Raw genomic sequence first — 225,928 nt, forward strand, 5'->3', positions numbered from 1 at the left:
GGCGCCGGTCCCGAGGACCGGCGCCGCCGCTGTGGTGATGCAGTCGTTAGCGGGAGCGCTGACGCAGCCGCTGCACGTCGAGAATGACGACGGCGCGGGCTTCCAGGCGCAGCCAGCCGCGCTGGACAAACTCGGCCAGGGCCTTGTTCACCGTTTCGCGGGAGGCACCGACAAGCTGGGCCAGTTCCTCCTGTGTCAGCTCGTGGGCAACCAGGATGCCGTCCGTTGCCGGACGGCCGAAGCGGTCCGCCAGATCCAGCAGTGCCTTGGCAACGCGGCCCGGTACGTCCGAGAACACAAGGTCCGCCAAGGACTCGTTCGTGCGGCGCAGCCGGCGGGCCAGGGCCTGCAGCAGCTGGACCGAAACCTCGGGACGGGTCTCAATCAGGGCGCGCAGGTTCTCGTGGCGCAGACCGGCAAGCCGGGTTTCCGAAACCGCGGTGGCAGTGGCGTTGCGGGGAGACGGGTCGAAAAGGGCCATCTCGCCGAACAGTTCGCCGGGGCCGAGGATCGCCAGCAGGTTTTCGCGGCCGTCCGGAGCGGAGCGGCCCAGCTTGATCTTGCCGGAGACGATGAAATAGAGCTGGTCGCCCTGGTCGCCCTCGCGGAAGACGGAGGCGCCGCGTGAGAGGTCGACCTCAGTGAGCTCTTCGGTCAGGGCGGCGAAAACGTCGTCTCCCAGAGAGGCGAACAACGGCGCGCGGCGCAGTACCTCGATATCCATGAAATCTCCTGTAAATAGTGGTCTCTACCTACCATCTTGCCGTACGTCACCCCCCAGTGATACCTGAAGCACGTTTGTTCACCGATCGGTCCGTAAAAGAGGGAAGGGCCACAGCCGGAGCGTCAATCCTGATAACGGCTTCCGGAGGTTGTCCCTATAAACTCGCAACTGCAGCGGTCTTCCACCGCCGGGCCACGCCGATTGACACGCTTGGAGCTCTTTGTGCTCGGATTGACACTTCTGGACATCATCCTGCTCCTCGTCCTGCTCTTCTACCTGGTTGGCGGACTCCGCAACGGACTGGTGGTGACCCTCGGCGGGATCGTGGGATTCGTTGCCGGGGCCGTCGGCGCCTTCTTCGCGATTCCTCTGGTTGCACAATGGGTTCCGGACAACGGCTGGCGCCTGACGGTGGTCATCGCCACCGCTGTTGTCCTGGTGCTGGTCGGCCATGCGGCCGGCGCCGCACTTGGCGGGACGATCCGCAGGTGGCTGAATTTCCCCCCGCTGAAGTTCCTGGACCGCCTGCTCGGCGGTGCGGCCAACCTTGCAGTGGCAGCCTTGGTGATGGCCATGCTCGCTTTCAGCGTGACGACACTGGGCGTCCCGTTCCTGTCCCAGCAGATTGCTGCCTCGAAGGTCCTCACCGCCATCGAGGATGCCACTCCCGAGCAGGTCAAAACCTGGAGCGCGCAGATTCGTTCCTTCACCGTTTCCGAGGGGCTGCCGACCATCCTTGACAGCGCCGCACCGCAAACCGCTGTCCCGCCCAGCGCGGAGGTGGACTCCGAAGAGCTGCGGACCGCATCGGCGTCGGTCCTCAAAATCACCGGCACGGCCTATCAGTGCGGGCAGAACCAGACCGGGTCCGGAGTGGTGGTGGCGGATGACCGTGTGGTCACCAACGCCCACGTGGTTGCCGGCGTGAACGAACCGGTGGTGGAGGTCCCCGACGGCAGCGTGCTGCCCGGGCGGGTGGTCCACTTCGATTCCGCACGGGACCTGGCCGTCCTCGCCGTGAACGGCCTCGATGCCGCACCGGTCCCCCTGGGTGAGCCGCTTGCCGCGGGCACCACCGCGGCCTTCGCCGGGTATCCCGCGGGAGGCCCGTTCCGGCTGCAGGCTGCAAGCGTGGAGGGCCTGTCCAATGTGGCCGTCCGGGACATCTACGGAACCTCCCCCGAGGTGCTGGAGGTCTACACCCTGGCGGCGAACGTGCAGCAGGGCAATTCCGGCGGTCCGCTGCTGGACATGGACGGCCGGCTCGCCGGCATTATTTTCGCCAAGACCACCAGCGACCAGCCCATCGGCTATGCCCTCTCACTGGCCGAAGTCGGCCCTGTGGTCGAGGCCGCGCCCGGTTACGACAGCCCGGTATCGGCCGGCCAGTGCACCAGTAAGTAACCGCGTCCCGCTAAGCGCGGGGCAGCACCAACGCGCTAGAGCCAGTGCAGGGACTGACCGTGCGGTCCGGTCCGTGCCACGGCCCTGCCGTTGTGGTGCAGGATGAACAATCCAGGCTCCGGATCGGGGGAGAGCCCTGCGCGCCCCGGAAAAACGCCGTTGCCCTCGTTGGAGATCCAATGCACCGGGCGCCCGGTGGCGTCCAGGTAACCGGCCATGGTGTCGCCGAAAACCTCCCGGTCCGCTTTGGGGGTATAGGCGAGGACGGCGGTGTGGAACACAACGACGGCGGCCTCGGGCGGGGCCGCCTCAATCAGCCCGGAAATTTCGGCGTTGAGGTCGCCCTTGATGATCCGGGCGGGGGAGTGCCCGGCAGTTTCCGCAGCTGCCCGGAGGAGGGCCCTGCGGTCCTCCATTCCGGGCCAGATCAGGGCGTCCAGCCAGGCCAGGTCGTCGGGGTCGGAAGGGTCCAGCGGCGAAAGGTCCACTCCGGCCCGCGAGATAACCTCGGGACAGGACCGCGGCAGCGGCGGATTGCCGGTGGTGGCGCAGTCCAGGACCAGGTCCGCGCGGCCCGGATCGTTGATGAGCGCTCCGTCGTCGTACCGGTAGCCGTAGCGGTCCGGATACAGGCACAGGCCCGCGGAGGCTCCGACTTCAATGAGGGCGAGCGGGCGCTCCTCGGTCCGGGCGATTTCGGCGAGCAGGGGAAGGAGGACGGCGCAGCGGCGCGGCTCGTTGGTCTGCGTGCTGCGGCGGAGGATGACCGGGCGGATGTCTGCCCAGTGCTCCTGCAGGAAGGACCGGAACTGCGTGTAGGGGCCCGCAGCGGCGCCACGGCTGCGGGCGGCCGCCAGTACGAGGTTGGGCTGGCGCTTGTCCTCCGGCAGCCCGTCGATCAGTGCCAGCACCTCGGGATCCGCGCTGATGGCGGCGGTCCACTGCTCATACACGTCCGAGGACCCGCGGGCTTCGACTTCGGCGAACCGGGCATACCGTTGCGCAGTGGCGGACATGGCTAGGCCGGCCCGGCAGCCGACTCGATCAGGTACTCCACCGCCATCCGGTAGCCGCTTATTCCGGCCCCGCAGATGACCACCTGGGCCACCGCGGAAACGAAGGAGTGGTGGCGGAACTCCTCGCGGCGGTGGATGTTGCTCAGATGCACCTCGACCACCGGCAGTTCCACGCCGGACAAGGCATCCGGGATGGCGACGGAGGTGTGGCTGTATGCAGCAGGATTGATGACAATGCCGTCGGCAGTGCCGCGCGCCGCATGGATGGCATCGATCAGGTCGCCTTCATGGTTGGACTGGACGCAGTCCACGGTCCACCCGTGGGCGGAGGCCGCGGCCATGGCCGCGGCCTCCACATCAGCCAGGGTGGAACTGCCGTAGATCGCAGGTTCGCGCGAGCCCAACAGGTTCAGGTTGGGACCGTTGAGGACAAGGAGGTTGCGGGTTCCGGCTGCAGTCATGGTCTAACTATGCCGGAGAGAACGCCTTGGCCGGGCCTGCGGGCTCCGTGTTGCGCCGGGACATGTGCCGTGCCGCCACGGCCCCGGCAATGGTGATCAGGGACATCAGTGCCAGGACGACGCCGGGATGCCACCACGCGCCGTCGGTCGCGTTGGAGAAGACCTGCGTGATCGAGGGGGTGAAGCCGGAGAGGATGCCGGCCAGGCTGTAGGCCAGGGACATGGCGGTGAACCCGGTGCGGGCCGGGAACAGATCCGCCATCAGCCCGCCCAATGCCGCCCATGCCGCCGTCGGCGCGATGCCGCCGATCAGGATGGTCAGGATGTAGACCGGCGTGGTGGCGTTGCTGATGATGAAGTACAGCGGGAAGGAAATCAGCAGAGTGGCCACGGCCCCGGCCATCACCATCCGGGCCGAACCGATGCGGTTGGCCAGGAAACCGAACGCGGGGATGGTTGCGAGCTGCAGCACCGAACCGACCAGCGCTGCGTTCAGGACCGTGGACTCGGACAACCCCAGCACGGTTGTTCCGTAGGACTGGGTGTAGGTGGTCATCAGGAAGTAGGAGCCGATACCCAGCAGGGCGGCCGCGGCCGCCACGAGGACCGCCGCCCACTGGGTGCGGAGCACCTCCAGCAGCGGAATCCGGGTGATCTCGTGTGCCTGCGCCACGCCCTTGAACACGGGGGTTTCATCGATGGCCAGCCGCAGGTACAGGGCGATGCCCATGAAGGGGAACGCCAGCAGGAACGGAATGCGCCATACCCCGGCCGCCATTGCCTCGTCGGACACGGTGGCCAGCAGCAGGAAGATGCCGGTGACCATGATGGTGCCTACGGGTGAGCCGATCTGCGGGATGGCAGCGTAGAGCGCCCGCTTGCGGGGAGCGGCGTGTTCGGTGGCGATCAGGATCGAGCCGCCCCATTCACCTCCGACGGCGAGGCCCTGGAGCAGGCGGAGCACCACCAGCAGCAGCGGTGCCCAGATTCCGATGGTGTTGTAGTCCGGCAGCAGGCCCACCGCTCCGGTGGCGGTGCCCATCAGGACGATGGTTGCGATCAGTGACGTCTTGCGTCCTACCCGGTCGCCGATGTGGCCGAAGAGGATGGCACCCAGGGGCCGGGCAATGAAGCCCATGCCCAGGGTGAGGAAGGACAGCAGGATGCCGGTCGCTGCGTCCACGTCGGGGAAAAAGATCCGGTTCAGGACCAGGGCGGCGGCGGTGCCGAAAACGTAGAAGTCGTAGGACTCCAGGGCGGTGCCGATAAACGACGCGCCCGCGACTTTGCGGGCCATCGTGGAAGACGAAGGGGTGGGTGATGCGGCTGGTGCGGCCGCTGCGGGTGTAGTAGACACAGACCAGAATTGTCCTAGCAGCAGGGCCGTTCACCAAGCCCATGAGTCCAACATCACATTGGCCGGGCGGTGGGGGTGCCTAGCTGCGTCCCTGCTTCCCCAGGTAGGGGTGGACCAGGGCCTTCCCGGCAGCGGCCAGTGCCGGCCCGACGCTGCTGCCGTTGACGACATAACCGTGCACCATGGCCCCGTCCCGCAGCATCAGCAGCTGGTCCGCCAGCTGCCCCGGATTCTCGGCACCCAGCTGGGACAGCCGTCCGGCAACCATGGAATGCAGCCAGGTGCGGTGCCGGGCCACTACGGCCCGGACCGGATGGGCGGGGTTGGTGTACTCCGCGGCGGCGTTAATGAAGGGGCAGCCGCGGAAACCGTCCGTGCAGGCCTGGGAACCCATGGCTTCGGCGAACTGGAGCAGTCCGGTGCAAGGGTCGGGGTCCAGTGCCTGCGCCTTCTCCTGCACCGCAGCGGACTGTTCCTGCAGGTAGGCCACCACCAGGTCATCCTTCGAGCGGAAGTAGCGGTAGAAGGTCACTTTGGTGGTGTCGGCGGCGGCAATGATCTTGTCGGCGCTCACGGCACGGATGCCCTCCCGGTAGAACAGCTCGGACGCCTGCGCCAGGATCCGGTCCCGTACGCCGGACGGTTTTGCCGCCATCGGTGTTCCTCCGCTTCTTTCTCTGGTGCGCTTGCAGTAGACGTACTAGTTAGTCTACCTTGAAGGCTACGCATTTCCCCACCTAAGGAGTTCCCATGAGTGCTTTGTACACCGCAGCTGCCACCGCCACCGGCGACGGACGCAACGGGGAAGCCCGCACCAGCGACGGCAAGCTCGAAGTCAACCTCTCCACTCCTACCGAAATGGGCGGTTCCGGCGAGGGCACCAACCCCGAGCAGCTCTTTGCCACCGGCTACGCCGCCTGCTTCCTCTCCGCACTGAAGATGATCGCGCGGGCCGAAAAGGCTCCCATCGCCGATGCCGCCGTCACGGCGGATGTCAGCATCTACAAGCAGGAAGAAGGCGGCTTCAAGCTCGGCGTGGCACTGCACGTGGAAATGTCCGGCGTGGATGAGGCCACCGCGGACAAGCTGGTCCAGGCCGCACACCAGGTGTGCCCGTACTCCAACGCCACCCGCGGCAACATCGAAGTCGAGCTGGACGTTACCGTCGGCTGACGGGCTTCCGAAAGCACGAAACGCCACAGGCGCCCGCCCCGGTCCGGGGGAGGGCGCCTGTGGCGTATACGGAGCGGTGCCGCTGCTACTTGCGCAGCGATTCGGCAATCTGCTGCATCACGGTGTTGTCCGCGAGCGTGCTCGAATCTCCGGCCTCGCGGCCCTCGGCCACGTCCTTGAGCAGCCGGCGCATGATCTTGCCGCTGCGGGTCTTGGGCAGTTCGGGAACCACCAGGATGTGCCGCGGCTTGGCGATGGGGCCGATCTCCTTGCCCACGTGGTTGCGCAGGGTGGTGACAATGTCGTCGTCGTCCTTTGCGCTGCCGCGCAGGATGACGAAGGCGACCACGGCTTCGCCCGTGGTGTCGTCCGCGGCGCCGACGACGGCGGCCTCGGCCACCGAGGGGTGGCTCACCAGGGCGGATTCGATCTCCGTGGTGGAGAGCCGGTGCCCGGAGACGTTCATGACGTCATCGACCCGCCCGAGCAGCCAGATATCGCCGTCCTCGTCCTTCTTAGCGCCGTCGCCGGCGAAGTACATGTTGTCGAACCGGGACCAGTAGGTCTCCTTGAACCGTTCCGGGTCTCCCCAGATGCCGCGCAGCATGGACGGCCACGGTTCCTTGACCACCAGGAAGCCGCCGGACCCGTTGGGTACGGGCTCACCCATTTCGTCCACCACGTCCACCGAAATGCCGGGTACGGCCACCTGGGCGGAGCCCGGCTTGGTGGCCGTGACGCCCGGCATCGGGGCGATCATGTGCGCGCCGGTTTCGGTCTGCCACCACGTGTCCACGATCGGGGCGGGATGTTCCTTCTTGCCGCCGTTGGCGCCGATGACCTGGCGGTACCACATCCAGGCCTCCGGGTTGATGGGTTCTCCCACGGAGCCGAGCACCCGGATGGAGTCGAGGTTGTATTTCTGCGGAATGTCCCGGCCCCACTTCATGCAGGTGCGGATGGCGGTGGGGGCGGTGTACAGGATGGAAACCTTGTACTTTTCCACCAGCTCCCACCAGCGTCCCTGGTGCGGGGTGTCCGGGGTGCCTTCGTAGATCAGCTGCGTGGCACCGTTGATCAGCGGGGCGTAGGCGACATAGCTGTGGCCGGTTACCCAGCCGATGTCCGCGGTGCACCAGTACACGTCGGTTTCCGGGTGCAGGTCGAAGGTGTTCCGGTGCGTAAACGCCGTTTGGGTAAGGAATCCGCCCGTGGTGTGCAGGATGCCCTTGGGTTTGCCCGTGGTGCCGGACGTGTAAAGGATGAACAGCGGGTGCTCCGAGTCGTGGGCCACGGCCGTGTGCTCGGCGTCCGCCGTGTCCACGACGTCGTGCCACCAGCGGTCCAGGCCGTCGTTCCACTGAACGGGCTCGCCGTTCCGGCGGACCACCAGCACGTTTTCGACGGTATGGCCGTCCGCGGCGAGCGCTTGGTCCACGGCCGGCTTGAGCGCGCTGGGCTTGCCGCGCCGGTAGGAGCCGTCCGCCGTCACCACAAGCTTCGCCTCGGCGTCGTCGATCCGGCTGCGCAGGGCATCGGCGGAGAAACCCCCGAAGACCACCGAGTGGACGGCGCCGATCCGGGCGCAGGCAAGCATGGTGATGACCGCCTCGGGGATCATCGGCAGGTATACCGCTACGCGGTCGCCCTTGGCCACGCCGAGGGACTCGAACGCGTTGGCTGCCTTCTTGACCTCTTCGGTCAGCTGCGCGTAGGTATAGGTGCGCGTATCGCCGGGTTCGCCCTCGAAGTAAATGGCCACCCGGTCTCCGCGGCCCTCTTCAACGTGCCGGTCCAGGGCGTTGTACGCGGCGTTCAGCGTGCCCCCGACGAACCACTTGGCGAACGGGGCATCGGTCCAGTCCAGCGCCTGGGTGAAGTCCTGTTCCCAGGTGAGGATGTCCCTCGCCTGGCGGGCCCAGAACGCGGGGCCGTCCGCCGCAGCCTCTTCGTACAGCGCGGGCTTTGCCACTGCGGATGCTGCGAATTCGGCGCTCGGCGGGAAGCTCCGGCTTTCATGCAGCAGGTTCTCGAAGGCGTCACCGTGCTTCTTTGCAGGGGACTGATCAGACATGGTTGAACCCTTTCACTTCGCTTTCCGATCCATCACGCGGTGATGGTGCATGGCTGCCCACCACCCTATCGCCGGATGTGCAGTGCTGTGTCCGCGCTCACATAAACAGTGGCAAAACGGCGCGATTATGCGGTGAGCGGTATGTCACCCCGCCCGGGCACGCCGCCGCTCGGCTAGTGCGCCCCGCCGTCGTTGATTAGGCTGTCAGAAGGAAGCAACCGCCTACGCACCGTAGATGCGGCCTTCGGATCCCGCGCACACGGTGCGCTGCGGACCGGCGGCCGCGAATGGAGATCAGTATGAACAACCCCCCTGTTGAAAACGAGGCCCGCGCTGCGGCCGGATCTTCGGAAACCGACGTGCGTCCCTCCGCCGCCGAGCACGGCGTGCAGGCCTCCCCGGCTGCCGGGGAACAGACGGCCCTCGTAGGCCCCTTCGGGCTGCGCGACGTCGTGGTGGGAGGGTCCGTGCTCCTGATGCTGGTGGGCAGCGTCCTTCCCTTCTTCACTGTCACCCGGCTGGCTTTCGAAGAGAACTTCAATCTCTGGAACGCCTTCCCGCTGTTCTTCGTGGGTATCGGGATCCTGCTGCCGCTGCTGGTTGCCGGGCTGTTTGCCGGCCGCCGCCTCGCTCCGACGATGAAACCCCGTGTCGGCTCGCTCTCCCTGGACCAGTTCGCTTCCGTGACCGCGGTGCTGGCGGTGACCTTTTTCTTCCTCCAGACCGTCACGGACTTCAGCGCCGGAGCCATTCTCACCCTCATCGGCTCCCTGGGCCTGCTGGTGTCCACCACGCTGGCCCCCCACCTGCCGTTCTTCGCCCGGGAGTTCCGGAACCGCCCCGAAGCCCCGGCCGCACTGACGGCACGCGATGCCCTACCGCTGCGTCCCCGCCCGGCCCGTCCGAAGCCGGAACCGAAGCCGGAGGCGGAGGGCACCGAAGGCAGCCGCCGCTTCACCAACCCGCTTCGCCGCAGTGACGACGCCGGCACCACAGTGCACGACGCTTCCCGCACGGAGGTTTCCGCCCCGGGCGGCACCGCCGTCGTCGGCACGCCTGCCGCAGACGCATCCGGAGCAGCTCCGGCCACGCAGGCCCAGCCGACATCCGCTCCCGCCACCCAGGCTTCCTCCGCCGCGGCGCCGGCTTCGCCGGCCACTGCCGCCCAGCCCGCTGCCGCCCCCGCCCCCGCCGGGATGCAGGTAGAAGAACCGCTGGCCGCCACCACGGTGAATCCGGTGGTCCGGGATGCCGGAACCGACGCGCCGGCAGCAGCTGCCGACGACGCGGAGACCGGCAATGAACCCATCACCGCAACCCGCGATGAGGCCGTCGTAGAGGCCTTCTGGTTCGCCGTGGGCACGCCCCGCCAGATCGTCGACGAACGTACCGGCCTGCCGCTGTTCATGTTCCACCCCGGAGACTGGGAACTGGGACTCGAAGACCGCGGCGACGAATTCCTCGTCCAGGACAAGCGCACGGGCCGCATCGGCGTCCTGCGTGACCTCAGCAACATCGAGCGCGTCGACGCCGATCAGTAGGGCCTGCGCAGCAGCCGCCATCAGCAGCACCCAAGCGTGAGAAGAAGGACATTCAGCAGTGGCAAAGGCAACCGGCAGTGATCCGTCCCTCCTCGCCGTGAAGCGGCGGGCACGGCGCATCAACCGGATGCTGGGGGAGGTGTATCCCTACGCCGTAGCCGAACTGGACTTCACCAACGCGTTTGAGCTGCTGGTGGCCACAGTCCTGTCCGCGCAGACCACGGATATCCGGGTCAATGCGGTGACGCCCATCCTGTTCGCCCGGTATCCCGACGCGAAGGCGATGGCCGAGGCCGACGAGGAAACGCTGCAGGACATCCTCCGCCCCACCGGGTTCTTCCGGGCCAAGGCAGCCAGCGTCAAGGCGTTGTCCACCCGGCTGGTCGACGAGTTCGACGGCGAGGTGCCGGACCGGCTCGAGGACCTGGTCACCCTGCCCGGCGTCGGACGGAAGACCGCCAACGTGGTGCTCGGCAACGCTTTCGGCGTCCCGGGCATCACGGTGGACACCCACTTCGGGCGGCTGTCCCGCCGGTTCGGGTGGACCACCGCCACGGACCCGGTCAAGGTGGAAGAAGACGTAGCGGCGCTGTTCGAGCCGAAGGACTGGACGCCGCTTTCCAACCGTGTGGTCTTCCACGGACGGCGGGTCTGCCATGCCAAGAAGCCCGCGTGCGGGGCCTGCCCCGTCGCACAGCTCTGCCCTTCGTACGGCGAAGGCGAGACCGATCCGGAGAAGGCACGGAAGCTGCTCAAGTACGAACTGGCACCCGGGCGCGAGGAACTGCACGCACGGATGATGGCTGCCGAAACCCGTGCGCAGCTGCGGGCCGCCGGGTTTGGACTCGAAGCATGAGCGCGCTCGCGGACCTCGAGGTGCTGGCTGCCGGGGCAGGGGGAAGGGCGTTCAGTGCCCATGTTGCCCAGCTGCGCCGGAGCGTTGATCCGGCCACCGCACGTCCTGCCGCGGTGCTGATCCTCTTCGGTGTGCTGGACACCCATCCTGCCGACTTCTCCGCCGACGCCGTCCCGGACGACGTCGACGTGCTGCTGATTGAACGGGCCGCAACCCTCAACGACCATCCCGGCCAGGTGGCCTTCCCCGGCGGTTCAGTGGATGCCGCGGATGCCACGACAGTGGACGCGGCCCTGCGGGAGGCCCGGGAGGAAACCGGCCTGGATCCTGCTGGCGTCCGCGTCCTGGGTGCCCTGCCGCCCATCGGACTGCCGGTCAGCAACTTCCTGGTCACTCCCGTGCTGGGCTGGTGGGACAAACCCACGCCCGTGGACGTGGTGGACTACGGGGAATCGGCGTCCGTCTTCCGGGTTCCGGTCGCGGACCTGCTCAACCCCGAAAACCGCCGTACCGCAGTCCTTCCGGGGCGCGGGGGCGCTCCCCGGACCCCTGCCTTCCTGGTGAACGGGGTGCTGGTGTGGGGATTCACCGGCATCATCCTGGCGAGCCTGTTCGATGAGCTCGGCTGGACGCAGCCGTGGGACGAAAGCCGGGAGATTGTCCCCACCCTCTGAGCCGGCGCGCTACTTGGCGTCGGCGTAGGAGTCCACGGCAACGGCAACCACCGGGAACTCCAGCGGGATCTGTCCGAACAGCAGCCGGGTCGCTGCCGCCGCCGCCTCGGTCACCAGGGCGCCGACTTCCTCTGTCCGGCCGGCCGGGACATGGAGCATCACCTCGTCGTGCAGGAAAAAGACCAGTTCGCCTGCGGGGGAGGACGACGACGCCGCCCGCAGCCGGCGTCGTATCTCCGCCAGCCAGCACAGTGCCCATTCCGCGGCGGTTGCCTGCACCACGAAGTTGCGCGTAAACCGGCCCTGGGACCGGGCAAGGGAATCCGCACGGCGCTGTTCTTCGGCACTGGTGCTTTGCTGGGCGCGACGCCAGCGCTCCGACACGGGCGGACTGCTGCGGCCCAGATGGCTGCTGACCACCTGCCCGGCTTCTCCCGCCCGGGCACCGCGTTCCACAACGGCGATGGCCTGCGGATAGGCGCGCGTCAGCACCGGCATCAGCCGGCCCGATTCCCCGCTCGTGGCGCCGTACATCGCCCCGAGCATTGCCATTTTCGCCTTGGCCCGGTCACCGTCGAAACTCCGGTCGGCGATGCCCTGGTACAGATCCCTGCCGCGGGCCGCGGCGGCCAGTGCGTTGTCCTGTCCCAGGGCGGCCAGGACCCGGGGCTCCAATTGTGCGGCGTCGGCCACGATCAGCCGATGGCCGGGATCCGGCCGCACCGCGTCCCGCACGGTCTTGGGGATCTGCAGCGCTCCGCCGCCGCGGGAGGCCCAGCGCCCGGACACCACGCCGCCCACCACGTACTCCGGCCGGAAGCGGCCGCCGTCCACCCAGGCGTCCAGCCAGGCCCACCCGTTGGCAGTCAGGAGCCGGGACAGCTTTTTGTATTCCAGCAGCGGCTCAATGACGGGATGGTGATGCTGCTGCAGTTCCCAGGACCGCGTGCTGCGGACCTCAATGCCGGCGCGGTGCAGCGCCCGCAGCAGCTCCTGCGGGGAGTCGGGGTTGAAGCCGGGGTTGCCGAGCAGCCGGCGCATGTCCGCGGCGAGCTGTTCCAGCCTTTCCGGACGCTGGCCTTCCGGCGGCCGCGGACCGAGGGCGTCGCGCAGCAGTGCCTCATGGATGTCCCGGCGCCAGGGAATGCCGGAGTTTTCCATTTCCACGGCGATCATCCCGCCGGTGGATTCGGCGACAGCCAGCAGGTTCAGTTTCGCCGGAGATGCCGAGCGGGCGACGGCGTCCAGCTGATCGGCCAGTTCGGCCGCGAGCTCCGCGGCGGTGGCCTGCTGCGGGCCGGCCGCAGCTCCGGCGGGGGCGTCAAGGGTGTCGAAGATGGACGTCTGGTCGGGGGAGTGCCGGAGCGGAAGCAGCTGCCGGGGCGCCGGATCTTCCGCAGGTCCCTCCGCGCGAAGCTTTTCAATGTAGGGCGTCGGGGGAACCGATGCGGCAAACCGGAGGATGCCGCGGACCAGCGCGAGGTCGTGGCAGCGCTCCACCGTGACCCCGGCGTTCAGCAGCCGGGGATAGACCGCGCGGGCGGATTCCCAGACCCAGCGGACCGGGCGTTGTTCGTAGTGCCGGACGGCTGCGGCCAGCCGGCCGCGGGCAACGGTGACGGCGGGTGCGGACGGCACGCCCGCGCCGTCGGTCTCCTGCAGGGTCCAGGCCCCGTCCTCTTCCCGTGCTGCGGGGCCGGGCGCGAGGACGATGTACATGCTTCTATTCTCACCCGAAGCCGCGGTAGCCGGGTCCCGTGCCGGCGTCGCCCGCGCCGCGCGGTGCTGGCGTCGCCCCCGCGGCCCCCGTGCCGGCGTCGCCCCCGGATAGGGAAGACTGGAGGTTCACCGTTTACCGAAGGGACACCCTTGATCACTCTGTCGCAGGATACCGACGGCTTTATCCGCATGGACCGGCATTTCCCCGCGTCAATCTCTATTGCCGTTGCCTTCGCCGACGGCACCACTGAGGTGATGACCGGCGCCCGGCTGAACCAGGCATACGACGACGCGTTGGCCCGTTTCCGCGCAAACAACGGCTTTGATGCCAGGGGATTCTCCCGCGCGCCGAAGCAAAAGGCCTTCGGCGCGGGCCACAAGATCGATTACGTCCCGGTGCAGCCCGGCATGGGTACCCGACCGAACTCATAGAGAATCTGCCGTCCGGGCACGCAGTTCCCCGCGACGAGCCGCCGGGCCGGAGAACCGCAGATGGCTGTCCACGAGGGCGCCCTTCTGCAGGTCCCGGCGGTCGGCCAGGAAGTTCATGGTCATCAGCCACGGTGCCTGGGTCCCCTGCCGGGGCAACGAGTCCAAGCTGCGTTGGACGTACCCTGCGCCGAAGTCCAGCAGGGGCCGCGTTTCCATGCCTGTCGGCGCCACGGGCACCGCGGCGGTGTGCCCGTGCTCGTCCATCCGGGCCAGCAGCCGGGAGAACCATGTGGTCAGCAGACCCACCTTGAGTGTCCAGGACGCATTGGTGTAACCGATGGCGAAAGCCATATTCGGGATGCCGCTGAGCATGACACCGCGGTAGGCAACGTGTTCGGCAAGGTTGACCGGAGCCCCGTCGAGCTTCAGTTCCATACCGCCGAGTATCTGAATGGTGAAGCCCGTGGCCGTGACGACGACGTCGGCCGGCACCTCCTCGCCGGACTCCAGGCGCAGGCCCTCCGCAGTGAAGCCGGCGATCCGCCCCGTGACCATGCTCGCTTTTCCGCTGCGCAGGGCACAGAAGAAATCACCGTCGGGCACGGCGCACAGCCGTTGGTCCCAGGGCCGGTACGGCGGATTCAGGTGCCTGTCCAGGTCGAATCCTTCCGGCACCGCGCGGGACTGGATGCTGCGGATGGCTTTTCGGGCGGCGTTGGGCCAGCGGCGGCAGAAGGACCAGATGGCCCGCTGGCGCCGCGCGCTGATTTCAGCCATGACGCGCCCCGTACGTTCCGGGCCCAGGACGCCGCGCAGGCGGCGGGCGATGGGATCCCGGGCCGGCAGCGGAAGGATATAGGTGGGGGTGCGCTGGACCATCGTCACCTCGGCGCCGAGTCCGGCCAGTGCCGGAACGAGGGTGACCGCTGTGGCGCCGCTGCCCACCACGGCAATCCGCTTGCCTGCAACGTCCAGGTCTTCGGGCCAGTGCTGCGGGTGGATTACCGGGCCGGTGAAGCGGACGGCATCGGGGATTTCAGGGGTGTAGCCCTCGTCATAGCGGTAGTAGCCGGCGGCATTGAAAATCCAGCCCGCGGTGAAGTGCAGGATCTGTCCGGTGCCCGCAGGTTCAGGCCGTCGTCCGTCCGCGCCGGCGCCGGGTGTCCGGGTGCGTTCCACGGAGACGTTCCAGCGGGAGTCCCTGCTCGACCAGTCCGCGGAGAGGACCCTGTGGTGGTAGCGGATCAGCGCGTCCACTCCGTATTCCGCTGCCGTTTCCTGCAGGTAGCGCAGGATGCCGGGGCCGTCGGCAATGGCTTTCTCTTCACGCCAGGGCCGGAAGTCGTAGCCGAAGGTGTAGAGATCGGAGTCGGAACGGATGCCGGGGTACCGGAACAGGTCCCAGGTGCCGCCGGCACGGCTTCGGGATTCCAGCAGGGCCATGGAGCGTCCGGGGTGGTCCTGCCGCAGGCGGCAGGCCGCGCCGATTCCGCTCAGGCCGGCACCGATGATCAGCACGTCCAGATGTTCCACGGCCGCTTGGGTATTTTTCACGGTGTCCTCGATCGTCATGGATTCCCGTTCCTTGCCGGGCGTTGCGCGCCGGGTTACCGCAGACACTACCGTCCGGGCCGCGGGCTGTCCTTCCCTGCACACCCGGGAGCGGCACGACAGTTTCCCACGGCGGGGCCGGGCAGCGCGGAACAGCCTCGGAAACGTGCCCAAGGTTAATCCCATGGATGAGCGACATGGTGCTCGGGCGAGGGACACCGGGCTTTTACGGGCGGCATCGGTGCCTGACATGCGGCGCGGGAAACGGTTGCGGCCGCCAGCAGCAGGGGGCGCGGTAGTACTGGTTGCCGGTGACCAGGGGCTCCAGGATGAAGTGGCGCGGCTTGCAGCTGCTGCCGGCATCGAGATTGCTGCTGCCGGCGGAATTGCCGAGGCTCTTGCCCTGATGCCGGAGGTTCTGCTGCTGGGGACCGATGAGCTTCGCTCCCTGGCCGGCCACCGCGGCACCGCCGCCGGCATCACCGGCATCCACCCGGCAGGGCACACCGAGGTCATCGTGGTGGGAGTCGCGGGGGACACCGGGATTTGGGAGCTGGCTGCCGGGAGCGCAGCAGCCCGGGTGGCGGTCCTCCCTGCCGCCGCGGAATGGCTGGCCGGATACCTGGGCGGACGCCGGGGTGTTACCGGCGGCACGGTCCTGGGTGTCCTGGGTGCCTGCGGCGGGTCCGGAGCCACCGCAGTCGCCTGCTGGCTGAGTGCCTGCGCTGCGGAGCGGGGCAGCTCGGTGTTGCTTGTTGAGGGGGATCCGTGGGCGGCCGGCCTCGAATGGGTGCTGGGGTCCGCGGAACTGGATGGCATCCGCTGGCCGGACCTGGCGGGGCTGAGCGGAACCCTGAACCCGGTCCAGCTGGCCGCCGGACTGCCCGCACTGGGCGGGTTTTCCCTGCTGGCACGCGGCGAGGGTGCCCCTTCCGGGGACGTCCAGGTGATCCGGGCGGTGATCGACGCGGCCCGAAGCGGGTACGCGGTGACTGTCGTGGACCTGGGCCGTTCGGCGGGGGCACAACCCCTGCTGCCGTTCTGCGACCAGGTGATGCTGGTGGTTCCGGGCCGGGCCGGCGGCATCCAGGCCGCGCGCACGCTGCTCCCGTATCTCGGGCCGGCGCCGGTCCGGGTGGTGGTACGCGGTCCCCTCGGCGACGGACTCGACGAGCTGCGGACCGCCGGGGCCCTCGGTCTCCCGCTGGCTGGATATGTGCCCTTTTACAGGGGGACGGAGCGTGCCATGGACGGCGGCCAGGTGCTGGGATGTCTCGGACGGGCCGGAATCCGCCGCAGAGTGCGGCGGATCCTCGCCGACGTCCTGCCTGCTTCCACCGGGGCACTGTCATGACCGCCTCGGGTTCCGCCGGTGCCGCTGCCTCCCGCGGCAGGCACGCCCCGATCATCGGTCCCGACCCCTTGCTGGCCCGGGTGCGCGACCGGATGCTGGCCTATCCCGAGCCGGTGACCGCAGCACGTTTGGCCGCAGCCGTGCAGGCCAGCGGACATCTGCTCGGGTCCGAAGGGACGTTGCGGGCCGTAGACAGGGTCCGTGCGGAAATCCAAGGCCTGGGGGTGCTGCAGCCGCTGGCGTCTTTGCCGGGTGTCAGCGACATTCTGGTGAACGGGCCGGACCAGGTGTGGGTGGATGCCGGGCGCGGACTGGAGCGGACCGGGGTGCGCTTCTCCACCGAATCCGATGTGCAGGCCTTGGCTACCCGGCTGGTGTCCGCCGCCGGACGGAGGCTGGACGATTCCAATCCCTGTGTTGATGTCCAACTGCAGGGCTATCGGGTGCACGCCGTCCTTGCTCCGGTTTCCACCGGATCCACGCTCCTGTCCATCCGCATCCATCGCAACCGGACCTTCAGCCTTGCAGAGCTGGCACGCAGCGGAATGATGGACCCGCAGTGCGAAGCAGTGCTGCGGAAGATTGTCAGCAGGCGCCTGAACTTCCTGGTCAGCGGGGCAACCGGTACCGGGAAGACCACACTGCTTTCGGCACTGCTGTCCCTAAGCGGGCAGCAGGAGAGGCTGGTGCTGGTGGAGGACGCGGCCGAGCTGACCCCGATCCACCCGCATGTGGTCGGGCTGCAGAGCAGGCACGGAAATGTGGAGGGTACGGGGATCCTGGACCAGGCGGAACTGGTCCGGCAGGCCCTGCGTATGCGGCCGGACCGGCTGGTGGTGGGGGAGTGCCGCGGAGCTGAAGTGCGGGAATTGCTGGCTGCGCTGAACACCGGACACGATGGTGCGGGCGGGACCATCCACGCCAACTCTGCGGCCGGAGTTCCGGCGCGGTTGACGGCCCTGGGCGCCCTTGCCGGCATGACGCCGGACGCCGTGGAACTGCAGGCTGCTGCCGCGTTGGACGTAGTGATCCATCTGCACCGGACCGCGGGTGGCCGTACCGTTTCCGACGTGGCCGTGCTGGGCAGGGCGGGAGGCAGGCTGGCTGTCGTTTCGGCGCTGGTCCGGACCGCTACGGGGTATCGGCGGGGCGAAGGGTGGCCGGAGCTCGAGCAGCGAATGGAAGAGCGCGGCTCCATGAGGGACGGGGCAGCCCGGCCATGAGGAAGGGGCCAGCGGACCTGCAGCGGATGGCAGCGCCGGCGGTATACGTGTGGATGGTCTGAGGACAGCGGTGCTGCTCGCGGCAGCGGTGGTGCTGTGGAGGATCCCGGGACGTCCGTTTGCTCCCGGCCGGAACACCGTCCGGCGGTTTGTCCGCCGGAGCCAGCGTCGGGCCGGCCTGGACGGGGACGCTCCTGCGCTCCTGGTCCGCGAACTCGCCGGCCTTCTATCGGCAGGACGCCCGGCCCACCGGATTTGGTCGGACGTGGCCGCCCTCTACGAAGCCGGACGGGCACAGGGAACGACAGTGCATCCCTTCGCGCCCGTGCTGCAGGCCGCAGCGGCCGCGGCTGCACTGGGATTCAGCCCGGTCCCGGTCCTGGCCGGAGCCGCCCGTACCGGTCCCGCTCCTCCCGGGCGTGCGCCGGCCCGTTCCGGCTCCGGCGCGCAGCGACCGGAGCAGATCATCCAGGACCTGTGGGCCGGGCTGGCCGCCTGCGTCCGGGTGTCCGAGCGCAGCGGCGCCCCGCTGGCAGCCGTACTGACCCGCTACGCCGCGCAGCTGGACGCAGCCAGCGACGCAGCCGCGGACCGTGCCGCCGCTCTGGCCGGTCCGCGGGCGACAATGCGGCTGCTGACCTGGCTTCCGGCCGCCGGAATCCTGCTTGGCTACCTGCTGGGCGGAAATCCGCTGCAGGTTCTGGCCGCCACACCGCTGGGATGGGCGGCGGCAGCCGCAGGCGGCGGTTTCTGGCTGGCGGGACGCCTGTGGTCAGCAAGACTCGTGCGCAGCGCCGAGGGCCCGGTCCTGCCGGAGCCCCGATGAGCGGCGTTGCGGTTTTTGCCTGCCTGGCTGCAGCGGCGGTTCTCCTGCTGGCGTTGCCCGGCCGGCCGCCGGTCCCCCGGGAGCGTGGCACCGTGTCCGGATCCGCCGGGCACGGTGCGGTCAGCGATCCGGCGTTGATGCTCGACCTGACCGCAGCGATGCTGGAGGCCGGGCAGCCTCTGGCCTCTGCCCTGCAGACCCTGGCCGAGGGCACCGATCCGGCCACGGCCCGGGACCTCCTCCGCCTCGTGGGCGCCTTGGACCTCGGCCTACCGTGGGACACCGCGTGGGAGCTTGCCTCGGGCACTTCCCCCGGCCCGACTCCGGATCCGATCCAGCAGGGCACTGCGGACGGGATTCGGGCCGTTCAGTCCGGATCGGCGCTCGGCGCCCTCGGCCCGGCCCTGCGTTTCACAGCGACAACCGGCGCGCCCTCTGCGGCGGTGCTCTATTCGCACGCGGACTCTCTCCGGCGGCGGCGCCAGGCAGCGGACAGGCGGCGTGCTGCAGCCCTGGGCGTCCGCCTGGTGGTGCCGCTGGGGTTGTGCTCACTTCCCGCATTTGTGGCCCTGACAGTGGTGCCGCTGCTGATCTCCCTGTTACCGGGCGGGAACTGAAGGGTTGCTTTGGCCGCATGAAGCCGGCACCCGGGAGAGTTGCACTCCTCCACAACCTGCTGCCTCCCTCCGGTTATTCGATTCAGCAGCGGGGGAACACCGCCAGAGGACGGCCGGCGGCAGGATCGAATTCCGCAGAGCTATCCAGCAGGAGGAAAACCATGGCACTGATACCCGCATCCTTCGGACACACTTCCCCGATGACCCGGCGATCTCCGCAGGGCGGCGCGGAACCGGCGGCCGCCGCGGAACCGACGGCAGGACGTTCCGGTAACGCCGGTGCGTGTCCAGATCCATGGACGGACGGAAGCCACGGCGTGCATAGTCTGTCCGGGCGGGCCGTGCCCTTGGTCCGGCGGCTCACGCTGGTAAAGCAGGCTTCCGTTGATGACAGCGGGGACAGGGGTGTCCGAACGGCCCCGCAAACCCCCACTGGGGCAGGTTCGGCAGCCAGGACCCGGGGCGCCGTGCCGGACCGGGAGGCATCCGACCCCGTGCGCAGCCTCCGGGCATGGTCGAACCGGGAAGCGGGGATGGCCACGGCGGAATATGCGATTGCCACACTGGCAGCCGTAGCCTTTGCGGGTCTGTTGGCGGTGGTGCTGGGCAGCGACGAAGTCCGGTCGATGCTGGTGTCCCTGATCCGGTCAGCACTGACCCTGGGTTGAGTGCGGTCCGGTGAGACGGGGAACAGGCGCTGGACGGCCGGGGGAGCGTAAACGGGAACGGGGTGCAGTCACAGCGGAGTTTGCCGTAGCTCTGCCGGCCGTCGTGCTCGTTCTGGTGGGAGGGCTCGCCGGCATTTCCGCCGGGGTGACGCAGCTGCGCCTGGAGGAGGCTGCGCATGCTGCGGCCCGGGAGATCATGCGGGCGGATCCGGCGGCCGCCGATGCAGCCGTGGAACGGCTGGCCGGCACGTCGGCCCGGCTGGTCCTTTCAGAACAAGGGCCGTGGACGGTCGTCCGGGTCCACAGCACCTTGCAGCTTCCTGTGCTGACCCTGCTGCCCCTGGAGCTTTCCGCAGACGCCGTGGCGTTTCCCGGGGACGGAGGCCTGCCCGATGGCGTCCACCCCGCCGGATAGGGGCAGGTTCCGGTGCGCGAAAGAGCGCAGGGCTGCAATCGTTCCGGGCAGCCGCGCCGGGAACGGCCAGGGCCGCAGCAACCGGGATCCAAAGGACAGGGGTGCAGGGACAGTCGCCGCGATCGGGATATGCCTGGTTTTGCTGGGTTTTTCGATGATTGCGCTGGTGATGGTGCAGGCGGCGGTCGCAGCCGTCCGGTCGGCTACCGCCGCAGACCTGGCGGCGCTCGCCGGGGCGGATGCACTCCGCGGCCTTTCTGGTCCTGCCCTCCCCATCCCTAACGTCGTCTCCGGCTCCGGCTCTGGCCTAGGCACCAGCCTGGACCCCGGCACCGGCCCGGGCCCCGGCCTCGTTTCCGGCTCGGACAGCGGTACCGGGTCCGGGGACGCGTGTGCCGTGGCCGGCGAGGTGGCGGCGCGAAACAACGCTTCCCTTCGCGCCTGCACCGTCGATGTGGAGAGCCGCACGCTCACCGTGGAAACCGAGGTGCACGTTCCCGCGTTGCCGGTCCCCGCCGTAGCACGTGCACGAGCAGGCCCTCCGGGGTAGGAGGTTGGGTGAGGACCGCCCAGTTAGGACCACGCTGGTTAGGGCGGCGGGTTAGGAGGTCAGGGCCAGGGCCTGGTCCGGTGCGTGGTCCAGCAGCACGTTCAGCAGCGTGACTGCACCCGCCTTATCCAGCGGATTGTTCTTGTTGCCGCACTTGGGAGACTGCACGCAGGAAGGGCAGCCGCCGTCGCACTCGCAGGCACGGATGGCATCGCGGGTCGCCGCCAGCCAGATCCGCGCCGCTTCGTAGCCGCGCTCGGCGAAACCGGCGCCGCCGGGGTGCCCGTCGTAGACGAAGATGGTCGGCTTCTCGGTGTCGGCATGCAGGGCGGTGGACACCCCGCCGATGTCCCACCGGTCGCTGGTGGCCACCAGGGGCAGCATGCCGATGGACGCGTGTTCGGCGGCGTGCAGGGAGCCCGGGAAATCGGCGGGGGCAAGCCCGGCCGAGACCAGGAACTTCTCGTCGATGACAAACCACACGGCTTTGGTGAAGAGTTCCTTGGCTTCCAGCTCCAGCGGTTCTTCGCCGAGGATTTCGTTCGAGATCAGGGCCTTGCGCTGATAGGAGACCACCTGGGTGGTGACCTTCACCGTGCCGAAGCAGACCTGGATGCCGTTCCACTCCTCGGTCCGGTCCGTTTCCAGCACTTCCACCTGGGTGATGTCCCGCGCCTGGGTATAGAACTCCGGGTTGGTCCGCGTCACCATGGCGCAGTGGTCGGCCTCGTTGAGCTCGTCCACCAGGTACGTCTGCCCCTGGTGGACGTAGACCGCGCCGGTATGTGCCTGGTACTGGGCCTGCGGGGAGTCCATGGTGCCGAGCAGCGTGCCGGTTTCGGTTTCCACGATGTTGATCGGACCTCCGCCGGCGGCCCGCAGGTTGACCATGGAGGCGGCGCTTTCCGGATGTGTCCAGAACCAGCCGGAGGGCCGGCGCCGCAGGTAGCCCTGGTCCACCAGCTGTTCGAGCAATCCGCCGGCGGTGGGGCCGAACAGCTCCCGTTCATCGGGAGTCACGGGCAGTTCGGCCGCGGCAGCGCAGAGGTGCGGGCCCAGCACGTACGGGTTGGAGGGGTCGAAGACGGTTGCCTCCACGGACAGGTCGAAGATCGCCTCGGGATGGTGCACCAGATACGTGTCCAGCGGATCGTCGCTGGCGACGAAAGCTGCGAGCGCATCCTGGCCCGAGCGCCCGGCCCGGCCGATCTGCTGGAACAGGGAGGCGCGGGTGCCCGGCCAGCCGGCAACGAGCACCGCGTCCAGTCCGGAGATGTCGATGCCCAGCTCCAGTGCCGAGGTGCTGGCGATGCCCAGCAGCTCGCCGCTGCGCAGCCGCCGCTCGAGTTCCCGCCGTTCTTCGGGCAGGTAACCGGAACGGTAGGCCGCCACCCGGTCCGGCAGGGACGGATGCACCTCGTCCAGCAGGCGACGGGTGATGGTGGCAATGGTTTCCGCTCCGCGGCGGGACTTGATGAAGGCGATGGTGCGGACCTGCGCGGACACGAGGTTGGCCAGCAGATCCGACGTCTCCGCCACCACCGTGCGCCGCGACCGGGCCCCGTTTTCGCCCTTCAGCTCGGTCAGCTGCGGCTCCCACAGCGCCACAGTGGTGGAACCGTGCGGGGAACGGTCCTGGGTCACCGCCGTGACCGGCGCTCCGATCAGCCGGCTAAAGGAGTCCGCCGGTTCAGCGGAGGTGGCCGAGGCGCCGATAAACACCGGATCGGCCCCGTAATAGCGGCAGATGCGCCGCAGCCGGCGCATCAGGTTGGCGACGTTCGAGCCGAAGACCCCGCGGTAGCTGTGCGCTTCGTCGATGATGACGTATTTCAGCCGGCGGAAGAACCGGGCCCACCAGGCATGGTTCGGCAGCACGCCGAAGTGCAGCATGTCCGGGTTGGCGAGCACCAGGTTGGCGTGGTCCCGGATCCAGCGCCGCGCGCCGGTGTCCGTGTCGCCGTCGTACGTCTCGGCGCGCACGGTGGGCAGCTGCAGCGACTTCACCGCCGCGAGCTGGTCAGCTGCCAGCGCCTTGGTGGGCGCCAGATACAGGGCGACGGCGCCGGACGGCTCGAGCGTGGCGCGGTCATCGAGTGAGGTGCGGTGGATGGCATCGAGGACGGGCAGCTGGTACGCCAGCGATTTTCCGGAGGCGGTGCCGGTGGCAATGATGGTGTGCTCTCCGGCATGGGCAGCCTCTGCGGCTTCCATCTGGTGGGCCCATGGTTCCTGGATGCCGCGGCGCTGGTAGGCCGCGACGACGTCGGGGTGGGCCCATTCCGGCCAGGGCGCAGCGACGGCCAGACGCGCAGGAATCTGATGCACGTGCATGAGCTGCTCGGGCTCGGCCCCGCCGCCCAGCAGCGGAATCAGGGAATCATGAAGTGCCACATGCTCATTCTTCCACCCCGGAATCCGCGGCGGTGCATGTTCACTGCCGGGGGAACCGCCGGCGGGAATCAGAGCCGCGGTTCGAACATGACGACGGCGGCCAAGGACTCCCAGCCCAGGTACCGGTACAGTTCCTGCCCATCCATGGACGCAATGAGCAGCCCGGCGTCGGCGTCGTCCTCCAGCGCCAGCGCGGTCAGCGCCCGCATCACGTAACTGCCCAGCCCGCGGCGGCGGTATTCGGGCTCCGTGATGATCCGGTCAAACACGGCATAACCGTCGGTCACGGCCACCCGTCCGGAAGCTATCGGCTGCCCCGCGTCGAACACCGTCACCGCACCGACCTGGTTTTCGTGGGTGCTTTCCGTGTCATAGCCGTCCCACGGCAGCACGGGAAACTCGATGTCCTGGCCCGCCATGTCGGCCCACATCAGGACTTCATCGGTCGAACGGATCTGCAGCCCGTACACCGAGGCCGCCCCGTGGACCTCATGGAGCCGCGTCGTCACGATGGTGAACAGTCGGGTGGGGCTGTGCCTGGCGGAGGAAGCCAGGGCAGCGAACTCATCGTGGGAGGGCTCGAGGGCGAAGTACTCCCAGTCATTTGTCCGGTCGTGCAGCAGCGCTGCCGGGAAACGTCCCTCGTGGCGGGTCCGGTAGCCTCGGGCCTGGGCCCACCCGGAGACCCAGATCTCCAGCAAATCGTCATCCAGCGCTCTCATAGATGCACACTAGCGGCGACAGGGTGGGAACGGTATGGATGGCGGGTGAATAGACGGTGTCCGCTGCGGTCTACCCTTGTCTAGTGGCACTGAACCGAATTGCACTGTATTACGCTTTCACTCCTCTTTCCGACCCCGAGGCTATCCGCCTCTGGCAACGCGCCCTGTGCGAGAAGCTGGGCCTGCGCGGGCGCATCCTGATCTCCAAGGACGGCATCAACGGCACCGTCGGCGGGGAGCTCGACGCCGTCAAGGCGTACGCCAAGGCGACCCGGGAGTACCCCGCGTTCAAGAAGATGGACATCAAGTATTCGGAGGGTTCGGCGGAGGATTTCCCGCGCCTGAGCGTGAAGGTCCGCGACGAGATCGTGAGCTTCGGCGCACCCGGTGAGCTGAAAGTGGACGAAAACGGGGTGGTCGGCGGCGGGACGCACCTGCGCCCCGAGGAGCTCCACCAGCTGGTCGAAGCAAAGGAAAAAGCCGGGGAAGAGGTTGTCTTCTTCGACGGGCGCAACGCCTTCGAGGCACAGATCGGCAAGTTCAAGGGCGCCGTGGTGCCCGATGTGTCCACCACGCACGACTTCATCAAGGAACTTGAGTCCGGTAAGTACGACGATCTCAAGGACAAGCCCGTGGTCACCTACTGCACCGGCGGCATCCGCTGCGAGGTGCTCTCCAGCCTGATGGTGAACCGCGGCTTCTCCGAGGTGTACCAAATGAAGGGCGGCATTGTCCGCTACGGGGAAACCTACGGCGACAAGGGGCTGTGGGAAGGCTCGCTGTATGTCTTTGACAAGCGGATGCACACCGAATTCACCGACGACGCCGTGACCATCGGAGAATGTGTGCGCTGCTCGGCGCCGACGAGCAAGTTCGAGAACTGCTCCAACCCCTCCTGCCGGAAGCTGACGCTGTACTGCGCAGACTGTGCATCTGATCCGGCCACGCTGCGCTGCCCGGACGGCTGCGACGCCTGACCCGGTCCAGGGTGGCGAGGTGCAGGTCGTACAGCGGGCAGAGAAAGATAATGCCCGGCGTTCCCATTCCCGCGATACTCGTCCGTGACGAGGCGGGTCCGCTGTCGACTCACCCCGTTTCCCGCGGCACGGTGAGGTAGTTAGGCACAGCCTAAGAAAACGGTGTACTTCTTCAATTCCCGCTGTTAGCATCCCGCACACGGGCCCAGGCCCGCGACAGGCCCGACACGGAAACCGGCATGAGGCCGGGCGGACCGGGAACGGGCGCGGCATGACGGCGGGGGAGTTGAAGTGGCGGAAACAGCAGCTAGCCAAAGCGACGGACTAAACGGCAGCGGTCAGGAGGTTTCCCGTCCGACCGCATCAGGGACGGTCACGCACACTGCAGCAGGCGGACCAGGGATGACGGAAGACTGGGACCGGATCGTGGATGTCCTGGTGGTGGGGTCGGGGGCCGCCGCGCTGACAGCGGCCGTCACCGCAGCGGACGAGGGACTGGACGTCCTGGTGGTGGAAAGCACCAAACTGTGGGGCGGCACCACCTCCATTTCCGGCGGCGGGCTGTGGATGCCCAACAACCCCCTGATGAAAGAGGCAGGGGTACAGGACAGCACCCAGAACGCGCTGACCTATATGGAAGAGGTGATTGCCGACGTCGGCCCTGCCTCCTCCCGTGAACGCAAGCTGGCGTTCCTGCGCACGGTGCCCGAGGTGGTGACGTTCCTGGGCGGCCTCGGCGTGCAGTGGATGCGCTCGAAGGACTACCCGGACTACTATCCGGACCGTCCCGGCGGCATGGTGGGGCGTTCCCTTGAAGTGAAAGCCTTCGACACCAAGCTGCTGGGACCCTGGTTTCGACAGTCACGCCCGGCGGCCTCGGGCATTCCCGCCCCGCTGGCCACCGACGACGTCTGGGAGCTTTCCCGGGCCTGGTCCACCCCCAGCGGCTTCATCCGCGGCGCCCGCTTTGTCTTCCGAACCGTCGGCGGGCTGCTGCGTGGCAAGCGGCTGTACGGTCTGGGCGGGGCGCTCGCCTCCTCGCTGATGTACATCGTGCGGAACCAGCAGACTCCGGTCTGGCTGTCCGCTCCTTTGGTCGATCTGGTCGAGGACGACGACGGCGCGGTACTGGGCGCCGTCGTCCGCCGGCAGGGGAGGGACCTGAGGATCCGGGCGAAGCGGGGCGTGGTCCTTGGTGCCGGCGGCTTTGCCCGCAACGCCGAATGGCGGGAAAAATACCAGGGCCTGGAGCGGGAGTATTCCTCGGCGCCGGAAGGGGACCTGGGGCAGGCGATTGACATTGTCGCTTCCCGCGGGGGAGCCCTGGCCCTGATGGACGATGCCTGGTGGGGTCCCACCACCGTCGGTCCCAAAGGTGCGGTCACCTTCACCCTCGCCGAAAGGTCCATGCCCTTTTCCCTGGTGGTGGACGCAGCCGGCAACCGTTTCCTCAACGAGTCCGAGTCCTACGTCGACTTCGGCCACCACATGCTGGAGAACAACAGGAAGGTTCCCGGCACTCCCGCCTGGCTGGTGTTCGACGCCCGGCACGCCCAGCGCTACCTGTTCAACGCCCTGCTGCAGGGGCGCAGGGAATGGAAGCGGCAGGGCCTGCTGCTTCAAGACGGGACAATCACCGGACTCGCCGAAAAAATGGGCATCCCGCCCGCAGCGCTGCAAGCCACGGTGGACCGGTTCAACGGCTTTGCGGCCACGGGCATCGACGAGGACTTCCACCGCGGCGACACCGTGTATGACAACTACTACAGCGACCCGCGGGTGAAGCCCAACCCGAACCTGGGCCCGTTGGAGAAGGGACCGTTCTCCGCCGTGCGCCTCTACCCCGGAGACCTGGGGACCAAGGGCGGACTGGTGACGGATGCCGATGCACGGGTCCTCCGGGAGGACGGCAGCATCATTTCGGGCCTCTACGCGGCAGGAAACACCACTGCCTCCGTCATGGGACGGACCTATCCCGGGGCCGGCGCCACCATCGCACCGGCGGTCGTCTTCGGTTACCGTGCTGCCCGGCATGCGGCGGCGTCCGGGCCTTCCGCCGCGGAACCCGCCGCGGCACCCGCAACGTCCGCCGGCGCCGCACCCGGGCTTCCGGTGCAGGGACTCGCGGGGTAACCCCGGCCGGCGCCATCCCGGGCAGGGACGGCAGGGGACGGAACGGGCACCGGCACGGGTGCCCGTTCCGGAGCACCGATAACGCGGCCATAGACTGGGAATGTGAGTGATTTCTCTTTCGTTCCTTCCGCACCCCGCAGCCGCGATATCTGGCTGCTCAAGGCGCTCGCCGCCGATCTGGAGGAGGCCGGATACACCGTGGACGGTGTGGCCGGTTTCCTCGGGGAGGATGCGGCCGCAGCACTGCAGCGGGACCAGCTGGTTCCCGCCCTGCTGGCCTGCCGCGCCGAGGCCCGGACGGCATCTCCCCGCCGGATAGCCGTTCCCGTCCAGCTCTGGCTGCTGGGCGAAACAGCAGAACGGGCAGAGCTGGACGCCGCACTGCCCCGCACCGGCACGGAAGGCCTCCTGGAACTCGGCCTGATTGAACGCGGACGTATCTTCGGCACCTTCCGTGCGGCGGTGGACCTGCGCCCCTACGGCACGGATGACGGCGGTACGGGTTCCCCCGGCAACCCCAACGCTGATCTCTGGGTCGCCAGCGACCTGGGCAGCCACCAGCGTCCCGGCGTGCTGCCCCGCGACCACGTCCTCGGCATCGGACAGGCCTCCCTCAGCCTCGCCCAGCTCACCGTCCGCGCACCCGTGGATCGAGCCCTGGATCTGGGCACCGGCTGCGGAATCCAGACTTTCCACCTGCTCCGGCACGCGGATCACGTCACGGCAACCGACATTTCCGAGCGTGCCCTCGGTTTCGCCCGGTTCAACCTCATGCTCAACGCGCCGCAGCTGGACATCGACCCGGACCAGCCCGAAAACCGGTTCAGCCTCCGCCTGGGCAGCCTGCTGGAGCCGGTGGCCGGCGAGAAGTTCGACCTGGCAGTCTCCAACCCGCCGTTCGTCATCACCCCGCGCACCGGCGGTGAGGATGAACGGTACACCTACCGCGACGGCGGCATGGCCGGCGACGGCATCGTTGCCGCGCTGGTCGCGGGTCTGGAAGACGTCCTGAAGCCGGGAGGCACCGCCCAGATGCTGGGCAACTGGGAAATCCCCGCAGGCCGGGAGGAGGAATGGTCCGCCCGCCTCGAGGAGTGGCTGCCGGAGGGTACGGATGCCTGGGCCATCCAGCGCGAGACCCTTACCCCGCCCGAATACGCCGAAATGTGGCTGCGCGACGCCGCCCAGGGACGCAACCGGGAGGAATACGCCGCCGCGTACGAAGGTTACCTGAAGGATTTCGCCTCCCGGGACGTCGGGACCGTGGGCTTCGGCTCGCTGTGGTTGCGCCGACGGCGGAAGCCCGGCGCTGACCCGCTGCGCAGGTTCGAGGAAATCACCCACCCCATTGAACAACCCGCGGGGCCCCACCTGGATGCCGCCGTACGCCGGTTCGACTGGCTCAGCAGCCGAACCACGCTGGAGGACGCGCACCTTGTGGTTGCCGACGACGTCACCGAGGAACGCCACCAGCGGCCCGGCGCCGAGCATCCGGGTGTGATCCTGCTCCGCCAGGGCGCCGGGCTGCGGCGGACCAACCTCATGAGCACGGAACTCACCGGGTTCGTGTCGGCCTGCGACGGCGAGCTCTCCGTGGGGCAGATCGTCTCGGCCCTGGCCGCGCTGCTGGACCGCTCCGAACCCGGGTTTGGCGAAAACCTGATCTCGGAAGTGCGTAATCTGGTGTTGGACGGGTTCCTCGTTCCGGACCGCTGGTAGGTCCCGCACCTGTCCTGGTGCGGGTCAGTGCCTGCGGTGCTTTCCGGTTACCCTAGTGCTGGGGCATCGCGCATACTGTCTGTGGATGTACCGGACTGCCGATGCACCAAAGCGCCGGAACAAAGCGCCCCGAACTCATTTGAACCACCCCGTTACGTAGGAGAACAGTGCCAGTTAAGGCAACGGACAAGAAGACCGGCAAGAAGAAGCTTGTAATTGTCGAGTCTCCGGCCAAGGGCAAGACCATCGCCGGGTACCTCGGCGAAGGCTTCGAGGTGACGGCGTCGATGGGTCATATCCGCGATCTTCCGCAGCCCTCCGACCTGCCCGCCGAGTTGAAGAAGACGGGTGTCGGCAAGTTTGCCGTGGACCTGGACAATGACTTCGAGCCCTATTACGTGGTGTCCGCGGACAAGAAGAAGAAGGTGGCCGAGCTCAAGGCTGCGTTGAAGGACGCCGACGAGCTCTACCTCGCAACTGACGGTGACCGCGAAGGCGAAGCCATTGCCTGGCACCTGCTGCAGGTGCTCAAGCCCAAGGTTCCCGTGCACCGGCTGACCTTCCCGGAAATCACCCGCGAAGCCATCCAGCGCGCCCTGCAGGAAATGCGCGATGTTGATGTCGCCATGGTGGACGCCCAGGAAACCCGCCGCATCCTCGACCGGCTCTACGGCTACGAGATTTCCCCCGTGCTCTGGCGCAAGGTGGCCCGCGGCCTGTCCGCCGGCCGCGTGCAGTCCGTCGCCACCCGCCTGGTGGTCGAACGTGAGCGGGAGCGCATGGCGTTCCGCGCGGCGTCGTACTGGGACCTCGTGGGAACCTTCGCCACGGAAGCCGCCGAAAAGTTCAAGGCCCGCCTGGTCTCCGTGGACGGCGCCCGTGTAGCCACCGGCAAGGACTTCACCGACCGGGGTGAACTGAAGTCCAAGACCGCGGTGCACCTGGACGAAGCAGCTGCCGTTTCGCTTGCCTCCGGCCTGGAATCGGCCGCGTTCAGTGTCCGCTCCGTCGACACCAAGCCGTACACGCGCCGTCCGGCCGCACCGTTCACTACTTCCACCCTGCAGCAGGAAGCCGGCCGCAAGCTGCGCTTCTCCTCGCGCGTGACCATGCAGGTGGCCCAGCGGCTGTACGAAAACGGCTACATCACCTATATGCGTACGGACTCACCGGCGCTGTCGGATCAGGCGATCAACGCCGCACGCCGCCAGGCCTCGGAGCTGTACGGGCCCGAGTACGTGCCCGAAGCCCGGCGCGTCTACAAGGGCAAGTCCAAGAACGCCCAGGAAGCCCACGAAGCCATCCGCCCCGCCGGTGACTCCTTCCGCACCCCGGCCCAGGTGGCCTCCTCGCTGCGCGGCGACGAGTTCCGGTTGTACGAGCTGATCTGGAAGCGTACCGTCGCGTCCCAGATGGCCGATGCCAAGGGTTCCACTGCCTCCGTGCGGCTCGGTGCGGTGTCCGCTGACGGGCGCGACGCCGAGTTCTCGGCATCCGGCACGGTCATCACCTTCCGCGGCTTCATGGCCGCCTATGAGGAAGGCCGTGACGCCGTCCGCGACGACGACGAGGCCGAGGGCACCGAAGGCGCCCGCCTGCCGGTGCTGAAGGCACAGGATTCCCTGACCGCAGCGGACATCGCCGCCGGCGGCCACGAAACCTCCCCGCCGCCGCGGTTCACTGAAGCGTCGCTGGTGAAGATGCTTGAAGAACTCGGCATCGGGCGCCCGTCCACGTACGCCGCCACCATTTCCACCATCATGGACCGCGGCTATGTCACCAGCCGCGGCCAGGCCCTCGTGCCAAGCTGGATCGCGTTCTCCGTGGTCCGCCTGCTGGAGGAACACTTCACGGACTACGTGGATTATGACTTCACTGCCGAGCTCGAAGAGGACCTGGACCGCATTTCCCGCGGCGAGGCCGGACGCGTGGAGTGGCTGAACCAGTTCTACTACGGGGACCGGGTGGAAACCGGCCTGCACACCATCGTGAACGACCTGGGCGAGATCGATGCCAAGGCCATTAACTCCATCGAGATTGCCGACGGCATTGTGCTGCGCGTAGGCAAGTTCGGCCCCTACCTGGAGCGTCCGCTGCCCGCCGACGCCCCCGAAGGGACCGAGCCCGAGCGGGCCAACGTCCCCGAGGACCTGGCCCCGGACGAGCTCACCGCCGAGAAGGCCGTGGAACTGATGGAGACCGCTGCCCCCGAAGAGCGTGTCCTCGGCACCGACCCGGAGACCGGGCGGACCATCGTGGCCCGCAACGGCCGCTACGGTCCGTACGTGATCGAACTGATCCCGGAGCCCACCGCGGAAGAGCTGGCCAACCAGCCGGTGGAGTACTACAAGAACGGCAAGCCGAAGCCGCCGAAAAAGCCGGTGAAGGTCAAGCCGCGCACCGGGTCGCTCTTCAAGTCGATGAGCGTGGAAACGGTCACCCTGGAAGAGGCGCTGAAGCTGATGAAGCTGCCGCGCGTCCTGGGCGCCGACGCCGAAGGCAACGAAATCACGGTGCAGAACGGCCGGTTCGGGCCGTACCTGAAGAAGGGTACGGATTCGCGTTCGATCGGTTCCGAAGAGGAAATCTTCACCATCACGCTCGAGCAGGCGTTGGAGATCTACTCCCAGCCCAAGCAGCGCGGCGGCCGGCAGGCTGCGGCGCCGCTGGCGGAATTCGGTGCAGATCCCGTGTCCGAGAAGCCGATTGTGGTCAAGGACGGCCGCTTCGGCCCGTACATCACGGACGGCATCACCAACATCACCGTGCCCCGTTCGACGGCCATCGAGGAGCTGACCCGCGAGCAGGCCATTGAGCTGCTGGCGGAGAAGCGCGAGAAGGGCCCGGCGAAGAAACCCGTGAAGAAGCGCGCGGCACCCCGCAAGGCTGCGGCAAAGAAGTAGGGACCGGCAGAGCGATAATGGAAACATGCGCCTAGGCGTCCTCGACATCGGGTCCAACACCGTCCACCTCCTGCTGGTGGACGCGCATCCCGGTGCCCGTCCCGTGTCCTTTGCCTCGCACAAGCGTCCGCTGCAGCTGGTGTCCTATCTGGATGCCGACGGCGCGATCAGCGAGGAGGGGCAGGAGGAACTCATCGGCTTCGTCAACGAAGCCTGGAACTTCGCCCGCCGGCACGGTGCGCAGGACCTGCTGGCTTTCTCCACCTCAGCCATCCGGGAATCGGCCAACGGCGCCGAGGTCCTGGCCCGGGTGCACCGGGAAACTCCGGTGCGGTTGGAGGAACTCTCCGGCGGAGACGAAGCGGCGATGACGTACCTGGCCGTGCGCCGCTGGTACGGCTGGGGTGCCGGATCGATCCTGGACCTGGACATCGGCGGAGGTTCCTTCGAGATGGCACTGGGGCAGGACGAGCTTCCGGACATCGCCCGGTCACTGCCGCTCGGGGCCGGCCGGCTGACCCGGGACTGGCTCCCCGAGGATCCGCCGTCGCCCAAGAGCATCAAGAAGCTGCGCAAGTACATCCGCGGCATGGTGGCCGAAGCGGCGGAGGAATTTTCCGCCTTCGACCGCCCGGACCTTGTTGCCGGCACCTCCAAGACGTTCCGGTCGCTGGCCCGCATCGCCGGGGCCGCGCCGTCGGCCGCCGGCCCGTTCGTGCCCCGGGCGCTCACCTTGGAAGACCTGTCCCTGTGGACCAAGCGGCTGGGAGCCCTGAGCGCCAGGGACCGCGCCGAACTGGACGGTGTCTCGATGCTGCGCGCACCGCAGATGCTCGCCGGTGCCCTGGTTGCCCAGGCTGCCATGGAGGCCTTCGACGTGCCGGTGCTGAAGATCTGCCCGTGGGCGCTGCGCGAGGGTTTGATCCTGCGCCGGTTCGACACCCTGCGTTTCGAAACTACCGGTGACCTGCCCCGCGGGCCGATGGAAGGGGAGGAATTCCTCGTGCCTGCCGGAGCAGGTCCGTCCGCCGATGGAGAGTCCAGCTGACATGCCAACGTCCCTGCCGCCGTCCGCACGCACCGCCATCCCGGTGGCGCTGTCCAGCGCGTCCGTGTACCCGTTGTCGGTGCATGACACCTTCGCCGTCGCCCACGACCTGGGCTACGACGGCGTGGAAATCATGGTCACCAGCAGCCAGGTCAGTCAGGATCCGGATGCGCTGCGGGGATTGAGCGAACGGTATCAGCAGCCGATCCTTGCCATCCACGCCCCCACGCTGCTCCTGACCCAGCAGGTCTGGGGTGCGGCCTGGACGAAGATCGAACTGTCCGCCGCGATGGCCGCGGAAGTGGGAGCCGCCACCGTGGTGGCGCACCCACCGTTCCGGTGGCAGACGGGCTACGCCGAGAACTTCGCCGCGGGCGTGAAGGACATCGCCGAACAGTACGGTGTCACCATCGCCGTGGAGAACATGTACCCCTGGCGGCTCCGGGGCCGCGAGGCGAAGGCCTACCTGCCGCATTGGAACCCGATCCCCGAACCCTATGAGGACGTCACCTGGGACTTCTCGCATGCAGCCATCGCCGGGATGGATTCGTTCGAGCAAATCCGGAAGCTCGGCGCCCGGCTGCGGCACGTCCACCTGACCGATGGAACCGGCAACGGCAAGGACGAGCACCTGCTCCCCGGGGACGGCACCCAGCGGTGCGCCGAGGCGCTGACCTATCTGGCCGGCGCCGGATTCACCGGAGTGGTGGCCGTGGAGGTCAGCACCCGGAAGGCCCGGGCCGCCGGGGAGCGGGAGGATCAGCTGAAGCAGACCCTGGACTTTGCTCGGGAGCACCTGCGCCCCAAGGCCGTCCTGACCGGTCACGACGCCCCGTAGCACTCCCTCCGGGAGGGACACGGCGTCCGTGACAGAATCGAGGTCATGGACAGCGAACAGAATCCCCGACTTTCATTCCTTGGCTGCGGCTCGATGAACGAAGCCATCCTGGGCGGAATCCTGGCCGGAGGCCTGGCCGCCGGGCAGGTCACCGCCACCGTCCGGCGGGCCGAGCGGGCCGAAGAGCTTCGCGCCGCCCACGGCATCAGCGTTCTGGCCGGCAGCGAGGATGCGGACGCGAACCGGAAGGCCGTGGCCGGAGCCGACTTGGTGATTGTCGGCGTCAAACCGGTGGGCGTTGCGGACCTGCTGCGCGAAATCGCCGCCGATCTGCCCCGCGGTGCCGTGGTGCTCAGTGTGGCCGCCGCCGTGCCGCTGGAGCTGATGGAATCGCTGCTGCCGGACGGCCAGGCTGTTATCCGGGCAATGCCCAACACTCCGTCCCGCCTGGGCCGCGGTGTCACGTCCATTTCCGCCGGCAGGTTCGCCGGCCCGGACGCGATGGACCTGGCCCGCCGCGTGCTGTCCGCCACCGGCACCGTGGTGGAAGTACCCGAAGAGCAGGTCGACGCCGTCTCCGCCGTCAGCGGTTCCGGTCCGGCCTACGCGTTCTATCTGGCCGAGGCGATGGCCCGGGCCGGCGTTGAGCTGGGCCTGGACCCGGACCTGTCGGCCCTGCTGGCCCGCGAAACGGTGGCCGGCGCCGGCTACATGCTGGCCGAGCCCGACGCCGATGCCCAGGCCCTGCGCCGGGCCGTCACCAGCCCCAACGGCACTACCGAAGCGGCCATCGGCACGTTCGACGAGCAGAACCTGCCCGGCATCATTGAGGCCGGCGCCCGTGCGGCGGCGTCTCGGGCCCGGGAGATTACGGCGCAGCTGACTGCTTAGGCTTGCTGGGCCGGCTGCGCTGGCCTGGGTGCGCCGAGCTAGCTGGGCCCGCCGGAGCCACGCCTGAAGGCGACCCGAGGGCGACCCGGAGCCACGCCTGAAGGCGACCCACGGCCGGCCAAGGCCCCCGGAACCCGGCACTACGGCCGGGCAGCGAACCGTTCCAGCAAATCCACGTGGCCGGACACGATCAGCGTGTCCCGGCTGGAGACCTTGGTGTCCGGCTGGGCGTAGGTGAAGTCCTCGCCGGGGGACTTCACTCCCACGACGGTGACGCCGTATTTGGCCCGCACGTTGGACTCGCCCAGGGTGAAGCCCTGCGTCTCCTTGGGCGGATACATTTTCACGATGGCAAAGCCGTCGTCGAACTCGATGAAGTCCAGCATCCTGCCGCCCACCAGGTGCGCTGCCCGCCGGCCGGCGTCGGCCTCGGGGTAGATGACGTGGTTGGCGCCGATGCGGGTAAGGATCTTCCCGTGTGCCGGAGTGATGGCCTTGACCCACAGGTGCTCAATGCCCAGGTCCACCAGGTTCACGGTGATCAGCACACTGGATTCGATGGAGGTGCCCACGCCGACGACGGCGGCCGAGAAGTCTTCGGCGCCCAGCTGCTTGAGGGCCTCGATGTTGGTCGCATCGGCCTGGACGACGTGCGTCAGCAGGCCCGAGGCCTTCTGCACCAGCGCCGGGTCACGTTCCACGGCCAGCACCTCGCGGCCCTGCCGGACCAGCTGCTCGGCCGTGGCTGCACCGAAGCGTCCAAGCCCGATGACCAGGACAGGTGCGTTGTGGGGAGGTCTGTCAGCCAATGATCGGCCTTTCTTCGGGGTAGTGGTACAGGGTGTTGCGGTGGCGAACGGCCAGAGCCGCGGCAAGGGTGATGGTGCCGACGCGTCCGGCGAACATCAGCATCGAGAGGACGTACTTGCCCGAGGGCGGAAGGGTCTCGCTGAGGCCGGTGCTCAGCCCCACCGTGGCAAAGGCGGAAATCACCTCGAACATGACCGGTTCCAGGGACTCGTCCGTGATCACCAGCAGTGCGGACGTGGCTACCGCGACCAGTGTGGCGCCCAGGATGGTGACCGAGATGGCCACCCGCATGGCGCCCTGGGGGATGGTGCGGCCAAAGGCGCGGACGTCGGCGTCGCCCCGGGCCTCGGCGACCACGGCCAGGAACAGGACGGCGATGGTGGTGACCTTGATGCCGCCGGCAGTGGAGGCGGAACCGCCGCCGGCGAACATCAGCATGTCGGTGATGAGCAGGGTGCTGGAGTCCAGGTCCGTCATGGAGACGAGGTTGAAGCCGCCGGAGCGGGTCATTACCGAAGCGAAGATCGAGTGGATGATCTTGTCGCCCAGGGACAGGTCCCCGATGGTGCGGCTGTTAAACCACTCGAAGGCACCCCAAAGTGCGGCACCGGCCACCAGCAGGATTGCGGACACCAGGATCGTCAGCTTGGTGTGCAGGTTCCATTTGCTGATCCGGGCGCGGGTCTGCAGCAGGACCATGATGACCGGAAAGCCGAGCGATCCGATAAACACGCCGAGCATCAGCGGGACCAGGATCCACAAGTCCTCTTCATACGGCACCAGGCCGTTGGAATGAGGAGTGAACCCGGCGTTGTTGAACGCGGAAATCGAGTAGAAGACCGCATGCCAGATGGCCTGGCCCGGGGACTCGCCCAGGATCATGAACCGCGGTGCCATGACCAGGGCAAGGGCCAGTTCAATGACGACGGCGGTGCTGAAGACAATGCGCAGCAGGTGGCCTACCTCGCCGAGCCGGCCGGTGTTCATGCCTTCCTGCGCCATGAGCTTGCCGCGGACGCCGAGCCGCTTGTTCACGGCCAGGGCCAGCAGCGAAGCCAGGGTCAGGATGCCCAGGCCGCCCACCTGGATGGCGATCAGGATCAGTACCTGCCCGAAGGTGGTCCAGTAGGTGGCGGTGGAAACCACGGTCAGGCCGGTCACGCAGACCGCCGAAACGGCGGTGAAGAAGGCGTCATGCAGCGGTGCGGACTCTCCGCTGGTGGAGGCCGCAGGCAGGCTGAGGAGGGCGGTGAACAGGAGGATGACCAGGCTGAAGACAATAAGTGCCAGCCGGGCCGGCCTGCCGGTGACCATCCCGCCCACGAACTCGCGGATCCCGGCAACGATGGCGGTACCGCTGCGCTGCTCTTTCTCCAGCAGTGATTGCCGTGGGAAGGCCATGATGGTCAGTTCTTTTCTGCGGTGGTTTCCGCACAGTAGTAAGTACTTATCCGGCAGACGGGCACGGATACCAATATCAGAGTAACGCCCGCATCACGTAGCCTGTCTGCATGATCAGTTCCGGGCTAAGCCTTCCCATTATGCCGACGTGCATTGTCTGGGATGAATCCATGCTCGCTTACGATTTCGGCGCCGGGCATCCGATGAGTCCGGCACGCCTGGATCTGACCGCCCGCCTGGCCCGCGAACTGGGACTGTTCGATCTTGACGGCGTGCGCATGGCTGAACCCTATGTCGCATCTGCTGCCGACCTGCTGACCGTCCACGGCTACGACTACATCAGCGCCGTACAGGCGGCCGGAGCCGACCCTGCCAACTGCAACACGACGCTGGGGCTGGGCACCGAAGACACCCCGGCCTTCGCCGGCATGCACGAGGCCAGCGCCCGGCTGGTCGGCGGATCCCTTGCCGCCGCCGACGCCATCCTTTCCGGGGAGGCAATCCACGCGGTGAATTTCGCCGGGGGCATGCATCATGCCGGCTATGAGAAGGCGTCCGGCTTCTGCGTCTACAACGACGCCGCAGCCGCCGTCGCGCGGCTTCTCGCCAACGGGGTGCAGCGGGTGGTGTACATCGATGTCGACGCCCACCACGGCGACGGAACGCAGAACATCTTCTGGGACGATCCGCGCGTCATGACCATCTCGCTGCACGAAAGCGGACTCACTCTGTTCCCGGGCACGGGGTTCGCCAACGAAACCGGAGGCAAGGAGGCCGAAGGAACCGCGGTCAACATTGCCGTACCCGCGCGCACCACCGACGCCGGCTGGCTGCGTGCCTTCCACGCAGTGGTTCCCCAGTTGACGGAAGCGTTCGCTCCGGAAGTGATCGTGAGCCAGCACGGCTGCGACAGCCACAAGGACGATCCCATGACCAACCTGCGGATCAGCGTGGAAGCCCAGCGGCAGGCCGCCCTGACCATCAGCGACCTGGCCGGCCGGCTGTGCGGCGGCCGGTGGATTGCCACCGGCGGGGGAGGGTACAACGTGGCCTCGGCGGTTCCGCGGTCCTGGGCGCTGCTGATGTCCGTGGCCGCCAACGGGCGGGTCCGCCCCTCCACCCCGCTGCCCCCGGCCTGGCGCGATTACGTGCTGGAGAAGCACGGGGTGACGTCCGGCGACATGCTCGGGGACGGGGCTGATATCTGGTGGCGGTCCTGGGAAGTGGGCTATGACCCGAATGACGAGATCGACCGCACCGTGATGGCCACCCGCAAGGAACTGTTCCCGCTGCACGGACTCGACCCCTGGTTTGACTAGCCCGTCGTCGCTCCGCCTTGCCCTGAGCCCATATCCGCTAGGGTAAATGCCATGGTGTTTGACGATGTGTTTGCAGTAATCGCAGAAGGTACGCGACGCGAGATCCTGGGCGCCCTGCGTACCGGCGACAAGTCGGTGGGGACCCTGGTGGAGGAACTCGAGGTCAGCCAGCCCACGGTTTCCAAACACCTCAAGGTACTGCGCGAAGCCGGACTCGTCTCCATGCGTGCCGAAGGCCAGCGCCGGTACTACTCCCTCGAGACTGCCCCGCTGGAGGAACTTGTCCTCTGGCTCCGGGCCTTTGAACTCCCGTCACTGGCACAATCCCACCTGGTTTCAGCGGGTCTGCAGCCTACCACCGCCGCTGCTGCGGCAGCCGGAGCGCTCGTCCCCGGCGCCGCTGAGACCCGCCCGCTGCAGGCGGACGCGGGCGTGCAGAACCTCGGCCGCACCGTGGGACGGGCCGCCGAGCGCGCCGCGGATCTGTTCGGCCAGCTGCCCAGATTCCGCCGTCGCCGCCCCTAGGGGCAGTGCGGGCGGACGCATTGGACCGCCCTCCATCGCGTCCCTGATGCGGCGGGGCTAGCGTAGTCCTAAGCGGGGGACCCAACTTCTAAGGAGCAGCACATGGAACGTGTACTGACACGCGTCCGCGACGACGTCTTCCGCCGCAATCCCGGCGAGACGGAATTCCATCAGGCCGTGGTGGAAGTCTTTGATTCACTGGCCCCCGTGCTGCGCAAGCACCCGGAGTTTGCCGAAGCCGCGATCCTGCAGCGCATCTGCGAGCCTGAGCGGCAGATCATCTTCCGGGTGCCCTGGGTCGACGACAAGGGGCAGGTGCAGATCAACCGGGGCTTCCGCGTCGAGTTCAATTCCGCCCTGGGGCCGTACAAGGGAGGACTCCGGTTCCACCCGTCGGTGTACCTGGGCATCATCAAGTTCCTTGGCTTCGAGCAGATCTTCAAGAACGCGCTCACCGGCATGCCCATCGGTGGCGGCAAGGGCGGCTCCGACTTTGACCCTCGCGGCAAATCCGATGCCGAGGTAATGCGCTTCTGCCAGTCCTTCATGACCGAGCTGTACCGGCACATCGGCGAGTACACGGATGTTCCCGCCGGGGACATCGGCGTCGGCGGCCGCGAGATCGGCTTCCTTTTCGGACAGTACAAACGCATCACCAACCGCTACGAGTCCGGTGTCCTCACCGGTAAGGGCGTCAGCTGGGGCGGATCCCTGGTCCGGCCCGAGGCCACCGGCTACGGTGCGGTGATGTTTGTCGAGGAGATGCTCAAGACCAAGGGCATGAGCCTGGACGGCCAGCGCGTGATTGTCTCCGGTTCGGGCAACGTGGCCATCAATGCCATCGACAAGGCCCAGATGCTCGGCGCCACGGTGGTGGCCTGCTCCGATTCCTCCGGGTACGTCGTGGATGAGAAGGGCATCGACGTCCCACTGCTGCGGCAGATCAAGGAAGTGGAACGGGGCAGGATCTCGGAGTACGCCGAGCGCCGCGGACACTCCGTGCACTACGTGGCGGAAGGCTCGATCTGGAACGCCGGGGCCGGCGTCGCCCTGCCCTGCGCCACCCAGAATGAACTGGATGAAGCGGACGCGCTGGCCCTGATCCAGTCCGGTGTCCGGGCCGTAGCGGAGGGTGCGAACATGCCGTGCACGCCGGCGGCCATCACGGCCTTCCAAGCCGCCGGCGTGCTCTTCGGTCCGGGCAAAGCCGCCAACGCCGGGGGCGTGGCCACCTCGGCCCTGGAGATGCAGCAGAACGCCAGCCGGGACTCCTGGTCGTTCGAGCACACCGAACGCCGGCTCAGCGAAATCATGGTCAATATCCATGAGCGGTGTGCCCGGACCGCGGAGGAATACGGCTCGCCCGGCGATTACGTGGTGGGCGCCAACATCAGCGGCTTCGTGCAGGTGGCCGATGCGATGCTGGCCCAGGGCGTGATCTAGGCCGGCTTGTACCGGCAGGGACCCCTGCGGCGGAAAGAACTTCCACTATGGTTACTCCTGCCACTACAGTAGGGACCGTACGGGGCCGCAAGTGACGCATGTCGCAGCAGGCCGGTGACGCGATTGTCCTTCAGCCACAGGTGCTCCCACATGGCTTGCTGCGGGGAGCGGCGGCAATGAGCAAAGGAACGGGACTAAATGGCAGACGAGGGAAACTTCTCGGATGTGCGGTTTCTGACGGTGTCGGAAGTTGCCGACGTCATGCGGGTCTCCAAGATGACTGTGTACCGCCTGGTGCATTCAGGCGAGTTGCCGGCCGTCCGTTTCGGCCGGTCCTACCGGGTGCCGGAATCAGCTGTCGAGAAGGTGCTCCGGGATGCCGTCATTGACCGTCGTTCGGACTCGGCATAGCGCTGCCGGCCGCCGCTGAACAGTGCGGGCACATCGGTTTCGCGTTGAAGTGACAAGCGGTCAAATTTCACAGCGCCGAAGCTGTACCCTGTTAAGGAACGTTTTAACCGAAAGCCAGTAACTACCGGCATCCAGCCCCTGCGCCCACGGCAGCGGGGGACGGACACCGGTGACTCCTAATAAGTTTGTGAGGACTCTGTGGGTTCAGTAATCAAGAAGCGCCGCAAGCGTATGGCCAAGAAGAAGCACCGCAAGCTGCTTCGCAAGACCCGTCACCAGCGCCGCAATAAGAAGTAGAACCTTCTCAGCGACGGCTGTCAGCGGTTCCCCGGCTGCACGCGCGGTCCCGGGTCCGCTACTGCAGAGCCCGCCAGTCCTCACGGACGGCGGGCTCCGTTATTTAAGCCGGCGAACAGACCCTCAGCGGTCCCGGACCCAGGAAAAACCGCGCCACAGACCGTAGCCCGCCCCCGCGACAGTGGCCGATTTCAGTCCCAGCGTTGCCGCCCTCCGGCCCGAGCGGAAGTCATACACCGGCCAGTTACGCTCCCGGGCATGGCGGCGAAGACGGGCGTCCGGGTTGATCGCCACCGGGTGCCCCACCAGGGTCAGCAGCGGAACGTCGTTGTAGGAATCGCTGTAGGCCCAGCAGTTGTTCAGGTCCAGGCCTTCCTTCTCCGCCAGCACCCTGACGCCGGCTGCCTTGGCCGGCCCGTGCAGGAATTCGCCGACCAGCCGTCCGGTGTACAAACCGTCGGTCACCTCACTCACGGTGCCGAGGGCGCCGGTGAGATTAAGCCGGTTGGCTATCACGGAGGCAACTTCGATAGGTGTTCCCGTCACCAGCCAGACCGGCCGGCCCGCCTCCATGTGCTGCTGCGTAAGCGCACGGGTGCCCGGCCAGATCTTGGAGACAATCATCTCGTCGTAGACTTCTTCGCCGAGGGTGCGTACGTCCTCCGATGAGAGTCCCGTGGCGAAGGCCAAGGCGGAGTCGCGCACGGAGTGTACGTCTTTGAGGTTTTCCCCCTGCAGCATGAATCTCAGCTGTTTGCTGGCGAACCCGGCTGCCTCGCGGAGGGTGAAGACTTTGCGCTGATACATCTTCCGTCCCAGGTGGAACAGGCTGGCGCCACGCATCAGCGTGTTGTCGACGTCGAAAAAGGCCGCTTCGCCGGGTTTGCCTGCTGCATCTGTGGTTCCGGTGGTTCGGACTACAGTGGCTCGGGGCATGCTTCGAGTCTACGCAAATCCGGCCCTGAGCGCGGAAATCCGACGTAGTGGGGCTATTTTGGACATATGAGTGAAGCCGCCGGACCGGAAGTCGTCCTCCTTACCCGACCGGGTTGCCACCTATGCGAAGACGCCAGGCTTGTGCTCCTGCGGGTAGGGGAGGACCTTGGCGTGGCATGGCAGGAACGCAGCGCAGAGGAAGAGCCGGAACTGGCGGCCCGCTTTGGCGAGGAGATCCCGGTGTTGTTCATCGACGGCGTCCAGCGGGACTTCTGGAAAATCGACGAAACACGGCTGCGGCGCCTGCTGGGAGCGTGATGGCACCCGAAAACATCCGGTCGGCCGACGAGCAGGCCGCCCTCGAGCGCGAAACGGCCAACAGCGACCAAGTGGTCCGAACGCCGTCGGCCGGGTCCGGACGGCACATCCCGCCGGCGTCGTTGGCGCGCCTGACCATCTACCTCAGGGCGTTGTCCGCCATGCTCGCCGACGGGATAGAGCGGGTGTCCTCGGAAGAGCTTGCCGAAGCGGCCGGCGTGAATTCGCCCAAGCTGCGGAAAGACCTCTCCTACCTGGGGTCCTACGGCACCCGCGGTGTGGGATATGACGTTCCGTACCTCAGCGGGCAGATCTCCGCCGCGCTGGGCCTGACATTGAACTGGCGGGTGGCCATAGTGGGTGCCGGCAACCTCGGCCGGGCCCTGGCAGGGTATCCGGGGTTCGGATCAAGGGGCTTCGAAGTAGTGGCCTTGTTCGATGCCGACCCCCTGGTGATAGGCCAGGAAGTGGGATGGCTGAGGATCAGCCCGGTGGACGCGCTTGAATCGGTGCTCGCGAAAACCAAGGCAAACATGGCGGTGCTCTCCGTGCCGGCCGAAGTTGCCCAGGACCTGTGCGACCGCCTCGTAGCGTCCGGCATTACCAGCATCCTCAGCTTCGCCCCGGTGGTGCTCCAGGCGCCGGAAGATGTCCAGATCCGCAAGGTGGACATGGCAACCGAACTGCAGATCCTTGCCTACCACGCCCAGCGTTCCCAAGTGTCGAAGATTGCCGCCCGTGGACGGCTGGCACACTAAAGGCGATCCGTCTTCAGCGGCTGCGTCGGGAGGTCTGTCTGGAGTGGTGCGCCCGGGAGATCCGTCTGGAGCGGTGCGTCCGGGTCGGGTCCGTACCGCTGGTACCGGCGGCGGAACCAGGGAGCAGCCCCCTTGGTGAAAGTGAGCCCGGCTCCTGCCGCGGCCAGAGCAGCGGCCGCTGCCTGAACCCCTGTCCCCGTGTTGACGGCATAGAAAAGCGCGGTGCCCGCAAAGACCGCCGAAACTATCCGTGCCCAGCGCCGCTTATCCCGGAGGGTCACGGCCAGCAGGAGCGCGATCCCAAAGATGACCAAGGCATAGGCAATCTCCACCGCCGCCGCGGTCCGGGCATAGAGGGCCGCGGTGACCCCGTACCGTTCGAAAAGGGCTAATACCGGCGGCAGCGAATCGGGCACGGGCATACGGGAAACGGCCGAGATGGTGCCCCCAAGATTGAGCACCCCGGCACCCGCGATGAAGGAACAAGCGGCAGCAATGGCCGGAACGGGATTACCGGTATTGGCAGGCAGCCGGCGCTGCACCGCACGGATTCCCATGCCAAGGGCCCGACCGACCATCCGGGCGGTAAAAGAAATGACACGGGCAGTGAAGGCCACGATACGGGCAAAGGTCAACGCCGAAACCCACAGGATATGCGCCGTGCCGCGGGCGGCTCGGCTGGCCGCGTGCCAGACTGCCAGGGCTGCGACCGACACTGCATGGGCGACGATACGTGCCCCGGCAGCGGCGGCAAGCGCGGTGGCCCGCGATGCCCGGGACACGGCGTCGGCGGCTGTCTGGAGCCCATGCCGAACGGCGGCGGCTGTGGTTCTGCTCCAAGAGGTAGCCCGGTCAAATCCGGCATGGGCGGTTGCGGCGGTCGCGTGGGCGCCGCGTTGGGTCGCTGCGGCGGTGGCCCGCGCTCCGGTCCGGACAGCGGCGGATATGGCATGTGCCCCGTGTTGTACCTGGAGGACTCCGGCTTGGGCAGTGGATGCGGTGGCGCGGGCTCCTCGTTGGGCGGTGGATGCGGTCGCGTGGGCGCCGCGTTGGGTCGCGGCGGCGGTGGCGCGCGCTCCGGTCCGGACGGCGGTGGATACGGCGTGTGCCCCGTGTTGTACCTGGAGGGCTCCGGCATGGGCGGTTGCGGCGGTGGCATGGGCTCCGGTCTGGACGGCGGCGGATACGGCGTGTGCGCCGTGTTGTACCCTCAGGGCTCCGGCATGGGCCGTGGAAGCGGTCGCGCGCGCTCCTCTTTCTGCGGTTGCGGCGGTGGCATGGGCACCGGTCTGGACGGCGGTGGATACGGCATGTGCGCCGGACCGCACGTAGCCGGATGCCGTGCGGGCGAGGGCGCGGATCCAGGTCAAGGCGCCTGAAACTCCGGCACGGACCCAGGCGGACGTTCCGCGCAGTCCCGTGCCCAGCCAGGCGGACGTACCGCGCAGCCCCGTGCCCAGCCAGGCGAAGGCCCCGGAAAGTCCGCTGATAAGCCAGCCGAAGGCGCCGTTCAGCCCCGTCCGTAGCCAGAGGTAGGCGGCGTTGCCGCTGTTGTCCGGTGCGGCGCCGGTGGCCGGCGCTGCGGACCCCGCTGGGGGTGCGGTGCCATCGGGTGCCGCAGTGTTCCCGGCTATCGCCGGGGGACGGGCTGGGGGATCAGGAACCACAATGCTGGACCCTGCAATCTCCGGACTATCGGTCGACTCGTGCAGGTAACGCAGCGGCAGGCGCGGTTTCTGGCGCGGCGGGTTCGGAAGCAGTGCGGCCATGGTCCTCCCCTTCACGGCGGAACAGCGTCCTCCGGGGCATCCTGCGGAAGCAACGCATCTTCCGGAAGAGAACACAACGCTACGCGGGCGCGGCCCGCCTGTGACCCCCGTGGACGCAGAACCCGGCCCGGCACGGGAAAAGTCCCGGAGGCAAACCCTCCGGGACCTTTCAGCAGGGCCGCACGGACCGCTTAGTACGGGTACAGCGGCGTCCTGCGGAAGTAGGGATTGGACGGCTGCAGGTACAGGAGCACGATGCCCGCAAGTCCCAGCAGGGTGGAGGCCAGCGAAACCAGGCTCAGCGGCGAGGTGAAGTAGGCGCCGAGCATGGTGAGGACGCTCACCAGCGAGAAGGCTGCAAACACCGTACCGATGACGCGGGCCCAGTTCTTCCCCCTTCGGACGAAGAGCGCGATCAGTACGTAGATCCCGAAGCTGATCAGGGCCACGATTATGCCGAAGGAAACGAGGAAGGTGCTCACGCTCCTATCGTCCAGTCCGGCATCGCTGAACGTCTGCTGTTCCTGGGAGGTGACCAGGGAGGGAAGGGTGAACGAAGTAATCACGTTATTAATGAGGCTCAGCACACCCGCGGCGATGATCAGCCAGGAGCCGATGATGACCTCTCGGGGCGCGGAGGTCTTTGCAGGGTGTACCGGCGGCGCCGGATAACCCGAGGGGCGGTCGGCCCCATAGGGGCCCGGCGTGTACTGGCCGTACTGCGGCTCCGGCCTGGCTGCGGGATAACCGGGTCCGCCGACGCCGCCGGGTCCGCCAGAGCCGGGTGCCCCGGGGGCTGCCGGCCCGTCGGGCAGCGGGGGATTAGCGGGGTAATTCGGATCGCGCCCTGGCTCTGGAGTGTTCTCTGGTGTACTCATATCCGCCTGCTTGCTGGTTGGTGTCATGAAGCGGCTGGACAGGCAGGCCGTCGGCAGGTGGCCGCGGGCGCCCCCCACAGCCGGTTATCCACCTTATCGCTGCGGGCTTCGGAGAGTCAGGGGCTCCGGAAAGACGGCCAAAAAAACGGCCCCGGACCGATGGGGTCCGGGGCCGCCCTATGGGGGGAAGAGGGAGCAGCTAGGCAGCTACAAACGCAGCATCTACGGTAATGGTGACCTTGTCGCCAACGAGGACGCCGCCGGTTTCCAGCGCTGCGTTCCAGGTCAGGCCGAAGTCCTTGCGGCTGATGACGGTGCTGGCGGCGAAGCCCGAGCGGGTGGCGCCGAAGGGATCCACGGCCACGCCGTTGAACTCAGCGTCCATCACCACCGAGCGGGTGATGCCCTTGATCGTCAGGTCGCCGGTGAGCTTGTAGATCGAGCCCGATGCTTCAATGCCGGTGGCCGTGAACGTCAGCTCCGGGAACTGCTCGGCGTCGAAGAAGTCCGGGCCCTTGACATGCGCGTCGCGGTTCGCGTCGTTGGAGTTGAAGGAATCCGCAGCGATGACGACCGTGACGGCGGTGTCGGCCAGCGTCTCGCCGACCGACAGGGTGGCGTCGACCTTGTCAAAGTTGCCGCGCACCTTGCTGATGCCGGCGTGGCGGACGGTGAAGCCGACTTCGCTGTGGGAGGCGTCGAAGTTCCAGGTTCCGGTGGTGAGGCCGCTGGGGATCATGAAGAGCTCCTTCTGGTAGCTGTGCCGGCGGGAGGATCCCGTCGGCTTTACATGCATATGCATTGAGTGTTGCACGGTTTGGTTAAAGGTTCAAGTGAATTTGGTGACGAGAATCCGTAAATTTAGCTGCTGGCCCCAACTCTGCGAAACTGGGACACATGTCCCGCTCATCCATACACCTCGTTCGCCACGGTGAAGTCTTCAATCCTGACCGGGTGCTGTACGGCCGCCTCCCGGAGTTCCATCTCTCGGACCTGGGGCGCCAAATGGCGGACCGGGTTGCGGAGCACTTTACGCAGCAACGCAGCCAGGGGGCCAATCTGGTCCACCTGGTGGCATCCCCGCTGACCCGGGCGCAGGAGACGGCGGCTCCGCTGTCAGCCGCGCTGAACCTCGAGATCGTCACCGATGAGCGGATCCTCGAAGCGGAGAACCGTTTCGAAGGCATGTCCCGCATCCAGAGCAAGCTGCGCAACCCGCGCTACTGGCCTCTGCTGCGCAATCCCATGCGTCCGTCCTGGGGAGAGCCCTACGCCAAGCAGGTGGCCCGCGTGATGTCCGCCGTCGACGACGCGCGGATGCGTGCCGTGGAACTGGGCGGAGACAACGCCGAAGCGGTTCTGGTCAGCCACCAGCTACCCATCTGGGTGACCCGGCTGGCAGCCGAAGGTAAGAGGCTCTGGCATGATCCGCGCCAGCGCGAATGCACCCTCACGTCCGTCACCACCCTGGAGTTCGACGGCGCTGTGCTCACCGGCGTGCGCTACGCAGAACCCAGCGCGGACCTCCTCCCCGGGGCAGCAAATGTTCCGGGAGCATAATAGAATTACTACGCGTTGTAGAAGTGGCGCCTCCCTGCCGCGATGAAAGCTGGAAATCCTTGAAGAACCGCCTACGCCCTGTTGAGCCGGAAGCGCTTGGCCGCCGTTCCTTCCTGCGGCTCGGTGCCGGACTGGCGCTCGCCGTCCCCTTTGCCGCAACCGCTGCCGGCTGCTCCACGGATGACCCCTTGGCAGAACAGGCCAACGCGGGAGACAACAAGAACTACATTGCCGGCGACGGTTCCGTCACCGAATACGATGCCGCCGACCGCGGCGACGCCGTGCAGCTCTCCGGGACCCTCTTTGACGGCACCGAAGTGACGTCTGCGGACTGGGCCGGCGATGTCGTCGTGCTCAACTTCTGGTATGCGGCATGCGCTCCCTGCCGGAAGGAAGCCCCGGACCTGGTGGCGCTGCACGATGAGTTTTCCGGTGCCGGTGCGCGCTTTTACGGCGTGAACATCCGGGATGAGAAAGCTACCGCCGAAGCGTTCGAGCGGAACTTCAGCATTCCGTATCCCAGCTTCCGGGACAAGGACGGCGGGGTGCTGCTCGCGATGACCAACTTCGTACCGCCGTCGGCCGTACCCACCACCCTGGTGCTGGACCGGCAGGGCCGCGTGGCGGCTAGGATCCTCGGACTGGCGGACAAGGGCACGCTGAAGGCCCTCATCGCCGACGCGCTGGCAGCGTAGGGACAGTGTCCTTCTTCCCTGCCGTGGTGGCCCCGGTGGCCGAGTCCACCGCCAATACCTTTGCCGACACCGTGCTGAACGGGTCCGTGCTGCTGGCCATCCCGGTGGCGGCCCTGGCCGGCCTGGTGTCCTTCCTTTCCCCCTGCGTGCTGCCCCTGGTGCCCGGCTACCTCGGCTATGTCACCGGATTGACCGGCGTCGACCTGCAAAAGCAGCGGAGGGGCCGGATGTTCGCGGGCATCGGGTTGTTCGTGCTCGGCTTCTCCGCGGTCTTCGTGGCCCTGGGCGCAGGCATCGGACAGCTGGGGGCCTGGCTGAAAGGCTCCGAACAGGCCTGGATCTCCCAGGTCCTCGGCCTGGTCGTGATCCTGCTGGGCATCGTCTTCATGGGCGGGATGAGCTGGTTCCAGCGCGACCGCAAGATCGAAGCCAAGCCACCGGCTGGGCTCTGGGGCGCACCGGTGCTGGGCATCACTTTCGGCCTGGGCTGGGCACCGTGCATCGGGCCCACGCTTTCAGCTGTCCAGCTGCTTTCCTTCTCCGGCAGCGACGCCAGTGCCGCAAAGGGAGCGTTGCTGACCTTTGTATACTGCCTCGGGCTGGGCCTGCCGTTCCTGCTGATCGCCGTCGGCTTCCGCCGCGGAATGGGCGCACTTGGCATTTTCCGCCGCCACCGGCTGGCCCTGCAGCGATTCGGGGGCGGCATGCTCATTGCCTTGGGCCTGCTGATGGTCAGCGGAGTCTGGAACCTGTGGATCAACCAGCTCCAAGGTTGGTTGGGTAACGTGACCCTGCCGATCTGATGCCAACACCAATGATGAACAGACGACCAATGAGAACACCTTGACCCCGGGACCGGATGACGTGACAGACAAAGCAACAACGCCCCGCCCGTCCAAGCCCCGCCCCGCCAAGGGGAGCCGGGAGGACGTCGCGCTGCCCGCCCTGGGGCTGCTCGGCACGCTGCGCTGGGCCTGGAACCAGCTGACCAGCATGAAGACGGCACTGTTCCTGCTGCTGCTGCTCGCCGTCGCCGCCGTACCGGGGTCGCTGTTCCCCCAGCGCCCGGCCGACCCCTCGGTAGTCACGCAGTACATCAAGGACAATCCCGAAACCGGCCCCTGGCTCGACCGTTTCCAGCTGTTCGACGTGTACTCCTCCGTCTGGTTCTCGGCGATCTACCTGCTGCTGTTCATCTCGCTGATCGGCTGCGTGATTCCCCGGGCCAAGGTTCACTTCAAGGCGATGCGCTCCAAGCCCCCGCGCACCCCGAGCCGCCTTTCCCGGATGCCCGAGTACGGAACGCTGACCGTTCCGGCGAATGCGGCACTGACGCCGGCCGATGCCGTGCGGGACGCCGCGAAGATCCTTCGCCGCCGGGGCTACCGCGTGGACGTCCGGGACGCCGACGGCGACCGGCCCTCCGTCGGCGCCGAGCGCGGCTTCGCCAAGGAACTGGGCAACCTTGTCTTCCACACCAGCCTCATCGGTGTCTTGGCCTGCGTGGCCGTGGGCGGGATGTTCGGCTACAGCGGGCAGAAGATCGTGGTGGAGGGCGAGTCCTTCGTCAACACCCTGGTCAGCTATGACACCTTCACTCCGGGTTCCAGCTTCACCGAAGACCGGTTGAGCCCGTATTCGCTGACGCTGGACGAGTTCGAGATTGAATTCGACCGCGAATCGGAAACGCATTACGGCCAGCCCCTGGACTTCACGGCGAACGTGACGGTGAAGGAGGACCCCGAGGCCGAGGCCGAGAAGCAGGTCCTGAAGGTCAACTCGCCCCTGACGCTGGGCGGCACGCGGGTGTTCCTCGTGGGCAACGGCTACGCCCCGATGGTGACCGTGCGCGACGGCGAGGGCAACGTGGCCGTCGAAGGTCCGGTCGTGGCGGTGCCCACGGATGCCATGTACACCTCCCTGGCCGTGATCAAGGCGCCCGACGCCAAGCCTGACCAGCTCGGCTTCGTCGGGTTCTTCCTCCCCACCGCCATGATCGACGAGGCCGGAGTCAGCTACTCCGGCGATCCGGATCCGATCAACCCCCAGCTGAACCTGAACTCCTACTACGGGGACCTGGGCCTCGACGAAGGGGTGCCCTCCAACGTCTACGTGCTCGAAACCGAGAACCTGACGGAGCTGAACAACCGCGACCTCGACGCCGGCGGCATCGTCCTGGGGGCCAACGAGACCTACGAGCTGCCCGACGGCAAGGGATCCATCACCTTTGACGGCCTCAAGCGCTATGCCGCACTGGACATCCATTACGATCCCGCGAAAACCGGTGTCCTGATATTTGCCGTGCTCTGCATCTCCGGCCTGGCGGCGTCGCTGTTCCTGGCCCGCCGGCGGGTCTGGGTTCGGGCCGGCCAGCATCCGGACGGACGGGTCATGGTCGAATACGGGTTGCTCGCCCGGGGTGAAGATCCCCGCCTGGCCAGTGAAGCAACAGCCCTCCGCGGACTGTTCGCGGACAAGTGGTTGGCACGGCAGGACGCAGAAGGACACAATGTTGGACGGGCCACCGTCTCCGCACACGCATCGGCAGACAGCACCGCCGCAGAAGAATCAGGTAAGGACCAGTAATGCCCTCCATTGATTACACCCTCGCCAGCTACAGCGAGCTCTTTATGCTGCTGGCGGCATTCGCCTACACGATCGCCTTCCTGGCTTTCACGTGGGACCTTGCCAAGAGCAGCAAGACCCTCCGATCGGTGGAGAGCCGGCTGGAACAGAAAACCGCGGTGCGTGAAACCGTCCCGGCCGGCAGCGGCAGCAGCACCGACGCAATCCGGGGCTGGGACGCCGACGGCAGCCGGGAAGCGCAGACCGCAGACAGCGCCATGGGCTACACCGGTCCGCGCCGCAACGCAGCACGGGTAGGCGTTGCCCTGACCGTGCTCGCCGCCGCCATCCACGCCGCCGGCGTCGTGACCCGCGGCATGGCCGCGCACCGCGTGCCGTGGGGCAACATGTACGAGTTCTGCACCACCGGCGCCCTGGTGGTGGCCGTGGTGTTCCTGCTGGTGCTGACCCGCCGCGACCTGCGCTTCCTCGGCACCGTGGTGATCGGCCTGGTGCTGGTGATGATGATGGCCGCCACCATCGGCTTCCCGACCCCGGTGGCCCACCTGGTGCCGGCACTGCAGAGCTACTGGCTGATCATCCATGTCTCCGTTGCCGTGATCGCCTCCGCGCTGTTCACCTTGACGTTCGCCATGTCCGTCCTGCAGCTGCTGCAGGCGGACCGGGAAACCCGGATCCGGTCCGGCCGCAAGGAACGGCTGCCGTTCATGCGCATCGTTCCCTCCGCGCAGAGCCTGGAAAACCTGTCCTACCGCATCAACGCCGTGGCCTTCGTGCTGTGGACCTTCACCCTCATGGCCGGCGCCATCTGGGCCGAGCAGGCCTGGGGCCGGTACTGGGGCTGGGACACCAAGGAAGTCTGGACCTTCGTGATCTGGGTGGTCTACGCCGGCTACCTGCACGCCCGAGCCACCCGCGGCTGGACCGGAACCCGGTCCGCCTGGCTCTCGATCGTCGGCTACCTCTGCGTGATCTTCAACTTCACCATTGTGAACATGTTCTTCTCGGGCCTGCACAGCTACTCCGGCGTCTAGGCCGCCGGGGGCAGGACCCCCGCAGGGCACCTACGCAGGGCAACTACGCAGGACAACTGAAAAGACCCGTTCCGGAAACATCCGGAACGGGTCTTTTTTATTGTGGTGATCAACGGAAGGGGGGGCGTCCTCAGGTGCCGGGCTTGCCGTCGTCGTTCTGCTTGTCCCGGCCCTCTTCCCGGGCCCGGAGCTCGGCCTCGCGTGCCCGCAGTTCCGCTTCCTTCTGTGCCTGCCGGCGGCGGATCTCGAGGTTGCGCAGGAACTCGGGGTCGTCGTCGGGCGCCGACGGACGCCGGGGCTCGCGCGGCCCCGGGCCTGCGGCGGGACGGCCGAACAGGAACCAGAGGAGCGCGCCGAGGACCGGAACCAGGAGGATGGTCAGCAGCCAGGACACCTTGGAGATGCTGCGCACGTCGTCTGCCCGGGACATCAGGCAGTCAATGGCGGCGTAAATGATCACGGCAGCGACGATGATGACGCCGAACAAGACAAGACGGGGCATACGGCCATTGTAGTGGAGGGGCTGTCCGGTCGCGCCGGGTGCCTCGAAGGAACGTTAAACCCGCCTAGCGCCTAGAATGGGGGTGTGGCTTTCTGGAAATTTACTGCTCTCCGCCTGGGTTTGGTGGCCGTCTTCTTCGTGATCTGCTTGCTGCTGGGCCTGGGGATCCTGCTCTCGGCCCTTGCAGCCGCAGTCCTGGCCTGGTGCGTGACCTACCTGTTTGCCCGCGACATGCGGGACGAAGCAGCGCGCACGGTCCAGCGGCGCTTTACCGAGGAGCGCGCGCCCAAACGGAACCGCGGCGAGCTGGACGACTCGGCGGCCGAGGACACCCTGGTGGCCGAGAACCCGGACGTCCGCATCGACAACGACCGCCGCCGCGACGCCTAAGTTCCCGGGGAGGAGACCCTAGGCCAGCAGACGCGTCAGGACGAGTCCGGCGGCGAAGAGCACGCTGAAGCCGAGGTTGATAAGTCCGGTGTGTTTCAGGACCGGGATCAGGCTCGGGCCCTTTTTGCCCGTGAGCATCAGCCCGCAGGGCAGGATGCATGCCGGGATGAGCAGCAGCACCAGCAGTATCCACGGGTAGCTGCCCGCGATGAAGAGCGGCAGCAGCAGGGCCAGGGCCAGCATCATCACGTAGGTGATCCGTGCCGCGCCGTCGCCCAGCCGCACGGCCAGGGTCCGCTTGCCGGACACCCGGTCCGTGGGAATGTCACGGACGTTGTTGGCCATCAGCAGGGCCATGGCAATCAGCCCGGTGCCCACAGCGCCCAGCAGCGCCGCCGCGTTGATCTGCAGGGCCTGCGTGTACGTGGTGCCCAGGGTGGCAACCAGGCCGAAGAACACAAAGACGAACACATCGCCCAGGCCGCGGTAACCGTAGGGGTTCTTCCCGCCGGTGTAGCCCCACGCGGCGGCGACACAGCCCACGCCCACGAGGATCAGGAACGGCGTGCCGGCCAGGACCACGAGTGCCACGCCGGCCAGCATGGCAGCGCCGAAGCAGCCGAATGCCGCGTACTTGACCTGTTTCGGGGACGCCAGCCGGGCACCGGTCAGGCGGAGCGGGCCCACCCGGTTGTCGTCGGTGCCGCGGATGCCGTCGGAGTAATCGTTGGCGTAGTTCACGCCGATCTGCAGCAGTACGGCAATCACGGCGGCGAGGACAGCCCGGACGGGGTGGAAGTCCCCCAGATCATAGGCAGCGGCGGATCCGATGATGACCGGCGCGATTGCCATCGGCAGCGTCCTGGGGCGGGCGCCTTCTAACCATTGGGCGGCTGTAGCCACGGTGTTATTCCTTAGTTCTTGAGGTGAGACATCGGGTAAGCGGCGGTTTAATGCCGTGCTGCGGCCAGCAGCCGCAGCAGGGTCATCCGGTCGGCCTTGCCGTTGGGCAGCAGGGGCAGGGACTCAAGCAGCAGGACAACCTTCGGAACGGCGGCGGCACCCAGCCGGGAGCGGACGGCGTCGCGGACCAGTTCGGGATCCACGCTTCCGACGACGGCCGCCCCTACCCGGGAGCCCCATTCCGCGTCGTCCAGGCCCAGCACGAAGGCCTGGTCGACGCCGTCGACCGTCTCCACGGCCTCCGCGACGGCCTGCGCGGAGATCTTGATTCCGCCGCTGACAATGACGTCGTCCAGCCGGCCGGAGACGGTGACCTTGCCGGCGTCGTCCACTGTGCCGGTGTCATCCGTACGGAACCAGCGGCGTCCGGAGTTGAACCGGAAACGGTCCTCGGTCAGGTCCGGCCGGCCCATGTACCCGTCCGAAAGAACATCACCGGCAATCCAGAGGCGCCCCTCCCACCGGATGACGTCGACGCCGGGCAGCGGCACGCCGTCGTACACGCACCCGCCGCACGTTTCGCTCATCCCGTAGGTGGTCACGACGTTCAGCCCGTAGCCGCGGGCTTTGTCCAGCAGGGGAGTCCCGGCCGGTGCCCCGCCGAGCAGGATGGCGTTGAACCGGCGCAGCACGCGCAGGGTTTCCGGCGCCGGATCCTGCAGCAGGCGGTGCAGCTGGGTGGGTACCAGCGAAGTGAAGCGGTTGCGGTCCGTCATGTCCTCGGCGGCCCGGGTGAAACCCTCGGCGCTGAACGGCACGGACAGGTCCATGAAGACCGGCTGCGTCCCGGCGTACAGGGAGCGGACCAGGACCTGGATTCCGGCAATGTAGTTGACCGGCAGGGCCGCCAGCCATTGCCCGTCCGCCTTCAGGGCAAGGGCCGTGGCCATCGAGGATGCCGCCAGGGCATCCGTGCTGAGCATGGTCTGCTTCGGGGTGCCGGTGGAACCGGAGGTGCTGATCACCAGGGCAATGTCGTCATTGGGCAGTTCACCGGTGAAGGTCTGCGCCGGATCGGTGTGCGGGGCGACGGCCGGGCCCTCTCCGGCCAGCGCATCGGCGAGCGGGGAGAGCAGCATGCCGGCGTCGAAGCCGGGGTTCACGAGGACTGGAAGAAGTTCCACAACGGTCCTAGAAGTAGTAGGGGAACGAGGACCAGTCCGGGTCGCGTTTGGCCAGGAAGGCTTCCTTGCCCTCCACCGCCTCATCCGTCATGTACGCCAGCCGCGTCGCCTCGCCGGCAAAGACCTGCTGGCCGGCCAGGCCGTCATCGGCAAGGTTGAAGGCGAACTTGAGCATGCGGATGGCCTGCGGCGACTGCCGGGCAATGTCTGCGGCGTATTCCAGGGCGACCTTTTCCAGGTTCTCGTGGTCCACGGCCTCGTTCACCGCTCCCATGGCCACCATCTCCTCGGCAGAGTACTCCCGGGCCAGGAAGAAGATCTCGCGGGCCTTCTTCTGCCCCATCTGCCGGGCCAGCAGCGCCGAGCCGTAGCCGGCGTCGAAGCTGCCCACGGTCGCATCTGTCTGCTTGAACTTGCCGTGCTGGCGCGAGGCAATGGTCAGGTCGGAGACCACGTGCAGGCTGTGCCCGCCGCCTGCTGCCCAGCCGTTGACGACGGCGATGACCACCTTGGGCATGGTGCGCATCAGGCGCTGGACTTCCAGGATGTGCAGACGTCCGGCGCGGGCCGGGTCGATGGTTTCCTTCGTCTCGCCCTCGGCGTACCGGTATCCGTCGCGGCCGCGGATCCGCTGGTCCCCGCCGGAGCAGAAGGAATGGCCGCCGTCCTTGGGGGAGGGGCCGTTGCCGGTGAGCAGTACGGTGGCAACGTCGGGGGTCATCCGGGCGTGGTCCATGGCCCGGTACAGCTCGTCCACGGTGCCGGGGCGGAAGGCGTTGCGGACTTCCGGACGGTTGAACGCAATCCGCACGGTCGGCAGGTCCCGCACGACGGCGCCGTCGTCGTCGCGTTCCACCTGGCGGTGGTAGGTCATGTCCTGCAGGTCCTCGAACCCGGAGACAAGACGCCACTGCTGCGGGTCGAAGATATCGGACACCTGTGCTGGAAGTTCTGTGCTCACAACCCGAGTTTATCGCCCGGGGCCAAACCCGCCTGACAGCCCGCTGCAGCCCGGAGGACACGGAGGTTCCGCGGCCTCAGGACGCCGGCTCCTGCACGGTGACCAGGAGCCAGTACGGCTGGCCCTCCGCTGTGCTGACGCGTATCTCGTTGTCCGTGGTCCCTGCCGTTGCCGCCTTGCTGATGTAGGACGAGACCGCCGGGTTTCCGCACACCAGGTCTGCCCACAGCAGGCCGGCGTCGCTTTCGATGATTATCCGCTCACCCTCGGGGCAGGAAGCGGTGACCATGACTTTTTCGCCCGGAGACGGGACTGCCGGCAGTGGATAGGAACCGGTCCCGGTGCCCTGCTCGGAGATGACGACAGTTTCCGTACCGGTCGGAGCGGGCCTGTTCCCTTCCAACGGATCCATGAGACTGCCGGCCTCCGGTGCCTGGCTGCCGGTTTCGGTGCCGGAACCGGGTGCAGGGGAGCTGTTCGCCGCCGGATCTCCTGACGGCGAGGCAGCGGGGTCCGAGGCGGGCTGCGAGCAGGAAGCCAGGGCACCGGCAAGCACGGCCACGGCCGCAATTGACACCAGCCGGTTCCGCTCCGGGCGCCGTCGCGGAAACGTGCAGGTTTCTTTTTCTGATGAATTCCCCATGGGCAGACTCTAGGCGCAGGGACCCCACCAGTTACAGGGGCGGAGCAGATTCTTTCTGCGGTTCCGGTTTCCCTGTGCCGCCGGGGCACGGCGGGTAGAGTCGGACCATGGGTGCAACTGAACTGATTCTGATCCGGCACGGTGAGTCCGCCGGCAACGTGGCGGCTACCCGGGCCAGCCGCGAGGGCGCCGAACGTATCGACCTGCCCTGGCGGGACCCGGATGTTCCGCTGAGCGCCGACGGCGAGCAGCAGGCGCAGGCGCTGGGTCGCTGGTTCGCTGGACTTCCGGCCGCAGAGCTGCCTGAGTCCGTCTGGTGTTCGCCCTACCTGCGGGCCCGGCAGACGGCGGAACTGGCCGGACTGGCCGCTGCTGGTATGCGGATCGATGAACGCCTGCGGGACCGGGAATTGGGGATCCTGGATCTGCTGACCTCCGCGGGCGTCTCCGCTCGTTACCCCGAGGAAGCCGAACGCCGGTCCTGGCTGGGCAAATTTGCGTACCGGCCGCCAGGCGGCGAGTCCTGGGCCGACGTCGCGCTCCGGCTGCGTTCCGTATTCCGCGACCTGGATGACGAGGAAGACGGCAGGCGGGTGGCCGTGGTCTGCCACGATGCCGTGATCCTCCTGATCCGCTACGTCTGCGAACGCATGAGTGAGCAGGAACTGCTGGACACGGCCGCCGCCAACAGCGTCCGCAACGGTTCCGTCACGCGGCTGGTGCGTCCGGACGGCACCGGACCCTGGAAGCTGCACACCTTCAACAGCGTGCTCCACCTGCAGGACGGCGGAGCACCCGTGACCGAACACGCAGGAGAAACTGATGACATCCACCCCCGCTGAGGTCGTAACCCCTGCGCTGCTGCGCGGTTGGCGGCTCTCCACCGATGCGTCCGGGAAAGAGGACCGCGGGACCGTGCTGGTCGTCGGGGGCTCCCGCCGCACCCCGGGCGCCGTCATGCTGACCGGGCTTGCCGGCCTCCGCGTCGGCGCCGGACGCCTCAGCATGGCCGTGGTGGAGTCGGCCGCGATCGCCGTCGCCGTGGCCATTCCCGAATCCGGGGTGGTCGGCCTGCCCGAGGAATCGGGCGAGATTGACGGCCGCGTCGCCGGGCCGCTGCTGGAAGCCGACCTCTCCTCCGCCGCCGCCGTGGTCATCGGTCCCGGGATGGGGGATCCTGACCGGACGGCAGCACTGCTGCAATCCGTGGTGCCGCTGCTCGGGGAAAAGACCCAGGTGGTGCTGGACGCCTATGCCCTGGGCGTGTTGCCCGGGCTGCCGGAGCTCTTCGATACGCTTGCCGGCCGGCTTGTCCTCACCCCAAACCGTGCCGAAATCCTGCGTCTGCTCGGGAAAGAGGGCACGGAGGAGGAGTCCCTGGACCTGGCGAAAGCGTCCCTGGACGTGGCACGGAAATACTCGGCGGTGGTCAGCGCGCATAACCTGATCTCCGCCCCGGACGGAAAGAGCTGGGAAGTGCCGGCCGGAAACTCCGGTCTGGGTACGTCAGGATCCGGTGATGTGCTCGCCGGTGCGGTGGGCGGGTTCCTGGCCCGCGGCGCGACGCCGGAACAGGCTGCGTGCTGGGGCACCTACCTGCATGCCGCAAGCGGAGACCGGCTCTCCGCATCGCGGGGTCCGCTGAGCTTCCTGGCCCGGGAGCTGCTTGACGCCATGCCGCCGGTGATCGCCGAGCTGAACTAGCGGGGATGCCTCCTTCAGCTGCGGCCCATATCCTGAGGTAATGACTGCCAACGAATACCGGAGAAGTCCGTCGGGGCGTCCTGCCCCGAACATCCCGTGGCTTCCCTACCGCTTTACCCGGAGCGATGCGGTGGCGGCGGGGTTCTACGTGGTGTTCCTGCTGGTGCTGAGTTTTGCCCCCGGACTTGTCTTCCCGGTGCTCATACTGCTGGTTCCGGATCCCCTGACTGCCTCCTACGTACTGAACTTCGCGTTCTACGCGGTTGCCGGCCTGCTGGCATTCCTTGCCGCCCGCCCCTACGTGGTGCGGGAAACGAAGATCCTGGCGACCCGTCCGCTGCTGACGCTTTCCCTGATTCCCGCCGGCGTCATCCTCATGCTCATCGCGACGATGGTGGGCGTGCTGCTGACCGGGGATGTCCAGACTGCGGCCAACCAGGAAGCCGTGCAGGGATTCGTCGGATCGGTCTCGCCCTGGCTGATCGTGCCGCTGCTGGTGGTGCTGGCACCCTTTGTGGAGGAGTACATCTTCCGGCACCTGCTGATCGGCAAGCTCAGCCGGTACTGGAATATTTGGGCGTGCTGCATCCTGTCGGTGCTGCTGTTCGCCTCGATCCATATCGTGGGCAAGGAATCCCTGTCCCTGCCGGTGCTCATGCCGTACCTGGCCATGGGTGCCACATTGGTGGGCCTCTATGTCTGGGCGGGCAACAACTTCATGCTTTCCTACGGCGTGCATGCGGCGAAGAACCTGCTGGGCGTGCTGGTGATGTACGCCGTGCCGCCGGAGCTGCTGCAGCAGTAGTCCGGCGGACGGACCCAGCGTGCCTTCCGTACAGCTGATGCGGCTACCGGCCCTGCCGGGCCGCATCAGCTGTACGGAAGCTGCCGGGGCAGCACCTAGGAGCCGGCCTTCTCAATCCGCTCGGTTTCCGGGGCCCGGACCAGGGAGCCGTTGCATGGCAGAACCCGCTCCGGCCGGGCCAAGTAGAAAAAAGAGCTCCGCGCATCGGAGTCGAACCCGCCGGGGACCATCAGTGTGGAATAGCGCTGGCACCACTGCGGTGTATCGACGGCGGCCGCCAGGGCGGTGGCGACGGCCGGGACATTGTGGAACCACATCAGGTGCTGGATTCCTTCGGAGACCAGGTAGATGAGGTCCAGCTGCGGATCGGCCGTGACGTCGACGTCGGTCCACTGCTCCCAGCCCTGGAGCCGGCGGTTGTGGATCCAATGGATGTTGTGTCCCGGGGCGAAGCCGCTGCAGTTGCCGAGACCGGATTTGCTGACACTGGAAATGCTCACAGTGGGTTCCTTTGCAGGTTGTCCTTGCCTGCGACGGGCGACGCAGGCCGCTTCGTCATCCGAACCACCCGCCGAACAGTGGGGTTGGTGTGGGGCCAGTCGGAGCTTTTATGCCCGGTTTCCCGGGCGAAGGCCACATCTCGTGAAGCTGAAAACTACTGTAGCGGAGCCCACTGACATTTCGACAGTGGCATTCCGTTCGGGTCGTGCGGCTGGGAGGGGTACCGGGCGGACCGGAACGGCGGCAACGAAGACTTTTGCTCGCAGAGCTCGCGAAAGTTATTAAAGCCGCCTAGCCCAGCCCGTCCGGCGCCCGGGGTGCAGCACCCTCATCCCCATCCGGTGCCAATGCCGGATGAGCCGGACAGTGTTTTATGGCGCGGAGTCCACCACTGAGGTTTTTACCGAGGTCCAGGTTGAGACAGTGCCAGCCGGGGCATCGGGAAAGTCCTTCAGCAGCACTTCCTGTTCTCCGATGACGAGTCCCGAGGCTGGATCGATGATGATGTCGGCCCGTGACGTTCCCTCCAAAGAGGGGATGCCGATGGCGATACCCGTCCTTCCGTCCACCGTTGCCTGCCGGTCCCCAACTGTGACACCGGGGATGAGGGCGGCAGCCTTGTACATCGCGGCCCGCAGGTCAGCGGGGACAGCCCCGGTACGCAGACCGTCAGCGATCGTGACGAAGGCTGCCAGTTCCGGGGATTTGTTGGCGCCATTCGTCCGGTCATAGATGAGGTCCAGCAGGGCGCGGGGATCACGGGGCAGGCTTCCGGCTTCGTTCAGGGCGGTACCGATGATGACCATCGGCGCGTGCCCGTAGAAGTCCCCGCCCTGGCCACGCTGAATTCCTACCGTCGGATCCGGCATCCCGCCCTTCCCCTTCCGCATCAACTCGGCCATTTCAGCAGCCGCAGCCTTGGCGGCGTCGGACGAGGACTCCAGCGGAATCCGCTCTCCGCGGTTCCAGACCCATTCCCCGTTCTTATCTGCCGGTACGTAGAGCTGATCGCTGACGGTAGCCTGCCAGGAAAGGTCGCTGCCGTCAGGCATCTGCTTTCCGCTCCAGGTCAGCTCGGTGGTGTCGATCTTCAGGTACTGGCCTGGGCCCACCACTGGATCAGAGGTACGGATGGTGGTTTCCGCCGCATCGTTCAGGACTTGGGCAGCTTCGGCAGTCGCGCCCGGTCCTCCGGGCCTGACGGCGTCGGCCACCACAATCCCGCCAACCAGCAACACTGCAGCGGCGGAAGCTAGTAGAACACGGCGGCGGGCGCGGGCCGCCGTGGCACGGCGGGCGTTCAGCGGAGGTGTGGTGCGCACGCGGGAAGTGGGCGCTCCGTGTGCCGCCCGCGGGGATTTCATCAGGGCCAGGGACCTGGCGCGGCTTTCAGCCAGTTCGTGTTCCTGCACGGAGCGCGCGGGATCAGCAGATGCAAGCAGGCGTTTGATACCGCCCGAAAGACGCGAGTCGTTCATCATTTTTCTCCCTCTGAAAGTGATTCCGTTTCCAGCAGGCGGCCAAGCGCCTTGCGTGCCCGGTGCAGGCGCATCCTGACGGCGGTGGCACTGGTGTCCAGCAGGTCAGAAACCTCGCTGGAACTGAAACCGTCCCAGTACGTCAGAAGCAGCACTTCGCGCTCATCCGGGCCTAGTCTGGCCAGGGCTTCGTGGACGCGGGAGTCGTCGTCGCTCCGCTCGTGTTCCCGTTCGAGCTGCAGTGCTCCCAGAAGACTCGCGGACCGGAACGCGGACCGCTCATGGTTGCGGAGAACGTTTTTCGCGATCCCGAACAGCACCATGACTGAAAGACCCTCGTCCTGCCCGGTTTTCTCCCACGTGATCCGGAAGACTTCGGCGCACAGATCTTCAGCAGTGGCAGCGTTATTGGTTCTACGCCGGAAGTAACGGTAGATGCGATCGTGTCCGGCGGCGTGGGCGGCTAGGAAACGTTTCTCCCTGTCCACGTCCCGTTGTTCCTTCCGAATGGTTTGCAGGCTCATGCCCTCTTAATGTCCGGCAGCCTCAGAAGTGTAACCGGGGAGCAATCCCGGCGGCGTTCAATTCGGGGCTGGTTCACATACCCGAGGTATTGGACGTACGAAGGCGCTCGGTGGAGACGAATAAATAGAAATACCGAAAATGAACCAATGCACGTTGAACATCAACAATCAATAATCCCGGTGCCGAGACCGGCGGGTCGAATTAGGCACATAGAGCGGGTTAGGACATTCTGGACGGCATGACATTGAATACGATCTACCGCACCGAGCCGATGGCGACTCGGGCGCTGGCCGCTGAAATCCGCCATGACCACCGCCGCTTTGTGCATCTCCTCGAGAAAGTCAGCGGTAAATCCCTGGGTACCTTTCGGGAAGTGATGTGCGAAGTGAAGTATCGCGTTGACGATGCTTCGCAGAGTACCGTCCGGATCGATGTGCAGCTTAACTTCGAAGACAATATCGTCGGCATTGAAGCAAAGTTGGATCACGAGCTAACGAGGGAGCAGGTCAGGGATCAGATCAAGGCTTTCCGCGGAGACGCGACGATCTTTGTCCTGGTGCCGAGTACGGAATTCGCACCCTCATGGCTCTCCGAATTTCCGGACGTGAGCATTATCGGCTGGGAAGATACCCTTGCCTGCTTCGATGGTTCCAGGCTCACGATGGATGACATCCACGGCGAAGGGCGGCTCCTAAAGAGCACCGTAGAGGCCTGGCTTGCAGCGCTTGAGGTGGGGGAAAGGCTTCCCGGGTGGAGTGTCGATATACGTCGGGGCGGCAGCGGGATGCCATCGATCGCGATTCAGTCCCCGGCGCTCGCCTGCGGGCGGAAAATCCGCGGACACCTGGAGGTTGCCGGCCGGGGCATGCCTGAGAGCTTGGACGCTGTGCGTTTTATCAGCCATGTGGGAATTGAAGTTCCGGAGAACGGGGATAACTACTTCGACCCGGAGACGTCCGATGCGGTTCCCGGCTGGGTTGAGCACCTGCGGGTACTTCAGAGAGAGGTGCTTGAAGGCGAAGAGGAGCAACTCCTCGTGAGTTTCCATCCGCCGGGAAGCAGCAGCCGGAAACTGGGAAAGTGGAAAAACGTCCTGGCGAAACGGTACCTCGCCGAGCATTTGCACCTTGCCAAGGGATATACGGATGGATGGGCAATCGGTCCAAAAACAATGACAGTGCCACGGGACCAGCTGGGACGCCTCGCTGACGTCACGGTGGAAATCTTCACGCGCTGGTACAAGGCCGAGACCGCTTAGCCCTTTGATGCCGCCGCCGGTGGGGTAGCCAATAACGGGGTGGGTCAATGTGCCGTGGAAATACAGCATCCCGGCGACGGACGCACGAAGGGGCCTGGAGGAGGCGGCTTTAGTATTTCCCGCGAGCTGAAGCGAGCGGGGAATTTCGTTGCCGCCGGATCCAGGCCCCGTAGGCGCCACGGTTTCAGCGCGGATGCTGAAGGTGAGGGACTTACCGCCAGCCGGCCCCCGGAGCAACGAGCTTGACGATGCTTTCCAGCAGATGTGTGTTGTACTCCACGCCCAGCTGGTTCGGCACGGTCACCAGCACGGTGTCGGCCTCCTGGACGGCGGCATCCGCGGCCAGTTCCGCGGCAATGACATCGGGTTCGCCGATGTAACTCTTTCCGAACCGCGCCAGACCGCCGTCGAGGTGGCCCACCTGGTCCCGGCCCTCGGCCTGGGCCCGAAGGCCGAAGTAGTGCCGGTCCTGCCCGGTCACCAGCGGAATGATGCTGCGGCTGACGGACACCCGCGGCGTGCCCTGGTGTCCGGCGTCGGACCAGGCCTTGCGGTACACCTCGATCTGCTCGGCCTGGAGCTGGTCGAACGGTACACCGGTGTCCTCGGTGAGCAGCGTGGAGCTCATCAGGTTCATGCCCTGTTCTCCGGTCCACTTGGCGGTGGCCCGGGTCCCGGACCCCCACCAGATCCGTTCCGGCAGTCCGGGGGACAGCGGGTCGATGGCCATGGCGCCGGTACTGCCCGTCATCGCCGGATCGGCCTGTGCCACTCCGGCGCCGGCAATGGCGGCCCGGAACACTTCGGTGTGCTGCCGTGCCATCTCGGCGTCGGAGGACTCCGGGCCGGGAACGTAGCCGAAGGATTCGTACCCGCGCAGGGCCGGCTCGGGGGATCCCCGGCTGATGCCGAGCTGCAGCCTGCCGCCGCTGATGAGGTCCGCCACTGCGGCATCTTCGGCCATCGCCAGAGGATTCATATACCTCATATCGATGACGCCCGTGCCCAGTTCGATCCGGCTGGTGCGGGCCGCCATGGCGGACAGCAGCGGGAAAGGAGCCGAGAACTGCGGGGCGAAATGGTGCACGCGCATGTACGCGCCGTCGACACCGATCTCCTCAGCCGCCACCGTCAGCTCCACCTGCTGCAGTATTGCGTCCCGCGCACTGGGAGTCATCGATCCCATGGCGTTCCGGTAGTGTCCGAAGGACAGGAATCCTATTTTCTTCATGCAATCTCCAGCGCCGGAAATGTCGGCAGTATTCCCGCTCACATGCGGGACCCTCGAAAGGAAGCAGCTCCAGTGCACATCACCATGGTCCCGGGCTACCAAGGCTCACCTCCGGAGCAGTGGCAGAGCCGCTGGGAGTCGGAGCTGCCGGATGTCACGCGCATTGCGCCGTCGTCGTGGGATGAGCCGGAACTGGAGGACTGGATGGCAGCGCTTGACCGCGCTGCCGGTCGCCAGAACGGGCAGACGGTTCTGGTGGCCCACAGCCTCGGCTGTCTGGCCGCGGCCGAATGGCTGCTGCGCAACCCCGGCGGCGCCCGCGGCGTGTTCCTGGTCAGCCCGCCGGATCCGGTCGCGGCGTCGTTTCCGCAGCCGGCCGGGACCTTCCGGAATCCGCGGCTGCAGCCGCTGCCCGTTCCCGGCCTGCTGATCGCCAGTGAGAGCGACCCATACTGTGCGCTGCCGGCAGCCGAGGCCATCGCCTCCGCGTGGAACGTTCCCGTCATCAATGCCGGCGAACTGGCCCACATCAACGAAAAGAGCGGCGTGGGCTCCTGGGAGCAGGGCCGCGACCTGCTCACGGCATTCACGGCAGGGCTGGGGGATCCGGCCGCACTCGGATAAGAATGGGCACATGGACCTTCCCGTGATGCCGCCGATTGCCCCGATGCTGGCCAAATCCGTCAGCGCCCTGCCCCTCGGGGACTACCTTTACGAACCCAAGTGGGACGGCTTCCGGTCCATCATTTTCCGGGACGGCGACGACGTCGAGATCGGCTCCCGGAATGAGAAGCCGATGACACGGTACTTCCCCGAGCTCGTTGACGCCCTGAAGCAGAACCTGCCCGAGCGGTGCGTGGTGGATGGGGAAATTATCATGGTGGCCCCGGATGGCAAACGGCTGGACTTCGAGCTGCTGCAGCAGCGCATCCACCCGGCAGCCAGCCGCGTGAACCTGCTGGCGGAGGAGACTCCGGCCCGGTTCGTGGCCTTCGACCTGCTGGCGCTGGGTGACACCGACTACCGGGACCGGCCGTTCTCCGAGCGGCGGGAAGCCCTGGTGCAGGCACTGAAGACGGCGCAGGCGCCGGTGTCCGTCACCTACGCCACCGACGACGCGGGGCGCGCCCGGGAATGGTTTGACCGGTTTGAAGGTGCCGGCCTGGACGGGGTGGTGGCCAAACCCCTGGACGGCGCGTACGAGCCGAACAAGCGCACCATGGCCAAGCTCAAGCACGAGCGCACGGCTGACTGCGTCCTCGCAGGCTACCGTGTCCACAAGTCCGGGGCGGGCGTCATCGGTTCGCTGCTGCTGGGGCTGTACAACGACGACGGCGTGCTGGTGAATGCGGGGGCGGCAAGTTCGTTTTCCATGGACCGGCGCCGGGAGCTGTTCGAGGAACTCCAGCCGCTGGTAGCCATGGAGGACGGGCACCCGTGGGCCGAGGGGGAGCAGGAGAAGGGGACCCGCACGCCGCGGAACTCGGAGGGCAGCCGGTGGAGCGGAAAGAAGGACTTCTCCTTTGTGCCGCTGCGCCCCGAACGGGTGGTGGAGGTGCGCTATGACCATATGGAGGGGGAGCGGTTCCGCCACGTGGCCCAGTTCTCCCGCTGGCGGCCGGACCGCACGCCCGAATCCTGCACCTACGGACAGCTGGAGGAACCGGTGAAGTTCGATCTTGCGGAGGTGCTGGGAAGCTAACGTGCGCCGGACTTAGCGGCGGGGCTAGGCAGGCAAGGGCTTCGATGCCTAGCATTTTTAGGCAGCAACCTCCGGTCCGCGGACCCGACGGCCGCGGAAAACCCGCCAGCCAAGGAGTCGAAGATGATCGCCGACCTCGAAACCCTCCGCCGCGTTGTCCATGGCCCGCTGAACAGCCCCGGGGAGCCCGGCTACGCTGCCGACACTGCCGGCTTCAACCCCTCGGTGGTCCAGCGTCCCGATGCCGTACTCGGCGCGGCCGGCGTAGAGGACGTGCAGAACGCAGTCCGCTGGGCGGCTGAGCGCGGCGTCCCTGTCGGGATGCAGGCAACCGGGCACGGTGCCGCCGCCGCGATGGACGAGGGCCTGCTGATCAACACGTCCCGCCTGCAGGAGCTGGCAGTGGACCCCGACGCCGGCACGGTCACCGTGGGCGCCGGCGTCCGCTGGCGTTCGGTGCTGGAACAGACACTGCTGCTCGGGCTTACGGGCCCCCATGGCTCCTCCGGAACGGTCTCAGTGACGGGCTACGCGTCCGGCGGCGGGCTGCCGCTAATGGGCCGGGCACTGGGATTCGCCAGCGACCATGTGCAGGCGATGGATGTCGTCACTCCCGACGGCAGCCTCAGGCACCTCGAGGCAGGCAGCACCGAAGACGCCGATTTGTTCGCTGCACTGCGCGGCGGCAAGGGTAATTTCGGCGTCATCACGGCACTGACGCTCGGGTTGACCCCGTTCCGGGAGTTTTACGGCGGCGGCATCATGTACCCCGAAGATGCCGGCCCCGAGGTCCTTGCCGCCTTCCGTGACTGGACACCCCAGTTGCCGACGGACGCTTCGGCGTCCCTGGCCTTCCTGCACCTGCCGGACGTTCCGTTCCTGCCCGAGGAACTGCGGGGTACCGCGCCGGTGCACCTGCGGTTCGCCCTGTTCGGCAGCAGGGAGGAGGGTGACACTGCCCTGGACCCCATGCGGCACGTGTCCGTGCCCTTCATGGACACGGCCGGGCCGATGGACTACGGCGCAGTGGGCAGCATCCACATGGATCCGGACGAACCCGTGCCCAGTATGGACCGCGGGACGCTGCTGGCCTCGCTGCCCGATGAATTGGCGGACGGTCTGCTGGGCCAGGTGGGGCCGGGGTCGCATACTCCGCTGATGATGACGGAGATCCGGTTGATGGGAGGATCCCTCGCGATGGATCCCCCGTTCGAGGATGCCGTCTCCGGTCGGGAAGCCGGTTTCAACCTCTACTCCGTGGGACTCAACGTCCCGCCTGTTGCGGACGCCACCGCAGCAGCGCTGGATGGGATTGGCGCCGTCGTCGGTCCGTATACGGCTGGTGCCCTGGTCAACCTCCTCGGACCGGCGCGTGCTGAGGAAGGCGGCCAGCCTGCCTGGGACCCGGACGTTTTCCGCCGGCTGCAGGCAACCAAAGCCGCCTATGATCCGCAGAACCTCTTCCGGTTCGGCCATGCCGTGCCGTTGCCGGTCTCCTAGGAGCGGCCGCGGAACTGCTAGCGGTGTCCGCGGCAGCCGGCGCCGAACTCGCGTCCGGCATCCTCGAGGATGGCTGCGGTGTAGCCCTCCCGGTATCCCGTCTCGGTGGGGTGCAGATTGAACGGGTTGCCCGGCTCAAAGATGATCCAGGAATCGGCGGACCCGACCCCGTGTCCGGCAAACTCGTCCACCACGTCCACGAACACCCCGGTGTCCGGAACCTGTTCCGCGATGACGGCGTTCAATGCGTCGGTACCCTCATTAAAGAGGGCCTGCGCCTCGGCGCTGAGGGGGCCCGGCGTTCCGGCTTCGAACAGGTACGGATACCCGGTCACCACCAGGGTGGCCTTCGGGGCGAGTTCGGTGATCCGCGCGAACTCCGCCGCCAATTGCGGTGCCAGGACGATCCGGGCAAAGGCCGCCGTCTGCTCGATGGCCGGGGCGCAGGTGCCCGGCAGCTGCGCACCGGCGCAGGCCGCCACCACGGACCCGAACTGCACATCATTGCCGCCGATGGTGACGGTGACGGTGTCCGTCTGTTTGTTCAGCAGCCCCCGTGCGGCGGCGTCGTCGATCTGCTCGGGCAGGTCCACGGGTGCGGCGGGCGGCGTCGTCAGGGCTGTGGCCCCCGCACAGGTGACATCGCCGTCCAGCTCCACCCGGTCCAGGGCATCCAGCAGGGCCGGGTACCCCTGTGCGGTCCGGCCGCAGGCGTCCAGCACCGGGCCTCCGCCGAAACCGGAGGCGTAGGAGTCGCCGAACGCCACGTAATCGACGCTGCCATTCCCCTTCCCCTGTCCATTTCCATGTCCCTGCCCGCGCTCGTGCCCCTGCCCGCGCTCGTGCCCTTGCCCGCGCTCGTGCCCGCCGCGGGACCCGTGTTCATGGCCGCCCGCCATGGCCGGTGCACCACCCCCGGCCAGGAATGCCGCTGTTGCCAGGGCCAGAACGGCCGCCCGGCGGAATAGTTGCGGTTTGGGGCTCATCATCGTGCTCCTTAGCAGCGGTCAGCGCAAACGTCCGAAGGCAGAAGTCTGTCGCAGGAAGGCACCTCCGGCAACCCGACGCAGTACCCGGCGGCACCGCAGCGGCATTTAGGTCCACCAGGTGTGTGGTGGGCCGCTTTCGGCTAGGCTGGCGAGATACCGACCGCATGGTCAGTAATCCGGGGCAAGGATGCCTGTCGGAGAACGGCTGCGGTTTCTCCCCGTTGCGAAAGGCTCCGAAATGACGGCAACCGCCATCGACGTCGAAACCGTTCCCAGTTACGTCCGGGGCACCTGGTGGACGCCCGGTCCCGCAGGGGGCCGCGGCACCGAAGTGCACGATGCCAGCACCGGCGAGCTGCTGGCGCTGGTCAGCAGCGAAGGCCTGGATACCGCCGCCGTCGTCGACTATGCCCGAACCGTAGGGCAGGCGGAACTGGGGAAATCCACCTTCCACCAGCGGGCCCTGATGCTCAAGGAACTCGCCCTGCACCTCAATGCACAGCGCGAGGAGCTGTATGCCGTTTCCGCGCGCAGCGGCGCCACCCGGACGGATTCGCTGGTGGATATTGACGGCGGGATCGGGGTCCTGTTTGCCTACGGCTCCAAGGGGCGCCGGGAACTGCCGAACTCCACGGTGATCGTCGACGGTACTGTGGAGCAGCTTGCCAAGGACGGCTCCTTCCTCGGTGAGCACCTCTATACCCGGATCCCGGGTGTAGCCGTGCAGATCAACGCCTTCAACTTCCCCGTCTGGGGCATGCTGGAGAAACTGGCTCCGGCCTTCCTCGCCGGCGTGCCGAGCATCGTCAAGCCCGCCACCCCCACGGGCTACATCACGGCCGCCGCGGTCAGGATGATCGTGGACTCCGGCATCCTTCCGGCCGGGTCGCTGCAGCTGATCTCCGGTTCCGCCCGGGACCTGCCGGACCACCTCGACTACCGGGACATGGTGTCCTTCACCGGATCGGCCGCCACCGCCGAGCGGCTGCGCGCCCACCCGCGGATCGCAACGGGCGGGGTGCGGTTCACGGCCGAAACCGATTCCCTGAACGCAGCCATCCTGGGGCCGGACGCCGTTCCCGGCACCCCCGAATTCGACGCCTTCATCCGCTCCCTGGTCACCGAAATCACTGCCAAGGCCGGCCAGAAGTGCACCGCCATCCGCCGGGCCATCGTCCCGGCAGGGCTGGTTGACGACGTAGTTGCCGCCGCCGCCGAGCGTATCCGCGGGCGCGTGGTCCTGGGTGATCCGCGCGCCGGGAATGTGACGATGGGCGCGCTGGCCTCGCGGGAACAGCTCGACGGCGTCCGGGAATCCGTACAGCAGATGCTTGCGGCCGGAGCCGAACTGGCGCTGGGATCGTTGGAGGCCCCCGCCGTCGTCTTCGCGGACGGAACCACGGGAACCGCACCGAACGGCGCGTTTATGGAACCGCTGCTGCTGACCTGGCCGGACAGCGACGCCGAGGCCCTGCACACTGTCGAGGCCTTCGGGCCCGTGGCCTCGGTGGTGGGGTATGCGGGCGTTGCCGACGCTGTCCGCCTGGCCGCCCGCGGCGGCGGGTCGCTGGTCGCCACGGTGTGCACCAATGATCCGGACGTGGCCCGGGACATGCTCACCGGCATCGCCGGGCACCACGGGCGGGTATTGTTCCTGAACCGCGAAGACGCCCGTTCCTCCACCGGGCACGGCTCGCCCGTCCCGCACCTGGTGCACGGCGGACCGGGGCGTGCCGGCGGCGGCGAGGAACTGGGCGGCATCCGTGCGGTCCGGCACTACATGCAGCGCACCGCGGTGCAGGGCTCGCCCAACATGCTCACGGGCCTTACCGGCATCTGGCATCCAGGCGCGGACCGCCGGTTCGACGCCGGCCACCCCTTCCGCAAACCGCTCAGCGAACTTCGGGTGGGCGATGCCGTGCGGTCCGACCTGCGGCAGGTCACGCTCGAGGACATCGATGCGTTCGCGCAGACCACGGGCGATACCTTCTACGCCCACACGGATCAGCAGGCGGCGGAAGCGAACCCCTTCTTCCCCGGCATCGTGGCCCACGGATACCTGTTGCTGTCCTGGGGTGCCGGCCTGTTCGTGGATCCGGCGCCGGGGCCGGTCCTGGCCAACTACGGGCTGGAGAATCTGCGCTTCCTGACGCCCGTGGCTGCCGGGGATTCCATCCGCGTCACGCTGACCGCCAAGAAGATCACGCCGCGTGAAACGGACGAGTACGGCGAGGTGGCCTGGGATGCCGTCCTGACCAACCAGAAGGATGAACTGGTGGCCACCTACGACGTGCTGACCCTGGTGGAGAAGTAGCCGCAGGCTCAGGCGTTCCGCTTCCGGTAGGCCTGCATCTTCGTCCGCGCGCCGCAGACCTCCATGGCGCACCAGGTTCCGGCGCGGTTGCGGGAGGTGTCGTAGAAAACCCACTGGCATACGTCCCGCCGGCAGGCTTTCAGGCGCTGAAGCTGTGCTGGATCGGAATGGACCAGGACCGCTCCGATGCTGGCAAGGGCGGCGCGGACCGGAGTTGATGACGCCGGTTCCACGCGGGGCTCTCCGCCGGAGACCGCCACCCGGACGGGTAGCTGTTCCAGGGCGCGGTCGAGACGCTGCAGGCCGGCAACGACGTCGGGTGTCGGAGCGCCGTGGCTTGGCCCGCCGTCGTCGTCCGCGGCTTCGCTGTGCCCGCAGTCGTGGTGCGTGAGGAAGAGGCAGCGCAGTCCCTCGCGAAGGTCGAGCGCCAGGGCAAGATCGTCGGATGTCGCCGGGGTGCCCTTCTCGACCAACCCGTAGCCTTCCAGCCACCCCGCGAGGTGGGCGGGGTTTTCGAAGGCCTCCGTCCCCGCTTCCCGGTCGGCAGTATTGACGAATACCTGGAGGAGTCGCAGGGGAGCAGGGGCAGGTGCGCGTCCGCCGGGCTCCGGGTATCCGCTGTCCGAAGGGATGCGCCCGTCTAGGGTGTTACCGGTCATAGCCATTTGCCGGTAACGTGTGCCGGAGCAGGAGACAAGGGCAAGCCGACGGGAGACCCCTCTATGTACGCGACAGCTCGATGGAGCACGACCCGTCGTCCTGGCGGCCCGGGACAATTCCGCGTCTGGGGAGGTTTCCGTATCCGGCGCATGCGTTCATTATCGCCCGTCACGCCGGCGGGCCGGATGCAACCGAGGGCCGCGGCATGAAGGACCCGAGCTGGCTGCTGCTGCGTTCCCACCGCAGCTTCCGCCGCTACTGGCTGGGGCAGAGCGTAGCCAGTGCAGGGAGCCAGGTCACGGCCATTGCCATTCCGCTGGTTACTGCCATTGCCCTGGACGCCGGACCTGCCGCGGTCAGCCTCGTCGCCGCAGCCGGCACCCTGCCGTACCTGTTGTTCTCCCTGGTGGCCGGGCACCTGCTGCAGGGGAGGGACCAGCGGCGCTCCATGGTTGCGGCCGATCTGATCCAGTGCGTGCTCCTGGCACAGATTCCCCTGGCTTGGGCAGGCGGATGGCTCAGCGTTCCGCTGCTGGCCGCAGTCACTTTCCTGAGCGGCTGCTGCGCCCTGGTCTTCGGGCTGTCAGCCTTCGCCTATGTACCCGCACTCGTGTCAGAGAGGGACCTCGCCCCGGCCAACCGTGCCGTTCAGGCCACGCGGACCGTCACGGAGATCAGCGGCCCGGGATTGGCCGGACTCCTGGTCTCGGCGGCGGGGGCACCCGGCGCCGTGATTGCGACCGTGCTCGGCCACCTGGCGTCCGCGGCGGGAGTGGCTTCAAGCCGTCCCCGGGAACAGCCTTCCGTTGCTAGGGCACCGGGGCTAGGGACATCAGGGCCCGCCGGAGATCAAGACCCGCAACCCGCCCCGGACCGGAAAAAGCCGCCAGGGCTCCTCACCGGGTTGCGGATCCTGTTCGGCGACCGCCACCTGCGGGCTTTGACCGTGCATGCCGCCACCTACAACGCCGCAGAACAGATCCTGATGCTGAACCTGATTCTCTGGGCGGTGCAGCTGCAGGACGTTGGTGTCGGTGCCTACGGCGTGGCGCTGGCCGCTGCCGGCATCGGCGGACTGCTCGGGACCCTGACGGCGCTCCGCCTGGCTGATGCAGCGGGGGTGGGCCGGGCCTTCGCGGTGTCCCTGGTGCTCTCCTGTGCGGTTCCGGTCCTGCTGCCGGTCTGGCCGGTCACCGGCTGGGCCCTCGCGGGGGTTATTGCAGTGGTCATGCTGCTCCGCGGCATCGGCGAGGGCAACGCCAATATCTATTCACTGACGATGCGCCAGCAACTCATTCCACGAAACGAGCTCACGCGGTCCGCCGGAGCCTATACCCAGGTGATGTACGGGTCCATCCCGCTGGGCGCCCTGCTTGCCGGCGTCGTCGGCGAAACGCTGGGGGTCCGCGCCGGAGTCCTGATCGGCGCCATCGGCCTGATGATTTCCGCGGTGCCGATGCTCACCCCCGCCTTCCTGCGGCTGCGTACGGTGCCTGCTGCGGCCGCTGCCTAACTTTCCGGCCAGCACGGTGCCGCACCGCAAGCGGTGCTGCCCTCAAGGGCGGCGGGTATGCAGCCCGTCGAAGACCATCGTGATGATGTTGTCCGCAAGCTTCCGGGCCGGCAGGGGCCCGCCGGGCCGATACCATTCCACGATCGAGTTGATGGTGCCGAACAGCAGGCGGGTGGTGGTGCGCGGATCGATGTCGCTGCGTACCGATCCCTCGCTTCGGGCCGCGTCCACGAGCGCGGCTACCCGGTGGTCGAATTCCCGCCGGCGGGCCAGGGCGCTGCGCTCAATCTCCGTGTTTCCGCGCAGCCGCAGCAGCAGTGTCACGAACGGGAGCCTCTCGGTCAGCACTTCGATGGTCCCGCGCAGGACAAATTCCAGCCGAACATCCGCGGCCCCGGACGAGGCCCTCGGATCATCCAGCACTGCCTCGAGTCCGTCCAGCGCGTGGTCCAGGGCCAGGCGGAGTAAATCACCCTTGGATGTCACATGGTGGTAAATCGCTGACTTCGTGATGCCCAGGTTCTCGGCAAGGATGCCCATCGACGTGGCTTCATAACCGTGCCGGTTGAACACGTCCACGGCTACGTTCAGTACCGTCTGCTGGTCATACCCCGGCCGGCCCCTGCGCGGACCGGTGGCGTCAGCGGCAGGGGAGGAGGGCGATCCGGAATAGGCAGCAGGCATGACGCTATTTTCCCACGTCAACGGGCGGTTCAACGCGCCGGCGTAGCAGTGGTGTCCCGCCGCAGGTCATAGATCCGGCGCAGCTTGCCGCTGGAGCGTGCCAGTGTCCCGGGGTCCACCACTTCAACAGCGCAGGAGGAGCCAATATGCACCTTAATCTGCGCAGCCAGTTCCGCCCCGGCAGCCGCGGAGTCCGGCGTCGTGGCGTCCTCACGCCGCTCGATCCGCACTGTGAGCTCATCGAGTCGTTCCGGACGGGTGATTTCGAGCTGGAAATGCGGACTCAGTGCCGGAATGCGCAGCGCGATTTCCTCGACCTGGGTGGGGAAGAGGTTGACCCCGCGAAGAATGATCATGTCATCGCTGCGCCCGGTGATGCGGCCCATCCTGCGCATGGAGGGACGGGCAGTGCCGGGCAGCAGGCGGGTGAGATCGTGTGTACGGTAACGGATGATCGGCAGTGCCTGCTTGGTGAGGGATGTAAAGACCAGCTCACCCGGCTCGCCGTCGTCCAGCACCCGGGTGTCATCAAACGGGTCGATGATTTCCGGCCGGAAATGGTCCTCCCAGACGTGGGCGCCGTCCTTGCTCTCGACACATTCGCCGGCCACGCCCGGGCCCATCACCTCGGACAGTCCGTAAATATCGCAGGCATCCAGGTCCATCAGGGTTTCGAGTTCGTGCCGCATCTCCTCGGTCCACGGCTCGGCGCCGAGGACGGCGTTCTTCAGCGAGGTGGAGCGCGGGTCGATGCCGGCTGCGCTCATCGCGTCTGCAATGGCCAGCAGGTAGGTGGGCGTGCAGAGGATGGTGTCCGGCTCGAAGTCCATGATGAGCTGGACCTGCCGTTCGGTCTGTCCGCCGGACATCGGGATCACCGTGCAGCCGAGCTTTTCCGCACCGAAATGTGCTCCGAGTCCGCCGGTGAAGAGCCCGTAACCGTAGGCATTGTGCACCTTGTACCCCGGACGCACGCCGGAGGCCCGCAGCGAACGGGCCACGAGCGTGGCCCAGCGGTCCAGGTCGCCGGGGGTGTAGCCGACCACCGTGGGCCGCCCGGTGGTTCCGGAGGAGGCATGGATGCGGGCCACCTGGTGCTGGGGCACCGCGAACATCCCGAAGGGATAGGTGGAACGCAGGTCTTCCTTCGTGGTGTACGGGAACAGCCGCAGGTCGCCCAGGTCCCGCAGGTCCGAGGGGTGCACGCCGGCGTCGTCGAACTTGGTCCGGTACAGCGGCACCCGTTCATACGCGTAGGCGAGCGTCTGCTTCAGGCGAGTCAGTTGGAGGGCCTCCAGCTCGTCCCTGCTCATGCGTTCTTCCCGGTCCAAGGCGGAGGGATCGGCGGCGGCGGACTTGATCGGAGCGGAAGTGGCTTTCATGCTCGGCTTTCGGTCGGGACCGGAACGGGCTTCCGGGCGGGATTGGGGATGGTGCGTGAACGTCCCCGGAAGAGGGCGACGACGGCGGCGGTGCCGTCGGGACGCTCGGAGCGCACCTCGATGTCGTACACCCCGCTGCGGCCGTTGCCGGCGCGGTGCTCGGCGGAAGCGGTCAGCAGGTCACCGGCCATGGCGGGAGCCAGGAACGTGACGTCGGCTCCGGCGGCCACGGTGATGAAATCCCGCTCCCGGGCCGGACCGCCGCCTTCCGGGTTGCAGGCCAGGGCGAAGGCGGTGTCGGCAAAGGCGAAGACCATTCCGCCGTGGCCGATGCCGAAACCGTTGACCATCTCCGGGCGGAGCAGCATCGAGATGCGTGCCGTGCCGGAGCCGATGTCCAGGACATCGATTCCCAGCCAGGCCGAGGCGGCGTCCCCGACCAGCAGGGGATGGGTGCGGGATGCGCCAGGGGAGGAAGCTGCGTCAGCCATGGGACCTCTTTCTTTACCGAATGTTCATTAGGTAATCCCTGCCACCCGGTCGCTGTCAAGGATCGCGGCAGGTGTGCTTCGCGCTCCGTCGGCGGGGGTCGGACTTGCGGAACAGCCGGGGGCCGCCGGAAGCGATGGCGTACCCTAGTGAGGTGACTCTCTCCGCGGCCACAGCCGTCTTAGGTCCTGTCCGCCCCCCAACATCCTCCCTTTTGCCCCAGTGGCTGGATCCCCAGGTATTCCTTGCCGATCCGGCCCTTGGCCCCTGGGTTGTCCTGATGGTCTGCGGCATTGTCTTTGCCGAAACCGGACTCCTCATCGGCTTCTTCCTGCCGGGGGATTCCCTGCTGTTCACCGCCGGTCTCCTCGTGGCCACGGGAACCATTGACATCAATATCTGGCTGCTCGGGGTCCTGGTCTTCATCTCCGCGTTTGTGGGTGACCAGACCGGCTATTACATAGGGCGGAAAGCAGGCCCCGCGGTCTTTAACCGGCCCGACAGCAGGCTCTTCAAACGGGAGAACGTCAGGCGCGCACAGGTCTTCTTCGACCGCCACGGCGGTAAAGCCGTCATCCTGGCACGGTTCGTGCCCGTGGTCCGGACCTTCACCCCCGTGGTGGCAGGCGTTGCCGAGATGAACTACAAGGCGTTTGTTTCGTTCAACGCGGTGGGAGCGTTCCTCTGGGGTGTGGGGGTGACGCTGCTGGGTTACGTACTCGGTGACCGTGTGCCCTTCGTCCGGGAAAACCTCGACCTGATCTTCGTGGCCGTGGTGGTGCTCTCCGTGATCCCGATTGTCATTGAGGTCCTGCGCCAGTCCCACAAGGCCGTGGCCAAAGACGATGCCGACGACGAGGACTCATCTGCGGACGGCACTGCTGAAGCAGCTGCCCCCGCGGCCGAGGCCGGACCCGTCCGCAGCTCCGGCGCCGGACGCGCTGCCGACGCCGGCGACGATCTCCGCCGCTCCACCGCAGCGGCGGAGAGTGGACGCTCCACCGCTCCGGAAGAGGGCCGCTCGACCGATTCCGAAGAGGGCCGCCGCACTGCTCCCGCGGACGGGCACCGTCTCGTCACGCCGAAGCCGAATGCCGAAGGCGCGGCCGAGTAGTCATTCCCGCCCGGCGGATTCCGCCAGGCAACCACCCGTTAAAACCAGCAGGTCCGGACCCGAAAGGGGCCGGACCTGCTGGCTTGATGCGCCTAGGCGGCGTCCGCCCGGCTGGCGGCCGGAAGCAGTTCCCGCGCGCCGAGGGCGGACAGGATGAACGCGTAATCCCAAGCCCGGTCCTTCCAGGCCTCGTATCGTCCGGACGCTCCGCCGTGGCCGCCGTCCATCTCGATCTTGAGCACGATCGGCTCGCTGCCGGTAGTGGTTTCCCGCAGCTGCGCCACCCACTTGGCCGGCTCCACGTACAGCACGCGGGTGTCGTTGAAACTGGTAACCGCGGCAATCTGCGGGTAGTCCACGGCGCGGATGTTTTCGTACGGGCTGTATTCCTTCATGTACCGGTAGACCTCGGGGTCGGTGATGGGGTTGCCCCACTCCTCCCACTCCAGCGCCGAGAGCGGCAGGTCCGGATCCAGGATCGTCGTCAGGGCATCCACGAAGGGCACCTGCGCCACGATGGCCCGGTATTTCTCCGGAGCCAGGTTCGCGACGGCGCCCATCAGCAGGCCGCCGGCCGAGCCGCCCATGGCAGCGATCCGGTCCGGATCCGCCCATCCGGAGGCAGCGACCCAGTCCGTGGCATCCACGAAGTCGGTGAAGGTGTTCTTCTTGTTCAGCTTCTTGCCGTCGTCGTACCAGGCTCGGCCCATCTCGCCGCCGCCTCGGATGTGCGCCACCACGTACACCACGCCGCGGTCCAGCAGGGACAGGCGGGCCACATTGAAGCCCGGGTCCATGCTCATTTCATAGCTGCCGTAGGCATAGACCAGGGCGGGGTTGCTGCCGTCCTTCTGCAGATCGGCCCGGCGGATCACCGAAAGCGGAATGAGGGTGCCGTCCGCCGCCGTCGCCCATTCCCGTGACGCCGCGTAATCCTCGGACCGGTAGCCGCCCTTCACCGGGGTTTCCTTCCGCAGCTCCAGCTCCCCGGTGGCCAGGACATAGTCGTAAACCCGCGGCGGCGTGAGGAAGGACGTGTAGCTGAGCCGGATGATCGGGGAATCGTACTCGGCGTTGGCCAGGTTGGCCGTGTACAGCTCTTCGTCGAAGCCCGGTTCCACGGGTGCTGCCTGGGCCGCGGTGCCGAGTCCTTCCACGGGAAGGATCTGCACCCGCTCGGTGGTGTCCTTGCGGACCGAGACAACGACGTGGGAGCGGGTGACGGCAGCACCGTTGACACGCACGGTGTCGTCATGGGCGATGACCGTCTGCCAGTGCTGGTCCTCGAGCGGCTTGGCGAATTCCTCCTCGGCGACGAGCGAGAGCATCGAATTCAGTGCGTTGCGGTTGTGCGTCAGGAGATAGTGGCGGGTACCGTCCAGGGTCAGCGGCTCGGCTTCGTAGAGGATCCGTTCGCTGCGCGGAATGAGGGTGCGGACCGAGTCCGTGGGATCGTCGAGGTCCAGGACCCGGTACTCGCTGTATTCGGAGCTGCTGATGCCGATGAGCAGCTGCCGGCGGTCGGCGGAGAGGTCGAAGCCGGTCCACATGGCAATGTCATCCTCCTGGTAGAGCACGACGTCGTCCTCCACGGGAGTGCCGAGCGTGTGCGCCTTGACCTGGTAGGGGCGCCAGGAGTCGTCCACCACGGTGTAGAAAACGCGGCGGCCGTCGGGGGAGAAGGCCAGGGAGTAAAAGACGTTGGAAATGACATCCGGAAGCAGGTCTCCGGTGCGCAGGTCCTTGATCCGGAGGGTGAACCGTTCGTCTCCCGCGTTGTCCTCCGAGTAGGCCAGCAGGTTGCCGTCTTCGGTCACGGCCAGTCCGCCAAGCGAGAAGAACGGTTTGCCTTCGGCCTCTGCGTTGCCATCCACAAGGATCTGCTCGCCCGGAACGGCAACGCCGGGGACGACGGCGGGCGGCGTCCAGTCGGCGTCGAGGTTCCCGGTGTCCTGCGCGGCGGTACGGCAGTGGATGGCGTACTGCTTGCCTTCCTCGGTGCGGGTGTAATACCACCAGCCCTTCTTGCGGGCGGGGACGGAAAGGTCCGTTTCCTCGGTGCGGTTCTTGATCTCGTTGAAGATCTGGGCGCGGAGTTCTTCCTGGTCCGCGGTCATGGCGGCGGCGTAGGCATTCTCCGCTTTGAGGTGTTCCACCACCTCCGGGTTTTCCTTCTCCCGGAGCCACTCATAGTTGTCAATGAACGTGTCGCCGTGGCGGGTTCGTTCGGTGGGGACCTTCTTGGCAACCGGGGGCTGAGGAGTAGTCATGCTTCGAATATATCCATCCGGACGGCGCCGTCGAAGGACCTCGCGGCCGTTATGCTCGCGGCTTAGCCGGCCGGCTACTCCCCGAGCAGCAGCCAGGCGCAGCACGCTCCGGCGGCGAGGAAGAGCGCCCAGTTCAGCACCACCACCAGCAGGGTGGAGGTAAAGGAACGGGCCCGGGCCTCCCGGCGGGGGAGGAGCACGGGCTCCGGGGCCGGCCCTTTGCGGAACTGCCCCCACAGGCTGGTGGCCAGCAGGAGCGCCCCTCCGCCCAGGGCCAGCGGCAGCGCGGGCAGGGAGAACAGAATCAGCGGGGGAGCAAACAGGAACAGTGCCGCTTCCATGAGCAGGCACAGGGCCAACAGGTAGGCGGGGCGCCGCAGGGACGCCCACGAGGGGTTAACCGCGTAGAGCGGGCTCACGCCGGCCGCCACCAGGGCAATAAGGGCCAGGACCAGCCCGGGGGCGGTGACACCGACCGTTGCGGCGTCGGCAGTCACGGCAGCCGCCACGGCAAAGAAGCCCAGCAGGCCCAGGAGCGTCGGCACGATGACGGCGGCCAGCGGGGGACGTTTTGCCTGCCCGGTCCCCGCCTGTGTGGTCCGGGCCTGTGCCGTCCGGAAGCCGCTGCTGCCCGGGCCGGGGCCGGCGGGCGAGGTATGGCTGTCAATGTCGGGTCCGGGGATAGCCACGACCGTCCTTTCACGCCTCTGCTTTCGTGCACCAGTTTTCCATACCGAACCCTTGACGGGCACTTCGGGGCTTCATATCCTGAACGAACGGTCGGTAAATATTCAGACGGCTCGACACGCAGCGATGGGGCAGGGAACCGATGACTGGAGAAACCGGAAACGGGCAGGAGCGCTTTGACGCGCTGATAGCCGCGGATGCCCGGGTGGAGCCGCGCGACTGGATGCCGGAGGGATACCGCAGGACCCTCGTCCGGCAGATCTCCCAGCATGCGCACTCGGAAATCATCGGCATGCAGCCCGAGGCAAACTGGATTACCCGTGCACCCTCCCTGAAGCGCAAGGCCATCCTCATGGCCAAGGTCCAGGACGAGGCCGGCCACGGACTGTACCTCTACTCCGCCGCTGAGACGCTGGGTACTCCGCGGGACCGGATGACCGCCGACCTCATCGCCGGCAAGGCCCGGTACTCGAGCATCTTCAACTACCCCACGCTCACCTGGGCGGATATGGGTGCCATTGGCTGGCTCGTGGACGGAGCCGCGATCTGCAACCAGGTTCCGCTCTGCCGTGCCTCCTACGGTCCCTACGGGCGGGCCATGGTGCGGATCTGCAAGGAGGAATCCTTCCACCAGCGGCAGGGCTTCGAAATCCTCCTGGAACTTGCCCGCGGCACCGAGGCACAGCGGGAGATGGCCCAGGACGCGGTTAACCGCTGGTATGCGCCGTCGCTGATGATGTTCGGGCCGCCGGATGAGGATTCACCGAACTCCAGCCAGTCCATGGCCTGGAATATCAAGCGCTTCTCCAATGACGAACTGCGTTCGCGCTTTGTCGGCATGATCGTGGAACAGGTGAAGGTCCTTGGCCTGACTCTTCCCGATGCCGAGATCCGCTACAACGAGGAGACAGGCCGCTGGGAACACGGGCCGCTGGACTGGAATGAATTCTCCGAAGTCCTGGCCGGCCGCGGGCCCTGCAACTCCCAGCGCCTGGCCCGGCGACGGGAAGCACACGAAGACGGCGCCTGGGTGCGCGAGGCCGCAGCGGCCTACGCCGCCCGGCAGGCCGCCTCGCAGGACACCCCTGAACGTGCCCTCTCCGAAGCGGGGGCGGCATAGCCATGAGCGGCGGATCGACAACGGGCGACGACGGCTCGACACCGGTGGCCCCGGGCACGGATACGGCGGCAACGGATCACGACGCCGCAATGCCTGCCGCCGCGGCCGAACCTGCCGCCGCGGCCGAACCTGCCGCCGCAAAAGCACCGGGAGCCGTGTCGGCGGCAGCTGACACGGCGGCGGCCCCCGTTCCCGCTGCGGCCTGGCCACTGTGGGAAGTGTTCGTCCGTTCCTCCCGCGGCCTCTCCCACGTACATGCGGGATCACTGCACGCTCCGGACGCGGACATGGCCGTGCGTAACGCGCGTGATCTTTACACCCGGCGCAACGAAGGCGTGTCGCTCTGGGTGGTGCCGGCGTCGGCCATTATCACCAGCGATCCTGATGCCAAGGGGCAGTTCTTCGAATCCCCGCAGGGCAAGGACTACCGGCACGCCACCTACTACACCAAGTCGGAAGGGGTGAAGCACCTGTGAGTTCGGACAGCGCCACCCGCATTACCCCCGGCAACGCCCTGCGTCCGGAGGACATTGCCGCCGCCGGAAACCGTGCCGAACCGGACGTGGCGGCTTATGCCCTGCGCCTCGGCGATGATGCGCTGATCCTGGCCCAGCGGCTCGGCTGGTGGATTTCCCGTGCTCCGGAACTGGAGGAGGACGTGGCGCTGGGGAACATCGCCCTGGACCTCATCGGGCATGCCCGCTCCTTCCTGAGCTACGCGGGCAGCGCCGACGGGCGGACCGAGGATGACCTGGCGTATTGGCGGAACGAGACCGAATTCCGTTCTGTGCATCTGGTGGAACAGCCCAACGGCGACTTCGCCAGGACCATCGCACGGCAGCTGGCCGTCTCGTTCTACCAGTTCGAGCTGTACAACGCCCTGCAGCACACCGCTGATCCCACCCTTGCCGCGATCGCGGCGAAGGCTGTCAAGGAAGTGGATTACCACCGCGACCACAGCGCCCAGTGGGTGCTCCGGCTCGGGTTGGGCACGGACGAGTCCCGCCGCCGCATGATCCGGGCGCTCGAGGTGACCTGGCCCTATGTGGCCGAACTGTTCAATGACGACGAGCTGGTGGTTTCGCTCGGTGGCCGGGCAGTCCTCCCCTCGTCCCTGAAGCCCGCCTTTGACCACGGCGTCACGGCGGTGCTGGGGAAGGCCGGGCTGGAGGTGCCCGCTGTTCCTCCCGCACGCGGCGGCGGACGGCGGGGACAACACAGCGAGCACCTCGGCTACCTGCTGGCCGAAATGCAGGTCCTGGCCCGCGAACATCCCGGTGCCGCGTGGTGAGCGTGATGGAAACAGCACACCGTCCAGCGGATCCTGCAGCTGCAGCGGCATGGGATGTCGCCGCCACTGTGTGCGATCCGGAGATCCCCGTGCTGACCATCGAGGACCTCGGTGTGCTGCGGCGGGTGGAAGTCACCGATACCGGTGTCCAGGTGGCCATCACTCCCACATACTCGGGATGCCCGGCAATGGATGCCATCCGGCAGGACGTGACGGCAGCATTGGGTGCCGCCGGTTATGCGGGCGTTGAGGTTTCCCTCGAGCTGGCTCCTGCGTGGACCACTGATTGGATGACCAGTGCCGGGAAGGCGAAGCTGGATGCCTACGGCATCGCGCCGCCGTCGGGCCGGGCCGCAGCAGGTCCTGTACGGGTGGGCCTGAGCGTGAAATGCCCCCAGTGTTCCTCCCTGAACACCCGTGAGCTGACCCGCTTCGGATCCACGTCCTGCAAGGCGCTCTGGGTGTGCGGCGACTGCCGGGAACCGTTCGACTACTTCAAGGTGCTGTGAAGCCATGACCGCCCTTCCCGATGCGCCGGCCCGACGCGGCGCCTTCCACTCCCTGACCGTTGCCGCGGTGCGCCGGTTGACCGACGACGCCGTGGAGGTCACCTTCGCCGTTCCGTCCGAGCTCGTGGACGCCTACTCCTACCTGCCGGGACAGTACGTTGCCCTGCGCACGGTGCTGGACGGCACGGAACTGAGGCGCAGCTATTCCATCTGTGCGGTGCCGTTGCCCGGCGAACTGAGGGTGGCCGTGAAACGGGACCTGGGCGGACTGTTTTCCTCCTGGGTGAACGAGCACTTGAAAGCCGGCGATACGCTCGACGTGATGAGCCCGGCCGGCAGCTTCATCTCCCGGCACGCCCCGGGCGGCTCCGGGCTGGAACCGGCGCACGGGCAGGTGTTCGCCGCGGTAGCCGCGGGATCGGGCATCACTCCGGTGATTGCCATTGCCCGCACCGTGCTGGCTTCTTCCGATACCACCCGTTTCGACCTGGTCTACGCCAACAAGGCAGCCATGGACGTGATGTTCCTTGAGGAGCTGGCGGATCTGAAGGACCGCTATCCGTCCCGGTTCGCCCTGCACCACGTCCTCTCCCGCGAACAGCGGATCTCGCCGCTGCTCAGCGGACGGCTCGACGCCGGCAAGGTCACCACCCTGATTGACTCGGTGCTGCCGGCCGCAGCGGTCGACGAATGGTTTCTCTGCGGACCGTTCGATCTGGTCCAGCTCTGCCGCGACGCCCTTGCCGAACGCGGCGTCGATCCGGCCCGGGTGCGTTTCGAACTCTTCACCACGGGGCGTCCCGACCGCCCGGAAGGCGCCGCCGGCCGTCCGGTCCTCCCGGACAGCTCGGGCGACAACATCGACATCACCTTCCGGCTGGACGGACTACAGGGCAAAGTCGCCAGCCCGGTGCACGCCCGGGAATCCATCCTCAATGCAGCCCTCCGTGTACGGCCGGACGTGCCGTTCGCGTGCGCCGGTGGAGTCTGCGGAACCTGCCGGGCGAAGCTGGTCTCCGGGACGGTGGACATGGAGGAGAATTACGCGCTGGAACCGGAGGAGCTGGAGCGCGGCTATGTCCTGACCTGCCAGAGCCGGCCCACCAGTGCCAAAGTCACCGTTGATTACGACGCCTAGGAGCACCCGTTGATTGATTTGGACATCTCCGACGGCGTGGCCGAAGTGGTCCTGAACGCCCCGCGGAAACTCAATGCCCTGGACGGCCCCGCACTGGCGGAGCTGGGACAGGCGTACGACGACGCCGCAGCCGCCGGGGTCCGGGCCCTGCTGCTGCGCGGGGAGGGCCGGAGCTTCTGTGCCGGGCGGGACCTTTCCACCGTCACACCGGAACATGACGACGCCCGCGGATACCTCATGGATGACCTGCAGCCGCTGCTGCGGAAGATGTCCGCCTTTCCCGCCCCGACCTTCGCGGCGGCGCAGGGCGCGTGCCTGGGAGTGGGACTCGGGCTGCTGGTGGCCACCGACGTCGTGTATGTGGCAGCGGACGCGAAGATCGGCTCGCCGTTCGCGAACCTCGGGGCGGCGCTGGATTCGGGCGCGCACTGGCTGTTCACCGAACGGCTGGGACCGCACCGCACCCTGGACCTGATTTACACTGCCGACCTGATGAGCGGAACGGAGGCGGTGGCCGCGGGCCTGTTCAGCCGCGCCATGGAGCCCGCGGAACTGCTGGAGCGTACGCGGGACACTGCGGCGCGCGTAGCGTCCGGACCGACCCGGGCTTTCGCCGCGTCCCGGGAACTCGTGGGACAGATCCGGGACCGGCGGCTGGGCTTTTGGGAAGCGCTGGAGGCGGAGAACACTGTGCAGGACATGCTCAGCGGAACTCCTGACTACAAGGAGGGCTTTGCCGCCTTCCTGGCCAAGCGCAGGCCCGTTTTCTCCGGGTGAGGTACTGCTGCAGGCAGTGGAGGTAATTCCGGGCCGGCTTGTGATGCGCCGGACACCGGACTACGTTGGAGGTAACTCGTAAGTATGCTTACAACAGCTGCTTGCCGGCGCGGGGAAACCTGCCGGAGTGAGGAAACCTGAGACACCGAGGAGGGCGTACATGGCCGACAGCTATAACCCGAACAATGACCCGGCGAACCCGGATAAGCCCAAGGATGCGCAGATGGGTGCGGGAACGCAGGAGGGCACCGGCAATCACGAGCACAGTGAAGTGAAGGCCGGAAGCCCCAATCCTGATCCGGCAGAGGGCAACATCACCGGCCTAGAACCCGGCGGCGGCGTTCCCCCGGGAGAGACGCCCCCGGCGGAGGACCAGATGAGCTCCGACCAGGGCCACGACGAAAACTGACCCCCGAACCGTCCCGGACGGTTGACCGTCCGGAAACATAGAAGCAGGGCCTGCATCAGCAGGCCCTGCTTTACGTTTTCCGGCTGCTGCGCGTTTAGCGCGTATCCCGTTCTTCGAAAACCAGGAATGTCTGCGTATCCAAGACGCCCGGCATGGACTGCAGCTGATCGAAAATAACCCTGCGCAGATGGACGTTGTCCTCTGCCCGGACCAGCACAATAACGTCGAACGAACCGCCCACCAGGGCAATGTGGTGGATTTCCGGCACCTCGCTGAGCCGGTCCTTCAGCTCCCGCCAGGCATGCTGGCGGACCTTCAGCGTCACATACGCCGAGGAACCCAGTCCGGCCTTCTCCGGATCCACCAGCGCGGTAAACCGGCTGAGGACGCCGGACTCCGTGAGTCTGGCAATCCGTGAGTAGGCATGCGCCCGAGAGATATGGACTGCCTGCGCGACGGCGGTAAACGAAGCCCTGCCGTCGGACCGCAGGACGGCCAGGATCTTCCGGTCAATATCATCCAGTGCCTGCACCTGCGTTGTCGTCATAATGTCCACGCTCTCCCCAAGTAATCTGCGTCACATCTGCAAGGTGTCCACCAGATTACTCCCGCAGGCCCTTGGCGTCCAAGATTTGCGCAAATGCTGGTTCCGAAAGAGCCGCCGAAAGCATACTGGCAAGACAGAAGTGCTGCGCGCGAAGATGCGTGCGTACGGCGGACGGAGGCTCGCAATGACCATCTCTACCGGCAGGACCGAACCGGCTGCCCGCGCCGCCGGGAGCGGTGCGGATGCCCTCCTGCCCTCGGACGTCCCCGTCCAGCTGATCGATCGGGACGGTACCGCCCACACGGATTCCCGGTACCCGTTTCCCACCGACGGGCTGCTGCTGGATGCCTACGCACGCCTGGTGGCGGGCCGCCGGATCAACGACCAGGCCAACGCCCTGGTACGACAGGGACGCCTTGCCGTCTACCCCTCATCGCACGGGCAGGAAGCCTGCCAGGTCGCCGCAGCTGCCGTGCTGGAAGGGCAGGACTGGCTGTTCCCCACGTACCGGGACAGTGTTGCCGTCGTGTCCCGCGGAGTGGACCCGCTGCAGGTGCTGACATTGCTTCGCGGAGACTGGCACAGCGGATACGACCCGTACGAACACCGGGTGGCACCGCAGGCCACGCCCCTGGCCACCCAGCTGCTGCACGCCGTCGGCGTTGCGCATGCCGCGAAGCTCAAGGGGGAGGACACGGTGGTACTGGCCCTGTGCGGGGACGGCGCCACCAGCGAGGGCGATTTCCACGAAGCGCTGAACTTCGCCGCGGTGTTCCATGTGCCCGTGGTGTTCTTCATCCAGAACAACGAGTACGCCATTTCCGTGCCGTTGAAAAACCAGTCAGTGGCCCCGTCGCTTGCCCACAAAGCCGTTGGATACGGCATGCCGGGGGAGCGGGTGGACGGCAACGACGTCGCCGCCCTCCTCTCCGTCCTCGGTGCGGCGGTGCAGCGGGCACGGGAAGGCGGCGGCCCCGCCCTGGTGGAAGCGCACACCTACCGCATACAGGCCCATACCAATGCGGACGATGCCACCCGGTACCGTTCGGTGGAAGAAGTGCAGGACTGGCTGCCCAGGGATCCGCTGGCCCGGACCCGTTCCTACCTGCGCGGCCGCGGGCTGCTGGACGCTGCCCGGGAGGAGGAGCTGGCAGCGGAAGCCGAAACACTCGCCGCCGTCATGCGGAACGGACTGAACACCGACGTCGATCCCGATCCGATGGCCCTGTTCGAGCATGTCTACACCGCGCGCACCACGCAGCTGCGCGAGCAGGCCGAACTGCTGCGCGGGGAACTGGAACGGGACGCGGCGGAACCCGCCGCAGGTGTCCGCAGCCCCGCCGGCACTGCTGGCAGCCCCGGCGCCCCCGGCGCATCACGGTGACCCCTCCCGATCCGAAAGGCAGGACCATGGCAGCAACCACCACCGGCACGCCGCCCCAGGCGCGGGAGATGCCGAAGGCCGGGACGGACTCCGGGCCGGCCACCCTGACGTTTGCCAGCGCGCTCAACGCCGCGCTCGCAGACGAAATGGCCGCCGATCCGACGGTCGTGGTGTTCGGGGAGGACGTGGGCCCGCTCGGCGGAGTTTTCCGGATCACTGACGGGCTTACTGCCCGGTTCGGAACCGACCGCTGCTTCGATACTCCGCTGGCCGAATCCGGGATCATGGGCATGGCGGTGGGCATGGCAATGAACGGGCTGCGCCCGGTCGTGGAAATGCAGTTTGACGCCTTTGCCTACCCGGCCTTCGAGCAGGTGGTCAGCCACGTGGCGAAGATGTCGAACCGGACCCGTGGAAAGGTGAAGCTGCCCCTGGTGGTCCGCATTCCGTACGCCGGCGGGATCGGCGGGGTGGAACACCACTGTGATTCCTCGGAGGCCTACTACGCGCACACTCCCGGCCTGACCGTCGTCGCACCGGCCACCGTAGCGGATGCCTATACGCTGCTGCGCGCTGCGATCCGGCTGAATGATCCCGTGGTGTTCCTGGAACCAAAGAAGCTCTACTGGAGCAAGGAAACGGTGGATCTGGCCGCACTGCGCCGTGCCTCCGATGACGCCTTGCGCACCGGCCTGCCGGCCGGCGGCATCGGCACTGCTGCGGTGGCACGTCCCGGAACGGATGCCACCCTGGTGGCCTACGGTCCGTCCGTGTCCACGGCGCTGGCTGCAGCGGCAGCCGCCGAGGCCGAGGGCCGGTCCCTGGAAGTGATCGACCTCCGTTCGATCGTCCCGTACGACGACGCCACCGTGGACGCCTCCGTCCGGCGTACCGGGCGTGCCGTGGTCATTTCCGAAGCACCGGGTTTCGCCTCCGTGGCCTCGGAGGTCGCGGCCCGCATCTCCGAACGCTGCTTCCATTCCCTCGCTGCACCGGTGCTGCGGGTGACCGGATTCGACGTACCGTATCCGGCACCGAAACTGGAGCACTGGTTCCTCCCCGGGGTGGACCGCATCCTGGACGCGGTGGATGAGCTGCAGTGGGACGAACCGGACGACGGCGACGGCGCGGCGGCCGGCACCCCGGAGGGTCAGCGATGAGTGTGCGTACCTTCCTGCTGCCGGACCTCGGTGAAGGCCTGACGGAGGCCGAACTCGTCACCTGGCTGGTGGCAGTGGGGGACATCGTGGCGGTGGACCAGGCGGTGGTGGAAGTGGAAACGGCCAAATCGCTGGTGGAGGTCCCGTCCCCGTTTGCCGGCCGCGTGGCGCAGCTGCACGGCCGGGCAGGTGAGAGCGTCGATGTCGGGCGCCCGCTGATCTCGGTGGAGACCGCGGCCGATGCAACGGCGGGTGCCGGGCCTACCGGCGGTATGGCAATCCCGGAAAACGGTGAAGCGATGGCACCGGCAGCGGCTGTGGGACCTGCGGAAGCGGCTGCTGCAGCAGGTGCCGCTGCGGCGACGGGGGACATGGCGGGGGAGGTGTACCGCGAGGAAGAGAAGGCCGGGTCGGGGAACGTCCTCATCGGCTACGGAACGCCTGCTAACGGCCAGTCGCCCCGGCGCACCCGTGTTCCGAGGAGGCCGAAGGGTGTACCTACGGCTCCGGCAGCGGGACCGTCCGGTGCAGGAGCTGTCCGAACCGAGGCTCCGCGGTGCATTTCCCCCCTGGTCCGCCGTCTGGCCCGGGACGCCGGATTGAATCTGGCGGATGTGGCCGGCAGCGGAGCGGACGGACTGATTCTGCGCCGCGATATCGAAGCGGCACTGGCCCCGGCGGTCCCGGTGGCCCCTGCGGCCCGGGAGACGGCCGGGCAGGTTCCCCGGACGGAAGGCGCGGCCGGTACCGGACGTGACACGCGCACCGGGCTGGGCGTTGCCTCGCGCACCCCGGTCCGCGGCCTCCTGCGGACCATCGCCGCGAACCTGAGCCGCAGCCGCAGCGAGATTCCGGAAGCCACCGTGTGGGTGGACGTTGATGCCACCGCCCTGATGGACCTCCGCGCCGATCTGGCGCAGCAGGGGCAGGACGTACCCTCGCTGCTGGCTTTCCTGGCCCGCTTCACCCTGGCCGGACTGTCCCGGTTCCCCGAGCTGAACACCCGTTATGTGCCCGCGGGGGAGGACATGGAAGAGCAGCAGGCCGTGATCGAAGCCTTCGACGGCGTCAACCTGGGCATAGCGGTCCAATCGGACCGGGGCCTGATGGTGCCGTCGGTCCGACGGGCGGACACCCTGACCACCCGCGGGCTGGACATGGAAATCCGCCGCCTCACCGCGGCTGCCCGCTCGGGCAGGGCAACACCTGCCGAGCTTTCCTCGGGCACCTTTACCCTGAACAACTACGGTGTGTACGGGGTGGACGGCAGCGCAGCCATCATCAACTATCCGGAGTCGGCCATCCTGGGCGTGGGCCGCATCATCGAGAAGCCCTGGGTTGTCTCCGGCCGGCTCGAGGTCCGGAAGCTCACGCAGCTGACCCTGGTGTTCGATCACCGCGTCTGCGACGGGGCAACTGCCGGCGGCTTCCTGCGGTACGTGGCCGACGCCGTCGAAAACCCGGGCCGCGTCCTGGCCGACCTGTAACACGTGGCACGCACGCCCACTCGCGATAGGTTGGAAACCGGCCGGGAGAAGGAAAGCTGAAATGACACAAACACCGCAGCACGTTGCCACCCAGCACGGATGGCAGGAGGTGGCGCCCCGGATCTGGGTGCGCACCAATGCCGCCTTTGCCGTCAACACCGGCCTGGTGATCGGGGACGAGCGGGCCCTGCTTATCGACACCGGTGCGGGCCCGGCCATGGCCCGGGACATTTACGACGCCGTCCGGACGCTGACGGACCTGCCGCTGACAGCGGTGAACACGCACGCCCACTTTGACCACTACTTCGGCAACGCCCTGATGCTGGCCAACGGCGTGGAAGATATCTGGGCAACCGCCGGGTGCGCCGCCAGCATCCGCGAAAACGGCAACAGCCACCGTCCGCAGGCCGCCGACGCGGAGCCCGAGATGGCTGTGGCCATGGGCGGGAACACCGAACTTGCCGAGCCCACGAAGCTGGTGGAGGACGCACCGGTGGACCTCGACCTGGGCGGCATTTCCGTGACCCTCTTCCACCTTGGACGCGGGCACACGGACCACGACCTGCTGGTGGGGGCCGGCGAGGTCCTGTTCACCGGAGACCTCGTGGAGCAGGGGGCCGACCCCGCCTTCGAGGACGCCTTCCCCAAGGACTGGATCCGCACCCTGGGGAAGATCGCGGCACTCGAGGACCTGTACACGGTGTTTGTTCCGGGCCACGGCAAGCCCGTCACGGTGGATTTCGTCACTACCCAGATGAACAAGATGCGCACCGCCGTTGCCGTCACCCGCAGTGCCATGGACCAGGCCTCGCTGGACATGACGAAGGCCATCCCCATCCTGCCGTACGGCCCGGACCAGTCCCGCGCGCTGCTCACCCGCCTGCGCACCCTTGCCCGGTGGAAGTGGCTCCAGAAGTAGCGCGCCCCGGAGGGGTGCCGCTCCAGCGGTAGTCTGGGGCCGTGCCAGCGGACGATTTCAGCCTTCGGAAAATAGCCATCCCGGCCTACGGGCCCACCCTGCTCTACGGGTTGGCCACCGGGGCGATCCTGCCGGTGATAGCGCTCAGCGCCCGTGATCTGGGCGCCACCGTTGCCTTGGCAGCCCTGGTCATCACCCTGACCGGCGTCGGTTCGCTGTTGACCAATGTCCCGGCCACCATTGTGACCACGCGCTTCGGGGAGAAATGGGCGCTGGTTGCCGCGTCGGCCTGGTGCGCGCTGGCAATGGTCCTCGCCGCCGCCATCCCGGTGCTGGCGGTGTTCGCGGCGGCGGTCTTCATGGTCGGCATGGCCGGATCGGTGTTCGGCCTGGCCCGGCAGAGCTACCTGACGGAAGCCGTTCCGGTGCACTTCCGGGCCCGTGCCCTGTCCACGCTCGGCGGGGTGAACCGGATCGGCGTCTTCATCGGCCCCTTCGCCGCTGCCGGTGCCATCCATTTTTTCGGCACACAGGGCGCGTACTGGGTGGGTGCCGCGGCCGCCGTCGGCGCCGGAATCCTCAGCCTCCAGGTACCGGACCTGCGTCCCGGCGGCGGCGGGAGCGGAACCACGGTTTCCGGGGCCGACGCCGGCCCCGCACCCACCGTACGGTCCGTCCTGGGCAGCCATGCCAAGGTGTTCCGGACCGTCGGCATCGGAGTGCTGCTGATAGCCGCCGTCCGTGCCACACGCCAGGCGGTGATTCCGCTCTGGGGCCAGCACATTGGCCTGGACCCGACGACCACGGCCCTCATCTACGGACTCTCCGGCGCCATCGACATGCTGATCTTCTACCCCGCAGGCAAGGCGATGGATACCTGGGGTCGGCGCTCGGTGGCCGTGCCCTGCATGCTGATCATGGGGCTCGGTCTCGGACTGCTGCCGCTGGCCTCGGAAGCGACCGGATTGCTGCTGGCTGCCCTGCTGATCGGCTTCGGCAACGGCATCGGCTCCGGTATTGTCATGACCCTCGGAGCGGACTTCTCACCCTCGCCCGGACGCCCCCAGTTTCTGGGCATCTGGCGGCTGCTGGCGGACATCGGAACCATGGGCGGCCCCGGCATCCTTTCCGGCATCACGGCACTGGTGTCCCTATCCGCAGGAATCGGGGCAACCGCTGTTCTGGGACTGCTGGGCGCTGTCGTGCTCTGGATCTGGGTTCCCGGACGGAAAGCTGCCGGCGGTTCCGTTACCGTCACGGACGGCAGTCCGAGCCCAAAGACCCGCTAGCGCCGGGCAGGGTCTCCGGCCTGCTGGTTAAAGAGCCAGCAGGCAAGGGCGCTGACCAGGTACCCCACGCCCACAATCAGGCTCAGGCCGGCCCAGAAATACAGCGGCATTGATGTCGTGGCGGCAACGGCCGGATCCCAGCGGGCATAGAAATACAGGCCCAGGCTCGCTGCCGTGGCCAGCACCCCGGGCACGGCACAGAGGACGGCAACGGCCTTCGCGGACCCCTGCGCAGCTCCCTTGGCAGGCCAGCAGTTCCATTCCGGGTTGGTCCGCATCATCACCAGTCCGCCGATAAGCGTCCAGGCCGCCACCACCAAAAGCGAGGCGACGACGTCGGCCGGCCGGTGCCAGAGGTTCAGGAACGTGGCAGCACCGGCGAGTACGGCATAGCTGCCTCCGAAAAGCGCAGCAAGGGGCCGCCACCGCGGGGAAGCGAGCAGGAAGACCGCGGCAGCTGCGGAAGCGGCCAGCGTGGTGTGGCCGGACGGAAGGGAATTGAAATCCAGCGTCACCACCCCGCGGTCGGGCCGGTCCAGCACGGTCCGCTTCAGCAGCTGGCTGCTGATATTAGCGGCCGCAAAGGTGCCCAGGGCAATAACCGCAGGCGAAATCCTGCGGCGAAGGATGGTTACAAAGACCACCACGATGACGGCAATAAACACCGAAATCAGCGGCAGCTCATCGAGGAAGGCGATGACGGGCCGTTCAGTGCCCGGAGCGATCAGCTCGGCTTCCTTGAATGCGGACTCATCCGCGAGCTGGCCAGTGGTGGTGCGGACGAAAAACCAGTAGGTTGCGGCAACGCCTGCAGCACACACGAGGGCGGCGAAAAGGAAGAGAGCCGGATTATGCGCAGCCGACCGTTGGGTACGGGCGCGCTGTGCCAGCAAGTTGCGAGTATCCATCGCATCCAGCCTGCCACATCATCGTGATGGTTACCTGTTCGCGTGCAACCGGAGGAGGGCAGGGGATGCCAAAGCGTAGGCTGGCAGGGTGCCGAACCGGAAGATCCCAGACCTGCCCGCCCTGTTGTCCGACGCACGCGTGGTGTCCATTCCCATGCGGGTGAGGTTCCGCGGGATCATGCACCGTGAGGCACTGCTGCTGCGCGGCTCGTCCGGCTGGGGCGAGTTCGCGCCTTTCCGGGAATATGACGATGTCGAATCAGTGCCCTGGCTTGCGTCCGCGCTCGAAGCCGCAGAGCAGGGCTACCCGGAACCGCTCCGCACCTCCATACCGGTCAATGGCACCGTCCCGGCCATCGATGTGCCCGAGGTCGAACGCGTACTTGCCCGGTTCGGGGCGGTGACCACCGTCAAGGTAAAGGTGGCTGAAGCCGGACAGTCACCGGAAGACGATCTTGCCCGGGTGGCCGAGGTGCGCCGGCTGCTGCCCGGCGCTGCTATCCGCGTGGATGCAAACGGCGGCTGGGACGTGCCCACCGCCGTCGCCACGCTCACCCGCCTGGCCGAAGCCGGACTGCAGTACGCCGAGCAGCCGGTGCCGGACATTGCCGGCCTGCGGGCTGTCCGGACGGAACTGCGCCGGCGCGGAGTCCCGGTCTTGATTGCCGCGGATGAGAGCGTGCGCAAGGAAACCGATCCGCTGCGGGTTGCCCGGGAAGACGCAGCAGACCTGATCATCATTAAGGCCGCTCCGCTGGGCGGTGTGCGTCGTGCCGTGGAGATTGTGCAGCAGGCGGGGCTGCCGGCCGTGGTCAGCTCGGCGATAGACACGTCGGTGGGTATCCGCACCGGCGTTGCGCTGGCTGCGGCGCTGCCCGAGCTTCCTTATGCCTGCGGGCTGGGCACCATCTCCCTGATGGACGGCGACGTCACGGACGCACCGCTCGAACCCGAAGCAGGCGCATTGCCTGTCCGCGAGGTGGAGGTATCCGAATCCCTTGTAGACCGGTTCCGGGCAGATGCCCAAACGCAGCAATGGTGGCTGGACCGGCTGCAGCGTGTGTACGGTCTGCTGGCGGAGCGCAGGCAAGGACGGATAAAGGAATAACGGGCCCTGGCGTCGGAATAACCGGCCCCGGCGTCGCCCTGCCTAACGGAGCACGTGGCCTGCCCCGTGCAGCAGAACGCGGGCCTGATCGTAGTGCGGTGAGGGAACCAGGAGGATGTCGCCGTCAAAGGTCGAGACCACGAACACCGGGCAGCCGGCGGCCGACAGCGGTGCGACCAGCGAGGCCACCACCCCGGTCATTCCGAAGGGAATCGGACCGGAGACATAAAGGGCCGCCCAGGTGCCGTCAATTTGAGCGCCTTCCGGTGCCAGCGCCGCGGGACAGACGATCGAGAGCTCCTGCGGAGTGCGGGTGACGGAGACAAATCCGTCCTGTGGCGCCGACGACAAAAGCGAGGCGGGCGCCTGCGCCGCCGGGGAAAGCCGGGCAATCACAAAATCGCCGGCGAGGGTGTGCAGCTCCACCGAAGGAGCAGGGGCAGGAAGGGGCATGGAGAATCCTTGATTTGCCTTGTGCGGAAGGCACCGGGAGTCCGGGCCGCGCTGATCGCACCCCCTCATCATGGCAGCGGCGGCGCCTGCCCACCGCCCGCGGCGCGCCGCCGGCGGAGCCGACGTGTCCGTCCCGGCCATTCACGGGTGGTCGGCAGCGAAGGCTGCACCGTGGAGCCGAAGATCGTACCTAGGATGGAAGGGTGACCGGATCTTCGCACGTCCCCGACCCATCCGCCGGCAGCCCCGGGCCAGTAACCGGCAGCCCCTTGACTTCCCTGCAGGCCGCCCGTTCCGCCGTTGCCGCCCTTGCCGCCGCCGGTGTACGCGACACCGTCCTTGCGCCGGGCTCCCGCAGCGCACCGCTCGCCTATGCCTTGGCCGAAGCGGAGCTGCAGGGCCGGATGCGGGTGCACGTACGGATTGATGAACGCGTTGCCGGCTTCACCGCGCTGGGGCTGGCACGCGGCGGACGCCGGCCCGCCGCCGTCGTCACGACGTCGGGCACAGCTGTCGGTGAGTTGATGCCCGCCGTCATGGAAGCCCACCATGCGGGGATTCCCCTCGTGGTCCTTTCGGCCGACCGGCCCGCCGAACTGCACGGCACCGGCGCCAACCAGACCACCGTGCAGCCCGGCATTTTCGCCGGTTTCCCGGTAGCGGCTGCGGATGTGGAACCCGGCAGCGACCCGGCGGGGGCTATTTCCGCCGCGCTGGCGCGCCTGGGCACGGGCGTTCCGGTGGGACCGGTGCACGTCAACCTGCAGTTCCGCGAGCCTCTGACCCCTGATGAAACCGATCCGCTGTTCCTCGACGCGCCCGAATCGCGGGAACCGGTGCCTGTCTGCGCAGCAGTCCCGGAGCGGTCTCCGGCATCCGGTCCGCCCGTTCCCGGGACACACCGCACTGTTGTAGTGGCCGGTGACGGTGCCGGCGAACTGGCTGCCCTGTTTGCCCTCCGCGCCGGCCTGCCGCTGCTGGCGGAACCGTCCTCCAACGCCCGCTTCGGACCGAATGCCGTCGGCGCCTACCGGCTGCTGCTGGCCGAGCTGGGGCCGGAGATCGAACGCGTGGTGGTCTTTGGCCGCCCCACGCTGTCCCGCCCCGTCGCGGCACTGCTGGCGCGCACCGACGTCGAGAAAGCCCTGTACCTGCCCCGTCCGGTGAACTGGTTCACTCCGGGACGCCGCCCCGAGACCATCATCAGCGACATTCCGGGACTCTTCGAGTTCGCCGGAACCGGAACACCGGGCTGGCTGGAGCGGTGGCGGACCGCGTCGGAAGCAGCATTGAACACGCTGAACAACCTGCTGGAGCGGCAGAGTGAACTCACCGGTCTCCACGTGGCGGACCTGGTGTGGGAAGCAGCAGACGCCAATCTGGTGCTCGGTTCCTCCAACGTCATCCGTGACATGGACCTGGTGGCGTCGCCGGACTGGCACCCCCTGGACGTCTACGCCAACCGCGGGCTCGCGGGCATTGACGGGACCATTTCCACAGCCACGGGCATTGCCTTGTCGAACGGTATTCCTACGCGGCTGCTGCTGGGGGACCTCACGTTCCTGCACGACGCCGGAGCCCTGCTCCTGGGCAACGGAGAGGCCGAACCGGACCTGCAGGTGATCGTCTTGAATGACGGAGGCGGCGGCATCTTTTCGGTCCTTGAACACGGTGCGCTGGGGGAGGACCCCAGGTATACGGCACTGGTGGAACGGTTCTTCGGGACACCGCACCGTGCCGACCTGGCCGGCCTGTGCCGCGGCTACGGCGTCCGGCACCGGCTGGTCCGCTCTGCCGACGAACTCGAAGCCGCGCTGGCCGAGCCGGTCAGCGGCCGCTCCGTCATCGAGGTAGTGACCGCACGGGAGACCCTGCGCAGCCTGCATCAACAGGTGCAGTCGGCAGTGCAGGCAGCGCTGGGAAGCTGAGCTGAGCGGGGCGGCAACAACCACGCCCGGACAGCAAAACGCGGTCTGCACCTCCGAGGTGTAGACCGCGTTTTGATCCCTGGCTTCAGCCGGGCATAGCCTCTCGCCGGTGGATACTCCCTAGAGAACCTTCGAGAGGAACGCCCGGGTGCGTTCGTGCTGCGGGTTGCCCAGGACATCTTCGGGACGTCCCTGCTCCACCACGACCCCGCCGTCCATGAAGACCACGCGGTCGCCCACTTCACGGGCGAAGCCCATCTCGTGGGTCACCACCATCATGGTCATGCCTTCCTCGGCAAGCTGGCGCATGACGGCGAGCACGTCGCCTACCAGTTCCGGGTCCAGTGCGCTGGTGGGCTCGTCGAAGAGCATCATGTCCGGATCCATGGACAGTGCACGGGCAATGGCCACACGCTGCTGCTGGCCGCCGGAAAGCTGGGCGGGGAATGCAGAGGCGCGATCCTCCAGACCCACCTTGGCAAGGTTCTTCAGGGCTACCTTGGAGGCTTCGTCCTGGCCGCGCTTCTTCGCCCGGCGCTGGGCCAGGGTCAGGTTGCGCAGCACGTTCAGGTGCGGGAAGAGGTTGAACTGCTGGAAGACCATGCCGATCCGGGTGCGGACCTTGTCCAGGTCAGTGTCGGGATCGGTGATGTCGACGCCCTCCACGAGGACGGTGCCGCTGGTGGGCTCCTCCAGGCGGTTGACGCAGCGCAGCAGGGTGGACTTGCCGGAACCGGACGGACCGATCACGCAGACCACTTCGCCCTGGTCTACATGGAAGTCGATGCCCTTCAGCACCTCGTTGCTTCCAAAGGACTTGTGAAGGTTACGGACCTCGATGGCAGGGGCGTTGGTGTTCGGAACGCTCATAGCTGCTACCTGCCTCTCTGGTTGTGTCGTTCAAGCTTTGCCACCAGCTGGGTCAGCGGCAGCGTGATGATCAGGTACATCAGGGCGGCGAGCACCAGCGGCGTAGCGTTCGCGGTCTGCGATACGGAGTCCCGCGCAAAGGTGGTGAGCTCGCGATCCTGCAGGGCCATGCCGGCGATGAAGAGCAGCGACGTGTCCTTGATCAGGATGACCAGTTCGTTGGTCAGCGGCGGCGTGATGATCCGGAATGCCTGGGGCAGGGTCACGGAGATCATGGTCCAGGCCGGGCCCATGCCCAGCGAGCGGGCAGCTTCGGCCTGGCCGGAGGGAACGGCCTGGATACCGGCACGGATGGTCTCGGCAATGTAGGCGCCGGACACAATGATCAGGGCCAGGAGCCCTGCACCTGCGCTGCCTCCCGGCGGACGCCAGTCAAACGCGATGGGAACGGCGAAGGCGAACCCGAAGATCACGAGCAGGGCAGGGAGTCCGCGGAAAAGTTCGATGTAGGCGGTGGCGGCCCAGCGGTAGGGTGCCACGGGGGAAAGCTTCATCAGCGCCAGCAGCAGGCCCAGGAGGAGACCGCCGGCGAAAGCGATGACCGTGTAGATAATCGTGTTCTTGACCGCCACCGTAATGATGGTGGGGAAGGCCTCACGGGCCACCTCGGCGTCGAAGAAGTTCTTGCCGATGGCTTCCCAATCGGCAGCCAGCACCACTGCTACCAGTGCGATGACAAAAACGGCGTACAAGACGCCCCGGAACAGGCGTCTGCGGGTGGAGGGTTTCAAAATGGGCCTTCCGGGGAAGAAAAGGGGTCGTCCCGGGCACCCGGGCCCGGGACGACACAGCGGTCTAGGCGTTATTCGGTGAAGTACGTGTCGTAGATTTCCTGGTACTTGCCGTTGTCCCGCAGCTCGGAGAGCTGCTTGTTCACGGCGGAGATGAGTTCGGTGTTGTCCTTGTCCATGGCAAAACCGTAGGACTCATCGGTCTCATACTCTTCGGCAATGGTGAAGTCACCATCCTCCGTGTGGCCAATGTTCACCGGCAGGTCCTGGAGCACAGCATCGACGTTACCGGACTGGATGGCCGGGAACAGCTCGCCGTCGGACGGGAAGGAAACGATTTCAGCGCCCGGAGCCTTTTCCCGGGCGTAGGCTTCGCCGGTGGTGCCCTGCTGGACGCCGAGCTTCTTGCCTTCCAGATCATCAATGCTCTTGATATCCGAGCCGACGGGGACGAGCAGGGACTGCAGCGAGTCGTAATACGGATCGGCAAAGCCCATGGCTTCTTCGCGTTCCGGGGTGATGGTGATGGCGCTGGCGGAGAGATCACACTGTCCTGCAGCCAGCACCGTGCCGCTGGCAATACCCTCGAAACCGGCGTCCTGGACTGCCAGTTCCAGCTCCAGCCCGTTCGCGATCTCCTTGACCAGATCCATGTCGAAGCCGATGTATTCGCCGTTTTCCTCGTATTCGAACGGCACGAAGGGGATGTCCGAGCAGACGGTCAGCGTCCCTTCGGCGACCAGATCGAATCCGTTGGCAGCCTCATCGGAGGCTCCGGCGTCGTCACCGCCGCAGGCGGTCAGCGAAAGGGCGCCGATGGCCAGGAGGGCGGCGGCGGCGGTGCGGGCTTTGTGCGGCATGGGTTTACAACCTTTTGGTCGGACGGTGTGAGCGATCTCACCCGTAGCTGGGTATTGGGAAGCAGTCTAGAGCGTACGCAGTCCATATTTCGGTAATGTGTCCGCCACGGCCGGCAGCATCGCAGAAGCCCGATGGCCTGGCCTGCCTGCTGCGACTGGTTCCCGGTCCGGCTACTTCGTGAAGAACCGGTCGTGGAGCTCCTGGTACTTGCCATTCTCCCGCAGCACCGAAAGCTGCTCATTCACCGTCTCCACCAGTTCCTCGCTGCCTTCCTTCTTCATGGCAAACCCGTACGATTCACCCGTGGCGAAGGTCGCGGAGATCTGGAACTTGCCGTCTTCGGTGTGGTCCAGGTTCACGGCGTGGTCCTGGAGGACGGCGTCAATGTTTCCGGCCTGCATGGCCTGGAAGAGTTCCGCGTCGGTCTGGAAGGACATGATTTCCGCATCCTTGGCATTTTCCCGCGCGTAGGTCTCGCCGGTGGTGCCCTGCTGGATGCCTACCTTTTTGCCTGCGAGGTCCTCCACGGAAGCGATCGTGGAATCTGCGGGAACCAGCAGGGACTGGGGCGAGTCGTAGTACGGGTCCGAGAAGGCCAGCCTCTCGGCACGCTCGTCGGTGATGGACATGGCCGCGGCAATCATGTCGCACTGGCTGGCAGCCAGCACGGTTCCGCTCTGCAGGCCGTCGAATCCGACGTTCTGCACTTCATGTTCCAGTCCCATGCCCTTGGCGATTTCGCGGGTGAGTTCAATGTCGAAGCCGGTGAACTCTCCGTCCACCACGTATTCAAACGGCTTGAAGGGAACGTTGGAGCACACGGTGAGGGTGCCCTCCGTGACCGTGGACAGGCCGGATTCATTGCTGTCGCTTGCGTCTCCGCCTCCGCAGGCGGTAAGGGACAGGGCAGAGGCGGCGAGGAGGGAGACGATAGCGGTACGGACTTTATGCGGCATGACGATTCAGGACCTTAGCTGGCAGGAATAGAAGAGGCCGCAGGCGGAAACCGACCGTCTCCATAGCGGCGTCGCGGAAAGCACCCGAGGGCAACTTCCGGGTTTCTATTCTACCCACTGTAATTTTATGCAGAAAACCATCCGGCTATGCAGTCGGTCTCGCGGAGGGCCAGGGGCCGGATGCCGCCGCGGATCAGGCGCCCGCGGGTGCGGAAGCGAAATCGGGGCTGCGCCTCGGAACCGGGCGGGGGCGGTCCAGGCCGAGGGCTTCCAGCATTGGACGGAATTTGCTCCAGGTTTCTTCCAATTCCGCGGCAGGATCGGAGCCGGCGACGATTCCGCAGCCTGCATAAAGCCGTACGTCAGTGGAACTTTCAATCACGGCTCCCCGGAGGGCGATGCCCCATTCCCCGTTCCCGGCAGCGTCCATCCAGCCGACAGGTCCTGCATAGGGGCCGCGGTCCATGTGTTCAAGCTCACTGATGAGTTCCTCCGCCACTCCGGTGGGGGACCCGCAGACCGCAGCGGTGGGGTGCAGTGCTTCGACCAGGGTCAGCGGCGTGGGGACCCGTCCGTTCCCGTCCTGCGCCAGTTCGGCCGTGACGTCGGAGGCCAGATGCCAGACGTTGGGCAGTTCGAGGATGAACGGCTCGCTGTGGGACGTCATTGAGGAGGTGAAGGGTTCCAGGGAACCGGTGAGCGAGTCGATCGCGATCTGGTGTTCATGCTGCTGTTTGGCGGAACCTGCAAGCACGCGCCGGGCGTAATCGGGGTCATCCTCGGGGGCAGTGGCGCGGTCGAGGGTGCCGGCCAGCACGCGCGCCTCTGCCGTGCCGTTCTCCACCCGGATCAGCATCTCCGGGGTGGAGCCGATCAGGCCGTCCACGGCGTAGGTCCAGCAGTCCCGGTAACGTACGGCCAATTCACGCAGAACCTGCGAAGCCACCAGGGGTCTGCCCAGTTTTACGGCAATGTCACGGGCCAGGACAATCTTGCTGATGTCTCCGGCAGCGACGTGGGCCACCGAGCGCGCCACGGCATTCTTCCATTCCGCCTCGCTCAGCATGCCGGGGCGGACCTCGTCCGCGGAATCGCTGTCCCGGTAGAGCGGCAGATCCTCCAAGTAGCCGGCAAGTGCGGCCTTCGCGGTCTCGGCGTTGAGCGTCACCCCGGGATCTGCGGTGGTGTACGTGACCCAGCCTTCGCCGTCGCGCAGGCCGACGACGATCTCCGGAACCACCAGTCGGGATTCAAACGGGGACCGCTTGGAAAACGCAAAGGAGCCGAAAGCGACAATGCCGGTGCCCGGAGCCTGCAGCCCGTCGTCGACGTCGGCTTCGGCCAGGACGGACCGCCACCAATCCTGTGCCCGGGCAAAGCGGTCGGGGCCGCTGCCGGCGAAACGGGCTGCTTCGCCGAAGCCCACGAGCCCCTCCTGGCGCCGGATCCAACACAATTGCTCATCGAGTACCAGATACTCCAGGAGGCCAATAGTGGACGAAAGCTCACCGAGGGGCACGGTCACAGAACGCAGGGTGGTCATAGTGGTTCCACAGTACTCCGCCGCCGTTGCAGCCCTGATATCGGTACCCGCGGCTGAGAGGAACCAGACAACACGGCGGCCGGTTCGGCGGCCCTGACATTGTTTGAGACAATGTCAGGGTGAACCGCGCATCGTTGGAAAAACGCCCGGATGAAGTTGCTGCCATGTTTGACGACGTGGCACCTAAATACGACGTCGTAAACGACGTGCTGTCCCTCGGACAGACACGCCGCTGGCGCCGGATTGTGGTGGACGCCGTCGGCGCCGTGCCCGGCCAGCGGGTCCTGGACCTCGCCGCCGGCACCGGCACCTCAAGCGAGCCCTACGCCGACGCAGGGATCGACGTCGTGGCCTGCGACTTCTCCCTCGGCATGCTCAAGGTGGGCAAGCGGCGCCGCCCGGACATCGACTTTGTTGCCGGCGATGCCACCAACCTGCCGTTCGAGGACAACTCCTTCGACGCCTCCACCATTTCCTTCGGCCTGCGCAACGTCAACGAGCCGAAGAAGGCGCTGGCGGAAATGCTTCGCGTCACGAAGCCCGGGGGACGCCTGGTCATTGCGGAGTTCTCCTCTCCGGTGGTTCCCGTGTGGCGCACCATGTACACCGAGTACCTGATGCGGGCCCTTCCGCCCATCGCCCGCAAGGTCGCATCCAACCCTGACGCGTACGTCTACCTCGCGGAATCCATCCGTGCCTGGCCGAACCAGGACGGCCTGGCCGCCTGGATCGCCGAAACCGGGTGGAAGGATGTTGCCTACCGCAACCTTACCGGCGGCATCGTTGCCGTCCACCGCGCCGTCAAGCCCGGAGGACATCCGGCAAAGTGAAGGTCCTTATTGTCGGTGCCGGCCCCGCCGGTTCCACAGCTGCGTACTATCTCGCCTCCGCCGGGGTCGACGTCACCGTTCTGGAAAAGACCGCCTTTCCCCGCGAGAAGGTCTGCGGGGACGGCCTGACACCCCGTGCCGTCCGCGAAATCCAGTACCTCGGCCTGCCGCACGACGAGGCGGAAGGCTGGCGCAGGAACAAGGGGCTGCGCCTCATTGCCGGCGGCCGGACCCTTGAACTGCCGTGGCCGGTGCTTTCGGACTTCCCCGACTACGGCCTGATCCGCACCCGTCTCGGTTTCGACGAGGAACTTGCCCGCCATGCGCAGGCTGCCGGAGCGAAGATCCTCGAGCGGCATACCGTGGTCTCCGCCATCCGCGGCGACGACGGACGTGTCGAGGGCGCCGTTGCCAATGTCCTCGACGAGGACGGCAGGCGCACCGGCGAACAGCGGGAGTTCTTCGCCGACGTCGTCCTGGCCGCCGATGGAAACTCGAGCCGAACCGCCTTGAGCCTGGGCATCGAAAAGCGCGACGACCGCCCCATGGGCGTGGCTGTGCGCACCTACTTCGAGAGTCCGCGCACGAACGACGACTGGATGGAAGGCTGGCTCGAGCTCCCCGATGCCTCCGGTAACCCGCTGCCCGGTTACGGCTGGGTCTTCGGTGTGGGGGACGGAACGTCCAACGTGGGCCTGGGCATCCTGAACTCCTCCAAGGAATTCGGCAAGCTGGACTACCGTAAGGTCCTGCGGGACTGGACCGCCGGCATGCCGGCGGAATGGGGCTTCACACCGGAAAACCAGATTGGCGAGATCCGTGGTGCTGCCCTGCCCATGGGCTTCAACCGCACCCCGCATTACTCGCCGGGCCTGCTCCTGCTCGGCGACGCAGGCGGCATGGTCAGCCCGTTCAACGGCGAAGGCATCTCCTACGCCATGGAATCCGCCCGTTTTGCCGCTGAACACATCATCGAGGGGCAGGGGGCAGCCCTCGTTCCCGGACTGCTCACCTCACGTGCCGCGTTCGACGTCGAACTGCGCGGCTATGCCGGACACATCCGCGAAGAGTGGGGAAGCCACTTCACGCTGGGCCGTATCTTCGCTGCCATGATCGGCCGACCGGCGGTCATGAAACTGGCGCTGCGTACGGGAATGCCGATTCCCGTGCTCATGCGGTTCGTGGTGCGGATGCTCGCCAACCTCACGGACCGCAGTTCCAAGGGCATAGAGGATAGAGTGATTGCCTTACTGGAAATGCTGGTTCCGGCGGCAGACAACCAGGAAACGCCGGGAACCCGCCGCCCGCCCCTGCAGCGCCAGTGACGTTCAACGCCCGTTACGTCCACCCGTTCCGACAAATAGTGAGTCTTGAACAGTGACTGAATCCACCAATACCGGCCCGGAGACCGCGCCGAGCACTTCCGCCCTGCCGCCGGGATTCGCCCTGCTGGCGGAGGACCCGAGACTCGGCCCGTCGATGGCCGCATCCCTGGAACAGGTGGAACTGCGGCTGCGTGAGGCCGTGGCCAACTCCGATCCCTTCGCGGATACCACTTCCCGCCACCTCGTGGAGGCCGGCGGCAAGCGGATCCGTCCGTTGCTGACCCTGCTGGCCGCCCACCTTGGAGCGGAGGAGGCACCGGACAAAGTCATCCAGTCTGCCGTGGTGGTGGAACTGACGCACCTTGCCACGCTCTACCACGACGACGTGATGGACGAAGCGCCTTACCGCCGCGGTGCACCCACGGCGCACGAGGTCTGGGGCAACTCAGTGGCAGTGCTCACCGGGGACCTGATTTTCGCCCGTGCTTCCAGCCTGGTGTCCGAACTGGGCGGTCCGGCGCTGGCCATCCAGGCGCACACGTTCGAGCGGCTGTGCCTGGGCCAGCTGCACGAAACCGTGGGCCCTGCCGACGGCCAGGATCCCCTGGAGCACTACCTCTCCGTGATTGCCGACAAGACCGGATCCCTGATTGCCGCGTCCGGGCAGTTCGGTGCCTTGTTCTCCGGTGCCGGCCAGGACGTCATTGACATCATGGTCGAATACGGCGAAAAGGTAGGCATCGCTTTCCAGCTGGCCGACGACGTCATTGACGTCACCGGGGCGCAGGTCAAGTCCGGGAAGACTCCCGGCACCGATCTGCGTGAAGGCGTTCCCACCCTGCCCGTGCTGCTGCTCCGCCGTGCCGCTGCCGGCGGGGACACCGATGCCGCAGCCGTGCTGGAACTGGTGGAGAGGGACCTCAGCTCGGACGAGGCCCTGGCTGAAGCAGTGGCTGCACTGCGCAGCAGCCCGGTGACCGAGCAGGCCTGGGCAGTGGCACGCGGCTGGTCCGAAGAGGCAGTCGCCGCGCTGGCTCCGCTGCCGGACTCAGTGGTGAAGGAAGCGCTGGCCGCCTTTGCCCGGGCAGTGGTCAACCGGGAAGTGTAGCGGCCAGCCGGGTGTTCCGGGCCCGGCCTCCGGCCCCGGGAGTCGGCCGGGCGTGCCGGGCCGGGATCCACGCCCGGCGGATCCGTCCCCCTGCCAGTGCTTCCGCCTACAGGACGGCGCGCAGCTCTGCTGCTTTCCGGGCGCGGACGGCGGGCGGCACGATGGGCCGTTTGGGCGTGAAGTACAGGCCGTCGTCGGTCCAGCGCGGCAGCACGTGCTGGTGATAGTGCCAGACATGCTGGCTCCCTGCGGGCTCGTTGTGCTGCCGGGTGGTGACGCCGTCGGGGTTCCACGCCTTCTTGATGGCCACCGCCATGTCCCGCGTGACCAGCATGATCCGCGCCGCGACGTCGTCGGGCAGTTCATACAGCAGTTCGTAGTGCTTCCGCGGCGTGACCAGGACGTGGCCCGGCTCCGGGTCGAAGCCGTGGGAGGCGATGAAAGCCAGCACCAGGTCGTCGGAGTAGATCAGGTCTCCGGGCTCGCACAGGTTGCCGGGATACCGGAGCTCGCCTGAGGCCAGATCGCAGAACGGGCACTCGTAGCCCTCCGGCGCGTGGCTCTGCCAGGTTTCTTCGCGGAAAACATCCCTCATTGAAGGCTCAGTCCTCATCCTCTTCGAAAACCCACTCGAACATGTCCAGCACGTACTCGCTCAGGGTGCCTTCCTCGCTCTGCCAGTCACCGCGGGCATTGTTGCGCCGCCAGACAATCGGGTCCGGAACATCGAGCTGGTCAGCCCGGATGCCCCAGACAAACTTCTCGTCCTCGTCCTCGAGGAACAGCAGGTAACCGTCTTCGATTTCCAGCTCGTCAGGATCCCAGAAGAAGTGGAAGGCTTCCATCAGGTCTTCGCAGCCGCCGAGGGCAAGGTAGAACTCACGCAGCACCAGCGGGATCCTGAAATCGTGGGCGGCCAGCATGGAATCGAGCTCGGGCTCGGGGATGCCGTCTTCTTCGCGCCAGTTGTCCTCAAGGTACTTGGGGACCAGGGCGCGGAATCGATCCAGGAAAATTTCACTCATGAGGTCTCCAAGCGTGCGTTGAGTGGATGTATTCCAATCCTAGCCGGGACACGGTGCCGGTCCGGACGGTGCCGGAGCTACGGCAGGCGCGTGGCGAGACCGGGGTAGTCGATGATGGTGCCGTCCGCGTCCACGGTGAGTTCGGCGGTGAATCCCCGGTTGTCGGAGCTGTAGAGGACGACGGCGTGGCCGGAGTCCGCCGAATAGGCCCGGACCTGCGAGTAGACCTGCTTCCCGGGCAGTACGCGCAGGCTGGGCATCTCGACCCAGGCCATGGTCAGCTGCGTCTCATCCGGCGGCGCGGAGTCATTCAGCAGGTCCAGCCGCAGGATCGGCATGGTATTGGTGAACGGGCACAGTCCCAGGTCACAGTCCTGTGCTTCGTCAAGGCTTCGGAGGTCTGCAATGCCGGGGGCCGGCAGGTCCGTGAGGCCGGAGGTGGTTGTCTCGGCAGTCCACCGGCCCTCGGTGCTGCGTTCGAGGCGCAGGCTCCGGGACCAGCCCGGTCCTTCCACCTCCACCACCAGCCGGCGCGTAACCCAGCCCGGAGTGGTGGACAGGGTCCAGGACGCGCGGTATTCACGGGTCACCGACGTGCCTGCGGCAGCAAGTTCCCGGTCCCGAAAGGACACCACTGCGGTGTCAGTGCGCTGCGGATCATCCTGGCCCTGCCAGCGGATGGTCCTGGCCTGCGCGGAGGTAGTCATTCCTCCACATTAACCGCCCAGTCGGCGGACATTCAGCGCCAGATAGAGGTGCACCCGGTCTGCGGTGACTGCCGGGTCGTATCCCGTCAGTTCCGCGATCTGCGTCAACCGGTAGCGGACGGTGTTGCGGTGCAGGCCCAGATCCGCTGCGACGGCGGCCACTGATCCGTTCAGGAGCAGATACGCGTCCAGGGTGGGGATCAGCTGTGCGCCGTGTTTTTCGTCGAACGCGGCCAAGGGGTCCAGGGCTTCGGCGGCAAGATCGGTGAGGGGAACATCACGGCCGGCCATCAGCAGGGAGGTCAGGTTCAGGCGTTCGGGTTCATTCACTGACGCACCGTTCCGCAACGCTTCCCGTGCCTCGTAGTAGCTCCAGCGCAGCCCTGCCGGTTCAGCGTAGGAACCGCCGATTCCTATCTTCGCTGTCAGTCCTGCGGCGAAGAGGTAGGCACTCAGCTCATCGGCTGTTTCTCGCGCCTGTGCTGCCGGAGCCACCAGTGCGAGACGGTTCTCGTGGATGGCTGCGGGCGTGCCGGTGAACTTTGCCGGCAGCGGGAGCGCAGGCAAGGCCCGGATCTGTCCGGAGGCGACCTCCACAAGGAGAACTGCCTGCCGGTTGCCGGTATCGATACCGGCTGCCTTCAACCGTGCAGCAGCCTCCGGTCCCGTGAGCAAGCCGTCCACCACGTCTCCCAGGAGCTGTCCGGTGACCGTTCTGCTGCTGGCCCGCCGTGCTGCCTGGTTGCTGAGTTCTACGCCGATAAGGCTCTGCGCATAGGCCACGATGTCCGCCTGCACGGACGGTTCGGCTATGGCCAGCGTGCAGCGGTCCCGCATTCCCGTGGGGACCGGGATCCGCCGCCAGGAGGCATTGGGCTCGGACGTGGCGAAAACAGGGGTGCCGTATTGGAAAAGGGCCACGTCGGCTTTCAACAGACGGGACAATTCCGTCAGCAGCCGGGGCAGGCCCTTGTCGCTGAGCAACGCTTCCGCCAGGATCTGGTGGGCGGAAAGCAGCTGGTGCAGCTGCGCGACGTGCTCAGCGGACTGCGCATCCGCAACAAGCTTCCCCAACGCCATGAAGGGGGTGCCGTAGGGGACCTCGAACACGGGTACGCCCAGACGGTCCGCTTCAGCCAGGAGGGGGCCGGGCACGGTCCCGTGGCTCAGGCCGGTACCGAAGCCGATGCCGAGTGCGCCGGCGCGTTTGACGCTCTGCACGAAGCGCTGCTGGGCTGCGCTGCCGCTGTGCCGCAGACCGGTGGTCAGCACTACCTCTCCTCCGCCGAGGAATGGGGAAGGATCCTCCAATTCCGTCACCGCCACCCACTGAATAGGCTCCTCGGAAAGCGCTGATGATCCGTGGCGCGTCAGTTCCAGGCCACCCGCTGCCAGCAGGTCCGAAAGTGTGATGGGCATTGCACCACTATAGGCGCAGGCCTTTAGCCGGTTGCACTGAACCTGTGGAATATGACTGTGCAGGTGGCCCTACGCATGAGAGCTGCTTCACAGTACGTTTGAGGGAATCACCTACGCAGCGCCCGCCCCGAAAGGACTTCCGGCATGGCTGAGACATTGCAGAACTTCATCAACGGGGCTTTTGTCCCGTCCCGCGGAACCGACGTGCTGGATGTGGTCAATCCGACCAACGGTGAAGTAGTCGCCGTTTCGCCGGTGTCCGTGCAGGCCGACGTCGACGCGGCCATGGACGCAGCTGCCGCTGCTTTCCGGACCTGGAAACGCACTACCCCCAGCGAGCGCCAGCGCATGCTGCTCCGTCTGGCCGATGCCTTGGAATCCAATTCCGAAGAGTTGGTGGAAGCGCAGCATCGCAACACCGGGCAGGTACGCTCCCTCATTGCTGCTGAAGAAGTAGCCGTGGGGGCGGACCAGCTGCGCTTCTTTGCCGGTGCAGCCAGACTCCTGGAGGGCAAGTCTGCCGGAGAGTACATGGAGGGCTTCACGTCCTTCATCCGCCGGGAACCGATCGGGGTTGTCGCCCAGGTGGCACCGTGGAACTATCCGCTGCTGATGGCCGTCTGGAAAATCGGTCCGGCGTTGGCAGCAGGAAACACCGTGGTGCTGAAGCCCTCCGACACCACCCCGGAATCCACGCTGGTGCTCGCCCGCCTTGCGGCCGACATCTTCCCCGCAGGCGTGCTCAACGTTGTCCTAGGCACCGGGGAGACGGGCGCACTGATGGTCGAGCACCCCGTGCCCGGCCTGGTTTCCATCACCGGCTCGGTGCGGGCCGGCGTCGCCGTGGCTTCCGGAGCCGCCAAGACCCTCAAGCGCGCCCACCTGGAACTCGGCGGCAAGGCGCCCGCGGTTGTTTTCGCGGATGCCGACCTGGACCGGACCGCCACGGCCATTGCCGAATTTGCGTTCTTCAACGCCGGCCAGGACTGCACCGCCATCACCCGCGTGCTGGTGGAGGATTCCGTGCACGACGCACTTGTGGACAGGCTCGTGGCAGCGGCGAAGGAACTGAAGACCGGCAGCGACAACGACGAGGATAACTACTTCGGCCCGCTGAACAATATCAACCACTTCAACGCGGTGAATGCCGTGATCGAGGCACTGCCCGCGCATTGCCGCGTGGAGACCGGCGGCCGGAGGGCGGGATCCAAGGGATTCTTCTTTGAACCCACCGTCATCACGGGAGCCCGCCAGGACGATGACGTGGTGCAGAAGGAAACCTTCGGTCCGGTCATCACCGTGCAGAAATTCGATACTGAAGAGCAGGCCGTGGACATGGCGAACGACGTCGAATACGCCTTGGCCTCCAGCGTCTGGACCACCAACCACGGCCGGGCGATGCGCCTGTCCCGGGACCTGGATTTCGGTGCCGTCTGGATCAACACGCACATCATGCTCACGGCCGAAATGCCGCACGGCGGTTTCAAGAGCTCCGGCTACGGCAAGGACCTTTCCATGTACGGCGTGGAGGACTACACCCGGATCAAGCATGTGATGAGCGCACTGGACGCCTAGCCAGCCATCTGTTTCCCATATTTTCTGCGGTACCTCCGAAAGGCAGCCCTATGAGTACCCCCGTTATCACCCCCAGCTACCGGCTCGAACAGCGACGCCGCGTAGTCGGCACCTTCCCGGGCCCGAAGTCCGCGGCGCTCCAGGCACGGCGCGCCGCCGTAGTGGCCAAGGGAGTGGCCTCCAGCGTCCCGGTGTACGCCGCCGACGCGGACGGCGGGATCATCGTGGACGTGGACGGGAACGCGTTCACCGACCTGGGCTCGGGGATTGCCGTGACCAGCGTGGGTGCCTCCGACCCTGCAGTCGCCGCCGCCGTGCGGGAACAGGTGGAGCACTTCACGCATACGTGCTTCATGGTGACGCCCTACGAAGGGTATGTGGCGGTTGCCGAACGCCTGGCCGAGGTGACACCGGGAGACTTCGAAAAGCGGACCGTGCTGTTCAACTCCGGTGCGGAAGCCGTGGAGAATGCCGTGAAGATTGCCCGTTCGGCCACCGGACGGGACGCCGTTGTCGCTTTCGACCATGCCTACCACGGCCGCACCAACCTCACGATGGGCCTGACCGCCAAGGCAATGCCCTACAAGACCGGCTTCGGTCCATTCGCTCCGGAAATCTACCGGATGCCCATGAGCTATCCGTTCCGTGAGGAGAACCCTGGCATTACCGGTGCAGAAGCCGCTGACCGGGCGATTCTGGCCATCGAGAAGCAGATTGGTGCAGATCAGCTGGCCGCGCTCCTGATCGAGCCCATCCAGGGCGAGGGCGGTTTCATTGTTCCCGCAGAGGGCTTCCTGCCGCGCCTTGCCGAGTGGGCAAAGGCGAACGGTGTGGTCTTCATTGCGGACGAGGTGCAGTCCGGATTCTGCCGCACCGGCGAATGGTTCGCAGTCCAGCACGAGGGAGTGGTGCCGGACCTGATCACCATGGCCAAGGGCATTGCCGGCGGCATGCCGCTCTCCGCTGTGACGGGACGCGCGGAGCTGCTCGACGCCGTTCATCCCGGAGGCTTGGGCGGTACGTACGGCGGTAACCCGGTGGCCTGTGCGGCTGCCCTGGCAGCCATGGACACCATGGTCACCCAGGATCTGGCCGGTCGGGCACGGCACGTTGAGGAGCTTGTGCTGCCCCGGCTCCAGGCGCTCGCCGTGGTCGGCGGCGTCGTCGGCGATGTCCGCGGCCGCGGTGCCATGCTTGCAATGGAGTTCGTCGTGCCCGGGACGAAGGTGCCCGACGCCGACGCCGCGAAGGCTGTTGCGGCGGCTTGCCTTCAGGAGGGCGTCATTGTGCTGACCTGCGGGACGTACGGCAACGTGATCCGGCTGCTGCCTCCGCTGACGATCGGGGACGAGCTGTTGCTTGACGCGCTGGACGTGCTGGAGGCTGCGGTCCGGGCGCAGGGCTGATACCGGCATGCGCGGGGCTGGCCCCCGTGGGGCAGAGCTGGTACCGGCGCCCGCCGCACTCCACGCTGCCGGCTATGAAGGTGGCTCGCCGACCATGAAGGCGGGCCGCCGAGCATGAAGGACCTGCCGGCTTAGAAGGGCCTGTCGGCTTAGCGGCAGGCCATGCCGGCCTGTCGGCTTAGAAGGCCCTGTCGGCTTAGCGGCAGGCCATGCCGGCCTGTCGGCAAAGGCCGGCGACCAGGGCCTCCAGGCCGGCGTCAAACGCCGCATCCGCCGCGCGGCCTTCCTCCCTGCCCAGTTGTTCCTGCACTGCGGCCGTGAACAGCGGGCTCTGCGCTGCCAGGGTTCCGGTGTCGAAGATGTCCTGCGGCGCCACTGCGTCGTATGCGGACCCGTAGATGAAGGACTCCAGGGCCACAATGGCGGGCACCACCTGCTCCCGCGGCCACCCCGCGCGAAAGAAACCCTCAGTGACGGCCTCATACATCGCCAGGGTACGGGGTGCGCCGCGGACCTGCAGGACGGCGATCACCGGGATCAGGGGGGTGTGCCGGGCAAATACGTCGCGGTAGGAACGGGCCCAGATGCGGACGGCCTGCTCCCAGGGAAAATCGTGGAAACAGGACGTGTCCACCCCGGCCATGACAAAGTCCTGGATCCACTGCAGGACCTCCGCCTTGGACTCCACATGGTTGTAGAGGGCAGACGGTGCCACGCTCAGCCGCCGGGCCAACGCGGACATGGTCAGCCCGTCATAGCCTCTGGCCCTGATGACAGCGAGCGCGGCAGCCGTGATCTTCTCCGGCGTCAGCACGCGCTTCGGGGGACGCCCCGCTGCCCGCCGTGCAGGTACCTGCCTTGTCATCCGCTTCCATTCCGTCCGAGCCTCAGAAATGCCGGGCCTGCCTGCCGCCGGAAAGTGCGGCTAAGAAAGACCCGATCCTTAATATTCACACAACCCCTTCCCCTCCTGAGTGACGGGCGCTACAGTTCCACTCAAATAAATGAATCTCATTCATTTATTGCGAAGCTGCATCTGAGTCTTTAGGAGCAGCCCTGAGCTAAGTGCGGCCTGTTGAGCAGCCGCAGGGAAGGAATGCGTGGAAACACTGGAACGTGACGTTGTGATCATCGGAGCAGGTCCGTCAGGACTCTCCGCTGCACGGGCGCTGAAGGCCGGCGGGTTGAGCGTGGCCGTCCTGGAGGCACGGGACCGCGTGGGTGGCCGGACCTGGACGGATACGGTCGACGGCGCCCTCCTAGAGATCGGCGGCCAGTGGATCTCTCCGGACCAGACCGTGCTTGCGGCACTGGTGGAGGAGCTGGGCCTGGAAACCTTCGCCCGCTATCGCGACGGGGAATCGGTCTACATTTCGGCCGACGGAACCCGGCGCACGTACACCGGGGATATGTTTCCGGTGGGGGAGCAGACGGAGAAGGAAATGCTCCGGCTGATCCAGCTCCTGGACACCCTGGCCGCGGAAACCGATCCCGCCGCACCGTGGGAGCACCCAAGAGCACGCGAACTGGATACCGTTTCCTTCCATCACTGGCTGCGCGCGCAGTCCGCGGATGAGGAAGCCTGCAACAACATCGGTTTGTTCGTGGCCGGAGGCATGCTGACGAAGCCGGCCCACGCCTTCTCCGCATTGCAGGCGGTGCTCATGGCAGCCTCCGCCGGCTCCTTCTCCAACCTTGTGGATGAGGACTTCATCCTGGACCGCCGGGTGGCCGGGGGTATGCAGCAGGTCTCCGAACGGATGGCCGCGGGCCTCGCCGGGGATGTCTTCCTCTCCAACCCCGTGCGCTTCCTGCGCTGGCCGGGACAGGAAGGAACGGCGCACGACGGCGTGACCGCCGTTGCGGACTCGGTCTCGGTCCACGCACGGTACGCGGTGATGGCCGTGCCGCCCAATCTCTATTCCCGGGTTTCTTTTGAGCCGCCGCTTCCGCGCCGCCAGCACCAAATGCACCAGCACCAGTCCCTGGGCCTGGTCATCAAGGTCCACGCCGTGTATCCCACGCCTTTCTGGCGCGAAAAAGGACTCTCCGGCACCTGCTTCGGTGCCGGCGAGCTAGTCCAGGAGGTCTACGACAACACCAACCACCAGGATCCGTGGGGAACCCTGGTGGGCTTCGTCTCCGATGAAAAAGCAGACCGGATGTTCGAACTGTCCGCAGAAGACCGCCGCCGGGCCATCCTGTCATCTATCGCCGCGTTCCTGGGCAGCGAGGCATTGACGCCGGAGGTGTACTACGAGTCCGACTGGGGTTCGGAGGAGTGGACACGCGGTGCCTATGCGGCCAGTTATGACCTGGGCGGCCTGCACCGCTACGGCCGCGATCAGTTGACTCCGGTAGGCCCGGTCTACTGGTCCTCCTCGGACCTCGCCGCCGAGGGTTATCAGCACGTGGACGGAGCGGTGCGGATGGGCCTGAGGACGGCGGAAAAGATCCTGGCCGCAGCGGGCAGAAGCTGAAGGGGTGCCACCGTGCGCTACGTCGTCGGATACCCAGCCCATGACCAGGGCCGGGATGCCCTGAACCTCACTGCTGTCCTGGCCCGCACCCGGCACGCCGGGCTGGACCCGGTCCTCATGGAGCCCGGGTACTCGCCTTACACAGCGGTCTACCCGCCGCAAAGCTCCAGCCGGCCGGCCCAAAACCGTCGGCTGCTTCTGCGCACTACCGCCAGCGAGGTGGTGCGCCGCCTTCCGATACCCACGGTGGTTGTTCCCGCAATAACAGGCACGACTCCGCCGACGGCCCACAACACACAACAGAGGTGACCGAATGAGCTCCAGCAGTGCAGTAGTGCCCGCCCCCGGAGATGAAGGCGGAAGCGGCCTGAGCCGTAAGGGACTGAAACCGGGCTCCGTGGGCCTGCTTGGCGCCGTCGTGATCGGCGTATCCTGCATCGCCCCGGCCTACACGCTCACTGCGGGGCTGGGGCCTGCGGTCTCCGAGGTGGGCGTCCAGCTCCCTGCGATCTTCCTGGTCGGGTTCATCCCGATGATCCTGGTGGCCCTGGGCTATCGGGAACTGAACAATGCAATGCCGGATTCGGGGACCTCCTTCACCTGGGCCACGCGGGCCTTCGGGCCTTGGGTGGGCTGGATGGGCGGCTGGGGACTGATTGCAGCCACCATCATAGTGCTGTCCAACCTGGCCGCAGTGGCCGTGGACTTCTTCTACCTCCTGCTCGCACAGGCCACCGGGAATGACTCCCTCGCGGACCTAACCACCAACCTTCCGTTGAACATCCTCACCACGTGCCTGTTTATTGCCGGTGCCTGCTGGATCTCCTACCGCGGCATCGAAACCACCAAGACCTTCCAATATGTGCTGGTGGGCTTCCAAGTGCTCGTCCTGGGCTGGTTCGCCGCGGCGGCATTCATCCACGTGGCCAACGGCACGGCCTTCGACGCCACAGCCATCACCGCTGAATGGTTCAACCCCTTCGCCGTGGAGTCCTTTTCGGCCTTCGCGGCCGGGGTTTCACTGTCCATTTTTGTGTACTGGGGCTGGGACGTCACGCTGACCATGAATGAGGAAACCCGCAACCCGGGCAAGACTCCCGGACGGGCGGCCACGGTGACGGTTTTCGTGATTGTCCTGATCTACATGACCGTTGCCTTGTCAACGCTCGCCTTTGCCGGTGTGGGCGAGGGGGAGCTGGGTGCCGGCAACCCGGAGAACCAGGAGAGTATCTTTGCGGTCCTGGCCGGCCCGGTCATGGGACCGTTTGCCATCCTGATGTCCTTGTCCATCCTCAGTAGTTCCGCGGCGTCGCTGCAGTCCACGTTTGTCTCTCCGGCCCGAACGCTGCTGGCGATGGGACACTACCGGGCGCTGCCGGTCCGTTTCGCCCGGATCAGCCCGGTGCGCAAGTCGCCGGGATACGCCACGGTGGCTGCCGCGCTGGCTGCTGCTGGGTTCTATGCCGTCACTCGTGTGGTTTCCGAAAACGCACTGTGGGACACCATTACCGCGCTGGGCCTGATGATCTGTTTCTACTACGGCATCACCGCCCTCGCCTGCGTCTGGTTCTTCCGTGCCGAAGCCTTCAGCTCGGTGCGCGGCTTCCTGCTGAAGTTCCTGGCTCCGCTTCTGGGCGGCGTAATCCTGTTCGTGATGTTCTTCAAGACGGCCAGTGACTCCATGGACCCCTCCTACGGTTCCGGTTCCGCTGTGGGAGGAGTCGGACTTGTCTTCGTGCTCGGTATGGGGGTTATTCTGCTCGGTGCTGTGCTGATGCTGGTGATGTACAAGGTGAACCCGGGATTCTTCCAAGGCGAAACACTGCGGAAGGGCACCGCCCAACCGGTTCCTCAGGAACTCCCATAGTCCGTGCCGCAAATCCTTCCGCTGCGGCGTTCCTGTGGTTACTGCAGTCTTTAGCCGGCGTCTCCGTCCCCGCATCTTATGCAGGGTCTGCCCCTGTCTTCACGCTCAGTCCGCGGCCGGCTCGGACGCTCACTCCGCGCCGGGATCGGAGGCTCAGTCCGCGCCGGGATCGGAAATGAAGGCGAGCCTGGATGAAAGTAGGTATTCCTGAGCAGTTCCCGGTCCGGATCGACGTACGCCGGAGGCCGGAACCATGGAACGCCGGACTGCATGGACACCTTCCAGTTCCCCTGATGGATCAGGTGGTGATGGAACGAGCACAGGAGCACTCCGTTCCCGACGCCGGTACCTCCGCCGTGCTCCCAGAAAACGACGTGGTGAGCTTCTGTCCAAGGGCCTGGGATGGTGCAGCCCGGAAAGGAGCAGCCGCGGTCGCGGGCCAACAGGGCCCTGCGAAGGTGCGGCGGGAACAGTCTGGCAGCCCGGCCCAGATCCAGCACTTGCCCCTTGGCTCCCAGCACAGCTGGAATCAGTTCCGCGTCGCAGGCCAGCCTGCGTACTTCTTCGGCAGGGATGGGTCCGGAGAATGCCGCCAGTCCCGAACCGGCAAATGGGCTGGCCGCAGTCCGGCCATCCGAACCGCAGGAGATCCGGGCTCCACCGGGGACAGCTTCCTCCCGCGTGCTGCCCCCGAGTCCACCGATGCCATGCGGATCGGCCAGGCCCGCCAGCAACGCGTCGTAACTGATGGTCACTGTCACCTGCGGGCGGAGACCTCCCGCAGCTGGCAGGCCGCCCGCAGCCAGGCCGGCACGCACTGCGCTAATAAGACCGGCCAGTAACCGCTGCGGACGACTGGGAACCGGCATCCGGGCGAATACGTCCGTTTCGGCAGCGGAACCGTCGGGACGCCGGGCCAGGTCCCGATCCCCGAAACCCTGTATGCCCGAGTTATCCGGGAGAACGGCGCGGGAAGCCGCCACGACTGGATCGGCACCGTGCGGGGATGCGCCCGCACCCGGACCCGCGGCAGCCGGGATTGAACCCGCGGCAGGCGGGGCTGGAACTGGCCCTGCGGCACTCGGGACCGAACCTGCGGCACTCGGGACCGAACCCTCGGCGGCCGGGGCTGCACCCGCCGTCACACGCGGATTGGCGCCGCTGTTCATTGCGGTGGTGAGCGCCTCGTGCTCCTCGTCCGTGCAGTAGATGTGCAGATGGTTCAGGCCGTTCCGCCGCCGGCCCGGGAAAATTCCCTGGAACCTGGCGAGCTCTTCTTCACTGGGCGGCTTTTCCTGTTCGAGGAGGGCCAGCCAGTACCGGGTGGCGCGCGTCAGGAAATCATGGTCCTGCCGGGACGCGACGTCGGTCAGCTGCTCCTCCATCGACTGAAGTACCTCAGGCTGCAGACGCGGCTCTGCTTCCAGCAGGGCAGAGACAATGAGATCGACGCCGGCTGCGGACAGTTCCCCGTCGGCGCATGCTGCAGCAAGCCGTGGAAAAGCCGGCGGCACGGCAACGCCTGGCCCCGTGCTCGAAGGCAGGACTGAAACGGACAGCTCCAACCGTCGTCGTGCCTCTGCCCGCGAGATACGCAGCCTGGAGCGCAGGAAGTCTGCTGTACTGCGGAATTCACGGAAACGGCGTCCGGAGACGCCGGACCGTTCTTCTTCGGCACCGAGCTGACCTGCGGAACCGGACCCGTCGCCGGAACCGGGCGGGACAGCCGTAACCCCGTACGTGTCTGCGGGCCGGTGCCGGTCCACCGCACCGGCCATAGCGAGCTGCACATACTGGACGTTGCGGGACAGGTTTTCGACCAGGGAAGCCACGGAGATGGCCTCGGCAAGGTCCAGAACCTGCCGGCTTTCGGCGAGGGCAGCACCGAACTCACGACAGGCGGCGAGGATCTCTTCTGCGCTCCGGACCAACCCGCTTCCGCACGCGGCAACGGGGGCCGCCTGTTCCGCCTGATCCAAGGGTTCCGCCGTCATGGCATCAGCGTGCCCCGCAGCTCACCTGCCCGCTCGCAAAATCAGCCGGGCCGGGCGCAAGGACCCGCGCCCAGTGCAGGAAATCCCGCTGTGGAGGACTAAGCGACGCCGGCAGCAGCAGCCCGCAGCCTGCGGTTGCGGCGGGGCCCGCCGATCATATCGACGGTCAGCATTACCAGTGCCAGCCAGACAAGGCCGAAGCCCGCCCAGCGCTCGGGCGGCATTGCTTCCTTGAAGACCGTCAGGGCCAGGATGAACTGCAGCGTGGGTGCCAGATACTGCAGCAGCCCCACGGTGGAGAGCGGCAGGCGGCGCGCGGCGGCACCGAAGAAGATCAGTGGTACGGCGGTTATGACGCCGGAGGCCACGAGGAGCCAGAAATGCCCCGCACCGTTGGTGGTCAGCGTGGCGGCCCCGCTCATGGAAAGCCAGATCATCACACCGACTGCGATCGGTGTCAGGACGGCCGTTTCGATCGTCAGGCTGGAGACGGCGTCAACGCGGCTTCCAACGCCCTTCTTGACCAGACCGTAGAACCCGAAGCTGAAGGCCAGTGCCAGGGCCACCCACGGCACGGTGCCGTACGCCAGTGCCAGGACCAGTACGGCGATGAACCCCACGCCCATGGCGGCCCACTGGAGCGGACGCAGCTTTTCCTTGAGCACCAGTACGCCGAGCAGGACCGAAACGAGCGGGTTGATGAAGTAGCCCAGTGCCGCTTCCACGGCGTGTGCATTAAGCACCGCCCAGGAGTACGTCAGCCAGTTCACGGCAATCAGCAGGGCAGCGCCGGCAAGGGTTCCTACCGTTCGCGGGTTCCGTCCGGCGGCCAGCATCGGTTTCCACGCCCGCATGACGGTAAGCAGAATGGCGCAGAACGCCAGTGACCAGACAATGCGGTTGGCGACGATTTCCACTGCTCCGGCCGGCTCCAGGACCATGAAATAGAGCGGAAGGAGTCCCCAGAGTCCGTAGGCACCGATGCCGAAGAGGATGCCGGGAAGGTTTTCCCTGCCGGTCGCGGGGGAGACGGAGGCCGGGGAGCCCGACGACGGCGCCGCAGCGGGCGGTCCGCCAACTGCCGAGTCCGGGGCCGCCCCTGCGGCGGGCATATCGGTACGGACGCCGCGCAGGGCGGGAACAGGCTTTGAGAATGGCACGCATGACTTAACACCCCGGCGGCTGTGCGTATTCCCACCATCCTCCTTGGGTGGTTTCCACGGTCGTTTAGACGGTGGCGAACGCGCCATTTAGAATAAATAACTGTGTGTTAATTGCGCACGCTCCCAGAAGCTCAGAAGAGAAGAAGGACTATCAGTGACAAACCCTGCCGCGGACAGCGCCCAGCGTCCTTTGAGGGTCGCCATTATCGGCGCAGGCCCCGCCGGTGTTTACGCCGCCGACATCCTTACCAAAGCCGACCGGGACTTCGAGGTCAGCATCGACCTCTTCGACCAGTACCCCGCGCCCTACGGCCTCATCCGTTACGGAGTCGCTCCTGACCACCCGCGGATCAAGGGCATCGTCAACGCACTCCACAAGGTGCTGGACCGGGGCGACATCCGTTTCCTCGGCAACGTCAACTACGGCCGGGACCTGACGCTGGCGGACTCCCGCCACTTCTATGACGCCATCATCTTTGCCACGGGTGCCATTAAGGACGCGCCGCTGAACGTGCCCGGCGTCGACCTCGAAGGCTCCTTCGGCGGTGCCGAATTCGTGTCCTGGTATGACGGCCACCCGGATGTTCCGCGCGACTGGCCGCTGGACGCCAAGGAAGTGGCGGTGATCGGCAACGGCAACGTGGCCCTTGACGTCGCCCGCATCCTCTCCAAGCACGCCGATGACCTGCTCACCACGGAAATCCCGGACAACGTTTACGCGGGCCTGAAGAAGTCCCCGGTTACCGACGTGCACATCTTCGGCCGCCGCGGACCGGCACAGGTGAAGTTCACGCCGTTGGAACTGCGTGAACTCTCGCATTCGCGCGACGTCGACATTGTCCTGTACCCCGAGGACTTCGAATTCGACGAAGGCTCCGACGAGCAGATCCGCACGAACAACCAGACCAAGACCATGGTCAACACCCTTACCAACTGGTTGGTGGAGGAACAGGACACCGGAGCTTCACGCCGCCTGCACCTGCACTTCCTGCACAGCCCGGTGGAGATCTATGACGATCCCTCCACCCCCGGCAAGGTTGCCGGAATGAAGTTCGAGCGCACCGAACTGGACGGCACCGGTAACGTCCGCGGCACCGGCGAGATTGTGGATTATCCGGTCCAGGCCGTCTACCGGGCCATTGGTTACTTCGGTTCCGAGCTGCCCGAGGTGGGCTACGACGAGCAGCGCGGCGTGATCCCCAATGAGGGCGGCCGCGTCATCAACGAAGACGGCGCTCCGGTGCCGGGAATTTACACCACCGGGTGGATCAAACGCGGCCCCGTCGGCCTGATCGGGCACACCAAGGGTGACGCGCTGGAGACCATCGGTTTCCTGCTCGAGGACCGGCTGAACCTGCCGGAAGCAACGCACCCGGATCCGTCGTCGATCATTGAGCTGCTCGAGGAACGCGGCGTTCCGTACACCACTTGGGAGGGCTGGCTGAAGCTGGACGCCTATGAGCGCAGCCTCGGAGCGTCCTACATCCACCCCGACCCGCTGACCGGCGAACTCGTCCGCGAGCGTGTCAAGGTGGTTGACCGCGAGGAAATGACCCGCATCTCCCGCGGCGAATAACCGAAACGCCGGCTCAGTCGGCCGCCTGGGAGGGCCGCAGTCCAGCAGGGCTGCGGCCCTCCTTTGTCTATGCGCGGCTCTGCGCCTGCCCGACGACGCCGGCCGCGCCTGCCCGACGACGCCGGCCGCGCCTGCCCGACGACGCCGGCCGCGCCTGCCCGACGACGACGCAGCACCGGAATAGTTACCCGCGCAAGACCAGTGGAGCCCGCCGGGCCCAGAAGGTACTCTTGCCACCATCCGGCCCGCGGATTTCCTGCGGCGGTTCTCCCAATCAGAGTGGATAGGCGGAGCGGTGGATACTTCGGCTGGCATCACGGGGCAGGAGTCCGCCCTGCACGCACATGAGCAGCTGACCCCGGGCCGCCCGGCACCCAGCCTCCTGCGCAACCCGGTCCGCGAGTCATGGCAGCGGTCGCTCGGCTATTCCCGCAACCCCGATGCCGACACTCCGGTGATGGCCTTTGAACCGAACGAGCTCCGGGAGTACCGGCAGGCCCACCCGCTGCACGTGGTGATGCCCGTCATCCAGCGGCTCCTGGTGCAGCCTGCAGCGGACAGCGGGCTCCTGGTGGCGGTGGGGGACCAGCACGGCCGCCTGCTGTGGGTGGAGGGGGACGAGGACCTGCGCCGCCGCGCGGAGGGCATGTACTTCATGCCGGGCACCGACTGGTCCGAGCCGTCCATCGGCACCAGCGCCCCCGGTGCAGCTTTAGCCGGCGGAACAGGAATCCAGATTGCCGGGGCCGAGCACTTCAACCGCCGGGTCCATTCCTTTAACTGCACTGCCGTTCCGGTCCGGGACCCGGACTCGGGGACGGTAATCGGCGTCGTGGACATTACCGGGGGCGTGGCCGCCGTAGCGCCGCACACCCTGTCCCTGATTGAGGCTGCTGTGGAAGCGGCCCAGTCGCACCTGCGGATCGAGCGGCTGGAAGCCCGTGAACGCAGCCGCAGCGGGCGGCGGCTGCGCCGGCTCGAAACGGCCCGCGCCGGGTTGTACCGTGACAGCCTGCAGATCCTGGGCCGCGACCATGCCCTCCTGAACGTGGGCGGAGCGTCACTGCAGCTCAGCGGCCGGCACGCTGAACTGCTGACCCTGCTCGCGCTGAACCCGCAGGGGCTCACCGCCGATGAGTTGGCCGCGATGGCGTATCCGGAGACCGCAGCGCCGGCCACTGTCCGGGCCGAGATGCTGCGCCTGCGCGCCATGCTGGCGCGGTTCGCGGACGGTCCGCAGGGGCTCGTGCCCCAGTCCCGGCCCTACCGCCTGCCCCGGGAGCTGGTAGTAGATGCCCGGCAGGTACTCAGCTACCTCGAGAACGGCGCCCACCGACTGGCGTTGAACATGTATGCCGGTCCGGTGCTGCCGCGCTCCGAAGCTCCGGCTGTGTCCGGCCTCCGGGCCGAAGTGTCGTCGGTCCTGCGGGAAACCATGCTTTCGGACGCATCCCCGGACCTGCTTGCCCAGTACCTCAAGCTGGAGGAAGCGGAGGACGACGCCGAGGGCTGGGCTGTTCTGCTGCGCCTGCTGCCGCCGGACTCTCCGAGGAGGGCCGCCGTCGTCGCCCGCTTGGAGCGCCTTGATCGTGAGCTGGGGCTGGACCGTGAGCCGGCCGTTCCTCGGCCGGGCCTGCTTGGGAGCTTGCCGCGGGGGAGATCCGCAGGCTCGTCAGCAGCCCGATAAACAGTGCACCGGCGGCAATCCAGCCGGCGAGTGCTGCTCCGTTGGTCATGGCTTCCCGTGCTGCATCGGCGATGAAGGCCGTTGCCGGGTTCTCGGCCAGCGCGCTGATGCTTCCCCCGGACGTGACGTCCACGGATTCCACCGCCGACCGCAGCTCCGGGGCGGCCGCAAGGCCGTCGGCGGCCCCGTCCAGGGTCCCGTCCCGCAGCGTCGTGAAGAACGCGGTGCCCAGGACGGCGATACCCAGTGCTGATCCGGTCTGGCGCGCGGTGCTCTGGGTGGCCGATCCCTGGCCGCTGCGTTCCACCGGAACCTCGGCAAGGATCACCGAGGTCAGCTGTGCGGTGGCCAGGCCCACGCCCAGTCCGTAAACGAACAGGAAGGGAGAGGTAAGCCAGGCCGTGCTGTCCGGACGGATGGACAGCGCCAACCCGGCGATGCTCAGCACCCTCCATAGCGGTTGGGTAGTTCCGCGCCGTTACCCGTGTCGTCGGCAGCACTCATCGGCTTCCTTTCCCCGAACCGGATCTGCGCTCTGCGTTGTGCACCCTGGGTTGCAGCACCCTGGGTCGCAATACTAGGCGCGCGGGGATGCAACGTACATGCAACGTTGTGTTGCCTACCCTCAAAACATCCGCAGGCGGCCCAGGATGCCCCTGCGACCAGCACGCGGCGTCCGTCCAACGGAGAACCGCACGGAAGAGGGAGCTCAACGATGAGTGTTTATGCCCAGCCAGGCACCGAAGGCGCCAAAGTCACCTTCAAACCGCGCTACGAGAACTGGATCGGCGGGGAATGGGTGGCCCCGGTCAAAGGCCAGTACTTCGAAAATGTTTCACCGGTCAACGGGAAGCCGTTCTGCGAAGTGGCCCGCGGAACGTCGGCTGACATCGACCTCGCCCTGGATGCGGCGCACAAGGCAGCAGGGGCCTGGGGCAAGACCCCGGTCGCCGAACGGGCCCTGATCCTGACCCGCATTGCGGACCGGATCGAAGCCAACCTGGAGCTGCTCGCCGTCGCTGAAACCTGGGACAACGGCAAGCCGATCCGGGAAGTCCTGGCCGCCGACCTGCCGCTGGCCATCGACCACTTCCGCTATTTCGCCGGCGCCATCCGCGCCCAGGAGGGCGGCATCTCTCAGATCGACGACAACACCACCTCGTACCACTTCCACGAGCCGCTGGGCGTCGTGGGACAGATCATTCCCTGGAACTTCCCCATTCTGATGGCGGTCTGGAAGCTCGCTCCTGCGCTCGCTGCCGGCAACGCCATCGTGCTCAAGCCCGCCGAACAGACGCCCACGTCCATCCTCGTCCTGATGGAGCTCATTGCGGACCTGCTGCCCGCAGGCGTACTGAACGTGGTGAACGGCTTCGGTGTGGAGGCAGGCAAACCGCTGGCCTCCTCGAACCGGATCCGGAAGATCGCCTTCACCGGTGAGACCACCACGGGCCGGCTGATCATGCAGTACGCCAGCCAGAACCTCATTCCGGTCACCCTCGAGCTGGGCGGCAAGAGCCCGAACATCTTCTTCGCCGACGTCGCACGGGAGAACGACGCGTTCTACGACAAGGCACTCGAAGGATTCAACATGTTCGCCCTGAACCAGGGCGAGGTGTGCACCTGCCCGTCCCGGGCGCTCATCCAGGACTCGATGTACGACTCCTTTATGGCGGACGCCCTGGCCCGCACCGCGCAGATGGTGCAGGGCAACCCTCTGGACACCAACACCATGGTCGGCGCCCAGGCCTCCAACGACCAGCTGGAGAAAATCCTCTCCTACCTGGACATAGGAAAGCAGGAGGGCGCCAAGGTCCTCACGGGAGGGGAGCGCGCACACCTCGACGGCGACCTTGCCGGCGGCTTCTACGTCCAGCCCACCGTCTTCGAGGGCACCAACAACATGCGCATCTTCCAGGAGGAGATCTTCGGGCCGGTGGTTTCCGTGACGCGGTTCTCCGACTACGGCGAGGCGCTGGCCATCGCCAATGACACCCTGTACGGCCTGGGCGCCGGAGTCTGGTCCCGGGACGGCAACACCGCCTACCGGGCCGGACGCGACATCCAGGCCGGCCGGGTATGGGTCAACAATTACCACGCCTACCCCGCCCATTCCGCTTTCGGCGGCTACAAGTCCTCCGGCATCGGCCGCGAGAACCACGCGATGATGCTGGACCATTACCAGCAGACCAAGAACCTTTTGGTCAGCTACGCGGAAAACAAGCAGGGGTTCTTCTAACCGCGGCCCGCCCGCATCTCCTCAGTCTGCAACGGAACAAACGCCATGACAGAACCCCGAAAAGGCCGAGCCAACGGCCGCGTAGTGATTGGATACTGATGGATTCCTCATTCGCTTCCCCGCTGGACGCGGCACCTGCGTTGCCGGGGGAAAGTTTTTCCCGGGTTGCACTCACGCCGGATGCCCGGGAACTGCTGCTGCGGCTGCGCCCGATCCACGGCCCGCTGATGTTCCACCAGTCAGGCGGCTGCTGCGACGGGTCCTCGCCCATGTGCTACCCCCAAGGGGAGTTCCTCACGGGAGAAGCCGACGTGCTCCTCGGAATTTTCGATCTGGAGGGTGAGGACCTTGAGTTCTGGATGTCGCGGGAGCAGTTTGAGTACTGGAAGCACACGCACTTGACCGTGGATGTTGTTTCCGGACGGGGGAGCGGGTTTTCCGTGGAAGCACCCGAAGGCAAACGTTTCCTCATTCGGTCCCGTCTGCTTGCGTAGGATTCAAATAGTAAGCTGACTGTTGAACCTGCCGTTGTGAACGGTAGTGTGCTTGTGGACGGAACTTATCAAAGCCCTTCGAGGGCAGGAGAAGAGGAAGACCATGGTAAAGAAGTTTGTATTTCTGGCGGGCGCGGGTATTGGTTACCTGGTTGGCTCCAAGGGTGGCCGTGAAAAGCTGATGCAGCTTTGGAACGATCCGAAGGTCCAGGAGACCGTATCCCACGGCACCGACTGGGCAAAGGAAAAGGCGCCTGGCCTGCAGGACAAGGTAACGGGCGTTGCCAAGGATGCAGCCTCCAAGGTCACCGGTTCCGGAAGCACCGGCAGCACCGAGTCCGGCTCCGGCTCCAGCTCCACCACGGGCTCCTCCGCAGCCGGGAGCACGGGAACCAACGGCTCCTACACCTCCGGCGGCGAGCAGAAGATGTCTCCGGCGGAACCCCAGCCTGAGGCCTAAGCGGATAAAAGCGCCGGACGGGCGGGCGCAGGCCCGGCGTCCGGCGCGTTTTCGTTCCTCTTGCCCGCCGTGCAAAGTTGCACTTAGTGTATTGGCGTGGCAGCAGGAGATATAGCCGCGCACTCGCGGCGTGAACGAAATAAATCGGCGACGCGCGCAGCCATAGCTGACGCAGCGCTCAGCCTGGTCCGGAGCAACGGTCCCGGCAACTTCACAGTAGATGACATCGCAGAACGGGCCGGAGTTTCCCGGCGGACGTTCTTTAACTACTTCTCGAGCTCCGAGGCGTCCCTAACGGTGGCGATGGAAGACTTCCTGCAGACGGTGCTGGGCCATTTTGAGTCCCGGCCGAAGGACGAGAACATCGTGGAGTCCATGCTCCAGGCGCTGACCGCTCAGGCCGAACCGGAACGGTTGGCGGTGACCGCCGAGTTGTATGCCGTCGCGCAGCACAACCCGGAAATGATGCGATTTCAGCTGGAGGCATGGAACCGGGCCGAACAGCGCATTGTCGCGTCCATCCGGCAGCGGCTGGGCGATGCCGCGGACCCCTTCTACATATCCTGTCTGGTTGGCTCTGTCCTGGCCTGCGGGCGCAGTGCGTTTGCACAGTGGGAGCAGCGTGCCTCGGGAACCATCACTCCGGAATCGCTGAGCCTGCTGGAGGAGCTGTTCGCCGAAGCCATCGGATTCCTTCACAACGGTTTCAACCGCTAGCAAGTCCGGCCCGAAAAGCGGAACCTGGGCACCGGCATGCACGTTGGACAGGCATCGGGGTGCTTGGGAGAGCGTTTGGAAGGAATCGCGTTGGAAGGAATACAGCGCAATCCCTCGCGGTTTTCCGCGCTGTGCCGGGCGATGGCGACGTCCGTGGAGATTCCGGGACCTGGTCTCCGGAATGGGAATAGCACACCCTATGCGACCGTTACCTCGGCTAGTATCGAGTGCCCCGAAAGAACACAACTACGGATTTGGAGTGTGAGCCGAAAATATGGCTACAGATTATGACGCGCCGCGCAAGACCGAGGAAGAAGCCGTCCCGGCTTCGATCGAGGAGCTTCAGGCACGGCGCAGCGACAAGCAGTCTGCCGTAGTTGACGTGGACGAGGCCGAGGCAGCTGAAGGATTTGAACTGCCCGGTGCGGACCTGTCCGGTGAGGAACTGCTCGTCCGCGTGGTGCCGCCGCAGGAAGACGAGTTCACCTGCAATTCCTGCTTCCTCGTCCGTCACCGTTCGCAGCTAGCCGTCGAAAAGAACGGCCTGGCCTACTGCAAGGACTGTGAAGGCTGATTTCCACCTCATTCTCCGGCCGCCGCCCCGCCAAGGTGCGGCGGCTGCCTGTTTAAGGGGAAGGACATCACCGGGCGGCAGAAGCCGCGACGGCAGGGCGTGCCCCGAAGCGGCTCCGGTCCTGTTAGACTGAAAACTTCGTAGGGGAGTATCCCGAAACGCCGATATCCGTCAACACGTGGAGCACCGACGCTCCGCCGGATTCAGCGGCCAGCCTGTCCAGGGTGGCGGGAGAGACCTATGCTCCTTCGGCATACCCTACGAAAGCAGACGTCCCATGACTGTTTCCCCCTTGATCTGGGGAGTGACCATTGCGGTCATTCTGGCCCTTCTGGCCTTTGATTACTTCTTCCACATCCGCAAAGCGCACATCCCGACGCTGAAGGAAGCGGCCATCTGGTCCGCGATCTACGTGGGCCTGGCCATCGTGTTCGGCATTGTTGTCTGGCTCTTCGGCGGTGCCCAGATGGGCACCGAGTACTTCGCCGGCTACATCACCGAAAAAGCGCTTTCAGTGGACAACCTGTTTGTCTTCCTGATCATCATGGCGAGCTTCCGGGTGCCGCGTGAGGACCAGCAGAAGGTCCTGCTCTTCGGCATCGTGTTCTCGCTGATCGCCCGTACCGCCTTCATCCTTCTGGGCGCCGCGCTGATCAACTCCTTCTCCTGGGTCTTCTACATCTTCGGCCTGATCCTGCTGATCACGGCGGGCAACCTGCTCAAGCCCGAAAGCACCGAGGGCGACGATGAAGCCAACAACTTCATCATCCGGCTCGCGAAGAAGATCTTCCACACTTCTGACCAGTACGACGGCGACAAGCTGTTCACCATGGAGAACGGCAAGCGCGTCCTCACTCCCATGCTGCTGGTCATGGTGGCCATCGGCGGTACCGACATCCTCTTCGCGCTCGACTCCATCCCGGCGATCTTCGGCCTGACCCAGAACGTCTTCATTGTCTTCACCGCCACGGCGTTCTCCCTGATGGGCCTGCGCCAGCTTTACTTCCTCATCGACGGACTGCTGGATCGCCTGATCTACCTCAGCTACGGCCTGGCAACCATCCTCGCCTTCATCGGCGTCAAGCTGGTCCTACACGCCCTGCATGAGAACACCCTGCCCTTCATCAACGGCGGCGAGCACGTTTCGGTCGTCGAGATCACCACTGGACTCTCGCTCTCCGTCATTGTCGGCGTCCTGGTAGTGACCGTCATCGCGTCCCTGGTCAGCCCTGCGGGCAAGGCCATGACTGCCGTCAACAACGCACGCCGGCACGCCGACGCCTACCTCGACCTGCACTACACCGCCGATCCCGCCGAGCGGGAACGGGTCTACAAGGACCTGTGTGATGAAGAGCAGGAGATCCTGAAGATGGACATCAAGTACCGCGACAAGGTCAAGGACATCGAGGAAATCCGCGAGACCGTAGCCCGCGCACACAGCGAGCACGAGCGGTACCTCTCGCGTTAGCGACACCGGCCGGCCAGAGCCGTCGGCGACATAGGGCATCCCGGGCAGCGAATACGCTGCCCGGGATGCCCTAGTCGTTTAAGCCCTGACGTGTCCGCTGGCGTACGGCTCGCGGTGCAAGGTTCGGGACAGCAAGCCCCGGGCGCTCACGGCACGATGCCCTCTCGGTGGAACACCTCGCAGGGCTCGCGCCGGGACAGGAGGGCTTGCGCCGGGACGGCAGGGCTTGCGCCGGGACGGCAGGGCGCGGTGCCTGAGGGGCTAGCGGTCGGTACGGTGGGGCACCGCGGCGGGAAGCCGCGCCCCGGAACGACGGACCGCGAAACCAAGGCACAGTCCGGCTGCCAGCGCCCCCAGCCCGCCGGCGGCAAGATCACCCATCGTGTCTGCATAACCGACGTTGATGCTTGCATCAACGTACGTGTGGCCCCACCATTCACCGATTTCCCAGAGCACGCTCAGTCCCAGCCCCAATGCCAGCACCAGCAGCGGAACCACCACGGGGAGTGACCGGGAGTGACGATGGGGGCGGCGTACGGCCGGGACCGCTCCGAACTGCACCAGCAGGAAATAGGTCACCGCGGCCAGGGCACCGGTGGCGGAGAAATGCACGGCGAGGTCCCACCAGGAGATGCGGGCGTACAGGTCAGCCACGCTGCTCCACGCCGCAGCCAGCAGGACCAGACCGTAAACTGCGTCGAAGCCGGGAAAGACATCCAGCGCCCGGGAGACCAAGAGGCCCAGGAGCACCAGCAGGAACAAGGCCGTTTCCACCGGTCCCAGCAGCAGCAATGCCGCGAGGACGCTGAGCATCCCCAGCGCCCGTACCGCGTCGGCAAGGTATTCCTTCCAGGACCCCGGCGGGCGGAGCAGTGCATCGATCATCCTCATACGGTAGCCCGGAGCCGCCGGCGGAGGCAGCGGGCCCCGAAAAGCGGCCGGCACGAATGCCGCTCCGCGCTAGACTCGGGCCCATGCCTTCCCAGCTTCCGGCAGTGTCCGTGGTCATTCCGTGCCGCAACGATGCGGCGCTCCTGGAGGCCTGCCTGCAGTCACTGGCCCGGCAAACCCTGCAGCCGCGGGAAGTGGTGGTGGTGGACAATGACAGCAGTGACGCCAGCGCCGAGGTGGCCCGGAGGTTCGGCGCCCGCGTGGTTTTCGAACCAAAAGCCGGGATCCCTGCCGCCGCCTGCGCCGGCTATGACGCCGCCGCGGAGGGCCTCGAAGCCGGTGCGGTTATTGCTCGATGTGACGCCGACTGCGTTTTGCCGCCGGATTGGATTGCGCGGATAGCTGAATCCTTCGCGGCCGATCCGGAGCTGGACGTCCTCAGCGGACCCGGTGTCTTCTACGGCATGCCCCGCATCCCCGCGCTGCTGCTTTCCCGGTTGTATCTGGGATCCTATTACCTGGCTATGGGTTCAGCCCTGGCCCACTGGCCGTTTTTCGGCTCCAACCTGGCCCTGCGTGCCGGTACCTGGCGGGAAGCCAGCGGTGAGGTGCACCGGGACGACGCGCAGATACATGACGATGTCTGCCTCAGCTTCCACCTCGGCCAGGGGCGGCGTTGCCGCAGGGATCCGGACCTGGCCGTGGGGATGGCGCCGAGGGCGGTGCAAAGCCGGGCAAACGTGGCCCTGCGTTTCCGCCGGGCGTTCCATACCCTGGCCGCTCATTGGCCGCAGGAATACCCCTGGGTCCGCTGGACCCGGAGGGTGGCCGGAAGCAAAGCCGCAGCACCGGTGAACTAACGCCCTGCCGTTCCTTCGCTGCGCACCGGGCCGGGCTGCGCCGTGTTCCGGGGCCGGAACAACGCCCTAGGGGTAGAGCAACGGCAGCTGCAGCACCAGCCAGGGACTGAAAGCCCAGGGCGTGGATCGAACGGCAGGAACAAGCTGCGCGGGATCCGCCCACTCCCAGTCCATGACCTCGTCGTCGGCCGGCACCGGATCGGCGTCGGTCACCGCCGTGTACACGGGGCAGATTTCGTGCTCGACAATCCCCGAGGCATCCACGGCCCGGTACCGGAAATCCGGAAGCCGCAGCGTCAGGTCCCGCACCTCCAGGCCGAGTTCGCGGCGGGCACGCCGGGCCACGGCGTCCTCTATGGCTTCCCCGGGACCCGGGTGGCCGCAGAAGGAATTGGTCCATACTCCCGGCCAGGTCAGCTTGGACAATGCCCGGCGGGTGACCAGCAGCTGGCCGCTGGTGTTGAAGACGTGCGTGGAGAACGCCAGATGCAGCGGAGTGTCGGTGGTGTGCACCCCGGCTTTGTCGCGGGTGCCCAGGGGCCGGCCCTCATAGTCAACCAGAACCACCAGTTCCGGACTGCCTGTCATTTCTTCCCCTAGTCCCATACGTGTTTACTTTACCTATGCAGACGCACCCGCCGCTCGACCTGTCTACCGGCCAAGACCTGGTCGAGGCTGTCCTGAACCGGTTCTACGAGCGGGCCAAGTCCCGCGCAGCCAAGCTGGGACCCGGCTACCTGTCGCTGTGGCAGGCGCTGGAAGGTTCGACTGCCGGCGGCAAGCGGGTGCGCCCCCGCACCCTGCTGACGGCCTACCTCAACCTCGGCGGCACCGACACGGCAGCAGCCGCCCGGGTAGGCGCCGCCTTCGAATTGCTGCATACCGCTCTGATCGTGCACGACGATGTGATCGACCTGGACTTTACCCGCCGCGGGCAGGACAACGTCTCCGGGGTGTACCGGGGACTGGCGGCGGCCGCAGGTGTTGAAGCCGGCGCGGCCCGGCACCGCGGGCTCTCCGCCGGCGTCATCGCCGGAGACTTGGCGCTGACGGGAGCCTTCCGACTGCTCGACGGCACGGAGGTGGACGCATCGGTCAGGTCTCGGCTGGCCGGGATCCTGGACGATGCCGTCTTCATGTCCGCCGGCGGAGAGTTGATCGATGTGGACCTGTCCTTCCACCCCGGCGCACCTCCCATCACCGAAATCCTGCACATGGAACGGCTGAAGACCGCCGTCTACTCCTTCGAAGCGCCGCTGCAGGCCGGGGCCGTGCTCGCCGGTGCGTCGGAAGAGGTCGTGACCACCCTGGGCCTCTACGGGCGGGACATCGGGATCGCCTATCAGGTGGTGGATGACCTGCTGGGGGTCTTCGGCAAGGAGAGCGCCACGGGCAAGTCCAGTTTTTCCGACCTTCGGGAGGGAAAGCGTACGGTCCTGGTCTCCTATGTGGCGGACAAACCGGAATGGGAGGAACTCTCCGCCCTGATCGGCAACCCCGAGCTGACCGCCCGGGATGCCGCCCGGGCCAGGGAACTGCTGGTTTCCTCCGGTGCCAGGGACCACGCGCGCGAGCTCGTGCACGAATACGCCGAGCGGGCCCGGCAGCATCTGGACTGTCCCGCGGTCACCCCGGGCCTGCGCGTGGCCTTAACCGCGGTGATCGACGACGCCGTGAACCGGGGACGCTAGGACGTGGCGGCGGAACAGGGCCTGGCCCTCTACAACACCGTGGCGCGGCAGACCTCGGCCGTGCTGATCCGGTCCTATTCGACGTCGTTCGGCCTGGCGTCCCGGCTGCTGGCTTCCCGGACCCGCATGCAGATCGAGACCATCTACGCGCTGGTCCGGCTGGCGGATGAAGTTGTCGACGGCGTGGCCGCGGATGCCCTGGTTCCCCGGACGGAAGTGGGCGGGCTGCTGGATGACCTGGAAGCAGAGACGGAACGGGCGCTGCGCACCGGCTACAGCGTCAACCTGGTGGTTCACGCCTTTGCCCTGACGGCGAGGGAAACCGGAATCGGGTCCGACCTCACCAGGCCGTTCTTCGCTTCGATGCGCGCGGACCTGGACCAGGCGGAGCACACCGAGGCCAGCTTCAACGAGTACGTTTACGGTTCCGCCGAAGTGGTGGGGCTGATGTGCCTGCAGTGCTTCCTCTACGGAGTGCCGCTGTCCGAAGACCGGACCAAGCAGTTACGGGAAGGAGCCCAGCGGCTGGGGGCGGCATTCCAGAAGGTCAACTTCCTGCGCGACCTGGCCCAGGACTTCGAGACACTCGGACGCAGCTATTTTCCCGGCGTTACCGTGGAAGCCTTTTCCGAGGCGGACAAGCACCGGATCCTGGACGATATCGACGCCGACCTGCTGGTGTCGGGCGCCTCCGTCGCGCAGCTGCCCGCGAACTGCCGGGCCGCCGTAGCCCTGGCCCAGGACCTGTTCGGCGAACTGGCCCGCCGGCTGCGCAGCACCCCGGCCGAGCAGCTGCGCACCACCCGGGTGCGCGTGCCGAACCCGGTCAAGGCGCGCATCGCGGCCCGCGCGCTCCTGACCCGTCGGGTGGCCGCGCCCCGTTCGCGCGGTGACAACCACAGCCCGGAAACCCCGGGACAGGAAAGGCAAGCATGAGCATGCGTCCGCGCACCGCCGTCGTGATCGGAGGCGGCATCACCGGGCTGGCCACCGCGGCACTGCTGTCCAGGGAAGGCCTGGAGGTCACGGTCCTGGAGAAGCAGCCGGAGACCGGAGGCAGGGCCGGCAGCTGGGAAACCGGGGGCTTCCGCTTTGACACCGGGCCGTCCTGGTATCTGATGCCGGAGGTCTTCGACCACTTCTTCCGGTTGCTGGGAACCTCGGCCGAACAGCAGCTGGAGCTGGTCCGCCTGGACCCGGGCTACCGGGTGCTCTTCGAGGGCACCGCCGAACCTGTGGATGTGGCCGCTACACGGGAAGGCAACGTAGCGCTGTTCGAATCCCTGGAACCCGGGGCCGGCGCCCGGCTGGAGGAGTACCTGGAATCCTCCGAAGAGGTGTACGCGATGGCCAAGAAGCGTTTCCTCTATACGACGTTTGCCTCGTTCCTGCCCCTGCTGCGCCCGGATGTCCTGCGCAGCGGCCCCCGGCTTGCCCGGCTGCTGCTGGAACCGCTGAGCACCTTCGTGGCCAAGCGCTTCACCGACCCGCGGATCCAGCAGATCCTGGGATATCCGGCTGTCTTCCTGGGGTCTTCGCCGTTCACCACGCCCAGCATGTACCACCTGATGAGCCGCCTGGACCTGGCCGACGGCGTGCTGTATCCGATGGGGGGCTTCTCCCGGATAGTTTCGGTGATTTCCGATCTGGCCCGGGCCGAAGGAAGCAGGGTCATCACCGGTGCCGAAGTCACGCGGATCCGCACCTCCGAGCCGTCCGGTCAGGGAAGGGGCCGGAAGCTGCTTCGCCGCAGGCCGCGGGCCGTGGGAGTGGAATACCGCGACGCCGAGGGAGCCGTGGTCTCGCTGGACGCAGACCTGGTGGTTTCTGCCGCGGACCTGCACCACACTGAAACCGCCCTCCTGCCTCCGGCGCTGCAGACCTATCCGGAGTCCTACTGGGAGCACCGTGTCCCCGGTCCCGGCGGACTGCTGCTGCATCTGGGTGTGCAGGGTCAGCTGCCGCAGCTGGAGCACCACACCCTGCTGTTCACCCGGGATTGGGAAGCCAACTTCGAGCAGATCTTCGGCGCGGAGACCTCGGTCCCGGATCCGGCATCCCTGTACGTCTGCCGTCCGAGTGCCACCGATCCTGACACTGCGCCGGAAGGACACGAAAACCTGTTCGTCCTGGTGCCGGTACCATCGGACCCCTCGCTCGGTGCCGGCGGAATTGACGGTGCCGGCGACCCGCGGATCGAAAAAATGGCTGATGCCGTGATTGCCCAGATCTCTGCCTGGGCCGGCATTCCGGATCTGGCCGAGCGCATCATCATCCGCCGGACGGTGGGGCCGCAGGACTTTGTCACCGACCTCAACTCCTGGCGGGGAACCCTGCTGGGACCGGCGCACATCCTCAAACAGAGCGCCTTTTTCCGCGGAACGAACGCCAGCCGGAAAGTGGACGGACTGCTTTATGCGGGCGGATCCACCCTTCCGGGCATCGGCCTGCCCATGTGCCTGATCAGCGCGGAGCTGGTCCTTAAACGGCTGCGCGGAGAAACCGGCACCGAGGCGCTGCCGGAACCTCCTCCGTGGTCTGCGGAGGGAACGTCGGCGGAGGGAACCTCGGCGCAGTGGCCGGCCGGCCTCGCTTCCTCGGCAGTGCGGCCGACGGCAGTGCAGTCGGCCGCAGTGCCCCCAGGCGAACCAGCCACGGTGCCGCGGGCGGCAGTGCCCCCAGTCGAGCCAGCCGCAGTGCCACCGGCCGTAGGCGAGCCGCCCGCAGGGACGGGAACGTAATGGGCGTCCTGTACCTGCTTTTCCTGCTGCTGTCCCTGAGCTGCATGGTGCTCCTGGACCACCGGTTCCGGCTGTTTTTCTTCGCCGACGCCCGGCGGGCCGCCATTGTGCTCACCGTCGGAGTGCTCTTCTTCACCGGCTGGGACCTGGCCGGCATCGGCGCCGATATCTTTTACCGGGGTGAAACACCGTTCATGCTCGGGCTCACTCTGGCACCGCACCTGCCCGTGGAAGAAATCTTCTTCCTTGCCTTCCTTTGCTACCTGACCATGGTGGTCTTCGGCCTGGTGCGCCTGGCTGCAGCACGGGCCGCCGAACGAAGGGGCGGACCGGCAGGCTCCGCCGCGGACCCGTCGCGGGAGAAGCCGGGGCCGGCAGCGAGGACACGGCCATGACGTACTGGACACTGAACGCTTTCTTCCTGGTCCCGGCGATCCTGATCTGCGCAGTGGTCCTGCTGCGCCGCCGCCCGCGGCACTTCGCCTCGGCGGCAGCTGTCACCGCCGTGGTGCTGCTGGCGCTGACAGCCGTCTTCGACAACCTCATGATCCGCGTCGGTCTCTTCTGGTACAACGAGGACCGTATTTCCGGCGCCTTCGCCGGGGCGGCACCGCTGGAAGATTTCGCCTACCCGCTGGCCGCCGTCCTCCTGCTGCCCGCGCTCTGGATACTGCTGCCAGGTCGTGCCCCCGATCCGGGGGCATCCGCCGGAGAGCCGTCCGCCGGAGACCCAGCCACCGAAGAACCGTCCACCCGAAAGCCAACCACCCGAAAGCCAACCACCAGGGAGCAGCCGTGACCCCCGCCGCCACCGGAACGACGGGAACCCTGCGGATGCTGCTGGTGTCCTCGAGGCCCCTTTCATGGGTCAACACCGCGTATCCCTTCGCCGCGGCGTACCTGCTCACCACCGGCCGGATCGACCTGGCCTGGGTGATCGGCACCCTGTACTTCCTGGTGCCCTACAACCTGGCCATGTACGGCATCAATGACGTCTTTGACTACGAGTCGGACCTGCACAATCCGCGCAAGGGGGGAGTGGAGGGCGCCGTCCTGGACCGCAGCTTCCACCGGACCACCCTGTGGGCGGCAATCCTCACGAATGTGCCGTTCCTGGTCGCGCTGGTCCTGCTGGGAAGCCCGTTGTCTTGGCTGGTGCTGGCCGTCAGCGTCTTCGCAGTTATTGCCTACAGTGCTCCGGGGCTGAGATTCAAGGAGCGACCCTTCCTGGATTCGATGACCTCCAGCACGCACTTTGTCAGCCCGGCAGTGTATGGACTGGTCCTGGCCGGTGCGGTGTTCACCCCGGGGTTGTGGGCCGTGCTCGGCGCGTTCTTCCTCTGGGGGATGGCCAGCCAGGCCTTCGGCGCGGTCCAGGACGTGGTTCCGGACCGGGAAGGCGGCATCGGGTCCATTGCCACGGTACTGGGCGCACGCCCTGTCGTGGTGCTTGCCGCAGCCGCCTACCTGGCGGCCGGCCTGCTGATGCTGTTCACCCCGTGGCCTGCGGTCCTGGGCTGCCTTCTGGCCCTGCCGTACATCCTCAACCTGGTTCCGTTCCTGAAAATCACCGACGCCGGTTCAGCAGCGGCCAACGCCGGCTGGAAACGGTTCCTGAAGCTGAACTTCCTCACCGGGTTCCTGGTGACGCTGCTGATCATCGCGTACTGGCCTAGCCGGTAGGACGCAGAGCAGGTAGAAAGCAGAACACACAAAAGCGGCCGGCCCCCGAGGGGACCGGCCGCTGCTGTGTCTAGCGGGAACTGAGATTACTCAGCAACGCCCACGAACTCGGCCTTTTCGTTGGCCGTGGTCTCGCCCTGGGCCAGGGAGAGGCGCAGCTTCTCGCCCAGCGTCGCGTCAACGTTGGTCCAGTACTGGATCGCAGCTTCGCGGATGTGCGGACGCTGCACACCGGAGATGGCACCGGTGATGGTCTCCAGGAAACGCTGCTTGGCGGCGTCGTCGAACACCTCGCGGTACAGCGTGCCGGCCTGGCCGAAGTCGCTGTCCTCGGAGTGCAGGGTCTGCGCGGAACGCACCAGGGCGCCGTCGTTCTCCCAGCTTCCTGCGCCGGCCAGCGCTGCGTCGGCCACCGGGCCGCCGAGCGTGTTCGGTGCGTAGACCGGGGTCTCCGGGGAGTTGTAGGAGAAGCGCATGGCGCCGTCCTGCGAGTAGTTGTTCACCGGAGCCTTGGGTGCGTTGACCGGCAGCTGGTTGTAGTTCGCGCCGATGCGGTACCGCTGGGCGTCCGGGTAGGAGAAGATGCGGGCCATCAGCATCTTGTCCGGGCTGGCGTCGATGCCGGGAACCAGGTTCGCGGGGGAGAGGGCAACCTGCTCGATCTGCGCGAAGAAGTTCTCCGGGTTGCGGTTCAGGGTGTGGGTACCCACCTTGATCAGGGGGTAGTCCGCGTGCGGCCAGACCTTGGTCAGGTCAAACGGGTTGAACCGGTACGTCTTGGCATCTTCGTACGGCATGACCTGCACGTGCAGGTCCCAGGACGGGAAGTTGCCTTCGGCAATGGCCTCGTACAGGTCGCGGCGGTAGTAGTCGGCGTCTGCGCCGGCAATCTTTTCCGCCTCGGCACCGGTGATTTCGCGGTTGCCCTGGTTGGAGGTGAAGTGGTACTTCACCCAGAAGCGCTCGCCGGCGGCGTTGATCCACTGGTAGGTGTGGGAGCCGAAGCCGGGCATTTCGCGCCACGACGTCGGGAGGCCGCGGTCGCCCATGAGGTAGGTGACCTGGTGGGCCGACTCGGGGGAGTTGGTCCAGAAGTCCCACTGCATGTCCGCATCGCGCAGGCCGGAGCCCGGAAGGCGCTTCTGCGAGTGGATGAAGTCCGGGAACTTGATGCCGTCGCGGATGAAGAACACCGGGGTGTTGTTGCCGACGATGTCGTAGTTGCCCTCGGTGGTGTAGAAACGCAGCGCGAAGCCGCGTACGTCGCGCCAGGTGTCGGGGGAGCCCATTTCGCCGGCCACGGAGGAGAACCGCTGGACGGTTTCGGTGACGGTGCCGGGCTGGAACACAGCGGCACGGGTGTACTTGGAGACATCTTCGGTGACAACGAACTCACCGAATGCGCCGCCGCCCTTGGCGTGCACGATGCGCTCCGGAATCCGCTCCCGGTTGAACTGCGCCAGCTTTTCGACCAGGTAGCGGTCGTGCAGGGCAATGGCGCCGTCGGCGCCGGTGCTCAGCGAGTGTGCGTCGCTGGGAACCGGGGTACCGGTCTGCGTGGTGGTGAAGTTGGACATACTTGTTCTTTCTCTGGTGCTGACAAAAGGAGGAGGAAGCTTTTCGCGCGGGCTATGAAACGGCTGCGGCGGCGCAGTCGGTGCAAAGCCCGCGGTAGAGCACGTCGGCAATCTGGATCGTCATGCCGTGCGTGTTGCCCGGGGTCAGGCAGGGGGCGTGTCCGACCGCGCAGTCCACGTCTTCGATCCGGCCGCAGCCGGTGCAGATCGCGTGGTGGTGGTTGTCATTCACGCGGGTCTCATACCGGGCCGGCGACTCGGGGGTTTCGATTTTCCGCAGCAGTCCGGTGTCGGCCAGGTCCGCGAGGACCACGTAGACCGACTGCAGGGAAATGTCCGGAAGGTCCCCCCGGACGGCAGCGGCGACGTCGTCCGCAGTCGAATGCGGCGCAGCGTCTACGGCACGAAGCACCGCGAGGCGCTGTTTGGTGACGCGGCGGCCGTGCGCGCGCAGCTCGGCAGACCACCCTGCGGTGGTCTCCTCTGCTGCTGCTGCTTCTGCTGCTGCGTTCCCGGTCATGCCCCCATCCTATCCTTATTCTGAGTTATTCATAATAAGGATCGACTAACCTGTGCCGGCACCGGTACTCTGGGGCGTGGATCGCATTACTGGTACATCAAGCGGAGGCATAGTGCCGGCAGCAGAAGTTCGAACCGGATACCAGCGGGTGGCGGCAGGCGGGGTGGAGGTCGACATCCGTACCTACCGTCGCTTTGACGACGCCGGAGCGGTGGAGGAGCCCCGGGCCGACAGCGAGGTGGTCCTGGTACATGGAATCGGAGCCTCGGAACGGTACTTCGGCCCGCTGATTTGGGAGCTGGCGCGTACTTCTACCGTGCACGCGCTGGAACTGCCCGGATTCGGTACCGCACCGAAACCGCGCCGGCAGCAGCAGATGGAAGACTTCGGACGCGTCGCCGTGCAGGCACTTGACGCTGCCGGAATCCACGGGGCGCAGTGGGTGGGGCACTCCATGGGCTGCCAGGTGGTGGTGGAAATGGCGCTCGCCGCTCCGGAGGCTGCCTCTTCGCTGGTCCTGCTGGGGCCGACGATCAACGACGCCGAGCGGTCGGCTCCGCTGCAGGCTTTGCGGCTGCTGCAGGACTGCCTGGGTGAACCGCCGGCGGTCAACTACATTCTGCTGACCGACTATCTGCGTGCCGGGCCCCGCTGGTACCTTTCCACCCTGCCCGTGATGATCCGCCACCGGATCGAGGAGCGCATTGGCGAGGTGAAGCCCCCGGTCCTGCTGGTGCGCGGCGGCAAGGATCCGGTGGTGCGTGCTGACTGGCTGGCCCGGCTGGCTGCCGCCCGGCCCGGTGCCGTGGCTGCGGAGATTCCCGGCCAGCCGCACGTGATGATGTACACCCGCCCGAAGGAGACGGCCGAGCTGATACGCACGGCGGTTCCGGCCCGGTGATGGGGGAGGGGCAGGCTGCGGGCGCGCCGTTGGACGGCGGCGGTGTCACCGAAGCCCCGGGCATCCGTCCGCGCCGCGGCGGGCGGATCTTCCGGTGGGTGCGCCAGGCCCGGGGCTGGGCATCGGATTACGCCTACGTGGCCTATTGGCAGGTGCAGGGCTTCATTTTCCGGCGGGACCCCTCGGCGTATCTGCATCCGGAGGGGGTGCAACGGGCTCCGGTAGTGCTGATTCCCGGAGTCTTCGAAAACTGGCAGTTCCTGCGACCGCTGGCCGACTACCTGTTCGAACGCGGGCATCCGGTGCACACCGTGGCCCCGCTGGGCTACAACCGCGGGGTTATCGGGGACGCGGCGGTGCTCGTGGAACGCTATCTGGTGGAACAGGACCTGCACGGGGTACTGGTGGTGGCGCACAGCAAGGGCGGCCTCATCGGCAAGCAGCTGATGACCCTGCGGGAGGGCGGAAGGCGGGTGGAACGGATGATCGCCGTCAACACACCGTTTTCCGGCTCCGTGTATGCCCGCCTGTTCCCCCTGGCCAGCATCCGCGCCTTCTCGCCGCGTGACCCGTTCCTGCAGCAGCTGCTGCGCAACGAGGCGGTGAATGCGCGGATCACCTCGGTGTACAGCAGCTTCGATCCGCATATCCCCGCCGGCAGCCATCTGGCCGGAGCGCGGAACATCCAGCTGGAGACCATGGGGCATTTCCGTCCCATCGGCGATTCCCGGCTGCTGGACGTCCTGGAGCAGAACCTGGACGAGGCCGGCGGGTAGGTGGACTCAGGAAGCGCCGCGGGCCAGCGCCTGCTCCACCGCCGCGGCCGAGCCGTCCCGCCACGGTTCCCCGTGTCCGGTCAGCAGCAACGGCGCATTGGTTTCCGCCAGCAGTGCGAGCGAGGCAAGCGCCTGCGCACTGTCGGCGGTCGCCGCGCCGGAGACGATCTGCGGCCCCTTGGCACCGGTGTAGGGATCGAGGGTCACGAGGGAATCGCCGCTGATCAGGGTTCCCCGGTCCGGATAGTGCAGGGCTACGTGCCCGGCGGTATGCCCGGGCGTGTAGAGGATCCGGGGCCTGCCCGGCAGGGCGTCGCCGGAATCCGCGGTCAGGCTGTGCACGTCGGTCACGCCGCGTACGTTCAGCGCCCCGGCGAGGGTCATGGCGCCCAGGACGGGGACTGCCTTGGGGTAGCGGACCGGATACAGGAACCGGTTGGTCTCATGCCGGTAGCGGTAGGGGTGGGCGGCAATGTACCGGTCCGCGTCGTGCACCAGGATCGGGGTGCGGTACTCCTGCCGCAGCCGGGCCGCAGTGCCTACGTGGTCGAAATGCGCGTGCGTCAGCACCAGCGCCCTGACATCGCCCGCACCGTAGCCCAGCTCGTCCAGCGCGCCGGTCAGGTGCGGCCACATCCCCGGCAGGCCGGCGTCGATCACCGCCACGCCGTCGTCGTCCTCGACCAGGTACACATTCACGTGGGCATGCTCAATGCGGTGGATTCCATCGGCAACGTTGCGGGTAAACACGGCGGCTACTCCTTAGGCAGATGCGTGCGAAACGGTTCGGTCCCATCCTAAGCATGCTTTCTATTGCCCCGCGCGTGTGTTGCGCCGGATCGGCTCCGCCGTCACCCTAGACTGCTCTGGTGCCCAGACTGCTTGCCGACCTCGCCCCCGTCCGGGAAAGCCCCGAATTCCGACGTCTCTGGACCGGAACGGCGCTTTCCGCCGTCGGCACCCAGCTCACCCTCGTGGCGGTCAGTCTGGAGGTCTATGAGCTGACCGCCTCGAGCCTTTACGTCGGTCTGCTCGGGCTCGTGGGCCTGGTGCCGCTGGTCTTGGCCGGGCTGTACGGCGGGTCGGTGGTGGATGCGTATGACCGGCGCAAGGTGGCGTTGTTCTCCTCGGTCCTGCTGTGGCTGAGCACCATCGGCATCGCGGCCCAGGCCTGGGCCGGTGTGGGTAACGTCTGGCTGCTGTACTTCCTGGTGGCCGTCAACGCCGGTGCCGGCGGACTCAACCAGCCGGCCCGCAGTGCCATCATTCCCCGCCTGGTGCGTCCGGAGCTGCTGCCCGCGGCCAACGCGCTGAACATGATCACCTTTGGCCTCGCGATGACCGCCGGTCCGCTGCTGGCCGGGGTCCTCGTGGCCCGGGTGGGGTACGGCTGGACCTATACGATCGACGTCGTCACCTTCACCGCTGCGATGTGGGCACTGTACCGGCTACCGCCAATGCCGCCCGTGGGCCTGGTGCAGAAAGCCGGACTGGGCTCCGTGCTGGAAGGGTTCCGGTTCCTGGGGACGCGGCCCAACATCCGCATGACCTTCGTGGTGGACCTGTGCGCCATGGTGTTTGCCCATCCCCGTGCCCTGCTCCCGGCCATCGGGGCGCTGATGCTCGGCGGCGGTGCCACCACGGTGGGGGTGTTGCTGGCCGCCACCGCCGTGGGCGCCTTCCTGGCCGGCCTGTTTTCCGGACCGCTCGGGTCGGTCCGCCGGCAGGGGCTCGCGGTGCTGTGGTCCGTGGCGGCGTGGGCGCTGTCGGTGACGGCGTTCGGTGCGGTGGTGGTCCTGGCCGGGCACAACGACGGCGCGGTCCCCTCCCATTGGCTTCTTCCCGCGGCGGCTGCGATGGCCTGCGCCGGAATCGCCGATTCCATCAGCGGCGTCTTCCGCTCCACTATCCTGCAGTCCGCCACCCCCGATGCGATGCGCGGCCGGTTGCAGGGGGTCTTCGTGGTGGTGGTGGCAGGTGGTCCGCGGGTGGGCGACCTGGTGGCAGGCCTGGGTGCCTCAGTGGCCGGTGAGGGCTGGACCGTGGTGCTCGGGGGACTGATCTGCCTGGCCCTGGTGGCCGTGCTGGCACGAACCCAGCCCCGGTTTGCGCAGTACGACGCGCAGCATCCCGAGCCCTGAGCAGCCGCGCATCCGGAACCCCGGCGCGCGGTTAAACGTTGAAGTATGTGAACTTCATTGGCGCTGCAGGCTCCAAGCTGCCTGCAGGAAAGGACTCTGTACCCGTGCACCGACATTTCAACGGACTCAAGACCGCAGCCCTGTTCGGCGTGCTTTTCGCCGTGCTGCTGGGAATCGGGGGACTGCTTGCCAGCGGGACCGGAAGCCCGACCTTTATCTGGGTCTTCCTCGTCATCGGCCTGGCCACGACTGCCTACAGTTACTGGAACAGCGACAAGCTGGCCATCCGGGCAATGCGCGCCGTGCCGGTGACCGAGGCGCAGGCTCCGGAAATGTACCGCATCGTCCGGGAGCTTTCGGCGACGGCCGGCCAGCCCATGCCCCGGCTCTACGTCTCTCCCACCATGGCGCCCAACGCCTTTGCCACCGGACGCAACCCGCAGCATGCGGCAGTGTGCTGCACCCAGGGCATTCTGGCCCTGCTCAATGAGCGCGAACTGCGCGGCGTGCTCGGCCACGAACTGATGCATGTCTACAACCGCGACATCCTCACCTCCTCCGTGGCGGCAGCCATTGCCGGCGTCATCACCTCGCTGGGCCAGTTCCTGCTCTTCTTCGGCGGCGGCGACCGGCGCAACGCGAACCCCCTGGCAGCCATCGCCATGGCCGTCCTGGCCCCGCTGGCTGCCTCGTTGATCCAGATGGCCATCGGCCGGACCCGTGAATACGACGCCGACGAAGACGGCGCGAAGCTCACCAACGATCCGCTGGCGCTCGCCTCTGCCCTGCGCAAGCTGGAAAGCGGAACCCAGCGAGCACCGCTGCCGAACAGTGACCAGAAGCTGGTCAACACCTCGCACCTGATGATCGCCAACCCCTTCCGTGCCGGCGTGCGCGGGCTCCTGGCAACCCACCCGCCCATGGCTGACCGGATCCAGCGACTGGAACGCATGGCCGGGCGGACTCTGGGGGCCTAGCCCGTGCCCGCCCGTGTTCCGGCGACCCTCCCAGCGAAGAAGTAGGCTTCGAGCATGCGCCTGATACTGATCCGCCACGGGCAGACGCCCTCGAACGTGGAGCACCACCTCGACACAGCCGTTCCCGGTCCGGGGTTGACGGAGCTGGGCAGGGAGCAGGCCGCGTCGCTGCCCGAAGCCCTGGGGCACGAGCCGATCGACGGCATTTTCGCCTCCAACCTGGTCCGCACCCAGCAAACCGCCGCGCCGCTGGCAGCGGCCCTGGACCTGCCGGTCCAGATCCGCGAGGGGCTGCGGGAGGTCTTCGCCGGTGACCTGGAAATGCGCAATGACCGGGACGCGATCACCACCTATTTGAAAACCGTGTACCGCTGGGTTTCGGGTGACACCGCCGTGCGGATGCCCGGCGGACCGGACGGGGCCGAAACACTGGGACGCTTTGACGCCGTGATCGAGGAGCTGGCCGCAGCAGGCCTGACGTCCCCGGCCGTTGTCAGCCACGGAGCAATCATCCGCGCCTGGGCCACCGCCCGCGCCGAAAACGTGGGACCGGACTTCATCGTCGCCAACTCCCTGAGCAACACCGGTGTTGCCGTGCTGGAAGCTGACGAGCTGCCCGGCGGAGGGCTGGGGCCGTGGCAGCTGCTGACCTGGATGGGGGAGCCCGTGGGCGGCGACGAGCTTCAGGACTACGGCGACGACGGCCCGGCAGCCGACGACGTAGCGCTCTAGAACGACGCAGCGCTCTAGAACGACGTAGCGCTCTAGAACACAGACGGCGCCGTCCCCGGTGAGGGAGGCGCCGTCGTCGTACCGTGCCGGGGTTTAGCGGAAGTTGATGAACTGCAGGTCCACGTCGAGGTCTGCGCCCTTGAGCAGGGCCATGGTGGCCTGGAGATCGTCGCGGGACTTGGAGCTGACGCGCAGCTCGTCGCCCTGGATCTGGGACTTGACGCCCTTGGGACCCTCGTCGCGGATCAGCTTGTTGATCTTCTTCGCCTGGTCCTGAGCGATGCCCTCCTTCATGGAGGCCTCGATCCGGTACTCCTTGCCGGAAGCGAACGGCTCACCGGCGTCCAGGGACTTCAGGGAGATGCCGCGCTTGACCAGCTTGGACTGCAGGACGTCCAGGACGGCGTTCACGCGGTCCTCGGAGTTGGCCTTCATCAGGATCTTCTCGCCGCTGAAATCCACTTCGGCGCCGACGCCCTTGAAGTCGTAGCGCTGGGCAATTTCCTTCTGCGCCTGGTTCAACGCGTTGGCAACTTCCTGCTTATCGATCTTGCTCACGACGTCGAACGTGGACTCGCTGGCCATAGCCGGGCTCCTCTGGGTTGGGGACTTTCCTGCTACTTAGCGTAGTAGGTCCGCGCCCGGATGGCGCCCTGCTCCCAGCCTCCGCTCAGGAAACGCCCGGCATCGTCCCATCAGGATGGGAAAGCCTGAGGACGTGGAAAAGAACCCCGACCCAGCATCCCGCCATCGTCACCGCCGTCCTGCCGCCCACCGGATCCGCACCGCCGCGGCCGGCTCCTTCCTCGCCGCAGCAACCGCAACCGGGCTGGGTGCCATCGGCGCAGCGCCGGCCCGGGCGGCAAGCCCGGTTTCATCACCGGTACAGTTTGCGGCCCCGGCCCCGGCCTCGAATGCGGACCGCGACACCCAGGAACGCCTGGCAGGAATCCGTGCGGATCTGGGGAACGCCGTCGCCTGGGGTTCCGTGACCCAGGCGCAGGCCGACCGGTTCTACGCGCAGCTCGAAGACCGCATCGGACGGGGGTTGTAGGTCCGTCGAAGAGGCTGCGGAAGCGGGCTCAGGAGCCCGCCGGAGCGGTGTTTTCGGCCCGATTCGTAACTTTGGAGAATCTTCGGTAAAGTTGTCTTGCCCGCAGTTACTGCGGACAGAGTCTTCACTTGAAGACGTTCGGCAGATTACCCGAGCGGCCAAAGGGGGCTGACTGTAAATCAGCTGGCAACGCCTACGGGGGTTCGAATCCCTCATCTGCCACCGACTAACCCGTCCTCACCTATGGTGGGGGCGGGTTTTTCTGTCACCTGACCCTTGCACCCCAACCCACTAGATATTAGGCTCCCTAAATATGAGCAGCGATTTCGCCCTGGACGACCTCGCCGAGGAATTTCGCGAGTCCCTTCGGCTGGCACTCTATATTGCCCGCAACATGGACGCAGAGACGGATCTCAGCGCCACCCAGGTCAGCCTGATGAAGATGGCCGCTGGGGAGGGGATGCGCGTGAGCGAGATAGCCCGGAACCTCGGGGTGAAGGTTCCCAGTGCGACTGAGCAGATTATCCGCCTCGAAGGAGCAGGACTGCTCAAGCGCAGCCCCGATCCCAACGATTCCCGCGGCGTCCGGGTAACCCTCACGTCTCAAGGTACGACGGCGCTGGCCGAAGCCAACGGCAGCAGGACCGCGTTGATGGCCGCTCTGCTGGAGCAGTTGAGCCCCGAGGAGCGCACGGCTCTCGCGGCGGCACTGCCGGTCATCCGCCGGCTCACAAAACTTCCCGGCGCCTGAGTTCGGGCTTCACCGGTCAGCGAACAGCTAGAGACAATGCCGGCGGGCCCGGTTAGCGTTGGACAATGGCTACTATCAACATCACCGAAGCAACGTTCCCCGAGACCATCGAGGAAAACGACATAGTCTTCGTGGACTTCTGGGCGGACTGGTGCGGCCCCTGTAAGCAGTTCGCACCCGTGTACGACGCCGTTTCGCAGCAGCACGAGGACATCACCTTCGCCAAGGTGGACACCGAGGCCGAACAGGGCCTGGCGGCTGCCGCAGGCATTACCTCCATCCCCACCCTCATGGCTTTCCGCGAAAAGGTGCTGGTGTTTTCCCAGCCCGGCGCCCTCAACGCCAGCCAGTTCAGCGAACTCGTGGAAGCGGTCAAGGGGCTCGACATGAAGGCCGTGCACGAGCAGATTGCCGCGCAGGAGCGGGAAGCAGCCGCAGGTTCCAACGGTCAGGCAAAGCAGGCCTAAAGGTTCTTCTTCGGGGAGGCATCCTTTCGAGGATGCCTCCCCGAACTGCGTTAAGGCGCCCAGTGCGGCGGCAATCGGCGGTACCGCACCCGTAGCCCCGCTGCCGCGCCGACTGTAATGTCGGTCACACAGGACGCAGCGCACCGGAACATACCCGGCGCGGACGTCAACGATGACGAAACGACTGTGAGGCCGGAATGAGTTCCAACCGTGGCATCGCCTATCTTGAACCGGGTGTAGTTGAAGTCCAGGACATCGCTTACCCAACCTTCGAACTGCAGGACGGTCCGGGCGTAAACCCGGCCAACGTAGGACGCAAGCTCCCGCACGCCGCCATCCTGAAGGTGGTCACCACCAATATCTGCGGGTCCGACCAGCACATGGTCCGCGGCCGCACAACGGCGCCGCCCAACCTGATCCTGGGCCATGAGATCACCGGTGAAGTGGTGGAAACCGGACCCGACGTCGAGTTCATCAAGGTGGGCGACCTGGTGTCGGTGCCGTTCAATATTTCCTGCGGACGTTGCCGCAACTGCAAGGAACGCAAAACGGGCATCTGCCTGAACGTGAACCCCGACCGTCCCGGCAGCGCCTACGGCTACGTGGATATGGGTGGCTGGGTAGGCGGCCAGGCCGAGTACGCGCTGGTGCCGTATGCGGACTGGAACCTGCTGCGGTTCCCGGACAAGGACCAGGCCATGGAGAAGATCCTGGACCTGACGATGCTTTCGGACATTTTCCCCACGGGCTACCACGGCGCAGTCACCGCCGGAGTGGGCGTGGGATCCACGGTGTACATTGCCGGCGCGGGCCCGGTCGGTCTTGCCGCAGCGGTCTCGGCCCAGCTGCTGGGCGCCGCCGCCGTCATCGTGGGCGATTTGAACGAGGAACGGCTCGCCCAGGCCCGGAGTTTCGGCTGCGAGACGGTGGACGTGTCACTGGGAGATCCCCGGGACCAGATTGAACAGATCCTCGGTGTGCCGGAGGTGGACTGCGGCGTCGATGCCGTGGGGTTCGAAGCCCGCGGACACGGTTCCGGGTCAAGCAGCGAAGCGCCGGCCACCGTCCTGAATTCGCTCATGGACATTACTGCAGCAGGCGGCGCGCTGGGCATTCCGGGGCTGTACGTCACCGGCGACCCGGGCGGCGTGGATGAGGCAGCCCAGAAGGGGTCCCTGAGTATCAACCTGGGCGCGGGTTGGGCCAAGTCGCTGTCCTTCACCACCGGGCAGTGTCCGGTAATGAAGTACAACCGGGAGCTGATGATGGCGATCCTGCATGACAAGGTGCAGATTGCCAAGGCGGTGAGCGCCACTCCGATCAGCCTGGACCAGGCCCCGGAGGCCTACCGGGAATTTGATGCAGGCGTGGCGAAGAAATACGTCATAGACCCGAACGGGATGGTGGGCTCCCACTAACCCGCGTCCTCCCGCCGGGTAAGCGGGCAGGACGGGGAAAGGTGAGCCGGCGGGACTGACACCAATTCAGCCCCGCCGGCTCCACTCTGTGCCCGTTCCCTTCTGGTGCCGTGCGGCCCGGCGGTAAGCTCGACGTGTCCGGGGCGCCGGCACCGGATTTCCGGGCCCCGCCACTCGAATGCCAACGGCTCCTCTGCGGGGTTGGAAGCGGGGACCACATGTACGGCAGCAGCGGGACGATAAGCACCGAGAGAGCCGGTACCTGTAAGGCCTTATCCATGCGGGGCCCGGCGTGAACGGGGCGGACACGGCATGGGTGTTGGTCTGTGCGGGGCTCGTGTTGTTCATGACACCGGGCCTGGCCCTCTTTTACGGCGGGATGGTGCCGGTACGCAATGTCCTGACCATGATGATGCAGAACATCATTCCGCTGGGGATCATTTCCCTGACCTGGGTCCTGGTGGGGTACACGCTGGCGTTCAGCAATAAGGGCAATTCGGTGGTCGGCGACTTCGACGCGCTTGCCCTGCTCGATGTCGACACACCCCAGTTCCATTCGGTGGCCGCCGGTGTGACCATACCGACGCTCGCCTTCGTGGCCTACCAGATGATGTTCGCCGTCATTACGCCTGCGCTGCTTACGGGAGCGACGGCGGGCCGGCTCCGGTTCGGCGGATGGGTGGTGTTCCTGGCCGCATTTTCGATTCTGGTGTACCCGCAGGTGGCTCGCTGGCTCTGGCATCCCAAAGGGTGGCTGTTCCAACTTGGTGCCCAGGACTGGGCCGGCGGCATGGTGGTCCATGCCTCTGCAGGTGCAGCAACGGTGGCAGTGCTGCTGGTGGTGGGCCGGCGGCGCGGCTGGCCGAACCTTCGGACCTCACCGAACAACCTTCCCCTGATGCTGGTGGGCGGCGGCATCCTTTGGTTCGGGTGGTTTGGCTTTAACGCGGGGGACGGGCTTCAGGCCAACGGCATTGCCGCGCAGGCCCTGATCAATACCCACGTGGCAGGGGCTGCCGCGATGCTTACCTGGCTGCTTGTGGAACGGATAGGCAACGGGCGCTGCACCTTGGTGGGTGCAGTCTCCGGTGCCGTGGCCGGACTGGCGACGATTACCCCCTGCGCCGGTTACGTGGGCACCGGCGCAGCCGTCCTGATCGGCCTGATCGCCGGTCTCCTGTGTGCGGTGGCTGTCCGGCTCAAGCAGCTGTTGCGCTACGACGACGCACTGGACGTGATCGCCGTCCATTTTGTGGGCGGGGTGCTGGGTTCGTTCCTGCTCGGTTTCTTCGCCGACAACTCGATAAACCCCGTCAGCGACGACGGCATCTTCTCCGGCGGCGGCGGAATGCTCCTGTTGCACCAGACAGTGGCCATAGTCTCCGTGGTGCTCTTTTCCTTCGTGCTGAGCTGGATTGCGGCCGTCATCATTTCCCGCACCGTAGGGCTGAAAGAGGCCGGGCCGGACCAGGAGGACCAGGACCGCGTCCAACAGGGTGCCTCCGCCTACTCCCTGAGCGGCATCGGCGCCCGCCCGACAACGGCGGGCCGGGCGGCCAGCGATGGTGCCGAAGATACCCGGCGAGGGCGTTCCAGCCGGCTGGTGAGCGCAGTGGTCAATACGGATCGGGTTGACGGCCTGCGGGACGCGTTGCTGATGGCCGGCGCGCGGTCGCTGGAGATGTCCGACGCCGCGGCCTACACCGGAACCGTCCGAACCGAGGCTTTCCGCAGCGAAGAGCGGAAAATCGACTTTGAGGACCGGCTGCGGGTGCAGGCCGCGGTGGATGAAGAGCACGAGGAAGCAGTGGTTGCGGTCCTGAAGCGCTTCGGGGCGGAACCGGATTCGATCTACCGGCTCGCTATCCTCCCGTACTGACGAGGAGTTAGACCTGTTCCACCTTCAGCGGTTCGGCCAGCAGGGCGCTGAGGGATTCCTGCAGGTCCTGGAGGGCTGCACCACGGGCGTGGCGCTCCAGGTCCTCGCGGGAGGCCCACTGTTCCGCCAGCACAATGACTGACTCCGAGTCCTCAATGATTTCGTAGCGCAGGCAGCCCGATTCCTGCCGTACCTGCTCAATGGCGATCTCCAGGGCCAGCTTCACGCGCACGTGCTCGCCGGCGTTCGGGACCATGGTGGCACGCAGGTTGATGGGGGCAGCGGTTTCTTCAGTCATGACCCCACCTTAGGGCTGAATCGCCGTGCCTAGGGCCGAACCGCCGTGTCGCGGCACTCTTCGCAGCGCTTGGATCTCTTGGTAGCGTTGCGGCCACTTAGTTCCGCAGCCAAAGGAGTCTGCCTTGCCTTCATATGCCGCTTCCCCGTCTCAGATTCCCTTGCTGGAGGAAACCATCGGGGAAAACTTCGAGCGGACGGTGCGCCGCTTCCCAGACGCCCCCGCATTGATCGACGTCCCCACCGGAAGGTCCTGGACTTATGCCGGGCTGGACCGGCAGGTCAACGACGTCGCCGCCGGCCTGATGGCCCGAGGCATCCACACCGGAGACCGGGTAGGCATCTGGTCACCGAACTGTGCGGAATGGACCGTCGCGCAGTACGCCACAGCCAAAATCGGTGCCATCCTGGTGAACGTCAACCCGGCCTACCGGCAGTCCGAGCTGGACTTCGTGGTGAAACAGAGCGGCATGCGGATGCTGCTCACCGCTCCCAGTGACCAGCGCAACGACTACGAGGCCATGGCCCGGACCGCACTGGAGAGCGGAGACAGCCTGACGGAATTGGTGTTCCTCTCCGGTGACGGTGCCGACACTTTCGCCGCTCTGGAGGCGGAAGGCAGCGAGTCGGGGAAGCCGGGGGCAGCTGCCTTGGCGGAACGGATGGCCGGACTGCAGCCCGGGGATCCCATCAACATCCAGTACACCTCCGGAACCACCGGCTTCCCCAAGGGCGCAACGCTGACCCATTCGAACATCCTGAATAACGGCTACTTCATCGGCGAGCTGCTGGGCTACACGGAGGCGGACCGCGTGGTCCTTCCGGTGCCGTTCTACCACTGCTTCGGGATGGTCATCGGAAACCTGGCCGCCCTCTCGCACGGGGCCGCAACCATCATTCCGTCCCGGACCTTCGACGCCGGACAGGCGCTCGCCGCTGTCGAAGCGCACCGGGGAACATCGCTGTACGGGGTGCCGACCATGTTCATCGCCGAACTGGGGCTGCCCGACTTTGACCGGTATGACCTTTCCTCACTGCGCACCGGCGTAATGGCCGGGTCGCCCTGCCCGGAGGAGATCATGAAGCGGGTGATCGGGGAAATGAATATGGCCGAAGTGGCCATTTGCTACGGGATGACCGAAACCTCTCCGGTGTCCACCATGACCCGGCGGGGGGACTCGCTGGCGCGCCGCACCCGCACCGTGGGGCGCACCATGCCCCATCTGGAAAGCCAGGTGGTGGATCCGGGAACGGGGAAGCAGGTGCCCTACGGCGAAATCGGTGAACTGTGCACCCGCGGCTACAGCGTGATGGCTGGGTATTGGAACCAGCCGGAGGCAACCGCTGAGGCCATCGACCCGGAGGGCTGGATGCATACCGGGGACCTGGCTCGAATGGACGAAGAAGGCTATCTCAGCGTGGAGGGACGCATCAAGGACATGGTCATCCGCGGCGGGGAGAACATCTATCCGCGGGAAATCGAGGAGTTCCTCTACACGCACCCTTCGATCTCCGATGTCCAGGTGATCGGTGTTCCGGATGAGCGGTACGGAGAGGAACTTATGGCCTGCATCATTCCGGTCCCCGGTGCGCCGGTGCCGGACGCGGAAGCCATAGCGGAGTTCTGCCGCGACCGGCTGGCCCACTACAAGATTCCCCGGTACGTGCAGATCCGCGGCAGCTTCCCTATGACGGTTTCCGGCAAGATCCGCAAGGTTGCCATGCGCGAGGAAGCCGTGAGCGGGCTGGCAGCCAGCGGGAAACCGGCGGCCTCCTAGCTGGAGTGAGCGGACGTTCGCGGGGACGGGCCCGGGGGCTTTCCTGCGAGGTCGGTGGGCGGTGGATTTCGTTGCCGCCGACCCGGCCGCGACCCGGCCAGGCACCCTGCCTCAGCGGCGGCGGTGGTCCATCGGGGCGAGCTTCGGCCCGTAGGTGGGTTTGCGGTAACCGCTCAGCATGATCATCCGCACCACCCGCTGGCGGTGTCCGTGCCAGGGGGCGAGCAACTCCAGCATGCCGGCGTCGTCGGTCCGCCTCCCGGTGAGGGCCGCACCCACGTAGGCGGCGAGATGGTAGTCGCCGACGGAGACGGAATCCGGAGCACCGTGGGTCCGTTGGGTGATTTCCGCGGCGCTCCACACTCCGATTCCGGGAACCGAGCAGAGCTTGGCAGTCAGCTCCGCACCCAGCGGCTCCGCGGCCAGCCGCTCCAGCCCGGAGGCCAGCGCGCAGGCCCGCAGGATGGTGCTGGAGCGCGAATGGTCCACGCGTGCCTGATGCCAGTCCCAGCTGGGGATCCTCCGCCAGATTTCCGGGGCAGGGGCGGCCTTCATGCCTGCAGGGGCGGGCCCCGGCGCATCGGTGCCGTATTTGGTGACGAGGTAGCGCCAGGCGTAGTACGCCTCCAGCACGGTGACCTTCTGCTCCAGCACCACGGGGATCAGGCTGTCCATGATCCGGCCGGTGCTGGGCAGCCGCAGGGAAAGGTTGCGGCGCCGGGTCTCGGTGACCATCCGGGGCAGCGTCGCGAGGAAGGAATCGTCGTCGAAATCCGACCAGTCGTCCTGTTCCCCGAGCAGGGCAGGCACTGAAGCCAGGGCACATTCGGCACCCGGCCCCCAGGCGGAGGCGCGGACCCGGGCGCCCGGGGCGGGGGCGGGTTCCTCACGCAGGTTCAGGGTTGCCGGACCCTCCGGGGTGAGGAAGGTAAGCCAGGCGACGCCTGGACCTAGCCGGATGGTGGGGTCCTGTTTTCCACGGACCAGGATGCGCAGCGATGTCTGCAGGCAGTACGGGGCGGGGGATTCCCAGTAACGCACCAGGGCGGCAGCGGAATTCCCGGCCGGCGGAGCGGACTGCTGCGGCCGCGCTGGAACAGCGGCAGTGAAGGACATGCACCTATCGTTGCACGTACCGCCCCCGCTTCCGGCCGTACGCCGGGCCGCCGAAATGTGGCTTTTGCTACGCCGCGTTCCGCCCCCCATGCCATAGGTGGAACGAACAAGTAACGTGGGTCACATGAAGTATGCCAACACCGTCCTGGACCTGATCGGCAACACTCCCTTGGTGAAGCTTCACCATGTGACCGAGGGCATCAGTGCCACGGTCCTGGTGAAACTGGAGTACCTGAACCCGGGCGGATCCGTGAAGGACCGCATTGCCGTGAAGATGATCGAGACGGCCGAGCGTGAGGGAAAGCTGGTGCCGGGCGGCACGGTGGTGGAGCCCACCAGCGGCAACACCGGCGTCGGGCTGGCGCTGGTGGCCCAGCAGAAGGGTTATAAGTGCATCTTCGTCACCCCCGACAAGGTGGGCGTGGAGAAACGCGACGTCCTGCGGGCCTACGGTGCCGAGGTAGTGGTGACGCCGACGGCGGTTGCTCCGGACAGCCCCGACTCCTACTACGGAGTCTCCGATCGGCTGGTGCGGGAGATCGACGGGGCGTACAAGCCGGACCAGTTCTCCAACCCGTCGGCCCCCGCCAGCCACTACGAGTCCACCGGCCCGGAAATCTGGGCCGATACCGACGGCCGGGTGACGCACTTCGTGGCGGGTGCCGGTACGGGAGGGACCATCACCGGCACAGGGCGCTACCTGAAGGACGTCTCTGCGGACCGGACCTCCGGGCCGGTGCGCGTGATAGCCGCCGATCCGGAGGGATCGGTGTACTCCGGCGGTACCGGACGTCCCTACTTCGTCGAAGGGGTCGGGGAGGACATGTGGCCGGACAACTTCGACCCTTCCGTGCCGGATGAGGTGATTGCGGTGAAGGACGCCGACTCCTTCGCCATGACCCGCCGCCTCGCCCGCGAGGAGGGCCTGCTGGTAGGCGGTTCCTCGGGCATGGCAGTGACGGCGGCACTCGAGGCTGCGCGCTCGCTGGGTCCCGACGACGTCGTTGTGGTCCTGCTCCCGGACAGCGGCCGCGGGTACATGGGCAAGATCTTCAATGACGACTGGATGCGCTCCTACGGTTTCCTCCAGGACGGCGGGGAGCAGGCCCTGGTGCGGGATGTGCTCTCCACCAAGGACGGTTCGCTCCCGGACCTGGTCCATACCCATGCGAACGAAACGGTGCGGGACGTCATTGCCATCATGAATGAATACGGCGTCTCCTGCCTGCCGGTCCTCGCACAGGAACCGCCGGTGGTCCTTGGCGAAGTCCTCGGCTCCGTGGATGAGCGCTCGCTGACGGAGAAGCTGTTCCGCGGCGAGGCCAAGCCCACGGACCGGATCAGCGAACACATGGGGGCGCGTCCGGCCCTGGTGGGCACGGCGGACACGGTGGCTGCGGCGCGTTCAAAGCTGCAGGAGGACGACGCCGTCATGGTTACCTCCGATGGCGCAGCCGTTGGCATGCTGACCCGGCACGACCTACTTTCGTACCTGAGCCTCTAACCGACAGCCAGCCGTTCGCAGGCACGCTTTCGACACCCATCTGCCGGCTCCGGCCGGCACAAGGAGAACACCATGACCAGCTTCAGCACCCGTGCCATCCATGCGGGCCAGGCCCCGGATCCCACCACCGGAGCCGTTATTCCGCCTCTGTACCAGAGCACCACCTATGCCCAGGACGGCATCGGCGGGCTGCGCAACGGCTACGAGTACGGGCGGGGCACCAACCCCACCCGGGATTCGCTGCAGCAGCAGCTTGCTGCGCTGGAAGGCGGAAAGCATGCTTTTTCCTTCAGCTCCGGCCTGGCCGCGGAGGACGCCCTCATCCGGGGAGTGCTGGCTCCCGGGGACCATATCGTGCTCGGCAACGATGCCTACGGCGGAACCTACCGGTTGATCAACAAGGTGCTGGGCAAGTGGGGGGTCACCAGTGCGGTGGTGGACATGTCCGATGCGGCTGCTGTTGCTGCCGCCGTCGCCGCCGGGAACACGAAGATCGTCTGGCTGGAAACGCCGTCGAACCCTCTGATGAAGATCAGCGACATCGGTGCAGCGGCGCAGGCAGCGCACGACGCCGGTGCCCTCCTGGTCGTGGACAACACCTTTGCGTCCCCGTACCTGCAGCAGCCGCTGTCGCTGGGGGCCGACGTCGTTGTGCATTCGACCACCAAATACATCGGCGGGCATTCCGATGCCGTGGGCGGTGCCGTGATCCTGAACGACGACGCGATGGCGGAGGACGTCGGGTTCATCCAGTTTGCCGTCGGTGCGGTATCTGCGCCGATGGAGGCCTGGCTGACCACCCGCGGCCTGAAGACCCTCGCGGTGCGGATGGACCGGCATTCCGCCAGCGCGACGGCCGTGGCGAAGTGGCTGAAGGAACAGCCTGCCGTGGAGCAGGTGTTCTATCCGGGGCTGGAAGAGCATCCGGGGCATGACCTTGCCAAAGCACAGATGAAGGACTTCGGCGGCATGGTGTCGGTGTCCTTCAAGGGAGGCGAGGCTGCAGCCCGGAAGGTTGCCGAATCGACGCGGTTGTTCCTGCTGGCCGAGTCTCTGGGCGGGGTGGAATCGCTCATGAACTACCCTTCGGAAATGACGCACGCCTCGGTCAAGGGCACCGAACTTGCCGTACCGGAGAACCTGTTGCGGCTTTCCGTGGGGCTGGAGGATGTCGAGGATCTGATTGCGGATCTGGACTCGGCGTTGGGGCAGCTCTAGCCGGAAGGGCGGGACTTCGGCGGCAGGCCCGGGGTGGTGGGGGTAGCGTTCCTTTCATGGCCGCCCTTCACGGGCCGCCCTAGTTGAGGTTCCGGGTCCAAGTAGTCGGCTCTGAAAGACGGGTATTTCGGGTTTTCCGGAGGGGCCGGTTTTAGCCTGATTTCGGGCCGGAAATGTCAGTGCCGGATGAAATCCTTAAGCATGGATCAGGACGGGAACACCGGACGGATAACCGAAGATCAGACGGGCAAAGGCCGGCAGGCGGATGGTGCTGCTGGTGAGACCGAAGCGGCACGTGCCGCGTGCACTTTGTCGGTGTACCGGGCGGAACTGGTTGCCGGGGATGCCGCCGCTGGCGCCTCACCTGCCGGGCCTGGATCCGGCTACCCGGATGGTTATACCGGTGTGCTGGCCCTGCAGAACCTGGAAGCCTTCGATGAACATGCCGCCGGTGATGCCCTGGCCCGGGTGGCGCATCTGATCCGGTGGGCCCAGGCCCAGCAGGTCCGGCTGATGCACCGGATGGAGGAACTCTTTCGGGAGAGCTTCCAGACCGAGGACGGTACGGTGCTCAGCGTGGACCCGGGCATGGCTTTCAGTCTGGCGTCCTGTGAATGCGCGACCATCCTGAACGTTCCGCAGACCACCGCGCAGGGAATGATGTCCGAAGCTGGCAGGCTCTGCGACACGCACACCGCAACCCTGGCCAGGCTCGAACAGGGACAGTTGAGCTACGGGCATGCGCAGGTGGTGCTGGACCAGACCCAGAATCTTCCTGCCGACGTGCTGCCCGGCTTCGAGGCTGACCTGCTCACGGCTGCTGCGGGGAAGACCCGGGGCCAGTTCTCTGCCAAGGCCCGGCATCTGCGGGAGAACCGGTATCCGGAGACCGTCCCGGAACGGCATTTGAGTGCTTTCGAGAAGCGCCGGGTGGTCCTGGACCGGGATGAGGACGGGATGTCCTGGCTGGCTGCCCACCTCCGGGCGGCCGAAGCGCAGCAGATCTATACGGCCTTGAGTACTGCTGCCCAGGGTGAGCAAGCCGACGGGGACCCGCGGACCCGGGACCAGCTGCGTGCGGATATTCTGACCCAGCTGCTGATGGGCGGCCTCGGATCGCATAGGGCGGGTGGAACTGGCAGTACGGCCAGCAAAACCGGGACTGGGAGCGGCCGGACCGGGACCGGTCCCGAAAGAGATGGTCGGGACAGGGGGCGCCGGAACAGCGGAACGGGCCGGGACAGAGCACGCCGGAACACCGGAACGGGCGAAACCGGGGGAACAGGGGAAAGCCGCAGAGCCGACGGAACCGCGGCAGGCCACGAAACGAGCGCAGATCGCGGGCCCTGCGGGCCAGGGGTAGAGACGGACAATGATACCGGCGATGAGGATGCCTTCGGCGTCCTGCCGCGGGCTGAGATCATGGTCCTGATCAACGCCGAGACCCTCTTCGGCGCGGACGAACAGTCCGCAGAACTGCACGGCTATGGACCCATCAGTGCCGATGCAGCACGGCGGCTGGCTCGTAACGCCCTTCACTGGACCGGACTGGTCCAGGACCCGGACACCGGAGAAATCCTCGGTGTTGGTCGGCGGCGGAAAGTTCCGGCAGGATTGGCTCGCTGGCTGCGCGCGAGGGACGGAACCTGCCGGTTCCCCGGCTGCCGGGTCAGCACCGCACTCTCGGAAATCGACCACACCACCGACTGGGCCAAAGGCGGACCCACGGACCACGGAAACCTTGAACATTTGTGCCGAAGGCACCACCGGTTCAAGACCCTCGGTTACTGGAAGGCCAGCCAACCCGAGCCCGGGGCGATCGAGTGGACCTCACCTACCGGACGGACCTACCGCACTGAACCGTTCCTGGAACTCGGCGTGCCGCATCAAGGACCGGACCCGCAAGGGAACGATCCGCGGGCGGACCATAAGGAGACCAGGCCCCTGCAGGAACCCGTGCCGCCGTTTTAGCCTGGCATCTGGCTGGCACCTGGATGGCGCCCGCACCCTTTACCCGGCACCCGGCACCCGGCGCACGGTCTGGCACCGGACACCGGAACCGGTCACCGGCCACCGGGCACCCAAAACCCGACTGCTGCTGAACGGGCGTCTAACGTTGCCTGCGGGCCTTACGTTTCTTCGGGTCGCGAAGCTGGAAATACTTGTTGCTCTGCGGCAGCCAGAGCAGCACCGTACCGGCCAGCAGCACTACGCCTACGGCGATGAGGGCAGGCCCGCGAAACAGAAGCGGAACTCCCGCAATCACGCCGATACTGCTCAGTGTTTCCCGGGCGCTGCGCTTACCGGAGCGCAGCCGCAGCACGCTGTAGGCACTCAGTGCGGCGAGCACCAGAGCCAGTATCCCCAGCATCGTCAGGGCCGTACTGTCCTGAGGCTGTGTCCGGGCCGCAACAATGAAGGACACACCGGCAACGGCCACAAGGGCAGCAGCAGCCAGCCAGACGGCCCCGGCAGCCCGGATGATGCCGGGCGGGGGAGTGCGCCGCGGAGGTACGGGAGTGCCAGGTCCGACAGGAGGTGCAGGGGTATTGCCCATCAGCGCGGCGCCACAATCTGTTCGCGGGCAGCAAGGTCGTAGCGGTAGACTTCCCGACCGCCGATCCACACCTTCAGCGCCCGCTGCATCACGTCCAGCGGATCACCGCTCCACAGAACCAAGTCCGCATCCTTGCCCGGCTCCAGTGAACCGAGCCGGTCCGCAAGACCCAGCACCCGAGCCGGATTAATCGTCACGGCACGCAGTGCCTCGTCGCGGTCCAGTCCCTCCTTCACCGCAAGCGCAGCTTGGAAGATCAGGAAGTTGATGGGAACCACGGGATGGTCGGTGATGATGGAGATCTCCACTCCGGCAGCCGCGAGTTTTCCCGGGTTGGCCATACTGCGGCCGCGCAGTTCCACCTTCGAACGGGTGGTGAACAGCGGGCCGATGAGGACCGGCACGCCCCGCTCGGCAAGTACGTCGGCAAGCAGGTGTGCCTCGGTCCCGTGGTCGAGCACCAGGTCGTAGCCGAACTCGTCGGCGAGGCGCAGCGCTGTACCGATGTCATCGGCACGGTGGGCATGCTGGCGCCACGGGATTTCCCGCCGCAGCACCATGGCCAGAGCCTCCATATGCGGGTCACGAGTGTTTGGTTCCGCTTTGCCCATGTAGTTCTGCGCCTCCATGAAGGCCTGGCGGATAACCATGGCGGTCCCCAGCCGGGTGGACGGAGTCTGCTTCTTGTCGCTGTAGATCCGCTTCGGGTTCTCACCCAGCGCGGATTTCAGGCCGCTGGGCACCCGGAGCACCATTTCCTCCAGATAGCGCCCGTGCGTGTGCAGGGCAACCGCCTGCCCGCCGATCGGGTTACCGGATCCGGGATTGATGTTCGCGGTGGTCACTCCGCCGGCAAGGGCGTCGTCGAACCCCGTGTCGAAGGGGTTCACGGCGTCCAGTGCGCGGACCCCCGCCATGACAGGGTCCGTCATTTCGTTGGAGTCGTTGCCGGCCCAGCCTTCGCCCTCTTCATGCACGCCCAGGTGGGTATGCGCATCCACGAGGCCCGGCAGCAGCCACTGCCCGCCGGCGTCGAACACCTCCGCCTCGTCAGGCACAACGACGCCGGGACCCAGATCGCGGATCCGTCCGTCTTCGACGAGGACCGTGCCGTGGAAGACAGGACCCGTGACAGGAACCACGCGAGCGTTGGTGAGGGCTAGAAGCGCGGGGGACATGGGAACCTTTCGCTTGCTGATCTGGTCCGGCCAGCCTATCGCCTGCTCCCGAACAGGGAGGCGGAGCCGGCTGGCCGGTAGACTTGCCATGATCAATATCGCCGGACAACGCTATGCCGCGCCACAAGCGCGGCCGGCGACTTTACAGGGAGAACAATGGGCCAGATCCACCGATCCGCCTTCGTGCGGACCGTTGCGACCCTGGGGGCGCTGGCACTTGCCGGGCTGCTCGTATGGACAGCTTTCGACTTGTCGCCGCGCCACGGCCTCGACTTCAGTGTCTACCTTTCCGGCGGGCAGAGCGTCCTGGACGCCGCGGGGGAACTGTATACGAAGTCGGTCCAGTACGACGCCGACAGCAGCCTGCTCTTCACCTATCCGCCCTTTGCGGCTTTGGTTTTTGCGGTGCTGGCCCCGTTCGGCCAGAGCCTGGGGCTGAACATCTTCACCGGTATTTCCGTCGCCATTGCCGCAGCCGCCGCCGTTTGGGCAGTCCGCTATGTCTTCCGCCGCCAGGGTGCCATGGATGTATTGCGCCATCCCTGGCTCCGGCCGCTGGCGATCGCCGGCGCGGGGCTGATTGTGCTGCTGGGACCATGGCGCGAAACACAGGCTTTCGGGCAGATCAACATCCTGCTTTTCGGCCTGATCATGGCCGACTTCCTGATCAGAAAGGAGGGCTGGCCCACCGGCCTGCTGACCGGCGTGGCGGCAGGGCTGAAACTCACCCCGCTGGTCTTCGGCCTGTACTTCCTGGCCCGGGGCGACTGGCGCGGGCTGCGCAACATGACCTACGGATTCCTCTCCACGTTCGCGCTTGGATTCCTGATCCTCCCGCGCGAATCGCGCACTTACTGGATTGACCTGCTGCCGGACACCTCGCGGATCGGCGGAGCCGGCTACGTGGACAACCTCTCCATCAAGGGTGCGATCCTGCACTTCGGCGGCCCGGATTTCGCCGTCGATCTTCCCTGGCTGATCCTTTCCCTGGCGGCCGTTGCGGCTACGGCCGTCATCATCCGCATTGCCGGCAGCCGCGGAGAGACCTTCACCGCGCTGGCTGCGGCAGCGCTCCTGATGCTGCTGATTTCCCCGGTGTCCTGGTCCCACCACTGGGTCTGGGTGGCCCTCTTCATTCCCGTCCTGGCGCGCAACGTCCTGGACCTCGAGCCGGGGCAGCGGAAGCTTCGGATCTCCGGACTCATCCTGCTGGCAACCTCGCTGGTCATTTTCATTTACTCGCCCAAGACCATCGGTGAGCTGTTCAACGCACCGAACCTGGACTCCCAGCTGCCGGAACCGTGGCTGATGGCTTCCAGCATCGGCGTCTTCTGGGGCATCGGACTGCTCGCCTGGTGGCTGGCAGGCCACTGGGGCAGCCGCCCGCGCCACTGGTGGCGCAACAACCCGCCCGAGTTGCTGCGTGCCCCGGAGCCGCAGCCCTAGACTGCTGGCATGACAACCGGTTCACTGCTCGCCGTCTGCCTGGTGCACGGCCTGCTGCCCACCAGGGACGCCACGGGCGTCACCGCCATCGATAAACGGCCCGTCGAGGGACCCGTGAAGGTCCACCCGCTGGGGCTGACCGGAGACCTGCAGGCAAGCCGCAAGCACCACGGGGGAGAATCCAAGGCGCTGTACGCCTACTCGCAGGACGACGCCGACTACTGGGCCCGCGAACTGGGACGGGAGATCCCGCCGGGCCTGTTCGGCGAAAACCTGCGCCTGACAGGCATGAATGCCACCGAGGCCCTGATCGGTGAACGGTGGCGGATCGGTGCCGACGTCGAAGTGGAAGTGACCTGTCCCCGCACTCCGTGCCGCAACTTCCAGCGGCGGATGAACGTACCGAACTTCCAGCGCCGCTTTGCAGAAGCCGGTCGGGTGGGAACGTATCTGCGGGTTCGGCGCCGCGGCAGCATCACCGCCGGTGACACGGTGGAAGTCCTGACCCGGCCCGGCCACGGCGTAAGCGTCGGTGACGTCTTCCGCGGCCTGGACGCCGAACAGGCCGCCGCGCTGCAGGCCTCCCGTGCGGCGGGGGAAATCACGCTGTCCCCGGAGATCCTCAAGGCGCTGCGGACGCTTTCGGCCAGGGTATCCCGTTCGCCGGACGCCGTATCCGGCCGCCCGCTGCAGGTCCAGCAGGCGCAGGTCTAGCAGGCGCCGGCCGGTCGCTGCGGCGGCCTGTGCCGAAGGTCACCGGGCGTGACAACGTACCGGATAGCGGGATGGCGTACACTGGAGAGCATCCCCCACTCCGGTATTCCCTTATTTTCCTGCGGTTGATCGAGATTTCTCCGAAAATCTCCGCCGAAACCGCACGGTACGTTGTGTTGGGGCCCGCATTCCTATGCGGGCAGATTCATCTTTTGGGGAGCGCCGGCAAAGAAATCGTCACACCGGTCGTACGCACAATCCAGTGAAATCGGCCCACAGCTGTGACGGAAAGTCCTGCCTGGGATTGCAACAGCGCCGGACTTACGTCCTGCAGCCTCTTGGTTGCCTGGTCCCCGATTGAATGAGGATTCCCTCTTGTCTGAAGCACCGCTGGATAACAGCACCGTTGAAACTGCCGCTCCCGAAACCGAAGAGAACACCGTGCTGTTCAGTGACTTCGGACTGGACGAGCGTGTCCTGGCAGCCCTGAAGGACGTCGGCTACGTCAAGCCGTCCCCCATCCAGGCAGCCACCCTTCCCTTGCTGCTTGAAGGCCGCGACGTCGTCGGCCTGGCACAGACCGGCACCGGCAAGACCGCCGCGTTCGCCGTTCCCGCCCTGTCCCTGATGGCCGGCCGCCCGGCGACCAAGGACACCCAGGTGCTGGTACTGGCACCCACCCGCGAACTGGCACTGCAGTCCGCCGAGGCCTTCACCTCCTACGCCGCCCACATGGACGGCATCACCGTGCTTCCCGTGTACGGCGGATCCGCCTACGGCCCCCAGCTGGCCGGCCTGCGCCGCGGCGCCCAGGTTGTCGTCGGTACCCCGGGCCGCGTCATCGACCACATCGCCAAGGGCTCCCTGGACCTGTCCAACCTGGAATACCTGGTCCTGGATGAGGCCGATGAGATGCTGCGCATGGGCTTCGCCGAAGACGTGGAGCAGATCCTTTCCTCCACTCCCGCCGAGAAGCAGGTTGCCCTCTTCTCCGCGACCATGCCCCCGGCCATCCGCAAGATCGCCAAGAAGTACCTGAACAACCCGGCCGAGGTGACGGTCAAGTCCAAGACCACCACCGGTGCCAACACCCGCCAGCGCTACGTGCAGGTCATGGGACCGCACAAGCTCGATGCCATGACCCGCATCCTGGAGACCGAAGAGTTCGACGGCGTCATTGCGTTCGTCCGGACCAAGGCCGCCACGGAGGACCTGGCCGACAAGCTGAAGGACCGCGGCTACAGCGCCGCCGCCATCAACGGCGACATCCCGCAGCAGCAGCGTGAGCGCACGGTTGAGGCCCTCCGCGACGGCAAGATCGACATCCTGGTTGCCACGGATGTTGCCGCCCGCGGCCTCGACGTCGAGCGCATCAGCCACGTCGTCAACTACGACATCCCGCATGACACCGAGTCCTACGTGCACCGCATCGGCCGCACCGGCCGTGCAGGACGTACCGGCGACGCCATCCTGTTCATGACCCCGCGTGAGAAGTACCTGCTGCGCGCGATTGAAAAGGCCACCCGCCAGCCGGTTGAACACATGCAGCTGCCCAGCGTCGACGTCGTCAACGAGAAGCGGCTGGCCAAGTTCTCCGAGAAGATCACGGAAACCCGCAACTCCGAAGATGTTTCGGTGTTCAAGGACCTGGTCACCAAGTACATCGCCGAGCACGACGTGCCCGCCGAAGACGTTGCCGCGGCACTGGCCGTCATGGCCCAGGGCGGACGCCCGCTGCTGCTGCAGGAAGTCGTGCAGGCCCCGCCGCGCCAGCGTGAGCGGTCCGAAGGACGTAACGACGGCTTCGGCTCCCGCGGCCCGACGCGCCCGCTGACCGAAGGCAACGCAACGTACCGCATCGCCGTTGGCCGCCGCCAGCGCGTGCTGCCCGGCTCGATTGTCGGCGCCATTGCCAATGAGGGCGGCCTGTCGTCTGCACAGATCGGCGGCATTGACATCCGTGCGGACCACACCCTGGTGGAACTGCCCGCCGACCTGTCCAAGGACCAGCTGCGCGCCCTGTCCCGCACCCGGATCGGCGGCGAGCTAATCCACCTCGAGCTGGACAAGGGCCGCAAGCCGGCCCGCGAGCGTGAAGGCGGCAGCTACAACGACCGCGCCGACCGCGGCGGCTTCAAGAAGGATTTCAAGAAGCGCGACGGCGAGCGTTCCTTCGGTGACCGCGGCAGTGACCGCCCGTTCAAGAAGCGTGAAGGCGGCTTCCGCGACGGCGCCGCCGCCGGTGCCCGCAAGCCCCGCTTCCGCGACTAGGACGCTCCCGGCGCCGGTACTTCCGGCGCCGGGCAACGCTGCCTAACAAAAGAAGGACGCCTCCCGCTGCGGGAGGCGTCCTTCTTGCGTAGTGCGGTCTCTGCGCTGCGGCTGCCGCGCGGGGGAGGGTTAGCCCTTTTGAGCGGGCTCGCCTGCGCGGCGGCTCTCGAGGCGCATTTCCAGGTCGTTCATGACAATTGCTGCCAGATCCTGCAGGGTGGCAGCCTCTTCGGGGGTGAAGGTGCGGGGTTCAGTGTCCAGAATGCAGAACGTGCCCAGGTTGAACCCGTCACTGGTCTGCAGTGGAACGCCGGCATAGAACTGCAGGCCGAAGTCTCCGGCCACCAGGGGGTTCGCCAGCGTCCTCGGATCATGCCGTGCGTCGCCCACCACGTACACACCGTCCTGCAGGATGGCAGAGGCGCACAGGCCGGGGTCCCTGCCGATCTCGACTGCTTCCGTGCCGTGGTGGGACTTGAACCAGATCCGGTCGGTATCCACCACGCTGACGATTGCCACGGGGACGTCGAAGATCCGCGAGGCCAATGCGGTGACTCGATCGAAGGCGCCGTCCGGAGGAGTGTCCAGCAGGTCGTAGCGGCGGACCGCATCCATCCGCTGGGCCTCGTCGGCCGGCAGGAGCTCCGGATCCACCCGATGCCGTCCGCGGGCGGCAACAATCATGTCGTACAGGACCTGCGAGGCATCGTGGGCGCTGGGACGCTGTGCGGCGTCCTGGGCGGTCATGGCGCGCAGGAGCGGCACCCAGTCGGAACCCAGCTCCGCCGGGATCTCCGGGTCCCGCAGGAGCCGGGCGAGGGCACTTTCCAGGGCGGGGCCAGGGAAGGCAGGTTTACCGGTGAGGCACTGCAGGAGCACCAGGCCCAGCGAATAGACGTCGCTCCACGGGCCGGATTCTTCGCCGCGGGCCTGCTCAGGGCTCATGAAGGCCGCGGTGCCGGAGAACGTACCGTGCTGGGACTGCGGATCATTGGCCACCAGGGCAACGCCGAAGTCCGTGAGCTTGGCGCGGATCCGGGCATCCGCGCTGCTGTAGTCAAACAGCATGATGTTTGCGGGCTTCACGTCCCGGTGCACTACGCCGTTGTCGTGAATGTACTCCAAGCCGATGGCGAGGTCGTAGCCGATCAGCGCGGTATGCCGGCGGGACACGGTGCCCTGCTTGAGCCGCTCACGCAGATCCAGTCCCTGGACAAGCTCCATGACAAGATAGATCAGCGGAGATTCGCGGTCGGAAGTATCGGACCCCGCATCAAGCAGGGTCACCAGGCTGTGGTGGTTCAGGCGGGCGAGGATCTTGGCCTCGGCGTCACTGCGCCGCAGGTCCATCTCGCTGGTGGCTGACGGACGGATAATCTTCACCGCTACGTCTCGGCCGAGGAACTCGTCCTTGGCCCGGTGGACAGTGCCCATGGCGCCTGCCCCGATCTGATTCAGGAGCCGGTATCTTCCACCCAGGAAGAGGCCCTCTGAAACATGGTTCGGCACTATGCTCACGTGCCCTCGCTTTCTCGTAGCCTAAGCATACTGACAAAACAGCCGATCAGCTTACCATTTACTCCACGCGACACGCGCCCGACAGGTGGCCAAAAGTGTTACTGGTCACCTTTGGCGCAAACGGGCCATCTCGATTTCATGTTCCCGAAAAGTGCTGGTAGAGTTTTATGTCGTTGCCCCGATAGCTCAGTGGTAGAGCGCCATCTTGGTAAGATGGAGGTCCCGGGATCGATTCCCGGTCGGGGCTCTCAATGGGAGGGCCCGCGTTGCGAAGGCTGTGTTTTTTGCAGAGGCCTTTGTAGGGCGGGCTTCACTCATTCTGGCGGTGTAGCTCAGTTGGTTAGAGCGCACGACTCATAATCGTGAGGTCGGGAGATCGAGCCTCCCCACCGCTACGGGCAAACCCCCGGGATCCAAGGATCCCGGGGGTTTTTTCGTTGCCCGGCCTGGGTACCCGCAGGCAGGCCCGGCCCGCCGCTCCAGTCCTCACGACGGCTCCATAAGGTTGCTTATCATCGTTGGTTTTTCATAGGGTGGACACAGCGGAAACCGCAAGGCTTCCACATTAAGGCACCAACACCGTAGAAGCACCGCTGCGGCCCGCAGGTTTTCCGGCCGCAGCCGAAACGAACGGAGTCACCATGGCAGAGCACGATATTTCCGGCAAGAAGGTCGCTTTCCTCCTCACCGACGGCGTGGAGCAGATCGAGCTGACCAGCCCCTGGGAAGCGGTGAAGAATGCCGGTGGACAGCCGGTCCTCGTGTCCCCGAAGACGGGCACCATCCAGGGCTTCGACGGCATGGACAAGGGCGAAACCTTCACCGTCGACCTTGATGTTGCCGACGCTAATGCGGATGATTTTGACGCACTGGTGCTGCCCGGCGGCGTCGTGAACGCCGACTTCCTCCGCGTGGACCAGAACGCCCAGCAGTTTGCCCGCGCCTTCTTCGAGGCGCACAAGCCCGTGGCGTCCATCTGCCACGGCCCGTGGCTGCTGATCGAGGCCGGCGTCGTTCAGGGACGCGACATGACGTCCTACCACACGCTGGCCACGGACCTGAAGAACGCCGGCGCAAACTGGACGGACGAGGAAGTAGTGGTGGACCAGGGCTTCGTCACCAGCCGCAACCCGGACGATCTGCCGGCCTTCAACGACAAGCTCGTTGAGGAAATCGCCGAAGGGGAACACGCGGGCCAGCACGCCTGACACCTCCGGAATCACCGCACAAGGGTGGGGTAACGTGAAAACGTTGTCCCGCCCTTGGGCGTTAACCGGAAGGTCGAAACCGTGCCCGCAGCCGGAAGCAGCACTGCCCGCACCGACGGCAGGTTCCTGTGTTCAGGAACCTCCTGGGACGCTGCCGGTCCGAGCCTGGAGCTGCACCTTCCCGGCGGGCAGCCCGAAAAGCAGCGGCTGGACCCGGGTACCGAGCTCCGATTCCGGATCCTCACGGACCACGCCGGAAACGGGAAGTTCTGTCTTGGTTCCTGGCAGGTGAACGACGACGGCGTCCAGTCCCACACACCGTGTCCCGCCCAGGCCCCTGCCGAGCGGGGATTTCAATGCACCAACTGCTTCATCCGCGACGAGGTGCGCGGGATCCACAACAGCCACCGTGCAGCCAGCATCCCCGGCGCGCTCCGACGCTACCTGGAGCAGCCGCACTGGCTGTACGTTGCCACTTTCGCCGACGGATCCACCAAGGTCGGTACCGCCGCGGACGGGCGTAAGCAGCTCCGCCTGACCGAGCAGGGAGCGGTCCGTGCACGGTATGTTGCCCGAGCCGGCGACGGCCTGGTGGTGCGGGTGCTCGAAGACGCCGTCACGGAAACGGTGGGCCTGCAGCAGGCGGTCCGGGCAGGGACCAAGACCGCAGCGCTGACCCGGCCGCTGGCCCTCGGTGAACTGGACGCCCTCAATGCCGAGGCTGCCGAGTCGGTGCGTTCCCTCCTGCCGGACCTGGCGGTGGCCGGGTTCCGGATAGCCGACGAAGTCTGGGAGCCGCCGGCCCAGTCCGCCACCGTCCTGGCGGCCCCCTGCGAACTGTATCCGTGCGATCCCGGCTCCGGTGAGCACGGCATGGTCATCCAGGCGGTCCTGGGGGCCACTGCCCTGGTCCGGGTGGATGGGGAGGAGACCCTGTTCGCCGCGGACCTGTCCCGGCTAAAGGGCCGTCGGCTGGAGTACGGCCCGTTCCGCACCGCGGTGCCGGCACTTCAGGCAGCACTGTTCTAGCGGGGCCCGCCGCTTCAACGGGCCCGCCCCCGTTCGGGCCTCCGGCACGTGCCCCTGTATTCTGAAGTCATGCTAAATACCCCCTGGGAAACCGGCTCGCCCCTGTACCGGAAACTAGTCGTGAGCGCCCTGGCGATCAGCGGCCTGGGGGTGCTGCTGGTACTTCTGGGAGCGGTCCTGGATAACCAGGTCCTGATGTACATAGCCCTTCCCCTGATTGTGGTGGGCCTAAGCACGCACCTGAGCGGGATGGTGGTCCGTGCCAGGGACGCCCGGCGCCGCATCAAGGGCACGGAGGGCAAGAAATGAGCATCAACCCCGAACTCCAGGGACGCACCTACCCGGCAGGGGCGGCCTACTCCGTGGGGCGCGAGAAGATCCGCGAATTCGCCGCGGCCGTCAAGGCCAGCCACCCGGCACACTTCGATGTCGCCCGGGCCCAGGAACTGGGATATGCGGACCTGGTTGCCCCGCCCACGTTCGCCATCATTGTTGCCCAGCGTGCCGATGCGCTGCTGGTCGCCGATCCCGATGCCGGCATCGACTTCTCCCGGGTGGTGCATGCCGACCAGCGCTTCACCCACCACCGCCCCATCGTCGCCGGCGATGAACTGGTGGCAGAGCTGCATGTGGACTCCGTCCGGGCCATGGGCGACGGCGCCCTGATCACCACCCGCGCGGAAATCTCCACGACCGAGGGTGAACAGGTAGCCACCACCCTTTCATCCATCCTTGTCCGCGGAGAGGGGCAGTAGCCGCCATGTCCATTGCACTTAGTGAACTGTCCAAGGGCACCGAGATCGGTTCCGAGACGCTGGAGATCTCCCGCGCCGACCTGGTCCGCTACGCCGGTGCCTCCGGCGACTTCAACCCCATCCACTGGAACGAACGCTTCGCCCGCAGCGTGGACCTGCCCGGCGTGATTGCGCACGGCATGTTCACCATGGGCGCCGCAGTCCAGCTGGTGACTGATTGGATCGGCGACCCGGGCGCGGTCATCGATTACCAGACCCGCTTCACCCGGCCCGTGCTGGTCGAGGACGTCAACGGCGCTCCCGGGGCGGTCGTGGAGGTTACCGGAGTGATCGGCGCAGTCGATGCGGACAACTCGACGGCACGTGTGGACCTCACCGTGACCTTCAACGGACAGAAGGTCCTGGTCAAGGCACAGGCAGTGGTGCGGGTCTGGTGACTGCTTTGACCCGGATGCCGCTGGCATCCCTGACTACCGCACGCGTAGGCGGTCCCGCCCGCCGCTACCTCGAAGCGGAAACCGAAGACGAGCTGATTATCGCCGTCCGCGCCGCGGACGAGGCGGGGGAGCCGCTGCTGATCATCGGCGGCGGCTCAAACCTGCTGATCTCCGACGACGGGTTCGACGGCGTCGTCATCCACATTGCCAGCCGTGGCCTGGAGATCCGGGACGCCGGGGACGGAACTGCCCTCCTGCGCGCCGAGGCCGGCCACCCGTGGGACGAACTGGTGGCACATGTCCTGGCGGAGGGCTACTCCGGGCTGGAGGCGCTGTCCGGCATTCCCGGGCTCGCCGGAGCGACACCGGTGCAGAACGTGGGCGCCTACGGTGCCGACGTTTCGCAGTCCATCACTGCGGTCCGGGCCTGGGACCGTACCAACCGGGCCGTGGTGGAATTCTCCAACGCGGATCTCGGGTTCGGGTATCGGGACTCGGTGCTCAAGCGGAGCACGGTCAACGGTTCGCCGCGCTACGTCGTGCTGACCGTGGAGTTCGCTCTTTCCAAGGGATCCGTTAGTGCCCCCGTACGTTATGCCGAGCTGGCCCGGGCGCTGGGCGTGGACATTGGCGAACGGGCAGGCGCGGTGGACGTGCGCCGCGAGGTCCTGCGGCTGCGGGCAGGCAAGGGCATGGTGCTGGATGCGTCGGATCCGGATACGTACAGCACCGGTTCCTTCTTCACCAACCCCATCGTGGACGAAGCGACGGCTGCGGCGCTGCCCGCCGATGCTCCGCGCTATCCCGCGGCCGAACCGGGCAAAGTAAAGCTCAGTGCCGCCTGGCTCATTAGCCATGCCGGATTCGGCAAGGGCTTCGGGCTGGCCCCCGAAGACGGCACCGGCGGGCGGGCCTCACTGTCCACCAAACACACGCTGGCCGTCACCAACCGGGGCGAGGCAACCGCGGAGGACCTGCTGGTGGTGGCCCGTGCCGTCGCTGCGGGCGTGGACAAGGCGTTCGGCATCCGGCTGCACCCCGAACCGCTGCTGGTCAACTGCGCGCTGTAGGGGCCGGCTGGCGGGCTTAGCCCTGTCCGCCGGTGCCACCGGCCGGGCCTTTCCTCGCCCGGGCCGCGGCTGCCCGTGCGCTGCGGATGGCTGGAAGGTCCCGGCGGGAATCCAGCAGGCAGCTGTTGCACAGCCACTGGATCAACCGGGGCGTCAGGGACACCTGGGTACGTCTGTCCTGCAGGTCCGGAAGCAACCATTCCGGCGTCAGGAAGCCGCTGAGGGCATATGCAAGCTCCTGGGCGCCGAACAGCCGGGCAAAGGCCGCCTCCGGCTCCAGGGACCGTTCAAGCTCCAGGAGCGCGGCGTCCTCCTCGCACAGGCTCCTGGTTCCCGCGGCCTCAAGGTAGCGCCGCAGCTGCAGGGCCACGCGCAGGTAACGGGCGCGCGTGGGGATCTGTTTCCCGACACAGCTGAAGGTGAAGAACGTGTTGAGGATTGAATCCACGCTTTGCTGCTGCTCCATGCGAACACCATGCCACCGGGCACTGACAATCCTGCGCGTCTGCCCGCAACCGCCGGCTTAACGCAGTCCGGGTCCGCTCCACGGGGGAGCGGACCCGGAAGGGGAAGCGGAAATCAGAGGTTGCCGGTGGCGATGCGCAGCATGCGGCGCAACGGCTCGGCCGCACCCCAGAGCAGCTGGTCACCGATGGTGAAGGCGCTGATGTACTCCGGACCCATTTCGAGCTTGCGGATCCGGCCCACCGGGATGTCCAGCGTTCCGGTGACTGCCACCGGCGTCAGCTCGGCCATGGTGGCCTCCTTGGTGTTGGGCACCACCTTGGCCCATTCGTTGTCTGCGTCGATGATTTTCTCGATCTCCTCGACGGACAGGTCCTCGGTCAGCTTCAGGGTCAGGGCCTGGGAATGCGAACGCATGGCACCGATTCGGACACACAGCCCGTCAAACGGAATGCGTCCGGTGGTCCCGCGGCCCAGGATCTTGTTGGTCTCCGCGCCGCCCTTCCACTCTTCCTTGGACATGCCGTTGCCCAGGTCAGCGTCGATCCACGGAATCACCGAACCGGCCAGCGGCACGCCGAACTGGGAGGAATCCATGGAGGGGTTCTTCTGCTGCGCCAGGACCGCACGGTCAATTTCCAGGATGGCCGAGGCAGGATCGGCGAGGTTGGGCGCCACCGCAGCGTTCAGGGCGCCGAACTGGTTGAGCAGTTCGCGCATGTGCCGCGCACCGCCGCCGGAGGCCGCCTGGTAGGTCATGGATGTGCCCCACTCGACCAGTCCGTTGCGGAACAGGCCGCCCAGGCCCATCAGCATGCAGGACACGGTGCAGTTGCCGCCCACGAAGTTCTTCACGCCGCGGGCCAGGCCAGCGTCGATGACATCGCGGTTCACCGGATCGAGCACGATGATCGCTGAGTCGTCCATGCGCAGCGTCGACGCGGCATCGATCCAGATGCCGTCCCAGCCGGCGGCGCGGAGCTTCGGAAAGACTTCCGCCGTGTAGTCCCCGCCCTGGGCGGTGACGATGATCGGCAGCTTGGCCAGCGCGTCGACGTCGTACGCGTCCTGCAGCCGCCCCGCACCGGGGGCGAAGGACGGCGCGTCTCCGCCGGCATTGGAGGTCGAAAAGAACACCGGGTTGACCAGCTCGAAGTCGCCCTCGTCCTGCATGCGCTGCATCAGGACGGAACCGACCATGCCGCGCCAGCCGACGAAACCTGCAGTGGGAATGGAGGAAGAAGTCATGGTTTCCACTCTAGGCCAGCGGTGCCGCTGCGTCTTGGTCGGCTGCGTCACGGTGCCCTTCCTCACGGTCCCGCGTCCAGAGGGCAATCCGGTAGCGGGTGCCGTTGGAGGAGGTGTACCAGTCGGCAGCGGGGCTGACGCCGGTGAAGGTCCAGTCCGGGCCCAGGGCCGGAGCGAACGTATCGCCTTCGGTCTCCATGTCGATGACGGTCACCACCGCGGCGTTGGCCACGGGGACGGCTGCTTCATACAGCTGCGCACCGCCGATGATCCAGATTTCCCCGCTGCCGGCACTGCTGCGCGCCGCGGCCAGGGCTTCGTCGAGGGAGCCGACGACGACGGCGCTCGCCTCCGCGGCTTCGGCGCGGAGCCCGGTGCTGGAAGAGACAATGATGTTGGTCCGCCCGGGCAGCGGCCGGTAGGCAGCCGGGAAGGATTCCCAGGTGCGGCGGCCCATGATGACCGGGTGTCCCGACGTGGTCGCCTTGAAGTGCGCCATGTCCTCGGGCAGGTGCCAGGGCATGCCGCCGTCGCGTCCGATGACGCCGTCAACGGTCTGGGCCCACACCATGCCGATGACGGGTTCGCCGGGCCGTACCGTACCCTGCGCAGCGAGGACCTGCTGCAGGTCCTCGTCCTCTCCGGCAGCACCGCCCACGGGGTAGTAACGGGTGCGGGTAGTGGCTTGCTGGCTCATACAGGTCCTCTCAGACGGCAATGGGCGCTTTGATGCCCGGGTGGTGCCGGTAGTCGAGGACCTCGAAGTCCTCGAGGCTGTAGTCGAAAATGCTCTCCGGGGTGCGGCGGATCCGCAGCTTCGGATACGGGAAGGGCTCCCGGCTGAGCTGCTCGCGGACTTGTTCCACATGGTTGTCGTAAATGTGGACGTCGCCGCCGCTCCAGACGAATTCTCCGGGTTCCAGGCCGGTCTGCTGGGCCACCATCAAGGTGAGCAGGGCGTAGGAGGCGATGTTGAACGGGACGCCGAGGAAGGTGTCCGCGGAGCGCTGGTACAGCTGGCAGGACAGCTTCCCGTCCGCCACATAGAACTGGAACAGGGCGTGGCACGGCGGAAGGGCCATGTTTTCGACCTCGGCCGGGTTCCACGCGGTGACGATATGGCGGCGGGAGTCCGGGTTCTTCCGGATGCCTTCCACCAGCTTCTCAATCTGGTCGATGTGGCCGCCGTCGGGCGTGGGCCAGGAGCGCCACTGGACGCCGTAGACCGGGCCCAGCTCGCCGTCGTCGTCCGCCCACTCGTCCCAGATGCTGACGCCGCGTTCCTGCAGCCAGCGGACATTCGAGTCGCCGCGCAGGAACCAGAGCAGCTCCAGGGCAACGGACTTGAAATGCACGCGTTTGGTGGTGATCAGCGGAAAGGATTCACTCAGGTCAAAGCGCATCTGGCGGCCGAACACGCTGCGGGTGCCCGTGCCGGTGCGGTCCGATTTCTGCGTGCCGTTGGCCATGACATCGCGCAGCAGGTCTTCGTACGGGGTAGGAATGCTCACCCCGCCAGTCTAGAACAGGTCAGGCTGCCAGCAGCGGCAGTGCGATGCCGGCCACAAGCCCGGCGAGGCTGATCAGGGTGGTCACCAGGTAGAAGGCGAGCCCGGCTAGTCGTCGAAGGCCCGGTACTTTTCCAGGGACACGATCCTGCCCTCGTCGGCGCTGCTCACCTGGCAGATGACCGATTCACCGGGGGCAAGGTACGGGTCCTTGGCCGGCAGCCCCGCGGCCACGTCCGCAGGCATATGGGCTGCGAGCACGTCAAACACCAGGGGCAGCACCGGCCGGTGCGTACACACCGCCACGGGCTTGGCCTTGTCGAACAGGCCCTCAATGGCGTTGCGGGCCTTGCCTGGCTTGCGCTTGGCACTGTGCTCGGTCAGCGCATCGACGGTCTTGAACTTGGTTCCCTCGGCCTTGACGTAGGGACGCACGGTCTGCACGCAACGCACCCAGGGGCTGGAAACCACGCGCCTGGGCCGCCACGCGACGAGCAGCCGGGACACGGCCATGGCCTGGCGCAGCCCGGTGGCCACCAGCGGACGTTCGCCTTCGGCCCGGGTCCACGCCGACCGCGGCTTGGCCTTGGCGTGCCGGACAATAATCAGCGGCCAGGTCCGCAGCCGCTGCTCGCGGTAGGCCGCCACGAGTTCCTGGAGCGGCAGTTTGTCCGTGGGGTTGGTCAGTGCTTCGGCAGCTTCGTCCGGGCTGCACCAGCGCGTCCCGTCGACTTCCTTGCCGTCGGGCCGCGCCTTGTCCGAATCCACGTAGGACGCCCAGTAATGCACCAGCTTCATGCCTGACGCCACGGGATAGACGGTGGAGGGCAGCGGAATGCCGAGGTTGATCCGCAGGCCTACCTCCTCGCGCACTTCGCGGACGGCGCATTCCGGAGTCGTCTCTCCTGCATCAAGCTTGCCCTTGGGCCAGGACCAGTCGTCGTACCGGGGCCGGTGGATTATCAGGACCTGGAGGTTGCCTTCACGGACCCGCCAGCACAAGGCACCGGCGGCCACCACCTTGATGGGAACGTCCTCCTGCACGGCGGGGGCGGGGGACTGCGTTGCCTCCATCAGCGCCGGGCCACCGACCGCTGGCGGGAGCGTGAGGCCAGCAGCCAGGACTGCACGTCCTGGAGCGGGTTGCCCTCCGCATCCTTGTGATGGCGGGTCCAGGTGCCCTCCGGGTCCAGATGCCAGCTGGCCGTCCCCGGATCCATGTACCGGTCCATAAGGGCAATCAGGTCGGCGACGTCGTCACGGGCCACGAGCTGGACCAGGGCTTCTACCCGGCGGTCCAGGTTGCGGTGCATCATGTCCGCCGAGCCGATGAAGACCACCGGATCTCCGCCGTTGGCGAACGCGAACACGCGGGAGTGTTCCAGGAACCGGCCCAGCACCGAACGGACGGTGATGTTTTCGCTCAGTCCCGGGACGCCCGGGCGGACGGAGCAGATGCCGCGGACAATCACGTCCACCTGCACCCCGGCCTGGGAGGCCCGGTACAGGGAGTCGATAATCGCTTCGTCGACCATCGAGTTGACCTTGATGATCACGCGGGCGTTCAGGCCGGCCTTCTTGTTCGCTATTTCGCGCTCTATCCGGTCAATCAGCCCGGACCGGACGGAGCGCGGTGCCACCAGCAGGCGCTTGAACGTGGACTTCGGCGCATAGCCGGAGAGCTGGTTGAACAGCTTGGTGAGGTCCTCGCCGACCTGTTCATTGGCGGTCAGCAGGCCCAGGTCCTCGTAATACCGGGCCGTGCGCGGATGGTAGTTGCCCGTGCCGATGTGGCAGTAGCGGCGCAGTCCGTCCACTTCCTGCCGGACCACCAGGGACAGCTTGCAGTGCGTTTTCAGGCCCACAATCCCGTACACCACATGCACGCCGGCCTGCTCGAGCTTGCGCGCCCAGGAAATATTGGCCTGCTCGTCGAACCGGGCCTTGATCTCCACCAGCGCCAGGACCTGCTTGCCGGCCTCGGCGGCATCGATCAGTGCGTCCACGATGGGGGAATCGCCGGAGGTCCGGTACAGCGTCTGCTTGATGGCCTGCACCCGGGGATCGGCGGCAGCCTGCTCCAGGAAGGCCTGCGTGGACGTGGAGAAGGAGTCGTACGGATGGTGCAGCAGGATGTCCCGGCGGCGCATCGCGGCAAACACGTTGGCCGGCTTGGAGGTTTCGGACTCCTTCAAATGCCGGTTGGTGTGCGGCACCTGCTTGGGATAGTGCAGGTCCGTCCGGTCAATCCGGCTGATGCCGGACAGCCCGCGGAGGTCCAGCGGTGCGGGCAGCACATAGACCTCGTCCGATTCCACTCCGAGCTCACGTTCGAGCAGCTCGCGGATGTTTGGGTTCATTTCCGGGGTGACTTCCAGGCGGACGGGCGGCCCGAAGCGGCGGCGCAGCAGTTCCTTTTCCAGCGCCTGGAGGAGGTTCTCGGCGTCATCCTCTTCCACTTCGAGGTCCTCGTTGCGGGTGACGCGGAAGGTGTAGTGCTCAATGACGTCCATGCCCGGGAACAGCTGGTCCAGGTGCTGGGCAATAACGTCCTCAAGCGTAATGAACCGGGCGGTGCGGCCGGCGACGTTTCCGGCGCGGGGGCCGTCCACGGAGATCAGCCGGGGGAGCTGGTCGGGAACCTTGACCCGGGCAAAGAACTCCTTGCCGCTCACCGGGTTGCGCACCACCACGGCCAGGTTCAGGGAAAGCCCCGAAATGTAGGGGAAGGGGTGGGCCGGGTCCACTGCCAGGGGAGTAAGGATGGGGAAGACCTTCGCCGCGAACTGCTTGTGCAGGTTCGTCTTGGCTGCGTCGTCCAGTTCGTCCCAGCTGACCAGGTAGATCTGTTCCTCGGCCAGCGCCGGACGGATCTGACTGGCGAAGACATCCGCATGCCGCTGCTGCAGCTCGTAGCCGGCAGCCACGATTTCCTCGAGCTGTTCGATGGGGCTCATGCCTGCGGCGGAAGGGACGGCCAGCCCGGTGGCAATGCGCCGCTTGAGCCCGGCAACGCGGACCATGAAGAACTCGTCGAGGTTGGACGCGAAGATGGACAGGAAGTTGACCCGTTCAAGGAGGTACAGGTCAGGGTCTTCCGCCAGCTCCAGGACCCGGGCATTGAAATCCAGCCAGCTGATCTCCCGGTCCAGGAACCGCTCCGGAGATATCTCTCCGCTGGGGACAAGGGCAGGACCGAAGTCCGGGATATCGATGCGGTCCTGCGTGGCCCGCGGTGCCGACATGGCCTCTGCGGACCCGAAGGTCGACCGGGGCTCGGCGTCGGTATCGAAACTCATAGTGTCTCCCTGGGGTGCTGGCGGCGGATCAGGGCAGGCGGTACGGGCGGACCGCCCGGCCCTGCAAACAACATTACAAGCTGCGTCCCTATGCGGGTGCGTACATCACGTCCTGGTCCCAGCGGACAAACCCGAGGCGCCGGTACAGGGCGACGGCGGCCGTGTTGTCGGCGTCGACGTACAGCATCACGGCGTCCAGTCCCGCGGCGTGCAGGTGCTCGATCCCGGCGACGGTCAGGGCCTTGCCCAGCCCCTGTCCCTGGGCCTCGGGGGAAACGCCCACCACGTAGACCTCGCCGATGGGCGGGTGCCCGCCGCTGCCCGGGTGGACCTTGGTCCAGTGGAATCCGAGGATTTTCCCGGTGCTGTCCACTGCAAGAAGGAATCCCGCCGGATCAAACCAGTCCTCGGCCATGCGCGCCTGCAGGTCGGCCAGGGTCATGGAGCCCTGTTCCGGGTGGTGGGCAAAGGCGGCCGCGTTCGCCTCCAGCCAGGGGAGTTCGTCACGGCCGGGTTCGAAGGCCCGCACCGACACCCCTTCGGGGAAGCGGACTTCGGGCAGGGAGGCGCTGGACCGACTCAGGCGCATTTTCCAGAGGTCGCGGACGGGACGGTAGCCGAAGCGGGAGGCGAGCTCGACGGCGGCCTCATGGTTTCCGTGCGACCAGGCAGCGGGTCGGGGATCTTCCGGACCGGCCTGCGGCGCGCGGCGCACGGAGTCCTGCACGGCGGCAGCGAGTGCCGTGCCGACGCCCTGGTTGCGGCAGCTTGGGTGTACTACCAGCTCCAGCACGCCCGGTTCCTGCGGTGTTTCGGATACCCGGACGGCAACCCCGGCCAGCCATTGGCCGCTGCCCGTATGGGGGTCGGAATCGGAGGCATAGGTGGTGAAAACGGACAGCGTATCCGGATCCGTGTCGGCGGAGCGCAGGTCCACGAGTGTCTGTTCGGACAGCGGCGGATTGCCGTCCGATTCCCGGGCAGCGGAAGCCAGTTGCAGGATGTCGGCGAGGACGGCGGGTTCGGGCATGCCGCGGGTCTCGACTACGGGCCAGGCTGTCTGCGGTTCTTCACTCATGACGAAAGCCTAGCGCGGGGAGGGCGGCTCTGCAGGAGCGGGCCCCGCCGGCGGCCTGCGGTCAGGCGTCCTGGCTGGCGGTCGCGGCGGTGTCCGCCCGTGACCGGGTGAACCGGTAGCCGACGTTGCGGACCGTACCGATCAGGGTTTCGTGGTCGGGGCCCAGCTTTGCCCGCAGCCGGCGGACGTGCACGTCCACGGTCCGGGTGCCGCCGTAGTAGTCGTAGCCCCACACCTCGTGGAGGAGCTGGTCGCGGGTGAAGACTCGGCCGGGATGCTGCGCCAGGTACTTAAGCAGCTCAAACTCCTTGTATGTCAGGTTAAGGGCTGCCCCATTGACCCGGGCGGTGTAGCTGGCCTCGTCAATGACCACCCCGGAGGCGCGGATCTCGGTGGACTGTGCCTCGGCGGCCCCGGCGCCCCGGGCTGCAGCGAGGCGCAGGCGTGCCTCCAGTTCGGCAGGGCCGGCGGAATCGAGGATGACGTCATCTGCCAGCCAGTTCGCGGCGACGGCGGCCATTCCGCCCTCCGTCAGGATGAGGATCAGGGGCGTGCCCAGGCCGGTGGCCTTGAGGAGCTGGGTCAGGGAACGTGCGCCGACGAGGTCCCGGCGGGCATCCACGAGGATGATTTCGCTCGGGTCGGTATCCAGGAGGGCCGTCGGTTCCGCCGGCACCACGTGGACCTTGTGGTTAAGCAGTTCCAGGGCAGGAAGGACGTGGACAGAAGAACCGGAACTGTTGGTCAGGAGCAAAATGTGCGACATAGGGCCTCCGAGTGTTGGGCGCACATCCTTGGGCACGTTTCTCCGCCGATCAGCATGGCTGGAGGTGATCGAAAGTATACCCATCCGCGTATCGGGCCTGTCGCTTTTCTTCTGGACGCCGTAATAAGGCAGGATAACTAGGGTGAAACTTTGGAGCTTAGCGGTGCCGGCGGCGCTTGCCATTATCGGTATCGTGAGCGCTTCCTACCTGTCCGTGCCCGCCGTGGCCCTTATAAGCGGTGCGGCGGCCCTCGCGGCCGGTGTGTGCTGGCCGCACCTGATAGGCGTTCCGGTCCGTAAAACACAGGGCGCGGCGCTGGGCCTGGTAGGCGCAGGAGCAGTGGCGGCAGCGTATTTCGCGCCCGCCGCGGCCATGCTGACCTGGCTGCCGGCCGCCGTCGCGGTGGGCGTGGGCGCCGTCTTCCTGATCCAGCTGCTCCGCGGGACGGGCCAGGCGCACCGCCTGGAGTCCATTGTCGGCATCATTTCCGGCGTGCTGGTTGCCGCCCTTGGCTCGGGCTGGGTCGCCGCTGCCCGCCTGGCCGGCACCGACGGCGATCCGGGACTGCTCCCGGTGGCAGGCAGCGCCGCGCTGGCAGCCGTAGCCGTGTCCCTGATTCCGCTGCCGGACCGGATGGCCGCGCCCCTGGGCCTGCTGGCCGGCGGATTGACCGCTTCCCTGGTGGCCCTGGTGGTTGCAGGCGTTCCCTGGCTGGCAGCAGCCTTCAGCGGCGTGGTGATTGCCGCCGTCGTCATGGCCTTCCGCCGCCTGGCCCTTTCGCGCAAGGATGATTCCAGTGCCGCGGGCCGGCTGGCGCTGGGGCTGGCTCCGGTCATGGTGCTGGGATCCGTAGTCTATTTCCTCGGACGGCTCCTCGTTCCCTGAGTCCTGGACGCTCCCGTCGGCGGGCAGCTTTTCCATGACGCGGTTTTTGCCCGCGGGTGCCTGCCGTGATCGAATGGCGGAAAGGAAACTGTTCCTCCCGCGCGTTAGGATGTAGCCATGGTTGCTCTCGAAATTTTCTTCATTGCCCTGCTGGGTGTCACCGGCCTCGGGATGGCAGGATTCGCTGCACTGGTTATCTCCCGCCTGTACAAGGGCCAGAAGTAAACACCCGCTTCACCGCCCACCCCGTTATACCGAAGGACAGGTCCCGCCATGCCAATGGAGATTCCCACCGATCTGACTCCGGAACTGGTGCCGCTGTCCTGGCTGATCGGTACCTGGGAAGGATCCGGACGCCTCGGCGAGGGTGAGGCCGATTCCGAGCACTTCGCCCAGAAGGTCACCTTCACCCAGAACGGCCTGCCGTACCTGCAGTACACGGCGGAAAGCTGGCTCACCGACGAGCAGGGCACCCGGCTGCGGCCCCTGGCCGTGGAAAACGGCTTCTGGGCCCTGGACCGTCCCCTGAATGAGGCCGACGGCGGCCCCGGACTGGTTCCGGCAGACATCGTCCCTGCGCTCCGCAGCGCAGATGAGGTCGAAGAGCTGCGCAACGATGCGGGCGGCTTCGACATCACGGCCACCATCGTCCACCCCGGCGGCATTGCCGAGCTGTACTACGGCCAGATCAAGGGTCCGCAGATCCAGCTGACCACTGACCTGGTCATGCGCGGCGTGAACTCCAAGGAATATTCCGCGGCCACCCGCATCTACGGTTTGGTCAACGGCGACCTGTACTGGAGATGGGACGTTGCCTCGGAGGGCGAAGCGCTGAAGGCCCACGCCTCCGCCATCCTCAAGAAGACCTCCTGACCAAGACCTCCTGAAGCGGGCCGGAGGAATAGGCCCGCGCCGCTAGGACGTTGCACCTGTTATGACCTATTCCAGCCCCCTGCTTTCCCGCCACGGCGCCGTTGAAGCCGGCGGACTCGACGCCGGTACGGCCTCGCACTACGGTGACCCGCTGCGTGAACAGCGCAACCTTGCCCGCGGCACCGCCGTCGTCGACCTGTCTTTCCGCGGCGTTGTCACCGTCACCGGGCCCGATCGGCTCAGCTGGCTGAACACTCTGTCCTCCCAGCAGGTCACGGACCTGGCACCCGGGGTCAGTTCGGAACTGCTGCTGCTCAGCGTGCAGGGCCGCATCGATTACGACGCGCGGATCATCGACGACGGTGCCACCGCCTGGCTGCTGGTCGAGTCCGCGGAAGCCCCCGGGCTCACCGAATGGCTGCAGCGGATGAAGTTCATGCTCCGGGTCGAGATCGCGGATGTCACGGACCAGTGGGCCGTGGCCGGGACCACTGCGCAGATCCCGGAATGGGACCAGTACCTGTGCTGGAGCGATCCGTGGCCGCATATCGGTGCCGGGGGGTTCGCCTATACGGCCGTTCCGGAGGACGCCCACCCCGGGCTTGAACGTCCCTGGTACGAATACTTGATTCCGCGGGACGGCTTCGAGGCAGCCATGGACGCGTCCGGACGCAGCCTGGCCGGCTCCATGGCTTCCGAAGCCCTGCGCATCGCCGCTTGGCGGCCGCGGCTCGGAGCGGAAACGGACGCGAAGACCATCCCGCACGAACTGGACCTGATCCGCACCGCAGTGCACCTCGCTAAGGGCTGCTATAAGGGCCAGGAGACCGTGGCACGGGTGCACAACCTGGGCCATCCGCCGCGCCGGCTGGTGTTCCTGCAGCTGGACGGTTCGCAGCACACCCTCCCGGCAGCCGGAAGTCCGGTAATGCTGGGGGAACGGCAGGTGGGAACGCTGACCTCCGTAGGCGCGCATTACGAAATGGGTCCGGTGGGCCTGGCAGTGGTGAAGCGGTCCGTCGATCCGTCCGTGCAGCTGGTGGTGAACGACGACGGCGAGCTGTACGCCGCCGCCCAGGAGCCCATTGTGGCACCCGACGCCGGCGCCGTGGTGGGGCGGGCCTCGGGTTTCCTGAAGGCACCGCGGCCCTAGCTGCCACGACACCTGTTGACCATTCGAGCACATAGCAAGAGGAGCGCCATGAGCACCCCCGAATCCCGCCCCGAAATCGACGATGACGTTATTGAGCTGGCCGGCCTGGTCTTTGACGCCGCGCGGGCCGGCGACACCGAAGGGATCCGCCGCTACCTTGATGCCGGCGTGCCCGTGAACCTGACGAACAGCTCGGGGGACAACCTGCTGATGCTCGCCTCGTACCACGGGCACGTGGAACTGACCGCGCTGTTGGTGGAACGCGGCGCGGACGTGAACACGCAGAATGACCGCGGCCAGACCCCGCTTGCCGGCGCCGCCTTCAAGGGGTATCCGGAGATCTTCCGCATTCTGGCGGAGGCGGGCGCGGACCCCGACGCCGGATCGCCCACCGCGCGGGACACCGCGGTGTTCTTCCAGCGGCAGGAAATGCTGGACCTGCTCGGCTAGGGCGGCCTACGCGGACAACGCCACGGAGGTCCGGCTGCCTGCCGGGATGAAACCCGAGCCCACTGCGGTCCTGGCAGCACCGATGTTGTCCAGCCGGGCCCGCCACTGCGGGATGAGGCCGCCGGCCATGGCGTCTTCGAGGGCCACCGAACTGACATAGCTGCCCAGGCCCTGCAGGCGGTGGCCCGGCGCGGTCAGCACGCTCATGTCCGCGAGTATCCCGTCCGTGACGCTGTAGCCGGCACCTGCCACCGGCCGGGGTTCGTCCAGTGAATCGTCCACCAGGACGAAGACCTCTTCCTTCCCGGCCAGGGCGGCTTCCGCGACGTCGTCGGGCGGGCAGAGCCGCTCGAGCGCCACCGCGAGGTCCGGCTCATTCGCAATGGCCAGTTCCTCGAGCGGAACCACGTTGGGAAAAGCATCGGCGAAAAACAGCTGCTCGGCGCCCAGCACCCTCCCGCCGTGTTCCATGGACATGTGGATGAGGCCGGAGTTCCGGGTCAGTTCCGCCGCGCTCTGGGTACGGGCGCGGTCCGCTGCCCATTCGGGGCCGCTGAAGACCTCAGCCCCGAAAAGACGCAGGAAGCAAGCGGTTTCGGCCTGGTCGCGGACGCTGTAAATGCGTTCGCCGGTGTCCGTTTCCGCGAGGGCATTGTCTGCCAGGCCCAGATGGCGGGACCAGGCCAGCTGGATAATCGCGATGGTTCCCGAGTCCAGATTCATGGTTTTCAACCTACACCGCTCAATACGCGACCGAGGAAACGCCCGGCCGTGTGGTGGGGAATCCTCAGGAAACGCACAGCATGGCCCGGCTAGCCGAAGAGGATGGCAGCCTCGTCATATCGGTGCTCCGGAACGGTCTTGAGGTTGCCCAGGGCCTTTTCAAAACCGACGTGCACAATATCCGTGCCGTCCAGGGAGACCATGGTTCCCCACAACCCGTCCACCACCGAATCCACGGCAGCCATACCCAGCCGGGTCGCCAGCACCCGGTCATAGGCCGTCGGCACGCCTCCTCGCTGGATGTGGCCGAGCACCGTGGCACGGGTTTCTATGCCGGTCCGTGCTTCGATTTCCGGTGCCAGCAGTTCGCCGATGCCGCCGAGGCGCGGCCGGCCGAAGCTGTCCAGGCCGCGTTCGGAGTGCGGGGTTTCCATATCGGTCGTGACGAACCCCTCGGCCACCACCACCAAGGGGGCACGGCCGCGGTCGCGGGCCTCGCTGACCCACTGTGCAATCTGGTCGATACTGACCGGGTGTTCGGGAATCAGGATGGCGTGCGCGCCGGCAGCCATGCCCGAATGCAGGGCAATCCACCCGACGTGCCGGCCCATGACTTCGGCAACCATGCAGCGGTGGTGGGACTCCCCGGTGGTCCGGAGGCGGTCGCACGCTTCCGTGGCAATTTCCACGGCGGTGTCGAAGCCGAAGGTGTAGTCGGTGGCATCCAGGTCGTTATCCACGGTCTTGGGGACGCCGACGATTTTCAATCCCGCGTCCGTCAGCCGCTGTGCGGCGGCCAGGGTCCCCTCGCCGCCAATGGCAATGACGGCGTCGATGCCCAGCCGTTCCAGCGTCGCCTTGATCTTTTCCGGGCCGCCGTTGGGGCCCTCGAACGGATTGGTGCGGGAGGTCCCGAGGATGGTGCCGCCCTGCTTGGAGATGCCGCGGACACTGGAGCGTGGCAGGTCCATGACGTCGCCGTCGACAACGCCGCGCCAGCCGTCCCGGAAGCCAACGAACTCAATGTCCTCGTATTCCTTGATGCCTTTGAGTACGGCACCGCGGATCACGGCGTTCAGGCCGGGGCAGTCGCCTCCGCTGGTGAGGATACCGATTTTCATGTCATTACCCCTGGATCTGCTGGCAGTGAGTGCGTGTTGCCTCGATTCTAGCCAGCCCGGAGGGCAGCGACTAAGCGCGGGGACCCACCAGGCTCTGCAGGAGGATGGTTCCGTCTGTTTTCGGCAGCAGCAGCCAGGCCACCAGATAGGTGCCGATCCCAACGAAGGGCAGCAGGAAACTGAGCAGGACACCGATCCGGACCAGGGAAACATCCCATCCGTAGGTGGCGGCAATACCGGCGCAGACCCCGCCGAGCCAGCCTTTCCGCCGTTTGATCGGAGAGGAGCGGACGATGCTGAAGAACTTTTCCATGTACTAAGCCTTATCTGATGGTGCCGGAATTGGGAAACGGTGATTTCGGGCGCTGGCCCGGTCGAAGATCCGCCGGGCTGCTCAGCGGGAGCGGTTCCTGCGAAGGCCGGACAGGAGTCCACCGGCCAGCATGGCGAGGCCGGCGCCGAGGGTGAGGCACAGCAGCAGCACCATCGGATCCACGGATAGGTTTACGGTGTTCGCCAGCAGCACCAGCACAGCGAGGACGGTCAGGACCAGTCCCCACACGACAGTGCCCACCTGCAGCTGACGGGGCGGGTTTCCGGCCGTGGCGGGGTCCGGTGCCGCGGCAGGCGATGCGGTGTCCGGTGCCGGTGGTACCGGGACGCCGTGCGCCTCTGCGGCAGCTGCCGGCTGCACCTTCGGGACGGAGCGCCCGGAGCTCTCCGGACCGTACTGCCGGCCTAAATAGTCCCTCTCGTTGTCCTGCTCCATGGCTAAAGGTCGCTTTCATCAGTAGTGACGAATACATTGCCCGCGAGTCCGCGGATATCGATGATGATGCGGTCTCCGCCGGCATCGTCGTTGAGGGTGTGTTCGGTTGATCCCTGCCACAGGCCGCCGTAGTTACCGGTGTCCTGTCCGTCGCTGACCTCGACGTTTCCGGCAGCCATGCCGAACAGCACCGTTACGGGCTTATCTTCGGGAACCAGGATGTTGATGTTGCCCGCAGCTACGCTGGCGGGTACTTCAAGGTCGCCGGAGGTTTCGAGACTGCGAAGGTCCACGGTTCCGTTGGCGGCCACGTAGGTATAGCCCTCGCTCGCCTCGGCAGCGCTCCCCGGCGTCCAATCCGCTTCGGAGGCCACGACCGTGTTCGCATTGGTCCAGCTGCCCTGGGTCAGGAATGCAGCGATGAGCGCCGCCACTGCCGCCGTGCCGATCCCGCTGGAGTGCCTGCCGATCAGGCCCAGGATGACGATTCCGAGGCCCAGGACGGCAGCGGCTGCTGCCAGGGCAACGGAAACCGGTGCGCCCAGGGAAAGTACGTTGACGTAGTCCAGGGCCAGGACGGCACCGCCGGCGAGCAGGGCGGCGCCGAACAGTGCCGCTGCGAACGCTCCGGGGGCCCCGGGGACATGCCTGGCCTTCCTGTCGCAGCCCGTCTCCTGCCTGGCATCGGGAGACGGGACCGGTGCGGGGGGAATGACGGACTCGGCACGGATGCCCGGTTTGGCGAGTGTCACCGGTTTCTCCGGCCGGGGGCCCGGGGAACCCGATGCGGGTCCGGAATGCCGGGAAAGGAGTTGGCGCCCCTTGTCCGTGGAGAACCAGTAAACAGCGGCCACAGCAGCACCGATCCAGAACAGGGTCCAGAGGACGCCCCCGAACCAGCTGTCGCCGTCGAGGAAGGACACCCCGGGGCCGCCGATGCCGAGAACGGTGAAGATCAGGGCACCAGTCATGCCGGAGGTCCAGGTTCCGCGGATTGCCTCCTCCACATGGATCCTGCCGTCCGGTTCCGGAAGCAGCGCCCAGGCGGCCCCGTAGACCAGGAAACCGATGCCGAACAGGCCCAGGACAATAAACAGGCCGCGGACCAGTACCGGGTCCAGTCCGGTCCTCGCGGCGATCCCGGCGGCTACTCCGCCGAACCACCGGTCGGCACTGCGGACGACGCCGAACGAGCGGACCCATCCAAAGAAGTCGTTGTGGATGCCGCCGGGTGCCGGACTGTCCGGCGTCCCGGCGCCTGCCGGCCCTGAGCCGGTTGAAGTACTGCCGGTGGGGGCAGGCTGCTGCTCCGCTGCAGGCCGCGATGCGGGGTCTTGTGCCCCGGGATCAGGGGATGGGGAAGGATTCATGCCTCCAGTCTTTGCCCGGAGCAGCCGTACCGCATCAGGGACTACCCTGAGCCGCCCCTGAACGTGCCCTGAAGAACGGTCTTTTTTATCCCCGGGGCCGGTGCCCGGCGCCTCCGGCATGCTTGGATGGGGCCATGAGAGAACCCTTGGTGCGTCCCCGCGACCGGATGATTGCCGGCGTCTGCGCCGGGCTGGCCGCCCACCTGGGCTGGCCGCTCAGACTGACCCGGATCTTCATGGCCGTACTGGTGCTGGGCGCCGGCAGCGGCCTCATCCTCTACGGGTGGCTGTGGGTGATGGTGCCGACGCAGGAGGAGCAGGAGAAAAAGGAGCAGGTCTCCGCCAATCCGCGCAGTATTGCCGAGAACTATGCGCGGCAGCTTCGGGAGGGAACGGTCCCCGTTCTGGGGCAGGGGAAGGCGGGGCAGCGGGAGGTGGCGGCCGGCACCGCCCTGCTGCTGGTGGCTGCGGCCTTCATTGCCCAAAGGCTGGGCGCGAACCTGAACTGGGGGCTGTTCCTCCCGGTCGCCGCGATTGCGGGCGGAGCAGTGCTGGCCTGGACACAGCTGGACGAGAGCCGGCGGGCGGGGTTGATGAACAGCGCCGGAGCGGACCGCGCCTCGGGCCTGGTCCGTCTCGCGGCGGGCCTGCTGCTGGTGGTGGCCGGGGTGCTGGTGGTGATCTCCGGGGCAGTGAGCTGGGATGTCCTGATGGCCGGCCTGCTGGCTTCGGCTGCGGTGCTGGCCGGGATCGCACTGGTGTTCACCCCGTGGGCGATAAAACACTGGCGGGACCTGGAAGCGGAACGGTCCGGTCGGATCCGGCAGACCGAGCGGGCTGAAATTGCTGCCCATCTGCACGACTCGGTGCTGCAGACCCTCGCCCTGATCCAGAAACGGGCCGGCTCCGAGCAGGATGTTATCCGGCTGGCCCGGGCGCAGGAACGGGAACTGCGGCAGTGGTTGTACTCGGACCGTACCCGGGCAGAAGACCATCTGGTGGAGTGCCTGCGCCGGATGGCTGCTGAGATAGAAGACGGCTACGGGCATCCGATCGAGCTGGTGGCGGTTTCGGACGCGCAGCTGGATGAGCGGACCGAGGCCCTGGCCTCCGCCGCCAGGGCGGCTGTGCTGAACGCCGCCCAGCACGCGGGCGGGACGGTTTCGGTCTATGTTGAGTGCAGGCCCGAGCAGCTGGAAGTCTTCGTGCGGGACCGCGGGTCCGGATTCGACCCGGACACGGTGCCCCCGGACCGCATCGGTGTGCGGGGCTCCATCATCGGCCGGATGCAGCGTGCCGGAGGCAGTGCCGCCATTCGCAGTACGGCGGCCGGCACCGAAGTCCGGCTGGTGCTGCCCCTGCCGAAGGGCCCCGAAACCGGGGCCGCCGGTGCCGGACCGGGCGGTTCGGCACCACCCCAGAGCCGCGTCTCGAGCAACGGAGCACACCACCAATGACAGTCCACCCGCAGCCGCCCATCGACGTCGTGGTGGTGGATGACCACGCCATTTTCCGTTCCGGACTGCGCGCCGACCTGGATTCCCGAATCAATGTGGTGGCCGAAGCAGACAGCGTGGAGACCGCCGTTGCGGTGATCACCGCACGGCGGCCCGCCGTCGTCCTCCTCGATGTCCACCTGCCCGGAGGCAACGGCGGCGGCGGCGCGGAAGTGCTGGCCGGGTGCGCCGGGATGCTCGGGGTGACCCGGTTCCTGGCGCTGAGCGTTTCCGACGCAGCCGAAGACGTGGTGACCGTCATCCGGGCCGGAGCCCGCGGCTACGTCACCAAGACCATTTCCGGGCCGGAGATTTCCGACGCCGTCCTCCGGGTGGCGGGCGGCGACGCCGTGTTCTCCCCGCGCCTTGCCGGATTCGTGCTGGACGCCTTCGGTACGGCGAGCGTAGCCGTGGACGACGAGCTGGACCGGCTCTCCGCCCGCGAGCTGGAAGTCATGCGGCTGATCGCCCGCGGCTACAGCTACAAGGAGGTGGCACGCGAACTGTTCATCTCCGTGAAGACCGTGGAAACGCACGTCTCATCCGTGCTGCGCAAACTCCAGCTCTCTTCCCGCCACGAGCTCACCCGCTGGGCGGCGGACCGCCGGCTGCTCTAGGCCTTGCCCTTGCCCAGGAAGTCCTGCAGCCGCTCCATGCCGGTGGCGAGGTCTTCATCGCCCAGGGCGTAGGAAAGGCGCAGGTAGCCGGAGGGGCCGAACGCCTCGCCCGGCACCACGGCAACCTCCACCGTATCCAGGATCAGTGCCGCCAGCTCGGCGGACGTCTGCGGGCGGACCGCGCCGTCCTTGCCCGGGAACTCGCGGCCCAGCAGGCCGCGGACATCCGCGTAGGCGTAGAAGGCGCCCTCGGGCATCGGGCACTCAACACCGTCGATCGAGTTCAGGGCCGACACCATGGCGCGGCGGCGCCGGTCAAAGGCGCGTTTCATCTCATCCACGGCGGTCAACGGCCCCGACACCGCAGCCAGGGCCGCCATCTGCGACACGTTGGACACGTTGGAGGACAGGTGGGACTGCAGGTTGGTGGCGGCCTTGATGACGTCCGGCGCGGCAATCATCCAGCCAACCCGCCAGCCGGTCATGGCGTAGGTCTTGGCAACACCGTTGAGCACAACCACCTTGTCGCCAAGCTCCGGGGCTGCCGTGGCAATGGAGGTGAAGGGCACGCCGTCGTATGTCAGGTGCTCGTAGATTTCGTCCGTGACGACCCACAGCCCGTGTTCCGCAGCCCAGCGGCCGATCTCCGCAACCTGCTCGGCCGGGTAGACGGCACCGGTGGGGTTGGAGGGCGAAACGAACAGCAGGACCTTGGTGCTTTCGGTGCGGGCCGCCTCGAGCTGGGCGACACTCACCAGGTAACCCTGCTCCGGGCCGGCGAAGACCTCCACCGGGACACCGCCGGCCAGCCGGATGGCCTCCGGGTAGGTGGTCCAGTACGGGGTCGGTACAAGGACTTCGTCGCCCGGGTTCAGCAGCGTTGCGAATGACTCATAGACGGCCTGCTTGCCGCCGTTGGTCACCAGGACCTGGGCGGGGTCCACGGCGTAGCCGGAGTCCCGCAGGGTCTTGGCGGCGATGGCCTTCTTTAGCTCAGGCAGTCCGCCGGCGGGGGAGTAGCGGTGGAAGCGCGGCTGGCGGGCGGCGTCCACGGCGGCGTCGACAATGTATTCCGGGGTGGGGAAATCCGGCTCCCCTGCACCGAAGCCGATCACCGGGCGCCCGGCGGCCTTCAATGCCTTGGCCTTGGCGTCCACTGCCAGGGTTGCGGACTCGGCAATGGAAGCGATGCGCTCTGATATACGGCCGGTGGAAGACATGTGGTTCCCGTCTGGTGTGTGGCGGCTGATGCGTGCCCCGTTGGTCCTGCCGGACGACGGCGGCGTTCCCCCAGTTTAGGCGCTGCGAAAGCACGCTGCAGGTCCGGCCTGCACAGCAGGGAGGCGCCCGGTTCGACGGGACGCGAAAGTTTGCGTAGACTGGTTCTTCGGTGGTTGGGAACACCACGCTGCTTTGTGCCTCTGGACCGGAATGATTGTGGAAATAATCTCCGGTCTGCTGTGGCTACAATGGTGGCGGTAGGTGTGAACGTTTTCCTCCATAGGGTAGTGGCGCAATTGGTAGCGCAGCGGTCTCCAAAACCGCAGGTTGCAGGTTCGAGTCCTGTCTGCCCTGCGCAGAACTGTCATTTCAGGCAGCTCAGCAGTCCTTCATGGAATGAGCAGTCCCAGCGCATGCTGCGATTGTGAACCGACACAGATGAGTGAGGCGAAGGTGACCGAGACAGCTGCCAGCAGCTCCAAGGGACACCCCTCCAACGGGCCCAAAAAGCGGAGCTTCTTCGCCGGTATTGCTCTCTTCCTGCGCCAGGTGATCGCCGAACTCAAAAAGGTGGTCACCCCCACCCGTAAGGAACTGCTGAGGTACACACTCGTTGTCCTCGCGTTCGTGCTGGTGATGATGCTTATTGTTACGGTTCTCGACTTTGCCTTTGGCAGGGGCGCACTGTGGATCTTCGGCTCGGGCGGCGGCGAAAGCTAGCCAAGACCTAAGGCTCCGCCCGCCGGCGCGGATCCGGAGACCATGAGCTAGTGACAAACCCGATAGTGCTCTGAAGAAGAAAGCAGGAATCTACGTGTCCGAGCAAGAACTCGAATCACAGATCAATGACAATGCTGATCTGGATACCGAGGATCCCGCAGCCGACGTCGACGAGGCGTCCGCTGCTGTTGATGCATCGGCCGACGAAGAAAACGCAGCCGAAGAGCCTGCCGCAGAAGACGCTGAGCCTGAAGAGGATCCGGCCGAAGCCTTCAAGGCGAAGCTGCGCCGCCAGGAGGGTGACTGGTACGTCATCCACTCCTACGCCGGCTACGAGAACCGCGTGAAGTCCAACCTTGAGACGCGCATCCAGACCCTGGACATGGAAGAGGACATCTTCGAAATCCAGGTCCCGATGGAGGAAGTCGTCGAGATCAAGAACACCACGCGGAAGATCGTCAACCGCGTGCGCATCCCCGGCTACGTGCTGGTGCGCATGAACCTGACCGATGAGTCCTGGGGCGTTGTCCGGCACACGCCCGGCGTCACCGGCTTCGTCGGCAACGCACACAACCCGACTCCGCTGAGCCTCTCCGAGGTGTTCTCGATGCTCGAGCACACCGTGGTTTCGCCCAAGGCCGAGGCCGGCAAGCCTGCACAGCAGCAGCAGTCCGCCAACATCGCGGTGGACTTCGAAATCGGCGAGCCCGTTACCGTCAACGAGGGACCGTTCGAGACGCTGCAGGCCACGATCTCCGAGATCAAGCCCGAATCCCAGCAGCTGGTGGTCCTCGTGACCATCTTCGAGCGCGAAACGCCCGTGACCCTTGGCTTCGGCCAGGTCACCAAGCTCCAGTAGCTTACAGACTTCGCTGCCGGCAGGTCCGCTTTAACCTGCAGGCAGCGTCCGGCCGCCAAGCCATGGCGGCCACCGCCCCGGATGGACGCTCCTGTCCTTCGGGAACATAATTTAGAGAAGGACCCTTTCATGGCCCCCAAGAAAAAGGTCACCGGCCTCATCAAGCTGCAGATCAACGCAGGCGCCGCCAACCCGGCTCCTCCGATTGGTCCGGCACTTGGCCAGCACGGTGTCAACATCATGGAATTCTGCAAGGCGTACAACGCTGCCACGGAATCCCAGCGCGGCAACGTTATCCCGGTGGAAATCACCGTTTACGAAGACCGTTCCTTCACCTTCATCACGAAGACTCCTCCGGCTGCACAGCTGATCAAGAAGGCTGCCGGTGTTGCCAAGGGTTCCGCGACCCCGCACACCGCCAAGGTTGCCAACCTGACCCAGGCCCAGGTCGAAGAGATCGCCACCATGAAGATGGAAGACCTCAACGCCAACGATGTCCAGGCAGCTGCCAAGATCATCGCAGGCACCGCCCGTTCGATGGGCATCACCGTAGAGGGCTAAAGCCCCCTGCATTTCATTTCACATAACTGTCGGCGCCCGTAACGGGTTCCGGCGCGTGGCAGGGCCGGGCGCGGTCCGACAGACCACAACTGCACAAGGAGAAAAAGCAGATGGCAAAGCGCAGCAAAGCATATGAAGCAGCTGCAGCCAAGATCGATGCGGACAAGCTGTACGCACCGGTCGAGGCTGTAGAGCTGGCGAAGGAAACTAATCCTTCCAAGTTCGACGCAACCGTTGAGGTGGCTTTCCGCCTGGGCGTTGACCCCCGTAAGGCTGACCAGATGGTCCGCGGCACGGTCAACCTGCCCCACGGCACCGGCAAGACGGCCCGCGTCCTCGTGTTCGCAACCGGCGAGAAGGCTGAAGCGGCAATCGCCGCCGGCGCCGACTTCGTTGGCTCCGACGACATGATCGAAAAGGTCGCAGCAGGCTGGACCGACTTCGACGCCGCAGTGGCTACCCCGGACATGATGGGCAAGGTCGGCCGCCTGGGCCGCGTGCTCGGCCCGCGTAACCTCATGCCGAACCCGAAGACCGGTACGGTTACCCCGAACGTGGCCAAGGCTGTCACGGACATCAAGGGCGGCAAGATCGACTTCCGCGTCGACAAGCACTCCAACCTGCACTTCATCATCGGCAAGGTGTCCTTCGATTCGAAGAAGCTGGCTGAGAACTACGCAGCAGCCCTCGAAGAGGTTCTTCGCCTGAAGCCGTCCGCAGCCAAGGGCCGCTACATCTCCAAGGCCACCGTGACCACCACGTTCGGCCCGAGCATCAGCGTTGATCCCAACGTCACCAAGGTCCTCGCAGACGCATAGTCTTCGCGCATCTTAGGAAGGAATTCCTTCCGCCGGGGCGGCCGCAGCATTTTTGCTGCGGCCGCCCTTTGCATTCCCGGCGAGGTTCCCGTGTCCCGGCTTTTGGTCGTGGGACCGGTGTCCGGCAGTATGTGTCCCATGACACAGGTTCACATACAGTCCGTGCCGGTCCCGCCGGACCTGGCCGGGCCCGGCGCTGCGGACTTCCTGGCCGTGGCGGAACTGCTTAACGCCCAGCAGCGGGAGTTTTGGGGAAACGACGACTTTTACGCTCCGGCCCAGGCGCAGCTGGCCGGGCGGGGCAACACGGCCACCCGGCGTCGCGAGCTGCTGGCAGCCCGCCTCGGCGAGGGCCCGGACGCGGCTATTGTCGGCGTTGCCCAGCTGAACCTGCCGCTCACGGACAACCTGCACACCGGTACGGTCCATGTAGTGGTTGCACCCGGAGCCCGCCGGCAGGGCGTGGGGACGGCGCTGTTCAACGCAGCAGCGCAGCTGGCCACGGACGCAGGTCGGCGCATGCTGATGGCTGAGACGGACCATCTGGGCGGCGGATCCGCCGGGTCCGGCATTGCCGGTGCGGACTCCTTCATCCCGCACGACGCCGCGGCAGCTTTCGCTGCCGGTCTGGGCTTCCGCCTGGAGCTTGTTGACCGTGTCAGTGTCTTGGAACTGGAAGGCGCCGATGACGCCGGTGCGGCGGTGCTGGAACGGGCGGCGGCTGCTGCGGGGCCGGGTTATGAACTGGAGTTCTGGAGCGGTGCCTGCCCGGACGGGCTGGTGGATGCATATGCCCGTCTGCGGCAGAAGATGAGCACGGATGCTCCGCAGGGCGGCCTGGAGCTTGCGGAGGAGGCCTGGGACGCTGCGCGCGTCCGGGAGGCCGAGGGCAAGGCCCGGGGGATGGACGCCGAGGTGCTGGTCACCGCGGCGCGGCAGGCTGCCACCGGCGAACTGGTCGGCCATACGGTCCTTGAGGTCTTCCGCAACAACCCGGCGGTTGCCTACCAGGATGACACCCTGGTGCTGGATGCCCACCGGGGCAACCGGCTGGGCATGCTCCTCAAAGCAGCAAACCTGGTGCGGCTGCGGGAAGCCGTTCCCGAAGCGCGACGGGTCTACACCTGGAACGCGGAGGAGAACCGGTACATGCTCTCCATTAACGAGAGCCTGGGCTTCCGTGCGATTGGATACTCGGGGGAGTGGCAGAAAGCGATTGCCGCAGGCTGAACCGGCAGCGGCCGGGTGCCCGGCCGCTTCAACGGGTGCAGATTTGTCCCCGGGCGGTTTCTCCCGTACTCTTGAACTACCAAAGACCGTCGGTCGATGTGCATTCAATCCCACCGTAAGGCTGAACCATCAGTCCTCCACGCGTGGAATCCGGTTGGAGATGCATCCGAAAGTCCCTTGCCTAAAGGGCGGCCTGCGCAGGTGAACGAACTGAACTCCGGAACTCCGTGTGTCCGTTGAGTGAAGCCCCGTGCATCTGCCCGGGGCGTTTTTTATGTTCGGGACCCGATCCACCGGCACTATTTCCCCGGAAGGAGGGTTATGGCAACGCCAACAAAGGTGTCAGCAGTTGAGGAAATCACCACCGATTTCAAGGAATCGACCGCTGCTGTCCTAACCGAATACCGCGGGCTCACCGTTGCACAGCTCAAGGAGCTGCGTCGTTCGCTCGGCCAGGACACCAAGTACTCGGTCGTCAAGAACACCCTGACTGGCATTGCAGCCAAGGAAGCCGGCATCGACGCGTTCGAAGGCCAGCTTGCCGGACCTACTGCAATCGCCTTCATCAAGGGTGACGCAGTTGCAGCTGCAAAGAGCCTGACGGATTTTGCCAAGACCAACCCGCAGCTCATCATCAAGACCGGTATCTTCGAGGGCAACGCCCTGGATGCCTCCGGCGTAGCCGCACTGGCTGCCCTTGAGTCCCGTGAGTTCCAGCTTGCACGCGTCGCCGGTGTCCTCAAGGCACCGATGTCCATGCTCGCCCGCACGGCTGACGCACTGCGCATGAAGCTCGAAGAGGAAAGCGGCGCCCCCGCTGACTCCGCTGCAGAAGAGGCTCCGGCCGCTGTAGAAGAAGCTCCGGCAGCAGAAGCAGCCACCGAAGAGTAAATCCTCTTCTCCACCAATCTCCGGTGCCTGCGGGCACCAACTATAGGAAGGACGCCACACCATGGCGAAGCTCACCAACGAAGAGCTCATTGAAGCTTTCAAGGAACTGTCCATCATCGAGCTCTCCGACTTCGTGAAGCTCTTCGAGGAGACGTTCGACGTCACCGCTGCTGCTGTCGCAGTTGCCGGCCCCGCTGCCGGTGCCGCTGAAGCCGCTGAAGAGAAGACCGAATTCGACGTCATCCTCGAAGCTGCCGGCGACAAGAAGATCGCAGTGATCAAGGAAGTCCGCGGCCTGACCTCCCTGGGCCTGAAGGAAGCCAAGGACCTGGTTGACAGCGCTCCGAAGGCCGTCCTCGAAGGCGCCAACAAGGAAGCCGCTGACAAGGCCAAGGAAGCTCTCGAAGCTGCCGGCGCCACCGTCACCGTCAAGTAGTTTTTACTGCCTCACAGCATAAAAACGCTTTACAGAAGGCCCCGTTCCGCAAGGAACGGGGCCTTCTGCTTTCCCGGAAGCTACGCCTCGTCGCGGTAAAGGAGCAGGGCCTCGCCCTGTCCGCCCCCTCCGCAGAGGGACACACCTGCACGGCCGGAGCCGCGCCGTGCGAGTTCGTGTGCAGCGGTGAGGGCCAGGCGGGCGCCTGAGGCTCCGATCGGGTGTCCGAGGGCGATCGCTCCGCCGTGCAGGTTGCACTGTTCCAGGTCCATGCCCAGCTCGTTGAGGGACTGCACCGCGACGGCGCCGAAGGCCTCGTTGATTTCGATGAAGTCCAGGTCGGACGTTTTCCAGCCGGCCCGCCCGAGTGCGGCGAAGAGGGCATTGGACGGCTGGGAATGCAGCGAGTTGTCCGGTCCGGCGACCTGGCCTGGGAGCCCGACGGCGGCAAGGATGTTCAGCCCCTTGGCTTCGGCAAAGTCGCGGGTCGTGACTATCAGCGCCGCTGCGCCGTCGGACAGGGGGGAGGAGTTCCCCGCCGTGATGGTGCCCTGCGCATCGAACGCCGGGCGAAGGCCGGCCAGTGTATCCACAGTGGTGGCGGGGCGCACACCCTCGTCCGAGGTGAGGACCAGCGGCTCACCGCGGCGCTGTGGCACAGTAACGGGAACGATTTCCGCATCGAAGACGCCGGCAGCCATCGCGGCTGCGGCACGCTGGTGGGAGGCAGCCGCTACTTCATCCTGCTCCAGCCGCTTGATGGCCAGCTTTGTGTTGCCCCGCTCAGTGGAGATACCCATGGAATCGTTGTCGAAGGCATCTGTCAGTCCGTCGTGTGCCACCGAATCCAGGGCCGAGATGTTCCCGTAGTTCCAGCCCTGCCGGGAGCCGGGCAGCAGGTGCGGGCCGCGGGACATGGATTCCTGGCCGCCGGCCACCACCACGGTGGCCTCGCCGCCCCTGATCAGCCGAGCGGCGTCGATGACCGCAGACAGGCCGGAAAGGCAGACCTTGTTGACGGTCATTGCCGGGACGTCCCAGCCGATTCCGGCTTTGATGGAGGCCTGACGGGCCGGATTCTGCCCGCAACCGGCCTGCACCACGTGGCCCATGATCACGGAGTCCACATCGGCGGCGTCAACACCGGACTTTTCCAATGCGCCCTTGATCGCAAAGGCACCGAGTTCAACCGCCGTGAAGGCGGAGAGCTGGCCGTTCAGGCGGCCCAGGGGAGTACGTGCGCCGCCGACGATGACCACTTCGGGAACGGCTGCGCCCTCGCGGGCTGCTGAGGTAGGTATGGGTGCGTGAGTCACTCGGGGGTCGCTTTCGTCGGTGTATTCGGCATTGAAGACAGGGATAAGGCTACGCCACCCCGGCATTCCGGGGGAGACTGCCGTCACACGGCACGCTGCACCGCTTTCGGTGCAGGCAAGCACCAAGGCGCCGTTGTGCGGTAAGGTATCTGTATCCGATGCGTGAACGGTACGCCGGTGTTGCCTGTAGCTCCCCCCGGTTTCCTGTCCCGGAACGTCCCTTCGGAGGGGTTGAGCGAAGCAGGGTACAAATACCGGGTAGACTTGTCTGCCCATAATGCCCTATAGTGGATATTTGCTTCCTCCTGTTAACCTTCAGCCTTCATATAGCGGTGGGCTTCGTTCCGTGCCGGGCAGTATCCGCAACCTGCGGCTAGGCCCCATGCCGGACATCGGGACGCACACGGACTCGGTCCGCATTGTGCAGGGGAGGAGGCGTGAAACACGCCTGAAGGTCTGTGGAAGGATCCCTCTTGGTCGCCTCGAGCACCTCTAATAACGAAACCGCTACTAATCCGGAGAACGCAGCTTCCCGGATTTCATTCGCAAAGATTCACGAACCGCTTGACGTTCCCAATCTTCTTGCCCTCCAGACGGACAGCTTTGACTGGCTCGTCGGCAACGAGCGCTGGAAGGCGCGCGTTGAAAAGGCCCGGGAGACCGGCGAACAGGGTATTGCCACCACTTCCGGCCTGGCTGACATCTTCGAGGAAATCTCCCCGATCGAAGACTTCCAGGGCACCATGTCCCTGAGCTTCTCGGAGCCGGAGTTTGCCGACCCGAAGTACACCATGGCGGAGTGCAAGGACCGGGACGCCACGTACTCGGCCCCGCTGTACGTTAAAGCCGAATTCATGAACAACAACACGGGTGAAATCAAGCAGCAGACCGTGTTCATGGGCGACTTCCCCCTCATGACAGACAAGGGAACGTTCGTCATCAACGGCACCGAGCGTGTTGTTGTTTCCCAGCTGGTCCGTTCCCCGGGCGCCTACTTCGAGCGCACCGCGGACAAGACCAGCGATAAGGACATCTACACCGCGAAGATCATTCCCTCCCGCGGTGCATGGTTTGAACTGGAGATCGACAAGCGCGACCAGGTGGGCGTCCGCCTGGACCGCAAGCGCAAGCAGTCCGTCACCGTCCTGCTCAAGGCACTGGGCTGGACCGAAGGCCAGATCCTCGAGACCTTCGGCGAATACGACTCCATCCGTGCCACCCTGGAAAAGGACCCCACGGAAACCCGCGAAGATGCCCTGCTGGACATCTACCGCAAGCTCCGTCCGGGCGAGCCGCCCACGGTCGAGGCTGCCCAGACTCTGCTGGACAACCTGTACTTCAACCCGAAGCGCTACGACCTGGCCAAGGTTGGCCGCTACAAGATCAACCGCAAGCTGGGCATCGACAAGCCGCTGACGGATTCCGATGCTTCGGTCCTGAACAATGACGACATCGTCGCCATGATCAAGTTCCTCGTTGCACTGCACGCCGGCGAAAAGACGGTTCCGGGCAAGCGCAACGGCGAAGACGTGGACATCCGCGTCGAGGTCGACGACATCGACCACTTCGGCAACCGCCGCATCCGCGCCGTCGGTGAATTGATCGAAAACCAGATCCGCACGGGCCTGTCCCGTATGGAGCGTGTGGTCCGCGAACGGATGACCACCCAGGACGTCGAGGCCATCACGCCCCAGACCCTGATCAACATCCGTCCCGTTGTCGCTGCGATCAAGGAGTTCTTCGGAACCTCCCAGCTCTCGCAGTTCATGGACCAGAACAACCCGCTGGCCGGCCTGACGCACAAGCGCCGCCTGTCCGCGCTGGGCCCGGGCGGTCTGTCCCGTGACCGTGCAGGCATGGAAGTCCGAGACGTCCACCCGTCCCACTACGGCCGCATGTGCCCCATCGAAACCCCTGAAGGCCCGAACATCGGCCTGATCGGTTCGCTGGCTTCCTACGGCCGCATCAACGCGTTCGGCTTCATCGAAACCCCGTACCGCAAGGTCGAGAACGGTGTCGTCACCGACAAGGTTGACTACCTGACCGCGGACGACGAAGTTGAGCGCACCATTGCCCAGGCAAACGCTCCGCTGCGCGCCGACCAGCACTTCGCCGAGGACCTGGTCCTCGTCCGTGCACGCGGCGGCTCCGGCGAGCCCGTCCTCGTCGAGCCCGACGAGGTCGAGTACATGGACGTTTCCCCGCGCCAGATGGTGTCGGTGGCTACGGCCCTGATTCCGTTCCTCGAGCATGACGATGCCAACCGCGCCCTCATGGGTGCGAACATGCAGCGCCAGGCCGTGCCGCTGCTCCGTTCCGAACGTCCCGTAGTGGGCACCGGCATGGAGAAGTACACCGCAGTTGACGCCGGCGACTCCGTGACCGCCAAGAAGCCCGGTGTTGTCACCGAGGTTTCCGCTGACCTCGTCACCGTCATGAACGACGACGGCACCGAGACCAGCTACCCGATCATGAAGTTCGAGCGCTCCAACCAGGGCAACGCCTACAACCAGCGCGTGCTGGTCTCCGAAGGCGCCCGGGTTGAGGTCAACAGCATCATCGCCGACGGTCCCGCAACGGACCAGGGTGAACTGGCCCTTGGTAAGAACCTGCTCGTGGCATTCATGTCATGGGAAGGCCACAACTACGAAGATGCCATCATCCTGTCCCAGCGCATGGTCTCCGACGATGTCCTGACCTCGATCCACATCGAGGAGCATGAGGTTGACGCCCGCGACACCAAGCTTGGTGCCGAGGAAATCACCCGCGACATCCCGAACGTCTCCGAAGAGGTGCTCTCGCAGCTCGACGAGCGCGGCATCATCCACATTGGTGCCGAGGTGGAAGCCGGCGACATCCTGGTTGGCCGCGTCACCCCGAAGGGCGAAACGGAACTGACCCCCGAAGAGCGCCTGCTGCGCGCCATCTTCGGCGAGAAGAGCCGCGAAGTCCGCGACACCTCCCTGAAGGTTCCCCACGGCGAGTCCGGAACCGTCATCGGCGTGCGCATCTTCGACCGCGACAACGACGACGAGCTGCCCCCGGGCGTGAACCAGCTGGTGCGCGTCTACGTGGCGCACAAGCGCAAGATCACGGACGGCGACAAGCTGGCCGGCCGCCACGGCAACAAGGGCGTCATCTCCAAGATCCTTCCGATCGAAGACATGCCGTTCATGGAAGACGGAACCCCCGTCGACATCATCCTGAACCCGCTGGGTGTTCCGGGCCGAATGAACGTCGGACAGGTCCTGGAAATCCACCTGGGCTGGGCTGCCAAGCAGGGCTGGAAGATCGAGGGCGAGCCGGACTGGGTCAAGGACCTGCCGAACCTGCCGCGCGAGACCGGCCCCACCACGGTTGCCACCCCGGTGTTCGACGGTGCCAGCGAGGACGAGATCACCGGCCTGCTCGATTCCACCAACGTGACCCGTGACGGCAACCGCCTGATCGGTGCCTCGGGCAAGGCCCGGATGTTCGACGGCCGCTCCGGCCAGCCGTTCCCGGACCCGATCTCGGTCGGCTACATGTACATCCTGAAGCTCCACCACCTGGTGGACGACAAGATCCACGCCCGCTCCACCGGTCCGTACTCCATGATCACGCAGCAGCCGCTGGGTGGTAAGGCACAGTTCGGCGGACAGCGCTTCGGTGAGATGGAAGTCTGGGCCCTGGAAGCGTACGGCGCCGCCTACACGCTGCAGGAACTGCTCACGATCAAGTCCGATGACATCCACGGCCGCGTGAAGGTCTACGAAGCCATCGTCAAGGGCGAGAACATCCCGGAGCCCGGCGTTCCGGAATCGTTCAAGGTCCTGATCAAGGAAATGCAGTCGCTCTGCCTGAATGTGGAAGTCCTCTCCACCGAAGGCAACACGATTGAAATGCGTGACTCGGATGAAGAAGTCTTCCGGGCCGCGGAGGAACTGGGTATCGATCTGTCCCGTGCAGAGCCCAGCTCCGTCGAAGAGGTTTAGCTGGTAGATCCGCCCGGGGAGTCCGCCGGGCGGTTCGGAACGGCGGCAACGAAATTCCTTGCTCGCAGAGCTCGCAGGAATATTAAAGCCGCCTAACCCGAACCGTCCGACGGACCCGGGTGGGTCACCTTCAATCTTTTCCGCACCCGAGACATTCAGATTTAGAGAACAAGAGAGAACAGGGACCCATGTCCAACGATTCCACGTTCGGCCTCATGCGAATCGGCCTTGCCACCGCGGATGAAATCCGCGGCTGGTCTTACGGCGAAGTGAAGAAGCCGGAAACCATCAACTACCGAACCCTGAAGCCGGAGAAGGACGGTCTTTTCTGCGAAAAGATCTTCGGTCCTTCCCGCGACTGGGAATGCTACTGCGGCAAGTACAAGCGCGTGCGCTTCAAGGGCATCATCTGTGAGCGCTGCGGCGTCGAGGTCACCCGTGCCAAGGTGCGCCGCGAACGCATGGGCCACATTGAGCTCGCCGCTCCGGTCACCCACATCTGGTACTTCAAGGGTGTTCCGTCCCGCCTGGGCTACCTGCTGGACCTGGCACCGAAGGACCTTGAGAAGGTCATTTACTTCGCTGCCTACATGATCACCTCGGTTGACGAAGAGAACCGCCACGCGGAACTGCCGAACCTGCAGGCCGAGCACGACCTGGAGCGCAAGCACCTCGTCGACCAGCGCGACTCCGACATTGCCGCGATCGCCAAGGACCTCGAAGGCGAGCTTGCCCGCCTCGAAGGCGAAGGCGCCAAGGCTGCCGACAAGAAGAAGGCCCGCGACTCCGCCGACCGCCAGATGGCCAAGGTCCGCCGCGACGCCGACAACAACATCGAGCGCCTGGAACAGGTCTGGGACCGGTTCAAGAACCTCAAGGTCGGCGACCTCGAGGGCGACGAAGGCCTCTACCGCGAACTGCGCGACCGCTACGGTCTGTACTTCGAAGGCTCCATGGGTGCCGAAGCCATCAAGAAGCGTCTTGAAGACTTCGACATGCAGGCCGAGTCCGAGAACCTGCGCGACATCATCCAGAACGGCAAGGGCCAGCGCAAGACGCGTGCCCTGAAGCGCCTGAAGGTTGTCAACGCGTTCCTGACCACCACGAACAGCCCGCTGGGTATGGTCCTGGACGCTGTCCCGGTGATCCCGCCGGAACTGCGCCCGATGGTCCAGCTCGACGGCGGCCGTTTCGCGACGTCGGACCTCAACGACCTGTACCGCCGCGTGATCAACCGCAACAACCGCCTGAAGCGCCTGCTGGACCTCGGTGCCCCCGAGATCATCGTGAACAACGAAAAGCGCATGCTCCAGGAAGCTGTTGACTCCCTGTTCGACAACGGCCGCCGCGGCCGTCCGGTCACCGGACCGGGCAACCGTCCGCTGAAGTCGCTGTCCGACATGCTCAAGGGCAAGCAGGGCCGCTTCCGCCAGAACCTGCTGGGTAAGCGCGTTGACTACTCCGGCCGTTCGGTTATCGTTGTCGGCCCGCAGCTGAAGCTGCACCAGTGCGGCCTGCCGAAGCAGATGGCACTGGAGCTCTTCAAGCCGTTCGTGATGAAGCGCCTGGTTGACCTCAACCACGCCCAGAACATCAAGAGCGCCAAGCGCATGGTCGAGCGTTTCCGTCCGCAGGTCTGGGACGTGCTGGAAGAGATCATCACCGAACACCCGGTGCTGCTCAACCGTGCACCCACCCTGCACCGCCTCGGCATCCAGGCCTTCGAGCCGCAGCTCGTTGAAGGCAAGGCCCTTCAGCTGCACCCGCTGGTCTGCGGCGCCTTCAACGCCGACTTCGACGGTGACCAGATGGCAGTCCACCTGCCGCTGAGCCCCGAAGCCCAGGCTGAAGCACGCATCCTGATGCTGTCCTCGAACAACATCCTGAAGCCGTCCGACGGCCGCCCGGTCACCCTGCCCTCGCAGGATATGATCATCGGCCTGCACCACCTCACCACCAAGCGTGAAGGTGCTGCCGGTGAAGGCCGCGTGTTCGGTTCCATGTCCGAAGCCCTCATGGCCTTCGACATGGGCGAGCTGCACCTGAACGCCCTGGTGAAGATGCGCGTGGACGGTTTCGTCCCCAGCGCATCCCAGCCGGCTCCGGAAGGTTGGGAAGAGGGCACTCCTGCCCTCATCGAAACCTCCCTCGGACAGGTCATCTTCAACCAGACACTGCCGGCGGATTACCCGTGGGTGAAAGAAGTTGCCGATAAGGGCCAGCTCTCCGCGATCGTCAACGATCTCGCCGAGCGGTACCCGAAGGTCGTCACGGCTGCAACGCTGGACAACCTGAAGGATGCCGGCTTCTACTGGGCCACGCGCTCGGGCGTCACCGTCGCCATCTCCGACATTGCAGCCCCGATCGACAAGCCGGCCATTATGGAAGGCTACGAAGCCCAGGCTGCCAAGGTCGAAAGCCAGTACGGCAAGGGCCTGATCGCTGAAGACGAGCGCCGCCAGGAACTGATCGACATCTGGAACAAGGCCACCAACGAGGTCGCTGCTGCAATGCGGGCGAACATGCCCGAATTCAACAACATCAACCGCATGGTGTCCTCCGGTGCCCGTGGTAACTGGCTGCAGGTCCGGCAGATTGCCGGTATCCGTGGCCTGGTGGCCAACCCTAAGGGTGAGATCATCCCGCGTCCGATCAAGTCCTCGTACCGCGAGGGCCTGTCGGTGCTGGAATACTTCATCGCCACCCACGGTGCCCGTAAGGGTCTCGCCGATACCGCTCTGCGTACCGCCAACTCGGGTTACCTGACCCGTCGTCTGGTGGACGTTTCCCAGGACGTCATTGTCCGTGAGGAAGACTGCGGCACCGAGCGCGGCCTGAACGTGACCATCGCGGTTCCGGACGCCAACGGCGTACTGCAGCTGGACGAAGAGGTCGAGAACTCGGCGTACGCCCGTACGCTGGCCACCGACGTCACCGATGCCTCCGGCAATGTGCTGGCCAAGGGCGGCGACGATGTGGGCGACGTCCTCATCGCCAAGCTGTTCGAAGCCGGCGTCACGGACATCAAGGTCCGCTCCGTGCTCACCTGTGAGTCCGCCGTCGGCACCTGCGCCCTTTGCTACGGCCGCTCCCTGGCCACGGGTAAGACCGTGGACATCGGCGAGGCCGTGGGCATCATTGCCGCACAGTCCATCGGCGAGCCGGGTACCCAGCTGACCATGCGTACCTTCCACACCGGTGGTGTTGCTTCCGCTGAGGACATCACCCAGGGTCTGCCCCGTATCCAGGAGCTCTTCGAAGCACGTACGCCTAAGGGTGTTGCTCCGATCTCCGAGACCGCGGGCCGGGTCACCATCGAAGAGACCGACCGCCAGATGCGTCTGGTTGTCACTCCCGATGACGGTTCGGAAGAGATTGCATACCCGGTCCTGCGCCGTGCCCGCCTCCTGGTTGCCGACGGCGACCACGTCGAGGTTGGCCAGCAGCTGGTCTTCGGTGCAGTGGATCCCAAGCAGATCCTCCGCATCCTCGGCCCGCGCAAGGCACAGGAGTTCCTGGTGGACGAAGTCCAGCGCGTGTACCGCAGCCAGGGTGTGGGTATCCACGACAAGCACGTCGAGGTTATTGTCCGCCAGATGCTGCGCCGCGTGACCGTGATCGAGTCCGGCGATTCCGAGCTGCTTCCGGGTGAGCTCACCGAACGCCGCCGCTTCGAGAGCGAGAACCGCCGCGTGGTTTCGGAAGGCAAGAAGCCCGCTTCGGGCCGTCCGGAACTGATGGGCATCACCAAGGCGTCCCTGGCCACCGAGTCCTGGCTGTCCGCAGCTTCCTTCCAGGAGACCACCCGCGTCCTGACGCAGGCGGCCATGGAAGGCAAGAGCGATCCGCTGCTCGGCCTCAAGGAGAACGTCATCATCGGTAAGCTGATCCCGGCCGGAACGGGCCTGCCCCGTTACACCGAGGTCACTGTGGAGCCGACCGAAGAAGCAAAGGCCAACCTGTTCACCGGCCCGAGCGCCTTCAGCGACTTCGACTACGCCGGCGTTGACGGCGGTCTGAGCCCCGAGTTCCACGCCATCCCGCTGGATGACTACGACATGGGCAGCGACTTCCGCTAAGGAAAGCGCAACCAACGGCAGGTCCCGCACCCTCGTGGTGCGGGACCTGCCGCGTTTAACGGCTGTGCCAGACTGGGAACATGGCGAATTCCCCGACCGGCGAATCGATGGCCAGCCGGATCGTGAAGATCATCAGCGCGTTCGACGAAGCCCACCAGTCCATGCCCGTGACCGTCCTGGCCCGCCGCGCGGACCTGCCCCTGTCCACGGCGCACCGCATCGTCAAGGACCTCACCGGACACGGTTTCCTGCAGCGGGAGTCCGACGGCGGCATACGCCTCGGCCTGCGCCTGTGGGAACTGGCCAACCGCAGCTCTGCCGCCCTGGGCCTGAAGCAGATCGCCATGCCCTTCATGGAGGACATCCAGGCAGTGGTCCGGCAGCACACCCAGCTCTCGGTTCTGCGCGGGGACGAGGTCCTGTTCATTGAACGGCTCTCCAGCCATGGGTCGGTGCTGAACCACGCCAAGGTCGCCGGGCGGCTACCCGTCCACGTCTCCTCTTCGGGGATGGTGATGATGGCCCACTCGCCCCGGCATGTGCAGGAGGCCTATCTGCAGCGACGGAACCTCGATCCGGCGGGGGAGAGGGAGCTGCGGGCTGCGTGGGCGAAGATGCGGCTGGAAGGCAGCGCCAGCCTGCCCGGCGCCGTCGTACCGGATACCACGGGGATAGCGGTCCCCGTCTTTGGAGCGGGCAGTACTGCCGTAGCAGCGATCGGCGTCGTGGTGCCCACCGGCAGCGAGTGCATCCCCGCGACTGTTCCGGCCCTCATGACGGCAGCCAGGGGCATTTCCCGCGGGCTGGGAGTCCGCGCCGAAGCGGCAGGCCCCCACTACCCGGGCTGAGCCGATTTCCCAATGAATGAGAATCCCTTTGCGGCTCCCCGTGTGCCGGCAGTCACACTGGGGAGTAGTGTCCGCTACATAATTCTCAAGGGAGCAACAGATGGGTGCACAGCGCACAATCCTCACGACGCAGGTCGGCATTGTCGGCGGCGGTCCGGCCGGACTCATGCTTTCGCACCTTTTGTCCACATCGGGCATCGAGAACATCGTGGTCGAAAAACGGGACCACGAAACGATCCGCACCACGCACCGGGCCGGGATCCTGGAGCACGGCAGCGTCCGGATGCTGACCGAGACCGGCGTCAGCAACCGGGTGCTGACGGACGGGTACCGGCACGAGGGGATTGACCTGCGCTTCGGCGGCGAGAGCCACCGCATCGACTTTGACGACCTGGTCGGCGAGTCCGTGTGGCTGTACCCGCAGAATGAAGTTTTCACCGACCTTGCCGCCGCCCGGAAACGGGACCACGGCGATGTCCGCTACGGGGTCAGCGACACCGCCGTGGCGGACCTGGCGACCGGCACTCCGAAGATCCTCTTCACCGACAGCTCCGGGAAGGAGTTCGAGGTCCACTGCGAGATCCTGGTCGGCACGGACGGTTCCGCCGGCATCTGCAAGCGCTCCATCCCCAAGGACGCCCGTATGGACAACTTCATCGAATATCCCTTCGCCTGGTTCGGTATCCTCACCCGGGCCGCTCCCAGTGCGCCCGAACTCATCTACGCCAATTCCGACCGCGGCTTTGCCCTGATCAGCCAGCGCAACGACGAGGTGCAGCGGATGTACTTCCAGGCCGATCCGAACGAGGATCCCGATGCGTGGAGCGAGGACCGCATCTGGGACGAGCTGCAGGCCCGGGTGGACGGCCCGGACGGCTTCGAACTCACCCGCGGTCCGATCTTTGAAAAGACCGTCCTGAAGTTCCGCAGCTATGTCTGCGAGCCCCTGCGGTACGGCAACCTGTTCCTCGCCGGCGACGCCGGGCACACCGTGCCGCCCACGGGAGCCAAAGGACTGAACCTCGCCCTGGCCGATGTGCAGGTGCTGTTCGAGGCGATTGACTCGTTCTACGCCACCCGCTCCGCGGACCTGCTGGACGGATACAGCGACAAGGCGCTGAAGCGGGTCTGGCGGGCGCAGAACTTCTCCTACTGGATGACCTCGATGCTGCATACCCGCGCCGATGCCAGCCCCTTCGAACGCAAGCGGGCGCTGGGCGAGCTGAGCGGCGTCGTCGCTTCCCGGCACGGCAGCGCCTATCTGGCCGAGGCCTACACGGGGTGGCCGAATACCTAAGTGTTCGTATCGCGAACACCTGTACATATAATGAACAAGCCGTGTACTGTGGTCTCGACCACGTGGATGCTTGGAAAGCCGGAGCGCGAGGGAGCGCTCCATCGAAAGGAAGACCCATGGAAATGGAAGAGAACCTTTTCTCGAACAGCCATGTCATCGAAAAGCTGGATGCGGCCGAAGCGTCGCAGGACCAGATCTCCGCTGAAATTGCCGCAGTCCACGCTGACTACTCCAAGGGGGTGGACGACGGCGCCGCGGAGGAAACCCAGCCCCGCATCGATTTCTCCCCCTACCGCAGCTCCCTCCTGCGCCACCCCACCAAGGATCCGCACCACGTGGACCCCGAAACCATTGAACTGTGGTCGCCGGCCTTCGGCCACCAGGATGTCCACGCGCTCGAGAGCGACCTGACCATCCAGCACAACGGCGAGCCGATGGGGGAACGGATCATCGTCCGCGGACGCATCCTCGACGGCGACGGACACCCGGTCCGCAACCAGCTGGTGGAAATCTGGCAGGCCAACTCCGCCGGGCGCTACATCCACAAGCGCGACCAGCACCCTGCCCCGCTGGATCCGAACTTCACCGGGGTCGGCCGCTGCATCACCGGCAACGACGGCTCCTATGAGTTCACGACCATCAAGCCCGGCCCGTACCCGTGGAAGAACCACTACAACGCGTGGCGGCCGGCGCACATCCACTTCTCGCTCTTCGGCACCGATTTCACCCAGCGCATGATCACCCAGATGTACTTCCCCGGGGATCCGCTTTTTGCCTTGGATCCGATCTACCAGTCGATCACCGACCCCAAGGCACGCGAGCGCCTCGTAGCGACCTACGACCACAACATCACCGCACACGAATGGGCCACGGGCTACAACTGGGACATTGTGCTCACCGGCAGCAACCGCACCTGGATGGAAGACGAGGACGCAGAGTAATGAGCGAGCAGAAACTCACCGCCACCCCCGGACAGACCATCGGCCCGTTCTACGGCTATGCGCTCCCCTTCGAGAAGGACAACCAGCTGCTGCCCCCGGGCATGCCCGGCAGCGTCCGCCTGCAGGGCACCGTGACCGACGGGGCCGGAGACACGATTCCGGACGCACTGCTGGAAATCTGGCAGGCCGACGCTGACGGGAATATCCCGCAGCGCACCGGTTCCCTGGTCCGCGACGGCTACACCTTTACCGGCTGGGGCCGCACCGCCGTCGACAATGCCGGCAACTACACCTTCACCACCGTGAATCCGGGTCCGACCGAAGAAGGGTCGGCGCCCTTCATTTCCTTCGTCGTCTTTGCCCGCGGCCTGCTGAACAAGCTGCACACCCGCATGTACCTGCCGGATGACGAAGACGCGCTGGCCCGCGACGCACTGCTGTCCTCGCTGCCCGAGGAACGCCGGCGCACCCTGATCGCGACCCGCGAAGCCGACGGCGGACTGCGCTGGAACATCTGCCTGCAGGGCGAGGACGAGACCGTCTTCCTCGCCTTTCCCGGGGCGTAGCCGTGGGTGCAGCTGACAGTGCGGACTACGGACTGCTCTCCCCGGCCTGGGCGGGAACCCGGGTTGCGGAACTGACCGGAGACCGCCAGCTGCTCCAGGCCCTCCTGGACGTGGAACTGGAATGGGTGCGCGTGCTTGCCTCGGCCGGCCTGGCCGATCCGGAGGCTCCTGCCGCGGTGGCCGCCGTGAGTGACGCCGCCCGGTACGACGCCGCGTCCCTCGCCGAGCGGGCGCAGGGTGGCGGGAACCCGGTCATCCCGCTGCTCGCGGACCTGCGGGCCCAGGTGCGGGAGCAGTCGCCGAAAGCGGCCGCCGCCATCCACCGCGCGGCTACCAGCCAGGACATCATGGACACGGCCCTGATGCTGCTGACCCGCCGTGCCCTGGACACCATCCTGGCGGACGCCGACCGGGCAGCGGCTGCGCTGGGGGACCTGGCCCGGCGCCACGCGGCAACCCTCTGCGTGGCCCGCACCCTGACCCAGCATTCCCTGCCCTCCACCTTCGGCCTGCGCGCGGCCCAGTGGCTGCACGGCGTCGGCTCCGCCGCCCGGGGGCTCCGCACGGCCGCCGAGGGGCTCCAGCTGCAGTGGGGCGGCGCTTCCGGAACGCTGGCGGCGCTCACCCTGGCTGCCGGTGCCGCGTCCGACGGCGAGACAAGGACGGCCTTCGACCTCACCGCACGCCTGGCCGACGGCCTGGGCCTGGCGGACCCCGTGGCGCCGTGGCAGACCAACCGGCTGCCCGTGACCTCCCTCGGGGCTGCCCTGCAGGACTTCACCGCAGCGGCCGGCAAGGTCGCCAATGACGTCCTGCTGCTCAGCAGGCCGGAAATCGGCGAGGTTTCCGAACCCCGCGCCGCCGGCCGCGGGGGTTCCTCCGCCATGCCGCAGAAGCAGAACCCCGTCCTGTCCGTGCTGATCCGCAGCGCCGCCCTGGCAGCACCGGGCTACGGCCTGCAGCTCAACGCAGCTGCCGCGGCCGCGGACGACGAACGCCCCAGCGGCTCCTGGCACGTGGAATGGCAGGCCCTGCGCTCCCTGCTGCGCCTGGCCGGGGGAGCGGCATCGAAGCTTGCCGAGCTGGCCGAAGGCCTGCAGGTGCATACGGAGGCGCTGGCCCGGAACCTCGAATCCGCCGGACCGCTGGTGGTCAGCGAGAAAATCATGGCCGTCGTCGCCCCGCTGCTCGACAACGGCGTCCCCGGACGCGGCAAGGACATCATCGCCGACGCGGTCTCCCGGTCGCTGTCCTCGGGCGAACCCTTCGAAGAGCTGCTGCGCCGCTCGGTCCCCGCGGAGATCCTCTCCGACGCCGGGCTTCAGAGCGTCCTCGACCCCGCCGAATACCTAGGGGAGGCAGCCGCACTCATTGAGCGGATCATCACCGCCTACCCCGGAAAGCACTCAGCATGAGCATCCCCGCCATCAAGGCGACCCGCCTTTCCAATGCCGGCCCCGCGGCCCCCGTCCTGATCGCCGGTCCGTCGCTGGGCACTGCGGCCCTGCCGCTGTGGAGCCGGGCGGCGGCCGCCCTGGACACCTTCACGGTCATCGCCTGGGATCTGCCCGGCCACGGCGCCAGCCCCGCGGCAGGGGAGCCGTTCACCGTCGCGGAGCTGGCAGCCGCCGTCGCCGCGATGGTCACCGGCGCCCGGAGCAGCGGAGACATTGCCGCCGACGCACCCGTCTTCTACGCCGGAGTATCGCTGGGCGGGGCCGTCGGACTGCAGCTGGGCCTGGACCACGGGCCGCTGTTCAGCGGCGTGGCAGTCCTTTGTTCAGGGGCCAAGATCGGCGAGGCCGGGGCGTGGGAGGAACGCGCCGAAACGGTGCGCCGCCAGGGCACGCCCACGCAGGTCGTCGGCTCCGGGCAGCGATGGTTCGCGCCCGGCTTCATGGACCGGGAACCGGCTGCCGCCGCCGCCCTGCTCCACTCCCTGCAGGACGCGGACCGCTTCTCCTATGCCCTGTGCTGCCGTGCATTGGCGGACTTTGACGTCCGGGGCCGGCTGGCGGACATCACGGTTCCCGTCCTCGCCGTCGCCGGCGCCGATGACGCGGTCACCCCGCCGTCGTTTGCGCAGCTCATCGCCGACCGGGTCACCAACGGAACCGCCGCCGTCGTCGACGACGCCGCGCACCTGGTTCCGGTGGAGCAGCCGGGCATGACCGCACAACTGCTGAAGGACTTCTTCGGCGCCCAGTACCTCGAAGGGAAATGACGCAGTGATCGCAGATGCTAACAAGAGCCGCCAGGACGTCTACAACGAGGGCATGGCGGTGCGCCGCGAGGTCCTCGGCGCCGAGCATGTGGACCGGGCCAATGCGGGCAAGGACGAATTCACCACCGACTTCCAGGACCTGATCACCCAGTACGCCTGGGGCACCATCTGGACCCGGCCGGGCCTGCCGCGCACCATGCGCAGTGCCATCACGCTGACGGCACTGATCGCCCACGGCCACCTGGAGGAGTTCGCCATGCACGTGAAGGCCGCACTGCGCAACGGCCTCGACCGGAACGAGATCAAGGAGATCGTCCTGCAGTCCGCCATCTACTGCGGCGTCCCTGCCGCCAACTCCGCCTTCAAGGTGGCCCAGGGCGTTTTCCGCGAGATCGACGCCGCGGCCTGAGCCGCGGCGCGTTTCCCTCCCACATCCAGTTTCCGCTTTCACGTTCAAGGAGCACCGGTGAACCAGGCCTATATCTACGACGCAGTCCGCACCCCCTTCGGCAAATTCGGCGGAGCCCTCGCCGGCGTCCGCCCGGACGACCTGGCCGCCCAGGTCCTGAAGGCCTCCGTGGCCCGGGCGCCCGGCCTGGACCTCGAACGGATCGACGAAGTGGTCTTCGGCAACGCCAACGGAGCAGGCGAGGAAAACCGCAATGTTGCCCGGATGGCCACCCTGCTGGCCGGCCTGCCCACCTCCATCCCGGGCACCACGGTCAACCGGCTGTGCGGTTCCTCGCTCGATGCGGCGCTGATTGCCTCACGGCAGATCAACACCGGAGAGGCGGACCTGATGCTCATCGGCGGCGTCGAGTCCATGAGCCGCGCCCCCTGGGTGCTGCCCAAGAACGAGAAGCCGTATCCGGCAGGAGATGCCACCCTGGCCTCCACCACGCTGGGCTGGCGGCTGGTCAACCCGGCCATGCCCAAGGAATGGACCGTCTCCCTGGGCGAGGCCACCGAGCAGCTGCGCGAGAAGTACGGCATTACGCGCGAACGCCAGGACGAGTTCGCGGCCGCGTCCCACGCATCGGCGGCACAGGCGTGGGACGAGGGCAAGTATGCGAACCTGACCGTCGCCGTCGACGGCGTGGACCTGGACCGCGACGAAAGCATCCGCGCCGGGTCCACGGTGGAGAAGCTCGCCACGCTGCGCACTGTGTTCCGGCCTGTGTCCGAGGACGCTTCGGGCGGCACCGTCACCGCCGGCAACGCCTCGCCCCTGAACGACGGAGCCTCCGCAGCGTGGCTGGGAAGCGAAAACGCCGCCGACCTGCTCGGCCTGGCACCGCTGGCACGGATCGCCGGCCGCGGCGCCGCCGCCAACGAGCCGCAGTTCTTCGGCTACGCCCCGGTGGAAGCGGCCAACACGGCACTGAAGCGTGCGGGCATCAGCTGGGGCGACGTCGGCGCCGTCGAACTGAACGAGGCCTTCGCGGCCCAGTCCCTGGCCTGCCTGGATGCCTGGGACGTAGACCCCGGCATCGTCAACGCCTGGGGCGGCGCCGTCGCCATCGGCCATCCGCTCGGCGCATCCGGTACCCGCATCCTGGGCACGCTGGCCCGCCGGCTGCAGGATTCGGGGGAGCGGTGGGGTGTGGCCGCCATCTGCATCGGCGTGGGGCAGGGCCTCGCCGTCGTGCTCGAAAACGCCAACTAGGAATCCACAGGTAAGGAATATCGTGCTCAACATTGTGCAGGACGTCGATGAGGCAGTCGCGCCCATCCACGACGGTGCCACCGTCATGATCGGCGGGTTCGGCCGGGCCGGGCAGCCGGTGGAGCTCATTGAGGCGCTGCTGCGCCAGGGCGCCAGGGACCTGACCGTCGTCAACAACAACGCCGGCAACGGCGAACAGGGCCTGGCGGCCCTGATCGGCGCCGGGCAGGTGAAGAAGATCATTTGTTCATTCCCCCGGCAGTCGGACTCGCAGATTTTCGACGCCAAGTACCGTGCCGGGGAGATCGAACTGGAGCTGGTGCCCCAGGGCAACCTGGCCGAGCGCATCCGCGCCGCCGGTGCCGGCATCGGCGGATTCTTCACGCCCACGGCTTACGGCACCCCGCTGGCCGAAGGCAAGGAGACCCGCATGATCGACGGCCGAGGCTATGTCTTCGAAACGCCGCTGCACGCGGACTTCGCCCTGGTGAAGGCACTGCGCGCAGACAAGGCAGGCAACCTGGTCTACCGCAAGACCGCCCGGAATTTCGGGCCGATCATGGCCGCCGCGGCGAAGACTGCGATCGTGCAGGTCCGCGACATTGTCGAGATCGGCGACATGGACCCCGAAAACGTGGTCACCCCCGGAATCTACGTCAACACCCTGGTCCGCGTGGACCGGGAGAAAGCGCCGGCTGCAGCATGAGCAACGGAACCGAAAAGCTGGGAAAGAACGAGCTCGCCGCCCTCGTGGCGGCCGATATCGCCCCCGGATCCTTCGTGAACCTGGGCATCGGCCAGCCGACCCTGGTCTCCAACTACCTCCGGCCCGAGCAGCACGTCACCCTGCACACCGAAAACGGAATGCTCGGCATGGGACCCGAGGCCACCGGCGACGAGGTCGACCCGGACCTGATCAACGCGGGCAAGATCCCGGTGACGGAGCTGCCCGGGGCATCCTACTTCCACCACGCAGACTCTTTTGCCATCATGCGCGGAGGACATCTGGATGTCTGCGTCCTGGGCGCCTTCCAGGTCTCCGCCTCCGGCGACCTGGCGAACTGGCACACCGGTGCCCCGGATGCCATTCCCGCCGTGGGCGGGGCGATGGACCTGGCGACCGGTGCAAAGGACGTGTACGTGATGATGTCCCTGTTCACCAAGGACGGCCTCAGCAAATTGGTGAAGGAATGCAGCTACCCGCTCACGGGGGTGGGGTGCGTTACCCGCGTCTACACTAGTGAAGCGGTCTTCCTCCTGAAGGAGGAGGGCGTCCACGTCCGTGAAACCTTCGGCACCACGTTCGAAGACCTGGCCGCCAGAATGGAAATCCCGCTGATCCGCGCTGCGGCAGACGGCAGGCAGTAACACACCACTTGGGGGACAGATGAGCGGGACGGCACCGGCCAGCGACCAGTTCGTACAGTCGCTGGCCCGCGGCCTTACGGTCATCCGGGCCTTTGACGCCGAGCACGTCCGGATGACCCTGAGCGAGGTTTCCCGCCGCACCGGGCTGACGCGGGCCACGGCCCGGCGCTTCCTGCTCACCCTGGGTGCACTGGGCTACGTGCGGACCGACGGGCGGACCTTCGAACTGACGGCCCTGGTCCTACAGCTCGGATACTCCTACCTTTCGGGGCAGTCACTGCCCCAGCTCACCCAGCCGGTGCTCGAGGACCTTTCCCGGGAAATCTCCGAATCGACCTCGGCGTCCGTGCTGGACGGAGACGAGATTGTCTACATCGCACGTATCCATACCCGCCGGCTGATGACGGTCGGGATCAGCGTGGGCACCCGCTTCCCCGCCTATGCCACCTCCATGGGCAGGGTCCTGCTGGCCGGGCTTCCGGAAGAGCGCTTCGAGGACTACGTCTCCACGGCGCAGCTGCGGCCGCTGACCGAGCGCACGGTCACCGACCCGGACCGCCTGCGCGCCCTCGTGGCGCGGACGCGGGAACAGGGCTGGGCCCTCGTGGACCAGGAACTGGAACTGGGACTGCGCTCCGTGGCCGTTCCCGTGCTGGATCCGCAGGGCACCGTGGTGGCAGCTTTGAACACGTCCATGCAGGCGACCCCGGGGCTTACGCTGGAAGAGGCAGCTGCCCGCGTGCTGCCGCACCTGTTGCAGGCTTCGGCCACCATCACCGCGGCGCTGAGCGCCAGGAGTTAGTGACGCTCCTCGCACTTTCCGCCGGTAGGCGTTAAGTCTGCTAGACTGAAAACCAATTGTTTGTGTGGCAGTGGATGAAGGCCGCTCGCGTGCCCTCCGTGGAGAGATACTCGGAGGAATGCATTCCGAAAGGAATGGGCGGGCCTGTTTCCGGGTTGCGGGGTCCTTGCGCAACGAATGCCACACTTTTGCACGCCTACGGTCGCTTTCGGCGAGAATATCGGAACTTCTCGGGGCATTGCGGCAACGACTTGAAGCGCGTCGCCCCTGTAGTTGGCTTCCAGCCGGCAGCGGGACGAGGCAACCAGAGAATTATCTCGAGAAAAAACGGAGAACACGAAAGTGCCTACGATTCAGCAGCTGGTCCGCAAGGGCCGCTCACCCAAGGTCTCCAAGACCAAGGCTCCTGCCCTTAAGGGCAGCCCGATGCGCCGTGGTGTCTGCACCCGCGTTTACACCACCACCCCGAAGAAGCCGAACTCGGCTCTGCGTAAGGTTGCACGTGTCCGCCTCAACGGCGGCGTCGAAGTAACCGCTTACATCCCCGGTGTGGGTCACAACCTTCAGGAACACTCCATCGTGCTGGTGCGCGGCGGTCGTGTGAAGGACCTTCCCGGTGTCCGCTACAAGATTGTCCGCGGTGCCCTCGATACCCAGGGTGTCAAGAACCGCAAGCAGGCTCGCAGCCGCTACGGCGCGAAGATGGAGAAGAAGTAATATGCCCCGCAAGGGTCCGGCCCCCAAGCGGCCGCTCGTACTGGATCCCGTCTACGGCTCCCCGCTGGTCACGCAGCTGATCAACAAGGTTCTGGTAGACGGCAAGAAGTCCACCGCAGAGCGCATCGTTTACGGTGCACTTGCAGGCGCCCAGGAGAAGACCGGACAGGATCCGGTTGCAGCCCTGAAGAAGGCCATGGACAACATCAAGCCGAGCCTTGAGGTCAAGTCCCGCCGCGTCGGCGGCGCCACCTACCAGGTTCCCGTCGAGGTCAAGCCGGGCCGTGCAACTGCACTGGCACTGCGCTGGCTCGTCGGCTACTCCAAGGCCCGCCGCGAGAAGACGATGACCGAGCGTCTGCGCAACGAAATCCTGGACGCTTCCAACGGTCTTGGTGCAGCTGTGAAGCGCCGCGAGGACACCCACAAGATGGCCGAGTCCAACAAGGCCTTCGCCCACTACCGCTGGTAAAACGCCAAGCCAACGGCGGCAGCCGGTGACGGCCCTGCTGCCCGCAGATGCGGGCCGCAGGGCTTGAGCCGGATAAGCACCGTTGGCGGAAGCAACCAAAATAGGGAGAAACCGTGGCACTTGACGTGCTTACCGACCTGAACAAGGTCCGCAATATCGGCATCATGGCCCACATCGATGCTGGCAAGACGACTACAACCGAGCGCATCCTGTTCTACACGGGTGTCAACCACAAGATCGGCGAGACGCACGACGGCGCGTCCACCATGGACTGGATGGCACAGGAGCAGGAGCGGGGTATCACCATTACCTCCGCAGCTACCACGTGCTACTGGGACGACAACCAGATCAACATCATCGACACCCCGGGTCACGTTGACTTCACTGTCGAGGTTGAGCGGTCCCTGCGCGTCCTCGACGGCGCTGTCGCTGTCTTCGACGGCAAGGAAGGCGTTGAGCCGCAGTCCGAGACTGTCTGGCGCCAGGCCGATAAGTACGATGTGCCGCGTATCTGCTTCGTCAACAAGATGGACAAGCTCGGCGCCGACTTCTACTTCACCGTAGATACGATCATCAACCGCTTGGGTGCCAAGCCGCTGGTTCTCCAGCTGCCGATCGGCTCCGAGAGCGAGTTCGAGGGCGTTGTTGACCTCCTCGAAATGCGTGCACTCACCTGGCGCGGCGACGCCAAGGGTGACGTGACCATGGGCGCCAAGTACGAAATCGAGCCGATCCCCGCAGACCTGCAGGAAAAGGCTGAAGAGTACCGCGCACAGCTGGTCGAGACCGTTGCTGAAGCCAGTGACGAACTGATGAACAAGTACCTCGAGGGCGAAGAGCTCAGCATTGCCGAGCTTAAGGCCGGCATCCGCAAGCTGACCATCAACTCCGAGGTCTACCCGGTTCTGTGTGGTTCTGCCTTCAAGAACCGCGGTGTGCAGCCGATGCTGGACGCCGTCGTCGACTACCTGCCCAGCCCGTTGGACGTGCCGAACATCAAGGGCCACGACATCCGCGACGAAGAGGTCATCCTCGAACGCGCCGCTGACGCCAACGCTCCGTTCTCCGCTCTGGCCTTCAAGGTTGTGACGCACCCGTTCTTCGGTCGTCTGACCTACATCCGCGTGTACTCCGGTCACGCTGCTTCCGGCGCCCAGGTCATGAACGCGACCAAGCAGAAGAAGGAGCGCATCGGAAAGCTCTTCCAGATGCACGCCAACAAGGAAAACCCGGTCGAGGAAATTACGACGGGCCACATTTACGCCGCCATCGGCCTGAAGGATACGACCACGGGTGATACCCTGTGCGACCTGCAGGACCCGATCGTGCTGGAATCCATGAGCTTCCCGGAGCCCGTGATTTCCGTGGCCATCGAGCCGAAGACCAAGGGTGACCAGGAGAAGCTCTCCACGGCCATCCAGAAGCTCTCCGAAGAGGATCCGACCTTCCAGGTTTCCCTCGACGAAGACACCGGCCAGACGATCATCGCCGGCATGGGCGAGCTCCACCTGGACATCCTGGTGGACCGCATGCGCCGCGAGTTCCGCGTCGAGGCAAACGTGGGCAAGCCCCAGGTTGCCTACCGTGAAACGATCCGCCGTGCAGTCGCCAAGCACGACTACACGCACAAGAAGCAGACCGGTGGTTCGGGTCAGTTCGCTAAGATCCAGATCGCCATCGAGCCGCTGGATACGTCCGACGGCACGTTCTACGAATTCGAGAACAAGGTCACCGGTGGTCGCGTTCCGCGCGAATACATCCCCAGCGTTGACCAGGGTATCCAGAGCGCCCTTACTGACGGTGTGCTCGCCGGTTACCCGGTTGTCGGCATCAAGGCGACGCTGCTTGACGGCGCTTACCACGACGTCGACTCCTCGGAAATGGCGTTCAAGATTGCCGGACGTCAGGCCTTCAAGGAAGCCGCACGTATGGCAAGCCCGGTCCTGCTCGAACCGCTGATGGATGTTGAAGTCCGCACCCCTGAGGAATACATGGGTGAAGTTATCGGTGACATCAACTCCCGTCGCGGCCAGATGCAGTCCATGGAAGATGCAGCCGGCGTAAAGGTCATCCGGGCACACGTCCCGCTGTCCGGCATGTTCGGTTACATCGGCGACCTGCGGTCCAAGACCCAGGGCCGCGCCGTGTACTCCATGTCCTTCAACAGCTACGCCGAGGTCCCGAAGGCAGTTGCCGACGAGATCATCCAGAAGACGCGCGGCGAGTAAAACTTGGAGGGTGGAACGGTTTATCCCGCGACACCCGCCGTGTGTGCCTGGTCCGGGTTTCGGCCCGGACCGGGCGCATAGCCAAACTGAGCGGCCTCGCCAGGCTGCTGCGGAAATCGGCAATTTCATCAAATAAACAGCCCCCAGTAGACTTACATCAGTTTCAGTTGCGAAAAGCGCGGCTGGAGATTGAGTCTTCTAACTCTCTAGGAGGAACCCGTGGCGAAGGCAAAGTTCGAGCGGACTAAGCCGCACGTCAACATCGGCACCATTGGTCACGTTGACCATGGAAAGACGACGCTGACCGCTGCCATTTCGAAGGTGCTTGCTGACAAGTACCCTGATCTGAACGAAAAGCGCGATTTCGCTGCTATCGACTCTGCACCTGAAGAGCGCCAGCGCGGTATCACCATCAACATCTCGCACATCGAGTACCAGACCGAGAAGCGCCACTACGCACACGTAGACGCCCCCGGCCACGCTGACTACATCAAGAACATGATCACTGGTGCAGCTCAGATGGACGGCGCAATCCTCGTGGTTGCCGCTACCGACGGTCCGATGGCCCAGACCCGCGAGCACGTTCTGCTCGCCCGCCAGGTAGGCGTTCCCTACCTGCTGGTCGCACTGAACAAGTCCGACATGGTTGACGACGAAGAACTGCTCGACCTCGTGGAAATGGAAGTTCGCGAACTGCTGAGCTCCCAGGACTTCGACGGCGACAACGCTCCCGTCGTCCGCGTTTCCGGCCTCAAGGCTCTGGAAGGCGACCCCAAGTGGGTTGCTTCCGTTGAGGAGCTCATGGAAGCCGTTGACAACAACGTGCCGGACCCCGTTCGCGACAAGGACAAGCCGTTCCTGATGCCGATCGAGGACGTCTTCACGATCACCGGTCGTGGAACCGTTGTCACGGGCCGCGCCGAGCGCGGTACCCTCGCCATCAACTCCGAGGTCGAGATCGTCGGCATCCGTCCGGTCCAGAAGACCACGGTTACCGGTATCGAGATGTTCCACAAGCAGCTTGACGAAGCATGGGCCGGCGAGAACTGTGGCCTGCTGCTCCGCGGCATCAAGCGCGAAGACGTAGAGCGTGGCCAGGTTGTCGTGAAGCCGGGTTCCATCACCCCGCACACCGACTTCGAAGCCAACGTCTACATCCTGTCCAAGGATGAAGGCGGACGCCACAACCCGTTCTACTCGAACTACCGCCCGCAGTTCTACTTCCGTACCACGGACGTAACCGGCGTCATCACCCTCCCCGAGGGCACTGAAATGGTTATGCCCGGCGACAACACTGAGATGACCGTTGAGCTCATCCAGCCGATCGCTATGGAAGAGGGCCTCGGCTTCGCTATCCGCGAAGGCGGCCGCACCGTTGGATCAGGCCGCGTCACCAAGATCATCAAGTAATTTGATGATTTAGCCTGAACCGTTTCGGTTCTCAGCAGGGCCCCGTTGTTTCGGCAGCGGGGTCCTGCTGCTTTTAACGCCGCCTTTAACCACGGGACGCCGGGGCCTTACACATACGCGGCCTTCGGGCACGGCCACGAGCATCCCCGGCTGCGGGGGAGTCCACTCTTCCTCCACACCGTTCCGGTGGGCGGCAGCCGGGGAACGGTATACACAGCGGAATCACGCTGTTACGGAAGTGTGCGCTGGCACACCCTAGGATGGTCTCCAGTCGAACTCACACCGGAAGGTAGCGGTTTCATGGGGGTCTTTCTTCTTTTCCTGGCGGCCGTCGCAGCCAGCTTCGCCATCGGGCGGTCGACGGGCAGGAAAGCGGCCCGACCGGTGGACAGCCAAGGCCGGCCGCTGCCGCCTCCCGCCCAGATCTATGAAGAGGGATACCAGGCGGGATACCGGGACGCCTCCACACGCCTCCAGCAGTCCCCGGCATCCAGTGCATCGGATCGTTCCCCGGAGCAGGCGCTGTCGGCTCTGCAGGCCCCCGCGGCTCCGGCATCCTTTCCGGCTCCCGCCGCTCCACCCGTTTCGACTCCCGCTCCCGCAGCCGCAACGGCTGCGACTCCGGCTCCCGCGGCACCGGCTCCACCTGCACCTGCCGCTTCATATGTGTCCACCTACGCGGCGCCCTCGTCTCCCTCTCCCTCTCCATCTCCTGCTCCGGCCCCGGCGTCCCCCTCCGCTGGACCGGGAGGCGTCCCGCCGGCCGCTCCGTTTGCCGCTCAGCCGGTTGTTTCATGGGTGTCCGGAGGTCCCGTTCCGCGGAAACCGGCTCCGTCACGGCTCGTACCGCCGAAACCGGCTCCGCCGGTCAAGACCGAGGCCGAGCTAAAGGAGGAAAAACGCCGTCGCGACCTGCGGAACATCAACATCACGCTTTACTCTGCGAGCCTCCTGCTGGTGGCTGCCGCGGCATTGTTCATTGGCCTGGCCATCCCGGCGGAGGCCCGCTTCTTCGGCGTCGTCGCCGTCACGGCGCTGTTCTATGTCTCGGGGCTGGTCATCCACGGCCGGAGCACCCGTCTGCGGCCCGCGGCCGTAGCTTTTACGGGAACGGGCCTGGCCCTGATCCCGGTGGTCGGACTCGCCCTGTTCAACTTCGTGCTTCCGGACGGACCTTGGGCCTGGCTGGTGACCTCGGTGGCCGGAACCGCGGCGTTTGCCTACGCAGCGGCCAGGATCGAGAGCCGGGTGGTCACGTATCTCGCCCTGACTTTCCTGTTGTCCTCGGGCCTCGCAACCGGTGCGGCCCTGCGCTGGGGGATCGTCTGGTATTTCCTTTCCACGGTCATCCTCGCGACCCTGATCAGTGTTGCCGCGCTGCGGCGTCCGGCCTGGTTGAACAATCTCTACGTTGAGGCGTTTGTCCGCTCCCACCGCTATCTTGTGCCGGCGACGGCCGCCGCATCCGTTCAGATGTCCGGCCAGCTGAGCGCGGCACAGCTTGGTGTCCTGTTCCTGGCCTTCGCCCTCTACTACGCCGTAATGCTCTGGCAGGGACCGGCCCGCCACCAGTTGGTCAACGGCTACGGGCTGCGGGCAGCCGGCACGGTCGGCCTCACATCCCTGTTCTATTCCTTCACCGACAGCACCCAGCTGACGCTGTTCGCATTCGCGGTGCAGGTCGCAGCCCAGACCGCAGGAGTCCTGGTCCGCCGCCCCGCGTACGGTGCCGCAGCATTGCTGCAGGTCGCAGCACGGACCAGCGGGTTGCCGCTGGACCGGGACCTCGATGGGTCCGCGGTCCCGGCAGGAACGGTATCGGCGGGACACCCCGGTATCCGGGCCGCAGGACGCGGTGAAAAGTCCATGCCACGACCCCCGGCTCCGCCCGCCCCACCGGCGACTTCCGGTCCAGTGGTCCCGCCGGGACCACTGGACACACGCGGACGACTGGTCCCGCCCGCCCCGCCGGCGGAAGCCGTCAGCCTCAAGAAAAAACCAGGGGTCGCCCCCGAAGATGCAGCACGCAGATTCTTCCGGGCGGATGTGGCAGCCTTGTTGGTTCTTCAAGCCTGCACCTCACTGGCAGCCGGACTCTGGTACGTGGTCGATGAGTGGCAGTCATCGGGAAGTTCCACTGTTTTCACCGCAACCGCCCTTGTGGCCCTGGTGACGTATCTGACTACCGCGTGGAAACTGGGCGGACGGCTTGAACACACCGTGCTGGTGCCCGCCGTCCTCGCCTTTGTGCCCAATGCGCTGATTCCCGGGGGAGCACTGTGGCCCGGGGTTGCGGCCACCGCGGTCCTAGAGGGCTACCTGGTGGTCCGCGCGCTGCGGGGCAGCGCCGCGGAACGCACGGTATTCGTGCTCGCCGCGCGCGCTGCTGCCGTCCTGCTGGTGTCCCTGACGGTCTTTGCAGCCCTTACGGGAGGGCCCGGGGCAGGGGCGGTAGCCTGGGCCCTGGTAACTGCAGTAGTCGCGTTGACGGTCAACCAGGCCGTTTCGGCTGTACGGGCCCGGCGTGCCGAGGGCGAACGTTTTTCGGCTGCCGTCATCACCGGTGCCGCCGGCGCAGCAGCCGCCCTGACCCTGCTGCTCCGTGGTGAGGAATCCCCGGAGCCGGTACTGACCGTGGTGGCACTGTGGGCGGTTGTGGCCGGGAACGTCCTGACCGCCGTGCTGCGGCCCGCCGGAAGGTACCTCCTTGCCGCACCGGCGGGATTCACTGCCGCTGCGCTGATGGGTGCCGGCATCTTGGGCATCCGGGGCTATGAACTGCTCACGGCCGCTGCGCTTGGCTACTGTGCCGTCCTTGCGTGGAAACTTGCCCCCCGGACGCACCGGACCTATTACCTCGCGGCAGGACAGATCCACCTGACGGCGCTGGCCGCCTTGGTAGCCGCAGACCTAGGAGCCGGGGTGCAGGGAATCTTCACTGCCATGGCGGCCTGCCTGGCCGTCCAGCACCTCCTGCGGATCCTCCTGGACCGGAAACTGCGCGGACTCGGCCTGTCCCGAGCACTCCTGTGGGCAACCCTTACCGTGCTCGCTGCGCTGGCGCCGCTTTATTACATCCTGACCTACACGTCTGCCGACCCGGATACCGGAGTCGTCCTGCTGCTTGCCGGTGTCTTCCCGGCAGTCCTCACCCAAGGCGCCTACACGCTGGCGGCGGCAGGCCGGACCCGCTTCGATGGGGCCCCGGGTCCGAATGCTTCCATAGCTGCCGTCACCGCGGCAGGACTGGTGCTGCTGCTGGTCACCGGTATACGGGCGGCGGAGGTCAACGGCTCAGTTGCTACCGTGGCTGTCCTTGCAGCAGCGCTCAGTGCGAATGTGTTCACGGCGCTGATGCTTCGCCGCAGCTGGCCGGCGCTGACCGCGCCGGCAGGCTTCGCGGCTGCCGCCGTCGTCGGCGCCGGCGTCCTGGGGATTCGCGGGTACGGGATCCTGGTGCTGGCAGCCCTCGCGTTCTGCACGTACCTCATCATGGGACGGAACAACCCCCTCCGCGGCGGTTATCTCCTGGCTGCCCACATCTTGGGGATTGTCCTGTCCGGGCTGGTGGCGATGGACCTGACCGGGGATGTGCACTGGGTCTTCGCTGCGGTGGCCGTCAGCATCGCCGCCGGAATGCTGCTGCGGACCCTGCTGGCCCGAAAGCTGGAACCGCTGGGGCTGGCGGCCTGGGCGCAATGGGGCGGACTGGCTGCAGCGGCCGGAGTTCCCTTGGCATATGTCGTCCTGCAGGACCCGGCAGTGCGGAGCGGCATGCTGATGTTCCTGGTCCTGTGCGCGGCGGCGGTGGCGCTGTTCAGCCAGCTGGCCGCCGCCTTCCGGGTGCGGAAGGGGACCCCGCCGGAGTTCGCAGACCAGTTCCTCGCAACGGCCATACTGGCGGCGCTGCTGGCTACTCTCGCTACCCGCGGAATTGAGGGGCAGGGGACCGGCTGGACGCTGGCACTGATCTGGACTGCGCTGGCCGCCAATGTTGCCACTTCGCTGCTGCTGCCCGAACGGTATGCAGCTGCGGCGTTGGCTGGATTTGCTGCTGCAGCTGGGGTAGGAGCTGGGGTGCTGGGGGTGCGCGGCTATGAGCTGCTGGTTCTGAGCGCGCTGGCCTATTGTGCCTACCGTGCACGGAAGGCCGGAATGCCCGACCGCGGTTCCTACCTGCTGGGCGTGCAGGGCCTGCTGGTGATCCAGACGGTACTCGTGGCTGCCGACCTTGGAGCCGGCGTGCATGGCCTGTTCCTTGCAGGGGCGGTGGCCCTGACGCTGGCGCAGTTGCTCCGCAACCTGCTGGAGCACCGCCTCGATGTGTCCGGAGACTCGGAAACGGCGCAGTGGCTGAGCATCGCATTGCTGGGACTGCTTCCCGTCTTTTACGGTTTCGTTGCGGAGACGGCAGCCCAACGGGACGTGGCGGCCGCAGTCCTGCTCCTGCTGCTCGTGACCGCCTCGGCAGAGTTCACGCGTCGGCGCAAGGAGGATCATCCCAGGTCGGCTTGGGTTCTCTATCCCTCCGGCGTAGCCCTGGGAGCCCTTGTGCTGGTCCTTAGCGGCCTGCCGGAGTTCAGCGGCAGGGGACTGCTTCCGGAACCCTTCCTCGTGGCCGGTGCCCCGGGGGCGGTCCTGCTTGTCCTCGCCGCGGCGGCATTGGCGGGGGAGGCGCGCCGGTCCCTGGACCTGCCGACCCGAACTGCACTGCTGACGGCGGCCATCGGCTACACCGCCGCCGTGCTCGTGATCAGCCTGCAAACAGGGAACCGCTTCCTGTCGGCAGCGGCCTTTGCCCTGGGGGCCGGCATCTTCCTGGTGCTGTCCCATACCCGCAGCCGCCCGTGGCTGGTCCTGGGAACTCCGGTCCTGCTAACGGCAGGAATGATGTTCCTGTTCGGGAGGCTCTTCGATACGGTCCTTGCCGGCAGTGCAGAGGCCGGCTTCGCATCGCTGTTGCCGTTCTGGGCTGCGGCCGCCGTTCTCCAGGCACTGCGTCTCCTCACCCGGTTGAACCCGCTCCCGACTTCCCGGTACGGGGATGCAGCGGCTGGCGTTTCACCCTCCCGGTATGGCGATGCCGCCGGCATTTCACCTTCCCGGCTCCAACGGCGCATCCTGGGCTCGGCCTCGGCCCTTATACCGGTTATGGCCGGCATCCCCGCGATGGCCATGGACACCTCCGCCGTTGCGGGTTCGCTGACGGTAATGGCCGCCTTGGCACTGGCCCTCATCGAAGTTCCCGGCCGGTTCCGCGAGCCGGCCGCACAGGCTGCGGTGCTGGTGGCTGCACTGGCCGTACAACGAATGGGGTGGCTTGCCCTTGGCAGCGTCAGCGGATTCTGGTCCCTGCAGTACTGGGCCGTAATTCTGGCCGGATTGGCCGCTTTCGAGTTCCTTCGCCAACGTGAGAGGCGAGGAACCGCGGTTCTGACGGTTGCGGCCGTCATTCTTTCCGCCAGTGGTCTCTCGACGGTGGTTTTCGGCGGCGGCGGCAAGCAGCTCTGGGCGCTGGTGGCACATGCCGGGCTCCTGGCCTTCGGGCTCCTGGCGAGCAGGAGGTTGTTCACCCTGTGGGGTGCAGCGGGCGTTGTGCTGGCGGTGCTTTGGTACCTGCGCGGCTACACGTTCCTTCTCCTGGCCCTGCTGGGCATCGGGCTGATAGCCCTGGCAGTCTGGCGGCTCACCCGCGTGCGGACTGAGGAGCCCGGGAACCCATCCGCGGAGGCGCCTGTTCGCGGCATGCCTGAGGGTGCGCAGCCGCCGGTCCCCGTGTCCGCCTCTCCGTTCCCGCAGGCGCCCGTATCCTCACCTCCGTTCCCGCCCGCCCCAGCGCCGGCGCAGTCGCCGGCCCCGGGGTCTGCGTTCCCGGAGGCGCCAGCGTCCGCACCTCCGCTCCCGCCGGCCCCGGCGAACCCGGCCACCGTGAATCCGGCGCCGGGGAGAACCGGGGGCGCGGAGGCCGGCCCTTCGGGACCGGACGATGACACCGGATCCGGATCCGGAACAGCAACAGGCTAAGGGGGAGTGCCGGGTCCACTGACGTGCGGACCCCTGCTCGGCTAGGCTCGGAACATGGAATTGCTTATCCTCTTGGTGATCGTGGCCGCAGTGGCAGCGGGTGTCGGATGGTCCCGTAAACGGTTCCGCCCCGAGATCGAACGGGCGAAGCGTATCCGCCGGGCCAACCGGGACGGCAGGCCCTGACTCTTCCGTCACCTGACAGCGCAGGAGACCTGCCGCCTGGCACTGCAGGAGCGCCGCCACCCCACAGCGCAAAAGAGCACCCACCTGGCAGTGCGGTAGGGACGCCACCTGGCAGTGCGTTAGAATGGGTGAAACTGACACGCCGTCCACTCAAGGGACTACTCGGGGGAGCGGCGTGCACGGACTCGGACCCCGCCCCGGAACCCGGAGCGGACCATCGGTGAAGGATGCCTGATTGGCCATCCGTGCCCGAGTCTGGCAGACTAGAGAAGTTGTTCAAGCGCTTTTGTGCCCACACACGCCGTATTCCTGCGAACAGCAGGGATGGGGAAGTGGTGAGATTGCGTCCCGGTCAGGATAATGCCTGATGCAGGGTCGGATCCTTCAGGGGAAGAGCCCATATATAACCCGCCCCTATTCTTGTTCGGCGTCATTGGTGTCAACACCGCGACACGCCCGAGCGCGGGGGTCGGAGCCTCGGCAGGGTGAGGAACCCGGATTCATCCGGATTCAGTCTGTTGGAGGGGCGCCAGGCCGTAAGGCAGTTCGGCGCAAAAACTGTACAGAGAGCATTACTCGAAGAAAGAGGCACGACGCCATGGCGGGACAAAAAATCCGCATCCGGCTGAAGTCGTACGACCACGAGGTCATCGACGTATCAGCACGGAAGATCGTTGAGACGGTCACGCGTGCAGGCGCAACGGTAGTAGGCCCCGTGCCGCTGCCCACGGAAAAGAACGTTTACGTTGTTATCCGTTCGCCGCACAAGTACAAGGACAGCCGCGAGCACTTTGAAATGCGCACGCACAAGCGCCTGATCGACATCATTGACCCCACGCCTAAGGCCGTTGACTCGCTGATGCGTCTTGACCTGCCTGCAGACGTGAACATCGAAATCAAGCTGTAGGGGGGGAGCGGATAATATGTCTACTTCACTTACACGCCAGGTAAAGGGACTGCTGGGCACCAAGCTCGGCATGACCCAGGTTTGGGACGAGAACAACAAGCTCATCCCCGTAACCGTCGTCCAGGCTGACTCCAACGTCATCACGCAGCTGCGCAACGCGGAAAAGGACGGCTACACCGCCGTTCAGATCGGCTACGGCCAGATCGACCCGCGCAAGGTGACCAAGCCGCTGGCCGGCCACTTTGAAAAGGCCGGCGTCACGCCGCGCCGCCACGTAGTTGAACTGCGCACCGCAGACGCCGACACCTACGAGCTGGGCCAGGAACTCTCCGTTGAGATGTTCGCTGCCGGCCAGAAGGTCGACGTCGTCGGAACCTCCAAGGGCAAGGGCTTTGCCGGTGTCATGAAGCGTCACGGCTTCCACGGCGTCGGTGCCTCCCACGGTGCACACAAGAACCACCGTAAGCCGGGTTCCATCGGTGGCGCATCCACCCCGGGCCGCGTCTTCAAGGGCGTTCGGATGGCTGGCCGCATGGGCGCCGTCCGTCACACCACGATGAACCTCACGGTTCACGGTGTGGACGCCGAGAAGTCGCTCCTGCTGATCAAGGGTGCCGTTCCCGGCGCCCGCGGCCAGGTCGTCCTCGTACGCACCGCCGTGAAGGGAGCTTAGTCTCATGGCTAACGAAACCACTGTTGAATTCCCCGCAGAGATCTTCGACGTTCAGACGAACGTACCGCTGCTCCACCAGGTGGTAGTTGCTCAGCTTGCAGCCGCCCGCCAGGGTACGCACAAGACGAAGACCCGCGCCGAGGTGAGCGGTGCAGGCCGCAAGCCCTTCAAGCAGAAGGGCACCGGCCGGGCCCGCCAGGGTTCCATCCGTGCGCCTCACATGACGGGTGGCGGCGTGGTCCACGGACCGACGCCCCGCGATTACAGCCAGCGCACCCCCAAGAAGATGAAGGCTGCTGCACTGCGCGGCGCCCTGTCCGACCGGGCACGCAACGGCCGTATCCACGTCCTCGAATCCCTGGTTGAAGGCACCAAGCCTTCCACCAAGGACGCACTGAGCGCCCTGCGTTCGGTTTCCGACCGCAAGAACCTGCTCGTTGTTATCGAGCGCGCCAACGATGTTGCTGCACTGTCCGTGCGCAACGTCCCGGAAGTTCACGTGATCTACGTAGATCAGCTGAACACCTACGACGTGCTGGTTTCCGACGACGTGGTCTTCACCAAGGCTGCCTACGACGAGTTCGTCGGCAAGAACACTGTCAAGGAGGACGCCAAGTGAGCGCGACCACCGCTAAGGACCCGCGCGACGTAGTGCTTGCACCCGTCGTTTCGGAAAAGAGCTACGGCCTGATCGACGAAGGTAAGTACACCTTCCTGGTCGACCCCCGCTCGAACAAGACCGAGATCAAGCTGGCCGTGGAGAAGATTTTCTCCGTCAAGGTCGACTCGATCAACACCATCAACCGTGCCGGTAAGCGTAAGCGCACCAAGTTCGGATGGGGACAGCGCAAGAGCACCAAGCGCGCCATTGTCACCCTCAAGGACGGCACAATCGACATCTTCGGCGGTCCGCTCAGCTAGGGCGGAGACCACTTTAACGAGGAATAAATAATGGGAATCCGTAAATACAAGCCGACTACCCCGGGCCGTCGCGGCTCGAGCGTAGCCGACTTCACCGAAATCACGCGGTCGACGCCGGAAAAGTCGTTGGTACGTCCGCTGCCCAAGAAGGGCGGCCGTAACAACACCGGTAAGATCACGACCAGGCACAAGGGTGGTGGACACAAGCGCCAGTACCGTCTGATCGACTTCCGTCGCCACGACAAGGACGGCGTCAACGCTCGCGTTGCCGAGATCGAATACGATCCGAACCGTACCGCCCGCATTGCGCTGCTGCACTACGTTGATGGCACCAAGCGTTACATCATTGCTCCGAACAAGCTCAAGCAGGGCGACTTCGTAGAGGCCGGCGCCGGCGCTGATATCAAGCCCGGCAACAACCTGCCGCTGCGCAACATCCCCGTGGGTACCGTCATCCACGCAGTTGAACTGCGTCCGGGCGGCGGCGCCAAGATGGCCCGCTCCGCCGGTGCCTCTGTTCAGCTCGTTGCCAAGGAAGGCCGCTTCGCCCAGCTGCGTCTGCCCTCCGGTGAAATCCGCAACGTCGACGTCCGCTGCCGCGCCACCATCGGCGAGGTCGGCAACGCCGAGCAGTCCAACATCAACTGGGGCAAGGCCGGCCGTATGCGCTGGAAGGGCGTTCGCCCGACCGTCCGCGGTGTCGCCATGAACCCGGTCGACCACCCGCATGGTGGTGGCGAAGGCAAGACCTCCGGTGGACGCCACCCGGTCAACCCGAACGGTAAGCCTGAAGGCCGTACCCGCCGCCCCAATAAAGAGAGCGACAACCTCATTGTGCGTCGCCGTCGTTCCGGCAAGAACAAGCGATAGGAGCCTGGAAACATGCCACGCAGCCTGAAGAAAGGCCCCTTCGTCGACCAGCACCTGTTCCTGAAGGTAGCTGCCGAAAACGAAAAGGGCACCAAGAACGTCATCAAGACGTGGTCCCGCCGTTCGATGATCATCCCCGACATGCTCGGGCACACGATCGCCGTACACGACGGACGTAAGCACATTCCGGTGTTTGTCACCGAGTCGATGGTCGGGCACAAGCTCGGCGAATTCGCTCTGACGCGGACATTCCGCGGCCATGTGAAGGACGACCGCAAGGGCAAGCGCCGCTAGGCGCTGCTCTTTCGGCAGAAGACGAGAGAAGGAAAGCAATGGAAGCCAAGGCAATTGCGCGTCATATCCGCGTAACGCCTATGAAGGCCCGGCGCGTCGTCAACCTTGTTCGTGGCAAGCAAGCGAATGAGGCTCTGGCAATTCTGAAGTTTGCCCCCCAGGCAGCTTCGGAGCCGGTATTCAAGGTAGTTCAGTCGGCTATGGCCAATGCACGTGTCCTCGCGGACCGTGACGGCGTGGCCTTCGACGAAGGTGACCTCTACATCAGCGAAGCATTCGTTGACGAAGGACCCACCATGAAGCGGTTCCAGCCGCGTGCCCAGGGCCGCGCCTACCGCATCAACAAGCGCACCAGCCACGTCACCGTGGTTGTCGCAACCCCGAAGAACGAGGAGGACCGTTAAGTGGGACAGAAGGTAAACCCGCACGGGTTCCGACTCGGCATCACCACTGACCACGTTTCGCACTGGTTTGCCGACAG

Annotated in this window: 215 protein-coding genes, 4 tRNA genes, 1 pseudogene and 1 riboswitch (1 of these 221 cut by a window edge); of the genes and pseudogenes, 147 read left to right on the forward strand and 73 right to left on the reverse strand. The window is 66.3% G+C overall.

Annotated features, from left to right (window positions below; genetic code table 11):
* Positions 1–46: 46 nt before the first annotated feature.
* On the reverse strand, positions 47–724 hold the full coding sequence (locus tag AC5RT8_RS11485; protein WP_146360700.1) for a Crp/Fnr family transcriptional regulator: 678 nt from the start codon (positions 722–724) through the stop codon (positions 47–49).
* Positions 725–946: 222 nt separating this feature from the next.
* Here AC5RT8_RS11485 and AC5RT8_RS11490 point away from each other — a divergent pair, with 222 nt between their 5' ends.
* A complete protein-coding gene (locus tag AC5RT8_RS11490; RefSeq protein ID WP_494095861.1) occupies positions 947–2,128 on the forward strand; it encodes a MarP family serine protease in 1,182 nt (393 codons plus the stop codon).
* Between the two features lie 35 nt (positions 2,129–2,163).
* On the opposite strand, the gene AC5RT8_RS11495 is transcribed toward AC5RT8_RS11490, so the two are convergent.
* From AC5RT8_RS11495 to AC5RT8_RS11510, 4 genes are all read right to left on the reverse strand, one after another.
* Positions 2,164–3,144: a DUF2332 domain-containing protein gene (locus AC5RT8_RS11495; RefSeq protein ID WP_494095862.1), complete on the reverse strand. Its 981-nt coding sequence runs from the start codon at positions 3,142–3,144 to the stop codon at positions 2,164–2,166.
* A gap of 2 nt (positions 3,145–3,146) precedes the next feature.
* A complete protein-coding gene (aroQ, locus tag AC5RT8_RS11500; RefSeq protein WP_494095863.1) occupies positions 3,147–3,605 on the reverse strand; it encodes a type II 3-dehydroquinate dehydratase in 459 nt (152 codons plus the stop codon).
* 7 nt (positions 3,606–3,612) lie between these two features.
* Positions 3,613–4,962: an MFS transporter gene (locus tag AC5RT8_RS11505; RefSeq protein ID WP_494095864.1), complete on the reverse strand. Its 1,350-nt coding sequence runs from the start codon at positions 4,960–4,962 to the stop codon at positions 3,613–3,615.
* Positions 4,963–5,041: 79 nt separating this feature from the next.
* Positions 5,042–5,617 carry a TetR/AcrR family transcriptional regulator gene (locus tag AC5RT8_RS11510; RefSeq protein WP_494095865.1) on the reverse strand — a complete coding sequence of 192 codons (576 nt, stop codon included), beginning with the start codon at positions 5,615–5,617 and terminating at the stop codon, positions 5,042–5,044.
* Between the two features lie 95 nt (positions 5,618–5,712).
* Between AC5RT8_RS11510 and AC5RT8_RS11515 the strand changes: the two genes are divergently transcribed.
* A complete protein-coding gene (locus tag AC5RT8_RS11515) occupies positions 5,713–6,135 on the forward strand; it encodes an organic hydroperoxide resistance protein (protein ID WP_227925381.1) in 423 nt (140 codons plus the stop codon).
* Positions 6,136–6,220: 85 nt separating this feature from the next.
* Here AC5RT8_RS11515 and acs read toward each other — a convergent pair whose 3' ends face one another.
* Positions 6,221–8,209, reverse strand: coding sequence for an acetate--CoA ligase (acs, locus tag AC5RT8_RS11520; protein ID WP_494095866.1), 1,989 nt, complete (start codon positions 8,207–8,209; stop codon positions 6,221–6,223).
* Positions 8,210–8,508: 299 nt separating this feature from the next.
* On the opposite strand from acs, the gene AC5RT8_RS11525 reads away from it, so the two are divergent.
* The 3 genes from AC5RT8_RS11525 to AC5RT8_RS11535 are packed head-to-tail and all read left to right on the forward strand — an operon-like array spanning position 8,509 to position 11,280.
* Positions 8,509–9,750 carry a hypothetical protein gene (locus tag AC5RT8_RS11525; RefSeq protein ID WP_494095867.1) on the forward strand — a complete coding sequence of 414 codons (1,242 nt, stop codon included), beginning with the start codon at positions 8,509–8,511 and terminating at the stop codon, positions 9,748–9,750.
* Positions 9,751–9,808: 58 nt separating this feature from the next.
* Positions 9,809–10,606 carry an endonuclease III gene (gene nth / locus AC5RT8_RS11530; protein ID WP_494095868.1) on the forward strand — a complete coding sequence of 266 codons (798 nt, stop codon included), beginning with the start codon at positions 9,809–9,811 and terminating at the stop codon, positions 10,604–10,606.
* Positions 10,603–11,280, forward strand: a complete 678-nt coding sequence (locus AC5RT8_RS11535; RefSeq protein WP_494095869.1) for an NUDIX hydrolase — start codon at positions 10,603–10,605, stop codon at positions 11,278–11,280. Before nth ends, AC5RT8_RS11535 begins: the two co-directional genes overlap by 4 nt.
* A gap of 9 nt (positions 11,281–11,289) precedes the next feature.
* Here the strand turns inward: AC5RT8_RS11535 and AC5RT8_RS11540 are convergent, their stop codons facing one another.
* Positions 11,290–12,999 (reverse strand): bifunctional 3'-5' exonuclease/DNA polymerase, encoded by a 1,710-nt coding sequence (locus AC5RT8_RS11540; protein ID WP_494095870.1) that lies wholly within the window; start codon positions 12,997–12,999, stop codon positions 11,290–11,292.
* Positions 13,000–13,149: 150 nt separating this feature from the next.
* Here AC5RT8_RS11540 and AC5RT8_RS11545 point away from each other — a divergent pair, with 150 nt between their 5' ends.
* Positions 13,150–13,431 (forward strand): hypothetical protein, encoded by a 282-nt coding sequence (locus AC5RT8_RS11545; protein ID WP_494095871.1) that lies wholly within the window; start codon positions 13,150–13,152, stop codon positions 13,429–13,431.
* Here the strand turns inward: AC5RT8_RS11545 and AC5RT8_RS11550 are convergent.
* Complete coding sequence (locus AC5RT8_RS11550) at positions 13,426–15,003, reverse strand: flavin-containing monooxygenase (RefSeq protein ID WP_494095872.1); 1,578 nt, start codon at positions 15,001–15,003, stop codon at positions 13,426–13,428. The genes AC5RT8_RS11545 and AC5RT8_RS11550 overlap by 6 nt on opposite strands.
* A 229-nt stretch (positions 15,004–15,232) precedes the next feature.
* On the opposite strand from AC5RT8_RS11550, the gene ssd reads away from it, so the two are divergent.
* From ssd to AC5RT8_RS11585, 7 genes are all read left to right on the forward strand, one after another.
* Entirely contained in the window at positions 15,233–16,336 is a 1,104-nt protein-coding gene (gene ssd / locus AC5RT8_RS11555) for a septum site-determining protein Ssd (RefSeq protein ID WP_494096399.1), read from the forward strand.
* Positions 16,333–17,559 (forward strand): TadA family conjugal transfer-associated ATPase, encoded by a 1,227-nt coding sequence (locus tag AC5RT8_RS11560; protein WP_494095873.1) that lies wholly within the window; start codon positions 16,333–16,335, stop codon positions 17,557–17,559. The genes ssd and AC5RT8_RS11560 overlap by 4 nt, the downstream gene beginning before the upstream one ends.
* Positions 17,560–17,608: 49 nt before the next feature.
* The gene (locus AC5RT8_RS11565; protein WP_494095874.1) at positions 17,609–18,385 is read left to right on the forward strand and encodes a hypothetical protein; all 777 of its coding nucleotides are present in this window, start codon (positions 17,609–17,611) and stop codon (positions 18,383–18,385) included.
* A complete protein-coding gene (locus AC5RT8_RS11570) occupies positions 18,382–19,002 on the forward strand; it encodes a type II secretion system F family protein (RefSeq protein ID WP_494095875.1) in 621 nt (206 codons plus the stop codon). Before AC5RT8_RS11565 ends, AC5RT8_RS11570 begins: the two co-directional genes overlap by 4 nt.
* Before the next feature lie 200 nt (positions 19,003–19,202).
* A complete protein-coding gene (locus tag AC5RT8_RS11575) occupies positions 19,203–19,670 on the forward strand; it encodes a DUF4244 domain-containing protein (RefSeq protein WP_494096400.1) in 468 nt (155 codons plus the stop codon).
* Positions 19,671–19,680: 10 nt separating this feature from the next.
* Positions 19,681–20,085, forward strand: coding sequence for a TadE family type IV pilus minor pilin (locus tag AC5RT8_RS11580; RefSeq protein ID WP_494095876.1), 405 nt, complete (start codon positions 19,681–19,683; stop codon positions 20,083–20,085).
* Positions 20,086–20,224: 139 nt separating this feature from the next.
* Positions 20,225–20,635: an Rv3654c family TadE-like protein gene (locus tag AC5RT8_RS11585; protein ID WP_494095877.1), complete on the forward strand. Its 411-nt coding sequence runs from the start codon at positions 20,225–20,227 to the stop codon at positions 20,633–20,635.
* A gap of 51 nt (positions 20,636–20,686) precedes the next feature.
* On the opposite strand, the gene AC5RT8_RS11590 is transcribed toward AC5RT8_RS11585, so the two are convergent.
* Positions 20,687–23,029 (reverse strand): DEAD/DEAH box helicase, encoded by a 2,343-nt coding sequence (locus AC5RT8_RS11590; protein WP_494095878.1) that lies wholly within the window; start codon positions 23,027–23,029, stop codon positions 20,687–20,689.
* A 68-nt stretch (positions 23,030–23,097) separates the two neighbouring features.
* Entirely contained in the window at positions 23,098–23,751 is a 654-nt protein-coding gene (locus AC5RT8_RS11595; protein WP_494095879.1) for a GNAT family N-acetyltransferase, read from the reverse strand.
* Positions 23,752–23,834: 83 nt separating this feature from the next.
* Between AC5RT8_RS11595 and trhO the strand changes: the two genes are divergently transcribed.
* From trhO to proC, 7 genes are all read left to right on the forward strand, one after another.
* A complete protein-coding gene (gene trhO, locus AC5RT8_RS11600; protein WP_494095880.1) occupies positions 23,835–24,728 on the forward strand; it encodes an oxygen-dependent tRNA uridine(34) hydroxylase TrhO in 894 nt (297 codons plus the stop codon).
* 402 nt (positions 24,729–25,130) lie between these two features.
* Positions 25,131–26,861, forward strand: coding sequence for an FAD-dependent oxidoreductase (locus AC5RT8_RS11605; protein ID WP_494095881.1), 1,731 nt, complete (start codon positions 25,131–25,133; stop codon positions 26,859–26,861).
* Between the two features lie 102 nt (positions 26,862–26,963).
* Entirely contained in the window at positions 26,964–28,580 is a 1,617-nt protein-coding gene (locus AC5RT8_RS11610; protein WP_494095882.1) for a DUF7059 domain-containing protein, read from the forward strand.
* A 167-nt stretch (positions 28,581–28,747) separates the two neighbouring features.
* Positions 28,748–31,483, forward strand: a complete 2,736-nt coding sequence (topA, locus tag AC5RT8_RS11615; RefSeq protein ID WP_494095883.1) for a type I DNA topoisomerase — start codon at positions 28,748–28,750, stop codon at positions 31,481–31,483.
* Between the two features lie 25 nt (positions 31,484–31,508).
* Entirely contained in the window at positions 31,509–32,531 is a 1,023-nt protein-coding gene (locus tag AC5RT8_RS11620) for a Ppx/GppA phosphatase family protein (protein ID WP_494095884.1), read from the forward strand.
* A gap of 1 nt (position 32,532) precedes the next feature.
* Positions 32,533–33,369, forward strand: a complete 837-nt coding sequence (locus AC5RT8_RS11625) for a sugar phosphate isomerase/epimerase family protein (protein WP_494095885.1) — start codon at positions 32,533–32,535, stop codon at positions 33,367–33,369.
* A gap of 45 nt (positions 33,370–33,414) precedes the next feature.
* A complete protein-coding gene (proC, locus tag AC5RT8_RS11630; protein WP_494095886.1) occupies positions 33,415–34,260 on the forward strand; it encodes a pyrroline-5-carboxylate reductase in 846 nt (281 codons plus the stop codon).
* Positions 34,261–34,400: 140 nt separating this feature from the next.
* On the opposite strand, the gene AC5RT8_RS11635 is transcribed toward proC, so the two are convergent.
* On the reverse strand, positions 34,401–35,069 hold the full coding sequence (locus AC5RT8_RS11635; RefSeq protein ID WP_227919084.1) for a potassium channel family protein: 669 nt from the start codon (positions 35,067–35,069) through the stop codon (positions 34,401–34,403).
* Positions 35,062–36,384: a TrkH family potassium uptake protein gene (locus AC5RT8_RS11640; protein WP_494096401.1), complete on the reverse strand. Its 1,323-nt coding sequence runs from the start codon at positions 36,382–36,384 to the stop codon at positions 35,062–35,064. The genes AC5RT8_RS11635 and AC5RT8_RS11640 overlap by 8 nt, the downstream gene beginning before the upstream one ends.
* Positions 36,385–36,581: 197 nt before the next feature.
* Here AC5RT8_RS11640 and AC5RT8_RS11645 point away from each other — a divergent pair, with 197 nt between their 5' ends.
* From AC5RT8_RS11645 to AC5RT8_RS11665, 5 genes are all read left to right on the forward strand, one after another.
* Positions 36,582–37,790: an acetoin utilization protein AcuC gene (locus AC5RT8_RS11645; protein ID WP_494095887.1), complete on the forward strand. Its 1,209-nt coding sequence runs from the start codon at positions 36,582–36,584 to the stop codon at positions 37,788–37,790.
* Positions 37,791–37,841: 51 nt separating this feature from the next.
* A complete protein-coding gene (locus tag AC5RT8_RS11650; RefSeq protein ID WP_494095888.1) occupies positions 37,842–38,315 on the forward strand; it encodes an ArsR/SmtB family transcription factor in 474 nt (157 codons plus the stop codon).
* Positions 38,316–38,417: 102 nt separating this feature from the next.
* Complete coding sequence (gene gdhA, locus AC5RT8_RS11655) at positions 38,418–39,758, forward strand: NADP-specific glutamate dehydrogenase (RefSeq protein ID WP_494095889.1); 1,341 nt, start codon at positions 38,418–38,420, stop codon at positions 39,756–39,758.
* Positions 39,759–39,956: 198 nt separating this feature from the next.
* On the forward strand, positions 39,957–40,169 hold the full coding sequence (locus tag AC5RT8_RS11660) for a helix-turn-helix domain-containing protein (protein WP_494095890.1): 213 nt from the start codon (positions 39,957–39,959) through the stop codon (positions 40,167–40,169).
* Positions 40,170–40,367: 198 nt separating this feature from the next.
* A complete protein-coding gene (locus AC5RT8_RS11665) occupies positions 40,368–40,466 on the forward strand; it encodes a 30S ribosomal protein bS22 (protein WP_003792170.1) in 99 nt (32 codons plus the stop codon).
* A 123-nt stretch (positions 40,467–40,589) separates the two neighbouring features.
* On the opposite strand, the gene AC5RT8_RS11670 is transcribed toward AC5RT8_RS11665, so the two are convergent.
* Positions 40,590–41,402, reverse strand: coding sequence for an HAD family hydrolase (locus AC5RT8_RS11670; RefSeq protein WP_494095891.1), 813 nt, complete (start codon positions 41,400–41,402; stop codon positions 40,590–40,592).
* Between the two features lie 66 nt (positions 41,403–41,468).
* On the opposite strand from AC5RT8_RS11670, the gene AC5RT8_RS11675 reads away from it, so the two are divergent.
* Complete coding sequence (locus tag AC5RT8_RS11675) at positions 41,469–41,720, forward strand: glutaredoxin family protein (RefSeq protein WP_494095892.1); 252 nt, start codon at positions 41,469–41,471, stop codon at positions 41,718–41,720.
* The gene (locus AC5RT8_RS11680) at positions 41,720–42,478 is read left to right on the forward strand and encodes a redox-sensing transcriptional repressor Rex (protein ID WP_494095893.1); all 759 of its coding nucleotides are present in this window, start codon (positions 41,720–41,722) and stop codon (positions 42,476–42,478) included. The genes AC5RT8_RS11675 and AC5RT8_RS11680 overlap by 1 nt, the downstream gene beginning before the upstream one ends.
* On the opposite strand, the gene AC5RT8_RS11685 is transcribed toward AC5RT8_RS11680, so the two are convergent.
* From AC5RT8_RS11685 to AC5RT8_RS11695, 3 genes are all read right to left on the reverse strand, one after another.
* Positions 42,475–44,247 (reverse strand): hypothetical protein, encoded by a 1,773-nt coding sequence (locus AC5RT8_RS11685; protein ID WP_494095894.1) that lies wholly within the window; start codon positions 44,245–44,247, stop codon positions 42,475–42,477. The genes AC5RT8_RS11680 and AC5RT8_RS11685 overlap by 4 nt on opposite strands.
* A gap of 191 nt (positions 44,248–44,438) precedes the next feature.
* A complete protein-coding gene (locus tag AC5RT8_RS11690; RefSeq protein ID WP_494095895.1) occupies positions 44,439–45,125 on the reverse strand; it encodes a hypothetical protein in 687 nt (228 codons plus the stop codon).
* A gap of 199 nt (positions 45,126–45,324) precedes the next feature.
* The gene (locus AC5RT8_RS11695; protein WP_494095896.1) at positions 45,325–45,864 is read right to left on the reverse strand and encodes a YceI family protein; all 540 of its coding nucleotides are present in this window, start codon (positions 45,862–45,864) and stop codon (positions 45,325–45,327) included.
* A gap of 158 nt (positions 45,865–46,022) precedes the next feature.
* Here AC5RT8_RS11695 and AC5RT8_RS11700 point away from each other — a divergent pair, with 158 nt between their 5' ends.
* The 5 genes from AC5RT8_RS11700 to ccsB all read left to right on the forward strand — a co-directional run bounded on the left by AC5RT8_RS11700 (position 46,023) and on the right by ccsB (position 51,000).
* Positions 46,023–46,685 (forward strand): histidine phosphatase family protein, encoded by a 663-nt coding sequence (locus AC5RT8_RS11700; RefSeq protein ID WP_494095897.1) that lies wholly within the window; start codon positions 46,023–46,025, stop codon positions 46,683–46,685.
* Between the two features lie 59 nt (positions 46,686–46,744).
* Positions 46,745–47,380: a TlpA family protein disulfide reductase gene (locus tag AC5RT8_RS11705; RefSeq protein WP_494095898.1), complete on the forward strand. Its 636-nt coding sequence runs from the start codon at positions 46,745–46,747 to the stop codon at positions 47,378–47,380.
* Between the two features lie 5 nt (positions 47,381–47,385).
* Positions 47,386–48,183: a cytochrome c biogenesis CcdA family protein gene (locus AC5RT8_RS11710; protein ID WP_494095899.1), complete on the forward strand. Its 798-nt coding sequence runs from the start codon at positions 47,386–47,388 to the stop codon at positions 48,181–48,183.
* Positions 48,184–48,244: 61 nt separating this feature from the next.
* Positions 48,245–49,966, forward strand: coding sequence for a cytochrome c biogenesis protein ResB (gene resB, locus AC5RT8_RS11715; RefSeq protein ID WP_494095900.1), 1,722 nt, complete (start codon positions 48,245–48,247; stop codon positions 49,964–49,966).
* On the forward strand, positions 49,966–51,000 hold the full coding sequence (ccsB, locus tag AC5RT8_RS11720) for a c-type cytochrome biogenesis protein CcsB (RefSeq protein WP_494095901.1): 1,035 nt from the start codon (positions 49,966–49,968) through the stop codon (positions 50,998–51,000). The genes resB and ccsB overlap by 1 nt, the downstream gene beginning before the upstream one ends.
* 130 nt (positions 51,001–51,130) lie before the next feature.
* Here ccsB and AC5RT8_RS11725 read toward each other — a convergent pair whose 3' ends face one another.
* Positions 51,131–51,502 (reverse strand): PLD nuclease N-terminal domain-containing protein, encoded by a 372-nt coding sequence (locus tag AC5RT8_RS11725; protein WP_494095902.1) that lies wholly within the window; start codon positions 51,500–51,502, stop codon positions 51,131–51,133.
* A gap of 84 nt (positions 51,503–51,586) precedes the next feature.
* Here AC5RT8_RS11725 and AC5RT8_RS11730 point away from each other — a divergent pair, with 84 nt between their 5' ends.
* On the forward strand, positions 51,587–51,892 hold the full coding sequence (locus AC5RT8_RS11730; RefSeq protein WP_494095903.1) for a DUF4229 domain-containing protein: 306 nt from the start codon (positions 51,587–51,589) through the stop codon (positions 51,890–51,892).
* A gap of 18 nt (positions 51,893–51,910) precedes the next feature.
* Here the strand turns inward: AC5RT8_RS11730 and AC5RT8_RS11735 are convergent, their stop codons facing one another.
* From AC5RT8_RS11735 to AC5RT8_RS11750, 4 genes are all read right to left on the reverse strand, one after another.
* The gene (locus AC5RT8_RS11735; RefSeq protein WP_494095904.1) at positions 51,911–52,795 is read right to left on the reverse strand and encodes a 1,4-dihydroxy-2-naphthoate polyprenyltransferase; all 885 of its coding nucleotides are present in this window, start codon (positions 52,793–52,795) and stop codon (positions 51,911–51,913) included.
* Between the two features lie 47 nt (positions 52,796–52,842).
* Complete coding sequence (locus AC5RT8_RS11740) at positions 52,843–53,979, reverse strand: AMP-binding protein (protein ID WP_494095905.1); 1,137 nt, start codon at positions 53,977–53,979, stop codon at positions 52,843–52,845.
* 7 nt (positions 53,980–53,986) lie between these two features.
* Positions 53,987–54,940, reverse strand: a complete 954-nt coding sequence (locus AC5RT8_RS11745; protein WP_494095906.1) for a 1,4-dihydroxy-2-naphthoyl-CoA synthase — start codon at positions 54,938–54,940, stop codon at positions 53,987–53,989.
* A 76-nt stretch (positions 54,941–55,016) separates the two neighbouring features.
* Positions 55,017–55,583, reverse strand: coding sequence for a hypothetical protein (locus AC5RT8_RS11750; protein WP_494095907.1), 567 nt, complete (start codon positions 55,581–55,583; stop codon positions 55,017–55,019).
* A 107-nt stretch (positions 55,584–55,690) separates the two neighbouring features.
* On the opposite strand from AC5RT8_RS11750, the gene AC5RT8_RS11755 reads away from it, so the two are divergent.
* The 3 genes from AC5RT8_RS11755 to AC5RT8_RS11765 are packed head-to-tail and all read left to right on the forward strand — an operon-like array spanning position 55,691 to position 58,092.
* A complete protein-coding gene (locus tag AC5RT8_RS11755; protein ID WP_494095908.1) occupies positions 55,691–56,425 on the forward strand; it encodes a histidine phosphatase family protein in 735 nt (244 codons plus the stop codon).
* Positions 56,406–57,287: an NAD(P)H-hydrate dehydratase gene (locus tag AC5RT8_RS11760; protein ID WP_494095909.1), complete on the forward strand. Its 882-nt coding sequence runs from the start codon at positions 56,406–56,408 to the stop codon at positions 57,285–57,287. Before AC5RT8_RS11755 ends, AC5RT8_RS11760 begins: the two co-directional genes overlap by 20 nt.
* A gap of 40 nt (positions 57,288–57,327) precedes the next feature.
* Positions 57,328–58,092, forward strand: a complete 765-nt coding sequence (locus tag AC5RT8_RS11765; RefSeq protein WP_494095910.1) for a CPBP family intramembrane glutamic endopeptidase — start codon at positions 57,328–57,330, stop codon at positions 58,090–58,092.
* A gap of 95 nt (positions 58,093–58,187) precedes the next feature.
* Here AC5RT8_RS11765 and AC5RT8_RS11770 read toward each other — a convergent pair whose 3' ends face one another.
* From AC5RT8_RS11770 to AC5RT8_RS11780, 3 genes are all read right to left on the reverse strand, one after another.
* Entirely contained in the window at positions 58,188–58,592 is a 405-nt protein-coding gene (locus AC5RT8_RS11770) for a hypothetical protein (protein ID WP_494095911.1), read from the reverse strand.
* Positions 58,593–58,607: 15 nt separating this feature from the next.
* Positions 58,608–58,740, reverse strand: a riboswitch (SAM riboswitch).
* Positions 58,741–58,964: 224 nt separating this feature from the next.
* Positions 58,965–60,074, reverse strand: a complete 1,110-nt coding sequence (locus AC5RT8_RS11775; protein WP_494095912.1) for a CU044_5270 family protein — start codon at positions 60,072–60,074, stop codon at positions 58,965–58,967.
* Entirely contained in the window at positions 60,071–60,595 is a 525-nt protein-coding gene (locus AC5RT8_RS11780; protein WP_494095913.1) for an RNA polymerase sigma factor, read from the reverse strand. Before AC5RT8_RS11780 ends, AC5RT8_RS11775 begins: the two co-directional genes overlap by 4 nt.
* Positions 60,596–60,834: 239 nt before the next feature.
* Here AC5RT8_RS11780 and AC5RT8_RS11785 point away from each other — a divergent pair, with 239 nt between their 5' ends.
* Positions 60,835–61,854 carry a hypothetical protein gene (locus AC5RT8_RS11785; RefSeq protein ID WP_494095914.1) on the forward strand — a complete coding sequence of 340 codons (1,020 nt, stop codon included), beginning with the start codon at positions 60,835–60,837 and terminating at the stop codon, positions 61,852–61,854.
* 211 nt (positions 61,855–62,065) lie between these two features.
* Here the strand turns inward: AC5RT8_RS11785 and AC5RT8_RS11790 are convergent, their stop codons facing one another.
* Complete coding sequence (locus tag AC5RT8_RS11790; protein ID WP_494095915.1) at positions 62,066–63,085, reverse strand: LLM class flavin-dependent oxidoreductase; 1,020 nt, start codon at positions 63,083–63,085, stop codon at positions 62,066–62,068.
* A 72-nt stretch (positions 63,086–63,157) separates the two neighbouring features.
* Here AC5RT8_RS11790 and AC5RT8_RS11795 point away from each other — a divergent pair, with 72 nt between their 5' ends.
* From AC5RT8_RS11795 to AC5RT8_RS11805, 3 genes are all read left to right on the forward strand, one after another.
* Positions 63,158–63,709, forward strand: coding sequence for an RBBP9/YdeN family alpha/beta hydrolase (locus AC5RT8_RS11795; RefSeq protein WP_494095916.1), 552 nt, complete (start codon positions 63,158–63,160; stop codon positions 63,707–63,709).
* A 10-nt stretch (positions 63,710–63,719) separates the two neighbouring features.
* On the forward strand, positions 63,720–64,787 hold the full coding sequence (locus tag AC5RT8_RS11800; RefSeq protein WP_494095917.1) for an ATP-dependent DNA ligase: 1,068 nt from the start codon (positions 63,720–63,722) through the stop codon (positions 64,785–64,787).
* Between the two features lie 123 nt (positions 64,788–64,910).
* Complete coding sequence (locus AC5RT8_RS11805; RefSeq protein WP_494095918.1) at positions 64,911–66,287, forward strand: FAD-binding oxidoreductase; 1,377 nt, start codon at positions 64,911–64,913, stop codon at positions 66,285–66,287.
* A gap of 17 nt (positions 66,288–66,304) precedes the next feature.
* On the opposite strand, the gene AC5RT8_RS11810 is transcribed toward AC5RT8_RS11805, so the two are convergent.
* The gene (locus tag AC5RT8_RS11810; RefSeq protein WP_494095919.1) at positions 66,305–67,273 is read right to left on the reverse strand and encodes an SGNH/GDSL hydrolase family protein; all 969 of its coding nucleotides are present in this window, start codon (positions 67,271–67,273) and stop codon (positions 66,305–66,307) included.
* Between the two features lie 241 nt (positions 67,274–67,514).
* Between AC5RT8_RS11810 and paaZ the strand changes: the two genes are divergently transcribed.
* Positions 67,515–69,590 (forward strand): phenylacetic acid degradation bifunctional protein PaaZ, encoded by a 2,076-nt coding sequence (gene paaZ, locus AC5RT8_RS11815; protein WP_494095920.1) that lies wholly within the window; start codon positions 67,515–67,517, stop codon positions 69,588–69,590.
* A gap of 8 nt (positions 69,591–69,598) precedes the next feature.
* Here paaZ and AC5RT8_RS11820 read toward each other — a convergent pair whose 3' ends face one another.
* On the reverse strand, positions 69,599–70,249 hold the full coding sequence (locus AC5RT8_RS11820; protein WP_494095921.1) for a CGNR zinc finger domain-containing protein: 651 nt from the start codon (positions 70,247–70,249) through the stop codon (positions 69,599–69,601).
* 206 nt (positions 70,250–70,455) lie between these two features.
* Between AC5RT8_RS11820 and AC5RT8_RS11825 the strand changes: the two genes are divergently transcribed.
* Positions 70,456–71,763, forward strand: a complete 1,308-nt coding sequence (locus AC5RT8_RS11825) for an MFS transporter (protein WP_494095922.1) — start codon at positions 70,456–70,458, stop codon at positions 71,761–71,763.
* A 42-nt stretch (positions 71,764–71,805) separates the two neighbouring features.
* Here AC5RT8_RS11825 and AC5RT8_RS11830 read toward each other — a convergent pair whose 3' ends face one another.
* From AC5RT8_RS11830 to AC5RT8_RS11840, 3 genes are read right to left on the reverse strand one after another with little or no spacing between them, the layout of a single operon-like run.
* A complete protein-coding gene (locus tag AC5RT8_RS11830; protein ID WP_494095923.1) occupies positions 71,806–72,447 on the reverse strand; it encodes a TetR/AcrR family transcriptional regulator in 642 nt (213 codons plus the stop codon).
* Between the two features lie 29 nt (positions 72,448–72,476).
* Positions 72,477–73,829, reverse strand: a complete 1,353-nt coding sequence (gene paaK, locus AC5RT8_RS11835; protein WP_494095924.1) for a phenylacetate--CoA ligase PaaK — start codon at positions 73,827–73,829, stop codon at positions 72,477–72,479.
* Positions 73,826–74,320, reverse strand: a complete 495-nt coding sequence (locus AC5RT8_RS11840; RefSeq protein WP_494095925.1) for a hotdog fold thioesterase — start codon at positions 74,318–74,320, stop codon at positions 73,826–73,828. Before AC5RT8_RS11840 ends, paaK begins: the two co-directional genes overlap by 4 nt.
* Positions 74,321–74,454: 134 nt before the next feature.
* On the opposite strand from AC5RT8_RS11840, the pseudogene AC5RT8_RS11845 reads away from it, so the two are divergent.
* Positions 74,455–75,135, forward strand: a pseudogene (locus tag AC5RT8_RS11845) (VTT domain-containing protein); the annotation flags it as partial.
* Positions 75,136–75,524: 389 nt separating this feature from the next.
* Here the strand turns inward: AC5RT8_RS11845 and AC5RT8_RS11850 are convergent.
* A complete protein-coding gene (locus AC5RT8_RS11850; RefSeq protein ID WP_494095926.1) occupies positions 75,525–77,702 on the reverse strand; it encodes a S9 family peptidase in 2,178 nt (725 codons plus the stop codon).
* A gap of 74 nt (positions 77,703–77,776) precedes the next feature.
* The gene (locus AC5RT8_RS11855; protein WP_494095927.1) at positions 77,777–78,391 is read right to left on the reverse strand and encodes a hypothetical protein; all 615 of its coding nucleotides are present in this window, start codon (positions 78,389–78,391) and stop codon (positions 77,777–77,779) included.
* Between the two features lie 140 nt (positions 78,392–78,531).
* On the opposite strand from AC5RT8_RS11855, the gene paaA reads away from it, so the two are divergent.
* The 7 genes from paaA to AC5RT8_RS11890 all read left to right on the forward strand — a co-directional run bounded on the left by paaA (position 78,532) and on the right by AC5RT8_RS11890 (position 83,633).
* Positions 78,532–79,509 (forward strand): 1,2-phenylacetyl-CoA epoxidase subunit PaaA, encoded by a 978-nt coding sequence (gene paaA / locus AC5RT8_RS11860; RefSeq protein ID WP_494095928.1) that lies wholly within the window; start codon positions 78,532–78,534, stop codon positions 79,507–79,509.
* Positions 79,510–79,598: 89 nt separating this feature from the next.
* Positions 79,599–79,985, forward strand: a complete 387-nt coding sequence (gene paaB / locus AC5RT8_RS11865) for a 1,2-phenylacetyl-CoA epoxidase subunit PaaB (RefSeq protein WP_494096402.1) — start codon at positions 79,599–79,601, stop codon at positions 79,983–79,985.
* Entirely contained in the window at positions 79,982–80,800 is an 819-nt protein-coding gene (gene paaC, locus AC5RT8_RS11870; RefSeq protein ID WP_494095929.1) for a 1,2-phenylacetyl-CoA epoxidase subunit PaaC, read from the forward strand. Before paaB ends, paaC begins: the two co-directional genes overlap by 4 nt.
* Positions 80,801–80,805: 5 nt before the next feature.
* The gene (paaD, locus tag AC5RT8_RS11875) at positions 80,806–81,309 is read left to right on the forward strand and encodes a 1,2-phenylacetyl-CoA epoxidase subunit PaaD (protein ID WP_494095930.1); all 504 of its coding nucleotides are present in this window, start codon (positions 80,806–80,808) and stop codon (positions 81,307–81,309) included.
* 4 nt (positions 81,310–81,313) lie between these two features.
* Positions 81,314–82,447, forward strand: coding sequence for a 1,2-phenylacetyl-CoA epoxidase subunit PaaE (gene paaE / locus AC5RT8_RS11880; protein ID WP_494095931.1), 1,134 nt, complete (start codon positions 81,314–81,316; stop codon positions 82,445–82,447).
* A gap of 9 nt (positions 82,448–82,456) precedes the next feature.
* The gene (locus AC5RT8_RS11885; RefSeq protein ID WP_494095932.1) at positions 82,457–83,224 is read left to right on the forward strand and encodes an enoyl-CoA hydratase/isomerase family protein; all 768 of its coding nucleotides are present in this window, start codon (positions 82,457–82,459) and stop codon (positions 83,222–83,224) included.
* A gap of 223 nt (positions 83,225–83,447) precedes the next feature.
* Entirely contained in the window at positions 83,448–83,633 is a 186-nt protein-coding gene (locus AC5RT8_RS11890; protein ID WP_494096403.1) for a DUF6480 family protein, read from the forward strand.
* 94 nt (positions 83,634–83,727) lie between these two features.
* On the opposite strand, the gene AC5RT8_RS11895 is transcribed toward AC5RT8_RS11890, so the two are convergent.
* A complete protein-coding gene (locus AC5RT8_RS11895; RefSeq protein ID WP_494095933.1) occupies positions 83,728–84,180 on the reverse strand; it encodes an Lrp/AsnC family transcriptional regulator in 453 nt (150 codons plus the stop codon).
* 184 nt (positions 84,181–84,364) lie between these two features.
* Here AC5RT8_RS11895 and pdhA point away from each other — a divergent pair, with 184 nt between their 5' ends.
* The 5 genes from pdhA (at position 84,365) to AC5RT8_RS11920 (ending at position 90,419) form a co-directional block, all read left to right on the forward strand.
* Positions 84,365–85,564, forward strand: a complete 1,200-nt coding sequence (gene pdhA, locus AC5RT8_RS11900) for a pyruvate dehydrogenase (acetyl-transferring) E1 component subunit alpha (protein WP_494095934.1) — start codon at positions 84,365–84,367, stop codon at positions 85,562–85,564.
* Positions 85,565–85,632: 68 nt separating this feature from the next.
* The gene (locus tag AC5RT8_RS11905; RefSeq protein ID WP_494096404.1) at positions 85,633–86,724 is read left to right on the forward strand and encodes an alpha-ketoacid dehydrogenase subunit beta; all 1,092 of its coding nucleotides are present in this window, start codon (positions 85,633–85,635) and stop codon (positions 86,722–86,724) included.
* Complete coding sequence (locus AC5RT8_RS11910) at positions 86,721–88,211, forward strand: dihydrolipoamide acetyltransferase family protein (protein ID WP_494095935.1); 1,491 nt, start codon at positions 86,721–86,723, stop codon at positions 88,209–88,211. Before AC5RT8_RS11905 ends, AC5RT8_RS11910 begins: the two co-directional genes overlap by 4 nt.
* 61 nt (positions 88,212–88,272) lie before the next feature.
* Positions 88,273–89,130, forward strand: a complete 858-nt coding sequence (locus AC5RT8_RS11915; protein WP_494095936.1) for an MBL fold metallo-hydrolase — start codon at positions 88,273–88,275, stop codon at positions 89,128–89,130.
* Between the two features lie 41 nt (positions 89,131–89,171).
* The gene (locus AC5RT8_RS11920; protein WP_494095937.1) at positions 89,172–90,419 is read left to right on the forward strand and encodes an MFS transporter; all 1,248 of its coding nucleotides are present in this window, start codon (positions 89,172–89,174) and stop codon (positions 90,417–90,419) included.
* Here AC5RT8_RS11920 and AC5RT8_RS11925 read toward each other — a convergent pair.
* Entirely contained in the window at positions 90,416–91,327 is a 912-nt protein-coding gene (locus AC5RT8_RS11925) for a phosphatase PAP2 family protein (RefSeq protein ID WP_494095938.1), read from the reverse strand. The two genes, AC5RT8_RS11920 and AC5RT8_RS11925, sit on opposite strands and share 4 nt — an antisense overlap.
* A 154-nt stretch (positions 91,328–91,481) precedes the next feature.
* Between AC5RT8_RS11925 and AC5RT8_RS11930 the strand changes: the two genes are divergently transcribed.
* On the forward strand, positions 91,482–92,435 hold the full coding sequence (locus AC5RT8_RS11930) for an o-succinylbenzoate synthase (protein WP_494096405.1): 954 nt from the start codon (positions 91,482–91,484) through the stop codon (positions 92,433–92,435).
* 42 nt (positions 92,436–92,477) lie between these two features.
* Here AC5RT8_RS11930 and AC5RT8_RS11935 read toward each other — a convergent pair whose 3' ends face one another.
* On the reverse strand, positions 92,478–92,888 hold the full coding sequence (locus tag AC5RT8_RS11935) for an ACT domain-containing protein (RefSeq protein WP_494095939.1): 411 nt from the start codon (positions 92,886–92,888) through the stop codon (positions 92,478–92,480).
* A 269-nt stretch (positions 92,889–93,157) separates the two neighbouring features.
* Between AC5RT8_RS11935 and menD the strand changes: the two genes are divergently transcribed.
* A complete protein-coding gene (menD, locus tag AC5RT8_RS11940) occupies positions 93,158–94,816 on the forward strand; it encodes a 2-succinyl-5-enolpyruvyl-6-hydroxy-3-cyclohexene-1-carboxylic-acid synthase (RefSeq protein WP_494095940.1) in 1,659 nt (552 codons plus the stop codon).
* Between the two features lie 120 nt (positions 94,817–94,936).
* On the opposite strand, the gene AC5RT8_RS11945 is transcribed toward menD, so the two are convergent.
* The 5 genes from AC5RT8_RS11945 to AC5RT8_RS11965 form a co-directional block, all read right to left on the reverse strand.
* On the reverse strand, positions 94,937–95,686 hold the full coding sequence (locus tag AC5RT8_RS11945; RefSeq protein ID WP_494095941.1) for an amino acid ABC transporter ATP-binding protein: 750 nt from the start codon (positions 95,684–95,686) through the stop codon (positions 94,937–94,939).
* Between the two features lie 5 nt (positions 95,687–95,691).
* Complete coding sequence (locus AC5RT8_RS11950; protein WP_494095942.1) at positions 95,692–96,477, reverse strand: amino acid ABC transporter permease; 786 nt, start codon at positions 96,475–96,477, stop codon at positions 95,692–95,694.
* Between the two features lie 71 nt (positions 96,478–96,548).
* A complete protein-coding gene (locus AC5RT8_RS11955) occupies positions 96,549–97,337 on the reverse strand; it encodes a basic amino acid ABC transporter substrate-binding protein (protein WP_494095943.1) in 789 nt (262 codons plus the stop codon).
* Positions 97,338–97,508: 171 nt separating this feature from the next.
* Complete coding sequence (locus AC5RT8_RS11960) at positions 97,509–98,294, reverse strand: basic amino acid ABC transporter substrate-binding protein (RefSeq protein WP_494095944.1); 786 nt, start codon at positions 98,292–98,294, stop codon at positions 97,509–97,511.
* A 193-nt stretch (positions 98,295–98,487) separates the two neighbouring features.
* Positions 98,488–99,837, reverse strand: coding sequence for an isochorismate synthase (locus AC5RT8_RS11965; protein WP_494095945.1), 1,350 nt, complete (start codon positions 99,835–99,837; stop codon positions 98,488–98,490).
* Between the two features lie 119 nt (positions 99,838–99,956).
* Here AC5RT8_RS11965 and AC5RT8_RS11970 point away from each other — a divergent pair, with 119 nt between their 5' ends.
* The 3 genes from AC5RT8_RS11970 to AC5RT8_RS11980 are packed head-to-tail and all read left to right on the forward strand — an operon-like array spanning position 99,957 to position 103,100.
* Entirely contained in the window at positions 99,957–100,667 is a 711-nt protein-coding gene (locus AC5RT8_RS11970) for a demethylmenaquinone methyltransferase (protein ID WP_494095946.1), read from the forward strand.
* Positions 100,664–101,992, forward strand: a complete 1,329-nt coding sequence (locus tag AC5RT8_RS11975) for a geranylgeranyl reductase family protein (RefSeq protein ID WP_494095947.1) — start codon at positions 100,664–100,666, stop codon at positions 101,990–101,992. Before AC5RT8_RS11970 ends, AC5RT8_RS11975 begins: the two co-directional genes overlap by 4 nt.
* Before the next feature lie 52 nt (positions 101,993–102,044).
* Positions 102,045–103,100: a polyprenyl synthetase family protein gene (locus tag AC5RT8_RS11980; protein WP_494095948.1), complete on the forward strand. Its 1,056-nt coding sequence runs from the start codon at positions 102,045–102,047 to the stop codon at positions 103,098–103,100.
* A 106-nt stretch (positions 103,101–103,206) separates the two neighbouring features.
* On the opposite strand, the gene AC5RT8_RS11985 is transcribed toward AC5RT8_RS11980, so the two are convergent.
* The 4 genes from AC5RT8_RS11985 to AC5RT8_RS12000 all read right to left on the reverse strand — a co-directional run bounded on the left by AC5RT8_RS11985 (position 103,207) and on the right by AC5RT8_RS12000 (position 106,251).
* The gene (locus AC5RT8_RS11985) at positions 103,207–103,695 is read right to left on the reverse strand and encodes an HIT family protein (protein WP_494095949.1); all 489 of its coding nucleotides are present in this window, start codon (positions 103,693–103,695) and stop codon (positions 103,207–103,209) included.
* A 7-nt stretch (positions 103,696–103,702) separates the two neighbouring features.
* Positions 103,703–104,125, reverse strand: a complete 423-nt coding sequence (locus AC5RT8_RS11990) for a hypothetical protein (protein WP_494095950.1) — start codon at positions 104,123–104,125, stop codon at positions 103,703–103,705.
* Between the two features lie 77 nt (positions 104,126–104,202).
* A complete protein-coding gene (locus AC5RT8_RS11995; RefSeq protein ID WP_494095951.1) occupies positions 104,203–104,832 on the reverse strand; it encodes a putative glycolipid-binding domain-containing protein in 630 nt (209 codons plus the stop codon).
* A 9-nt stretch (positions 104,833–104,841) separates the two neighbouring features.
* Positions 104,842–106,251 carry a PucR family transcriptional regulator gene (locus AC5RT8_RS12000; RefSeq protein WP_494095952.1) on the reverse strand — a complete coding sequence of 470 codons (1,410 nt, stop codon included), beginning with the start codon at positions 106,249–106,251 and terminating at the stop codon, positions 104,842–104,844.
* 144 nt (positions 106,252–106,395) lie between these two features.
* Here AC5RT8_RS12000 and AC5RT8_RS12005 point away from each other — a divergent pair, with 144 nt between their 5' ends.
* Together AC5RT8_RS12005 and gabT are read left to right on the forward strand one after the other, a co-directional pair.
* Complete coding sequence (locus tag AC5RT8_RS12005; RefSeq protein ID WP_494095953.1) at positions 106,396–107,826, forward strand: gamma-aminobutyraldehyde dehydrogenase; 1,431 nt, start codon at positions 106,396–106,398, stop codon at positions 107,824–107,826.
* A 50-nt stretch (positions 107,827–107,876) separates the two neighbouring features.
* The gene (gene gabT / locus AC5RT8_RS12010) at positions 107,877–109,232 is read left to right on the forward strand and encodes a 4-aminobutyrate--2-oxoglutarate transaminase (protein ID WP_494095954.1); all 1,356 of its coding nucleotides are present in this window, start codon (positions 107,877–107,879) and stop codon (positions 109,230–109,232) included.
* A gap of 196 nt (positions 109,233–109,428) precedes the next feature.
* Here gabT and AC5RT8_RS12015 read toward each other — a convergent pair whose 3' ends face one another.
* Complete coding sequence (locus AC5RT8_RS12015) at positions 109,429–110,097, reverse strand: TetR/AcrR family transcriptional regulator (RefSeq protein WP_494095955.1); 669 nt, start codon at positions 110,095–110,097, stop codon at positions 109,429–109,431.
* Between the two features lie 235 nt (positions 110,098–110,332).
* On the opposite strand from AC5RT8_RS12015, the gene AC5RT8_RS12020 reads away from it, so the two are divergent.
* Both AC5RT8_RS12020 and AC5RT8_RS12025 read left to right on the forward strand, forming a co-directional pair.
* Positions 110,333–111,712, forward strand: coding sequence for a flavin monoamine oxidase family protein (locus AC5RT8_RS12020; protein ID WP_494095956.1), 1,380 nt, complete (start codon positions 110,333–110,335; stop codon positions 111,710–111,712).
* A gap of 313 nt (positions 111,713–112,025) precedes the next feature.
* Positions 112,026–113,579 (forward strand): APC family permease, encoded by a 1,554-nt coding sequence (locus AC5RT8_RS12025; protein WP_494095957.1) that lies wholly within the window; start codon positions 112,026–112,028, stop codon positions 113,577–113,579.
* Between the two features lie 50 nt (positions 113,580–113,629).
* Here AC5RT8_RS12025 and AC5RT8_RS12030 read toward each other — a convergent pair whose 3' ends face one another.
* Positions 113,630–115,573, reverse strand: a complete 1,944-nt coding sequence (locus tag AC5RT8_RS12030) for an HNH endonuclease signature motif containing protein (RefSeq protein WP_494095958.1) — start codon at positions 115,571–115,573, stop codon at positions 113,630–113,632.
* A 98-nt stretch (positions 115,574–115,671) separates the two neighbouring features.
* Positions 115,672–116,685 (reverse strand): EamA family transporter RarD, encoded by a 1,014-nt coding sequence (gene rarD / locus AC5RT8_RS12035; protein ID WP_494096406.1) that lies wholly within the window; start codon positions 116,683–116,685, stop codon positions 115,672–115,674.
* 205 nt (positions 116,686–116,890) lie between these two features.
* Between rarD and AC5RT8_RS12040 the strand changes: the two genes are divergently transcribed.
* From AC5RT8_RS12040 to AC5RT8_RS12080, 9 genes are all read left to right on the forward strand, one after another.
* Entirely contained in the window at positions 116,891–118,312 is a 1,422-nt protein-coding gene (locus AC5RT8_RS12040) for an FAD-dependent oxidoreductase (protein WP_494095959.1), read from the forward strand.
* 295 nt (positions 118,313–118,607) lie between these two features.
* Positions 118,608–119,999 (forward strand): transcriptional regulator, encoded by a 1,392-nt coding sequence (locus AC5RT8_RS12045; protein WP_494095960.1) that lies wholly within the window; start codon positions 118,608–118,610, stop codon positions 119,997–119,999.
* A 47-nt stretch (positions 120,000–120,046) separates the two neighbouring features.
* A complete protein-coding gene (locus AC5RT8_RS12050; RefSeq protein WP_494095961.1) occupies positions 120,047–120,370 on the forward strand; it encodes a hypothetical protein in 324 nt (107 codons plus the stop codon).
* Positions 120,371–120,714: 344 nt separating this feature from the next.
* Positions 120,715–122,238 (forward strand): aldehyde dehydrogenase, encoded by a 1,524-nt coding sequence (adh, locus tag AC5RT8_RS12055; RefSeq protein ID WP_494095962.1) that lies wholly within the window; start codon positions 120,715–120,717, stop codon positions 122,236–122,238.
* A 98-nt stretch (positions 122,239–122,336) separates the two neighbouring features.
* Complete coding sequence (locus AC5RT8_RS12060; protein WP_494095963.1) at positions 122,337–122,732, forward strand: DUF779 domain-containing protein; 396 nt, start codon at positions 122,337–122,339, stop codon at positions 122,730–122,732.
* Positions 122,733–122,835: 103 nt separating this feature from the next.
* Positions 122,836–123,192 (forward strand): hypothetical protein, encoded by a 357-nt coding sequence (locus AC5RT8_RS12065; protein WP_494095964.1) that lies wholly within the window; start codon positions 122,836–122,838, stop codon positions 123,190–123,192.
* 96 nt (positions 123,193–123,288) lie between these two features.
* Positions 123,289–123,909 (forward strand): TetR/AcrR family transcriptional regulator, encoded by a 621-nt coding sequence (locus tag AC5RT8_RS12070; RefSeq protein WP_494095965.1) that lies wholly within the window; start codon positions 123,289–123,291, stop codon positions 123,907–123,909.
* A 274-nt stretch (positions 123,910–124,183) separates the two neighbouring features.
* Positions 124,184–124,483 carry a DUF4193 domain-containing protein gene (locus AC5RT8_RS12075; protein WP_494095966.1) on the forward strand — a complete coding sequence of 100 codons (300 nt, stop codon included), beginning with the start codon at positions 124,184–124,186 and terminating at the stop codon, positions 124,481–124,483.
* 277 nt (positions 124,484–124,760) lie between these two features.
* Entirely contained in the window at positions 124,761–125,951 is a 1,191-nt protein-coding gene (locus tag AC5RT8_RS12080) for a TerC family protein (protein ID WP_494095967.1), read from the forward strand.
* 261 nt (positions 125,952–126,212) lie between these two features.
* On the opposite strand, the gene AC5RT8_RS12085 is transcribed toward AC5RT8_RS12080, so the two are convergent.
* Entirely contained in the window at positions 126,213–126,836 is a 624-nt protein-coding gene (locus AC5RT8_RS12085; protein WP_494095968.1) for a DUF2238 domain-containing protein, read from the reverse strand.
* An 89-nt stretch (positions 126,837–126,925) separates the two neighbouring features.
* Here AC5RT8_RS12085 and AC5RT8_RS12090 point away from each other — a divergent pair, with 89 nt between their 5' ends.
* Positions 126,926–127,702, forward strand: coding sequence for a glycosyltransferase family A protein (locus tag AC5RT8_RS12090; RefSeq protein ID WP_494095969.1), 777 nt, complete (start codon positions 126,926–126,928; stop codon positions 127,700–127,702).
* Positions 127,703–127,768: 66 nt separating this feature from the next.
* Here the strand turns inward: AC5RT8_RS12090 and idi are convergent, their stop codons facing one another.
* Positions 127,769–128,290 (reverse strand): isopentenyl-diphosphate Delta-isomerase, encoded by a 522-nt coding sequence (gene idi / locus AC5RT8_RS12095; RefSeq protein ID WP_494095970.1) that lies wholly within the window; start codon positions 128,288–128,290, stop codon positions 127,769–127,771.
* A gap of 35 nt (positions 128,291–128,325) precedes the next feature.
* On the opposite strand from idi, the gene AC5RT8_RS12100 reads away from it, so the two are divergent.
* From AC5RT8_RS12100 to AC5RT8_RS12125, 6 genes are read left to right on the forward strand one after another with little or no spacing between them, the layout of a single operon-like run.
* Entirely contained in the window at positions 128,326–129,393 is a 1,068-nt protein-coding gene (locus AC5RT8_RS12100) for a polyprenyl synthetase family protein (protein ID WP_494095971.1), read from the forward strand.
* Between the two features lie 3 nt (positions 129,394–129,396).
* Positions 129,397–130,329: a phytoene/squalene synthase family protein gene (locus AC5RT8_RS12105; protein ID WP_494095972.1), complete on the forward strand. Its 933-nt coding sequence runs from the start codon at positions 129,397–129,399 to the stop codon at positions 130,327–130,329.
* 2 nt (positions 130,330–130,331) lie between these two features.
* Positions 130,332–132,134, forward strand: a complete 1,803-nt coding sequence (crtI, locus tag AC5RT8_RS12110; protein ID WP_494096407.1) for a phytoene desaturase family protein — start codon at positions 130,332–130,334, stop codon at positions 132,132–132,134.
* Positions 132,134–132,529 (forward strand): lycopene cyclase domain-containing protein, encoded by a 396-nt coding sequence (locus AC5RT8_RS12115; protein ID WP_494095973.1) that lies wholly within the window; start codon positions 132,134–132,136, stop codon positions 132,527–132,529. The genes crtI and AC5RT8_RS12115 overlap by 1 nt, the downstream gene beginning before the upstream one ends.
* Positions 132,526–132,933 (forward strand): lycopene cyclase domain-containing protein, encoded by a 408-nt coding sequence (locus AC5RT8_RS12120; RefSeq protein ID WP_494095974.1) that lies wholly within the window; start codon positions 132,526–132,528, stop codon positions 132,931–132,933. Before AC5RT8_RS12115 ends, AC5RT8_RS12120 begins: the two co-directional genes overlap by 4 nt.
* Positions 132,934–132,968: 35 nt before the next feature.
* Positions 132,969–133,817: a prenyltransferase gene (locus AC5RT8_RS12125; protein WP_494096408.1), complete on the forward strand. Its 849-nt coding sequence runs from the start codon at positions 132,969–132,971 to the stop codon at positions 133,815–133,817.
* Positions 133,818–133,903: 86 nt separating this feature from the next.
* Here AC5RT8_RS12125 and AC5RT8_RS12130 read toward each other — a convergent pair whose 3' ends face one another.
* Both AC5RT8_RS12130 and AC5RT8_RS12135 read right to left on the reverse strand, forming a co-directional pair.
* Positions 133,904–135,394 carry a catalase gene (locus AC5RT8_RS12130; RefSeq protein ID WP_494095975.1) on the reverse strand — a complete coding sequence of 497 codons (1,491 nt, stop codon included), beginning with the start codon at positions 135,392–135,394 and terminating at the stop codon, positions 133,904–133,906.
* Positions 135,395–135,446: 52 nt separating this feature from the next.
* The gene (locus AC5RT8_RS12135; protein ID WP_494095976.1) at positions 135,447–135,914 is read right to left on the reverse strand and encodes a Fur family transcriptional regulator; all 468 of its coding nucleotides are present in this window, start codon (positions 135,912–135,914) and stop codon (positions 135,447–135,449) included.
* A 112-nt stretch (positions 135,915–136,026) separates the two neighbouring features.
* On the opposite strand from AC5RT8_RS12135, the gene AC5RT8_RS12140 reads away from it, so the two are divergent.
* Positions 136,027–136,815 (forward strand): alpha/beta fold hydrolase, encoded by a 789-nt coding sequence (locus AC5RT8_RS12140; RefSeq protein WP_494095977.1) that lies wholly within the window; start codon positions 136,027–136,029, stop codon positions 136,813–136,815.
* Complete coding sequence (locus AC5RT8_RS12145) at positions 136,815–137,591, forward strand: esterase/lipase family protein (protein ID WP_494095978.1); 777 nt, start codon at positions 136,815–136,817, stop codon at positions 137,589–137,591. Before AC5RT8_RS12140 ends, AC5RT8_RS12145 begins: the two co-directional genes overlap by 1 nt.
* A 6-nt stretch (positions 137,592–137,597) precedes the next feature.
* Here the strand turns inward: AC5RT8_RS12145 and AC5RT8_RS12150 are convergent, their stop codons facing one another.
* Positions 137,598–138,341, reverse strand: coding sequence for an MBL fold metallo-hydrolase (locus AC5RT8_RS12150; protein WP_494095979.1), 744 nt, complete (start codon positions 138,339–138,341; stop codon positions 137,598–137,600).
* A 119-nt stretch (positions 138,342–138,460) separates the two neighbouring features.
* Here AC5RT8_RS12150 and AC5RT8_RS12155 point away from each other — a divergent pair, with 119 nt between their 5' ends.
* The 3 genes from AC5RT8_RS12155 (at position 138,461) to AC5RT8_RS12165 (ending at position 141,441) form a co-directional block, all read left to right on the forward strand.
* Positions 138,461–139,732 carry an MFS transporter gene (locus AC5RT8_RS12155; protein WP_494095980.1) on the forward strand — a complete coding sequence of 424 codons (1,272 nt, stop codon included), beginning with the start codon at positions 138,461–138,463 and terminating at the stop codon, positions 139,730–139,732.
* A gap of 104 nt (positions 139,733–139,836) precedes the next feature.
* Positions 139,837–140,709, forward strand: coding sequence for a zinc metalloprotease HtpX (htpX, locus tag AC5RT8_RS12160; protein ID WP_494095981.1), 873 nt, complete (start codon positions 139,837–139,839; stop codon positions 140,707–140,709).
* A 54-nt stretch (positions 140,710–140,763) separates the two neighbouring features.
* Positions 140,764–141,441, forward strand: coding sequence for a histidine phosphatase family protein (locus tag AC5RT8_RS12165; RefSeq protein ID WP_494095982.1), 678 nt, complete (start codon positions 140,764–140,766; stop codon positions 141,439–141,441).
* Positions 141,442–141,534: 93 nt separating this feature from the next.
* Here the strand turns inward: AC5RT8_RS12165 and AC5RT8_RS12170 are convergent, their stop codons facing one another.
* Positions 141,535–142,026 carry a YajQ family cyclic di-GMP-binding protein gene (locus tag AC5RT8_RS12170; RefSeq protein WP_494095983.1) on the reverse strand — a complete coding sequence of 164 codons (492 nt, stop codon included), beginning with the start codon at positions 142,024–142,026 and terminating at the stop codon, positions 141,535–141,537.
* A 133-nt stretch (positions 142,027–142,159) separates the two neighbouring features.
* Between AC5RT8_RS12170 and AC5RT8_RS12175 the strand changes: the two genes are divergently transcribed.
* The 6 genes from AC5RT8_RS12175 (at position 142,160) to amt (ending at position 147,010) form a co-directional block, all read left to right on the forward strand.
* Positions 142,160–142,495, forward strand: coding sequence for a hypothetical protein (locus tag AC5RT8_RS12175; protein ID WP_494095984.1), 336 nt, complete (start codon positions 142,160–142,162; stop codon positions 142,493–142,495).
* A gap of 140 nt (positions 142,496–142,635) precedes the next feature.
* Positions 142,636–142,717: transfer RNA gene (locus AC5RT8_RS12180), tRNA-Tyr, on the forward strand.
* Positions 142,718–142,808: 91 nt separating this feature from the next.
* Entirely contained in the window at positions 142,809–143,246 is a 438-nt protein-coding gene (locus tag AC5RT8_RS12185) for a MarR family winged helix-turn-helix transcriptional regulator (RefSeq protein WP_494095985.1), read from the forward strand.
* A gap of 65 nt (positions 143,247–143,311) precedes the next feature.
* Positions 143,312–143,713, forward strand: coding sequence for a thioredoxin (trxA, locus tag AC5RT8_RS12190; protein ID WP_494095986.1), 402 nt, complete (start codon positions 143,312–143,314; stop codon positions 143,711–143,713).
* Between the two features lie 197 nt (positions 143,714–143,910).
* The gene (gene fdhA, locus AC5RT8_RS12195) at positions 143,911–145,131 is read left to right on the forward strand and encodes a formaldehyde dehydrogenase, glutathione-independent (RefSeq protein ID WP_494095987.1); all 1,221 of its coding nucleotides are present in this window, start codon (positions 143,911–143,913) and stop codon (positions 145,129–145,131) included.
* A 292-nt stretch (positions 145,132–145,423) separates the two neighbouring features.
* Positions 145,424–147,010, forward strand: a complete 1,587-nt coding sequence (amt, locus tag AC5RT8_RS12200; RefSeq protein WP_494095988.1) for an ammonium transporter — start codon at positions 145,424–145,426, stop codon at positions 147,008–147,010.
* Positions 147,011–147,017: 7 nt separating this feature from the next.
* On the opposite strand, the gene AC5RT8_RS12205 is transcribed toward amt, so the two are convergent.
* On the reverse strand, positions 147,018–147,308 hold the full coding sequence (locus AC5RT8_RS12205; protein ID WP_494095989.1) for a putative quinol monooxygenase: 291 nt from the start codon (positions 147,306–147,308) through the stop codon (positions 147,018–147,020).
* Between the two features lie 124 nt (positions 147,309–147,432).
* On the opposite strand from AC5RT8_RS12205, the gene AC5RT8_RS12210 reads away from it, so the two are divergent.
* A complete protein-coding gene (locus AC5RT8_RS12210; RefSeq protein WP_494095990.1) occupies positions 147,433–149,085 on the forward strand; it encodes an AMP-binding protein in 1,653 nt (550 codons plus the stop codon).
* 111 nt (positions 149,086–149,196) lie between these two features.
* Here AC5RT8_RS12210 and AC5RT8_RS12215 read toward each other — a convergent pair whose 3' ends face one another.
* Positions 149,197–150,201 carry a DNA-3-methyladenine glycosylase family protein gene (locus AC5RT8_RS12215; protein ID WP_494095991.1) on the reverse strand — a complete coding sequence of 335 codons (1,005 nt, stop codon included), beginning with the start codon at positions 150,199–150,201 and terminating at the stop codon, positions 149,197–149,199.
* Positions 150,202–150,325: 124 nt separating this feature from the next.
* Between AC5RT8_RS12215 and AC5RT8_RS12220 the strand changes: the two genes are divergently transcribed.
* The 3 genes from AC5RT8_RS12220 (at position 150,326) to AC5RT8_RS12230 (ending at position 154,894) form a co-directional block, all read left to right on the forward strand.
* Positions 150,326–151,705 carry a cystathionine beta-synthase gene (locus AC5RT8_RS12220; RefSeq protein ID WP_494095992.1) on the forward strand — a complete coding sequence of 460 codons (1,380 nt, stop codon included), beginning with the start codon at positions 150,326–150,328 and terminating at the stop codon, positions 151,703–151,705.
* 72 nt (positions 151,706–151,777) lie between these two features.
* Positions 151,778–152,923, forward strand: coding sequence for a cystathionine gamma-synthase (locus AC5RT8_RS12225; RefSeq protein ID WP_494095993.1), 1,146 nt, complete (start codon positions 151,778–151,780; stop codon positions 152,921–152,923).
* Positions 152,924–153,124: 201 nt separating this feature from the next.
* Positions 153,125–154,894, forward strand: a complete 1,770-nt coding sequence (locus AC5RT8_RS12230; RefSeq protein WP_494095994.1) for an HNH endonuclease signature motif containing protein — start codon at positions 153,125–153,127, stop codon at positions 154,892–154,894.
* Positions 154,895–155,033: 139 nt separating this feature from the next.
* Here AC5RT8_RS12230 and AC5RT8_RS12235 read toward each other — a convergent pair whose 3' ends face one another.
* Both AC5RT8_RS12235 and AC5RT8_RS12240 read right to left on the reverse strand, forming a co-directional pair.
* The gene (locus AC5RT8_RS12235) at positions 155,034–155,480 is read right to left on the reverse strand and encodes a hypothetical protein (RefSeq protein WP_494095995.1); all 447 of its coding nucleotides are present in this window, start codon (positions 155,478–155,480) and stop codon (positions 155,034–155,036) included.
* On the reverse strand, positions 155,480–156,658 hold the full coding sequence (locus AC5RT8_RS12240) for an amidohydrolase (protein WP_494095996.1): 1,179 nt from the start codon (positions 156,656–156,658) through the stop codon (positions 155,480–155,482). Before AC5RT8_RS12240 ends, AC5RT8_RS12235 begins: the two co-directional genes overlap by 1 nt.
* Positions 156,659–156,814: 156 nt before the next feature.
* On the opposite strand from AC5RT8_RS12240, the gene AC5RT8_RS12245 reads away from it, so the two are divergent.
* From AC5RT8_RS12245 to AC5RT8_RS12255, 3 genes are all read left to right on the forward strand, one after another.
* Positions 156,815–158,104 (forward strand): glycosyltransferase 87 family protein, encoded by a 1,290-nt coding sequence (locus AC5RT8_RS12245; RefSeq protein ID WP_494095997.1) that lies wholly within the window; start codon positions 156,815–156,817, stop codon positions 158,102–158,104.
* 9 nt (positions 158,105–158,113) lie between these two features.
* Positions 158,114–158,818 carry an MOSC domain-containing protein gene (locus AC5RT8_RS12250; RefSeq protein ID WP_494095998.1) on the forward strand — a complete coding sequence of 235 codons (705 nt, stop codon included), beginning with the start codon at positions 158,114–158,116 and terminating at the stop codon, positions 158,816–158,818.
* A gap of 342 nt (positions 158,819–159,160) precedes the next feature.
* Positions 159,161–161,089: a DEAD/DEAH box helicase gene (locus AC5RT8_RS12255; protein ID WP_494095999.1), complete on the forward strand. Its 1,929-nt coding sequence runs from the start codon at positions 159,161–159,163 to the stop codon at positions 161,087–161,089.
* 129 nt (positions 161,090–161,218) lie between these two features.
* Here AC5RT8_RS12255 and AC5RT8_RS12260 read toward each other — a convergent pair whose 3' ends face one another.
* A complete protein-coding gene (locus AC5RT8_RS12260) occupies positions 161,219–162,607 on the reverse strand; it encodes a protein kinase domain-containing protein (RefSeq protein WP_494096000.1) in 1,389 nt (462 codons plus the stop codon).
* A 175-nt stretch (positions 162,608–162,782) separates the two neighbouring features.
* Here AC5RT8_RS12260 and AC5RT8_RS12265 point away from each other — a divergent pair.
* From AC5RT8_RS12265 to AC5RT8_RS12300, 8 genes are all read left to right on the forward strand, one after another.
* Positions 162,783–162,854, forward strand: a tRNA-Thr gene (locus AC5RT8_RS12265).
* Between the two features lie 74 nt (positions 162,855–162,928).
* Positions 162,929–163,002 (forward strand) — tRNA-Met (locus AC5RT8_RS12270).
* 246 nt (positions 163,003–163,248) lie between these two features.
* On the forward strand, positions 163,249–163,815 hold the full coding sequence (locus AC5RT8_RS12275; protein WP_494096001.1) for a type 1 glutamine amidotransferase domain-containing protein: 567 nt from the start codon (positions 163,249–163,251) through the stop codon (positions 163,813–163,815).
* Positions 163,816–163,896: 81 nt separating this feature from the next.
* Positions 163,897–164,844, forward strand: coding sequence for a DUF2797 domain-containing protein (locus AC5RT8_RS12280; RefSeq protein WP_494096002.1), 948 nt, complete (start codon positions 163,897–163,899; stop codon positions 164,842–164,844).
* Positions 164,845–164,913: 69 nt separating this feature from the next.
* Positions 164,914–165,153: a hypothetical protein gene (locus AC5RT8_RS12285; RefSeq protein ID WP_494096003.1), complete on the forward strand. Its 240-nt coding sequence runs from the start codon at positions 164,914–164,916 to the stop codon at positions 165,151–165,153.
* Positions 165,150–165,599, forward strand: coding sequence for an FAS1-like dehydratase domain-containing protein (locus tag AC5RT8_RS12290; RefSeq protein ID WP_494096004.1), 450 nt, complete (start codon positions 165,150–165,152; stop codon positions 165,597–165,599). Before AC5RT8_RS12285 ends, AC5RT8_RS12290 begins: the two co-directional genes overlap by 4 nt.
* Before the next feature lie 5 nt (positions 165,600–165,604).
* A complete protein-coding gene (locus AC5RT8_RS12295) occupies positions 165,605–166,036 on the forward strand; it encodes a MaoC family dehydratase (protein ID WP_494096005.1) in 432 nt (143 codons plus the stop codon).
* Between the two features lie 5 nt (positions 166,037–166,041).
* Positions 166,042–167,106, forward strand: coding sequence for a UDP-N-acetylmuramate dehydrogenase (locus AC5RT8_RS12300; RefSeq protein ID WP_494096409.1), 1,065 nt, complete (start codon positions 166,042–166,044; stop codon positions 167,104–167,106).
* 16 nt (positions 167,107–167,122) lie between these two features.
* Here AC5RT8_RS12300 and AC5RT8_RS12305 read toward each other — a convergent pair whose 3' ends face one another.
* The 8 genes from AC5RT8_RS12305 to AC5RT8_RS12340 all read right to left on the reverse strand — a co-directional run bounded on the left by AC5RT8_RS12305 (position 167,123) and on the right by AC5RT8_RS12340 (position 175,470).
* Entirely contained in the window at positions 167,123–167,572 is a 450-nt protein-coding gene (locus AC5RT8_RS12305; RefSeq protein ID WP_494096006.1) for a hypothetical protein, read from the reverse strand.
* 113 nt (positions 167,573–167,685) lie between these two features.
* A complete protein-coding gene (gene asd, locus AC5RT8_RS12310) occupies positions 167,686–168,819 on the reverse strand; it encodes an aspartate-semialdehyde dehydrogenase (protein WP_494096007.1) in 1,134 nt (377 codons plus the stop codon).
* 10 nt (positions 168,820–168,829) lie between these two features.
* Positions 168,830–169,516, reverse strand: coding sequence for a dihydrofolate reductase (locus tag AC5RT8_RS12315; protein WP_494096008.1), 687 nt, complete (start codon positions 169,514–169,516; stop codon positions 168,830–168,832).
* Positions 169,517–169,526: 10 nt separating this feature from the next.
* On the reverse strand, positions 169,527–170,330 hold the full coding sequence (locus AC5RT8_RS12320) for a thymidylate synthase (protein ID WP_494096009.1): 804 nt from the start codon (positions 170,328–170,330) through the stop codon (positions 169,527–169,529).
* A 105-nt stretch (positions 170,331–170,435) separates the two neighbouring features.
* Positions 170,436–171,401: an NUDIX hydrolase gene (locus tag AC5RT8_RS12325; protein WP_494096010.1), complete on the reverse strand. Its 966-nt coding sequence runs from the start codon at positions 171,399–171,401 to the stop codon at positions 170,436–170,438.
* On the reverse strand, positions 171,401–173,626 hold the full coding sequence (locus AC5RT8_RS12330; RefSeq protein WP_494096011.1) for an RNA degradosome polyphosphate kinase: 2,226 nt from the start codon (positions 173,624–173,626) through the stop codon (positions 171,401–171,403). Before AC5RT8_RS12330 ends, AC5RT8_RS12325 begins: the two co-directional genes overlap by 1 nt.
* Positions 173,627–173,714: 88 nt before the next feature.
* Positions 173,715–174,704: a mycothiol synthase gene (gene mshD / locus AC5RT8_RS12335; protein ID WP_494096012.1), complete on the reverse strand. Its 990-nt coding sequence runs from the start codon at positions 174,702–174,704 to the stop codon at positions 173,715–173,717.
* A 61-nt stretch (positions 174,705–174,765) separates the two neighbouring features.
* On the reverse strand, positions 174,766–175,470 hold the full coding sequence (locus AC5RT8_RS12340; protein WP_494096013.1) for a winged helix-turn-helix transcriptional regulator: 705 nt from the start codon (positions 175,468–175,470) through the stop codon (positions 174,766–174,768).
* Between the two features lie 193 nt (positions 175,471–175,663).
* Here AC5RT8_RS12340 and AC5RT8_RS12345 point away from each other — a divergent pair, with 193 nt between their 5' ends.
* The 4 genes from AC5RT8_RS12345 to AC5RT8_RS12360 all read left to right on the forward strand — a co-directional run bounded on the left by AC5RT8_RS12345 (position 175,664) and on the right by AC5RT8_RS12360 (position 178,832).
* Positions 175,664–176,356 (forward strand): hypothetical protein, encoded by a 693-nt coding sequence (locus AC5RT8_RS12345; protein WP_494096014.1) that lies wholly within the window; start codon positions 175,664–175,666, stop codon positions 176,354–176,356.
* A gap of 273 nt (positions 176,357–176,629) precedes the next feature.
* On the forward strand, positions 176,630–177,229 hold the full coding sequence (locus tag AC5RT8_RS12350; RefSeq protein ID WP_494096015.1) for a nitrobindin family protein: 600 nt from the start codon (positions 176,630–176,632) through the stop codon (positions 177,227–177,229).
* A gap of 61 nt (positions 177,230–177,290) precedes the next feature.
* The gene (gene ygfZ / locus AC5RT8_RS12355) at positions 177,291–178,382 is read left to right on the forward strand and encodes a CAF17-like 4Fe-4S cluster assembly/insertion protein YgfZ (RefSeq protein ID WP_494096016.1); all 1,092 of its coding nucleotides are present in this window, start codon (positions 177,291–177,293) and stop codon (positions 178,380–178,382) included.
* A 48-nt stretch (positions 178,383–178,430) separates the two neighbouring features.
* Positions 178,431–178,832 carry an ankyrin repeat domain-containing protein gene (locus AC5RT8_RS12360; protein WP_494096017.1) on the forward strand — a complete coding sequence of 134 codons (402 nt, stop codon included), beginning with the start codon at positions 178,431–178,433 and terminating at the stop codon, positions 178,830–178,832.
* A gap of 6 nt (positions 178,833–178,838) precedes the next feature.
* Here AC5RT8_RS12360 and AC5RT8_RS12365 read toward each other — a convergent pair whose 3' ends face one another.
* From AC5RT8_RS12365 to AC5RT8_RS12385, 5 genes are all read right to left on the reverse strand, one after another.
* The gene (locus tag AC5RT8_RS12365; protein ID WP_494096018.1) at positions 178,839–179,555 is read right to left on the reverse strand and encodes a GNAT family N-acetyltransferase; all 717 of its coding nucleotides are present in this window, start codon (positions 179,553–179,555) and stop codon (positions 178,839–178,841) included.
* An 89-nt stretch (positions 179,556–179,644) separates the two neighbouring features.
* Positions 179,645–180,676: a 6-phosphofructokinase gene (locus tag AC5RT8_RS12370; RefSeq protein ID WP_494096019.1), complete on the reverse strand. Its 1,032-nt coding sequence runs from the start codon at positions 180,674–180,676 to the stop codon at positions 179,645–179,647.
* A 70-nt stretch (positions 180,677–180,746) separates the two neighbouring features.
* Complete coding sequence (locus AC5RT8_RS12375) at positions 180,747–180,989, reverse strand: PspC domain-containing protein (RefSeq protein ID WP_494096020.1); 243 nt, start codon at positions 180,987–180,989, stop codon at positions 180,747–180,749.
* Positions 180,990–181,070: 81 nt separating this feature from the next.
* A complete protein-coding gene (locus AC5RT8_RS12380) occupies positions 181,071–181,445 on the reverse strand; it encodes a hypothetical protein (protein WP_494096021.1) in 375 nt (124 codons plus the stop codon).
* A gap of 2 nt (positions 181,446–181,447) precedes the next feature.
* Positions 181,448–182,815, reverse strand: coding sequence for a PspC domain-containing protein (locus AC5RT8_RS12385; RefSeq protein WP_494096022.1), 1,368 nt, complete (start codon positions 182,813–182,815; stop codon positions 181,448–181,450).
* Between the two features lie 134 nt (positions 182,816–182,949).
* On the opposite strand from AC5RT8_RS12385, the gene AC5RT8_RS12390 reads away from it, so the two are divergent.
* Both AC5RT8_RS12390 and AC5RT8_RS12395 read left to right on the forward strand, forming a co-directional pair.
* Positions 182,950–184,272, forward strand: coding sequence for an ATP-binding protein (locus tag AC5RT8_RS12390; protein ID WP_494096023.1), 1,323 nt, complete (start codon positions 182,950–182,952; stop codon positions 184,270–184,272).
* Positions 184,269–184,928, forward strand: a complete 660-nt coding sequence (locus AC5RT8_RS12395; protein ID WP_494096024.1) for a LuxR C-terminal-related transcriptional regulator — start codon at positions 184,269–184,271, stop codon at positions 184,926–184,928. Before AC5RT8_RS12390 ends, AC5RT8_RS12395 begins: the two co-directional genes overlap by 4 nt.
* Here AC5RT8_RS12395 and AC5RT8_RS12400 read toward each other — a convergent pair.
* A complete protein-coding gene (locus tag AC5RT8_RS12400) occupies positions 184,925–186,148 on the reverse strand; it encodes a pyridoxal phosphate-dependent aminotransferase (protein WP_494096025.1) in 1,224 nt (407 codons plus the stop codon). The two genes, AC5RT8_RS12395 and AC5RT8_RS12400, sit on opposite strands and share 4 nt — an antisense overlap.
* 282 nt (positions 186,149–186,430) lie before the next feature.
* Here AC5RT8_RS12400 and AC5RT8_RS12405 point away from each other — a divergent pair.
* The 8 genes from AC5RT8_RS12405 (at position 186,431) to rplL (ending at position 191,664) form a co-directional block, all read left to right on the forward strand.
* Positions 186,431–186,503 (forward strand) — tRNA-Trp (locus AC5RT8_RS12405).
* Between the two features lie 84 nt (positions 186,504–186,587).
* A complete protein-coding gene (secE, locus tag AC5RT8_RS12410) occupies positions 186,588–186,869 on the forward strand; it encodes a preprotein translocase subunit SecE (protein WP_494096026.1) in 282 nt (93 codons plus the stop codon).
* A 70-nt stretch (positions 186,870–186,939) separates the two neighbouring features.
* Positions 186,940–187,728, forward strand: coding sequence for a transcription termination/antitermination protein NusG (nusG, locus tag AC5RT8_RS12415; RefSeq protein ID WP_494096410.1), 789 nt, complete (start codon positions 186,940–186,942; stop codon positions 187,726–187,728).
* A gap of 129 nt (positions 187,729–187,857) precedes the next feature.
* Positions 187,858–188,289, forward strand: a complete 432-nt coding sequence (gene rplK / locus AC5RT8_RS12420; RefSeq protein ID WP_146361026.1) for a 50S ribosomal protein L11 — start codon at positions 187,858–187,860, stop codon at positions 188,287–188,289.
* A 110-nt stretch (positions 188,290–188,399) separates the two neighbouring features.
* Entirely contained in the window at positions 188,400–189,107 is a 708-nt protein-coding gene (gene rplA / locus AC5RT8_RS12425; RefSeq protein WP_494096027.1) for a 50S ribosomal protein L1, read from the forward strand.
* Between the two features lie 138 nt (positions 189,108–189,245).
* Positions 189,246–190,337: a GNAT family N-acetyltransferase gene (locus AC5RT8_RS12430; RefSeq protein WP_494096028.1), complete on the forward strand. Its 1,092-nt coding sequence runs from the start codon at positions 189,246–189,248 to the stop codon at positions 190,335–190,337.
* Between the two features lie 321 nt (positions 190,338–190,658).
* Positions 190,659–191,228: a 50S ribosomal protein L10 gene (gene rplJ, locus AC5RT8_RS12435; RefSeq protein WP_494096029.1), complete on the forward strand. Its 570-nt coding sequence runs from the start codon at positions 190,659–190,661 to the stop codon at positions 191,226–191,228.
* Positions 191,229–191,289: 61 nt separating this feature from the next.
* Positions 191,290–191,664 carry a 50S ribosomal protein L7/L12 gene (rplL, locus tag AC5RT8_RS12440; protein WP_494096030.1) on the forward strand — a complete coding sequence of 125 codons (375 nt, stop codon included), beginning with the start codon at positions 191,290–191,292 and terminating at the stop codon, positions 191,662–191,664.
* A gap of 80 nt (positions 191,665–191,744) precedes the next feature.
* On the opposite strand, the gene AC5RT8_RS12445 is transcribed toward rplL, so the two are convergent.
* Positions 191,745–192,980: an acetyl-CoA C-acetyltransferase gene (locus tag AC5RT8_RS12445; RefSeq protein WP_494096031.1), complete on the reverse strand. Its 1,236-nt coding sequence runs from the start codon at positions 192,978–192,980 to the stop codon at positions 191,745–191,747.
* Between the two features lie 473 nt (positions 192,981–193,453).
* On the opposite strand from AC5RT8_RS12445, the gene rpoB reads away from it, so the two are divergent.
* The 27 genes from rpoB to rpsC all read left to right on the forward strand — a co-directional run.
* Entirely contained in the window at positions 193,454–196,954 is a 3,501-nt protein-coding gene (gene rpoB / locus AC5RT8_RS12450; protein WP_494096032.1) for a DNA-directed RNA polymerase subunit beta, read from the forward strand.
* A gap of 188 nt (positions 196,955–197,142) precedes the next feature.
* Positions 197,143–201,033, forward strand: a complete 3,891-nt coding sequence (locus tag AC5RT8_RS12455; RefSeq protein ID WP_494096033.1) for a DNA-directed RNA polymerase subunit beta' — start codon at positions 197,143–197,145, stop codon at positions 201,031–201,033.
* 80 nt (positions 201,034–201,113) lie between these two features.
* Positions 201,114–201,881, forward strand: a complete 768-nt coding sequence (locus AC5RT8_RS12460) for an IclR family transcriptional regulator (RefSeq protein WP_494096034.1) — start codon at positions 201,114–201,116, stop codon at positions 201,879–201,881.
* Positions 201,882–201,981: 100 nt separating this feature from the next.
* The gene (locus tag AC5RT8_RS12465) at positions 201,982–203,178 is read left to right on the forward strand and encodes a 4-hydroxybenzoate 3-monooxygenase (protein WP_494096035.1); all 1,197 of its coding nucleotides are present in this window, start codon (positions 201,982–201,984) and stop codon (positions 203,176–203,178) included.
* 122 nt (positions 203,179–203,300) lie between these two features.
* On the forward strand, positions 203,301–204,119 hold the full coding sequence (pcaH, locus tag AC5RT8_RS12470) for a protocatechuate 3,4-dioxygenase subunit beta (protein ID WP_494096036.1): 819 nt from the start codon (positions 203,301–203,303) through the stop codon (positions 204,117–204,119).
* A complete protein-coding gene (gene pcaG / locus AC5RT8_RS12475; protein ID WP_494096037.1) occupies positions 204,119–204,685 on the forward strand; it encodes a protocatechuate 3,4-dioxygenase subunit alpha in 567 nt (188 codons plus the stop codon). The genes pcaH and pcaG overlap by 1 nt, the downstream gene beginning before the upstream one ends.
* 2 nt (positions 204,686–204,687) lie before the next feature.
* Positions 204,688–206,100, forward strand: a complete 1,413-nt coding sequence (locus tag AC5RT8_RS12480; RefSeq protein ID WP_494096038.1) for a lyase family protein — start codon at positions 204,688–204,690, stop codon at positions 206,098–206,100.
* On the forward strand, positions 206,097–206,909 hold the full coding sequence (locus AC5RT8_RS12485) for an alpha/beta fold hydrolase (protein WP_494096039.1): 813 nt from the start codon (positions 206,097–206,099) through the stop codon (positions 206,907–206,909). Before AC5RT8_RS12480 ends, AC5RT8_RS12485 begins: the two co-directional genes overlap by 4 nt.
* Before the next feature lie 4 nt (positions 206,910–206,913).
* Positions 206,914–207,318, forward strand: coding sequence for a 4-carboxymuconolactone decarboxylase (gene pcaC, locus AC5RT8_RS12490; RefSeq protein WP_494096040.1), 405 nt, complete (start codon positions 206,914–206,916; stop codon positions 207,316–207,318).
* Between the two features lie 57 nt (positions 207,319–207,375).
* Positions 207,376–208,575 carry a thiolase family protein gene (locus AC5RT8_RS12495; protein ID WP_494096041.1) on the forward strand — a complete coding sequence of 400 codons (1,200 nt, stop codon included), beginning with the start codon at positions 207,376–207,378 and terminating at the stop codon, positions 208,573–208,575.
* A gap of 22 nt (positions 208,576–208,597) precedes the next feature.
* A complete protein-coding gene (locus AC5RT8_RS12500; RefSeq protein ID WP_494096042.1) occupies positions 208,598–209,281 on the forward strand; it encodes a 3-oxoacid CoA-transferase subunit A in 684 nt (227 codons plus the stop codon).
* Positions 209,278–209,943: a 3-oxoacid CoA-transferase subunit B gene (locus AC5RT8_RS12505; RefSeq protein WP_494096043.1), complete on the forward strand. Its 666-nt coding sequence runs from the start codon at positions 209,278–209,280 to the stop codon at positions 209,941–209,943. The genes AC5RT8_RS12500 and AC5RT8_RS12505 overlap by 4 nt, the downstream gene beginning before the upstream one ends.
* Before the next feature lie 19 nt (positions 209,944–209,962).
* On the forward strand, positions 209,963–210,745 hold the full coding sequence (locus tag AC5RT8_RS12510) for an IclR family transcriptional regulator domain-containing protein (protein WP_494096044.1): 783 nt from the start codon (positions 209,963–209,965) through the stop codon (positions 210,743–210,745).
* Between the two features lie 342 nt (positions 210,746–211,087).
* Positions 211,088–211,462: a 30S ribosomal protein S12 gene (gene rpsL, locus AC5RT8_RS12515; RefSeq protein WP_055239341.1), complete on the forward strand. Its 375-nt coding sequence runs from the start codon at positions 211,088–211,090 to the stop codon at positions 211,460–211,462.
* Between the two features lies 1 nt (position 211,463).
* Positions 211,464–211,934 (forward strand): 30S ribosomal protein S7, encoded by a 471-nt coding sequence (gene rpsG / locus AC5RT8_RS12520; protein WP_146361062.1) that lies wholly within the window; start codon positions 211,464–211,466, stop codon positions 211,932–211,934.
* Between the two features lie 113 nt (positions 211,935–212,047).
* Positions 212,048–214,162, forward strand: coding sequence for an elongation factor G (gene fusA / locus AC5RT8_RS12525; protein WP_494096045.1), 2,115 nt, complete (start codon positions 212,048–212,050; stop codon positions 214,160–214,162).
* Between the two features lie 219 nt (positions 214,163–214,381).
* On the forward strand, positions 214,382–215,572 hold the full coding sequence (gene tuf / locus AC5RT8_RS12530) for an elongation factor Tu (protein WP_146361066.1): 1,191 nt from the start codon (positions 214,382–214,384) through the stop codon (positions 215,570–215,572).
* A 798-nt stretch (positions 215,573–216,370) separates the two neighbouring features.
* The gene (locus AC5RT8_RS12535) at positions 216,371–221,596 is read left to right on the forward strand and encodes a hypothetical protein (RefSeq protein WP_494096046.1); all 5,226 of its coding nucleotides are present in this window, start codon (positions 216,371–216,373) and stop codon (positions 221,594–221,596) included.
* A 54-nt stretch (positions 221,597–221,650) separates the two neighbouring features.
* The gene (locus tag AC5RT8_RS12540) at positions 221,651–221,782 is read left to right on the forward strand and encodes a hypothetical protein (RefSeq protein WP_494096047.1); all 132 of its coding nucleotides are present in this window, start codon (positions 221,651–221,653) and stop codon (positions 221,780–221,782) included.
* A 598-nt stretch (positions 221,783–222,380) separates the two neighbouring features.
* A complete protein-coding gene (rpsJ, locus tag AC5RT8_RS12545; protein ID WP_146361073.1) occupies positions 222,381–222,689 on the forward strand; it encodes a 30S ribosomal protein S10 in 309 nt (102 codons plus the stop codon).
* A 16-nt stretch (positions 222,690–222,705) separates the two neighbouring features.
* On the forward strand, positions 222,706–223,362 hold the full coding sequence (gene rplC / locus AC5RT8_RS12550; RefSeq protein ID WP_494096048.1) for a 50S ribosomal protein L3: 657 nt from the start codon (positions 222,706–222,708) through the stop codon (positions 223,360–223,362).
* A gap of 4 nt (positions 223,363–223,366) precedes the next feature.
* Positions 223,367–223,981 (forward strand): 50S ribosomal protein L4, encoded by a 615-nt coding sequence (gene rplD / locus AC5RT8_RS12555; protein ID WP_227912803.1) that lies wholly within the window; start codon positions 223,367–223,369, stop codon positions 223,979–223,981.
* Positions 223,978–224,283: a 50S ribosomal protein L23 gene (gene rplW / locus AC5RT8_RS12560; protein WP_066295939.1), complete on the forward strand. Its 306-nt coding sequence runs from the start codon at positions 223,978–223,980 to the stop codon at positions 224,281–224,283. Before rplD ends, rplW begins: the two co-directional genes overlap by 4 nt.
* Before the next feature lie 30 nt (positions 224,284–224,313).
* A complete protein-coding gene (gene rplB / locus AC5RT8_RS12565; RefSeq protein WP_493997513.1) occupies positions 224,314–225,153 on the forward strand; it encodes a 50S ribosomal protein L2 in 840 nt (279 codons plus the stop codon).
* A gap of 12 nt (positions 225,154–225,165) precedes the next feature.
* On the forward strand, positions 225,166–225,447 hold the full coding sequence (rpsS, locus tag AC5RT8_RS12570; protein WP_104052734.1) for a 30S ribosomal protein S19: 282 nt from the start codon (positions 225,166–225,168) through the stop codon (positions 225,445–225,447).
* 38 nt (positions 225,448–225,485) lie between these two features.
* Positions 225,486–225,851 carry a 50S ribosomal protein L22 gene (gene rplV / locus AC5RT8_RS12575; RefSeq protein WP_066295929.1) on the forward strand — a complete coding sequence of 122 codons (366 nt, stop codon included), beginning with the start codon at positions 225,486–225,488 and terminating at the stop codon, positions 225,849–225,851.
* Positions 225,852–225,928, forward strand: partial view of a 30S ribosomal protein S3 gene (gene rpsC, locus AC5RT8_RS12580; RefSeq protein WP_494096049.1) — the 5' portion only. Its footprint extends 766 nt past the window's final position; the window shows 77 of its 843 coding nt (coding positions 1–77); its start codon is at positions 225,852–225,854; its stop codon lies beyond the right edge, outside the window.

It is taken from the genome of Arthrobacter sp. Ms25 (assembly GCF_059090365.1).

Coding starts and splice junctions, on each gene's coding strand:
- AC5RT8_RS11485 (WP_146360700.1), bottom strand. CDS start 724: ATGGATATCGAGGTACTGCGCCGCGCGCCGTTGTTCGCCTCTCTGGGA.
- AC5RT8_RS11495 (WP_494095862.1), bottom strand. CDS start 3,144: ATGTCCGCCACTGCGCAACGGTATGCCCGGTTCGCCGAAGTCGAAGCC.
- aroQ (WP_494095863.1), bottom strand. CDS start 3,605: ATGACTGCAGCCGGAACCCGCAACCTCCTTGTCCTCAACGGTCCCAAC.
- AC5RT8_RS11510 (WP_494095865.1), bottom strand. CDS start 5,617: ATGGCGGCAAAACCGTCCGGCGTACGGGACCGGATCCTGGCGCAGGCG.
- AC5RT8_RS11515 (WP_227925381.1), top strand. CDS start 5,713: ATGAGTGCTTTGTACACCGCAGCTGCCACCGCCACCGGCGACGGACGC.
- acs (WP_494095866.1), bottom strand. CDS start 8,209: ATGTCTGATCAGTCCCCTGCAAAGAAGCACGGTGACGCCTTCGAGAAC.
- AC5RT8_RS11525 (WP_494095867.1), top strand. CDS start 8,509: ATGAACAACCCCCCTGTTGAAAACGAGGCCCGCGCTGCGGCCGGATCT.
- AC5RT8_RS11535 (WP_494095869.1), top strand. CDS start 10,603: ATGAGCGCGCTCGCGGACCTCGAGGTGCTGGCTGCCGGGGCAGGGGGA.
- AC5RT8_RS11540 (WP_494095870.1), bottom strand. CDS start 12,999: ATGTACATCGTCCTCGCGCCCGGCCCCGCAGCACGGGAAGAGGACGGG.
- AC5RT8_RS11550 (WP_494095872.1), bottom strand. CDS start 15,003: ATGACGATCGAGGACACCGTGAAAAATACCCAAGCGGCCGTGGAACAT.
- ssd (WP_494096399.1), top strand. CDS start 15,233: ATGCGGCGCGGGAAACGGTTGCGGCCGCCAGCAGCAGGGGGCGCGGTA.
- AC5RT8_RS11560 (WP_494095873.1), top strand. CDS start 16,333: ATGACCGCCTCGGGTTCCGCCGGTGCCGCTGCCTCCCGCGGCAGGCAC.
- AC5RT8_RS11570 (WP_494095875.1), top strand. CDS start 18,382: ATGAGCGGCGTTGCGGTTTTTGCCTGCCTGGCTGCAGCGGCGGTTCTC.
- AC5RT8_RS11575 (WP_494096400.1), top strand. CDS start 19,203: ATGACCCGGCGATCTCCGCAGGGCGGCGCGGAACCGGCGGCCGCCGCG.
- AC5RT8_RS11595 (WP_494095879.1), bottom strand. CDS start 23,751: ATGAGAGCGCTGGATGACGATTTGCTGGAGATCTGGGTCTCCGGGTGG.
- AC5RT8_RS11605 (WP_494095881.1), top strand. CDS start 25,131: ATGACGGAAGACTGGGACCGGATCGTGGATGTCCTGGTGGTGGGGTCG.
- AC5RT8_RS11620 (WP_494095884.1), top strand. CDS start 31,509: ATGCGCCTAGGCGTCCTCGACATCGGGTCCAACACCGTCCACCTCCTG.
- AC5RT8_RS11625 (WP_494095885.1), top strand. CDS start 32,533: ATGCCAACGTCCCTGCCGCCGTCCGCACGCACCGCCATCCCGGTGGCG.
- proC (WP_494095886.1), top strand. CDS start 33,415: ATGGACAGCGAACAGAATCCCCGACTTTCATTCCTTGGCTGCGGCTCG.
- AC5RT8_RS11640 (WP_494096401.1), bottom strand. CDS start 36,384: ATGGTCACCGGCAGGCCGGCCCGGCTGGCACTTATTGTCTTCAGCCTG.
- AC5RT8_RS11645 (WP_494095887.1), top strand. CDS start 36,582: ATGATCAGTTCCGGGCTAAGCCTTCCCATTATGCCGACGTGCATTGTC.
- AC5RT8_RS11650 (WP_494095888.1), top strand. CDS start 37,842: ATGGTGTTTGACGATGTGTTTGCAGTAATCGCAGAAGGTACGCGACGC.
- gdhA (WP_494095889.1), top strand. CDS start 38,418: ATGGAACGTGTACTGACACGCGTCCGCGACGACGTCTTCCGCCGCAAT.
- AC5RT8_RS11660 (WP_494095890.1), top strand. CDS start 39,957: ATGGCAGACGAGGGAAACTTCTCGGATGTGCGGTTTCTGACGGTGTCG.
- AC5RT8_RS11670 (WP_494095891.1), bottom strand. CDS start 41,402: ATGCCCCGAGCCACTGTAGTCCGAACCACCGGAACCACAGATGCAGCA.
- AC5RT8_RS11675 (WP_494095892.1), top strand. CDS start 41,469: ATGAGTGAAGCCGCCGGACCGGAAGTCGTCCTCCTTACCCGACCGGGT.
- AC5RT8_RS11680 (WP_494095893.1), top strand. CDS start 41,720: ATGGCACCCGAAAACATCCGGTCGGCCGACGAGCAGGCCGCCCTCGAG.
- AC5RT8_RS11685 (WP_494095894.1), bottom strand. CDS start 44,247: ATGGCCGCACTGCTTCCGAACCCGCCGCGCCAGAAACCGCGCCTGCCG.
- AC5RT8_RS11690 (WP_494095895.1), bottom strand. CDS start 45,125: ATGAGTACACCAGAGAACACTCCAGAGCCAGGGCGCGATCCGAATTAC.
- AC5RT8_RS11695 (WP_494095896.1), bottom strand. CDS start 45,864: ATGATCCCCAGCGGCCTCACCACCGGAACCTGGAACTTCGACGCCTCC.
- AC5RT8_RS11700 (WP_494095897.1), top strand. CDS start 46,023: ATGTCCCGCTCATCCATACACCTCGTTCGCCACGGTGAAGTCTTCAAT.
- ccsB (WP_494095901.1), top strand. CDS start 49,966: ATGCCCTCCATTGATTACACCCTCGCCAGCTACAGCGAGCTCTTTATG.
- AC5RT8_RS11725 (WP_494095902.1), bottom strand. CDS start 51,502: ATGCCCCGTCTTGTCTTGTTCGGCGTCATCATCGTCGCTGCCGTGATC.
- AC5RT8_RS11750 (WP_494095907.1), bottom strand. CDS start 55,583: ATGGGGAATTCATCAGAAAAAGAAACCTGCACGTTTCCGCGACGGCGC.
- AC5RT8_RS11755 (WP_494095908.1), top strand. CDS start 55,691: ATGGGTGCAACTGAACTGATTCTGATCCGGCACGGTGAGTCCGCCGGC.
- AC5RT8_RS11760 (WP_494095909.1), top strand. CDS start 56,406: ATGACATCCACCCCCGCTGAGGTCGTAACCCCTGCGCTGCTGCGCGGT.
- AC5RT8_RS11765 (WP_494095910.1), top strand. CDS start 57,328: ATGACTGCCAACGAATACCGGAGAAGTCCGTCGGGGCGTCCTGCCCCG.
- AC5RT8_RS11775 (WP_494095912.1), bottom strand. CDS start 60,074: ATGATGAACGACTCGCGTCTTTCGGGCGGTATCAAACGCCTGCTTGCA.
- AC5RT8_RS11780 (WP_494095913.1), bottom strand. CDS start 60,595: ATGAGCCTGCAAACCATTCGGAAGGAACAACGGGACGTGGACAGGGAG.
- AC5RT8_RS11785 (WP_494095914.1), top strand. CDS start 60,835: ATGACATTGAATACGATCTACCGCACCGAGCCGATGGCGACTCGGGCG.
- AC5RT8_RS11790 (WP_494095915.1), bottom strand. CDS start 63,085: ATGAAGAAAATAGGATTCCTGTCCTTCGGACACTACCGGAACGCCATG.
- AC5RT8_RS11800 (WP_494095917.1), top strand. CDS start 63,720: ATGGACCTTCCCGTGATGCCGCCGATTGCCCCGATGCTGGCCAAATCC.
- AC5RT8_RS11805 (WP_494095918.1), top strand. CDS start 64,911: ATGATCGCCGACCTCGAAACCCTCCGCCGCGTTGTCCATGGCCCGCTG.
- AC5RT8_RS11810 (WP_494095919.1), bottom strand. CDS start 67,273: ATGAGCCCCAAACCGCAACTATTCCGCCGGGCGGCCGTTCTGGCCCTG.
- paaZ (WP_494095920.1), top strand. CDS start 67,515: ATGACGGCAACCGCCATCGACGTCGAAACCGTTCCCAGTTACGTCCGG.
- AC5RT8_RS11820 (WP_494095921.1), bottom strand. CDS start 70,249: ATGACCGGTAACACCCTAGACGGGCGCATCCCTTCGGACAGCGGATAC.
- AC5RT8_RS11825 (WP_494095922.1), top strand. CDS start 70,456: ATGAAGGACCCGAGCTGGCTGCTGCTGCGTTCCCACCGCAGCTTCCGC.
- AC5RT8_RS11830 (WP_494095923.1), bottom strand. CDS start 72,447: ATGCCTGCTGCCTATTCCGGATCGCCCTCCTCCCCTGCCGCTGACGCC.
- paaK (WP_494095924.1), bottom strand. CDS start 73,829: ATGAAAGCCACTTCCGCTCCGATCAAGTCCGCCGCCGCCGATCCCTCC.
- AC5RT8_RS11840 (WP_494095925.1), bottom strand. CDS start 74,320: ATGGCTGACGCAGCTTCCTCCCCTGGCGCATCCCGCACCCATCCCCTG.
- AC5RT8_RS11850 (WP_494095926.1), bottom strand. CDS start 77,702: ATGACTACTCCTCAGCCCCCGGTTGCCAAGAAGGTCCCCACCGAACGA.
- paaA (WP_494095928.1), top strand. CDS start 78,532: ATGACTGGAGAAACCGGAAACGGGCAGGAGCGCTTTGACGCGCTGATA.
- paaB (WP_494096402.1), top strand. CDS start 79,599: ATGCCTGCCGCCGCGGCCGAACCTGCCGCCGCGGCCGAACCTGCCGCC.
- paaD (WP_494095930.1), top strand. CDS start 80,806: ATGGAAACAGCACACCGTCCAGCGGATCCTGCAGCTGCAGCGGCATGG.
- paaE (WP_494095931.1), top strand. CDS start 81,314: ATGACCGCCCTTCCCGATGCGCCGGCCCGACGCGGCGCCTTCCACTCC.
- AC5RT8_RS11890 (WP_494096403.1), top strand. CDS start 83,448: ATGGGTGCGGGAACGCAGGAGGGCACCGGCAATCACGAGCACAGTGAA.
- AC5RT8_RS11895 (WP_494095933.1), bottom strand. CDS start 84,180: ATGACGACAACGCAGGTGCAGGCACTGGATGATATTGACCGGAAGATC.
- pdhA (WP_494095934.1), top strand. CDS start 84,365: ATGACCATCTCTACCGGCAGGACCGAACCGGCTGCCCGCGCCGCCGGG.
- AC5RT8_RS11905 (WP_494096404.1), top strand. CDS start 85,633: ATGCCGAAGGCCGGGACGGACTCCGGGCCGGCCACCCTGACGTTTGCC.
- AC5RT8_RS11910 (WP_494095935.1), top strand. CDS start 86,721: ATGAGTGTGCGTACCTTCCTGCTGCCGGACCTCGGTGAAGGCCTGACG.
- AC5RT8_RS11915 (WP_494095936.1), top strand. CDS start 88,273: ATGACACAAACACCGCAGCACGTTGCCACCCAGCACGGATGGCAGGAG.
- AC5RT8_RS11925 (WP_494095938.1), bottom strand. CDS start 91,327: ATGGATACTCGCAACTTGCTGGCACAGCGCGCCCGTACCCAACGGTCG.
- AC5RT8_RS11930 (WP_494096405.1), top strand. CDS start 91,482: ATGCGGGTGAGGTTCCGCGGGATCATGCACCGTGAGGCACTGCTGCTG.
- AC5RT8_RS11935 (WP_494095939.1), bottom strand. CDS start 92,888: ATGCCCCTTCCTGCCCCTGCTCCTTCGGTGGAGCTGCACACCCTCGCC.
- AC5RT8_RS11945 (WP_494095941.1), bottom strand. CDS start 95,686: ATGAGCGTTCCGAACACCAACGCCCCTGCCATCGAGGTCCGTAACCTT.
- AC5RT8_RS11955 (WP_494095943.1), bottom strand. CDS start 97,337: ATGCCGCACAAAGCCCGCACCGCCGCCGCCGCCCTCCTGGCCATCGGC.
- AC5RT8_RS11960 (WP_494095944.1), bottom strand. CDS start 98,294: ATGCCGCATAAAGTCCGTACCGCTATCGTCTCCCTCCTCGCCGCCTCT.
- AC5RT8_RS11965 (WP_494095945.1), bottom strand. CDS start 99,837: ATGACCACCCTGCGTTCTGTGACCGTGCCCCTCGGTGAGCTTTCGTCC.
- AC5RT8_RS11985 (WP_494095949.1), bottom strand. CDS start 103,695: ATGAGGGATGTTTTCCGCGAAGAAACCTGGCAGAGCCACGCGCCGGAG.
- AC5RT8_RS11990 (WP_494095950.1), bottom strand. CDS start 104,125: ATGAGTGAAATTTTCCTGGATCGATTCCGCGCCCTGGTCCCCAAGTAC.
- AC5RT8_RS11995 (WP_494095951.1), bottom strand. CDS start 104,832: ATGACTACCTCCGCGCAGGCCAGGACCATCCGCTGGCAGGGCCAGGAT.
- AC5RT8_RS12000 (WP_494095952.1), bottom strand. CDS start 106,251: ATGCCCATCACACTTTCGGACCTGCTGGCAGCGGGTGGCCTGGAACTG.
- AC5RT8_RS12005 (WP_494095953.1), top strand. CDS start 106,396: ATGGCTGAGACATTGCAGAACTTCATCAACGGGGCTTTTGTCCCGTCC.
- gabT (WP_494095954.1), top strand. CDS start 107,877: ATGAGTACCCCCGTTATCACCCCCAGCTACCGGCTCGAACAGCGACGC.
- AC5RT8_RS12015 (WP_494095955.1), bottom strand. CDS start 110,097: ATGACAAGGCAGGTACCTGCACGGCGGGCAGCGGGGCGTCCCCCGAAG.
- AC5RT8_RS12025 (WP_494095957.1), top strand. CDS start 112,026: ATGAGCTCCAGCAGTGCAGTAGTGCCCGCCCCCGGAGATGAAGGCGGA.
- AC5RT8_RS12030 (WP_494095958.1), bottom strand. CDS start 115,573: ATGACGGCGGAACCCTTGGATCAGGCGGAACAGGCGGCCCCCGTTGCC.
- rarD (WP_494096406.1), bottom strand. CDS start 116,685: ATGCCCGCCGCAGGGGCGGCCCCGGACTCGGCAGTTGGCGGACCGCCC.
- AC5RT8_RS12050 (WP_494095961.1), top strand. CDS start 120,047: ATGGCTTCCCGTGCTGCATCGGCGATGAAGGCCGTTGCCGGGTTCTCG.
- adh (WP_494095962.1), top strand. CDS start 120,715: ATGAGTGTTTATGCCCAGCCAGGCACCGAAGGCGCCAAAGTCACCTTC.
- AC5RT8_RS12060 (WP_494095963.1), top strand. CDS start 122,337: ATGGATTCCTCATTCGCTTCCCCGCTGGACGCGGCACCTGCGTTGCCG.
- AC5RT8_RS12065 (WP_494095964.1), top strand. CDS start 122,836: ATGGTAAAGAAGTTTGTATTTCTGGCGGGCGCGGGTATTGGTTACCTG.
- AC5RT8_RS12075 (WP_494095966.1), top strand. CDS start 124,184: ATGGCTACAGATTATGACGCGCCGCGCAAGACCGAGGAAGAAGCCGTC.
- AC5RT8_RS12080 (WP_494095967.1), top strand. CDS start 124,761: ATGACTGTTTCCCCCTTGATCTGGGGAGTGACCATTGCGGTCATTCTG.
- AC5RT8_RS12085 (WP_494095968.1), bottom strand. CDS start 126,836: ATGATCGATGCACTGCTCCGCCCGCCGGGGTCCTGGAAGGAATACCTT.
- AC5RT8_RS12090 (WP_494095969.1), top strand. CDS start 126,926: ATGCCTTCCCAGCTTCCGGCAGTGTCCGTGGTCATTCCGTGCCGCAAC.
- idi (WP_494095970.1), bottom strand. CDS start 128,290: ATGACAGGCAGTCCGGAACTGGTGGTTCTGGTTGACTATGAGGGCCGG.
- AC5RT8_RS12100 (WP_494095971.1), top strand. CDS start 128,326: ATGCAGACGCACCCGCCGCTCGACCTGTCTACCGGCCAAGACCTGGTC.
- crtI (WP_494096407.1), top strand. CDS start 130,332: ATGCGTCCGCGCACCGCCGTCGTGATCGGAGGCGGCATCACCGGGCTG.
- AC5RT8_RS12115 (WP_494095973.1), top strand. CDS start 132,134: ATGGGCGTCCTGTACCTGCTTTTCCTGCTGCTGTCCCTGAGCTGCATG.
- AC5RT8_RS12120 (WP_494095974.1), top strand. CDS start 132,526: ATGACGTACTGGACACTGAACGCTTTCTTCCTGGTCCCGGCGATCCTG.
- AC5RT8_RS12125 (WP_494096408.1), top strand. CDS start 132,969: ATGCTGCTGGTGTCCTCGAGGCCCCTTTCATGGGTCAACACCGCGTAT.
- AC5RT8_RS12130 (WP_494095975.1), bottom strand. CDS start 135,394: ATGTCCAACTTCACCACCACGCAGACCGGTACCCCGGTTCCCAGCGAC.
- AC5RT8_RS12135 (WP_494095976.1), bottom strand. CDS start 135,914: ATGACCGGGAACGCAGCAGCAGAAGCAGCAGCAGCAGAGGAGACCACC.
- AC5RT8_RS12145 (WP_494095978.1), top strand. CDS start 136,815: ATGGGGGAGGGGCAGGCTGCGGGCGCGCCGTTGGACGGCGGCGGTGTC.
- AC5RT8_RS12165 (WP_494095982.1), top strand. CDS start 140,764: ATGCGCCTGATACTGATCCGCCACGGGCAGACGCCCTCGAACGTGGAG.
- AC5RT8_RS12170 (WP_494095983.1), bottom strand. CDS start 142,026: ATGGCCAGCGAGTCCACGTTCGACGTCGTGAGCAAGATCGATAAGCAG.
- AC5RT8_RS12185 (WP_494095985.1), top strand. CDS start 142,809: ATGAGCAGCGATTTCGCCCTGGACGACCTCGCCGAGGAATTTCGCGAG.
- trxA (WP_494095986.1), top strand. CDS start 143,312: ATGGCTACTATCAACATCACCGAAGCAACGTTCCCCGAGACCATCGAG.
- fdhA (WP_494095987.1), top strand. CDS start 143,911: ATGAGTTCCAACCGTGGCATCGCCTATCTTGAACCGGGTGTAGTTGAA.
- AC5RT8_RS12205 (WP_494095989.1), bottom strand. CDS start 147,308: ATGACTGAAGAAACCGCTGCCCCCATCAACCTGCGTGCCACCATGGTC.
- AC5RT8_RS12215 (WP_494095991.1), bottom strand. CDS start 150,201: ATGTCCTTCACTGCCGCTGTTCCAGCGCGGCCGCAGCAGTCCGCTCCG.
- AC5RT8_RS12220 (WP_494095992.1), top strand. CDS start 150,326: ATGAAGTATGCCAACACCGTCCTGGACCTGATCGGCAACACTCCCTTG.
- AC5RT8_RS12225 (WP_494095993.1), top strand. CDS start 151,778: ATGACCAGCTTCAGCACCCGTGCCATCCATGCGGGCCAGGCCCCGGAT.
- AC5RT8_RS12230 (WP_494095994.1), top strand. CDS start 153,125: ATGGATCAGGACGGGAACACCGGACGGATAACCGAAGATCAGACGGGC.
- AC5RT8_RS12235 (WP_494095995.1), bottom strand. CDS start 155,480: ATGGGCAATACCCCTGCACCTCCTGTCGGACCTGGCACTCCCGTACCT.
- AC5RT8_RS12240 (WP_494095996.1), bottom strand. CDS start 156,658: ATGTCCCCCGCGCTTCTAGCCCTCACCAACGCTCGCGTGGTTCCTGTC.
- AC5RT8_RS12245 (WP_494095997.1), top strand. CDS start 156,815: ATGGGCCAGATCCACCGATCCGCCTTCGTGCGGACCGTTGCGACCCTG.
- AC5RT8_RS12250 (WP_494095998.1), top strand. CDS start 158,114: ATGACAACCGGTTCACTGCTCGCCGTCTGCCTGGTGCACGGCCTGCTG.
- AC5RT8_RS12275 (WP_494096001.1), top strand. CDS start 163,249: ATGGCAGAGCACGATATTTCCGGCAAGAAGGTCGCTTTCCTCCTCACC.
- AC5RT8_RS12285 (WP_494096003.1), top strand. CDS start 164,914: ATGCTAAATACCCCCTGGGAAACCGGCTCGCCCCTGTACCGGAAACTA.
- AC5RT8_RS12290 (WP_494096004.1), top strand. CDS start 165,150: ATGAGCATCAACCCCGAACTCCAGGGACGCACCTACCCGGCAGGGGCG.
- AC5RT8_RS12295 (WP_494096005.1), top strand. CDS start 165,605: ATGTCCATTGCACTTAGTGAACTGTCCAAGGGCACCGAGATCGGTTCC.
- AC5RT8_RS12305 (WP_494096006.1), bottom strand. CDS start 167,572: ATGGAGCAGCAGCAAAGCGTGGATTCAATCCTCAACACGTTCTTCACC.
- asd (WP_494096007.1), bottom strand. CDS start 168,819: ATGACTTCTTCCTCCATTCCCACTGCAGGTTTCGTCGGCTGGCGCGGC.
- AC5RT8_RS12315 (WP_494096008.1), bottom strand. CDS start 169,516: ATGAGCCAGCAAGCCACTACCCGCACCCGTTACTACCCCGTGGGCGGT.
- AC5RT8_RS12325 (WP_494096010.1), bottom strand. CDS start 171,401: ATGGAGGCAACGCAGTCCCCCGCCCCCGCCGTGCAGGAGGACGTTCCC.
- AC5RT8_RS12330 (WP_494096011.1), bottom strand. CDS start 173,626: ATGAGTTTCGATACCGACGCCGAGCCCCGGTCGACCTTCGGGTCCGCA.
- mshD (WP_494096012.1), bottom strand. CDS start 174,704: ATGAGTGAAGAACCGCAGACAGCCTGGCCCGTAGTCGAGACCCGCGGC.
- AC5RT8_RS12340 (WP_494096013.1), bottom strand. CDS start 175,470: ATGTCGCACATTTTGCTCCTGACCAACAGTTCCGGTTCTTCTGTCCAC.
- AC5RT8_RS12350 (WP_494096015.1), top strand. CDS start 176,630: ATGCCAATGGAGATTCCCACCGATCTGACTCCGGAACTGGTGCCGCTG.
- ygfZ (WP_494096016.1), top strand. CDS start 177,291: ATGACCTATTCCAGCCCCCTGCTTTCCCGCCACGGCGCCGTTGAAGCC.
- AC5RT8_RS12360 (WP_494096017.1), top strand. CDS start 178,431: ATGAGCACCCCCGAATCCCGCCCCGAAATCGACGATGACGTTATTGAG.
- AC5RT8_RS12365 (WP_494096018.1), bottom strand. CDS start 179,555: ATGAATCTGGACTCGGGAACCATCGCGATTATCCAGCTGGCCTGGTCC.
- AC5RT8_RS12370 (WP_494096019.1), bottom strand. CDS start 180,676: ATGAAAATCGGTATCCTCACCAGCGGAGGCGACTGCCCCGGCCTGAAC.
- AC5RT8_RS12375 (WP_494096020.1), bottom strand. CDS start 180,989: ATGGAAAAGTTCTTCAGCATCGTCCGCTCCTCTCCGATCAAACGGCGG.
- AC5RT8_RS12380 (WP_494096021.1), bottom strand. CDS start 181,445: ATGGAGCAGGACAACGAGAGGGACTATTTAGGCCGGCAGTACGGTCCG.
- AC5RT8_RS12385 (WP_494096022.1), bottom strand. CDS start 182,815: ATGAATCCTTCCCCATCCCCTGATCCCGGGGCACAAGACCCCGCATCG.
- AC5RT8_RS12390 (WP_494096023.1), top strand. CDS start 182,950: ATGAGAGAACCCTTGGTGCGTCCCCGCGACCGGATGATTGCCGGCGTC.
- AC5RT8_RS12395 (WP_494096024.1), top strand. CDS start 184,269: ATGACAGTCCACCCGCAGCCGCCCATCGACGTCGTGGTGGTGGATGAC.
- AC5RT8_RS12400 (WP_494096025.1), bottom strand. CDS start 186,148: ATGTCTTCCACCGGCCGTATATCAGAGCGCATCGCTTCCATTGCCGAG.
- secE (WP_494096026.1), top strand. CDS start 186,588: ATGAGTGAGGCGAAGGTGACCGAGACAGCTGCCAGCAGCTCCAAGGGA.
- rplK (WP_146361026.1), top strand. CDS start 187,858: ATGGCCCCCAAGAAAAAGGTCACCGGCCTCATCAAGCTGCAGATCAAC.
- rplA (WP_494096027.1), top strand. CDS start 188,400: ATGGCAAAGCGCAGCAAAGCATATGAAGCAGCTGCAGCCAAGATCGAT.
- AC5RT8_RS12430 (WP_494096028.1), top strand. CDS start 189,246: ATGACACAGGTTCACATACAGTCCGTGCCGGTCCCGCCGGACCTGGCC.
- rplJ (WP_494096029.1), top strand. CDS start 190,659: ATGGCAACGCCAACAAAGGTGTCAGCAGTTGAGGAAATCACCACCGAT.
- rplL (WP_494096030.1), top strand. CDS start 191,290: ATGGCGAAGCTCACCAACGAAGAGCTCATTGAAGCTTTCAAGGAACTG.
- AC5RT8_RS12455 (WP_494096033.1), top strand. CDS start 197,143: ATGTCCAACGATTCCACGTTCGGCCTCATGCGAATCGGCCTTGCCACC.
- AC5RT8_RS12460 (WP_494096034.1), top strand. CDS start 201,114: ATGGCGAATTCCCCGACCGGCGAATCGATGGCCAGCCGGATCGTGAAG.
- AC5RT8_RS12465 (WP_494096035.1), top strand. CDS start 201,982: ATGGGTGCACAGCGCACAATCCTCACGACGCAGGTCGGCATTGTCGGC.
- pcaH (WP_494096036.1), top strand. CDS start 203,301: ATGGAAGAGAACCTTTTCTCGAACAGCCATGTCATCGAAAAGCTGGAT.
- pcaG (WP_494096037.1), top strand. CDS start 204,119: ATGAGCGAGCAGAAACTCACCGCCACCCCCGGACAGACCATCGGCCCG.
- AC5RT8_RS12485 (WP_494096039.1), top strand. CDS start 206,097: ATGAGCATCCCCGCCATCAAGGCGACCCGCCTTTCCAATGCCGGCCCC.
- AC5RT8_RS12505 (WP_494096043.1), top strand. CDS start 209,278: ATGAGCAACGGAACCGAAAAGCTGGGAAAGAACGAGCTCGCCGCCCTC.
- AC5RT8_RS12510 (WP_494096044.1), top strand. CDS start 209,963: ATGAGCGGGACGGCACCGGCCAGCGACCAGTTCGTACAGTCGCTGGCC.
- rpsG (WP_146361062.1), top strand. CDS start 211,464: ATGCCCCGCAAGGGTCCGGCCCCCAAGCGGCCGCTCGTACTGGATCCC.
- AC5RT8_RS12540 (WP_494096047.1), top strand. CDS start 221,651: ATGGAATTGCTTATCCTCTTGGTGATCGTGGCCGCAGTGGCAGCGGGT.
- rpsJ (WP_146361073.1), top strand. CDS start 222,381: ATGGCGGGACAAAAAATCCGCATCCGGCTGAAGTCGTACGACCACGAG.
- rplC (WP_494096048.1), top strand. CDS start 222,706: ATGTCTACTTCACTTACACGCCAGGTAAAGGGACTGCTGGGCACCAAG.
- rplD (WP_227912803.1), top strand. CDS start 223,367: ATGGCTAACGAAACCACTGTTGAATTCCCCGCAGAGATCTTCGACGTT.
- rplB (WP_493997513.1), top strand. CDS start 224,314: ATGGGAATCCGTAAATACAAGCCGACTACCCCGGGCCGTCGCGGCTCG.
- rpsS (WP_104052734.1), top strand. CDS start 225,166: ATGCCACGCAGCCTGAAGAAAGGCCCCTTCGTCGACCAGCACCTGTTC.
- rplV (WP_066295929.1), top strand. CDS start 225,486: ATGGAAGCCAAGGCAATTGCGCGTCATATCCGCGTAACGCCTATGAAG.